Here is a 230,686-nt window from a genome sequence, read left to right as displayed (position 1 = left end):
CACCCGAACGTGCTAATCCCACGGGACTAGCCCCCGCACCCCCGGCCCCCGTCCTACGCTCCACCCGGACGGGGCACGGTCGGGGAGGGCGTCATGGAGGCGGTTCCGGCAAGGGCACGGGCCTGCGTGGCCGCTGCCGCCGCGCTCGCCGCACTCTGCGCACTGCCTCTGCCGGCCGCCACCCCCACCCCGTGGGGGGCGCTCGTCCTTCTCGCCGCGCTCTACGCGCTCTGCGACCAGGTCGTCCGCCGCCGCTTCGGCGGCACCTTCTACCCCGTACTGCTCGCCGGGGCCTTCCTGCTGCCCCCGGCCGCCGCCGTGTTCGTCCCGCTGCCCGCCGCCCTGCTCTCCCAGGCCGAGCACGCGCCGACGCTCCCGCGCCGGGTCTGGCGCGCCGCCCGGCCCGCCCTCGCCGTCTGGGCCGCCGCCCGTACCCACGACGCGCTCGACGGCGGCGCCGCGGTCGACGACTCCGTCTTCCCCTACGCGCTGCTGCCCGCCGGGGCCGCCGTGCTCGCCTTCTGCCTGGTGCTCACCCTGCTCGACGGCGCCATGCACGCCGCCGCCGACCGGGTCCCGCTCCGCCGGGCCTGGCGCGGGCTGTTCACCCGCTCCCTGGCCCCCGTCGCCGTGCACGGCCTGGCCGGACTGATGACCGCCGTGCTGTGGCGCAGCCCCTACGGACCCGTCGCCGCGCTGCTCGTACTGCTGCCGATGGGCGTCTCCTGCTGGGTGTTCGCCCAGTACCACCGCGAACGCGCCGCCCACCAGGCCACCATCCGCGCCCTCGTCCAGGCCGTCGACATCAAGGACGGCTACACCCGCGGCCACAGCGAGCGCGTCGGCCAGGCGTCCGTGATGATCGCCCGCCAGCTCGGCATGGACGACGAACGCGTGGAAGTGCTCCGCTTCGCGGGCATCCTGCACGACGTCGGCAAGCTCGGCGTGCCCACCCGGCTGCTGCGCAAGGACGGCCCGCTCACCCCCGAGGAACGCCGGATCATAGAACTCCACCCCGAGTACGGCCACGAGATGACCCGGGGGATCTCCTTCCTCGGCGAGGCCCGCGCCGCGATCCTGCACCACCACGAACGCCTCGACGGCAGCGGCTACCCCTACGGACTCGCCGGGACCCAGATCCCCGAGTGCGCCCGCGTGGTCGCCGTCGCCGACGCCTTCGACGCCATGACCTCCGCCCGCTCCTACAGCCGGGCCCGCCCGGTCGAGACCGCCGTCGCCGAGCTGGAGCGGTGTGCGGGCGCCCAGTTCGACCCCCGGATGGTCGGCGCGCTCGCCGCCGCCCTGCGCCGCCACGGCTGGCGCCCGGAGGTCACCGCCGACGAATCCGTGCCCGGCGGCCCGCCCCGCCAGCGGACCCACGGCCGGACGACGGGAGCCCACCGATGACCGCCCGGCGCCTCATCCACGGCGCCGCCGCCCTCGTCGCGGCCGTCGCGCTCGGCGCCACCCTGTGGACCGGCGTCGACGACCGGGGCACCGCGCTCGCCTTCGGCGTCCTCATAGCCGTCGGCGAACTCACCCGCTGGAAGGGCGGCGGCACCCGCCGCGCCGCACCGCTCGGCACCGCCGGCTCCCTCTCCTACGCCCTGCTCGGCGCCGACGCCGGACACCCCGCCCAGCACGACGCCGCCCAGATCGTCACCGTGGTGCTCGTCGCCTCCCTGCTCGGCGGCGTCCCGCACATCTGGCGCGGCCGCACCCCCACCCTCGACCACCTCGCCCGCCGCGTCCTCACCGTCGGCTTCGCCGCCGTCTGCTTCCAACCCCTCTACAGCCGGGGCTTCTTCGACCACTGGGACGGCTCCGCCTACGCCCTGCTGCTCCTCGCCCTGCTCGCCCTGACCGCCCTGTGCGACGCGGTCCTCGCGGCCGCGCTCGCCCACTCCCGCACCCGGTGGCCCTTCGGCCCGCTGCTGCGCGAGGAACTGCGCGGACTGCTCGGCATCGGCTCCGCGGTCTGCGCCACCGGCGCGGTGATGGCGCTCGCCGTGGCCGTCGCCGGACTGTGGGCGCTGCCGGTGTTCTGCCTCCCGCTGCTCCTCACCCAGTTGTCGCTGCGCCGGTACGCCGCCGTGCGGGCCACCTACCGGCAGACGATCACCTCCCTGGCCCGCGCCACCGAGATCGCCGGGTACACTCCGGCCGGGCACGCCCGCCGGGTCGCCGCGCTCAGCCTCGCGGTGGGCCGGGACCTCGGGCTGACCGGGACCGAGCTGACCGTGCTGGAGCACGCGGCCCTCATGCACGACATCGGCCAGCTCAGCCTGGTCGACCCCGTCCACGCGGGCGCCACCGCCGGCCTGCCAGGGGAGGAGCAGCGGCGCATCGCCCTGCTCGGCGGGGCCGTGGTCCGGCAGACCGGGGTGGCCGCGGCCGTCGCCGTGGTCGTGGAGCGGCAGGCCGACCCCTACCGGGAGCAGCCGGTCGCCGCCCGGATCGTGCGCGCCGTCAACGCCTACGAGGAGAAGGCACGCGACGCCGGACCCGAGGGCCCGCTGCGCGCGCTGGAGGAACTGCGGCTCGCCACCGCCGGGGACTACGCCCCCGAGGTGGTGGAATCACTGGCGCGGGTCCTGTCCCGCGACTGTCTGACCTTGCCCCTGGCTGGGTAACCGATGGGTAATGAGCGCCTCTCCCACGTGACGTGGTTGGATGCGAGGGAGAGGCAGTCCGGGGGCAAGAGCCAGCCCAATGAGCGGAACGGAACTGGCAGGCGGGAATCGTGAGGATCTTCGGCAAGGTACGGAACCGGCCCTCCGCCTCCTGGCGGCAGGCCACCGACCGGGCGTTCACGCTCATCGGCGACGGCCGGTACGAGGACGCGGGCGAACTGCTGACCCGCGCGGCCGATCTGGAGCCCTGGCTCGCCGAGTCCTGGTTCAACCTGGCCCTGCTGCACAAGTTCCGGCACGACTGGGAACAGGCCCGCGCCGCCGGGCTGCGCGCGGTGGCCCTGCTGGACCGGGAGACCGGCGCGCCCGACTGGTGGAACGTCGGCATCGCCGCCACCGGGCTCCAGGACTGGCCGCTGGCCCGGCGTGCCTGGCAGGCGTACGGGCTGAAGGTGCCCGGCGGCGCCACCGCGCTCGGCGAGCCGCTCGGCATGGAGCTGGGCAGTGCGGCCGTACGGCTCTCCCCCGAGGGTGAGGCCGAGGTGGTCTGGGGACGCCGGCTGGACCCCGCGCGGATCGAGGTGCTGTCCATCCCGTTGCCGTCCTCCGGGCGACGCTGGGGCGAGGTCGTGCTGCACGACGGCGTCCCGCACGGCGAGCGCACCACCTCCACCGGGCACTCCTACCCGGTCTTCGACGAGATTGAGCTGTGGGCGCCCTCGCCCGTGCCGACCTGGGTGGTGCTGCTGGAGGCGGCCACCGAGGCGGACCGGGACGCGCTGGAGCAGTTGGCCGCGGACGCCGGGTTCGCGGCGGAGGACTGGTCGTCCTCCGTGCGGTTGCTGTGCCGGATGTGCTCGGAGTCCCGGATGCCGTCCGACGAGGGGGAGGGCGTGCACCTCGACCCCCATGACCACAGCGAGCCCGGTCATCCCGGTCCGCTGGGGCACCGGACCGACGGGCAGCTCTGGGTGCCGGAGCGGGAGTGCGGGATCGCCGCGCCGGCTTCGCTGGTCCGGGGGCTGCTGGACGGGTGGGTCGCGGACAGTCCTGATTCCCGGGACTGGCGGGATCTCGAAGAGGTCTGCTGAGGCTCCTGCGGCGAGCCCGCCCACGTACCCTGTATCAGCATTCACCCCCCAGTTTTTGTGCAGGAAGGCGTCACTCGGTCATGGCTCAGCAGGACACCGATCAGCAGCAGGCGGGCGTGCTCCCCGTCGACGACGAGGGCTATGTCGTCGACACCGAGGACTGCGAGGAGCGCGAGACCGCCTGGCGTGAGCGCGGGACCTCGCGGCCGATCACGGTCGTCGGCAACCCGGTGCTGCACAAGGAGTGCGCGGACGTCACCGAGTTCGGCCCGGAGCTGGAGCAGTTGGTCGCGGACATGTTCGCCAGCCAGCGCACCGCCGAGGGCGTGGGCCTGGCCGCCAACCAGATCGGTGTGAGCCGGAAGGTCTTCGTCTACGACTGCCCGGACGACGACGGCGTGCGCCACACCGGTGTGGTCGTCAACCCGAAGCTGGTCGAACTGCCCGCCTCCGCCCGCCGCCTGGACGACAGCAACGAGGGCTGCCTGTCCGTGCCCACGGCGTACGCGCCGCTCGCGCGCCCCGATTACGCCGAGGTGACCGGGCAGGACGAGAAGGGCAACGCCATCAAGGTGCGCGGCACCGGCTACTTCGCCCGCTGCCTCCAGCACGAGACGGACCACCTGTACGGCTACCTGTACATCGACCGCCTCTCCAAGCGCGACCGCAAGGACGCGCTGCGGCAGATGGCCGAGAACGAACCGCGCTACGACGTGGTCGCCAACGACTGACCGGAGCGCGCGGAACCAGCGCGACCGCACCGAACAGCCACGACGCCCGGCCGGGTACCTCCCCGGCCGGGCGTCGTTCGTCTGTTCGCCGAAAGAATCCCGGCGACTTGGGGTAGTGAATGGAGCAAATCCGTTCCCCTAACGGTCAGTTGTAGTGCTGAATGGGGGTGCGGGGATACGCAACGGCGCACGCCCGGCACGGCAAGGAGGGGCGTGTGCTCCTGGCGGTCGAGAGGGGACTGTTCGTGCATGCATTCTCACGCGGCACCACATCGGCGACAGCGGTCGCGGTACCACCGTCCCTCGCGCTTCCGGTGATCGAGGACGCCTTTCCCCGGGAGCTGCACCCGTATTGGCCGAAGCTCCAGGAGAACACCCGGCAGTGGCTGCTGGAAAAACGGCTCATGTCCCCGGACAAGGTCCGTGAGTACGCCGACGACCTCTGCTACACGGATCTGATGGCCGGCTACTACCTGGGCGCCCCCGACGACGTGCTCCAGGCCATAGCCGACTACAGCGCGTGGTTCTTCGTCTGGGACGACCGGCACGACCGCGACATCGTGCACGGCCGGCCCGAGGACTGGCGGCGGCTGCGACAGCGTCTGCATACGGCGCTCGACGCACCCGAGGACCATCTGCACCACCCGGACGCCCTGGTAGCGGCCTTCGCGGACAGCGTGCTGCGGCTCTACGCGTTCCTGCCGCCCGCCTGGAACCAGCGGTTCGCCCGGCACTTCCACGAGGTGATCGAGGCGTACGACCGCGAGTTCCGCAACCGCACCGAGGGCCGTGTGCCCGGTGTCGAGGAGTACCTCGCGCTGCGGCGGCTCACCTTCGCGCACTGGATCTGGACCGACCTCCTGGAAGCCGGTGCCGGATGCCGGCTCCCGGACGCGGTGCGGAAGAACCCGGCCTATCGCCGCGCGGCCCTGCTGAGCCAGGAATTCGCCGCCTGGTACAACGACCTGTGCTCGCTGCCGAAGGAGATAGCGGGCGACGAGGTCCACAATCTCGGGATCAGCCTCATCACCCATTCAGGGCTCACCCTCGAAGAAGCCGTCGGAGAACTGAAGGGGCGCATCGAGAAATGCATCGGTGAATTCCTCGAAGCCGAGCGCGAGGCGCTGGAGTTCGCCGACCGGCTGGCCGACGGAACCGTGCACGGAAAGAAACTGAGCGCCGCCGTGCGGACCTGTGTCGGCAATATGCGGAACTGGTTCAGCACCGTCTACTGGTTCCACCACGAGTCCGGCCGCTACATGGTCGACAGTTGGGAGGACCGGTCCACACCCCCGTACGTCAACAACGAAGCGGCAGGTGAGAAATGACCGTCGACTCTGTCAATCCCGAGACGCGGGAAGTGGCCGAACTGAAGGAGCCGCCCCTCGCGGGAGGCTCCGTCCCGGTGTTCGGACACGGCCTGAAACTGGCCGGTGACCCGCTCGCGTTCATGTCCCAGTTGCGCGACCACGGCGAGGTGGTGCGCCTCAAGCTGGGCCCCAAGACGGTGTACGCCGTCACCGCGCCGGAGCTCACCGGCGCACTCGCGCTGAGCCCCGACTACAAGATCGACGGGCCGGTGTGGGAGTCCCTGGAGGGGCTGCTCGGCAAGCAGGGCGTGGCTACCGCCAACGGCCCGCTGCACCGGCGGCAGCGGCGCACCATCCAGCCCGCGTTCCGCCTCGCCGCGATCCCCGCCTACGGGCCGATCATGGAGGAGGAGGCGCACGCCCTCACCGAGCGCTGGCGGCCCGGCGTGCCCGTCGACGCCACCTCCGAGTCCTTCCGGGTGGCCGTGCGCGTCGCGGCCCGCTGCCTGCTGCGCGGCCAGTACATGGACGAGCGCGCGGAGCGGCTGAGCACCGACCTCGCCACCGTCTTCCGGGGCATGTACCGGCGCATGGTGCTCCCCCTGGGACCGCTGTACCGGCTGCCGTTCCCGTCCAACCTCGAATTCAACCGGGCACTGGCCGATCTGCATCTGCTGGTGGACGAGATCGTCGGCGAGCGGAGGGCATCCGGTCAAAGGCCGGACGATTTGCTGACGGCTTTGCTGGAGGCGAAGGACGACAATGGCGATCCCATCGGCGAACAGGAGATCCACGACCAGGTCGTCGCCATACTCACCCCCGGAAGCGAGACAATCGCCTCCACGATCATGTGGCTCCTCCAGATCCTCGCGGACCATCCGGAGCACGCCGAGAAGGTGCGCGCGGAAGTTGAATCGGTAACCGGCGGTGCGCCGGTCGGATTCGAGCACGTACGCAGGCTCGGCCATACGAACAATGTCGTCCTGGAGGCCCTCCGGCTGCGGCCCGCCGTATGGATATTGACCCGCCGCGCGCTCACCGACACCGCACTCGGTGCCTATCGCATTCCAGCCGGGGCGGACATCATCTACAGCCCCTACGCGATTCAGCGCGACAGCCGCTCCTACGCCCGCCACCTCGAATTCGACCCCGACCGCTGGCTGCCGGGGCGGGCCGAGGAGGTGCCGAAGTACGCCATGAGCCCCTTCAGCGTCGGCAACCGCAAGTGCCCGAGCGACCACTTCTCCATGGCCCAGCTCAGCCTGATCGTCGCGGCGGTCTCGGCGAAGTACCGCTTCCGCCAGGTCGAGGACTCGGACGCCTCCACGCGCGTGGGCATCACCCTGCGCCCGCACCGGCTGCTGGTCGAGCCCATGGAGTGGTGAGGGCTCACGCCGCCCTGCCGGCGCGCGTTCAGGCGGCCTGCGGGCCCCGGAACGCGCGCCGGTAGGCGTTCGGGGTGGTGCCGAGCGCCCGCACGAACTGGTGGCGCAGGGCGGCCGCGTTGCCGAACCCGGCCCGCCACGCGATCGAGTCCACCGTCTCGTCCGTCGCCTCCAGCAACTCCTGTGCCAGCAGCACCCGTTGGCGCAGGAGCCAGCGGTACGGGGTGGTGCCGGTCTCCTGCTGGAAGCGGCGGGCGAAGGTGCGCGGGGACATGTGGGCGCGGGCGGCGAGCTGCTCGACGGTGACCTCCTGGTCGAGGTGCTCCTCCATCCACACCAGCACCTCGCCCACGGTGTCGCAGGGCCCCTTGGGCAGCGGACGCTCGATGTACTGGGCCTGGCCGCCGTCGCGGTGCGGGGGCACCACCATCCGGCGGGCGATCTTGTTGGCGACCTCCGGCCCCTGCTCCTTGCGGACCAGGTGGAGGCAGGCGTCGATTCCGGCCGCCGTCCCGGCGGAGGTGATCACCGGGTCCTCGTCGACGTAGAGGACGTCCGGCTCGACCGTGACGCGCGGGTGGCGCCGGCTCAGCTCCTCGACGTTGTGCCAGTGCACCGCGCACCGGCGTCCGTCCAGCAGTCCGGCCTCGGCCAGCACGAACACCCCGGTGCACACGCTGAGCACCCGCGCGCCGCGGTCCACGGCCCGGCGCAGGGCGTCCAGCAGCGCGGGGGGATAGTCGCGGGAGGCGTAGGACTCGCCGGCCGGGACGGCGATCAGATCAGCTTCCTCCAGCCGCTCCAGACCGTGCGGGGTGGAGACGGTGAAGCCGCAGTGGGTGTCCAGGGTGGGGCCCTCCGCCGAGGCCACGGCGAAGTCGTACACCGGCAGTCCGTCGTCGCTGCGGTCGACGCCGAACACCTCGCACACCACCCCCAGCTCGAAGGGGTGCACCCCGTCCAGCAGGACCGCGACCACGTTCTTCAGCATGCTGCCAGTGTGCCTCGGCGCTGGCAGGAATTCGAGGGTTCGCGGCAGTCCTGCCAGTGTTGGTCAGGAGTGTTCAGCGCAAGGCTGATGACATGAACGGAAACCAGATCGAAGGTCTCATCGGAATGGCCGCCACTCTCGGCATCCTGGTCCTCCTGGTCCTGCCCTCGGTGATCGGCATCGTGCGCGACCGGCGCATCGACCGACAGCTCGGGCAGGCCCAGAAGGACCGCGGAAAGGAGACTCGGACGACTCAGAAGTCCTCGTCCAGGTCCACGGTGCCCTCCACCGCGACCTGGTACGCCGACGGACGGCGCTCGAAGAAGTTCGTCAGCTCCTGAACACCCTGCAGCTCCATGAAGGAGAAGGGGTTCTCCGAGCCGTACACCGGGGCGAAGCCGAGGCGCGTGAGGCGCTGGTCGGCGACGCACTCCAGGTACTGCCGCATCGACTCGGTGTTCATGCCGGGCAGGCCCTCACCGCACAGGTCGCGGCCGAACTGCAGCTCGGCCGCGACGGCCTCCCGGATCATGTCCGTGACCTGCTGCTCGAGCTGGTCGTCGAACAGCTCCGGCTCCTCCTTGCGGACGGTGTCGACCACGTCGAAGGCGAACGACATGTGCATCGTCTCGTCGCGGAACACCCAGTTGGTGCCGGTGGCCAGGCCGTGCAGCAGACCACGGCTGCGGAACCAGTAGACGTACGCGAAGGCGCCGTAGAAGAACAGGCCCTCGATGCACGCGGCGAAGCAGATCAGGTTCAGCAGGAACTTGCGGCGGTCCGCCTTGGTCTCCAGCCGGTCCAGCTTGTCGACCGAGTCGATCCACTTGAAGCAGAACTCGGCCTTCTCGCGGATGGAGGGGATGTTCTCCACCGCCGCGAAGGCGTCGGCGCGGTCCTCGGGGTTGGGCAGGTAGGTGTCGAGCAGCGTCAGATAGAACTGGACGTGCACGGCCTCCTCGAAGAGCTGACGGCTCAGGTAGAGCCGCGCCTCGGGGGAGTTGATGTGCTTGTACAGCGTCAGCACCAGGTTGTTCGCCACGATCGAGTCACCCGTGGCGAAGAACGCCACCAGGCGGCCGATCAGGTGCTGCTCCTCCGGCGACAGCTTCGCGAGGTCGGCGACGTCCGAGTGGAGGTCGACCTCCTCGACGGTCCAGGTGTTCTTGATCGCGTCCCGGTAGCGCTCGTAGAAGTCCGGGTAGCGCATGGGGCGGAGAGTCAGCTCGAAGCCGGGGTCGAGCAGGTTCTTGGTCTCGTCGGACATTACTGGCAGGCCTCGCAGGACTCGGGGTTCTCAAGGGAGCAGGCGACGGCGTCGGGGTCGGCGGCCTGCTGGACGGGGATGGTCGTGGTCTCCTGGACCCGGCCCTGGGCGGCACGGGCGATCCGGGTCGCCGGGCGCGAACGCAGGTAGTACGTGGTCTTCAGACCCGACTTCCAGGCGTAGGAGTACATGGAGGAGAGCTTGCCGATGGTCGGCGTCTCCAGGAACAGGTTCAGTGACTGAGCCTGGTCCAGGAACGGGGTACGGGCGGCGGCCATGTCGATCAGACCGCGCTGCGGGATCTCCCACGCCGTGCGGTACAGCGCGCGCACGTCCTCGGGGATCCAGGCGAAGCCCTGCACCGAGCCGCTGGCCTCGCGCAGCTCCTCACGGGTGCGGGCGTCCCACACGCCGAGGTTCTTCAGCTCCTGCACCAGGTAGGCGTTGACCTGGAGGAACTCGCCGGACAGCGTCTCGCGCTTGAACAGGTTGGACACCTGCGGCTCGATGCACTCGTACACACCCGCGATGGAGGCGATGGTGGCTGTCGGCGCGATGGCCAGCAGCAGCGAGTTGCGCATGCCGACCTCGGCGATCCGCTCCCGCAGCGCCGCCCAGCGCTCCGGCCAGGTCAGCTCGACGCCGTAGTGGTCGGGGTGCAGCACGCCCCGCGCGGTACGGGTCTGCTCCCAGGCGGGCAGCGGGCCGTTGCGCTCGGCGAGGTCGGCGGACGCCTCGTAGGAGGCCAGCATGATCCGCTCGGCGATCCGCGTGGACAGCGCCTTCGCCTCGGGGGAGTCGAAGGGGATGCGCAGCTTGAAGAAGACGTCCTGCAGACCCATCGCGCCGAGGCCCACCGGGCGCCACTTGGCGTTGGAGCGGCCCGCCTGCTCGGTCGGGTAGAAGTTGATGTCCACGACCCGGTCGAGGAAGGTCACGGCCGTACGGACGGTCTCGTCCAGCCGCGCCCAGTCGATGTCGCCGTCCACCACGAAGGCGCCCAGGTTCACCGAGCCGAGGTTGCAGACCGCGGTCTCCCCGTCGTCGGTGACCTCGAGGATCTCCGTGCACAGGTTGGAGGAGTGGACCACGTTGCCCGGCAGCGCCGTCTGGTTGGCGGTGCGGTTGGCGGCGTCCTTGAAGGTCATCCAGCCGTTGCCGGTCTGGGCCAGGGTGCGCATCATGCGGCCGTACAGCTCGCGGGCCGGCATGGACTTCTTCGCCAGGCCCGCCTCCTCGGCCTTGCGGTAGGCCGCGTCGAACTCCGGGCCCCACAGGTCGACCAGCTCGGGCACGTCCGCCGGGGAGAACAGCGACCACGGCTCGTCGGCGTTGACCCGGCGCATGAACTCGTCCGGGATCCAGTGCGCGAGGTTCAGGTTGTGCGTACGGCGCGCGTCCTCACCGGTGTTGTCGCGCAGCTCCAGGAACTCCTCGATGTCGGAGTGCCAGGTCTCCAGGTACACCGCGGCAGCGCCCTTGCGCCGCCCGCCCTGGTTCACCGCGGCCACCGAGGCGTCCAGCGTCTTCAGGAACGGCACGATGCCGTTGGAGTGCCCGTTGGTGCCCCGGATCAGCGAACCCCGGCTGCGGATGCGGGAGTAGGACAGGCCGATGCCGCCGGCGTGCTTGGAGAGCCGGGCGACCTGGTGGTAGCGGTCGTAGATCGAGTCCAGCTCGTCCAGCGGGGAGTCCAGCAGGTAGCAGGACGACATCTGGGGGTGCCGCGTACCGGAGTTGAACAGGGTGGGGGAGGAGGGCAGGTAGTCGAGGCGGCTCATCAGGCCGTAGAGCGCGGCGACCTCGTCCACGGCCGGGGCGCTGTCGTTCTCGGCCAGGCCGCTCGCCACGCGCAGCATGAAGTGCTGGGGCGTCTCGATCACCTTGCGGGTGATGGGGTGGCGCAGCAGGTAACGGCTGTGCAGGGTGCGCAGACCGAAGTAGCCGAACCGGTCGTCGGCGCCGGTGTCGATCAGGGCGTCGAGCCGGGCGGCGTGCAGCGTCACGAAGTCGGCGGTGCGGTCGGCGACCAGGCCCTCGCGGTGGCCCACGGTCACCGACTCGGTGAAGCACGTCACGCCCTGCGAGGCGGCCTCGGCGCGGATGGAGAGCGTGAGCAGCCGGGCGGCCAGCCGGGAGTAGGCCGGGTCCTCCGAGATCAGACCGGCGGCGGACTCCGTGGCCAGCTCGCGCAGTTCCGCCTCGTCGGCACGCGCGGACCGGCCGCGCAGCGCGGCGGCCGCGACCCGTCCGGGGTCCGCGTCCGGGAGATCGGCGGTCAGCTCGGTCAGGGTCCGCAGCAGCGCGGCGCCGGGGCCGTCGTTCTCCACAGGGGCCTCGGTCGCCGGGTTGGCTGAAGCCGGGTCGGCAGGCGCGATGGTCACGTGGGGCTCTCCCTCGCTGGGCACGGGGCCAGGCGGAGGGAAGGGGAGGCACGAGCGCACGCGGCGTCGCGTCCACCGGCCCACTCCACGAGGCCCGGACGTCTTCGAGCACCCGGGCCGGACGGCCGGGCGCGCGCTGTCGGCAGGTCCTCGGACTGACTCTGGCGTGCACGAAGCACGCAAGTACACCGTTGCGGGACAGTTCCGGATTCGCACCGGATTCCCCTGCGACGACAGCGAGCACGAGCATACATCTAGTGCCGGGCTGCGGTGACACCCCCAGATGTTGTGTCTGTTGTGTGTCGCGGTGGCTTCAAAGCGTCAACTCGTAGGTGAGCAGGGCGAGGTCCAGCAGGTCTGGCAAGGGGTTCCAGTCGCGCTCCGGGGTGCGCCGGAAACCGAGGCGTTCGTAGATCCGGTGGGCGCCGTACATCGTGCGCTGGGTGGACAGGACGACGCGCACACAGCCCTCGACGGCCCGTGCGCGCTCCACACAGGCGCGCACCAGCGCCTCCCCGGCTCCCTGGCCCCGGCCGGCGTGCGCGACCGCCAGCATGCGGATCTCGGCCTCGCCCGGGCCCGCGATGTCGGCCATGGGTCCGCCCGCCGGGACGAAGGTGACCCCGCCGAGCAGGACGCCCCCGCGCACGGCCACCAGGACGTCCGCGGCGGCGGCCCGCCGGGCCACGTCCCGCAGCTCGCCCAGGTACGCGTCGCCCTCCCCGAAGTCGAGCAGTCCGTCCTGGAGGTAGGCCTGCGCGGTGATCTCGCCCAGGGCGTCGTACTCGGCGGGTCCGGCCGGTCTGATGTGGAGGTCCATGACCGGGAGTGTGTGCGACGACGGGCCGCCGTCGCTCTCGCTTTACGGCGGCCCGTGGCCGGGTGGAACGGGTTCTCGCTAGTGGGCGCTCCCCGCGGTCGCCGGGGGCAGCTCGACCTCGACGCCGGGGTCGCCCGCGTCGGCCGTGTAGTCCTCGGGCCTCGTCTCGTCGATGCCGTCGGGGGCCTTCACGGCCTTCAGGACGAAGGTGAGGACCACCGTGACCACCACGTTCAGCACGAACGCGGTCAGACCGATGTAGCCGATCTCACCGATGCCGGGGATCTCCTTGGCCGAGCCGCCGAAGTGCTTCTGGGTCGGCGAGGCGACCCCGTAGGCGGCGAGCGTGCCGTAGATCATGCCGACCGCCCAGCCGGCCAGCAGCGCCCAGCGGTGGAACCAGCGGGTGAACAGGCCGCCGACCAGCGCCGGGAAGGTCTGGAGGATCCAGATGCCGCCCAGGAGCTGGAAGTTGATGGCCACCGTCTTGTCCATGGTGAGGACGAAGACCAGCGCGCCCACCTTCACCAGCAGCGAGACCAGCTTGGAGACCTTGGTCTCCTGCTCGGGCGTCGCGTCGGGCTTGATGAAGTCCTTGTAGATGTTGCGGGTGAACAGGTTCGCGGCCGCGATGGACATGATCGCCGCCGGGACCAGCGCGCCGATGCCGATCGCCGCGAAGGCGACGCCCGCGAACCAGTCCGGGAACATGTCCTCGAACAACTGCGGGATGGCGAGCTGCCCGTTGGTGACCTTCACCCCGGCCGCGATCGCCATGAAGCCCAGCAGCGCCAGCAGGCCGAGCATCAGGGAGTAGAGCGGCAGGATCGTGGTGTTGCGGCGGATCACGTCACGGCTCTTGGACGACAGGGTCGCGGTGATCGAGTGCGGGTACATGAACAGCGCGAGCGCCGAGCCCAGGGCCAGCGTGGCGTACGTCCACTGGCCCGCCGGGGCCGGGACGATACCGCCGGCGCCTGCGGCGGTGTACTTCTCGCCCGCCTTGGCGAAGATCTCGTCGAAGCCGCCCAGCTTGATCGGGATGTAGATGATCGCCACCGCGATGACGATGTAGATCAGCGTGTCCTTCACGAACGCGATCATCGCGGGGGCGCGCAGTCCCGAGGAGTAGGTGTAGGCCGCCAGCACACCGAAGGCGATCAGCAGCGGCAGGTCCTTCACGAACCAGTTGGTGCCCTCACCGCCGCCCACGCCCATCACGTCCAGCACCGCCTGGATGCCGACGAGCTGGAGCGCGATGTACGGCATGGTCGCCAGGATGCCGGTGACCGCCACCGCCAGCGACAGCCCCTTGGAGCCGAACCGACCGCGCACGAAGTCGGAGGTGGTGACGTACCCGTGCCGGTGCGAGACCGACCACAGCCGGGGCAGGAAGGTGAAGATCAGCGGGTACACCAGGATCGTGTAGGGCACCGCGAAGAACCCGGCCGCGCCGGCCGCGTAGATCGCCGCGGGCACCGCGACGAAGGTGTACGCGGTGTACAGGTCGCCGCCCAGCAGGAACCAGGTGATCCAGGTGCCGAACGACCGGCCGCCCAGGCCCCATTCGTCCAGCGAGTGCTCGTTCTCGGCCTTGCGCCAGCGCGAGGCCAGGAAGCCCAGGACCGTGACGGCCAGGAAGAAGAAGACGAAGACGCCGAGCGCCACGCCGTTGACGCCGTCCTTCACTTCGACGCACCCCCGCTCTTCACCTTGCGTGAGCGCTGGTCGCGCTGCCAGAGCTGGTACGCGGTCACGGTGAGCGAGGTCGAGACCAGCACCCACAGCATCTGGTACCAGTAGAAGAACGGGATCCCGATGAACGTCGGGTCCACCTTGGAGAACGAACCCACCCAGAGCATCGCCACGAACGGCGCCACGAGGCACAGGCCGATGACCACACGGACCGGTGTCACCACCGGTGGCCTCACTTCAGAATCTTCGGGCATGCCTCGGCTCCGTCCCCTCGTTGATCACTGCGTAATGCGCACGCAATCTAGGTGACGGCACGGCGGAGCGGAACCCCTCGTCCGGGTATCGATATGGCGATGTGAGCTGGTGGGGGCGGTGGAAGGGGAACCGGTCAGTCCTGCGGACGCCTCAGGCGGGCCACGAACTTGTAGCGGTCGCCCCGGTAGACCGAGCGCACCCACTCCACCGGCCGGCCCTCGCGGTCCACGGAATGCCGGGACAGCAGCAGCATCGGCAGACCCACGTCGGTGCCGAGCAGGCTCGCCTCGCGCGGGGTGGCCAGTGAGGTCTCGATGGTCTCCTCGGCCTCGGCCAGATGCACGTCGTAGACCTCGGCGAGCGCGGTGTAGAGCGAGGTGTACTTCACCAGCGAACGGCGCAGCGCGGGAAAGCGCTTGGCGGAGAGGTGGGTGGTCTCTATGGCCATCGGCTCGCCGTTGGCCATGCGCAGCCGCTCGATGCGCAGCACCCGGCCCCCGGCACTTATGTCCAGCAGCCCGGCGAGCCGGTCGTCCGCCGTGATGTAGCCGATGTCCAGCAACTGCGAGGTGGGTTCGAGCCCCTGGGCGCGCATGTCCTCGGTGTAGGAGGTGAGCTGGAGCGCCTGGGCGACCTTGGGCTTGGCGACGAAGGTGCCCTTGCCCTGGATGCGTTCGAGGCGCCCCTCGACCACCAGCTCCTGGAGCGCCTGGCGGACCGTGGTGCGGGAGGTGTCGAACTCCGCGGCCAGCGTGCGCTCGGGCGGCACCGGCGTGCCCGGCGGAAGCGTCTCCGTGATCTCCTGGAGATGCTTCTTCAGACGGTAGTACTTGGGCACGCGCGCGGTACGGACGGTCGCGCCGGCCTCGTTCTCCGCCCTGCTGACGTCGGTGCTCATGGCTGCCTTCCCGGCTCCGGATGCCGAAAGCGACCGACATCGCCATCGGTCACGGCTCACATCGTGGCACGGTCGCGCGCGGCCGGGTCCGCCCGCACGCTCCGTGATCTCCCTGTATACCGCCGCACCCCCGGTTGGTCTAGTCCACCCGTGCGGAGCGGGCCATTGGTCCACCGGAACTGGTCCGTCCGATCTGTCGGTTGCGCAATGAAAGGTCCCTGCATATCTCGGTCGCGTCACGGACGCCCGGACCCCACCTGAACACCCTTGACAGCCCTTTTGGTCTGGGCCAAGCTCCCCCTGCTGGTCTACACCATTGGTCCAGTCCCGGCTCCGAGGGCGGTTCGACGCGCAAGTGTGACACCGCGGGGAGGCAGGGGGGTTGTGGGTATCCCTTGAGGAGGATGGCGTGAAGCGCAGACTGATAGCCGCGATCGGTGCCGCGGGCATGGTCGTCTCCATCGCCGCGTGCGGCAGCGACGACGGCAAGGGGGGCGACAGCGACCAGTTGACCGTCTGGCTCACCGTCGACGCGCAGAACAACTGGCCCGACCTGGTCAAGGCCGCCGACGCCGCCGTCGTGAAGAAGCACCCGGACCTGAAGATCAAGCACGAGTACTACGGCTGGCCGGACAAGAACACCAAGCTGGACGCCGTCCTCGCCACCGACAAGGCCCCCGACGTGGTCGAGATGGGCAACAGCGAGATGCTCGGCTACATGGTCAAGGGCGCCTTCGCCCCCCTCGACCCCGCCAAGTTCGCGGCCTCGGACGCCTGGCTCGACGGCCTGAAGACCTCGGTCACCTACGACGGCAAGACCTACGGCGTGCCGTACTACGCCGGTGGCCGCGTCGCCAACTGGCGCAAGGACGTGGCCGCTTCGGTCGGCGTCAAGACCCCGCCGAAGACCTACCCCGAGCTGACCGCCGCGCTGGACAAGATCCAGAAGAAGGAGGGGGACAAGTTCAACGCGTGGTACCAGCCCACCCGTGACTGGTACGCCGGCATGTCCTACGTCTACGACGCGGGCGGCGCCATCGCCAAGGAGCAGGGCGGCCGGTGGAAGGGGACGCTGTCCTCGCCGGAGTCGGTCAAGGGCCTGACCGCGTTCAAGCAGGTCCTCGACAAGTACATGCACGGCGACAAGACCAAGGACGAGTCCGACCGCTACCTCGTCTACGGCCAGGGCAAGTCCGCCATGATCTTCGCCGCGGCCTGGGAGGGCGCGACCTCCGCCGACCCGAAGAACGACAAGACCGGCAAGCTCAAGGACAACCTCGAGAACTTCGTGATGCCCGGCCCGTCCGGCAAGAACATGCCGGTGTTCCTGGGCGGTTCCGACCTCGCCGTCCCGGTGAAGTCCCGCAACCAGGACGTCGCCGCCGAGTGGATCAACGCCTTCACCGGCCCCGAGGGGCAGAAGGGCCTGATCGCCAAGGGCAACCTGCCCAACAACAAGACCGACCTCGCCACCCTGAAGAACGACCCGGCCACCGCCGTGCCGGCCACCGCGGCCGAGTCCAACTGGTTCGTGCCGATGGCCCCCGGCTGGGGCCAGGTGGAGAAGGCGCAGGTCCTGCAGACCATGCTCCAGGAGATCGGTACCGGCAAGAAGTCGGTCCAGGACGCCGCCAAGGAGGCGGACGCCGCGATCGACAAGGTCATCAACACCAAGTGAGCCGAGGGCGGGCCCTGCCGGTGCCCGCGCTCGTCCGCCGCGTGGGCGTCCCGGCCCGCGCGGCGGACGCCATACCGCCTGCACAGGACATACGGGATCGCCGAGGAGCGCGATGAGTGCCGCAGACACGACCACGCCTGCCAAGGTGCCGCCGCCGCGGCAGGCGCCCCCGCCCGGCCCCCCGCCGCCCCGGCCACGCCCGGCCTCCGTCAAAGGCGCCGCCACCCCCTGGCTGCTGCTCGCGCCCTGTCTGCTGATCCTCGCCGGTGTCATGGGCTACCCCCTGGTCCGGCTGGTCACCCTGTCGTTCCAGAAGTTCGGCCAGTCCCAGCTCTGGGGCTTCCAGGAGCCGGAGTCCGCCGGGTTCGGCAACTTCACCAAGGTGCTGAGCGACGGCGACTTCTGGCAGGTCGTGCTGCGCACCATCGTCTTCGCCGCCGGTTCCGTCGTCGTCACGATGGTCCTCGGCATGCTGATCGCCCTGCTGCTCCGAAAGGTCTCCGGCTGGGTGAAGACCCTCGTCAACATCGCGCTGGTGGCGAGCTGGGGCATGCCGGTCATCGTCGCCACCACCGTCTTCAAGTGGCTCTTCGACGCCGACTACGGCATCCTCAACGCCCTCGTCAGCAAGCTGCCCGGCGTCGACCTGATCGGCCACAACTGGTTCGCCAGCGGCCCCGAGGGCCTCACGGTGATCATGCTGCTGGTGGTCTGGGGCGCGGTGCCCTTCGTGGTCATCACCCTCAGCGCCGGACTCACCCAGGTCCCCGCCGAGCTGGAGGAGGCCGCCCGGCTGGACGGGGCCGGCGCCTGGGGCGTCTTCCGGTTCGTCACCCTGCCCGTGCTCAAGCCGGTGGTCGTCATGCTGACGACGCTCTCCGTCATCTGGGACATGGGCGTCTTCCCGCAGGTCTTCGTGATGCGCAACGGCCACCCCGAGGCCCAGTTCCAGTTGCTGACCACCTACTCCTACGACCGCGCCTTCGTGGTCAACGACTACGCCCAGGGCTCCGCCATCGCCCTCATCACCGTGGTGCTGCTGCTCGGCGTCGTCGCCGTCTACATGCGCCAGATGCTCAAGATCGGAGAGGTCGAGTGACCAGCACGGCTTCCCCCGCCCGCCGGACCTCCAAGGCCGGCTGGAACATCCTCGGCCTCCTCGTCTTCGCCACCGCCGGCTTCCCCGTCTACTGGATGCTCGACACCGCGATCAAGCCGGCCAGGGACGCCATCGACCCCGACCCGAGCCTGCTGCCCACCGGGTTCACCCTGGACAACTTCAGCCGGGCCTTCGACATCGCTGACTTCTGGGGCCCGGTCGGCCGCAGCCTGGTCGTCTCGCTGTCCGTCGTCGTCATCGGCGTCGTCGTCGGCATGCTCGCCGCGCTCGCCATCTCCCGGTTCGCCTTCCGGGGCCGGAAGATCGTGATCGTCGGCATCCTCGCGGTGCAGATGGTGCCGCTGGTCGCCATGATCATCCCGGTCTTCCTGCTGCTGAACGACCTGCATCAGTACGACAAGCTCACCGGGCTGATCATCACCTACCTGACCTTCATCCTGCCGTTCACGGTGTGGACCCTGCGCGGCTTCATCGTCAACATCCCGCGCGAGCTGGAGGAGGCCGCCATGGTCGACGGCTGCTCCCGCACCGGCGCCTTCGTCCGCGTCGTCTTCCCGCTGCTCGCCCCCGGCATGGTCGCCACCTCCGTCTACGGCTTCATCCAGGCGTGGAACGAGTACCTCTACGCCCTGATGCTGCTCAGCCAGGAGAACCAGACGGCCACCGTCTGGCTCGGCAACTTCACCACCAAGCACGGCACCGAATACGCCCCGATGATGGCCGGAGCCACCGTGATGGCGCTGCCGATCGTCGTGCTGTTCCTCCTCGTCCAGCGCAAGATGGCCGCGGGCCTTACCGCGGGCGCCGTGAAGGGATAACGCACCCGATGACGACAATCGCCCGCGGTTCGGACACCCTGACGCGTGACGCGCTCACCGTCCTCCAGCCCGGCTTCACCGGCACCACCGCCCCCGACTGGCTGCTGCGCCGACTCGGCGAGGGCCTGGCCTCGGTCGGCCTGTTCGGCCGCAACATCGTCTCGCCCGAGCAACTGTCGGCGCTCACCGCCCAGTTGCGCGCCGAACGCCCCGATGTGCTGGTGGCCATCGACGAGGAGGGCGGCGACGTCACCCGGCTGGAGGCCCGTACCGGCTCCTCCTTCCCCGGCAACCACGCCCTCGGCGCGGTGGACGACCTGGAGCTGACCCACGCGGTCGCCCGGGAGCTCGGCCGCCGCCTCGCCGCCTGCGGGGTCCACCTCAACTGGGCCCCCTCCGCCGACGTCAACTCCAACCCCGGCAACCCGGTCATCGGCGTCCGCTCCTTCGGCGCCGACACCGCCCTGGTCGCCCGGCACACCGCCGCCTACGTCACCGGCCTGCAGTCCGCCGGGGTCGCGGCCTGCACCAAGCACTTCCCCGGCCACGGCGACACCGCCGTCGACTCCCACCACGCGCTGCCCCGCATCGACGTACCCGCCGATGTGCTCCAGGCCCGCGAGCTCGCCCCCTTCCGGGCGGCCCTCGCGGCGGGCACCCGCGCGGTGATGAGCGCCCACATCCTGGTCCCCGCGCTGGACCCGGACCGCCCCGCGACCCTCTCCCGGCCGGTCCTCACCGACCTGCTGCGCGGCGAACTCGGCTACCAGGGCCTGATCGTCACCGACGGCATGGAGATGCGCGCCGTCTCCGGCACCTACGGCATCGAGCACGGCAGCGTCCTCGCCGTCGCGGCCGGCGCCGACGCGATCTGTGTGGGCGGCGGCCTCGCCGACGACGAGACGGTACGGCGCCTGCGCGACGCCCTGGTGGCCGCCGTGCGCTCCGGCGAACTGCCCGAGGAGCGCCTCGCGGACGCGGCCCGCCGGGTGCGCGAACTCGCCGCCTGGACGGCGAACGGCACCACCGGGGACACCGCTCCCGACACCGAGGCCGGACTGCGTGCCGCCCGCCGGGCCCTGACGGTGACCGGCGGCGAGTCCTTCACGCCGCTCACCGAGGCGCCCTACGTCGCCGCCTTCACCCCGGTCGCCAACATCGCGGTCGGCGACGAGACCCCGTGGGGCGTGGCCGCCGAGCTGTCGGCGCTGCTCCCCGGCACGCTCACGGGAAGCTTCACCGGCGACTCGGCCGGCTCCGACGCCCTCAAGGCGGCGGGGGAGCGCCGGGTGGTCGCGGTGGTCCGCGACGAACACCGCCACCCCTGGATGGCAGAGGCCCTGACCACGCTCATCGCGGCCCGCCCGGACACCGTGGTCGTGGAGATGGGCGTCCCCCAGTCCCCGCCCCGCGGCCGGCTCCACCTCGCCACCCACGGCGCGGCCCGCGTCTGCGGCCGGGCGGCGGCGGAGGTCATCGCGGGGGTGTGAAGCCCGCGCTCGGTCCCCGTGGTGCGCCCACGGGGACCGAGACGTTTCTACAGACCCTGCCACTCCGGCTTGTGGGTGTAGGTGTGGCGGAAGTAGTCCGCCAGCTTCAGCTTGGAGGCGGCCGCCTCGTCGGCGACCACCGTGGCGTGCGGGTGGAGCTGGAGGGCCGAGGCCGGGCAGATCGCGGCGACCGGGCCTTCGACCGTGGCCGCGACCGCGTCCGCCTTGCCCTCGCCGGTGGCGAGCAGCACCAGGTGGCGGGCCTCCAGGATCGTGCCTATGCCCTGGGTGATCACGTGGTGCGGGACCTGGCCGATGTCGCCGTCGAAGAAGCGGGCGTTGTCGACCCTGGTCTGCTCGGTCAGCGTCTTGATCCGGGTCCGCGAGGCGAGCGAGGAGCACGGTTCGTTGAAGCCGATGTGCCCGTCGGTCCCGATCCCGAGGAGCTGGAGGTCCACGCCCCCGGCCGCGGCGAGCGCCCGGTCGTACTCCTCGCACGCCGCCTGGACGTCGGCGGCCGTGCCGTCCGGGCCCATGAACGCGTCCATGCCGATGCCGAGCGGCTCCAGCACCTCGCGGCGCAGCACCGAGCGGTAGGACTCGGGGTGGTCGGCGGGCAGCCCCACGTACTCGTCGAGCTGGGCGATCCTGGCCCGGTGGGTGTCCACGGCGCCGGAGCGCACCTCGGCCGCCAGGGCCTGGTAGACGGGCAGCGGGGTGGAGCCGGTGGCCACCCCGAGCAGGGCGTCGGGCTTGCGTCGCAGCAGCCGGGCCATGGCCTCGGCTATCAGCTCGCCGCCCGCCGCGGCGTCCGGGACGATGACAACTTCCACGCTGGGCCTGCCGATCTGGAAGAGGGCCGACGGTCGCTGGGGACCGGGAGAGCGTTGGCTATGTGGTTTAGACCAATCTAGCAGAGCGGCCCCGGCCGTACGTGGCGGAAATCGCCAGGCCGACGGGCCCCCACGGCAGCCCCGGCCCGGCTAGGCTGCCCGTACGGCGCGGCCTCGCCGCCCCCGAGTTCGGGTCTCCTCCGACCATGGACACGCCCTCGTGGTCTAGTCCAGAATGCGAGGGAGGCAAACGCAGGACGACAAGCTGAAAAGCCTCCGCCTTCCCCGCACAGGAGGGCGGATCGAGGAACCGGTGCTCTCTGCCCTGACTGCTCCGGCTCCTCGGCCTTCGGCCGACCGGGACCGCACACCCCACGGCCGATGATGCTCCGGGCTGCGGCGCGGGGAGGGTTGAGGGTCCCTCTCAGGCGCCGCGGCCCGCGGGTGTCTTTCCAGCCGGTGACGCGCCCCCGGTACGCTCGCAGCGTGCCCTCCATGAACGAACTCGTCCGCCAGCACACCGCCCTCGGGGACACCGACCTCGAGTGGCTCCATCTGCTGGTCTCGGAGTGGCAACTGCTCTCCGACCTCTCCTTCGCCGATCTCGTCCTGTGGGTCCCCACCAGCGACGGCACCCGGTACGTCTCGGTCGCCCAGATGCGCCCGAACACCGGCCCGACCTCCTACCAGGACGACATGGTCGGCCACCTGGTCCCGCGCGGCCGCCGCCCCATGCTGGACGCGGCGCTGGACGAGGGCCGCATCGTGCGCGAGGGCGACCCGGAATGGCGCGAAGAGGTCCCCGTACGGGTCGAGTCCATCCCCGTACGCCGTGAGGGCCGCGTCCTCGGGGTGATCGCCCGCAACACCAACCTGCTGACCGTGCGCACCCCGAGCCGCCTGGAACTCACCTATCTCCAGAGCGCCTCGGACCTCGCACAGATGATCGCGGCCGGTTCCTTCCCCTTCCCCGACCAGCAGGTCGACATGGACGCCTCCCCGCGCGCGGGCGACGGCCTGATCCGGGTGGACGCGGACGGCATCGTCCAGTACGCCTCCCCGAACGCGCTCTCCGCCTACCACCGCCTCGGTCTCGCCGCCGACCTGGTCGGCCACCACCTCGGCCGCACCACCGCCGAACTCGCCCCGACGCGCGGCCCGGTGGACGAGGCGCTCGCCAAGGCCGCCAGCGGCTACGCGCCCCGCGAGTTCGAGATCGAGGCGAACGACGGGGTGATCCAGTTCCGGTCCATCCCGCTCAAGCCCAAGGGCACCCGCATCGGTTCACTGGTGCTCTGCCGGGACGTCACCGAACTCCGCCGCCGCGAACGCGAGTTGATCACCAAGGACGCCACCATCCGGGAGATCCACCACCGGGTGAAGAACAACCTCCAGACCGTGGCCGCCCTGCTCAGGCTCCAGGCCCGCCGCATCGACTCCGAGCGCGGCCGGGAGGCGCTGGAGGAGGCCGTGCGCCGGGTCGGCTCGATCGCCATCGTGCACGAGACGCTGTCCCAGAACCTGGACGAGCGGGTGGAGTTCGACGACATCGCCGACCGGGTGCTGGCGATGGTCGCGGAGATCTCGCCGGGCAAGGTGACCGGCCGGCGCAGCGGACGCTTCGGCTGGCTGGACGCCGAGGTCGCCACCCCGCTGTCGATGGTGCTGACCGAAGTGCTGCAGAACGCCCTGGAGCACGGCTTCCGCGAGGGCGACACCGGCACGGTCGAGGTGTCGGCGGTCCGGGGCGGCACCACCAAGGAGGCCCGCCTGCTGGTCACCGTCCAGGACGACGGGGTCGGTCTGCCCGAGGGCTTCGACCCGCACACCGCGGGCAACCTCGGCCTCCAGATCGTCCGGACCCTGGTCGAGGGCGAACTGGGCGGCACCTTCGACATGGTCCCGGCACCGGAGCGCGGTACCCGGGTCGTCCTGGACATCCCGGTGCGCCCGCAGAAGTGACGCCGGCCGGGCCGGGGCGGTGACGCCGGGGCGGCCGGCGTCGGGCGGCGCGGGCAAGCGAAAAGCCCCGGACCGGTGACGGTCCGAGGCTGGTGCTCGTTGCTGAGCTGCTCCGCCGGGGCGGAGCCCCCCTGGTCCGGCGGAGCCGGGACCTGGGGAAAGCATCGGGGGTACTGCGCGCTGCGGCTCGGGGGCGGGAGAAGCGCGGTGCCCGGTACGGGAGTTACCCGTCGGGCCCACGCGCCGCCAAGCTCAGGCTGTCAGCAGGGGTGACTCGTCAGGCAGAAGCCTGGCGAGCACGGTTGCGGGCGGCGCGGCGCTTCATCGCGCGACGCTCGTCCTCGCTCAGACCACCCCAGACGCCGGAGTCCTGGCCGGACTCGAGCGCCCACTGCAGGCACTGCTCCATGACGGGGCAGCGACGGCAGACGGCCTTGGCTTCCTCGATCTGCAGCAGCGCGGGACCGGTGTTGCCGATGGGGAAGAACAGCTCGGGGTCTTCCTCGCGACAAACGGCGTTGTGACGCCAGTCCATGGCTGCTACCTCTCCTTGGTATTACATGCAGATTGCTTGTGAATGTGAACGCTTTCACGAGTCCCTCAACAAGTGAAGGGCCGATCACCGGGTCTCCCCGGCGTGGACCTGTGTTTGAAGAGGGGTTCTGGCGATCAATGGAAGCCGGTCTTGCGGGCCGTCCCGATCGCCATGTAGAGACTCGCAAACCTCGGCGACGGATACAACCCCTTCAGGAAGATTTTTTTTGATTCCTCGGTGTCGACTAGGTCACAGCCGTACTTCCATGGGGTGGACAGTGGCCTAAACGTTCGAGTGAAAGGACTTTAGCCCGTTCCGCTCACACAATCACACGCAGTGCCCGGCGAACGCCTGTGAACGTCACGCTCGTCCGCAGCCCCAGGTGGTCACCGTCCATCTGAAGGGGCAGAGGGACCTTCGAATGCAAGGTGAAGCGGTCCAGGTCGTGCAGCGAGACCGCGTGTCTGCCATGGGGTCCGCGCTCGGGGGACGAAGTGAGCAACTGGGTCGCATACCGGGCAACCGCGGCCGTCGACAGCCGCTTCAGACCGAGCACGTCGATGCCTTTATCGAACGACGCCTTAGGCGACGTGTACATCGGGCGATTGCCGAGATACGTCCAGGGCGACGTGTTCGAGACTATGGCGACGGCGAGGTCGGTCACCGTCTCCGCTTCCGGCCTTTCCAGGCTGATCGTGCCGTGCGTGCGATTGGGTTCACCGATGAACTGCCTTGCTACTTGGCGGACATAGAGCGCGTGCGTCGACTTCTTGCCGCGCTCCCGTTCTCTTTCGACCCTGCCCACGACACCGGCATCGAAGCCCAGTCCGGCATTGAAAGTGAACCAGCGTTCCGGCACCGCCTCGTCCGCCGTGCCCGGCGTACCCGAGGTCAGACCGAGGCCCACCACCCGTTCCCGCTTCTCGCGCAGCGCGTCCAGCAGGGCGCCGGTGGCCTCGACGGGATCGTTGGGCAGACCCAGGGCGCGGGCGAAGACATTGGTCGAACCGCCGGGGACCACCGCGAGGCCGGGCAGCCGCTCGGGGTCGGGGCCGGCGTGCAGCAGGCCGTTGACCACCTCGTTCACGGTGCCGTCGCCGCCGAGGGCCACCACCATGTCGACGTCGTCACTCTCCGCAGCCGACCGCCCCAGATCACGCGCGTGACCGCGGTACTCGGTGTTGACGACCTCCAGCTTCATCTCGCTGGCGAGCGCGTGGATCAGAACGTCGCGTCTGCGGGCGCTTGTGGTGGTTGCCGCCGGATTGACCACGAGAAGTGCACGCATGCATGGCAGCGTACCTACTGGGGGGTATCGAACCCAGGGCGAGTCGGGGATCCGGTGGGGCCGAGGGGCGTGAGCCTCGCCACGCACCTTCCGGGCCCCCTCGGGCGCGGGGCTACCCTTCTGGGGTGAGCAGTGAGCAGACCCCCGCGGAGACCACCGACACCGCCCCGCCCGCCGCGGAGCGCCCGCGTCGCCTGACGTACGCCGCCGCGCTGGCCGCGCTGGAGGGGAGCGCCCTCGTCGTGGCGGGCGTGTGGATCCTCGCGCTCGGTCTCACCGGAGCCCCCGACGACCGTCGGCAGGCCGTCACCGGCGGGATCACCCTGCTGGTGCTCGCGCTGCTGCCGCTGCTCGCCGCGCGCGGGCTGTGGCTGATGCGCCGCTGGAGCCGGGGCCCCGCCGTCATCACCCAGATCCTCGCCCTGCCGGTCGCCTACAACCTGCTCCAGGCCGACAGCATCGCCATCCCGGCGGGCATCGGGCTCGCGGCGGTCTCCGTGGCCGCGCTGGTGCTGCTCGTCAACCCGGCCACGACCCGCGCCCTCGGGATCACCGGGCCGGGTCGCGCCGAATAACGCGGGTCCTACTCCTCCACCAGGAGCTTCTCCCGCAACTGGGCCAGCGTGCGGGCCAGCAGCCGGGAGACGTGCATCTGCGAGATGCCGACCTCCTGCGCGATCTGCGACTGGGTCATGTTCCCGAAGAACCGCAGCAGCAGGATGCGCTTCTCGCGCGGCGGGAGGTCCTCCAGCAGCGGCTTGAGCGACTCCCGGTACTCGACCCCCTCCAGCGCCTCGTCCTCGGCGCCGAGGGTGTCGGCGACCGCCGGGGACTCGTCGTCGGTGTCGGGGACGTCCAGCGACAGCGTGGAGTACGCGTTCGCCGACTCCAGCCCCTCCAGCACCTCCTCCTCGGAGATGGCCAGCTTCTCGGCCAGCTCGTGCACCGTGGGGGAGCGGCCGTGCAACTGGGACAGCTCGGCCGTAGCCGTGGTCAGCGCGAGCCTCAGCTCCTGGAGCCGGCGCGGCACCCGGACCGCCCAGCCCTTGTCGCGGAAGTGCCGCTTGATCTCACCGACGACCGTGGGAGTGGCGTACGTGGAGAACTCCACGCCCCGCTCGGGGTCGAACCGGTCCACGGACTTGATCAGCCCGATCGTGGCGACCTGGGTGAGGTCGTCCAGCGGCTCGCCGCGGTTGCGGAAGCGGCGCGCCAGATGCTCGACGAGCGGCAGATGCATACGGACCAGCCGGTTGCGCAGCTCCGCGTACTCCGGGCTGCCGTCCTTCAGTCCGCGCAGCTCCACGAAGAGCGCCCGCGCCCCGCTGCGGTCATGGGGGTCGCGCTGTGCCGCCCGCACGGCCTCCGTGCCCGGCGCGGCACCCTCGGCATATCGCTCGTGCTCGCTCATCGTCCCGCCCGTAGCCCTTCCCCGAGCCCTCGCCCCCGCGCGGTCGGCGGGTCGGTCCCCGCCGCGCTCCCCCGGGGGCGCGCTCCGTGCGGCACCCTCGCCGCCGACCTGCGCGGAGTCGTCCTCCGGGTGGGGTCTGGCCTGCTCAGGGATGCCGTCGACGCCGTCGGCCATGTGCCGGGTGCCGTCCTGGGGGCCCGCCCGCAGGCTCTCGGCCTCACCGGTCGGCAGTTCCCGCGCGCCGCGCTCTTCGTCACGCACCGGACCGTCCCCGTTCCTCACGCCGGGCCGGGGCCCGCGCCGCGCTGTTTGTAGAGGCTGATCGACACGGTCCGGTCCTCGTCGACGGCGGACGACACCTTGCCCGCCAGGGCCGACAGTACGGTCCAGGCGAACGTGTCGCGCGACGGGGCGTGGCCGTCGGTGGTCGGAGCGGACACCGTGACCTCCAGCGAGTCGTCGACGAGCCGGAAGACGCAGCTCAGGACGGAGCCCGGCACGGCCTGCTGGAGCAGGATCGCGCAGGCCTCGTCGACCGCGATGCGCAGGTCCTCGATCTCGTCCAGGGTGAAGTCCAAGCGGGCCGCCAGACCGGCCGTGGCCGTCCGCAGCACCGACAGGTAGGCACCCGCGGCCGGCAGCCGGACTTCCACGAAGTCCTGGTTCGCCGTGGGCTCGCCTGCGATCTGGGACACCCTCACCTCCATGGTGGTACAAGCTTCACGGGGCCGAGGGTCGCCCCCCGGCGTAACGCGTACGTGGTTCCGCGGTGACGCTATCGCGCTCGGAACGTTCCTGTCCCCGCACCCCCGGCCCCCTGGCGTTACTCACAGTAAAGCTCCGTATACGCTCCGTGTCTAGGGGGTTCGGCGGATTCAAATGGGAAGAGCGCGCGCCGGGTTGACGTACCCAGGCACCGGGCGGTCGAACCGTCGGGAAACCGCGGCCCCGGAGCCGCCCGCCGCCCCGCTGTGCCGTCCACTCTCACACGAGTACGTGGTCCACGAAACACCACCGCCAGTCGTCTCCGGGTTCGAACGTCCGCATCACCGGATGACCCGAGTCGCCGTGGTGCTTCGTCGCGTGCCGGTTCGGCGAGGAGTCGCAGCACGCGACATGGCCGCAGGTGAGGCAGAGGCGCAACTGCACCGGGTCCGTGCCGTCCGCGAGACACTCCAGGCACGTCTCGCTCAAAGGGCCCGGTTCCGGGAGCGGCAGCACATCGACGTGCGTGCACTGTTTCATGATTGCCAGATTACGTCGGTTGCGCGGAGAGCCGCGCGGAGAACGAGGGTGGGCGAGGACATGGACGTGATGCCGCTCCTTTTGCTGGTGGCGGGGAGCGCCGCCGTCGCGGGGATCGCCCGGCGCGGGCCCGTACCCGCGCCGCTGCTCCTGGTCGGTGTCGGCCTCGTCGCGTCCTACGTGCCCGGCGTCCCCGACTACACCCTCGACCCCGAGGTCGTCCTCCCGCTGCTGCTGCCCCCGCTGCTGTACACCTCCGCCAGCGACAGCTCCTACCTCGACCTGCGCGCCCAGGTACGCCCGGTGGCCCTGCTGTCGGTCGGGTACGTCCTCTTCGCCACCGTCGTGGTCGGCTGGGTCGCGCATCTGATCATCCCCGGCCTGCCGCTGACCGCCGCGCTGGTACTGGGCGCGGTGGTGGCGCCGCCCGACGCGGTCGCCGCCACAGCTGTCGCCCGCCGGCTCGGACTGCCGTCCCGGATCACCACGATCCTCCAGGGCGAGTCCCTCCTGAACGACGCCACCGCCATCACCGCGTACAAGGTCGCGCTCGCCGCCGCCATCGGGGAGGGCGCCACCTGGGCGGGCGGGCTGCTCGAATTCCTCATCGCCGCGGTCGGTGGCGTCGGTGTCGGCCTGGTCCTGATGGCACCCCTGCACTGGCTGCGCACGCATCTGCGTGAGCCCCTGCTCCTGAACACGCTGTCCCTGCTCATCCCGTTCGTCGCCTACAGCGTCGCCGAGCAGTTCCACGCCTCCGGGGTGCTCGCGGTCGTGGTCGTCGCGCTCTACCTCGGGCACCGCGCGTGGGAGGTCGACTTCGCCACCCGGCTCCAGGAGGAGGCGGTGTGGAAGATGGTCGCCTTCATCCTGGAGTCCGCCGTCTTCGCCCTGATCGGCCTCCAGCTCCGCGTCGTCGTCGAGGGGCTCGGCGCGAACGAGGTCACCCAGGCCGTCGGATACGCCGTGATCCTCTTCCTGGTCGTCGTCCTGGCCCGGCTCGTCTGGGTCTACCCCGCCGCCTTCCTGCCCCGCCTGCTCTCCGCCAGGATCCGGGAACGCGAGGAGAACCCCACCTGGAAGGGCGCGCTGGTCACCGGCTGGGCCGGGATGCGCGGCGTGGTCTCCCTCGCCATCGCCTTCTCCGTCCCGCTCACCGTGCACGGCGGCCACCCCTTCCCCCAGCGCAACCTGATCCTCTTCCTGACCTTCACCACGGTCATCGGCACCCTGGTCATCCAGGGCCTGAGCCTGCCCCCGCTGATCCGCGCCCTCCGCTTCCCGCCCCGCGACCCGCGCGCGGACACCCTCGCCGAGGCCAACGCGCAGGCCCAGGCGTCCCGCGCGGCCGAGAACCGGCTCGAAGAACTCCTCACCGACGAGCGCAACGCGCTACCCGCCCCGCTCGCCGACCGGCTCCGCGCGGTCATGGAGCGCCGCCGCGACGCCGTCTGGGAACGCCTCGGCCAGGCCAACCCCGTCACCGGCGAGTCGGTGGACGACACCTACCGCCGGCTGTCCCGCGAGATGATCAGCGCCGAACGCGACGTCTTCGTCCGCCTGCGCGACCACCGCTACATCGACGACGAGATGCTCCGCGCCCTGCTGCGCCGGCTCGACCTGGAGGAGGCGGCCGCGTACCGGGAAGTGGCCTAAAGTCCCCTGTCCGGGAACGGGCGTCCGGTGACGACCGCGGCCACGGTCGTCCCGCGCGGGAGGGCGCCCTCCTCGGCCAGCGCGGTGAGCGCGTACAGCAACTTGGCGACATACAGCCGCTCCACGGGCACCCCGTGCCGGTCCTCGAAGTCCATCGCGAAGGCGTCCAGCTCCGGCGTCGTACGGGCGTAGCCGCCGAAGTGGAAGCGCTCCTCCAGCCCCCAGTCGCCGGTGCGCGCGCCGAACGCCCCCTCCTGCAGGGCGCGTACTTCGGCCTCCAGGAAGCCGCCCTTGAGCACCGGTACGCCGAGCGCGCGCTGTCCGGGCGCGAGGCCGGCGGCCAGTCCGGCGAGCGTGCCACCGGTGCCGCAGGCCACCGCGACGACCTCCGCGCGGTCCCGCAGTTCCTTGCCCAGCGCCGCGCAGCCGCGCACCGCCTCGGCGTTGCTGCCGCCCTCGGGGACCACGTACGCGCCCTCCGCGCGGGCCGCGCGCAGGATCGCGGCCAGGGTCTCCGGCTCGCCCTTGCGCCGGTACGCCGACCGCGCCACGAAGTGCAGCCGCATGCCGTCCGCCGCACACCTGGCCAGGGAGGGGTTCAGCGGGCGCCCGGCCAGTTCGTCGCCGCGCACCACGCCGACCGTGGGCAGCCCGAGCAGCCGCCCGGCGGCCGCGGTGGCGCGCAGATGGTTGGAGTACGCGCCACCGAAGGTGACCAGCGCCCGGCCCCGCGCCGCCTCGATGTTCGGCACGAGCTTGCGCCACTTGTTGCCGATCAGCTCCGGGTGGATCAGATCGTCCCGCTTGAGCAGCAGCCGCACGCCGTGCCGGGAGAAACGGTCGTCCCGCACCTCCGCGAGGGGGGAGGGAAGTGCCGGGGCGAGGGGGTCGGCGCTGGTCATCCGCCCATTGTCGCCGCGGGCGCGCTGTTTCCGGGAGCCGCGCTATCCCTTCAGCCGCTCCTTGACCCGCGCGCGCAGCGAGGCCATGGTGAACCCGCGCGGGTCCACCTTGCCCGGCTGCCACTCCCGGTGGCCGATGACCGAACGTTCCGTCCAGTCGTGGTGGCGGCAGATCGCCGCGGAGACCCGCACGATCGCCTCCATCTGGGCCTCGGGCCACGGGTCCTCGCCGTCGCCGAGGTTCTCGCACTCGAAACCGTAGAAGTACCGGTTGCCGTCGGTGTTGGACTCGTTGTCGGTGGGCAGCCCCTTCTCCGCGATGACCGCCCGCAGCACCTCGTCGTCACCGAGACCGGCGTGGTTGGCGCGGCCGTAGCCGACCAGGTGGACCTTGCCGTCCTTGGTGATCACGCCGTGGCAGAGCGGGCCCGGAAGGTCGTCGTAGCCCTCGCGGCACAGCTCCACGGTGCGGGCGCTGCCGCTCGTCACCGTGTGGTGGATCATGATGCCGTGGACCGGACCCCAGGGGCCCTTGTGGTTGCGGTTGTGGGTCCGCCAACTGCCGACCTCCACGACCTTGAGGCCCTCCGCCTTCAGCGCGCTCAGAAAACCGCTCGCGGACATGGGTGGGGACATGACCGCCTCCTTCGTACCGTTCGGGAAATTTCCGTACCGTGCGGGCAGGCCGCCCACAGCGGCACACCCGTAACGCTGCTTGTACCGACGGAGGGCGGTCCGGACCACATCGTTCGCATGCTGTGCGAGCCGATCCGGCCATTTCCCGGCCGGGAACACGCCGTGCGCGCGTGGACAAGGTCCCTCACTCTGCCCAGTAGTCCGATCATCCATTCCCCCTCTTTCGTGTAATGGTGCGAGCACAGTGCGTGATGGAAGGCTCAGCCCCGAGACCGGTGCCCGGCGCGATTCGGCTCCGGGCATACATGGGAGGGCAATTCCTTATGTCGGTAGGCGAAGAGGTCCGCACGGAACAGGGCAAGCCGCAGCAGTCCCTCGGCACGGCGGCCGCGCGGAACCTGGCCACCACGACCAAGTCCGTACCCCAGATGCAGGAGATCAGCTCCCGCTGGCTGCTGCGCAACCTGCCCTGGGTGGACGTCCAGGGCGGCACGTACCGGGTGAACCGGCGGCTGACGTACGCCGTCGGCGACGGCCGCATCACCTTCGTCAAGACCGGGGACCAGGTCGAGGTCATCCCGGCCGAGCTGGGTGAACTGCCCGCGCTGCGCTCGTACGAGGACGAGGAGGTGCTCACCGAGCTGGCCCGGCGGTGCCGCCAGCGCGACATCGCCGCGGGCGAGGTGATCAGCTCCTTCGGCACCCGCACGGAGGAGGTGTACCTGCTCGCCCACGGCCGGGTCGAGAAGATCGGCACGGGCCCGTACGGCGACGACGCGGTCCTCGAAGTCCTCGCCGACGGCGCCTACTTCGGTGAGCAGACGCTGCTCGACCCCGACGCCATCTGGGAGTACACCGCCCGCGCGGCCACCGCGTGCACGGTGCTCGTCCTCAGCCGTCAGGACTTCGAGCAGGTCGCCGAGCGGTCCGACTCCCTGGGCGAGCACGTCGGCCGGCTGCGCGCGCTCCCGGACCAGCGGACCAACAAGTACGGCGAGAAGGAGGTCGAGCTGGCGGCCGGCCACTCCGGCGAGCCCGACATCCCGCACACCTTCGTCGACTACGAGGCGCGTCCGCGCGAGTACGAACTCAGCATCGCCCAGACCGTGCTGCGCATCCACTCCCGCGTGGCCGACCTGTACAACCAGCCGATGAACCAGACCGAGCAGCAGTTGCGGCTCACGGTCGAGGCGCTGAAGGAGCGCCAGGAGCACGAGCTGGTCAACAACCGCGAGTTCGGCCTCCTGCACAACTGCGAGTACGACCAGCGCCTCCAGCCGCACGACGGCGTCCCCGGCCCGGACGACCTGGACGAGCTGCTCAGCCGCCGCCGGGGCACCAAGTTCCTGCTCGCCCACCCGCGCGCCATCGCGGCGATCGGGCGCGAGCTGAACAAGCGCGGGCTGGTCCCGGAGACCATCGACGTGGGCGGCAACCGCATCCCCACCTGGCGCGGTGTGCCGATCTACCCGTGCAACAAGATCCCGGTCACCGAGGCCCGCACCACCTCGATCATCGCCATGCGTACCGGCGAGGCCGACCAGGGCGTCATCGGCCTCAGGCAGTCCGGCCTCCCGGACGAGATCGAGCCCAGCCTGTCCGTCCGCTTCATGGGCATCAACGAACAGGCCGTCATCAACTACCTGGTGACCGCCTACTACTCGGCCGCCGTGCTCGTGCCGGACGCGCTGGGCGTGCTGGAGAACGTCGAGATCGGCCGGTGGCGGTGACGCGCGTACCGCGTACGGCTGTTCGCCCCGGCGGTCCCTGCCGCCGGGGCGGCGGCCCCACCGTTCGCATGGTCCGTGAGGGGGAGTCATGAGCGAGGCCGTGACGTCCGTGCCCGGAGGGCGCGAGTCGGCGGCGGCGCCGTCGGACGCCGTGCCGAGACAGCGGCCCGCGGCCGACGACGTGCCGGGGGGCGAGGTCTCGGGGGACGGCCATGAGGCGGCCGTCCTGCTGGAGCGCACCCGGGGTGTCGTGGACCCCGAACTGCGCGCCGCCATCGACTCGTTGCCCGACCAACTGCGCCGGATCGCGCTCTACCACTTCGGCTGGAGCCACGCGGACGGCACCCCGGCCGCGGGCAACGCGGGCAAGGCGATCCGGCCCGCCCTCGTCCTCGCGGCGGCCTCCGCGCTGGGCGGCGCCGAGGCGCGGGCCGCGGCCGTGCGAGCCGCCGCGGCGGTCGAACTGGCCCACAACTTCACGCTGCTGCACGACGACGTGATGGACCGCGACACCACCCGCAGGCACCGGCCCACCGCCTGGACCGTGTTCGGCGAACCCGACGCGATCCTCGCCGGGGACGCCCTCCAGGCACTGGCCCTGCGGCTGCTCGCCGACGACCCGCATCCCGCCTCCGGCCGGGCGGCCGCCCGGCTCACCGAGTGCGTCATCGAGCTGTGCGCCGGCCAGCAGACCGACACGTCCCTGGAACAGCGCCCACCCGACGAGGTCACGCTCGACGAGGTGCTCGTCATGGCCGAGGCGAAGACCGGCGCGCTGATCGGCTGCGCCTGCGCCCTGGGCGCGCTGTACGCGGGCGCCGACGACGAGGTCGTCGCGGCGCTGGACACCTTCGGCCGGCAGGCCGGGCTGGCGTTCCAGCTCATCGACGACGTGATCGGCATATGGGGCGACCCCCGGCGCACGGGCAAGCCGGCCGGCGCCGACCTAGCCGTCCGCAAGAAGTCCCTGCCGGTGGTCGCCGCGCTCACCTCCGGCACCCCGGCGGCGGCCGGACTGGCCACGCTGTACGCCCGCCCGCACACGGCGGGGGACAGCGGCGACATCGCCCGCGCGACGGCCGCCGTGGAGCAGGCGGGCGGCCGCGACTGGGCCCAGGCGGAGGCGGCGGACCGCATGGCACGGGCGGTCCAGGAACTGGCCCGCGCGGTCCCCGCCCCGGAGGCGGCGGGCGGCCTGCTGGCCCTGGCGGAGTTCGTCACCCGGCGCAGTAGCTGAGGAGGCCCGGCCGGGCCCCGCGCATCCCCACGGTGCGCGGGGCCCGGCCGCTCTAAGCTGGAGGTATGGACAGGGAAGACCACGTCTGCCCCACCTGCGGACACCCCGTCGACACGGTCGTCGGCCGCCACAAGACCCTGGGCGCCTGGGTCCCGGTATGGAAAGCGGGCCCGTGCCACAACCCGGAGTGCGCCGAGTCCGCGGCCAGCCCCGACCGTAACGTGGGGGCCATGCCGAAGCAGCCGTACATCCTCCACCTCACCGAACGCGCCCTGTGGGACGCGGCCCGCGAACACGGCACCTACGAGGTGTCCACCCGCGGCCGCACGCTCCAGGAGGTGGGCTACATCCACTTCTCCACCCGCGATCAGCTCCCTCGGGTCGCGGCCTTCCTGTACGGCGACGACCCGGGCCGGGACGACCTGGTGACCCTGGTCGTGGACCCCGCCCTGCTGGACGTACCGGTGAAGTACGAGGCCATGCCACCCGAGGGGGAGGAGTTCCCCCACGTGTACGGCCCGCTGCCGGTGGCCGCGGTGGTGGACGTGGAGCCGTGGAGCGGGGCTCGGACGCCCGGGTAGGCCGGTGCCGCAGGGCCAGGAGGGCCCGAAGTGATCCCGGAGACCCCGGCGGGGTCGGGGCCGCCCGGTACCGGACAGCTCCCCCCGGCGAACTACTGTGCGTTTTCCCCATGCCGCGTAGACTGATGCCGCGTCCTTGACCCCGGCGCCCTCTGTCGAGTGACGGCGCGGCCTCCGGTGAGCGGACTTCCAGGCGTCGCGTACGCAGGTGATCTCCTGTCGGCGGTAGCACCCGTCCCCCGGCAATCCCGCTGTACTCCTTCGAGCGTGCCCGCGCCTCTCACCTCCCGGTGGCGCGGTACGGGTCCGGGAAGCCGAGGCGTCACCGTGTCTGCCACTCCGTCAGTCGTGCATACGATGAATCTCCACCGGTGCGATGGCCGGGCGACCATCTGCCTGGAGGGAGAGATCGACCTGTCCACAGTCGCCGCCGTCCGCGCGGCCCTGGCCACCTGCCACACCTACGGCATCAGGGACATCGATGTGGACCTCACCGCGGTCACCTTCTGCGACGTCAGCGGCCTGAACGCCTTCCTCGCCGCCGCACGGCGCTCGGTCGCGGCGCGAGGACGCCTGCGGCTGCACCACCCCGCTCCCGTCGTCCGCCTGCTCCTGGACCTGACCCGCACCGGGTTCCTCCTGGCCGAGGACCGCCCGTCCGCCGAGCCGGCTCCGGCCGGGGCTCTCCAGCCCAGAGAGGCCGCATGATCAGTGACGGCTTGGCGGAGATCCTGCGGCTGCTCCGGGACGAGACATGGCCGGACGTCGCGGCGAACGCGACCGCGCTGTTCGCCGTGGACGGGATCGCGGTCAGCGCGAACGGCGGATCGGGCGCGGCGGAGATCCTCTGGTCCTCGGAGGGGATCGCACGCGGCTTCGAGGATCTGCAGCTCACACTCGGCCAGGGCCCCGGCCCGGACTGCCTGGCCCATGGCATCCCGGTGCGGGTCCCCGACCTGGCCCGCGTGCGGGCGGACCGCTGGCCCGCGCTCCTGACCGAGCTCCCCGGCCTGACCATGCGGGCGGTGTTCTGCTTCCCGCTGCGCATCGGGGCCATCACGCTGGGCGTGCTGACCCTGGTCCGGGGTACGCCCGGCCACCTCACCCCGGCGCAGGGCGACGACATCACGGTGCTCGCGCGCGCCCTGAGCACCTACCTGCTGGACCTCGGAGATCCTCTGCTGTCCTCACTCGAGGACCCGGACCTGGCCGGCCCGCTGCCGCACCAAGCGGTACTGCACCAGGCGACCGGCATGGTCAGCGTCCAGCTCGGGGTCCCCCTGGCGGAGGCGCTGCTGCGGCTGCGCGCCCACGCATACGGCACCAACCGCCCGCTGACCGAGACGGCCCGGGACATCGTGGCCAGGCGACTGCGGCTCGCCCCCGACCCGCACCCGACGAATCTCACCGAAGACGCAGATCTCACCGAAGATGCAGATCTCACCGAAGACGCAGACGAGGACTGATCTCCATGGCAACCCGTGAACAGCAACTCACCGAGGTCTTCGTCGAGGTAGCCGACTCCCTGACCGACGACTTCGACGTCATCGATTTCCTGCAGAAGCTGTCCGTGCGCTGCATGGAACTCCTGGACGTCGCCGCCGTCGGCATCCTGCTCTCGGACGAGAACGGAGGGCTCCACGTCCTGGCCGCCTCCGACGAGGACACCCGCCTCCTCGAACTCCTGGCCCTCCAGCACGACCAGGGTCCCTGCGTCGACTGCTGCAACGACGGCCGGCCGCGGGTCAACATCAGCCTCACCGATCCTGAGGCCGCCGCCCGCTGGCCCCAGTTCGCCCGCAGCGCCCGGGAGACCGGGTTCACCGCGACGAACGCCCTGCCGCTGCGGCTGCGCGGACGGATCATCGGCGCGCTCAACCTCTTCCGGACCAGCCCGGAACCCCTGGCCGCACAGGACATCGCCCTCGGCCAGGCGCTCGCCGACGTGGCCACCATCGCCATCCTGCAGCAGCGCACCCTCGCGCACATCGAGGCCGAACGTGATCAGCTCCAGTACGCCCTGAACAGTCGCATCGTCATCGAGCAGGTCAAGGGCATCCTGGCCGAGCGCTGGCAGATGCCCATCGACGAGGCGTTCGGCATCTTCCGCGCCTATGCCCGCGCCCACAACCGCAAACTCTCCGGTCTCGCCAGGGCCATCGCCGAGGGCGAGCAGGACACCGACTCGATCCGTACGCTCCCGGCGGGTCCCACCGACACGGGCGCCTGACGAACTCCCGGGGCTCCGCGCCCTAGGACGGGGTCCTGGCCGCGCGCAGTGGTGCTCCGGCCTCGTGCAGGCTGCTCAGTGCCTGCCGGTAGGAGGCCACCAGGCTGGTCTCCAGGTAGGTCACGCCCAGCTCCTCGCAGTAGCGGCGGACGATGACCTGTGCCTTGCGCAGGTTCGGGCTCGGCATGCTCGGGAAGAGGTGGTGCTCGATCTGGTAGTTCAGGCCGCCCAGCACGATGTCGGTGAGCCGCCCGCCGTGGATGTCGCGGGAGGTGAGGACCTGACGGCGCAGGAAGTCGGGGCGGTCGTCGCCGGTCAGGGTCGGCATGCCCTTGTGGTTGGGGGCGAAGATCGAGCCGAGGTACACCCCGAAGAGGCACTGGTGCACGGCGAGGAAGGCGACCGCCATGCCGGGGGGCAGCACGAGGAACAGCGCGGTGAGGTAGGCGGCGATGTGTCCGATCAGCAGGACGCCCTCCAGGAACCGGCACCTGAGTGAGCGGTCCGCCAGTGAACGCACGCCCGCCACATGCAGGTTGAACCCCTCGAGGGTGAGGAGGGGAAAGAACAGGAAGGCCTGCGAACGGCCGACCAGCCGGGGCACTCCGGTGGCGGCGTGGGCCTGCGACTTCGTCCAGACCAGCAGGTCGGGAACGAGGTCGGGATCGAGTTCCTCGTGGTTGGGGTTGGCGTGATGGCGGGTGTGCTTGTCCTGCCACCAGCCGTAGCCCATGCCGATCCCCGCGTTCCCTGCGATGCGCCCGGACACCTCGCTGGCCCGGCGGAGCCGGAAGACCTGCCGGTGGGCGATGTCGTGAGCCACCAGGGCGACCTGGCCGTAGGCCACGGCGAGCGCCGCGGCGACGGCCAGCGTCCACCAGCTCACGCCGACCACGACGAACGCGGCCCAGCAGCCCGCGTAGAAGGCCACCACGGCGGTGATACGGGTCGCGTAGTACCCCGGGCGTCGGCCCATCAGGCCACTGGCGGCGACCAGCTTCGACAACTGGGCGAAGTCGCTTCCCGCGCCCCGCGCGGAGGTTTCGGTGATCACGATCGTGACCCTTCCGGTGGATGGCGCCCGGAGCCGGCCGCTCCGGAGTCCACTCCACGCACCCGGCGGCGGGGTCACGGCCTTGGAAGGTTGCGAGGATGCCGACGCCGTTGCGGGTACCCCGGAAACGGCCCACGGCACATGGATCAGCCGCAGGTGAAGCCTCCGGCCGCCCCGGCCCCGGCGCGCAAAAGACCGCACCCGGAGCCCTGGGGGCGCCGGGTGCGGCCGGGGACACTGCAAAGTCAGGAAATTGCAGGTCGAAAAAGGTCGATCTCAGAGATCAGGCCTTCTTGGTCTCCCAGAAGATCTTGTCGATCTGGGCGATGTAGTCCAGAGCCTTCTGACCCGTGGCCGGGTCCGAGGACGCCTTGGCGGCGGAGAGGGACTTGACCGCCTCGTTGACCAGGGTGTGCAGCTCCGGGTAGCTCTCGAAGTGCGGCGGCTTGAAGTAGTCGCTCCAGAGCACGTCCAGGTGGTGCTTGGCGAGCTCGGCGCGCTGCTCCTTGATCACCGTGGCACGGATCTGGAAGTGCGGGTCGTCGTTCGCGGCCATCTTCTCCTGGATGGCCTTGACCGACTCCGCCTCGATGCGGGCCTGAGCCGGGTCGTACACACCGCAGGGCAGGTCGCAGTGGGCGCTGACCTTGACCTTGGGGGCAAACAGGCGGGAAAGCATGGAGCGTTCCTTCCTCGTGATCGTCTTCTCAGGTGGGACATTACTCCCTGAGGGACTGGTTTTCCCGAGTGCCCCCCAGCGCTTAGGACAAAAGTCCGGGGTCAGACTGAGACTGTGGAGGAACGGACCGGGGAGGTGCCGGGGATGCCGGAGCTGTCGCAGGACGCCGAGCGGGGCAGAGCGCTGCCGCCCTTCGGGCTGGCCGAGGTCACGGGTCCCTCCATGGTGCCCACGCTGCACCACGGGGACCGCCTGCTGCTGCGGTACGGCACTCCGGTCAGGCCGGGGGAGGTCGTCGTCCTGCGCCACCCCTTCCAGCAGGACCTGCTGGTCGTCAAGCGTGCGGTCGAACGGCGCGAGGGCGGCTGGTGGGTGCTCGGCGACAACCCGTACGCCGGCGGGGACAGCACCGACTACGGGGTCGTCCCCGAGGAGCTGATCCTGGGGCGGGCCTGGCTGCGCTACCGCCCGCTCGCCGGCCGGCGCTCGCCGCTGGCGCTGGTGCGCTGGGCGTTCTCGGCGGCCAGACCGCTGCTGTCGGACCGGTCGGCGGCCAGGCGCTTGCGGGCGCGGTAGGCGGCGACGTTGGCGCGGGTGGCGCAGCGGTCGGAGCAGTAGCGGCGGGAGCGGTTGGTGGAGGTGTCCAGGTAGGCGTTGCGGCAGGGTGCGGCCTGGCACAGGCCCAGGCGGTCGACGCCGTACTCGGTCAGATGGAAGGCCAGGCCCATCGCGGCGATGGCCGCGTAGCCGGCGGTCACGTTCGACGGGTGGTCGGCCAGGTGCATGTGCCACAGCGGGCGGCCGTCGTCGTCGCGGATGTCGTGGCCCGAGATCTGCGGGCTGACCGGGAACTCCAGCAGCAAGGAGTTCAGCAGGTCCACGGCCAGCGTCTCGTCCCCCTCGTCCGCCGCCTCGAACACCGCGCGCAGCCTGCCGCGGACCGAGCGGAAGCGGGTGACGTCGGCGTCGGTGGCGCGGCGGGCCGCCGAGGCGTTGCCGCCGAAGAGGTCGCGTACGGCCTCTACCGAGGTCAGGGAGTCCTTGCCCTGGCCCGGCTCCTCGCTGTTGACGAGACGTACGGCGTAGTCCGAGTAATGGGCCAGTTCCACTTGTAGTCCTTACGGGGGCGCTCTATGGTCATGTCTGCGGTCGGGTAACAGCCGGGCGCGCTTCCAGGGTATTACGCGTGCACGGAAGGGGACGTGGAAAACGTGACCACCATAGGTACGGGTACGGACTGGGCCGCCTGGCAGGAGAGCTGGGACCGGCAGCAGGAGTGGTACATGCCCGACCGTGAGGAGCGGTTCCGGGTCATGCTCGACATGGTCGAGGCGTTCGCCGGCACCGCCCCGCGCGTGCTCGACCTCGCCTGCGGCACCGGCACCATCACCGCGCGGCTGCTGGCCCGCTTCCCCGGGGCGACCAGCACCGCCGTCGACCTCGACCCGGCCCTGCTCGCCATCGCGCGCGGCACCTTCGCGGGCGACGACCGGGTCACCTTCGTGGAGGCCGACCTCAAGGACCCGGACTGGCCGGCGGCCCTGCCGCACCGGAGCTACGACGCCGTCCTCACGGCCACCGCGCTCCACTGGCTGCACACCGAGCCCCTCACCGCTCTCTACGGGCAGCTCGCCGGGCTGGTGCGGGACGGCGGGGTCTTCATGAACGCCGACCACATGGCCGACGAGTCCACGCCCCGGATCAACGCCGCCGAACGTGGCCGGCGCCACGCCGAGATGGAGCGGGCCAAGCGGGACGGTGCGCTCGACTGGGCGGAGTGGTGGCAGCTCGCCGCCCAGGACCCGGTCCTCGCCGGACCCACCGCCCGCCGCTTCGAGATCTACGGCGAACACGCGGACGGCGACATGCCGTCCGCGGCCTGGCACGCGGCCGCCCTGCGCGAGAAGGGGTTCGCGGAGGCCCGGCCGGTGTGGTGTTCGCCCTCGGACACACTGCTGCTCGCGCTGAGGTGAGACAGGGGCGAGGGGCGGTACGGGGTCACCCCGTACCGCCCCTCGCCCTCTCCGCTTACAGCACCTTCGACAGGAACGACTTGGTGCGGTCGTGCTGGGGGTTGGTCAGGACGTCGCGGGGGTGGCCGGACTCGACGACCACTCCGCCGTCCATGAAGACCAGGCTGTCGCCGACCTCGCGGGCGAAGCCCATCTCGTGGGTCACGACGACCATCGTCATGCCGGACTCGGCGAGGTCGCGCATGACGTCGAGGACGTCACCGACCAGCTCCGGGTCCAGCGCCGACGTCGGCTCGTCGAACAGCATCAGCTTGGGCTCCATGGCGAGCGCCCGGGCGATCGCCACGCGCTGCTGCTGGCCGCCGGAGAGCTGGGAGGGGTAGTTGCCCGCCTTGTCGGCGAGGCCCACCCGCTCCAGGAGCTGCATCGCCTGCTCCTGCGCGGCCCGCCTGGAGACGCCCTTGACCTGCACGGGCGCCTCGGCGACGTTCTCCGCGGCCGTCATGTGCGGGAAGAGGTTGAAGCGCTGGAAGACCATGCCGATGTCCCGGCGCTTCAGCGCGACCTCGCTGTCGCGCAGCTCGTACAGCTTGTCGCCCTTCTGGCGGTAGCCGACCAGCTCGCCGTCGACGTACAGGCGACCGGAGTTGACCTTCTCCAGGTGGTTGATGCACCGGAGGAACGTCGACTTGCCGGAACCGGAGGGGCCGATGAGGCAGAACACCTCGCCCGGCTTCACCTCCAGGTCGATGCCCTTGAGCACCTGCACGGCGCCGAAGGACTTGTGCACGCCCTCGGCCTTCACCATCGGGACGTTCGCCTTCGGCGGGGTGTCCGTCTTGCTCAGCTTGTCGGTCATGCCGCGCCTCCCTTCGGACGGCCCAGGGAGAACATGTTCGCCTTCACCTTCTGCCACGGGGTGGCAGGCAGTTGACGGCTCGAGCCTCGGGCGTAGTAGCGCTCGATGTAGTACTGGCCGACGCTCAGGACCGAGGTCATGATCAGGTACCAGGCCGCGGCCAGGAAGTACATCTCCACCGGTGCGCCGGAGTTCTGGCCGATGTCCTGGGCGTAGCGGAAGAGTTCCGGATACTGGACGGCCGCCACGAGCGAGGTCGTCTTCAGCATGTTGATCACTTCGTTGCCCGTGGGCGGCACGATCACGCGCATCGCCTGCGGGATGACGACCCGGCGCAGCGTCTTGGCGTGGCTCATGCCCAGCGCGTGGGACGCCTCGGTCTGGCCCTCGTCCACCGCGAGCAGGCCGGCCCGGCAGATCTCCGCCATGTACGCGGCCTCGTTGAGGCCCAGGCCGAGCAGCGCCGTCAGCAGCGGCGTCATGAAGTCGGACCAGTAGTTCTTGTAGATCGGGCCCAGGTTGATGTACTCGAAGACGAGCCCCAGGTTGAACCACAGGAACAACTGCACCAGCACCGGGGTGCCGCGGAAGAACCAGATGTAGAACCAGGCGATCGACGAGGTCACCGGGTTCTTCGACAGCCGCATCACCGCGAGGACGATGCCGCCGACGATGCCGATCACCATCGACAGGACCGTCAGCAGCAGGGTCTTGCCGACGCCGGTCAGGATGCGGTCGTCGAAGAAGTAGTCGGGGATCGCCTGCCAGTTGATCTTGCCCTGGCTGAACGCGTACACGATCGCCACGAGCAGGGCGATGGCGACGACGGCGGACACGTACCGCCCGTAGTGCCGTACCGGGATGGCCCTGATGGCCTCCGGCGCGGCCGAGGGAGCGCCCTGCTCCCCGGCCGTCTTCTCGATCTCAGTCACAGGTATTGCCTCTCGGTGGCCGCTGAGGTTCCGCGGATCACTTGCCGCCGTTGATCACGGCTTCCTTGACGGCGCCGTCCTGCGCGCCCCACTTCTTGAGGATCTTGTCGTACTCGCCGTTCTTGACGATCTCGTTCAGCGCGGCCTTCAGGGCGTCGCGCAGCTGCGTGTCCTTCTTGGCCACGGCGATGCCGTACGGCGCGGCCTCGACCTGGTCGCCGACGACCTCGAAGTCCTTGCCGCCGCCGGAGGTCTTCACCGCGTAGGCGGCGACCGGGAAGTCGGAGGAGGCGGCGTCCACGCCACCCGAGCGCAGCCGGGTCTGGGACTGCTGGTCGTCGTCGAACGGCTCGATGCTGATCTTCTTGCCGGCCGGGCACTTCTTGGTCTCCTGCTTGGCCAGGTCCTCCGAGACCGTGCCGCGCTGGACGGCGAGCTTCTTGCCGCACAGGTCCGACCAGCCGGCGATGCCGTTGGTGTCGCCCTTGCGCGTGTAGATGGAGACGCCCGCGGTCAGGTAGTCGACGAAGTCGACGCCCTCACCGACCTTCTTGCCCGTGTCGGGGTCGACGCCCTCCTGACGGTTCTTGTTGTCCGTCATCGCCGACATGGCCATGTTGAAGCGGCCGGAACGCAGACCGGTGAGGAGACCGTCGAACGTTCCCTCCTCGAAGGTGAACTTCACGCCGAGCTGGTCGCCGAGGGCGGTGGCGATGTCCGGGTCGATGCCGACGACCTTGCCCGAGGAGTCCTTGAACTCGACCGGGGCGTAGTGGATGTCGGAGCCGACCTTGATCTCGCCCTTGTCCCGGAGGTCGGAGGGGAGCAGGTCGGCGAGGGGGGCGCTGCTGTCGGTACTGCCGGAGTCCTTGCCCTTGGTCTGGTCACCGCAGCCGGTGAGGAGCAGGGAGCCCGCGACCGCGATCGCACCGACCGCTGCGATCCGGGACCGTGCGGTCGTACGACGGGTGGAGCTTGCGGTCATCGTGGTTCCTCCGGCGGATGGGAAGAGAAGACGTACCGATGGGTCGACGAGAACACACACCTTCGGGTGTCGCGACCTCGTGGGTTTACGGCATCTTGCCATTCGGACTGGGCCATTCAGGGGCGTCACAATGTCAAAATCGGATAACGGGTGATCGAGAACCGCATCAGGTCGGTACATCCGCGCTCCATTCATGCCGGATGATCTGCGGAAATACGCTGTTCACACCGGAAGATCCGTACCGGGTCTCACGATGCGGACGAGTGGTGTGCGGTGTTTCGGGGGGTTCGCGAGGCGCTTGAGGTTCCTTTGAGGTGCTTCTGCGGCCCTCCGTGCGGAGGGCTCGGGGAGGGGCCGAGGTGGTCTCTCCGCGCCCGCCGGCATTCCGGGGCGACATGTGACCTTGCGCCTAATGGACTCGTGGTCCGCCCGTCCGTCCGGTATGAAGGTTCTTTACACCCCTCATCCGGGGCTCAGGGCGCGTGTGCGGCGCGCCCGTCGCGTATGTGCTCGTACGTATCCGTCAACCGAGCCGTGCGCGGTGCCCGCCCACTCCTCACCCGGAGTGGTCGACCCTCAACCATGCATACCTAAGGGGTAAGACAAAGTGGCAGCGGAGATCGTCAATCCTCGCAGCGACAGCGGTGCCGGACCGGAGGGCGGGGCCGAGCCCCTGGACTCCTTCGACCCCGCTTTCGCGCTGCACCGCGGCGGCAAGATGGCCGTGCGGGCCACCGTGCCGGTCCGGGACACGGAAGACCTTTCCCTCGCGTACACCCCCGGCGTCGCTCGCGTGTGCACCGCGATCGCGGAACAGCCGGAGCTGGTCAACGACTACACCTGGAAGTCCTCGGTCGTCGCCGTCGTCACCGACGGCACGGCCGTGCTCGGTCTCGGGGACATCGGTCCCGAGGCGTCCCTCCCCGTGATGGAGGGCAAGGCGATCCTGTTCAAGCAGTTCGGCGGTGTCGACGCGGTGCCGATCGCCCTCGACTGCACCGGAGTCGACGAGATCGTGGAGACCGTCGTCCGGCTCGCCCCGTCCTTCGGCGGTGTGAACCTGGAGGACATCTCCGCGCCTCGCTGCTTCGAGATCGAGCGGCGCCTGCAGGAGCGGCTGGACATCCCGGTCTTCCACGACGACCAGCACGGCACCGCCGTGGTCACGCTGGCGGCGCTGCGCAACGCGGCCCGGCTCAGCGGACGTGAGATCGGGCAACTGCGCGTCGTCATCTCCGGGGCCGGGGCGGCCGGTGTCGCCATCGCCCGGATGCTGATCGAGGCCGGTATCGGGGACGTCGCGGTCGCGGACCGCAAGGGCGTCGTCTCCGCGGACCGTACCGATCTGACCGACGTCAAGCGGGAGTTGGCCTCCTTCACCAACAAGGCGGGGCTCACCGGCACGCTGGAGGACGCGCTGGCCGGCGCCGACGTGTTCATCGGCGTCTCCGGCGGGACGGTCGCGGAGGAGGCGGTCGCCTCCATGGCGAAGGGCGCCTTCGTCTTCGCCATGGCCAACCCGAACCCCGAGGTGCACCCGGAGGTCGCGCACAAGTACGCGGCCGTCGTCGCCACCGGGCGTTCCGACTTCCCGAACCAGATCAACAACGTGCTGGCCTTCCCCGGCATCTTCGCCGGCGCGCTCCAGGTGCGGGCCTCCCGGATCACCGAGGGCATGAAGATCGCCGCGGCCGAGGCGCTCGCCGCGGTCGTCGGCGACGACCTCGCCGCCGACTACGTGATCCCCTCGCCGTTCGACGAGCGGGTCGCCCCGGCGGTGACCGCCGCTGTCGCGGCCGCCGCCCGTGCCGAGGGTGTCGCCCGGCGCTGACACGGCGCACAAGCGTCCGAACGGAACGGCCTCGCCCGGCAGGGCGGGGCCGTTCCTGCGTCCGGGGTGTCCAGACGGTCCGGGCCGGTTCAGTCGGTCCGGGGCGTCCGGCGGCCGGTGGGGCCTCGCCGCGCCGAACGGGTGCCCGGACGCAAGAGGGTGTGTGTCACACCGTCCGGCGGTTCCGCCCGGGGCGGGGCGGAACCTATCGTCGGCGGCATGTTCGCCGCCTATGCCGCCCGGATCGACCGCGATCAGCCGCTCTCCGGACTCGAGTTGGGGGAGCGCCCGGCTCCCGAGGCCCGGTCCGGCTGGAGCACCGTCGACGTCCGCGCCGCTTCCCTCAACCACCATGACCTCTGGTCCCTGCGGGGTGTCGGGCTCCCCGAGGAACGGCTGCCGATGATCCTCGGCTGCGACGCCGCCGGGATCGACGAGGACGGCAACGAGGTCGTCCTGCACTCCGTCATCGGCCAGAGCGGCCACGGGGTCGGCCCCCGTGAACCCCGCTCCATCCTCACCGAGCGCTACCAGGGCACCTTCGCCGAGCAGGTCTCCGTGCCCACCTGGAACGTGCTGCCCAAGCCGAAGGAGCTGTCCTTCGCCGAGGCCGCCTGTCTGCCCACCGCCTGGCTGACCGCGTACCGGATGCTGTTCACCAACGCGGGCGTGCGGCCCGGTGACTCGGTCCTGGTCCAGGGTGCCGGCGGGGGTGTCGCCACGGCCGCGATCGTGCTCGGCCGGGCGGCCGGCCTCAGGGTCTTCGCCACCAGCCGGGACGAGGCGAAGCGGAAGCGCGCGCTGGAACTGGGTGCCGTCGAGGCGGTGGAGCCGGGGGCGCGGCTGCCGCAGCGGGTGGACGCCGTCATCGAGACGGTGGGCGCCGCGACCTGGTCGCACTCCGTCAAGTCGCTGCGGCCCGGCGGCACCGTCGTGATCTCCGGTGCCACCAGCGGTGACCGGCCCTCGCATGCCGAGCTGACCCGGATCTTCTTCCTCGAACTGAAGGTCGTCGGCTCCACCATGGGCACGAAGGACGAGCTGGAGGACCTGCTCGCCTTCTGCGCCACGACCGGTGTGCGCCCCGTCATCGACGAGGTGCTGCCGCTGGACCGGGCCCGCGAGGGGTTCGAACGGCTGGAGTCCGGCGAGCAGTTCGGGAAGATCGTGCTCACCAACTCCTGAACTCCCCTCCAGGGAGGGCGGAGTGCGGAGGCGGGTCCGGGTGCCGGGCCCGCCTTTTCGTGGACCTTGTTGTCAACTTGGGATGACAGGGTGGGTGTGTCAACCTAAGTTGACATCATGACGGATGCAACGGATCTCGCCCAGCGGGCCGGTGACCGCGATCCGCGGGTCGGGCTGCGTGCCGTGGCCGCCCTGCGCAGGCTGCTGGAGCAACTGGAAGCGGTGCAGGTGCGCGGTGCGCGCAATCAGGGCTGGTCGTGGCAGGAGATCGCCGCCGAGCTGGGTGTCAGCAGGCAGGCCGTGCACAAGAAGTATGGGAGGCAGTGATGTTCGAACGCTTCACCAAGGACGCCCGTGACGTCGTCCGGGGCGCGGTCGAGTACGCCGAACGCGCGGGCGTACGGTCCATCGGCGCCGAACATCTGCTGCTCGCCCTCCTCGACCGGGAGGGCAGCCGGGCCTCCTTCGCGCTCGCCGCGCTCGGCCTCGCCGAAGGCAGGGAGTCCCTGCGGCAGGCGCTTGCCGAGGCGCGGCGCCGGGCGGGCCTGACCCGGGCGGACGCGGACGCCCTCGCCGGACTCGGGATCGACGTCACGGAGATCGTCTCCAGGGTCGAGGAGGCACACGGCGCCGGTGCGCTGTCCGGCGACCGCCGCGAAGCGGGCGGCCGGCCGGGCCGCCGGACCTTCGAACAGGACGCCAAGGACGTGCTGGAGGGTGCGCTGCGTGCCGCCGTGGGCCGCCGCGACCGGCGCATCGGCGACGAGCACCTCCTGCTCGCCCTGGCGGCACGGCCCGGAGTGTCCGCCGAGGTGCTCGCCGACCACGGAGTGACCCACGAGTCGCTGCGGCGGGTCCTGTACGGCGAGGGCACGGCACAGGCGGGCTGACGCCGGGCCCCGGGGTCGACCCCGGGCCCCGGGGAGCCTGGGCCGACCCCGGGGGCGCAGGCGCCTCAGACCTTGGGGCCGTCGAGTATCGCGCCGATGCGGGCCGCCGCAGCCGACAGATGGCGGCGGACCTCATGGAGCTGGTCCTCGGTGACGCCTCGGTCGCGGGCCGCGTCCCGGACGTCGTCCCGGAAGCGGTCCAGCAGACGGTCCAGGTCACGGGCCGGGTCGCCGGTGGGCGGCTCATGGGCCCAGGCCGGCTCGTACTCCATCGGGAAGTCCGGCGGGGTGGCGGAGTACTCCGGGGCGGGCGCATCGGCCTTGGCGCTGCCCGCACCGGGAGCGGCCGCACCGGAACCGGCCGCACCGGTCCGCCTGCCGTGCTCCTTGCCGAAGTCGCCGAACTCCCGCGCGAGTTCGGACAGGCCCTCGCGGACGCCCGTCGGCCAGTCGCCGCGGGTGAAGTGGTCCTGCACCCGCTCCTGGACCCGGTGCGCGAGGCGGCGCATCTCCTCCTGGGCCTGGGCGTTGGCCCGCGACTGCGCCTCCTGGGCCTGGCGCCGGGCCTGCTGGGCCTCCTCGCGGGCCCGGCGGCTCTCGTCCTTGGCGCGCCGGGCCTGTTCCTTCCACTCCTGCTTGACGCGGCGCATCTCCTCCTTGGCGGTCCGCCACGCCTCGGCGTCACCCTGACCGGCCGGCTCGCCGAAGATGCCCGCCCGGTCCCCGCCGTCCCTGCTGGTGCGGGTCCGGGAGGCCGCCGCGCGCACCTCGCGCCGCAGATCACCCGCGGCACCGCGCACATCGGCCTTGATCTCGGCGGCGAGTTCCGCCACCGACTCGCGGATCTCCAGCTCCAGGTCGGCCAGTTCACCACTGCGGTCGGCCAGCTCGGCGCGGCCCGCGTCGGTGATGGAGTACACCTTCCGGCCGCCCTCGGAGGTGTGGGTGACCAGGCCCTCGGTCTCCAGCTTGGCCAGACGCGGGTAGACCGTTCCGGCCGAGGGGGCGTACAGGCCCTGGAAGCGCTCTTCGAGGAGTCTGATCACCTCGTAGCCGTGGCGCGGGGCCTCGTCGAGCAGCTTGAGGAGGTACAGGCGGAGGCGGCCGTGGGCGAAGACGGGAGGCATGTCAGAGCACCTTCTTGTCGGTCGTGCCGTCCGCGGGGGAGGCGGAGGTGGGGCCGGGGGCGGTCTCCCAGGCGGTGTCGTCGTCCTCCTCGGCCGGGCGGCGCAGCAGGGCGATCGAGCCGGAGACCGTGGTGGCCCGGAGCTTGCCGGTGCCCGAGCCGAGGCGGCCGGTGATCTTGTGGGCGCCCCACTGGCCCTGCACGCGCAGGCCGTCGAAGGCGTTGGAGATGGAGCCGCTGGCGGTGTTCGCCTCCACGTCCGCGTCCGCCGGGTGCGGGAGCCGTATGGCGATCTCGCCGGAGACGCTGGTCAGGCGTACGTCGGTGGGGCCCTCCGGGTCCAGGTCGATGATCATGGAGCCGCTGACCGAGTCGGCGCGGACGGAGGGGCCCGTGCCCTCCACCACCGTCAGGTCGCCGGAGACCGACTTGAACCTCAGCTCGCCGCTGACGGCCTGCGCCTCCACATTGCCCGAGACGGTGTCCGCGCGGACCGGGCCGGAGACGCCGACGAGGGTGGTGTCGCCGGTGACGCCCTTGACCACGGAGGGGCCGCGCACCCCGGAGACGACCGCGGCGGCGCCGACCACCCCGACCTCCACGCGGGTGCCCGCGGGCACGGCGAGGGAGACGACGGCGCTGCGGCGCCAGCCCTCACGGTCCAGCCACTTCAGGAAGCCCTTCCACGGCAGGTCTTCGTACGCCACCGTCAGGGTGCCGTGCCGGTGCGTGACGATCAGGGGCGGGCCCTCGATGTCCGAGACCTCCAGGCGGGCGGAACTCTCCTCGGTGCCCACGACGTTCACCGTGCCGTTGACGACGCGGACGTTCAGCTCGCTCACCGGGGTGTCGAAGGTCAGCTTCTGGGGTTCGGCGACGGTCCACTCGGACACGGGTCCTCCTCGGGCGTGACGCGGACAAGAGGGCGGAGCGGGGCGATGCGCGGTGGGCGAGCATGCCGACCAGTCACGCCATATCGCGTCTCCTGTCAATCACGATATATCGTGCCTGTCGGAAGTCAAGACACCCTTTCGGGGGACGAAGGCCGTCGGCGGCGGACCGTGCGCGGGCATGGCTGTGCGGGCCCTGTCCCGGTGGGCGGGCCTGCGGGTGGAGGGGGCGAGGGCACCGGCGGCCGGTGCCCCCGGGGCATACCGCGAGCGGGGAGGCGGGTTACTCGTCGTCCTCGTCGTCCAGGCGGGCCAGCCAGGTGGCCAGGCGCTCCACCGGGACCTCGAAGTCGGGGTTCAGGTCGACGAACGTACGCAGTTGCTCGGCGAGCCACTCGAAGGTGACCTCTTCCTCGCCGCGCCGCTTCTCCAGTTCTTCGATGCCTCGGTCGGTGAAGTACATGGATGACGCTCCGTCGGTCGGTGCAGGGGTAGGTCCGGTCCCGGGCGGGAAGAACCCTCATTCGCGGACGTGACCGCGAGCGCGGAGGGCGCCGCCTGTCCCGGCCGGGAGCCGGGTGAGGACAGGAAAATCATAGGCAGCCGCCGGGCGTGCTGGGCAGCCGGTGCCGCGGGGGTGTTGCCACGGGTGCCGGGCGCGGCATGGGACGGGGGACGGGCGGGGGAGAGGACGGGGGAGTCCGATGGACGGGGAATCGACGCGGGTAGCGCGGATCGAGCTGCCGGACGGCACGCCGGTGTGGGCCCGGATCTCGGGGGCCGAGGAGCTGTCGTACACCGACACCGGCTTCCATGACCGGGTGGAGGCGAGCGTGGAGAGCCTGCACTCGCTGATCACCGGGGTCGCGCGGTCGTTGTCCGCCCCGCTCAGCGCGGTGCGGCCGGACGAGGTCAGCGTGGAGTTCGGCATCGAGCTGACCGCGAAGGCCGGCAAGGTGGTCGGCCTGCTCGCGGACGGCGAGGCCAAGGCGGCGCTGACGGTCACCCTGACGTGGAACGGCGGGCCGCCCGACACGAGTGGAGCGGCGAACGGCGGAGCGGGCACGGGACCCGCACCGGATGCGGACCCCGTACCAGGGGCCGGACCTGGGCCGGGCACGCCGGGACCGGGTACGCCGGGAACACCGGGACCGGGCACGCCGGGAACGGGCCCCTCACCCCTGCCCCCTCCCCACCCCTCCCCAACCCCCCGACCCGAAGCGTTGCTCGGCGTGTGGGGGCATCCGGGATGAGCGCGGGGTACGACGGGGGCGCACCGGGCGGGTCCGGTGCTGCGGAGCTTGCGCTGCGTGACCTCGTTCTGGCGGCGACCGTACGCATTCATCGCGCGGGGGCCGGGTATGCCCACGACGAGCCCGTCAGCTTCCTCGGCAGCGGCTTCTTCGTCGCGCCGAACTGGGTTCTGACCTGCGCACACGTGGTTCACGCCGGGGAGGGGGGCGAGGTCACCGTGGTGTACCGGACCAGCCCCTACGACGACCCGCGCGCGGTGCCCGGACGCGTGGCCGCGATGCTCCCGGAGCTCACCGGCCGCCCCGCGCCCGGCAACTGGCCGGCGCCGGACCTCGCCCTGGTCCGGCTGCGCGAGCCGGTCGGTCACACCTGCGTGTACGTCTCCGAGCGGCCCAACCCGCACTTCGGCGGGACCGGGGTGTTCTACGCGGGCTGGACCGCGCCCCGGGGCAGGCTGCAGATCCTGGACGGGCGGCTCACCGTGCAGGGGACCATCAGCGCCTGGTCGCCCGAGGAGCAGGTCCGGCTCGGGCGGAACGACCTGCCCTCCGGCGTCTCCGGCGGGCCCGTGGTCGACCTCGTACGCGGTGAGGTCGTCGGCGTGCTCAAGTCGCGCGCGGACCACGGGGGCGGTGGCACCTCGATCGGTGTGGAGCGCCTGCGCACGCTGCGGCTCCCCGCCGACGGCAACGACGTCTACCAGTCCGTCTTCCACGCCCACGACCGCTACCACCGCGACCGCCAGCAGGCCGCCGACTCGTCCGACCCCACCTGGGCCGACATCCAGGGCGAACTCGGCGCCCGCCCCGGCCGCACCCTCGGCCCGCACCAGCGCAGCGAACTGCTCGGACTGCTCGCCGACCTGCCCCCGCCCGTCAGCACCCGCGCCCTGCTGGACGTGCTCCGCTCGCTGCCCGACTTCCGCGTACCGTCCCTCGTGCCCGCTCCGCGCGGCTGGCGCGACGGGCTCGGACTGCTCTACGAACACGCCCGCCAGGACGGCGCCCTGAAGCTGGTGCTCGACTACGCGATGGGCGTGCTGTCCGCCGAGCGCCCGCCCGCTCCCAGCGCGCTCGCCGCCGAGCGGGCCCTGTGGGACTGGGTGCGGCACACGGCGGCCGGGCTGGACAGCGGTTACCGGCACGCCCTCGCCCAGCGGCGCGCGGAACTGCTCGGCCGTGCCCAGGCGGCGCACCGGCGGTCCGCGTGCGGCACGAGCGGCGGGGCCGGCACGGACACCGCGGTACTGGAGCCGGTCCGGCCCCTGCTGGCCGGACACCCCGAACCCTCCGTGCTGCTGGTGGTGCTGCGCCGGGGCTGGGAGCCGGACCACTGCGACTGGTCGGTCTCGGTGGGCGGCGGCCCCGACCAGGAGCCGACCCGGCTGTACGAGGGGGAACGCGCCCCGCTGGACGGCCTCGCCGACCACGTGGCCGCACCCCTGGCCGAGGCGTTCCGGCACTGCGACGAGCCCGGACGGCGCGCCACCCTGTACGTGGCCCTGCCCCATCTGCACCTGGGCCTGCCCGTGGACGACTGGCGGCTCGCCCCCGACGGCGCCCCCCTCGGCGCCGAACGGCCGGTGCTGGTCCGCTGCTCGGATCGCGACCAGCTCCCCGACGAGGAACCGTCCACCCGGCGGAGCGGGGCCGCGCCCTGGGAGACGGAGGGCGCCGAGGACCCGGACGCCGAACGCAGGGACCGCTGGCGCCGGCTGCATCTGCGGGAGGCGCAGGCCGAGGTGCTGGACTGCGACGACGGCGTGCGCAGACCCGTACCGGAGGCGGCGGCGCTGCGCGGGCTCGCGCCGTACACCGTGCCGGTGCTGTGCCGGCCCGGCGACCCGCGCTCCGCCGACGACCCCGCCGCGCTCGGCCGGGTGCTGCGGGCCGGGTTCGGGGTGGTGCTGTGGCACCGCCGGCGGCGGCCGGACGCGGTGTGCGGGGAGTTCCACCGGGGCGTGAAGACGGTCGTGGACGACGGCGACGGCGCGCTGTTCCTGCCCGGCGCGGTGCACGCGCTGCGCGGACAGGTCGGCGCCGAGGACACCGAGTCCTACTGGGCCCACGGACTGGCGATCCTCTACGACGATCCGCACCGCCCCCTGCCCGGCACCGGAGACCTGCTGGAGGCTCCGTGATCCGGGGCACCGGTTCGTCCCTGATCCCCTTACCAGGCGTCCGGCGGGTCGATACCGTGAGGGACGTCCCACGGCTGCCCCCGGCGACGAGTGACGACGAGGACCGGACATGACGGAATCCAGCGAGTGGCTCATCTACCGAGGCGCCGGGGAACCCCACGACGGGATGAGCCGGCTGCCCCCGCCCCCGCCCTGGCGCGACTTCTCCGGCCGCGGCGCGGACACCGCCCACGACCCGGGCGAGGACGGCGACGGCTCCCGCGACCGCAGGCTCGGCGCGCACCGGCACCTGGCCGAGCTGCACCGGCCCGGCGCCGAGGAACTGGAGATGATCAACGCGGCGCTGTATCTGCGCCGCCCGCTCCTCGTCACCGGCAGCCCCGGCGCGGGCAAGAGCACGCTCGCGCACTCGGTGGCGTACGAGCTCGGGCTCGGGGAGGTGCTGCGCTGGTCCATCGTCAGCCGCTCGGCCCTGCAGGACGGCCTCTACCACTACGACGCGATCGCCCGCCTCCAGGACGTGCAGATCGCGGCGCAGGGCGGGTACGGCAGCGCGGCCGGGAGCCCCGGTTCCGTCGAGGCCGTCGGCGGCTACATCCGGCTCGGCCCGCTCGGCACCGCCCTGCTGCCCTCGGACACCCCGCGCGTGCTGCTCATCGACGAGCTCGACAAGAGCGACATCGACCTGCCCAACGACCTGCTGAACGTGCTGGAGGAGGGCGAGTTCGAGATACCGGAGCTGCGGCGCCTGGCCGACCGGCTGCCCGACGGCGAGGCCGAGGTGCTCACCGCCGACGGCACCAAGGTGCGGGTGCGCGACGGCCGGGTGCGCTGCACCTCCTTCCCCTTCGTGGTCCTCACCAGCAACGGCGAACGGGACTTCCCGGCCCCGCTGATGCGCCGCTGCATCCACCTGGAGCTGGGCCGGCCCGACCACAACCGGCTCGCCACCTTCGTCCGCGCCCACCTGGGCGACGAGGCCGCGCGGGCCGGGGACGACCTGATCGCCCGCTTCCTGGAGCGCTCGCGCAGCGAACTCCTCGCCACCGACCAGTTGCTGAACGCCATCCACCTCACCGACGCGGCCGCCCCGCCCAGCCGTGAGCGCCTCGCCGACCTGCTCATCCAGCGACTCGACCGCCCGAGGTGAGGAGCCGATGCCCGACGCACCGGCACGACACGGTCCCGACACCCCCGACCCGCTCGCGGAACTCGTCCTGCACCTGAGGGGTGTCGGCCTGGAGCCGGACGTGGAGGGGCTGAGCGACGCCCTGTGGCTGGCCCGGTGGACGCAACCGCCGCGGTCGGCCGAGGCGACCGGTGCCGAGGCGACCGGTGCCGAGGCGGCCTCCACGCCCCGACTCGCCACACCCGCGCCCGTATCCCCGCCGACGCCCCGGCTCCCCTCCCCGCGAAGGGAACCCGAGCTGCCGGCCGCCGGTCCCGACCGGAGCGTCCCGCTCTACCCGGCGCCCCGCGGCGCCCACCCCCGCGCCCGGACCACCGCGCGGCTCACCGCACTCCCGGTCGGCGTACCCGCCGCCCCCGCGCTGCCCTCCGCACTCGAACTCCAGCGCGCTTTGCGTCCGTTGCAGGGGTACCGCAGCGCCGCGCCCCCGCTGCGCCGCGAGCTGGACGAGACGGCGACCGCCGAACTCAGCGCCCAGGCGGGCGGGTTGATCCTGCCCGTGTACCGCGAGGTGCGCCGCGGGGACACCCGGCTGCAACTGGTGCTGGACGCCGCGCCCTCGATGCGGGTCTGGGACCGGCTCTTCGACGAACTCCAACAGGTGTTCGCCCAGTTGGGCGCCTTCGGGGACATCCGGATCGCCCACCTGCACACCGGCCCCGACGGCGAGGCGACGGTCAGCGCCAGTGCCGACCCGCACGGGGCGCCCCAGCACACCGTCGACCGGCTCAGCGACCCCACCGGGCGCCGCATCACCCTCCTGGTCAGCGACTGCGCGGGCCCGCTGTGGCGCTCCGGGCGCGCGCACCGGCTGCTGCACCGGCTGTCCCGGCTCGCCCCCGTCGCCGTGCTCCAGCCGCTCCCGCAGCGACTGTGGAGCCGCACCCGGCTGCCGGTCACCCACGGCGAACTCACCCGGGGCGACACCCCCGGCGGCACCGCGCTGCGCGTGCGCACCCCGGACGGCGCACCCCTCGTGCCGCCGCCGGGCGTGCTGCCCGTACCGGTGCTGCCGCCCGAACCCGTGGCGCTCGGCGCGTGGGCGCGGCTGCTGGCCGGGGCCGGTGCCGGTCCGGTGCCCGGCGCGGTGGGCTGGGTGCGCGGCGACCAGCCGCCCGCGCCGCGAACGCCCGGCGGGCGCAGGCCGACCCCGGTGGAGCGGGTCAGCCGGTTCCGCTCCACGGCCTCACCGGCCGCCGGCCGCCTCGCCGTCTACCTCGCCGCCGCCCCGCTCTGCCTGCCGGTGATGCGGCTGGTGCAGCGCACCATGCTGCCCGGCTCCGGCCCCGCCGAACTCGCCGAGGTACTGCTCGGCGGCCTCGTCCGCAGAGCGGGGGAGGACCACGGTCCGGACGCGGGCCAGTGGTACGAGATGGAGCCGGAGGTGCGGGAGGCGCTGCTGTCCACGCTCGGCCGGGACGAGGCACTGCTCGTCCTCAAGCACTGCTCCGAGTACATCGAGCGGCGCTTCGGCAAGGGCGGCGCCAACTTCCCGGCCCTCGCCCTCGCCCAGCTCGGCGGCCCCGCCCTGCCGGTGCGCGGCCAGGAGGCGGGACCCGGTGCCGGCCTGTACGGCGCCTATCCCGGAGACGGTGACAACGGCGACGCCACCCTCGTGCCCCAGCCCTTCGCCGAGGTCGCCGCGCGGGTGCTGGAGCGCTTCATGCCGCTGCCGGAGCAGTTCCGGCTCTACGGCACCCGCCCCGGCACCGCCGCCGGACCCCGGCCCGCGCATCCGGCGGTGGTCCGGGCCCGCACGCTGCTCGCCCGGTTCGACGCCGACGGCATGGTGCAGGACGTGATCGACGCCGTACAACTGCTCCGCGGTGCCACGGAGAACGAGCGGCCCGCCGGGGCCGACCCCGGACTGTGGGCCGAGTACGCGCACGCCACGCTGCGGCTGTGGGAGGTGCAGGGCGGCTCCGCGCTGCTGGCCGAGGCGGAGGCCGCCGCCGAGCGCGCCGTGGCCCATCCGCACGCCCAGCGGGAGCGGGCGGCACTGGCCCGGGTGCTGCGCGCGGCCGCCACCGACCGCAGACGGCACGGCGACCGGCCCGCCGCGCTCGACCTGCTGCGCCGTGCCGACCGGGAGTACGCCGTCGCCTGCGCCGCCCCCGAACTGGACCCCGGCCAGGCGCTGCGGCTGACGCTGGAGCGGGTCGGCGCGCTGGAGGCGCAGTGGCGGCTCGGCGGGGACAGCGCGCTGCTCCAGGGCGCGGTCGGCATGCTGGAGGCGTTCGCCGACATCTGGCCGGACCGCGCGGACCGTCCGCCCGACCTCCCGCTCGCCCACGGCAGGCTCCTGCTGCGCCTGGCCGACGCCACCAGCGACCCGGAACAGGCACGTGGGCACGCCGCGCAGGCGGCCGCCTCGCTGCGCGACGCGCTGGCGGCCGGGCTCTCGCGGGGCACGGCGGACGACGACGCGGCACGCGAACTGGTCCGGGTGCGGCTCGACCTGGTCGACGCCCTGCTCCGCTCCGGCGGCGACCTGGCCGAGGCCCGAGAACGCGTCGACGCCGCGCTCGCCGTCACCACGGGACGCGCCCTGCGCGCCCGACTCCACGTGAGGGCGGGCCGGATCGGGGTCGCCCGGTACGCCGAGACGGGTGAGCCGCGCGAACTCCGGGACGCGGCCGAGGCGTTCGCGCGCGCGGCCGCCGACACCTCCAGGGAGGCGGCCGGTTACCCCGACGTGCTCGCCGAGTGGGGCGAGGTGCTGCTGCGCCGGGCGGACGCCGAGAGCGGCGAGCGGGCCTGGGAGGCGCTGGCCCAGGCGATCCGGGTGCTGCGGGACTGCCGCCGCGAGACCCACACCGGCAGCCCGCACACCGCGCACCGCCTGCTGATGCTGGGCCGCGCCCTGATCCGGCGCTACCGGCTGCGCGGCGACCGGGTGGACCTGCGCGAGGCGGAGCACCTCTTCGGGCTCGCGGCGGCCGAGGCGGACGACCCGCTGCTGGCCGCGCGCTGCTCGCTGGAACTGGGCCAGGCGCAGTACGAGGCGTACCGGAGCCTGGCCCGGCCGACCCGGCTGGACGACGCCGTGGACGCCTTCCGGGCGGCGGCCGAGTCGGCGCGGGAGGCCGGGGCCGCGGCCGAGTCGGACCGCGCCCGCCGGATCGCCGACGAACTGTGCGCGCAGGCGCACCACTGGCGGGGTATGTCCTATGAGGCGGCGTCCCGGCCGCGCGCGGCCCGCGAGGCGTACCGCGCGGCCCGCGCCGCGTGGGCGCGCCTGCCCGAGGACAGCCTCGGTACGGGCGCCCCGACGGCGGAGGACACCGCCGACCGGCTGGCCGGACTCGGCTGACCGGCACCGCACCGAGGCACACCACGGGAGGCAGCGATGACGAGCGCGGGCGACGAGAGAGCCGTACCGGAGCACGGCGAGCCGCTGCCGGACCTGCTCACGCTGGACCTGGAGGAACTGCGCACCATGGACCACCCCGTCCTGCGCGAGGTCCTGGAGACCCTCACCGAACGGGCCCGGCGCCCCGCCGAGATGCTCTGGGGCTTCAACAACTGCCTCTAGGGCCCGTTCCGGAAGGCCCCGGATACTGGTCATTTCACGGCGGAAACCGGCAAGTTCCGTCACCTGGCGTTTCGGTCCGGGCATCGGCCGGGCATTGCCCGCACACACGGGCGAACGAGCCGCGCCCGCATCACGCCGCGCGGGGTACGGGGGTGCAGTGATGTCCGGGACGACCGCCGCCCCGGCGCGGGCCAGACCGCGCCCCTTCCGCCAGTTCATCGTCAAGGCGCACGGCCGCTGCAACCTCGCCTGCCGCTACTGCTACCTGTACGAGGGCCCCGACCACACCTGGCGCTCCCGCCCAGCCGCCGCCCCCGCCGAGGTGCTGGACCGCACCGCCGACCGGATCGCCCGGCACGCCCGCGACCACGCCCTGACCGCGCTCTCCCTCGTCCTGCACGGCGGCGAACCCCTGCTGGCCGGAGTCGGCACCCTGGCCGGCTTCACCGACTCCGTGCGTGCCCGCGTGCCCGAGGGCTGCGCCGTCCACGCCACCGTCCAGACCAACGCCACCCTGCTCACCCACGACCGGGTGGCCCTCCTCGCCCGGCACGGCATCCGCATCGGCATCAGCCTCGACGGCGGCGGCCCCGCGCTCAACGCCCGCCGCGTGGACCACGCCGGACGCCCCTCCTGGCCCGCCGCCGCGCGCGGCGCCCGCCTGGTCGCCGACCGCTTCCCCGAGGCGTACGCGGGCGTGCTCACCGTCGTCGACCCCACCACCGACCCCGTCGAGACGTACGAGTCGCTGCTCGCGCTCCGCCCGCCCGCGCTCGACCTGCTGCTGCCGCACGGCAACTGGACCTCCCCGCCCCCGCACTGGGGCGAGGAGCGGTACGCCGACTGGCTGTGCCGGGTCTTCGACCGCTGGTGGTCGGCCGGGCGCCGCGAGACGCGGGTGCGGCTCTTCGAGGAGTGCGTGGCCCTGCTGCTCGGCCTGCCCGCCGCCACCGAGTCGCTCGGGCTCGCCCCCTTCGACGCCGTCGTCATCGAGACCGACGGCTCCATCGAACAGGTCGACTCGCTGAAGTCGGCGTACGAAGGCGCCGCCGAGACCGGGCTCGACGTCTTCCGGCACGACTTCGACCAGGCCCTCGACCACCCCGGCGTCGCCGCCCGGCAGGCCGGACTCGCCGGGCTGGCCGGGAGCTGCCGGGCCTGCCCGCTGGTCGCGGTCTGCGGGGGCGGCCACTACGCCCACCGGTACCGCGCCGGAGACGGCTTCCGGAACCCGTCGGTGTACTGCGCCGACCTCCAGCGCTTCATCCGCCACGTGGCCGCACGGCTCACCCCGAACCGCGCGCGCCCGGCCACCGACGAAGGGGGCACCCCGTGACGGCTCCGCTGGAGCGCGCCCTCGCCGAACTCAGCCGCACCGAGGGCGGACCCGACACCCTCGCCCTCCTCGTCCGCGACCAGGACACCCGGCGCATGCTCCTGCTGCGCGCCGTCCTCGACGCCGCCGAGGCGGCAGGCCCCGCCGACTGCCCGCCCGCCGCCAAGCGGCGGCTGCGCGAGGACTGGGCCCTGCTGGTGGCGGCCGACCGCACCGCCGAGGGACCCCGCTCGCCCGCCCGGGCCCGGCTCACCCACCCCCTCACCGGCCCCTGGGCCAGACGCTGTCTGACCGCGCTGACCGCCCGCGACCACCCCCACACCGCTGAACTCCAGCTCGACCTGGCCTACTTCAGCGCCGTGGCGGTTGCCGCCGCCGCCCGCGCGGGCCTGCCCTTCACCACCGAGGTCACCGCCCGCGACGGCGTGCTCTGCCTGCCCTCCCTCGGCGCCCTGCGCACCGCACGGGCCGGCGGCGCCGAGATCGGGATACGGCACAAGAACGGCCGCCTGACCCTGCGCCAGCGCGGCGCCTCCGACGTCCACGTCCGGCTGGAGCAGGGCATCGGCGCCTGGTCCGGCGCCCCCGCCTGGACCCCGGCCCACGCCCTGCCCGGCCTGCTGCCCGGCGCCGCCCCCGTACCGCTGGACGACCTCGACCCGTACCGCACCCCGCCCCGGAACTCCGGCCGCCTCGCGTTCAGCGGGCCCACCGGGCCCGACCACGCCGAACGCAAACGCTGGCTGCAGGCATGGACGGGCACGGCGCAGGCCCTGCGTACCGGCGGCGAACAGCGGCTCACCGAGACCGTCACCCTGCTGCGCTGCCTCGTCCCGCTCGCTGCCCCGCCCGGCTCCGACGGCCGGGGCAGCTCCAGCGGCACCCGCCGCGAGGCGTTCGGCGCGCTGCTCAGCACCACCCCCGCCACCCCGACCGCCTTCGCCGCGACCCTCGTCCACGAGATGCAGCACACCAAACTCGCCGCGCTCAGCGAGCTGGTCGAACTGCACCGGGCCGGCCCCGAGGCCCGCTACTTCGCCCCCTGGCGCCCCGACCCCCGCCCCTACGACGGCCTGCTGCACGGTACCTACGCCCATCTCGCGCTGGCCGACCACTTCCAGCGCACCGCCCTCGCCGAACCCGCCCGGCGCGAGGCCGCCTGGGCCGAACACGCCCGCTACCACGCCCAGGTCGCCGCCGCCCTGCCCGCGCTCGTCGCCTCACCCGACCTCACCCCGGTCGGACGGCGGTTCGTCGACGGCATGGCCGCCGCCCACGAACGGCTCTCCGCCCGCCCCGCACCACGGGGGCACACGGCGCGCGCGCAGGCGTACGTCCAGGCGGTGCGCACCCTCTGGGCACAGCGACAGCCCCCCACGCCGCCGATCCCGAACCGCTGAAATGCCGACCTGGCAGCCCCGGCTGCGCGAAGATCGGCGCACCGAGGCGTCCGTTTCCGGCGGTCTTTCGGACTCCCCAGAGCCGCGCCGAGGTTCTAGGATTTCCTGTCTACGTGCTGGAGGCCGCCGCATGTCTGAAGCTCGTACACCGGCCGGGTCGACGGTGACGAACGGGAACGGAGCCGCGAGGCAGACCGTCACGATCAGCTTCGCCGGGTTCAACCGGGCCTGGGCGGCATGGATCGGGGACCGGCTGGAGCGGCGCGGCCTCAGAGTCGTCTACCTGCGCTGGGACGCCCCGCCGGACCAGTCGCTCACCGACCTGCTGCGTGACCTCACCCTCGCCGAGGGCCGCACCCTGATCGTGGTCAGCGAGTGGTACTTCCAGCTAGGCCCGCGCCGCCACGACGAGTGGAACGCGGCCCTGCGCGAAGTGGTCGGCGCCGATCCCGGCCGGTTCGCGGCCGTCTCCGTCACCACCGCCTCCCTGCCCTCCGCCGTCGCCGCCCTCGCCCCCGTCGACCTCACCAACATGGGCGCGGAGGAGGCCGAACGCCGCCTGCTGGACCGTCTCGACCTGCCCTACGACGGCCCACGGGCCGACGACCCGGCCCACCCCGCCCCCCGCTTCCCCGCCGCCATGCCCGACGTGTGGGGCGGCGTACCGCGCCGCAACACCCGCTTCACCGGCCGCGAGCCCCTGCTCAACGACGCCTACCACCTGCTCCAGGGCAGCGAGCCCGGCGCGGGCGTCCTCACCCTGCACGGCATGTCCGGGGTCGGCAAGACCCAGCTCGCCGCCGAGTACGTCTACCGCTTCGGCTCCGAGTACGACGTGGTCTGGTGGGTCAACGCCGAGAAGCGCGTCAGCTACCGCCGCCTCCTCGCCGAACTCGCGCCCAAACTCGGCCTGTCCACCGGCGCCGAGTACGGCGAGCGGCTGCGCGCCGTCCGGGACTCCCTGCGCCGGGGCACCCCCTACTCCCGCTGGCTGCTCGTCCTGGACGGCGCCGACGAACCCGACCAGATCTGGGACCTCGTCCCCACCGGCCCCGGCCACGTGCTCATCACCTCCCGCAACCCCGAGTGGGGCGAGCACAACAGCAGACTCCTCGAAGTCCCCGTCTACGACCGCGACGAGTCGGTCGCCTTCATCCGCCGCCGCGCGCCCCGGCTCACCGAGGCCGACGCCGACCAGCTCGCCCAGGCCCTGGAGGACCTGCCGCTGCTGCTCGACCAGACCGCGGGCTGGCTCAACGACTCCGACCTGTCGGTGGAGGAGTACATCGCCCTGCTGGACGGCGGGATCGACCAGGACGTGGTCAAGGTGTCGGCGGACTTCCCGCTCGCCTTCCAGACCGCCTGGTCGATACTGCTGAACAAGCTCCGCGAGACCGTCCCCGAGTCCGTCGACCTGCTCCGGCTCTGCACCTTCTTCGCCCCCGGCTTCATCCCGGTCAGGCTGCTGAAGGAGATGAACCACGACGACCTGCCCGAACAGCTCGCCGGGCTGCTGGACGACCCGCTGCTGTGGAACAAGGCCGTCAACCAGTTGCGCCAGTACTCCGTCGTACGGCTGGAGTCGCACGAGGCCATGCTGGACGAGGTGGTCGCCTCCGGTGAGTCCGTCTATCTGCACCGGATGGTCCACCAGATCGTGCACAAGGACATGCCCGAGGCCGACCGGAGCGAGTTCATCGAGGTGGTCCGCCGCGCCCTCGCCGAGGCCGACCCCGGCCGCCCCACCGACACCCGCAACTGGGACGCGTACGCCGAGATCGTCCCGCACCTCAAGTACGCCGACGTGCTGCGCAGCAAGGACCGCAAGGTGCAGGGGCTCGTCCTCAACTGCCTGCGCTACATGCTCTTCGCCGGGGAGTACACCGCCGGCGTCAACCTCGGCGCCCGCGCCCTGCGCACCTGGCGCGCACTGCTCGGCGAGTCCCACCCCCGCGTGTGGGAGCTCACCTACCACTACGCCAACCTGCTGCGCTCGGCCGGCCGCTTCACGGAGACCGAGGCCATCGACCGGGCCGCCCGCGAGCAACTGCGCGCCGAACGCGGCGAACACGACCTCGACCATCTGCGGATGGCCGGGGGACTCGCCGCCGACCTGCGCGAACTCGGGCAGTACGACGACGCCCTGGAACTCGACGAATGGCTCTACCCCACCTACCGCGAGCTCTTCGGCGAACACGACTCCCGCACCCTCAACGCCCAGAACAACCTCGGCTTCACCCTCCGCCTCCTCGGCCGCTACGAGCAGGCCCGCGGCATCGACACCCGCACCCTGGAGGCCCGCCGCCAACTGCTCAAGGGCCGCCACCCCTGGACCCTGTTCTCCGAGGTCTCCTACGCGATCGACCTGCGCCTGCTGGGCCGCTACACCGAGGCCGAGTCCATCCAGACCAAGAACGTCCGCGAGTACCGCATCGTCATGGGCCCGGACAACCAGAACACCCTGCGCGCCGAGCACAACCTCGCCCTGTGCAAGCTGCGCGGCGGCGACCGGGCGGCGGCCGGCCGGCTGCTCACCCGCGTCCTGGAGGGGCTGGAGCGCAAGCTCGGCGACACCCACACGCACACCCTGGCCGTCGCCGTCAGCCAGAGCTGCTTCGCCCGCGAACACGGCGACATCGACCAGGCCCGCGAGGCGAGCGAATCCGTCCTCGCCCGCTACGAACTGCTGCTGCCCGAGGGCCACCCCTTCATCATCGGTGCCCGCGCCAACCACGCGCTGGTGCTGCGCAGCGTCGGCGAACGGGACCACGCCCACGTGCTGATCGAGCAGAGCCTCGCCGACATGTCCGCCGCGCGCGGCGAGACCCACCCCTACGCGCTGGGCTGCGCCGTCAACGCCGCCGCGCTGCGCAACCTCGTCGGGGACACCGAGTCCGCCGCCGACCTCAGCCAGATCACCATCATGCGCGCCACCGAGACCCTCGGCCGCACCCACCCCCTCACCCTCACCGCCCGGGTCGCCTACGCGGCCGACCTGCGGGCCCTGCGCGACCGCCAGCAGGCGGAGAAGGTCGAGCAGGAGGCCCTGGCCGACCTCGCCGCCACCCTCGGCCCCCAGCACATCCACACCATCTCCGCCCACTCCCGCAACCGCCCCTACTGGGACTTCGAACCGCAGGCGAGCTGAACACGGAAAAGGCCCGGCCCCCGGATCAGATCCGGGGGCCGGGCCCTCGTGCACCACTCAGCGAGCGGAGGTCACGCCTCGAAGACCTCGTTCACGAGCTGCTCCTGCTCCGCCTGGTGGCGCTTCGCGGAGCCCACCGCCGGGGACGAGCCGTGCGCGCGCGAGATGCGGCGCAGACGCTCGCCCGCCGGGACGTCGGCACCGACGGCCAGGTCCAGGTGGTCGATCAGGTTGAGCGCGATGAACGGCCACGCACCCTGGTTCGCCGGCTCCTCCTGGACCCACAGGTACTTCTCGGCGTTCGGGTACTTGTTGACCTCGGCCTGCAGCTCCTCGCCGGGCAGCGGGTACAGCCGCTCGATGCGGATGATCGCCGTGTCCGTGGCGCCGCGCTTCTGCCGGCCGGCCTCCAGGTCGTAGTAGACCTTGCCGGAGCAGAAGACGACCTTGCGGACGGCGGCCGGGTCGACCGAGTCGTCGCCGATGACCGGGCGGAACTCGCCGGAGGTGAACTCCTCCGCCTTCGAGGCCGCCGCCTTCAGACGCAGCATCGACTTCGGGGTGAAGACGATCAGCGGCTTGTGGTCCGGGTTGTGGACCTGCCAGCGCAGCAGGTGGAAGTAGTTCGCCGGCGAGGTCGGCATGGCGACCGTCATGTTGTTCTGAGCGCAGAGCTGCAGGAACCGCTCCGGGCGGGCCGAGGAGTGGTCCGGGCCCTGGCCCTCGTAGCCGTGCGGCAGGAGCAGGACCACACCGGAGGTCTGGTTCCACTTCTGCTCGGCCGAGGAGATGAACTCGTCCACGACCGTCTGCGCGCCGTTGACGAAGTCGCCGAACTGCGCCTCCCACATCACCAGCGCGTCGGGGCGGGCCAGCGAGTAGCCGTACTCGAAGCCCATCGCCGCGTACTCGGAGAGCAGGGAGTTGTAGACGTTCAGCCGCGCCTGGTCCTCGGAGAGGTACTGCAGCGGGGTGTACTCCTCGCCGGTCTCCCGGTCGATGAGCACCGCGTGGCGCTGGCCGAAGGTGCCGCGCTGGGAGTCCTGGCCCGCGAGGCGGACCGGGGTGCCCTCCAGCAGCAGCGAGCCGACGGCCAGGGTCTCGCCCATGCCCCAGTCGATCGTGCCGTCCTCCACCATCGCCGCACGGCGCTGGAGCTGCGGCTGCAGCCGCGGGTGGACGGTGATGTTGTCCGGGACGTTGACCTGCGACTCGGCGATCCGCTTGACGACCTCCGCGGAGATCGCGGTCGGGACCGCGGCCGGGAAACCGTCCTTGGGCGGCTGGGACTCGCCCTGCGCCGGCTGCGAGGTGGCCTCGCGGACCTCGGTGAAGACCTTCTCGAGCTGGCCCTGGTAGTCCTGGAGCGCCTGCTCGGCCTCCTCCAGCGTGATGTCACCACGGCCGATCAGGGACTCGGTGTACAGCTTGCGCACCGAGCGCTTCTTGTCGATCAGGTCGTACATCAGCGGCTGGGTGAAGGCCGGGTTGTCCGACTCGTTGTGCCCACGGCGGCGGTAGCAGATGAGGTCGATCACCACGTCCTTGTTGAACGCCTGACGGAACTCGAAGGCGAGCCGCGCGACGCGGACCACGGCCTCCGGGTCGTCGCCGTTCACGTGGAAGATCGGGGCCTCGATCATGCGGGCCACGTCGGTGGCGTACATCGAGGAGCGCGAGGACTCCGGGGCGGCGGTGAAGCCGACCTGGTTGTTGATGACGATGTGGACCGTGCCGCCGGTGCGGTAGCCGCGCAGCTGCGACATGTTCAGGGTCTCGGCCACCACGCCCTGGCCCGCGAAGGCCGCGTCGCCGTGGATCGCCACCGGCAGCACGGTGAAGTCCGTGCCGCCCTTGTTGATGATGTCCTGCTTGGCGCGGGCGACGCCCTCCAGGACCGGGTCGACCGCCTCCAGGTGCGAGGGGTTGGCGACCAGCGAGACCGCGATCTGCTCGCCGTCGAGACCGGTGAAGGTGCCCTCGGCGCCCAGGTGGTACTTCACGTCACCGGAGCCGTGCATCGACTTCGGGTCGAGGTTGCCCTCGAACTCCCGGAAGATCTGCGCGTACGACTTGCCGACGATGTTGGCGAGGATGTTCAGCCGGCCGCGGTGGGCCATGCCGATGATGACCTCGTCCAGGCGCGACTCGGCCGCCGAGTCGATGACGGCGTCCAGCAGCGGGATGACGGACTCGCCGCCCTCCAGGGAGAACCGCTTCTGGCCGACGTACTTGGTCTGCAGGAACGTCTCGAACGCCTCGGCGGCGTTCAGGCGGCGCAGGATGCGCAGCTGCTCCTCGCGCTCCGGCTTGGAGTGCGGGCGCTCGACGCGGTCCTGGATCCACTTGCGCTGCTTGGGGTCCTGGATGTGCATGAACTCGATGCCGGTGGTGCGGCAGTACGAGTCGCGCAGCACGCCCAGGATGTCGCGCAGCTTCATCATCGACTTGCCGGCGAAGCCGCCGACGGCGAACTCGCGCTCCAGGTCCCACAGGGTGAGCCCGTGCTCGGTGATGTCCAGGTCGGGGTGCTTGCGCTGCTGGTACTCCAGCGGGTCGGTGTCGGCCATGACGTGGCCGCGGACCCGGTAGGAGTGGATCAGCTCGAAGACACGGGCGGCCTTGGTGACGTCGTCGTCGTGGGACGCGTCGATGTCCTTGAGCCAGCGGACCGGCTCGTAGGGGATGCGCAGCGCCTCGAAGATGTCGTCGTAGAAACCGTTCTCGCCGAGGAGAAGGTTGGCGACCTGGCGCAGGAACTCGCCGGAGGCGGCGCCCTGGATGACCCGGTGGTCGTAGGTCGACGTGAGCGTCATGACCTTGGAGACGCCGAGCTTGTTCAGGGTGTCCTGGCTGGTGCCCTGGAACTCCGCCGGGTAGTCCATGGAGCCGACGCCCATGATCACCGACTGGCCGGGCATCAGGCGCGGCACGGAGTGCACGGTGCCGAGGCCACCGGGGTTGGTCAGGGAGACCGTGACACCGGTGAAGTCGTCCATCGTGAGCTTGCCCTCGCGGGCGCGGCGGACGATGTCCTCGTAGGCCTGCCAGAACTCGAAGAAGTTCAGCGTCTCGGCCTTCTTGATGGCCGCGACGACGAGCTGGCGGTCGCCGTTGGGCTTCACCAGGTCGATGGCCAGACCGAGGTTCACGTGCGGCGGCTTGACCAGGGTCGGCTTGCCGTCCTTCTCGCCGAACGAGTAGTTCATCGGCGGCATGGCCTTGATGGCCTGCACCATGGCGAACCCGATGAGGTGCGTGAAGGAGATCTTCCCGCCCCGGGCGCGCTTGAGGTGGTTGTTGATGACGATGCGGTTGTCGAACAGCAGCTTCACCGGGACGGCGCGGACCGACGTGGCGGTCGGCAGCTCCAGCGAGGCGTTCATGTTCTTGACGACCGCGGCGGCCGGACCGCGCAGCGCGACCAGCTCCGGACCCTCGGGGGCCTCGGCGGCGGGCGCGGCGGCGGCCTTCGGCTTCGCCGGCGCCTGCGCGGGCTTGGCCGGGGCCGGAGCCGGAGCCTGGGCGGCCGGAGCCGCCTTCGCCGCGGGTGCCTGGGCCGGGGCCTGGGCGGGTGCGGCGGCGGGCTTGGCGGCCGGTGCCTGGGCCGGGGCCTGCGGCTGCGCCTGGGCGGGCGCGGCCTGGGCCGGGGGAGCGGTGGTGGGGGTGGTGCCCGCGGCCCCCGCGGCCGCGGTACCCGCCGGAGCCGAGGCGGCGGGCGCCCCCGGCTTGTAGTCGGCGAAGAAGTCCCACCAGGCACGGTCTACCGAATTCGGGTCCTGGAGGTACTGCTGATAGATCTCATCGACGAGCCACTCGTTCGGGCCGAACGCCGCGGCGGGGTTCTTCCCGGCTTGGTCGTCGGTCGAGACGTTCGAGTTACTGGGGGACTGTGGCGACACGGCGGCAACCGCCCTCTTCCGCTTCACAAGGTGATGGACAGCGGGAATAAAGGCTACGCCTCCCTGAGCGGGAAGGTCAGGTCGGGCCCGTTCATCGTCGTGTAAGTCACATCTGGAACCGTGTTTCGGGCCGTGAAATGGCGGGAAACAAGCGGGGTTCCGCATGTCGGCGAGGGGATGAGGGTGCGGCGGAGCGGGGCCAGGAGCGTCATCGCTCGGCGCTTTGCGCGGGCCCTTCCCTGATCACACGTGTCCGGCTGCGCGAACGCTCGTGGATCTTGATCCTCCGAGCTGAACCCTACGTCAACCGGAAGCGTCAACTCGACGCCGGAACAGCTCCCGGAAGGGTGACGATGATCCGGCATCCGCGCTCGGATTCGGCCACACCGATCCGGCCGCCGTGCAGATCCACCGCCCAGCGGGCAATGGCCAGCCCCAGACCGGTGCCGCCGTCGCTGCCCGGACCGTGCGGGCGGGTCACCTGGCCCCGATTGAACCGCTCGAAGACGCGGTGCCACTCCGAGCGGGGGATGCCCGGACCCTCGTCCAGCACCTCCAGCTCCAGCGACTCCGGGCGCGAACCGCGCCGTGCCTTCACCGTCACCCGGCCGTGCGGCGGGCTGTGCTTGACGGCGTTGTCTATGAGGTTCGCCACGACCTGGTGGATGCGCTCGGGATCGGCGTGCGCGGTCAGCTCCGGCGGGGACACGTCCAGGTGCAGATGCACGTCGGTACGGGTGTGGCTGCCGGAGCCGGAGGCGATGCCGGCGCGCGCGGAGGCGACCATGTTGGCCTCCTTGAGCACCCCGGACAGGTACGGCCACACCTCGAAGCGGCGGGCCTTCAGCGGGACCACGCCGTTGTCGAGGCGGGAGAGGTCGAGCAGGGTCTCCACCAGCCGGCCGAGGCGGTCGGTCTGGCGCAGCGCGGTGCGCATGGTCTCCGGGTCGGCCTCGGTGACGCCGTCGACGATGTTCTCCAGCACCGCGCGCAGCCCCGCGATGGGGGTGCGCAGCTCGTGCGAGACGTTCGCCACCAGCTCCTTGCGCTGGAGGTCCTGTGCCTCCAGCTCGTCGGCCATGACGTTGATCGTCACGGCCAGATCGCCGAGTTCGTCGCGGCGCCCCTCGCTCACCCGGCGCGTGTAGTCGCCGTGCGAGATGGAGCGGGCCACCGCGTTCATCTCGTCCAGCGGCGCGGTGAGCGAGTGGGCCACGAACTGGGTGATCAGCAGCGTGGCGATCATCGAGAAGACCGTGATGAAACGCAGTTCGGTCTTGGTGTGCACCGCGATCATGGACAGACCGGTGGTGATGAGCACCGAGATGACGACCAGCGCGCCCAGCTTGGTCTTGATCGAGAACGGGCGTACTCCGCCCCAGGGTTCGTCCCCGGAGCGTCCGCGCCCCGCTTCCCGTCCGAGACTCACGGCGTCGGCGTCTCCAGCGCGTAACCGACCCCGTGCACCGTGCGGATGCGCTCGGCACCGATCTTCCGCCGCAGCGCCTTGATGTGGCTGTCCACGGTCCGGGTGCCGGAGGCGTCCGCCCAGTCCCACACCTCGGCCAGCAGTTGCTCCCGGGAGAGCACCGCGCGCGGGGTGTTGGCCAGGCACACCAGCAGGTCGAACTCGGTGGGCGTCAGGTGGACGTCGTCCGCCTTCACGCGCACCCGGCGCTGGGCGTGGTCGATCTCCAGCTCGCCCAGGCGCAGTATGCCGGAGCGGGGAGTCGTCGCGGCCAGCGCGGCGCGCTCCATGCGGCGCAGCAGGACGTGCACGCGCGCGGCCAGCTCCCGCATGGAGAACGGCTTGGTCATGTAGTCGTCGGCGCCGACCCCGAGGCCCACCAGCATGTCGGTCTCGTCGTCGCGCGCGGTGAGCATCATCACCGGCACCGGGCGGGACGCCTGCACCCGGCGGCAGACCTCGAGGCCGTCGAAGCCGGGCAGCATGATGTCGAGGATCAGCAGGTCGGGCTGCCATGCCTCGGCCGTGTCGACCGCCGACGGACCGTCACCGGCGGTCTGCACGAGGAATCCCTCGGCGCGCAGCCGGGCCGCGATGGCATCGACGATCGTGGGGTCGTCCTCGACGACCAGTACCCGGCGCTGCGCGCCCTGAGACGTCGTCGCCGCACCGGTCTGGGAGGTGTGTGTCTGCTCCATCGCCCGCCCCTGTTGCTTTCCGGAATCCGTGGGGTGATCCCATGACTGCTATTGACGCTTGAATGATCCGCGTCACGCTGCACATTACGGGGACACGCCGGGCCATCGCTATCCAGGTCGGACGGCGAGATGGACCACGTCGGGAACGCCACGGGCAACGGGGACCTCTTCGGTACGCACCTGCCGGAACCCGGCATTCCGCAAGGTTCCTTCAAATTCCGGAGAGGGTTGTGCGGACCAGGTGGCGAGCACCCCACCGGGCCTCAACACCCTTGCGCACGCGGCGAGTCCGCGTGGTGTGTACAGGTTCTCGTTGTCCTCGGTGACGGTCCAGCCGGGCCCGTTGTCGATGTCGAGGCACAGCGCGTCGAACGTGTCCGATGTCTCATTGACGTAAGCCACGAGATCCGCCTCCACGACGCGTGTGCGCGGGTCGGCCAGCGCTCCGGCGGAGATTTCGGCCAGCGGTCCGGCGCGGTGCCAGTCGATGACGGCGCTCTCGCGCTCGATCACGGTGATCCGCCCCCAGCGGGGGTCGGCGGCCGCGTGCGCGAGGGAGAAGCCCACGCCCAGCCCGCCGATCAGCACCTCCGGCGCCGGGCGTCCGTCCAGCGCGTCGCGGGCCGCGTCCACCAGCAGGCGCTCCGAGCGGCCGTCGGACGTGTCCATCAGGAAACACCCGTTGGCGATGATCTGCAGCAGCTCCCCGCTGCGGCGCAGCACCACCTCCCCGTACGGCCCCTCGCGCCGGTCCAGGACCACAGGGCCTTCGTGCGTGGCAGTCATGCCGACATCCTGCCCCGCTCCTCTCGGAAGTCTTCGTTCGCCCAGAGCGAACGCCGTTCGAGGAACATTCAAGTGCTTGCGTGCATTGAGTCAGTGTTGAGTCAGGGTTGCTCAAGTTGACTGCCAAAGGGGAGATCATGCCTGATGAGTCGGGTGAGTCCATGGAGTTCACGCTCGTCCTGCCCGTGCTGCCGCTCGACGGCGAGGTCGTGCTGCCCGGGATGGTCGTTCCGCTGGACCTGAGCGACGCCGAGGTCCGGGCCGCCGTGGAGGCCGCCCAGGCCGCCGCGCGTCCGGAGTCCGGCAAGCCGAAGGTGCTGCTGGTCCCGCGCATCGACGGCACCTACGCGAAGACCGGTGTGCTGGGCACCGTCGAGCAGGTCGGCAGACTCGCCGACGGCGACCCCGGCGCCCTGGTGAAGGGCCGCCGCCGGGTCCGCATCGGCGCGGGCACCACCGGCAACGGCGCCGCCCTGTGGGTCGAGGGCGTCCCGGTCGAGGAGACGCTGCCCGACCCGCTGCCGGGCCAGGTGACCGAGCTGGTCAAGGAGTACAAGGCGCTGGCCACCGCCTGGCTGCGCAAGCGCGGCGCCTGGCAGGTCGTGGACCGGGTCCAAGCCATCGACGGCGTCTCCGCGCTCGCCGACAACTCCGGTTACTCGCCCTTCCTCACCACCGACCAGAAGACCGAGCTGCTGGAGACCACCGACCCGGTGGCCCGCCTCAGGCTCGCCACCCAGCAGCTCCGCGACCACCTCGCCGAGCAGGACGTGGCCGAGACCATCGCCAAGGACGTCCAGGAGGGCGTCGACAAGCAGCAGCGCGAGTTCCTGCTGCGGCGCCAGTTGGAAGCGGTCCGCAAGGAACTGCGCGAGCTGAACGGCGACGGCACGGACACGGCCGAGGAGTCCGACGACTACCGCGCCCGAGTGGAGGCCGCCGACCTGCCCGAGCACGTCCGCGAGGCCGCGCTCAAGGAAGTGGACAAGCTGGAGCGCTCCTCCGACCAGTCCCCGGAGGGCTCCTGGATCCGCACCTGGCTGGACACCGTCCTGGAGATGCCGTGGAACGAGCGGACCGAGGACGCCTACGACATCCAGGGCGCCAAGGAGATCCTGGACGCCGAGCACGCCGGTCTCGACGACGTGAAGGCGCGCATCACCGAGTACCTCGCGGTGCGCAAGCGGCGCGGTGAGCGCGGCCTCGGTGTGATCGGCGGGCGGCGCGGCGGTGCCGTGCTCGCGCTGGTCGGCCCGCCTGGTGTCGGGAAGACCAGCCTCGGCGAGTCCGTCGCGCACGCCATGGGGCGGAAGTTCGTCCGGGTCGCCCTCGGCGGCGTGCGGGACGAGGCGGAGATCCGGGGCCACCGGCGCACCTACGTCGGCGCGCTGCCCGGCCGTATCGTCCGCGCGGTCAAGGAGGCCGGGTCGATGAACCCGGTCGTGCTGCTGGACGAGATCGACAAGGTGGGCTCGGACTTCCGGGGCGACCCGGCCGCCGCCCTCCTCGAAGTGCTGGACCCGGCGCAGAACCACACCTTCCGGGACCACTACCTGGAGGTCGAACTCGACCTCTCCGACGTGGTCTTCCTCGCCACCGCCAACGTGCTGGAGGCGATCCCGGAGGCGCTGGCCGACCGGATGGAGATCGTCCGGCTGGACGGCTACACCGAGGACGAGAAGGTCGTCATCGCCCGCGACCACCTGCTCCCGCGCCAACTGGAGCGGGCCGGCCTGACCGGCGAGGAGGTCACGCTCGACGAGGGCGCGCTGCGCAAGATCGCCGGGGAGTACACCCGCGAGGCGGGCGTGCGCACCCTGGAGCGGACCGTGGCGCGGCTGCTGCGCAAGGTCGCGGCCCAGCACGAACTGGGAGAGCGGGAGCTGCCGTTCACCGTGCGCGAGGAGGACCTGCGCGCTCTGGTCGGACGCCCGCACCACGTGCCCGAGTCCGCGCAGGACCCGGCCGAGCGCCGTACGGCCGTACCCGGCGTGGCGACCGGGCTCGCGGTCACTGGCGCGGGCGGCGACGTGCTGTACGTCGAGGCGTCGCTCGCCGACCCGGAGACGGGCGCGGCGGGGCTGACCCTCACCGGGCAGCTCGGTGACGTGATGAAGGAGTCGGCGCAGATCGCGCTGAGCTTCCTGCGCAGCCGGGGCGCCGAGCTGGAGCTGCCGGTGGCCGACCTGAAGGACCGGGGTGTGCACATCCACTTCCCGGCGGGCGCGGTCCCCAAGGACGGGCCGAGCGCGGGCATCACCATGACCACCGCGCTGGCCTCCCTGCTCTCCGGCCGGCTGGTCCGCACGGACGTGGCGATGACCGGCGAGGTCTCGCTGACCGGGCGGGTGCTGCCGATCGGCGGGGTGAAGCAGAAGCTGCTCGCCGCGCACCGCGCCGGGGTGACCACCGTGATCATCCCCAAGCGCAACGAGGCCGACCTGGACGACGTCCCGGCCGAGGTGCTGGAGAAGCTCGACGTGCACGCGGTGACCGACGTGCGCCAGGTGCTGGAGCTGGCCCTCGCGCCGGCCTCCGCCGGGGCGGAGCTGCCGGTCGCGGCCTGAGGCAGGGCGAAGGCCCGAGTCCCCTTCCTGTGAGGGGGCTCGGGCCTTTCGCGTACGCGGGGCTCAGCCGTTGGCCAGCGCCTGCACCCGGTCCAGGGCGCCGTTGAACTTGTCGTGGTCGCCGACCGTCGGGCCGGAGGAGGTGTACTGCCACATCGTCTGCACACCCCAGCCGGCCGGCAGCGTGCCCGGCGCGGTGGCGTACCGGGCGATCCACAGCGGGTAGACCGCGCCGAAGGCCGCGGTGTTGCCCGTGCACTGGGTCCACCAGCTCGTCGCCGTGTAGATCACCGCGTCCCGGCCGGTGCGCGCCCGGTAGGTGTTCAGGAAGTCCGCGATCCAGTTGGTCATCGCGGCCGCGGACAGGCCGTAACAAGCGGCGCCGTACGGGTTCCACTCGATGTCCAGCACGCCGGGCAGGGTCCGCCCGTCACGCGACCAGCCGCCGCCGTGGTCCACGAAGTAGTTCGCCTGCGCCGCGCCGCTCGTGGTGTCCGGGGTGGCGAAGTGGTACGCGCCCCGGATCATGCCCACGTTGTACGAGCCGTTGTACTGCTGGGCGAAGGACGGGTTGGTGTAGTAGGTCCCTTCCGTGGCCTTGGTGTAGGCCCAGCGGACTCCGCTGTTCCACAGCGTCGCCCAGTCGACGTTCCCCTGGTGACCGGAGACGTCGACGCCCTCGGTCTGGGCGGCCCTGGTCCCCGCCGGGGCGCCGGAGCTGCCGTCGTGGGAGAGGACGCCCATGCCGAGGTAGGCGTCGCCGCGGTGGGGCGCGGCCTGGGCGGGAGCGGCGGCGAGGACGAGGGACAGCGCGCCGAGCAGGGCCGTGAGCCAGACGGCGAGTGCGCGCGGGCGGGTGCGGCCGGGTCTGTACGCGGGCATGGCGTGGCCTTTCGGGAGTGAAAGTGGGGGGAGCCTGGGATGACCGGGATGACCGTCGGACCTGTGCGGTGGGGGTGTGCGGCAAGGGCCTGTCGAAAGAAGCTACGCACGTAGACGCGGGGGTGGGAAGAGGGTCCGGATGCCGCCGTTGGTCTACGCCTGCGAAATACTGACGGAGCTGCGGCGATGACGGGGTCCGGCAGAAAATTTCAGACGCGAAACCGGGCAGGGGTACTGAGGTGCACGAGGACGGAAACAACGGTACGGGCGGCGGAACCGCACCCGTGGCGCCGCGCTGTGTCGACCAGGAATTCCTGGCGCTGGAGCGCGAACTGACCGTGCTGCTGCGGCGGGCACGGGCCAACCAGGGCGAGATGGCCCGCGAGGTCCACCCCGACCTGGAACCGGCCGCGTACGGCCTGCTCATCCGGCTCGACGAGCAGGGCGCCCAGCGGGCCACCGATCTGGCCGCCTACATCGGTGTCGGCAAGGCCACCATGTCCCGCCAGTTGCGCGCCCTGGAGGACTTGGGACTGATCGCCCGCGAACCCGACCCCGCCGACGGCCGCGCCTGGCTGGTCACCCTCACCGGCGAGGGCCGGGGCCGCGTGGGCCAGGTCCGGGAGGCCCGCCGCGCCCGCTACGTCAGCCAGCTCGCCCACTGGGACCGCCGCGAGGTCGCCGAACTCGCACGGCTGCTGCACGAGTTGAACGGCATCGCGGAGAAGTAGCCGTCTGCCCCACGGGCCCTCACAGCTCCACGTGGACGGCCGTCGCGTCGTCGTGCGTCTTGCTGCGGCCAAGGAACGCCCGTTCCTCGCGGTCCGCCGACTCCAGCTCCCGCACCCGGTCCACCAGTGACCGGGTGCCCTCCTTGGCGACCAGGTCGAACAGGGCCGTCCAGTCGCCCTCGTGGAACTTCTCCGTCCAGCGGGCCGCGCCGTCCGTCAGCGTCACCAGCGAGCGCACCCGGGCGCGCGGCACCGTGCCCGTCACCGCGCGCCGGGCCACCGCGGGATCGGCGGCGGCCGTGAAGAAACCGCCCTCCTTGTTGCGCAGCTCGGCGTCCACCCGTTCCGCGCTCGCCAGCGCCGAACGCGGCAGCCGGGCCAGCCGGTCGTCCAGCACCGGGGTCACCGTGCCGTCCGGCGCGCGCAGCAGCAGCGCGGAGTCCGAGAGCACCAGGTACTCCACCGTCCGGTCCGACCAGCGCACCAGCACCACCGTCGCCTGGGGCGTACGCGGGTGAGAAAGGTCACAGGTGATCAGATGGGCCTCGGATGTTTGACGGATCGCCCGACCGAGAATCTCCGCCAGCGTCAGATCTCGGTGGGAAACGGTCAGTTCGGTCAGCGCGCCGCCCAGCCGGGCGGTGAACCAGGGGACCGGGTGCGAGCAGCCCGGTGCCTGCGGGGGCGGTGTCACTCCGTCCAGCAAGATCACGCAACCGCCCTGTCCGGAGGCGGGTAGTCCGACCCCCGCGAAGTCCTCGTTGGGCCGGCCGGCGTCGCCGGGTTCCGAGACGAGATCAGTACGCACACCACCAGTCTGCACGAACCCTTCACGAGCCGGGGAGACGGCCGGAGTGCGCGCCGTCATCGGCGCCATCACCTGCTCCGGACGCCGGAATTGGCGGCAAATGACATGGTCCGGGAATGCGTGGCGGCGAATATTGCCAAAGCCTGCCCCGCGCGTCCAACCGGCCCGCCGCGCAAGGGGGCTCGGAGCGCCGCCGCGACTTGCCCGCCAACTCCCTGGGCATGTTCACTCCTTCGGGTGGCGGGTCAGGTGATGCGCGGCCACTGCCCACCGGCGCTGGGAGGGTCGGGAACCACGAATCGGGTGTACGCACCACTTGGCACCGAGACGACGGGGCGCCGCCCGGCCCTTCCGTAGACGAGTTCAGGATTGCGAGCACCGGTGCAGAAGAAGCGGCCTCGGCGCACAGGCAGGCAGACGGCCCCCGAGGGGACCGAGCAGACCCCCGTGGGCGCTGGACGCCCCACCCATGTGCGCAACCGGCTGATCGTCGCCGTGGCCGTGGTGGCCGCTGCCATCGCCGCTGCAGGCGCCCCCGCCCTGCTCACCGCCTCCCAGGACCTCAATGAGTCCCAGGAGCTGGTGACCCTGGCGGACGAGACGCAGGACGCCCTCGCGCTCGCCCACTCCCTGGCCGACGAACGCGACGAGGTCACCTCCTACGTCGCCGCCGGACGCCCCAAGACCAAGGCGCCCTCGGAGCAGCGCGGCGCCCGTGTCGACCGCCAGGTCGAGGACCTGCGCGCCGACACCGACCTGCCGGCCAAGCTGCGCACCGCGCTGGACGGCATCGCCACCGTCCGCCGCGCCGCGCTGACCGGCAAGTCCGACGCGCCGCGCACGCAGCAGGCGTACTCCGCCACCATCACCGAACTGCACCGGCTCGCCGAGGAACTGGCCGAGCGGACGCCCCCGCGGGCCGGCTCCGGCGCCTACGCGCTCGCCGAACTGGACTCCGCCGTCCAGCAGTCCGCCGCCGCCCGCGGCCTGCTGCTGGCCGCGCTCAGCGTCCCCTCCACGCCCCGCACCGTGATCAGCCCCGTCACCGGGCTGCCCGTCACCACCAGCGGCAGCACCGAGGCCGACACCGCACGCCGCGACGCGCTCACCACCGCCGCCCAGCGGGCCCGGCTGCGCGCCGACGCGAGCCTCGCGACCTTCCGCGAGACCGCGCCCAAGGCGGCCGTCACCTCCTACGACTCCACGGTCACCGGCCCCGAGGTCAACTCCGCCGACAAGTACCTCGACCTCCTCACCGAGCAGCCCACCTTCGGCGACCGGCAACTGGCCGTCAGCGCCAAGAAGCTGGACGCCGCCCTCTCCGCCCGCGTCGACCTGATGCGCGGCGCCGAGTCCGCTCTCTACGAGCGCCAGGGACAGAGCCTCGCCACCCTCCGGGACGACGACGTCACCGGCCTGGAGATCCGCATCGCGGTGCTCGGCGCCCTGATGCTGGTCGCCGTCGGCATCGCCACCGCCATGGCCCGCACCCTGACCCGGCCGCTGTCCGTGCTGCGCCGGGGCTCGGCCCGCCTGGCCGGCGCCGAGGACCCCGTCGGACAGGAGCCGATCGCCTTCACCGGCCGCAACGACGAGTTCGCCCAGGTCGTCCGGTCCGTCAACGCCCTCCACGCGCACGCCGTCACCCTGCACGAGCGGGTCGCCACCCTGGAGGCCGACCGCAAGCACCTGGTCGGACAGCGGCAGAAGATGGCCGACGCCCGCGAGTCGCTGCGTGCCGAACTGACCGACTCCAGCGCCCAGCTCGAGAGGCTGCGGGAGAGCATCGGCGGCACCTTCGTCAACCTCGCGCTGCGCACCCTCGGACTGGTCGAGCGCCAGCTCTCCGTCATCGAGGGGCTGGAGGAGCGCGAGCAGGACCCCGAGCGCCTGGCCACCCTGTTCAAGCTGGACCACTTCGCCACGGTCATGCGCCGCCACAGCGAGAACCTCCTGGTCCTCTCCGGCACCGAGCACATCCAGCCCGCCCACGGACCGGTCCCGCTGGTCGACGTGGTCCGCGCCGCCGTCAGCGAGATCGAGCGCTACGAACGCGTCCGCATCGCCGCACTGCCCCCGCACGCCCACGTGGCCGGCTTCGCCGCCGACGACCTCTCCCACCTGCTGGCCGAGCTCATGGAGAACGCCAGCTCGTTCTCCCCGCCGGACCTGCCCGTCGAGGTCTCCGCCTGGCTGCTGGAGTCCGGCGAGGTCATGCTCTCCGTCCAGGACGAGGGCATCGGCATGGCCGACGAGCGCATGGAGCGGCTCAACGGCCGCCTCGCCGACTTCGACCCGGAGTCGCCGTACGAGCAGGAGGGCGAGGACGGCCTCGGCCTCGGGCTGTACGTCGTCGCCCGGCTCGCCCACCGGCACGGCATCCGCGTCCAGTTGCGCGAGCAGAAGCAGGGCGGGGTCGCCGCGGTCGTCGTCCTGCCGCAGTCGCTGCTCACCGAGACCCCCGTGGGCGCGGTCCCGCACCCCGCCACCCGCGCGGACTCCACCCAGAGCTTCTCCCTGCCCGGCGCCGACGCCGAAGCCAACTCCAACGTGCTGCGCGGCCGCCCCAAGGGCGCCGACCCGCTCGTCGCCCTCGCCGAGAAGGCCGTGGCCGACAACGCCGCAGCCGAGAAGGCGGCCGCCGGGAACGCCGTGCCGGACAGCGGCGCCGGCGACCCGGTGATCCCGAGGCAGGCCACCCGCGAACTGCCGCCCGAGACGGTGCCCGAGGCACTGCCGGAGCCGGCCCCCGAGACCACGATGGAGCTGCTGCTCCCGGCGGCCGCCCCCGCCGACGGGAACACGGCCGCCACTCCCGAGCCCGCCACCCCCCTCCCCGCCGAGGCCACGCACGACCGTGCCCCGGACGAGACGGAGGAGAAGCTGACGAGCAAGGGCCTGCCCAAGCGCACCCCGAAGATCACCGCACCCGAGGCCCCGGTCCGACCGCGCGCCACCGGCGTCGACGCCGAGGCCCTGCGCCGCAGGCTCGGCGGCTTCCGTAAGGGCGCCCAGGCCGGGTACCGGGACGTCGAAGCGGAGATCGCCGAGCACACGGCGCAGAACCAGCGGCCCGCCACCAGCGCGAACGCCGAAGAGTCCACGGGGGGACACGCCGAGGAGGCAAGCAGTTGACCACGCCCAGTACCTACGGACTGAGCAGTGAAGCCCGCAACCTGCATTGGCTGCTGACCAACCTGGTCGAAGAAGTACCCGGTATCCAGTCGGTCGCGGTCGTCTCCTCCGACGGCCTGCTCCTGCTGTCGTCCGACCCGAGCCGCGCCGAGGCGGAGCGGCAGAACCGGCCGGTGACCAAGGGGCCCCGCGGCTCCGCCGCCGACCTCGCCACCATCGTCTCCGGCATCGGCAGCCTCACCGTGGGCGCCGCCAAGCTGATGGACTTCGGCACGGTCAGGCACACCATGGTCGCCATGGACGAGGGGAGCCTCTTCGTCATGTCGATCAGCGACGGCTCGCTGCTCGGCGTGCACGGCTCCGCCGAGTGCGACATGAGTGTGATCGCGTACCACATGGCGCTCTTCGTCGGCCGGGCCGGACATGTGCTGACCCCGGAACTCCGCAGCGAGCTGCGGAAATCCATGGAGTCCGAGCCGAGCGGGAGCGTCCGATGAGCGCCATCGCCAAGAAGACGCAGCTCCCCACGCGCGGCGACCGCAAGGCCGCCCGTGTGCGCCCCTACTCGCTCACCGGGGGCCGCACCCGGTTCGGCCACGTCCTCCTGGTGGAGACGTTCGTGGCCGCCACCGCGGCGCTCGACGCCCCCGAGGAGCGCAGGGAACTGACGAACGGCACGTCCCCGCGCGTGATGCCGGAGATGCTCGCCATCGTCGAACTGTGCCGCCGTATGCGCACGGTGGCCGAGATCGCCGCGCTGCTGAGAATGCCGCTCGGCGTCGTCCGCGTGCTCCTCAGTGACCTCGCGGACCAGGGAAAGATCCGTGTTTACGGCACCGGAACCGGTCACGGCACCGGCCGTCCGGACCGCGCGCTGCTGGAAAGGGTGCTGAGTGGACTCCGCCGTCTCTGACGCGACCGCCCCCGTCGGGAACGCTCCCCTCGTCGACGGCCTGGCCGAGCCCGACGGGGAACTGAAGTCCTGGCAGCAGGACCGCAGCCGGGCTCCCGTCGCCACCAAGATCGTGGTGGCGGGCGGCTTCGGCGTGGGCAAGACCACCCTGGTCACCGCGGTCTCGGAGATCACCCCGCTCCAGACCGAGGCCCTGATGACCCAGGCGAGCGAGGAGACCGACGACCTCACCGCCACGCCGGGCAAGACCTCCACGACCGTGGCCATGGACTTCGGCCGCATCACGCTCGACGACGACCTGGTGCTCTACCTGTTCGGCACGCCGGGCCAGCAGCGGTTCTGGTTCATGTGGGACGACCTGGTGCGCGGCGCGATAGGCGCCGTGGTCCTCGCCGACACCCGGCGGCTCAAGGACTGCTTCCCGGCGCTGGACTACTTCGAGAGCTGCGGCCTGCCCTACGTGGTCGCGGTCAACCACTTCGACGGCAGCGACATGTTCGGGCCGGAGGACGTGCGGGAGGCACTGACGATCCCCGCGCACATCCCTGTCATGATCATGGATGCGCGGCGCCGGATCTCGGTGATCGAGACCCTCCTGGCCCTGGTGGGCCACGCGCTGGACGTAACACCCGAGTAGCCCCCAGTCCCCCCGTAGGAGCAACCCCGCATGCGGAAGATACTCGTCGTCGGAGCCGGTCAGTCCGGTCTCCAGCTCGCCCTCGGCCTCCAGTCGCACGGCTACGAGGTCACCCTGATGTCCAACCGGACGGCGGACGAGATCCGTTCCGGCCGGGTCATGTCGACGCAGTGCATGTTCGACACGGCCCTCCAGCACGAGCGTGACCTCCAGCTCAACTTCTGGGAGTCCCAGGCCCCGAAGATCGAGGGCCTCGGCGTCTCGGTCGCCGCCCCCGGCTCCTTCGACCCCGGCCCCTCCCAGCGGGCCATCGACTGGGTCGGCAAGCTGGACGGCTACGCGCAGTCGGTGGACCAGCGGGTGAAGATGGCCGGCTGGATGGAGACCTTCGCCCAGCGCGGCGGCCAGTTGGTCATCCACGGCGCGGCCGTCGGCGACCTCGACTACTTCTCCCGCACCTACGACCTCGTGCTGGTCTCGGCCGGCAAGGGCGAGCTGGTGTCGATGTTCGGCCGCGACCCGGAGCGCTCCCCGTACACCGAGCCGCAGCGCGCGCTCGCGGTGGCGTACGTGCACGGGCTCGGCCCGCGTCCGGAGCACCCGGAGTTCGACGCGGTCCGCTGCAACCTGGTGCCCGGTGTCGGCGAGATGTTCGTGATGCCGACCCTGACCACCTCCGGCCGTGCCGACATCCTCTTCTGGGAGGGCATACCCGGCGGCCCGCTCGACGTGTTCAACGGCATCAAGGACCCCGCCGAGCACCTCTCCCTGACCCTGGAACTCATGGAGAAGTTCCTGCCCTGGGAGTACGCGCGCGCCACCAAGGTCGAACTGACCGACGCCGGCGCCACCCTGGCGGGCCGCTACGCGCCGACCGTGCGCAACCCGATCGGCCGGCTCCCCGGCGGCGGTCTCGTCCTCGGCGTGGCCGACGTGGTCGTGGCCAACGACCCCATCACCGGCCAGGGCTCCAACTCGGCCTCCAAGTGCGCGGCCGCCTACCTCGCCTCCATCCTGGAGCGCGGCGACCAGCCCTTCGACGAGGAGTGGATGAAGGCCACCTTCGACCGCTACTGGGCCACCGCCCAGCACGTCACCAAGTGGACCAACGCCATGCTGGCCCCGCCGCCGGAGCACATCCTCAACCTCATCGGCGCCGCAGGCCAGCTCCAGCCGGTCGCCGACCGCTTCGCCAACGGCTTCAACGACCCGGCCGACTTCGAGAACTACTTCTACGACCCCGCGAAGGCGGAGGCGTACGTCGGCTCGGTCGCCGGAGCCTGACACCCTCACACCGACGCCCCTTCGGCCCCGTGCCCGCCTGTCACAGGCGGCGCGGGGCCGCGTCCGGTCGTACGGCGCCCAGCACCGGATTGGACGCCAGAGGGGAGATCCGCACGTTCTCCCCGGTGCGAGGGGCCTGGACCACCTTGCCGTCGCCCAGGTAGAGGGCGACGTGGGTCGCTTCGGGGAAGTAGATCACCAGGTCGCCGGGGCGCAGGCTGTTCAGCGGTACGTGGGGGAGACGGGCCCACTGCTCCTGGCTGGTGCGGGGGATCGGGGTGCCCGCGCGGGCCCAGGCGCGTGAGGTCAGGCCCGAGCAGTCGAAGGAGGCGGGGCCCACGGCGCCCCAGCGGTACGGCTTGCCGATCTGGTCCAGGGCGTAGCCCACCGCGCGGCCGCCCTCCGCCGAGGCGGGCCGGTCCTCGCCGAGGGCTCCGGAGTCGGTGAGGCGCTGCTGTGCCTGTGCCACCCCGTCCTGCTCCAGCCGGGACACCTCCCCCTGCTGCTCCGGGGTGAGCGAGGCGAGGAGGCGTTCCACCTCGGACAGGCGCCGCGTCACGTCGTCGCGCTGCTTCCTGTGCCGGTCGGCCAGCGTGAGCTGGGTGTCCAGGGCCTTGCGGGCCGCCCCGGCCAGGGTGTCCGCGCGCTTCTCGGCGCCGGTCAGCCGGTCCAGGGTGGCGGCGCGCTCGGTGGCGACCCGGCCGATGACATGGCCCTCGTCGAGCGCCTGCTGCGGATCGCGGGCCAGCAGCAGCCGCACGTAGGGGGAGAAGCCGCCGGAGCTGTTCTGGTACTGCGCCCGGGCCAGCCGTCCGGCGTCACCCCGGCTGTCACGCAACGCCAGCCGCGCGCGGGCCAGTTCACCGTCCAGGCGCCGCACCTCGGCGCGCTGCGCGGTCAGCTTCTCGGCGGTGGCGTTGTAGGTCTCGGTGGCCTGCTCGGTCTGCCGGTACAGCCGCTGAAGGTCCGTCAGGAGCTGGGTGACCGGGCGCTGCGGCTCCGGCGCGGCCGCCGCGGGCAGGGGCGCGAGCGCGACCTGGGCCGCCATCGCGGCCGTACAGGCCAGGTGCAGCAGGGTTCCTGACATGACATCACCTCCGGTGCGAAGGGCGGCGGACCTCCCGCCTGCCTCCGTACCGCGAGCTTCTGCCGCGTCCCGCCGGGTCCGCGCGCCGAACGTGCGCGGACCGGCGCAACCTTGTCACCCGGTCGGGTCGTCCGGCTTGCCGTGCGGCGTGTTGTCCCGCCCCGGCCGGGACCAGGGCCAGCGGAGCCGGTCGGCGTCGCCGAGGCCCTCGGGGTCGTGCACGTACTTCCACCCCCGCACCAGCCCCAGCCGCCTGGTGTGCCCGCGCGGGGTGCGGCGGTAGACCAGCACGGTGGGCGGCCCGCCGGCCGCGTCGGGGACGGGGATGCGGTACGTCTTCGGGGGGTGGCCGGTCGGGCCGAGCAGCACCGGCAGCACCCGGCCGTCCATGGGCCCGCCCTCGAAGGGGGTGTCCTGACTCTTCACGCCCTCAGTGTCGGTCATCCCCGCTGACCGCGGCGACGACGGCCGCCGTCTGCGGGTCGCGCCCGGCGGTCACCGCCAGCACGGCCGTGAACTGCTCGACCAGCCAGTCCCGCAACTCGTCCCTGGGCGGACGCTTGCCCTCGTCCAGCCAGATCAGGGACGACGCCTCCACCGCCGCGATCCACATCCGCACCGTCATCCGCAGCCGGGGGCCCGGCTCGGCCACCCCGAGGTGGCTGAAGAGATGCTCGGCGGCGGTACGGCGCACCTCGTCCACGATGGCCGTCGTCCGGGAGGTCCCCACCACGCTGCCGCCCTGGAGCAGGGCGCTGAACCCGGTGTCGTGCTCTTCCACGAAGGCCAGATAGCGGTCCAGGGCGCGCGCGAGCCGGGGTGCCAGCGGGCCCTGGCGGGGTTCGTCGAAGCACAGCCGCAGCGCCTCGGCGGCCGACTTCAGCGCGGCCTCGTAGAGCTGCTGCTTGCCGCCGGGGAAGTAGCGGTAGACCAGCGGCCGGGAGACCCCGGCCGCCTCCGCCACGTCGTCCAGCGACACGTCCTCGGGCGCGCGGTGCGCGAAGAGGGACAGCGCCGACTCCAGAAGCTGGCTGCGGCGCCGCTCCACACTGAGGCGTCGATAGGCGGGGGTGGCGGCCTGCGGGGTCATGCCTGGCAGCGTAATCGCTCCGCTTCCGCCGGCAGGCGTCACGCCAGCAGCCCCGACGCCTTCCACAGCCGCCGGCCGGCGCCGCGCAGCACGCCGATCTCGTCCAGGAAGTCGGTCAGCCGCTTCGAGCCGCTCTGCATCACCTCGCGCCGGTGTCCGCTGGCCTTCACCTGGGCCAGTGCCTCGCGCCTGTCGAGGCCGACGTTGGTGTACACCTCCGGGTTGATGAAGGCGACGGAGAAGATCCGCGCGAACTCGCCGGAGGTGACGCGGGTGAACTCCCGCGACCACTTCGGCGCCGTCACCATCTGGCGGCGCAGCTCCTCACGGGCGTACCGGACGTGCCGGGCCTCCTCCACGACGTGGATGCGCGTGACGCCCCGGATCAGGGGCTGCACCCGCTCGTCGGGGAAGGTGAGGCGCTGCATCCAGTCCAGCACCTCCTCGCCGAGCAGCGTGGCGGTGAAGGAACCGGGCGTGGTGGAGATGGTCTTGAACAGGCGCCCGAGGTTCTGGTGGGCCCGGCTCACCGGGTACCAGGGGGTGCCGCCCCGGGTGATCACGCGGGCGAACATCTTGGAGTGCCGGCACTCGTCCTCGATCTCGGTGAGCGCGTACCGCACATGAGCGCTGGTGGCCGGCTTGTCGTAGATGTGCCGGACCAGCAACTGCATGAGGATCAGCTCGAACCAGATGCCCAGCGAGGCCAGCGCGGCCGCCTCGTGCCGGGAGAGGTCGATGCGCTGCTCCTCGCTCATCCGGTGCCACAGCGGGGTGCCGTACAGCGACACCAGCTCCGGGGGCCAGAACCACTTGCCCTCCTCGAAGGGGGCGTCCCAGTCCAGCTCCTTGTCCGGGTCGAAGGAGTGCTTGGCGGAGGAGACGAGCAGTCGCTCGGCCACCTGCTCCCGGTCCTTGAGCGCGCCCAGCGCGTCGCGCAGCCCGTCGAGCGCGTCCTCTTCCGTCAGGGTCGTCATGGCCTGAAGTCACCTCGTCCAGCCAGGGGTACGTCATCGTCCGCCTCTTATGAGACTGCGTGTCAGCAAGGGCGTCAATCCCCTGCGCACGACTTTCACCGAAGACGAACACCCCTGCGGCCGCGCCCGGTTCAGGAACCCAGCACAGCCCGCATCACCTCGCGGGCGATCGGCGCCGCGTCCCCGCCCCCGCTGATCTCCCCCCGGTCCGCGGAGGCGTCCTCCACCACCACCGCCACCGCCACCTCCGGCTCCGGGGCGCCGTCCGCCTGCGCCCAGGAGACGAACCAGGCGTACGGCACCCCGGTGTTGCCGACCCCGTGCTGCGCGGTACCCGTCTTGCCGCCGACCATGGCACCCCGGATCGCCGCGTTGCCGCCCGTGCCCCGCTCGACCGCGTCCCGCATCAGGTCCTTCAACTGGAACGCCGTCGACGGCCGCATCACCTGCGTCAGCGGATGCGCACGGCCGCCCGCCACCGTCTCGCCCCCGGACCGGGTGGTCCGCTCCACCAGATACGGCGCCCGCGCCTGCCCGCCGTTCGCCACCGCCGCCGAGACCATCGCCATCTGCAGCGGGGTCGCCCGCGTGTTGTACTGCCCGATGGAGGACAGCCCCAACTGCGCCTTGTCCACCGTCGTGTCGAAGGTCGACTGCGACACCGCGAACGGCACCCGCAGCCCGGTGTCGTTGAAGCCGAAGGCCCGCGCCGTCGCCGCCATGTCCGCGAGCCCCACGTCCACGCCCAGCTTGGCGAACACCGTGTTGCAGGACCACGCGAACGCCTCCCGCAGCGAGGTGTTCCGGCAGCCGTCGGCCTCGTTGGTCAGCCGGGTCGTGGTGCCCGGCAGCCGGTAGGGGTCGGGGGAGTCGGTGGGCGCGTCCGGATCCGTGACCACCCCCGCGTCCAGCGCGGCCGCCGCCGTGACCACCTTGAACGTCGAACCCGGCGGATACGTCTGCCGCACCGCCCGGTTGAGCATCGGCTTCTCCGGATCGGCGTTCAGCCGCTCCCACGCCGCGGAGGCGGCCGCACTGTTCCCGGACAGCCGCGCCGGGTCGTACGACGGGGTGGACACCAGCGCCAGCACCTTGCCCGTGGCCGGCTCGATCGCCGCCACCGCCCCCTTGCGCCCGCCCAGCCCCCGGAACGCGGCGAGCTGCGCCTTCGCGTCCAGCGTGGTGACGACGTTCCCGCCGGGGCCCGGCTCGCGGGCCGCGTCGTTCCACACCGGGAACCCCGACAGCAGCGGATCGGTACCGGACAGCAGTCCGTCCTCCGCGTGCTCCAGGAACGTCGAGCCGTACCGCTGCGAGGCGAAGCCGGTCACCGGGGCGTACAACGGGCCGTCCAGATAGGTGCGTTCGAAGCGCAACTGCTCGCCCGTGTCACGGGAACCGGTGACCGGCGCGCCGCCGACCAGGATGTTCCCGCGCGGCTGCTGGTAACGGGCGATGGCCGAGCGCCGGTTGGCCGGATTGCCGTCGTACGACCCGGCCTCCACCACCTGCACGCGGCCCGCGTTGACCAGCAGGGCCAGCAGGAGGAGGCCGCAGAAGCCCAGGGCGTGCCGGATGTACGGGGCCATCGGGCGATTGGCGGGGGTGTCGCCGTACTCGCCGGGTCCGCTCACGGCGCCTCCTTGCCGTCGTACTGGCTGCGCGCCGAGTCGCTCACCCGGATCAGCAGGGCCACGATCGCCCAGTTGGTGACGACCGACGAGCCGCCCTGGGCGAGGAACGGCATCGCCATGCCGGTCAGCGGGATCAGCCCGGTCACCCCGCCCGCGATCACGAACACCTGGAGCGCCAGGATCGACGCCAGCCCCACCGCGAGCAGCCGGCCGAACGGCTCGCGCAGGGCGAGGGCCGCCCGGAAGCCGCGCTCCACCAGCAGGGCGTACAGCAGGAAGATCGCCGCCAGACCGGCGAGGCCCAGCTCCTCACCGGCGGTCGCCAGGATGAAGTCCGACTTGGTGGCGAAGCCGATCAGCGTGGAGTGGCCGAGCCCGAGCCCGGTGCCGGACATCCCGCCCGCCGCGAAGGCGAACAGCGACTGCGCGAGCTGATTGGGTCCCTGACCGGCGTCGATGGTGGCGAAGGGGTGCAGCCAGTCCTCGATCCGCCCGTGCACGTGCGGCTCCAGATGCCCCACCGCCCACGCGCCGAGCACCGCCAGCACCAGCCCCACCGCGATCCAGCCGGTCCGCCCGGTCGCCACGTACAGCAGCACCACGAACAGGCCGAAGAACAGCAGCGAGGTGCCGAGGTCGCGCTCCAGCACCAGCACCCCGACGCTCAGAAGCCAGATGGTCACGATCGGCCCGAGCACCCGCCCGGTCGGGAACTGCAGCCGCCAGATCCGGCGCCCGGTGTACGCGAGCGCGCTGCGGTTCGCGGCCAGGTACGCGGCGAAGAACACCGCCAGCAGCACCTTGGCGAACTCGCCCGGCTGGATGGAGAACCCGGCGATCCTGATCCAGATCCGGGCGCCGTTGACCGCCGGGAACAGGATCGGCAGCAGCAACAGCACCAGCGCCGCCGCCACGCACACGTACGAGTACCGCTGGAGCACCCGGTGGTCGCGCAGCACCAGCACCACCACGATGAACAGCCCCACGCCCAGCGTCGACCACACCAACTGCGCCGGAGCCGCCCGGTCGGCCGGGGTCTGGAGGTCCAGGCGGTAGATCAGGACCAGCCCGAGCCCGTTCAGCAGCACCGCGATGGGCAGCGGCAGCGGATCGGCGTACGGCGCCCGCAGCCGCACCGCGAGATGCGCCAGCAGCGCCAGCCCGCCGAGCCCCGCGCCGTACCCCACCGCGCCGGGCGGCACGGCACCGGTGCGCGCCAGACCGACCGCGCAGTAGCCGTACACCGACAGCAGCACGGCCAGCACGATCAGGGCCAGTTCCACCCCGCGCCGCCGGGGCAGCACGGGGCCCGGGGCGGTCGCGGGTGAGGTGGGCGGCGCGGTCCCGGCCTGGGTCATGAGCACGCCCCGTGCGGCCTCGGGCGGGGGATCAGCACCAGCGCGGGGCGGGCCCGACGTTGCCGATGTACCGGGCCGAGGCCCATGCCCAGGTGCCGTCCGTGAGCAGGTACCACAGCGGGTTGCCGCTCACCCGGTCGCCGTTCACCTTGCAGTAGATGGACACGTGCTCGCCCTGCTCGGCGAAGCGGACGCGGCGGGTGCCGCGGTCCGGGCGGTCGTGCAGCCAGATGCCGCCCTTGGCCGTGACCACGCCGTCGTAGCGGCGCGGGTCGCGGTCGCCCCGGCCGCCCGCCTGCCCGTCGGGACCCCCGGCGCCCTCCGGCTGCTGGGCGGCCGGTACCGGCCCGTCCGCGGCACCGGCGGGCACGGCCCCGCCGAGCAGTACGCCCGTCACGGCCGCCAGTGCCAGGCCGTGGAAGAGGACGGAACGCAGGGACATGGAAGACCTCCGAAAGCGGACGGAACTGACTAACCGCCACATTAGGAGGCGGTCACGGCGACTGCCCGCGCAGTGGGCCATCGGGGAGGGGAGTCGCCGCGTCCTTGCTCCACTCGGCCCGCAGCCGGGTGTCAGGGCAGCGGCGCGGCCCGGTCGGGGTCCAGCAGGCCGGCGAGGAGGTCCCCGTACCGCTCCAGCCGGGGCGCGATGTCCCCGGCCAGGAACTCCAGGTCGGCCGGTTCGCGGCAGCGCTCGACCTCCTCCCAGGTGACGGGCGTGGAGACGGCGGGGGCGGTGCGGGCGCGCACGGTGTAGGGAGCGGCCGTGGTCTTGCGGGCGGCGTTCTGGCTCCAGTCGACGAACACCTTGCCCGGCCGCAGGCTGCGCGTCATCCGGTGCAGCACCAGCCCGGGCATCGCCCGCTCACCCTCCACCGCGAGCGCCTTGGCGTAGTCGCTGGCGTCCTGCGAGGAACCGCCGCGCACGGCCGCCAGCAGGTGCAGCCCCTTGGACCCAGCGGTCTTGGCGTACGTCTCGATGCCGTCCACCGCGAGCCGCTCGCGCAGCCACAGCGCGACCTCGCAGCAGTGGACGACCGTCGCGGGCGAGCCGGGGTCGAGGTCGAAGACCAGCCGGTCGGCCTCGTCCGGGCTCCGCACCCGCCACTGGTGGGTGTGGAACTCGGCCACCAGGTTCGCCGCCCAGACCAGGCTCGGCAGGTCCTGGACCACCACCATCCGCGCCGCGCCCGCCGAACGGGGGACCTCGGCGGTCGTGACCCAGTCGGGCGTACCCGGCGGCACGTTCTTGGTGAAGAACTCCTGTCCGCCGGGGCCGTCCGGATAGCGCAGGAAGGACACCGCCCGGTCCCGCAGATGCGGCAGCAGCACCCCGGCGGTGGTGGCGTAGTAGTGCACCAGCTCCGCCTTGGTGAAGCCGGTCTCCGGGTACAGCACCTTGTCCAGGTTGCTGAGCGTGACCCGCCGCCCCTCCACCTCCGTCACTGGCGTCATAGGATGACAATCCCAGAAACGGGACGAATGGGATAAACCGGAACCGTACGGAAGGGACCCGGCACGTGCGATCCATATGGAACGGCGCCATCTCCTTCGGCCTCGTCAGCATCCCGATCAAGCTGGTGAACGCCACCGAGAACCACGCGGTCTCCTTCCGCCAGGTCCACACCGAGGACAACGGCCGCATCCGCTACCGCAAGGTCTGCGAACTGGAGGACCGCGAGGTCACCCAGTCCGAGATCGGCAAGGCGTACGAGGGCGCCGACGGCGAGATCATCCCGATCACCGAGGACGACCTCTCCCACCTCCCGCTGCCCACCGCCCGCACGATCGACATCGTCGCCTTCGTACCGGCCGACAGCGTCGACCCCCTCCAGATGGACGCGGCGTACTACATCGCCGCCGCCGGAGCCCCGGCCGCCAAGCCGTACACCCTGCTGCGCGAGGCCCTCAAGCGCAGCCACAAGGTCGCCATCGCCAAGTTCGCGCTGCGCGGGCGGGAGCGGCTGGGGATGCTGCGCGTGGTCGGCGACGTGATCGTCCTGCACGGCCTGCTCTGGCCGGACGAGGTACGCGCCCCCGAGGGCGTCGCCCCGGACGTGGACGTCACCGTCCGGGACAAGGAGCTCGACCTCGCGGACGCCCTGATGGACACCCTGGGCGAGGTCGACATGTCCGAGCTCCACGACGAGTACCGCGAGGCCCTGGAGGAGGTCATCGCCGCCAAGGCCGCCGGCGAGGCCCCGCCCGAGACCCCCGCCCCGGCCGGCAGCGGCAAGGTCCTCGACCTGATGGCGGCGCTGGAGAAGAGCGTCCGCGAGGCCCGCGAGTCGCGGGGCGGAGAGGCGGAGGTCAGGAACCTGCACGGCCGGGGCACCCCCAAGGAGACGGGCGCGAAGAAGTCGACGGCCACGACGGGGAAGGCGGCGGCGAAGAAGACCGCGAGCCCGCGGAAGTCGACGTCGAAGGCGGGGGAGCGGGCCGGGGCGGGGAAGCAGGCGACGAAGTCGACGGCCAGGTCCGCGTCGACGGCCAAGTCCACGTCCAAGGCGGCGGCGAAGAAGTCCGCGGCCAAGAAGACGCCCGCGAAGAAGCCGACGGCGAAGAAGGCGGCTTCGGGGAAGCGGTCGGCTTGAGGCGGTCGGGCTTGGGGTGGTCGGGTCTGAGGTGGTCGGGCTGAGGCGGTCGGGCTTGGGGTGGTCGGGTCTGAGGTGGTCGGGCTTGAGGTGATCGGGCTTGAGGCGGTCGGGCTGAGGCGGTCGGGCTGAGGCGGCGGGCTTGAGGCGGTCGGGTCTGAGGCGGTCGGGCTTTAGCCGGTCGGGTCTGAGGTGGTCGGGCTGAAGCGGCGGGCTTGAGGTGGTCGGGCCTGAACGGGAGACCCTCGTCACCTCGCCCTGCTCACGCCGGCACACCCCACTCGTGCCGTCCCCCCCCTCCCGGTCCCGTTCCGCCCGCGCCGGCGATCTCGGCCACCTGGCCGCCCGTGCCCCGCGAGTTGGGGCGTGTCGCCGGGCCCGGCGACGTCGGCACAGGGGGCCGGTGCGTGGCCGAACCACGTGCTCAGGGTCGGCGCCCGCGCACGTGGCGGCATCCCGTACCTCGGATTCACCTCCCCGAACGGCGCACCCTCAGGCACGATGAACATGTGACATACGTGGTGACCGTGGCGATGGCCCCGCCCCAGGGGGCTCCGGAACTCGACGCGCTGCGCCGGGAGGGAGTCGTCTTCCTGCTGCGCAAGGGCTTCGACTCGCTGGAGGCGGTCGAGGGCCCGGACGGCATGGAGGTCGACCTGCTGGACGACGTGATCGCCGCCCATGCGGGCGGGGCCCTGCTGAAGCTGTTCGTGGACGCCCCGGCGCTGGAGTTCGCGGAGGACGCGGCGCGGGAGGTGGTGACGGAGCTGATGGAGCGCACCGAGCCGCTGGCCGACTGGCGCCTGACCCGCTGCGCGGTGGAGCTGAACTCCGAACTCCTCCAGGAGAGCCTGGACGCGGCGGGCGGCCCCGACGCCCCACCCTCCGACCCGGCGGAACGCGCCCGGCGCCACGCGGCGGGCACCACCCCCGCGCCCCCGGACAGCCCCGGCCACTCGGAGAGCCAGGCGATGCGCACGAGGCTCCGCGAACTGGCCCCGACGCTCTCGGCGTTCACCCTGGAAGCTTTCGGCCACCACGAGTCGGTGACGGACTGCGAGGTCGGCAAGGAGGCGGCGGAGATAGCGGCGGGCGCCGTGGTCTACGCGATCGACCTCCTGGTGGACGAACTCTTCACCGACCTGGCCGCCCTGGAGGACGACGGCCCCACGGTCGCCCGCAGCAACGCGACGTTCATGATCCTGGACGACCTGCCCCCGCACCTGACGGACGCGTACACCGTCCTGTTCACCCGCCGCCTCACGGTCACCGCGATCACCCTGACGGGCCGCCTCACCCGCCCCCCGTTCGACCACCCCACCTGCCTGGCCGAGGAACTCCTCCTGAAGTCCCTGCTGAACCAGGCGGAGGTGACGGCCGACCTCTACAGCCTCCTGTCGGACGAGGTAACCCAGGCCCTGGAAACCTTCGCCACCACCCTCCACCCCCCGACCCCACCCCAGCCTCCGACCCCGGACGACCCGGACACGTGGTTCACGCCGTACACGCCGGTTTCGCCTGTGCATCCTTATGCGGCGAATGAGGATGAGGAGAGGGTGGTGGAGTTGCCGGAGTGAGGGGCAACGTTTCGGCGCGGGGGTTGACCTTGCGGAGTTGATCGTCAACCGGTGCGGCCAAGTTGCGGTGGCGTGCGGGGACTTGCGCGCCCGGTGTCGCGGTCTGCCTGCGGGCTGGTTCGGGTCTCGGCCACGGATGGCTGGCCGCAGCATGCGCGGCTCCCTACCTGGGCGCCTGCAGTTAGGCGGGGGGCCTCGGGTCATTAGGCGAGGCCGAAGGGGGCTGCGGAGCCCCACGCAACGCAGGTGGGTTGTGGGTATCAGAGTGCGGCTCTACGGCACTCAACTGTCGCCTTGATTTCCTCGGCGGCAAGCTCTAGATCCTCGTGCTCCCAGAAGCGGAGCACCATCCAGCCCTCATCCTTGAGCGCGATTGTGGTGGATGCGTCGCGGTCTCGATTGTCCTTGATCTTCTGCCCCCACTCCGCGCCGCTCTTTCTGGCAGGTCGGTAGTGATCTGGGCAGCCGTGCCAGAAGCAACCGTCGACGAAGACCGCTACCTTGGCTTTGGGGAAGACGACGTCCGCTGTGCGTCGCAGCTCGGGGAGCGGGCGAATACCCACCCGGTAGCGCAGCCCTCTGCGGTGCAGGGCGGTGCGCAATTTCAGCTCCGGTTTGGTGTCTTTGCCCTTGTTCGCGGTCATGACCGCGCGAACGGAGACCGACGAGGCCGTCGAACTCGGAGGGAGGAGCTCGTCAATCACCGTGCCGGCTTCCCGTGCCTTCGCCCACGCGAGAGTGAGGTTCGCCCTACGCGTCGGTTCGTGTACCTCGCAGACGTACTTCTCCCTCGTCTCCCCATTGTCCGACCAACGGAGGTACGCACGGATACGGCGAGTACTCCGGAACAGTCTGAGTTGGATGGACCCGCGGGCGCAAGAGCCATCGTCGAGCGGCACGGCTCGGCGGTGTCGGCCCCCTGCGGCTCTGTCTTGCTCGGCGCTGCGTTTGTCGCGGGGCAGACCGGGACGTGCCTTGTACGCCTTCGCGGGCGGCAGCCGATCATTCCAGCCCCGCTGCGTGCCGACCGCCTCCTGTGTCATGACTTCTCCAGGGCACCGACCGAGTTCAGGGCGGCGGCGACTGCGTCCGCGAACACCGTGCCCAGCTTCACCGGCACAGCGTTCCCCAGCTGCCTCATTTTCTCGCCACGCGGGCCAGCGAGCGTCCACTCATCCGGGAAGGTCATAACTCGCGCGGTCTCGCGGACCGTCATGTATCGGTAGCCGCTTCCATCGAACGTCGGGTCGTCCATCATCATCACGGACTCACCGCCGGGGACGCCGTGCACACCAGCCTTGACAGTCTTAGCCGGCCGGTCAAGGAGGTTGGGGGTATGCCCGGTGTAGACCCGGGCGCCAGGCCACCCAAAGTGGTCGGAGATCACCCCCACCTGTTCCTTACCGTTGACCGCCTCCTCGCTGACTGGCGGCAGGGAGCGTCCCTCGAACTCGTCAACACCGTGGATCGCGTCCCGAAGAGTCCGCCACGGCCGAAGGGTGAGCTTCTCTTTGGTCTTCGGGTTGTTGTAGTTGAGCTTCGGCAGATTCGCGATGGCGCGAGCCTTCGCTGCCTCCGAGACCTCCCGGTGGCGGGCCCAGTACTCTCCGCCCTCACGCATGGAATGGATCAGCGCCTCGTCGGAGTGCGTGTCCTTCGGTGCAAATTTGTCCCATTCGGCATCGTTCAATCCGAGGTCGGCACGAAAGGCGACGATCACGACCCGCTGCCGGATCTGTGGGACACCGAAATCAGCGGCGTTCACGGGATGATGCTGCACGATGTAACGCTCGGAGGCGGGCACCGAGTCGTTGGCGAGCAGCTTCTCCAGAACCTCGTTGTGTTCCTCCCACGTTGCGTCCTTCTCACGCTCGACGAAGGGGAGCCTCATCTCGTTGAGGATGTACTGGAAGTAGGGGTTGAACGATTTCCGGAGCAGACCCCGAACGTTCTCGCAGATGACGGCCTTCGGTCGCATCTCTTGGATGGCGCGGAACATCTGCGGAAACATGTTCCGCTCGTCCTCCGTCCCCTTGGCGACGCCGCCCAGACTGAACGGCTGGCATGGTGGCCCGCCAGCGAGAACGTCGACCTTGCCTCTCAGGTCCTTGAAGTCGTTCCGTAGTAGGCGGACGTCACCCGGCTTCAGCGGCCACTTCCCGCCCCCCGGCATCTCGTTCGTCTGGAGGGTCTCGATGGCCCGCTTGGCGTACTCGTTCACGAGCAGCGGTCGGAAGCCAGCGTTATGGACCCCCATGGCGAGGCCGCCGCCGCCAGCGAACAACTCGACACAGGTACCCACCTCGGGATGCTTCTCTCGCAGCTCAGACATGGGAAAACCATACCGCGGAGTTATGGATCAAGTGAGCCTTCGTGGGAATCTGGCACCGTGGCCCCCAACTTCACCGGATAGAGTGACGACGATCACTCGTCGCATGCGCAGGAGGCCCTGGTCGTGTCGCTGGAGAACCACGCCGAGTTCAAGTTGAGCATCACCAAAGCGCTCGGAGACCAGCTTGCGGCCGCACTGAAGAGGCTGACGCCGGCACCTCTCACCATGGAGAACATCCGGTCGTTGCGATCGTTGCCCGGCGTGTACCAGCTCTACAAGGACGAGGAGCTCGTCTACGTCGGCAAGGCCGATCGCAGCCTCCCTCAACGGATCGATAAGCACTTCCGGAAGATCTCCGGCCGCACGAACATATCTCTCGATCAGATGACGTTCACCTGTCTCTACGTCGATGAGGACTTCGGGGCGGTCGCTCCAGAGCGCCTGCTGATCAACGAGCACAGAGGGCAGGGGCAAGTTCCGTGGAATTACAACGGGTTTGGCAACAACGACCCCGGCAAGCGGCGTGACACGACCGAGGTGGACGAGGGTCACTTCGATCACGAGCACCCGATCGACCTGGAGTACAAGCTGACGGAGTTGCTAACCCAACGCGCACATGCGGACGAGGTCGTGTCACTCTCCGTCTTGCTTCAGGAGACGAAAACGCTCCTTCCGTACGTATTCCGCTACCAAGCTTCATCCGAGTTCGACGACATAGTCGTGAAGATTCCCGAGGTGGACGCGACGGCGGATGAGGCCCTCAGGGTGATAGCAGCGCGGCTTCCGGACAAGTGGCAAATCACCGCCCTCCCCGGATATCTGATCATGTACCCGAAGGTGGAGGACTATCCGAGCGCCCGGCGCTATTACCGCAGCACCGGCGTTGTGGACGTCTGGCAGCAGTGAGAAGGCGAGCCAGTAAACCGTACGAGCCGGAGGACCGAGTACAAGTTGTCAGTTTCACCTGATCCGTTGAGCGAGAGTCTCCCCCCGCCACAGAAGCCCCCAAAGAAGCCTCGCAAGTCGAAAGCATGGCGAGATGCGGCGAAAGAGCGCCAGTTCGCCCCATTTAATCCATTGGACCTAGAAAATCTTGGGCGCAGCGTAGAGGCAGAACTTCGCAATCGGGCACCAGAGCCGCTGGATGAGGTCAGTCCGGTACATGGGAGTGGCATCTACGCCCTGTACTACTGCGGGGCGAATCCTCTGTATGCTGAGATTAGTTCGCCAGACTGCCGCGTTCCTGTATATGTCGGGCAGGCCCGGCCCGCAGGCGTGCGGAAGGGCACTGCTGAGGAGAAGCCCGATGCCACCACACTGTGGGATCGGATCTACGAGCACAAGCAGTCGCTCCACCAGGTCCGCGACCTGGAGATCTCGGACTTCCGGGTTCGGTACCTGGTCGCGATCGAGGCGTTCGTGAGCATCGCGGAACGGGTGATCATCCAGCACCATCGGCCAGTGTGGAACAGCATCGTCGACGGCTTCGGAAACCACGACCCCGGAGCCAATCGGCGTAAGGACAGTTACCGCCCCGCCTGGGACGAACTGCATCCGGGCCGTTGGTGGGCCCATCCGGACAACATGCCGACGCCGAGCAAAACAGCAGCGGACGTATCCCGTGCCCGGATCCGTGATCTTCTCACTGGAAGGCTGTCCGAAGAAGCTGTTCTCGCCATCGAGGCGGAGCAGGCGGAGCAGGCGGAAGAGGGTGAGCGCGACTGACCCGAGGCCTCTGCCGCTGGCGCAGTGGTCGGTGGCGGAAGCCTCGTTGCGACGCGGGTGGGTGAGCTGGAACGCCGAGCCCGCTATGCCGTCCGTTACGCAGGTAGATGCCTCACAGTAGGGTCCGGTCGTCCCGTCCTCTACCTGCTACCGGGTCTGGCAGGAGGCTCGGCTCCTTGCTCTCCCGCCGGCCGCCGCGGCCTCGCCGCTCGCAAGTCGTCCGTACGATTTTCGGCACTCGGCGCTGTCGGCATGGCTCAACGCTGGCGTCGACCCCACCGAGGTCGCCGAGCGTGCTGGCGGCAGCGTTGAGGTCCTGCTGACCCGCTACGCGAAGTGCCTTGATGGGCGGCAGGACGTAGCCAACCGGCGTATCGAGGACCTGCTTCGCGAATACCAGTGATCGCATGGGACCTGGGGCTCATACTTCCGGCGTGGACATATCCGAAGATGGTCGAGAGCTCGCCCCTGAATGGGTGGAGGCCGGCAACAACGCATGTGGTGTCGTGCGCGGTTGCCGGGATGCCTCTGAGGTAGCCCAGCACTTCGTGCGTGCCGGATGGCGTTCGAGGTCGTCTTCCTGGCACGGCTACGAAGTGGAAACCAGCTGGTGTCAGCTGGAGATCGACCCGATCGACGGTCCAGACATTCTGCTGAACGGTGTCGTAGACCCACAGCGTTTTGACGAGCTCGGCGGAGTACTCCAGGGCCTCGGGTTGAGCTACTGCCTGGAGCTCTACGAGGGAGACGGGACCCTGGTTTGGGAGATCCAAGTGTGATCACGGTGTACACGCGCGAGGCCCCTGGCATCTTGGCCAGGGGCCTCGCCTTTTTCCGTTTTCAGTTTGCCCTGGGGGCCTGAACTGCCTCTGCGGCGAGTTGCCGCTCCAGGTGTTTGCGCGAGGTGTCGAGCGCGTTGAGCATCTGTGTACGAGCTTGGTCGAAATTCGGGTCGACCTCGACGCCGAGATCATGTCGCAGTGTGATCCTCAACAGGTACACGCCATCGGACAGCGGACGGCTGAACCATGTCTTTGCGCGCTCGTAAGCCCCGTCAAGGTCGGAGCTGATCGGCAGCTGCTTGACGACTGAGTACCCGACGCCGAGCGCCCTGTTCAGGGTCGAAGCCACTTCCAGAACGTCCTTCGACAGCGTCATCTGCGCCTGTGAGTATTGGTCGCCCCAAGCGTCCTTGGCGGCGTCAAGCGCTGCCGACTCGCTGCTTTCACCGCGCTCAGCTGCTCGGACGGCGTCTCGGGCGGCGACCCGGTAGGCGCGAGCCGCAGTGTTCAGCTGAGCATAGAGATCGCGCTTGGCTTGCAGTGCTTGATCAGTGCGCTCCTGTGCCCGTTCATGGTCGGTGCGCTGGTTCTGCTCCGCGGCTTGGTCACGACTGGCGCGCTGGCTGAGCACCGCTCCGCCCAGAGTCCCGCCCAATGCTCCCCCGACGCTAATCAGCGCGACGGCAAGCGTGGTCACGTCCACGAGATCCCCCAACTCGTCCATGGAACTGCTCGTGCAGCAGTCTGCTCGACTTTTGGGGTGTCACCTGCGGGAACGCTCGAAGATCCCGTCCGCGCCTCGTCCACAGACCCCGACATAGAGCCGCCCCGGGCTGCATCTGCCTGCACATACGCGAAGACCCCGGCCTCAGCGTTTCCGCTGGTGACGGGGTCTTTGGGCACCTAATCCAAGGTGCCCCCGGCAGGATTCGAACCTGCGCACACGGCTCCGGAGGCCGTTGCTCTATCCCCTGAGCTACGGGGGCGTGTCGGCCGCTGAGCTGGTGCTTGCGGCGACGGGTAGAACCCTAGCAGGTCTTCTGGGGTGATCAGGAACGGGTTTGCGCAGGCGGGGTCGAGCCGGGAGGGGCATCGTGTTCAGGGCTTCGCTTCGCTGCTCGGCCGGCCCGCCGGTATGGGGAAGCGCTCAGGGTTCGGCCGTGGTCGACGGTGGCCCACCCGCCCCCGGCACCCCGCCCCACCACCCCCTCCACGTCCACCCACACCCGCCCCTCCCCCGTCAGAGCGAGAAGTCGGGAAAACCGGGACGCGGCCCCCCGCCCCGACCTACTCTCGAGTTGTGTCAGGCGCGTCTGGCCGGGTGCTTGTTGTGGACGACAGCAAGGGCATCCGGCAGCTGATCAAGGTCAATCTCGAGCTGGAAGGGCTTGAGGTGGTGACCGCGGTCGATGGTGCCGAGTGTCTCGACGTGGTGCATCACGTGCGCCCCGACGTGGTCACGCTCGACGTCGTCATGCCCCGTCTCGACGGGCTCAGTACCGCCGCCCGCCTCCGCGCCGACCCCCGTACGCGCGACCTCCCGCTCGCCATCATCAGTGCGTGCACCCAGTACGAGGTCGAGAGCGGGCTCGATGCCGGCGTCGACGCGTTCCTGCCCAAGCCCTTCGAGCCCGACGAGCTGGTCCGCCTCGTCAAGGGGCTCCTGGAGCGGAGCGACCGGCGTCATGGGGGAGACGGCGCCAGCGGGCTGGCCGACGGGGTCTGCTTCGGCGGCTAGCCACCCGTACCGGTCCGCCCCTCCCACCTCCCCTAGGCTTGTCCCGTGACCCCCGCCGAGCTCTCCCGTACCGTCCTGGACGCGGTGCGCCGTGCCGTGGACGCCGGTGAGCTGGGCGTGGACCTGCCCGAACGGGTCACCGTGACCGAGCCCGGCCCCGGCGGGTGCGGTGACTTCGCCACCAACGTCGCCCTCCGCCTCGCCCGCCCCGCGGGCCTGCCCCCGCTGCGCGTCGCCGAGATCCTGCGTGCGCGGCTCCTCGACGCCGAAGGCGTGGACGTCGTCGTCGTCACCGGGCCCGGGTTCCTCAACATCACCCTTCGCACGCGCGAGGAACTCCTCACCGGGCTCGTCCGCGAGATCCGCGAGCGCGGTACGGAGTACGGGCACGGCGACGCCCTCGCCGGGCGGACCGTGGTGCTGCGGGTGCCGTACGAGGTGCGTGCCGAGGTCGTCGCCGACTCCGTCGCGCGGCTGGTGGCCACCCAGGGCGGCCGGGCGGAGATCGAGCACGGCGAGCCCGTCAATCTGCGGCCCGTACCGGCGCCGGAGGACCCCGCGCCGCTCGGAGCCGACGCCGCCCGCTGGGCCCTGCTGCACCCCGCCGCGCACGACCGGCCCCGGATCACCGCCGACCACCTCGTGCAGCGCGAGATCAACCCCCTCTTCCGCGTCCGCTACGCCCACGCCCGCGTACGCGCCCTCACCCGCAACGCCCGCGACCTCGGCTTCGCCGCGGAACCCGGCGACCTCCACCTGGGCTCCGCCGGGTACCCGGACACGGCCGACGCGGGCGTACCGAGGTCCGGCGTCCACGCCGCGCGTGCCGTCGGCTCCGCCGGCGGCGTCGCCGCCCGGCCGGGTACCGGTGCTGCCGGCACCGGCGAACCCGGTTCCGGGGCCCAGGTCCACGCCGCGTGTACCCCCGCTGCCGGTGCCCCCGGTGCCCCCGGTGCCCCCGGTGCCGGTGGTCCGGGTTCGGGCGGCCCCGGCCCCGAAAGCTCCGACGCAGGCCACGCCCCCTCCGGTGTCTCCGCGACCGGTACCCGATCCCCCTCCGCCTCCGTGCCCGGCACCCCCGCCGAACCCCACCCCCACCCCCACCTTCACCCCCTCCAGACCCCCCTCACCGACCACCCCCGCATCCTCACCACCGCCGCCACGGCCCACGCCCCCGACCGCCTGGCCCGGCACCTCCTCACCGTCGCCGACGCGCTCCTCCCCCTTCTCCCGGAGGTACTCCCCGTCGGGGAGGAGAAACCCACGGCCGCCCACCGTGCCCGGCTGGCGCTTGCCGAAGCCGCCGGGGCGGTGCTCGCCGGTGGCCTGTCCCTGCTCGGCATCGACGCACCCGAACACCTCTGAGATCCGAGAGCAGAGAGCCACTCATGAGCCGTTCCGCCCACCCCGCCGGGCCCCGTCACGCCGACGTCCTGACCGAGGGGCACTACTCCGCCCCGCCGGCCGACCTCAACGCCCTCGACCCCAAGGTGTGGGCCCGTACCGTCAGCCGGGACGAGGACGGTGTCCTCACCGTCGGCGGCCGCACCGTGACCGGGCTCGCGGAGGAGTTCGGCACCCCGGCCTACATCCTCGACGAGGCCGACTTCCGGGCACGGGCCCGCGCCTGGCGCACCGCGTTCGGCACCGACGCCGACGTCTTCTACGCCGGCAAGGCGTTCCTCTCCCGCGCCGTGGTGCGCTGGCTGGACGAGGAGGGGCTCAACCTCGACGTCTGCTCCGGCGGCGAGCTGGCCACCGCGCTGTCGGCCGGGATGGACCCCGAGCGCATCGCCTTCCACGGCAACAACAAGTCCACCGACGAGATCCGCCGGGCCGTCGAGGCGGGCGTCGGCCGTATCGTGCTCGACTCCTTCCAGGAGATCGTCCGCGTCGCCCACATCGCCCAGGAACTCGGCAAGCGCCAGAAGGCGCAGATCCGGATCACCGTCGGCGTCGAGGCGCACACCCACGAGTTCATCGCCACCGCCCACGAGGACCAGAAGTTCGGCATCCCGCTCGCGGGCGGCCAGGCCGCGGAGGCCGTACGGCGAGCCCTCACCCTCGACGGGCTCGAACTCATCGGCATCCACAGCCACATCGGCTCGCAGATCTTCGACATGTCCGGCTTCGAGGTCGCCGCACACCGTGTGGTCGGCCTGCTGAAGGACATCCGCGACGAGCACGGCGTCGAGCTGCCCGAGATCGACCTCGGCGGCGGCCTCGGCATCGCCTACACCAGCTCCGACGACCCCCGCGAGCCGCACGAGATCGCCAAGGCGCTCACCGAGATCGTCACCCGCGAGTGCGAGGCCGCCCGGCTGCGCGTCCCCCGTATCTCCGTCGAGCCCGGCCGCGCCATCGTCGGGCCGACCGCGTTCACGCTGTACGAGGTCGGCACCGTCAAGCCGCTGGAGTCGCTGCGCACCTACGTCTCGGTCGACGGCGGGATGTCGGACAACATCCGCACCGCGCTGTACGACGCCGAGTACAGCGTCGCCCTCGTCTCGCGCACCAGCGACGCCGAGCCCATGCTCACCCGCGTCGTCGGCAAGCACTGCGAGAGCGGGGACATCGTGGTCAAGGACGCGTTCCTCCCCGCCGACCTGGCGCCGGGCGACCTGATCGCCGTACCGGCCACCGGGGCCTACTGCCGGTCCATGGCCAGCAACTACAACCACGTCCTGCGCCCGCCGGTCGTCGCGGTCGGCGACGGCGAGGCGCGGGTGATCGTCCGGCGCGAGACCGAGGAGGACCTGCTCCGGCTCGACGTCGGCTGAACCCCGCCGGGGCCGCCGGAGGCCCCGTCCGGGAACACGAAACAGACGTCTCACGATCCGGACGAAGGGTAGAAAGCCCCGTCCGGTGAGTGAGACTGGTCAAACCGTAGACGGTGAGAGGAAACGAGGTCGGATGATGCGTACGCGTCCGCTGAAGGTGGCGCTGCTGGGCTGTGGAGTGGTCGGCTCCGAGGTGGCGCGCATCATGACGACGCACGCCGACGACCTCGCCGCCCGCATCGGCGCCCCGGTCGAACTGGCCGGGGTCGCCGTACGACGGCCATCGAAGGTGCGCGACGGCATCGACCCCGCGCTCGTCACCACCGACGCGACCGCCCTGGTCAAGCGCGGTGACATCGACGTGGTGGTGGAGGTCATCGGCGGCATCGAGCCCGCCCGCACCCTCATCACCACCGCCCTGGAGCACGGCGCCTCCGTCGTCTCGGCCAACAAGGCCCTGCTCGCCCAGGACGGCGCCGCCCTGCACGCCGCCGCCGAGGAGCACGGCCGCGACCTCTATTACGAGGCCGCCGTCGCCGGTGCCATCCCGCTGATCCGCCCGCTGCGCGAGTCCCTCGCCGGTGACAAGGTCAACCGCGTGCTCGGCATCGTCAACGGCACCACCAACTTCATCCTCGACAAGATGGACTCCACCGGCGCCGGCTACCAGGAGGCCCTGGACGAGGCCACCGCGCTCGGGTACGCCGAGGCCGACCCCACCGCCGACGTCGAGGGCTTCGACGCCGCGGCCAAGGCCGCCATCCTGGCCGGGATCGCCTTCCACACCCGCGTCCGCCTGGACGACGTGCACCGCGAGGGCATGACCGAGGTCACCGCGGCCGACTTCCGCTCGGCGCGGGAGATGGGCTGCACCATCAAGCTGCTCGCCATCTGCGAGCGGGCCAAGGACGGCGCCTCGGTCACCGCCCGCGTCCACCCCGCGATGATCCCGCTCAGCCACCCGCTGGCCTCGGTGCGCGGCGCGTACAACGCCGTCTTCGTGGAGTCCGACGCGGCCGGGCAGCTCATGTTCTACGGCCCCGGCGCCGGCGGCGCGCCCACCGCCTCGGCCGTCCTCGGCGACCTCGTCGCCGTCTGCCGCAACCGCCTGAACGGCACCACCGGGCCCGGCGAGTCGGCGTACGCGGCGCTGCCCGTCTCCCCGATGGGGGACGTCGTCACGCGCTACCACATCAGCCTCGACGTCGCGGACAAACCGGGTGTCCTCGCCCAGGTCGCCACGGTCTTCGCCGAGCACGGGGTGTCCATCGATACGGTCAGGCAGCAGGGGAAGGACGGCGAGGCGTCCCTCGTCGTCGTCACGCACCGGGCCTCCGACGCGTCCCTGACGGGGACGGTGGAGGCGCTGCGCAAGCTCGACACCGTGCGGGGTGTCGCCAGCATCATGCGGGTTGAAGGGGAGTAAGCGGCAATGACCCACCAGTGGCGCGGAATCATCGAGGAGTACCGGGACAGGCTGCCGGTCAGCGACAGCACGCCGGTCGTGACGCTCCGCGAGGGCGGCACGCCTCTCGTGCCCGCGCAGGTGCTCTCCGAGCGCACGGGCTGCGCGGTCCACCTCAAGGTGGAAGGGGCCAACCCCACCGGTTCGTTCAAGGACCGGGGCATGACCATGGCGATCACGCGGGCCAAGGAGGAGGGCGCCAAGGCGGTCATCTGCGCCTCCACCGGCAACACCTCCGCCTCCGCGGCCGCCTACGCGGTGCGGGCCGGCATGGTCTGCGCGGTGCTCGTCCCGCAGGGCAAGATCGCGCTCGGCAAGATGGGCCAGGCCCTCGTGCACGGCGCGAAGATCCTCCAGGTCGACGGCAACTTCGACGACTGCCTCGACCTCGCGCGCGGCCTGAGCGACAACTACCCGGTGGCGCTGGTCAATTCGGTCAACCCGGTGCGTATCGAGGGCCAGAAGACGGCCGCGTTCGAGATCGTGGACATGCTGGGTGACGCCCCCGACATCCATGTCCTCCCGGTCGGCAACGCGGGCAACATCACGGCCTACTGGAAGGGCTACCGGGAGTACGCCGCCGACGGCCCGGCCACCCGCACCCCGCGCATGTGGGGCTACCAGGCCTCGGGCAGCGCGCCCATCGTGCGCGGCGAGATCGTCAAGGACCCCTCCACCGTCGCCACCGCCATCCGGATCGGCAACCCCGCCTCCTGGAGCTACGCGCTGGCCGCACGGGACGAGTCCGGTGGTCACATCGACGAGGTGACGGACCGTGAGATCCTGCGCGCCTACCGGCTGTTGGCCGCGCAGGAGGGCGTCTTCGTGGAGCCCGCCTCGGCCGCCTCGGTGGCCGGACTGCTCAAGGCCGCCGAACAGGGCAAGGTCGACCCCGGCCAGACCATCGTCTGCACCGTCACCGGAAACGGCCTGAAGGACCCGGACTGGGCCGTGGCCGGCGCCCCGCCGCCGGTCACCGTGCCGGTCGACGCGTCCATCGCGGCGGAGCGCCTCGGCCTGGCCTGACGCCCGGCACCGCGAAGGGTGCACAGGGGGCTTGCGACACGCATCGTGCGCCTCCTGTGCGCCCTATGTCGCGGTGGAACCTTCCTTCGATAGGCTGTGGGTAACCCGCTCACCGCATATGCCCACGCGTGTGGCTCGGGGCCGCGCGTCCCAGGCGGCCCGAAGGGTTTTCGCACGTCATCGAGTGTCCGCACCGGATGCCCCTCGCGGGCCGTTCGGCAATCACGTCCGTCACGCAGCTCAAGGAGAGACTTCGAGCGATGGCCGGTCCCGCCTTCCGCGCCGCCGCCGTCCGGGTGCGCGTCCCCGCCACCAGCGCCAACCTCGGTCCGGGCTTCGACGCCCTGGGCCTGGCACTGGGGCTGTACGACGACGTGGTCGTCCGGGTCGCCGACTCAGGGCTGCACATCGACATCGCGGGCGAGGGCGGTGAGACGCTCCCGCGCGACGAGCGCCATCTGCTCGTACGCGCCCTGCGCACCGCCTTCGACCTGCTGGGCGGGCAGCCGCGCGGGCTGGAGATCGTCTGCGCCAACCGCATTCCGCACGGCCGCGGTCTCGGCTCCTCCTCCGCCGCCATCTGCGCCGGCATCGTCGCCGCGCGCGCGGTGACCATAGGCGGCGAGGCCCGCCTCGACGACACCGCGCTGCTGGAGCTGGCCACCGAGATCGAGGGTCACCCGGACAACGTCGCGGCCTGTCTGCTCGGCGGGTTCACCCTCTCCTGGCTGGAGTCCGGCGCCGCGCGCGCCATCAGGATGGACCCCGACCGTTCCATCGTTCCGGTGGTTTTCGTGCCCGGGAAGCCCGTACTCACCGAGACCGCGCGCGGACTGCTCCCGCGCACCGTCCCCCATGTCGACGCCGCCGCCAACGCGGGCCGTGCCGCGCTGCTCGTCGAGGCCCTCACCCGGCGCCCCGAGCTGCTGCTGCCCGCCACCGAGGACCGGCTGCACCAGGAGTACCGCGCGCCCGCCATGCCGGAGAGCGCCGCACTGGTGGAACGCCTGCGCGCGGACGGCGTCGCGGCCGTCATCTCCGGGGCCGGGCCCACCGTCATGGCGCTGACCGACGAGGCGACCGCCGACAAGGTGGAAGCCCTGGCGGGCGGCGACTGGGCGGCCAACCGGCTGAGCCTCGACACACAGGGAGCTTGCGTGCTGCCGCTTGCGCCCTGACACCCGGTTGCCGGATTTGGAGAGGGGGAATGTTTGTTGCATCCGGTAGTGTTAATCTCAAGTCTGCACCCGACCCCACCATGGCGAGGTGCTTCGTGTCCCCGTCCGGGACAGACATTCTTCCGGGAGCCTCCCGAGCCACTCCGTGTTCCGTGCGCCGTACTTGGGCAGTACGTCGGATGGGGGCACTGAGCTAGTCCTTGGGCACGCTCCGGAATCGGCGCCGCCGCGCCACGTGACACCGAGTGTCACGGCTCGCGGGAGCGCCATCACCAGAAATTTCTCTTCCGCCGCTTCAAGGCGGACCACCGCCCCGGCTCGGTACTTACCTACAGAACCGATGCCGGACAGCACAACCGGTCGCCGAGCCAGACAGGCCGACGTCCGCTCCAGGGAAGGACCCTTCGTGAGCGACACCACCGATCTGATGGGCGCACGTGTCGAGGAGACCGCTGCCGCGCCCGCCACGGACTCCGCGCCTGCCACCGGTGCCGGCTCCCGGCGGCGCCGCGGTACCGGCCTCGAGGGCATGGTGCTCGCCGAGCTCCAGCAGGTCGCCTCGGGCCTCGGCATCAGGGGCACCGCGCGGATGCGCAAGAGCCAGCTCATCGAGGTCATCAAGGAGGCCCAGGCCGGGGGAAGCGCCCCCAAGGCCGAGGCCGCCGAGGAGACCAAGCCCAAGCGCCGCGCCACCTCCAAGGCCCGTACGGGTGAGGCCGCCACCGAGGCGAAGGCGGAGAAGTCCGCGCAGCCGGCCGCCGACAAGGCCGCCGCCTCGCAGCAGATCGACATCCCGGGCCAGCCCGCCGCCGAGCGCGCGGGCGAGGACGCCCCGAACGAGCGCCGCCGCCGTCGTGCCACCGCCGACGCCGGCAGCCCGGCCGCCGCCGAGTCCGCCGAGACCAAGGGCGACAAGGGCGAGCCGAAGGGCGACGCCCAGCAGTCGCACGAGGGCAAGGGTGACGCGGGTGACGGCGAGGGCCGTGGCCGCCGCGACCGCCGCGACCGTGACCGTGACCGGGGTGGCCGCGAGCGCGACCGCGACCGCCGGGGCAAGGGCGACGACCAGCAGGGCGGTGGCCGACAGGACCGCCAGGACCGTCAGCAGGGTCAGCAGCAGGGCGGCCGCCAGGACCGGCAGGACCGTCAGCAGCAGCAGGACGACGACGACTTCGAGGGTGGCCGCCGTGGCCGTCGCGGCCGTTACCGCGACCGCCGTGGCCGTCGTGGCCGCGACGAGATCGCCGAGCCGCAGGTCAACGAGGACGACGTCCTGATCCCCGTCGCGGGCATCCTGGACATCCTCGACAACTACGCGTTCATCCGCACCTCCGGCTACCTGCCGGGCCCGAACGACGTGTACGTCTCCCTCGCCCAGGTCCGTAAGAACGGTCTGCGCAAGGGCGACCACATCACCGGCGCGGTCCGCCAGCCGAAGGAGGGCGAGCGCCGCGAGAAGTTCAACGCGCTGGTCCGCCTCGACTCCGTCAACGGCATGGCGCCCGAAAACGGCCGTGGGCGGCCGGAGTTCAACAAGCTGACGCCGCTGTACCCGCAGGACCGTCTGCGCCTGGAGTCCGAGTCGGGCGTTCTGACGACCCGGATCATCGACCTCGTGTCGCCGATCGGCAAGGGCCAGCGCGGTCTGATCGTGGCCCCGCCGAAGACCGGCAAGACCATGATCATGCAGGCGATCGCCAACGCGATCACGCACAACAACCCCGAGTGCCACCTGATGGTCGTCCTGGTCGACGAGCGTCCGGAAGAGGTCACCGACATGCAGCGGTCGGTCAAGGGCGAGGTCATCTCCTCGACCTTCGACCGCCCGGCCGAGGACCACACCACGGTCGCCGAGCTCGCCATCGAGCGCGCCAAGCGTCTGGTGGAGCTGGGTCACGACGTCGTCGTGCTGCTCGACTCGATCACGCGTCTGGGCCGTGCGTACAACCTCGCCGCCCCGGCCTCGGGCCGCATCCTCTCCGGTGGTGTCGACTCCACGGCGCTCTACCCGCCCAAGCGCTTCTTCGGTGCCGCGCGCAACATCGAGGACGGCGGCTCGCTGACCATCCTCGCCACCGCGCTCGTCGACACCGGGTCCCGCATGGACGAGGTGATCTTCGAGGAGTTCAAGGGCACCGGCAACATGGAGCTCAAGCTCGACCGGAAGCTCGCCGACAAGCGCATCTTCCCGGCGGTGGACGTCGACGCGTCCGGTACCCGTAAGGAAGAGATCCTGCTCGGCAGCGAGGAGCTGGCCATCACCTGGAAGCTGCGTCGCGTGCTGCACGCGCTCGACCAGCAGCAGGCGATCGAGCTGCTCCTCGACAAGATGAAGCAGACGAAGTCGAACATCGAGTTCCTCACCCAGATCCAGAAGACCACGCCGGCTCCCGGCAACAACGACTGAGCCCCGCTGAGTCACCCCTCGGGATCTGAGGGCCGCCCCCGTCGCACACGCGACGGGGGCGGCCCCTTTTGCGTGCGGACGGCTCTCGGGAGACCTTTGCCACAGGTGTGACGTTCGGTACCGACTTCCCTCGGTACGGCCCCTTACGAGAAAGCGCAGGTGAACGCGGAGACGGTCCGGTGTCTTGATCACGGAAGGTGACCGCTGTCGTACCGGGTGGCGCAGCGCTTTGTGCGAGCCTGTCCCGAGTTTCCCTGTTCTACCAGGCGGAGCGACGATGGAGTGGTGATGACCGCTCCCGACCCTGATCGCAGGGGGTAACCGAACGGACGAGACCTAGGAGCGCAGTGTCCACCGAGAGCACGCCGGAGCCCGGCATACCGGAGACCGGAAACGGCCCCCGCCACCGGGGCAAGGGGCGCCGCCGCAAGCCCCGCAGCGCGGGCCGCAAGGCCCTGCTCGCCACGGCCTGGACGGCCGCGGGCGTGGTCGTGCTGGCCGGTGCCGGCGCCGGGTACGTCTACTTCAAGCTCAACGGCAACATCCGCAGCATCGACATCAACCAGGTGCTCGGCCGCGACCGGCCCGCCAAGGCCGACAACGGCTCCCAGAACATCCTGGTCCTCGGCTCGGACACCCGTGCCGGCGCCAACCGCAAGCTCGGCGGCGGCGCGGCGGACAGCGGCGCCCGCTCCGACACGGCGATGATCGTCCACCTCTACAAGGGCCACAAGAAGGCGTCCGTGGTCTCCGTACCCCGCGACACCCTCATCGACCGCCCGGCCTGCGCCGACACCAAGGGCCACACGTACCCGGCCGCGCGCAACGTCATGTTCAACTCGGCCTACGCCACCGGCGGCGCGCCCTGCGCGGTCAGAACCGTCGAGTCGCTCACCGGCATCCGCATGGACCACTACCTGGAGGTCGACTTCGCGGGCTTCGAGCGCCTCGTGGACGACCTGGGCGGCGTACGCGTCACCACCACCCGCGCCATCCAGGACCCGAACAGCCACCTGGACCTCACGGCCGGCACGCACACCCTCGACGGCGCGCAGGCGCTCGGCCTGGTCCGCACCCGGCACGGCGTCGGCGACGGCTCCGACCTCGGCCGCATCCAGCTCCAGCAGGCGTTCGTGAAGGCCCTGATCGCCCAGACCCGGCAGGTCGGCGTGCTGAGCAACCCCAAGAAGCTCTACGACCTCGCCGACACCGCGACCAGGACCGTCACCACCGACTCCGACCTCGGCTCGGTCAACTCCCTCGCGGACTTCGCGGGCGGCCTGAAGGGCATCAGCGCCTCCCGGCTGCACATGGTCACCATGCCCGTCCAGTACGACCCCGCCGACCCCAACCGGGTCCTGCTGGAGCGGCACAAGGCCCAGCGGATCTGGACGGCCCTGAAGGACGACAAGCCGATCCCGGACTCGGCGACCACGGGCACGGCCACCGGCGGGGCCAAGGGCGTCGTCACTCCCTGAGCCCCCTCGGGTCCCCGGTCCCGCCCGGTTCCCCCGGGCCCGCCGAGCCCGCTGCGGGCCGTCCGCACGGCCCGGGGGAATAGAACAGCCCCACCCCCGGTTTTGGGGGATGGCGCCAGTCCTGGCAGACTGGTACGTCGGCTCCGGTTCACGCGCCCGCATCCCGCGGTGGCGACCCGGCGCCCTCCCGAAACCTAGGAGACACCTTGAAGCGCGAGATCCACCCCGAGTACGTCGAGACGCAGGTCAGCTGCACCTGTGGCGCCTCGTTCACCACTCGTAGCACCATCGACTCCGGCACCATCCGTGCCGAGGTCTGCTCCGAGTGCCACCCGTTCTACACGGGCAAGCAGAAGATCCTCGACACCGGTGGCCGTGTGGCCCGCTTCGAGGCCCGCTTCGGCAAGGCTTCCGGCTCCAAGAAGTAGCGAGCCCCCGAACCGCCGGTCCACGGTCGCGCCCCTCGCGGGGCGCACCAGGGACCGGCGTTTTTGGTCGCCCGCCAGCCCTTCACCCGCCGTATCAGGAGCCGAAAGATGTTCGAGGCCGTCGAGGAACTCGTCGCCGAGCACGCCGATCTGGAGAGCAAGCTCGCCGACCCGTCGGTCCATGCCGACCAGGCCAACGCGCGCAAGCTCAACAAGCGCTACGCCGAGCTGACCCCGATCGTCGGCACGTACCGGTCCTGGAAGCAGACCGGGGACGACATCGAGACCGCGCGCGAGTTCGCGGCCGACGACCCCGACTTCGCCGCCGAGGTCAAGGAGCTGGAGAAGCAGCGCGAGGAGCTCACCGAGAAGCTCCGCCTGCTGCTGGTCCCCCGTGACCCGAGCGACGACAAGGACGTCATCCTGGAGATCAAGGCCGGCGCGGGCGGCGACGAGTCCGCCCTGTTCGCCGGTGACCTCCTGCGCATGTACCTGCGCTACGCCGAGCGGGTCGGCTGGAAGACCGAGATCATCGACGCCACCGAGTCCGAGCTGGGCGGCTACAAGGACGTCCAGGTCGCCGTGAAGACCAAGGGCGGCCAGGGCGCGACCGAGCCCGGCCAGGGCGTGTGGGCCCGCCTGAAGTACGAGGGCGGGGTGCACCGCGTCCAGCGCGTGCCCGCCACCGAGTCCCAGGGCCGCATCCACACCTCCGCCGCCGGCGTGCTCGTCACCCCCGAGGCCGAGGAGGTGGACGTCGAGATCAACCCGAACGACCTGCGCATCGACGTCTACCGGTCCTCCGGCCCCGGCGGCCAGTCGGTCAACACCACCGACTCCGCCGTGCGCATCACCCACCTGCCCACCGGTGTGGTCGCCTCCTGCCAGAACGAGAAGAGCCAGCTCCAGAACAAGGAGCAGGCCCTGCGCATCCTGCGCTCCCGGCTGCTCGCCGCCGCCCAGGAGAAGGCCGAGGCCGAGGCCGCCGACGCCCGCCGCAGCCAGGTGCGCACCGTGGACCGCTCCGAGAAGATCCGTACGTACAACTTCCCGGAGAACCGCATCTCCGACCACCGCGTCGGCTTCAAGGCGTACAACCTGGACCAGGTGCTGGACGGCGACCTGAGCGCGCTGATCCAGGCGTGCGTCGACGCCGACTCGGCGGCGAAGCTCGCGAACGCGTAAGAACGCCCGGCAGGACCACGCACGAGGACCGGAGGAGAAGCGTGCAGCAAGACTTCGGGGGGCGACCCCCGAGCCCCCGCAGCGTGCTGCTCGCGGAGGTGGCCCAGGCCACCCAGCGGCTGGCCGACGCCGGAGTGCCCTCCCCGCGCACCGACGCCGAGGAGCTGGCCGCCTTCGTGCACGCCGTCAAGCGCGGCGCCCTGCACACCGTGAAGGACTCCGACTTCGACGCCCGGTACTGGGAGGTCATCGCCCGCCGCGAGCAGCGCGAGCCGCTCCAGCACATCACCGGGCGCGCCTACTTCCGCTACCTGGAGCTCCAGGTCGGCCCCGGTGTCTTCGTGCCCCGGCCGGAGACCGAGTCGGTGGTCGGCTGGGCGATAGACGCGGTACGCGCCATGGACGTCGTCGAGCCCTGCATCGTCGACCTGTGCACCGGCTCCGGCGCCATCGCGCTGGCGCTCGCCCAGGAGGTGCCGCGCTCCCGCGTGCACGCCGTCGAGCTGTCCGAGGACGCCCTGCGGTGGACCCGCAAGAATGTGGAGGGCTCCCGCGTCGACCTGCGCCAGGGCGACGCCCTGTCCGCCTTCCCGGACCTCGACGGCCAGGTCGACCTGGTCATCTCCAACCCGCCGTACATCCCGCTCACCGAGTGGGAGTACGTCGCCCCCGAGGCCCGCGACTACGACCCCGAGCTGGCCCTGTTCTCCGGCGAGGACGGGCTCGACCTCATCCGGGGCATCGAGCGCACCGCGCACCGGCTGCTGCGCCCCGGCGGCGTCGTCGTCATCGAGCACGCCGACACCCAGGGCGGCCAGGTGCCGTGGATCTTCACCGAGGAGCGGGGCTGGGCCGACGCGGCCGACCACCCCGACCTCAACAACCGCCCCCGGTTCGCCACGGCCCGCAAGGCGACGCCGTGACCACCGCCCAGAACCACCCCCGCAGTTACGTGTACGAGGAGGCCCGCTAGACATGGCACGGCGATACGACACCAATGACGCCACCGACCGCGTGACGGGCCTGCGCGAGGCGGCCGCCGCCGTGCGCCGGGGCGAACTGGTGGTGCTGCCGACCGACACGGTCTACGGCATCGGCGCCGACGCGTTCTCCTCGGAAGCCGTCGCCGACCTGCTCGCCGCCAAGGGCCGGGGCCGCAACATGCCCACCCCCGTGCTCATCGGCTCCCCGAACACCCTGCACGGCCTCGTCACGGACTTCTCCGAGCTGGCCTGGGAGCTCGTCGACGCCTTCTGGCCCGGCGCGCTCACCCTGGTCGCCCGGCACCAGCCGTCCCTCCAGTGGGACCTCGGCGACACCCGCGGCACGGTCGCGGTGCGCATGCCGCTGCACCCGGTCGCCATCGAGCTGCTCACCGAGGTCGGCCCCATGGCCGTCTCCTCCGGCAACCTCACCGGCCACCCCGCGCCCGAGAACTGCGACGCCGCCCAGCGCATGCTCGGCGACTCCGTCTCCGTCTACCTCGACGGCGGCCCCACCCCCGGCAACGTGCCCTCGTCCATCGTGGACGTCTCCGGCCCGGTGCCCGTGCTGCTGCGCCAGGGCGCGATCTCCCCGGAGGAGCTGCGCAAGGTCGTACCCGACCTCGAGGTGGCGAATTGACGGCCCCCCAGCGGTACGTCCCGCCCGAGCGCTCCGGGCAGGGGGTCACCCCATGCGCGGCATAGGCGGCGCGGAACGCCCGGCGGAGCAGACCACGACGTTCGGGTTCCCGCGCGACACCTTCCGCATCCTCCACGTCAGCACCGGCAACGTCTGCCGCTCACCCATCACCGAGCGGCTGACCCGGCATTTCGTGGCGGAGCGGCTCGGCGTGCTCGGCGGCGGCCTGATCGTGGAGAGCGCCGGCACCTGGGGCCACGAGGGCGCCCGGATGGAGGAGAACGCGGAGACCGTGCTCGCCGAGTTCGGCGCGGACGCGGCCGGGTTCACCGGCCGGGAGCTGCTGGACGAGCACGTCATCATGGCCGACCTGGTGCTGACCGCCACCCGCGACCACCGCGCCCAGGTCATCTCCATGGGCCACTCGGCGGGCCTGCGCACCTTCACGCTGAAGGAGTTCACCCGCCTGGTCCGCGCGATAGACCCGGCCACCCTGCCGCCCCTGGAGGACGGTGTGGTGCTGCGCGCCCGCGCCCTGGTCCGCGCGGCCGCCGCACTGCGCGGCTGGCTGCTCGCCCCCACCGCCGAGGCGGACGAGGTGTACGACCCCTACGGGGCCCCGCTGCCCTTCTTCCGGTCCATCGGCGACGAGATACGCGACGCCCTCGACCCGGTCGTCACCGCGCTGACGGGCGTGCCCGCCCGCATGTGACGCGCGCCGGGCTCCGGCGCGGGGACGGGCCCGGCGGCCGAGCGCCCGCCCGCTCCTCGGCCTACATTGGAGACCTGGGGCATCGCCCCACGTCGCCGTCGAGCGTCCGGAGCCCGTCATGTCGGTCACACCCGTGCTGGACACGGACGCCCTGAGTCGGCAGGACCCCGAGCTGGCCGAGATCCTGCGCGGCGAGCTGGACCGGCAGTCGACGACCCTCCAGCTCACCGCGGCGGAGAACTTCGCCTCGCCCGCCGTGCTCGCCACCCTCGGCTCGGCACTGGCGAACAAGTACGCCGAGGGCTACCCCGGCGCCCGCCACCACGGCGGCTGCGCGCTGGCCGACACCGCCGAACGCATCGCCGTCGAGCGCGCCAAGGCCGTCTTCGGCGCCGAGCACGCCAACGTCCAGCCCCACACCGGCTCCTCGGCCGTGCTGGCCGCCTACGCGGCCGTACTGCGCCCCGGCGACACCGTCCTCGCCCTCGGCCTGGACCACGGCGGCCACCTCACCCACGGCTCGCCCGCGAACTTCTCCGGCCGCTGGTTCGACTTCGTCGGCTATGGCCTCGACCCGGACACCGGGCTCATCGACCACGACGAGGTGCGCCGGCTGGCCCGCGAGCACCGGCCCAAGGCCATCGTGTGCGGTTCCATCGCCTACCCGCGCCACATCGACTACGCCTTCTTCCGCGAGGTCGCCGACGAGGTGGGGGCCCATCTGATCGTGACCCTCGCGCACTCGGCCGGGCTGGTCGCCGGGGGAGCGGCGCCCAGCCCGCTGCCGTACGCCGACCTGGTGTGCGCCACCACGCACAAGACGCTGCGCGGGCCGCGCGGCGGGATGATCCTGTGCGGCGCCGGACTGGCGCGGCGGGTCGACCGCGCCGTCTTCCCCTTCACCCAGGGCGGCGCCCAGATGAACAGCATCGCCGCCAAGGCCGTCGCGCTGGGTGAGGCGGCCACCCCGGCGTTCGCCGCCTACGCCCACCAGACGGTCGCCAACGCGCGCGTGCTCGCCGAGCACCTGGCCGCGGCGGGGTTCACGATCGCCACCGGCGGCACCGACACCCATCTCATCGTCGCCGACCCCGCCCCCCTCGGCATCGACGGCCGGACCGCGCGCGGCCGGCTCGCGGCGGCGGGTCTGGTGCTGGACTGCTGTGCGCTTGCGCACACCGGCGGCCGGGCGCTCAGGCTCGGCACGGCCGCCGTGACCACCCAGGGCATGGGGGAGCCGGCCATGGCCCGGATCGCCGCACTGCTGGTCGGGGTGGCCGGCGGCGGGCGGGACCCGGCCGGGGCACGGGCCGAGGTGCGCGCGCTGACCGCCGATTTCCCGCCCTACCCGGAGTGAGCCGGTGGTGGCAAACGGGGACACGACGTCCCGGCCGCAACCATCGCCGCCACCCGGAAGTCCTCACCATCACCCGTCCCTCGCTAGGGTGTGGGGCTGTGATGGCCAGCGAGATCTGTGGGGATGCCCGTGCGTGAATACCTCCTGACGCTCTGCATCACGGCCGCGGTTACCTACCTGCTGACAGGGCCGGTACGTAAGTTCGCGATCGTGGCGGGAGCGATGCCGGAGATCCGGGCACGGGACGTGCACCGGGAGCCCACTCCGCGGCTCGGCGGTATCGCCATGTTCTTCGGACTGTGCGCGGGCCTGCTCGTCGCGGACCACCTGGAGAACCTCAACGAGGTCTTCCTCAACTCCAACGAGCCCCGCGCCCTGCTGTCCGGGGCCGCGCTGATCTGGCTGATCGGCGTGCTGGACGACAAGTTCGAGATCGACGCCCTGATCAAGCTGGGCGGGCAGATGATCGCCGCCGGTGTGATGGTGGTGCAGGGTCTGACGATCCTGTGGCTGCCGATCCCCGGTGTCGGCCTGGTCGCCGTCACCCAGTGGCAGGGCACCCTGCTCACCGTCGCCCTGGTCGTCATCACCATCAACGCCGTCAACTTCGTCGACGGCCTCGACGGTCTCGCCGCCGGCATGGTGTGCATCGCCACCGCCGCGTTCTTCATGTACGCCTACCGCATCTGGTACGGCTACGGCATCGAGGCGGCCGCGCCCGCGACGCTGTTCGCGGCGATCCTGATGGGCATGTGTCTGGGCTTCCTGCCGCACAACATGCATCCGGCGCGCATCTTCATGGGCGACTCGGGTTCGATGCTCATCGGCCTGGTGCTGGCCGGCAGCGCCATCTCCGTCACCGGCCAGATCGACCCGGACCGGCTGAACCTGTTCTCCGGTTCCGAGCGCAGCACCGTGCACCAGATGGTGCCCGCCTACATCCCGCTGCTGCTGCCGCTGACCATCATCGCCATCCCGGCCGCCGACCTCGTGCTGGCCATCGTGCGGCGCACCTGGCGCGGCCAGTCGCCGTTCGCGGCGGACCGCGGGCATCTGCACCACCGGCTGCTGGAGATCGGGCACTCGCACAGCCGAGCGGTGCTGATCATGTACTTCTGGTCCGCGCTGATCGGCTTCGGCGTGCTGGCGTACTCGGTGAACTCGGCGTCGATGTGGATCGTCCTCGGGGTCGTCTTCCTCAGCGCCATCGGCCTGGTCATGCTGCTCCTGCCGCGCTTCACCCCGCACGCCCCACGCTGGGCGGAGCGCTTCGTACCGCCCCGCTACCGAAGGTACGAGGAGCCGGCGCAGGAGCCCTCGGCGGACTCCGCCGCGAAGTCGCCGGAGAAGCCCTCGGAGGAGGACGCCGAGAGCTCCGAGGACGCCACGAGCCTCGCTGAGCCGGCCTCCGCGGCGGCCGTAGCGGGCGCCAACGGGGCCACGGCGATCGGCCACCGTCCGAGGCTCGCCGGCCGGCAGAAGGACAAGAGCTACGGCTGACGAGGCCGGCGGTCGCAGGCGGGCACGTACGAGTCTGTTCGATTTTGAGACGAACGTGGACGGCGGTCAGCCCGGCGACTTTTCGGACCCCACGGCATGGAACCTCCCTCACCAGGCATGTTGCTGATCTTCGCGTCCGCACCTGTGTGCCGTTTCGGCAGGCAAGTGGATTTTGAGACGTAAAGGCACGGATGAGGCGTAAGTGACTACTGGTGCCACTGTTCCTCCCGTTGCTAGAAATGGGCGCGTCAGGGGGGATTGAGGCGCCGGTCATGACCAGGCTGGCGCCGCCCCATTCGCTCGTGAATGGAGGTAGACGATGCGTAAGTTCGCAGCAGTGGGCGCCGCGGTCGTGGCGCTCGGTGGTTCGCTCGGATTCGCCACCACGGAGGCCGTGGCCGCGCCGCAGGGCGACAAGGTCGTGCGGGTCGCCCAGGGGGCCGTGCCGAGCTGCGTGAAGGTCGCGAGGACCACCGTCGACGCCGGATACCCGGCGTACAAGGTCACGAACAACTGCACCGGCACGAAGAACCTCAAGGGCATCTTCAAGTACGGCTACGACTCGGCCTGCGAGTCGGTGAAGAAGAACAAGTCGGCGCTGCTCACGTCCTCGCAGCCGTGGGTGAGCTACGACAAGGTCGTGACCTGCTGACGATGCCGGCCGTGAGGGCTGACTGAGTCGCACTCAAGCGCCCCTGGAGAAGCCCGCCGAGGCTCCTCCAGGGGCGCTCGTGGCATCGCCGAGACGCTCGTCACCGGACTGCCGCAAGGTAAGAATCTGACTAGAGCATTGCCAAAACGTGGGGGAGCAAAATCCCCTAATACCAGACAAGACCCCCCGGTTCCTGCACGTGCGCGCGCTGTCACTCTCATGTGTGACGCCTGATGCACCCACCAGGTAAAGACCTCATCAAATAGTTTGTGATACGGTTCACGAGAACCCGGGACAGAGCCGGAGGCCGTGAAGCCACGGTCCGACGGCGTGAGAGTTTTCGTACTCCGACCGGGACTACGCTCGTCCATGACGACACCCTGCCCCCCTTGTGAAAGCGGAGTTGCCGCCATGCCGTCCAATGACGTCCGGATCCTTGCCCAGGCCGCCGTGCCCACGGCTGCCGTCGGCGCGATCGCCGCCGTCGTCAGCGGTGTGGTCGCGGGCGGCAAGGGTGCGATCGGGGCCGTCGTGGGCACACTGATCGTCATCCTCTTCATGGGGATCGGTCTTTACGTACTCCAGCGCACGGCCAGGGCGTTCCCGCAGCTCTTCCAGATGATGGGCCTGCTGCTCTACGCGGCCCAACTCCTGCTGCTGGTCATCTTCGTGGGCCTGTTCAAGAACACGACCCTGTTCAACCCCCGCGCCTTCGCCGTCGTTCTGGTGGTGGCCACCCTCACGTGGATCGGCGCTCAGGCGCGCGCCCACATGAAGGCCAAGATCCTCTACGTCGATCCCGAGGCTCCGTCGAAGGATGACAAGTCCCAGAAGACGGACCGTTCGTCGTGAGGGGTAGGGCCGGGATAAAGGCACGGGGAAGATCCTGCTATCGTCCGGTGCCAACTGCGGCATCGCGGGCGCGGGCATCCGAGCTGACGCCTGTTCCACTGCGAGGCGAGATGCCCCCCAGCCGCCCCCACATCCGTAACACCAGTCCCGTGCCGAACCGCGGCCGTACGCCGCGCCGACACAACGAGGTTGCCGTACCCATGCGCCACGATGAAGGAGCCCGCGGTGAGTGCTGAGCCGACGCAGACGCTCGCTTTCGACACGAGCTGTCACCTGTTCTCCGGGTGCGGCTTCCCGGCTCCGGGCCTGCACTCGTTCCTGTTCAAGCCGCTCTGGGGCGACGCGGACAGCAACCTGTACTTCAACAAGCCGATGCTGCTGGCGCTGCTCGGTTCCATCATCATCGTGGCCTTCTTCTGGGCCGCCTTCGCCCGCCCGAAGGTCGTCCCGGGCAAGCTCCAGATGGTCGCGGAGACCGGCTACGACTTCATCCGCCGCGGCGTGGTCTACGAGACGATCGGTAAGAAGGAGGGCGAGAAGTACGTACCTCTGGTCGTCTCGCTGTTCTTCTTCGTGTGGATGATGAACCTCTGGTCGATCATCCCGGTCGCCCAGTTCCCGGTGACGTCGATCATCGCGTACCCGATCGGCCTGGCCGCCATCGTCTACATCCTGTGGGTCTCGCTGACCTTCAAGCGACACGGCTTCGTCGGCGCCTTCAAGAACTTCACGGGCTACGACAAGTCGCTGGGCGCGGTGCTGCCGCTGGCCATGCTGATCGAGCTGTTCTCGAACCTCCTCGTGCGGCCCTTCACCCACGCCGTCCGACTCTTCGCGAACATGTTCGCCGGCCACACGCTGCTGCTGCTCTTCACGCTCGCGAGCTGGTACATGCTCAACGGCATCGGTATCGCCTACTCCGGCGTGTCCTTCATCATGACCATCGTGATGACGGCCTTCGAGCTCTTCATCCAGGCTCTGCAGGCATACGTCTTCGTGCTGCTTACTTGCAGCTTCATCCAGGGCGCGCTGGCCGAGCACCACTGAGCGTTCCCTCCCTCGATCCCTCATTCGTCCGGTGGCCAACCCCCACCGGTCCGTAAAGAAAAGGAAGAACGGGCATGTCCCAGACTCTTGCTGCTGCTGTTTCCGGCTCGCTCGGCTCGATCGGTTACGGCCTCGCGGCCATCGGCCCCGGCGTCGGCGTCGGCATCATCTTCGGTAACGGCACCCAGGCGCTCGCCCGCCAGCCCGAGGCCGCCGGCCTCATCCGCGCCAACCAGATCCTGGGCTTCGCCTTCTGTGAGGCGCTCGCGCTGATCGGTCTGGTCATGCCGTTCGTCTACGGCCCGTGATCTTCGGCTTTATCACAGCCCACTAGACGAAAGGCACTGATACATGAGCCCCCTGGTTCAGCTTGCGGCTGAGGAGGCCGAGAACCCCCTCATCCCGCCGATCCCAGAGCTCGTCATCGGCCTGATCGCCTTTGTCATCGTCTTCGGCTTCCTCGCCTGGAAGCTCCTCCCGAACATCAACAAGGTTCTGGAGGAGCGCCGCGAGGCCATCGAGGGCGGGATCGAGAAGGCCGAGGCCGCGCAGACCGAGGCTCAGAGCGTCCTCGAGCAGTACAAGGCGCAGCTCGCCGAGGCTCGTCACGAGGCCGCCCGGCTTCGCCAGGAGGCTCAGGAGCAGGGCGCCACGCTCATTGCCGAGATGCGGGCCGAGGGCCAGCGTCAGCGCGAGGAGATCGTGGCGGCCGGTCACACGCAGATCGCGGCCGACCGCAAGGCCGCGTCCGCCTCGCTCCGCCAGGACGTCGGCAAGCTCGCCACCGAACTGGCCGGCAAGCTCGTCGGTGAGTCCCTCGAGGACCACGCCCGGCAGAGCCGCGTGATCGACCGCTTCCTCGACGAGCTCGACGAGAAGGCCGAGGCCACGCGATGAACGGAGCGAGCCGCGAGGCCCTGGCAGCCGCACGGGAGCGTCTCGACGTAGCTACCGACTCCACCTCCGTGGACGCCGCGCAGCTCGCCGACGAGCTGGCGGCCGTCACCGCGCTGCTCGACCGTGAGGCCGGCCTGCGCCGGGCCCTCACCGACCCGGCGCAGCCCGCCGAGGCCAAGGCCGAGCTGGTGCGGCACCTGATCGGCAGCCAGGTGGGCGGTCCGGCCGCCGACCTGGTGGCCGGGATGGCGCGCTCCCGCTGGTCGCAGACCCGCGACCTGGTGGACGCGGTGGAGGAGCTGGCGGACATCGCCGACCTCACCGTCGCGGAGAAGTCGGGCACGCTGGACGACGTCGAGGACGAGCTGTTCCGGTTCGGCCGGATCGTCGCCTCGAACCCGGCCCTGCGCGCGGCGCTCACCGACCGGGGTGCGAGCACCTCGGCCAAGGTCGAGCTGCTGCACCGGCTGCTGGGCGGACGGGTCAACCCCGTCACCGAGCGTCTGGTCACCCGCCTCATCACCGAGCCGCGTGGACGTAGCCTGGAAGCGGGACTGGAGTCCCTGTCCAAGCTGGCCGCCGAGCGCCGGGACCGGCTGGTGGCGACCGTGACCTCCGCGGTGCCGCTGAGCGAAGCGCAGAAGCGTCGCCTGGGTGACGCCCTGGCGAAGCTCTACGGCCGCCGGATGCACCTCAACCTGGACGTGGACCCCGATGTGATCGGCGGTATCCGGGTGCAGGTCGGTGACGAGGTCATCAACGGCTCCCTGGCGGACCGGCTGGACGACGCCGCCCGCCGTATGGCGAGCTAGAACTCAAAACGCAAGACGTAATTACGGCCCTGGTTGGGCCGTGCAGAGGATTCACCTCGTTCAGGGGGGAGTCCGGAGTCAGACATCCCCCCAAAGTGAAACTTCGGGCCCAACAAGGAGAGCAGGGAACCCAGATGGCGGAGCTCACGATCCGGCCGGAGGAGATCCGGGACGCACTGGAGAACTTCGTCCAGTCGTACAAGCCGGACGCGGCCTCGCGCGAGGAGGTCGGTACGGTCACCGTCGCCGGCGACGGCGTCGCGAAGGTCGAGGGTCTCCCCTCGGCCATGGCCAACGAGCTGCTGAAGTTCGAGGACGGCACCCTCGGTCTCGCCCTCAACCTCGAGGAGCGCGAGATCGGCGCGATCGTCCTCGGTGAGTTCAGCGGCATCGAGGAGGGCCAGCCGGTGCACCGCACCGGAGAGGTCCTCTCGGTCGCCGTCGGCGACGGCTACCTCGGCCGTGTCGTCGACCCGCTGGGCCAGCCGATCGACGGCCTCGGCGAGGTCGAGACCGACGGTCGCCGCGCCCTCGAGCTGCAGGCCCCCACGGTCATGGAGCGCCAGTCGGTGCACCAGCCGATGGAGACGGGCTACATGGCGGTCGACGCCATGACCCCGATCGGCCGTGGTCAGCGCCAGCTCATCATCGGTGACCGTCAGACCGGCAAGACCGCCCTGGCCGTCGACACGATCATCAACCAGCGCGACAACTGGCGCACCGGCGACCCGAACAAGCAGGTCCGCTGCATCTACGTCGCCATCGGCCAGAAGGGCTCCACCATCGCCGGCGTACGCCGCGCGCTGGAGGAGAACGGCGCGCTGGAGTACACGACCATCGTCGCCGCCCCGGCGTCCGACCCGGCCGGCTTCAAGTACCTGGCGCCGTACACCGGTTCCGCCATCGGTCAGCACTGGATGTACCAGGGCAAGCACGTCCTGATCGTCTTCGACGACCTGTCGAAGCAGGCCGACGCCTACCGCGCCGTGTCCCTGCTGCTGCGCCGTCCGCCGGGCCGCGAGGCGTACCCCGGTGACGTCTTCTACCTGCACTCCCGTCTGCTGGAGCGCTGCGCGAAGCTCTCCGACGACATGGGCGCCGGCTCGATGACCGGTCTGCCGATCGTCGAGACGAAGGCCAACGACGTCTCGGCGTTCATCCCGACCAACGTCATCTCCATCACCGACGGCCAGTGCTTCCTGGAGTCGGACCTCTTCAACGCCGGTCAGCGTCCCGCGCTGAACGTCGGTATCTCCGTCTCCCGAGTCGGTGGTTCCGCCCAGCACAAGGCGATGAAGCAGGTCTCCGGCCGACTGCGCGTGGACCTCGCCCAGTTCCGTGAGCTGGAGGCGTTCGCCGCCTTCGGTTCCGACCTGGACCAGGCTTCCAAGAACCAGCTCGACCGCGGTCAGCGCATGACCGAGCTGCTGAAGCAGAACCAGTACCAGCCGATGTCCACCGAGGACCAGGTCGTCTCGATCTGGGCCGGTGGTACGGGCCGCATGGACGACGTGCCGGTCGACGACGTCCGCCGCTTCGACAAGGACTTGCTGGAGTTCCTGCACCGCAAGCACCAGGGCCTGATGACCTCCATCCGGGAGGGCGGCAAGATGTCGGACGACACCCTGCAGGCCATCGGTGACGCGATCGCGGAGTTCAAGAAGCAGTTCGAGACCTCGGACGGCAAGCTCCTCGGCGACGACACCCCGGCCTCTCCCGCCAAGTGACGTAAGGAAGGGACCTGACTCATGGGAGCCCAGCTCCGGGTCTACAAGCGTCGCATCCGATCCGTCACCGCGACCAAGAAGATCACCAAGGCGATGGAGATGATCGCCGCCTCGCGTGTCGTCAAGGCGCAGCGCAAGGTGGCGGCCTCCAAGCCGTACGCGGACGAGCTGACCCGCGCGGTCAAGGCGGTCGCCACCGGGTCGAACACCAAGCACCCGCTCACCACGGAGGCCGAGAACCCGACCCGTGCCGCGGTCCTGCTCCTCACGAGCGACCGCGGTCTGGCCGGCGCCTTCAACTCCAACGCCATCAAGGCGGGCGAGCAGCTCACCGAGCGCCTCGAGCGCGAGGGCAAGCAGGTGGAGACGTTCATCGTCGGCCGCCGCGGTGTCGCGCACTACAACTTCCGTGAGCGCAAGGTCGCGGAGTCGTGGACGGGCTTCACCGACGAGCCGACGTACGCGGACGCCAAGAAGGTCGCGGCGCCCCTGATCGAGGCCATCGAGACGCCCGACGCGGACGGCGGCGTGGACGAGCTCTACATCGTCTTCACGGAGTTCGTGTCGATGATGACGCAGACGGCGGTCGCCCAGCGACTGCTGCCGCTGAGCCTCGACGAGGTCGCGGAGGAGAACACCGGCGACGGTGAGATCCTCCCGCTGTACGACTTCGAGCCCTCGGCGGAGGACGTCCTCGACGCCCTCCTGCCGCGGTACGTGGAGAGCCGTATCTACAACGCGATGCTCCAGTCGGCCGCTTCGAAGCACGCCGCCACGCGGCGTGCGATGAAGTCGGCCACCGACAACGCGGGCGAGCTGATCAACACGCTCTCCCGTCTTGCCAACGCGGCCCGCCAGGCCGAAATCACCCAGGAAATCAGCGAGATCGTCGGTGGCGCCAGCGCCCTGGCCGACGCGACCGCGGGGAGTGACCGATAAATGACCACCACTGTTGAGACCGCGGCGGCCACGGGTCGCGTCGCCCGCGTCATCGGCCCGGTCGTCGACGTGGAGTTCCCCGTCGACGCGATGCCGGACATCTACAACGCTCTGACCGTCGAGGTCGCCGACCCGGCGCACGACGGCGAGAAGAAGACGCTGACCCTGGAAGTCGCCCAGCACCTGGGCGGCGGCCTGGTCCGCGCCATCTCCATGCAGCCCACCGACGGTCTGGTCCGCCAGTCCGTCGTGACGGACAGCGGCGACGCCATCTCCGTCCCGGTCGGCGACTTCACCAAGGGCAAGGTGTTCAACACCCTCGGTGAGGTGCTGAACGTCGACGAGAAGCACACCGGCGAGCGCTGGCCGATCCACCGCAAGGCGCCGAACTTCGACGAGCTCGAGTCGAAGACCGAGATGTTCGAGACCGGCGTCAAGGTCATCGACCTGCTGACCCCGTACGTCAAGGGCGGCAAGATCGGTCTGTTCGGTGGTGCCGGTGTCGGCAAGACGGTGCTCATCCAGGAGATGATCTACCGCGTCGCCAACAACCACGACGGTGTCTCCGTGTTCGCCGGTGTCGGTGAGCGCACGCGTGAGGGCAACGACCTCATCGCGGAGATGACCGAGTCGGGCGTCATCGACAAGACCGCGCTCGTCTTCGGTCAGATGGACGAGCCGCCGGGCACCCGTCTGCGCGTCGCGCTGGCCGGCCTCACCATGGCCGAGTACTTCCGTGACGTCCAGAAGCAGGACGTGCTGTTCTTCATCGACAACATCTTCCGCTTCACGCAGGCCGGTTCCGAGGTCTCCACGCTGCTCGGCCGCATGCCGTCCGCCGTGGGTTACCAGCCGAACCTGGCCGACGAGATGGGTCTCCTCCAGGAGCGCATCACGTCGACCCGCGGTCACTCCATCACCTCGATGCAGGCGATCTACGTCCCCGCGGACGACCTGACCGACCCGGCCCCGGCCACCACGTTCGCCCACCTCGACGCGACGACGGTTCTCTCCCGTCCGATCTCGGAGAAGGGCATCTACCCGGCCGTGGACCCGCTGGACTCCACGTCCCGCATCCTGGACCCGCGGTACATCGCGCAGGACCACTACGACTGCGCCATGCGCGTCAAGAACATCCTGCAGAAGTACAAGGACCTCCAGGACATCATCGCGATCCTCGGTATCGACGAGCTGGGCGAGGAGGACAAGCTCGTCGTCCACCGTGCCCGTCGCGTGGAGCGCTTCCTGTCCCAGAACACCCACGTCGCCAAGCAGTTCACCGGCGTGGACGGTTCGGACGTCCCGGTGGACGAGACCATCGCCGCGTTCAACGCGATCTGCGACGGTGAGTACGACCACTTCCCGGAGCAGGCGTTCTTCATGTGCGGTGGTATCGAGGACCTGAAGAAGAACGCGAAGGAGCTGGGCGTCTCCTGACACCCGCGCTCCTGGCCAGGGGGCGGGCCCGTCCCGCCCCCTCGGCCACGCCTACTAGAATTGACCCCGACACCCGGCACAACCGCCGGGTGGTGATCCGAGGAGCCAACCTTGGCTGCTGAGCTGCACGTCGAGCTGGTCGCCGCCGACCGCCAGGTCTGGTCCGGCGAGGCCACCCTGGTCGTCGCGCGCACCACGTCCGGCGACATCGGCGTCATGCCCGGTCACCAGCCGCTGCTCGGTGTGCTGGAGTCGGGCCCGGTGACCATCCGCACCAGCGACGGCGGGACCGTCGTCGCCGCGGTGCACGGCGGGTTCATCTCGTTCGCCGACAACAAGCTGTCGCTGCTGGCCGAGATCGCCGAGCTGGCGGAGGAGATCGACGTCCAGCGCGCCGAGCGCGAGCTGGAGCGTGCGAAGGCGGAGGAGGACGCGGACGCCCAGCGCCGTGCCGACGTCCGTCTGCGGGCGGCGACCGCCGCGCGCTGATCCACCGCGCCGTGTGACCCATCATTCAGCCGCGGCCGGCCCGGAACATTCCGGTGCCGGTCGCGGCTGAGGTGAATCCGGGTGTTTTTCCGGTTCCATTACCTGGCTCTGCGGTTTCATTACCCTGAGCCGAAAGCAGTTCCACTACTGGGAGACGAGGAGGTCGGTGTCGATGGTCCTCGCTCTGACTGTGTGCGGAATCGTGGTCGCGCTCGTGGTGGTGGGTCTGTTCCTGTTCGGCCTGCGCCGCAGGCTCATCCAGCGGTCCGGCGGCACCTTCGACTGTTCGCTGCGCTGGGACGTGGCCGAGCAGTCGGACGTGAACGGCAAGGGCTGGAGCTACGGCGTCGCCCGCTACAACGGCGACCGCATCGAGTGGTTCCGGGTCTTCTCCTACGCCCTGCGCCCGCGCCGGGTCCTGGAGCGCTCCCGCATCGAGGTGGCCGGACGCCGGCTGCCCGAGGGCGAGGAGGAGCTGGCGCTGCTGTCCGACGCGGTGATCCTCGCCTGCGTCCACCAGGGCGTCCGCCTCGAACTCGCCATGAGCGAAGACGCGCTGACCGGATTTCTCGCGTGGCTGGAAGCAGCCCCGCCCGGACAGCGCGTCAACGTCGCTTAGGGGCTAGGCCCCCCGAACTTGTCTACGACAGGCCGTTGCTGAGGGCCGTCACCAGTTCACCGTTGCTGGTGTCCCCGGTGAAGTCCCAGAAGAACGCGCCGCCCAGGCCCTGGTTCTTGGCCCAGCTCATCTTGCCCGTGATGGTCGACGGGGTGTCGTACGACCACCAGTTGCTGCCGCAGTGGGCGTACGCGGTGCCCGCGACGGTGCCGGTGACCGGGCAGGAGCCCTTGAGCACCTTGTAGTCCTCGATGCCCGCCTCGTAGGTGCCCGGAGCGGCGCCCGTGGCGGTGCCGCCGGGGGCGTCCTGGGTGACGCCGGTCCAGCCGCGGCCGTAGAAGCCGATGCCGATGAGCAGCTTGTTCGCCGGGACGCCGACCGCCTTGAACTTGGCCATCGCGTCGGCGGTGTTGAAGCCCGCCTTCGGGATGCCGCTGTACGAGGTGAGCGGGGAGTGCGGGGCGGTCGGACCCTGGGCGTCGAAGGCGCCGAAGAAGTCGTACGACATGACGTTGAACCAGTTCATCGACTGCGCGGCGCCCGCGTAGTCGGCGGCCTCGATCTTGCCGCCGTTGGAGCCGTCCGCGGTGACGGCCGCGGTGACCAGGTAGTTGGCGCCGAACTTGGAGCGCAGCGCGGACGCCACGTTCTTGAAGGCCGCCGAGCCGCTGGTGTCGCAGGACAGGCCGCAGGCGTTGGGGTACTCCCAGTCGATGTCGATGCCGTCGAAGACATCGGCCCAGCGCGGGTCCTCCACCAGGTCGTAGCAGGACTGGGCGAACGCGGCCGGGTTCTTCGCCGCCTCGCCGAAGCCGCCGGACCAGGTCCAGCCGCCGAAGGACCACAGCACCTTGATGTTCGGGTACTTGGCCTTGAGCTGGCGGAGCTGGTTGAAGTTGCCGCGCAGCGGCTGGTCCCAGGTGTCGGCGGCACCGCTGACGGACTGGTCGGCGGTGAACGCCTTGTCGTAGTCGGCGTAGGAGTCGCCGATCGCGCACTTGCCGCCGGTGACGTTGCCGAAGGCGTAGTTGATGTGCGTGATCTTGGAGGCGGAGCCGGACGTCACGATGTTCTTGACGTTGTAGTTCCGGCCGTAGATGCCCCACTCGGTGAAGTAGCCGAGCTTGACCTTGTCGCCGGTGGCGGGCGGCGGGTTGGTGCCGCCGCCGGTGGTGCGCACGGCCGTCGAGCCGCTGGCCGGACCGGTCTGGTCGGCGGTGTCACGGGCGCGCACGCTGTAGGAGTAGTCGGTACCGGCGCTCAGGCCGGTGTCCGAGTACGAGGTGGTGGTGACGGTGGCGACCTTGGCGCCGTCGCGCAGCACGTCGTAGTTCTTGACGCCCTTGTCGTCGGTGGCGGCCGACCAGCTCAGCTTGACCGAGGTGTCGGTCACGGCCGAGGCGGTGGGCTTGCCGGGGGCGGAGGGCGCCGCGTCGCCGGGGACCGTGGTGCCGTCGCAACTGTCGCCGTTGAGCTTGCAGTTGGCCGGTGAGCCGGTGCCCGCGCCGTTGAAGGCGAAGGAGATGGAGGAGCCGGGGGCCACCGAGCCGTTGTACGACTTGTTCTTCGCCGTCCAGTGGGTGCCGGAGGAGGTGACGTCGGCGTCCCAGGCGGAGGAGACGGACGTGCCCGAGGGGAAGTCCCACTCGATCGTCCAGGAGCTGATGGCCGTGGTGCCGGTGTTCTTGACGGTCCACTTGCCTTCGAAGCCGCTGCCCCAGTCCTGGGACTTCACGTAGGTCGCGGTGACGTTCGTGGCGGCCTGGGCGGGGGCGGCGAGGCCGACGAGGCCGGCCAGGGGGAGCAGCAGGGTCACGGCACCCGCCGCGACTCTGTGTCTGAAGCGCATGTGCGCCTCCCTCGATGTCGGGGGGAATTCAGGGGGCATGGGGGGCATGACTGAGCCTTCACGCCCATGCTGCCGCGAGAATAGAAAGGTCTGGACCAGCGGTCAATAGGTCTGGACCATTTGTTCCGCAATTCGACTTAACCTCAACTCCCCTGTGGTTGCTGTGGTTTGAGAGGCCCGGTGGGGTGATGCGGGTGCCTGCCGGGGGTCGGCGGGGCGCCGTATCGTGACTGCTCATGGGTGACTCGCGGAGTTCCGGAACTGTCCTGGTCGTGGACGACGACGCGGCGATCCGCCGCTCCCTGGAGCGTGGCCTCAGGCTGAACGGCTTCACGGTGCGCACCGCCGCCGACGGCACCGGGGCGCTCGCCGCCATCGGGCAGGAGCCGCCGGACGTGCTGGTGCTCGACGTGTCGATGCCCGGCCTCAGCGGCATCCAGGTGTGCACCCGGCTCCGTGCCGAGGGCCGCGAGCTGCCCGTGCTGATGCTCTCCGCGCTGGACGAGAGCGCCGACCGGATCGCCGGGCTCCAGGCGGGCGGCGACGACTACCTCGTCAAGCCCTTCGCCCTCCAGGAACTCGTACTCCGGCTCCGCGCCCTGCTGCGCCGCAGCCCGCCCACCGGGCGCGAGGTGCTGCGCGAGGCCGGGATCGAGATCGACCCCGGCGCCCGCACCGCCCTGCGCGACGGACGCGTACTCGACCTGACCCGGCGCGAGTTCCAGCTCCTGGAGGTGCTGATGCGCAACGCCGGGCTCGTCCTCACCCGCGATCAGCTCCTCGAACGCGTCTGGGGCTACGACTTCGAGGTGCGCACCGACGCCGTCGACACCTTCGTCAGCTATCTGCGCCGGAAACTGGAGGCCGACGGAGCCCCCCGGCTGGTCCACACCGTGCGCGGGGTCGGCTTCGTGTTCCGGGACGCGTCATGAGGCTCTCCACCCGTGTCGGCCTCGCCGTCGGCTGCACCGTCCCGCTGCTGGTGCTGGCCTCCGGCTGGCTGCTGACGCACCTGGTCGCGCGCGACCTGCACCGGGCCGGCGACCAGCATCTGCGCCAACGCGCCGCCGCCATCGCCCCGGACGCCCGCGCCCTGCTGCGCGCCTCGGCGGGCAACCGCCCCAGGGCCGCCGACCTGCGCGAGCGGCAACTGTTCAGCGCCGCCCTCGACGTCGGCGTACGCGTCCAGGGGCCGGACGGCGTCTTCAGCGGCGGTCCCCAGCCCGGCCCCTCGGCGCGGCTGCCCGAGCGGGCCGCCGGGCCGGTCACCGTCCGCGACGGCGCCCGGAGCTGGCGCGGGCTGGCCCGGCCGGTGCGCGGCGGCACCCTGTGGGTCTTCGCCCCCGACACCGCCGACCGGGCCCAGGTGCTGCTGGTGCGGCGCCGGGTGGTGTTCACCGCGCTGCTGGCCGCGCCCGCCTCCGGTGTGCTCGCCTGGGCGCTGGCAGGCGGCGTGAGCGCCCCGCTGCGCCGCCTCACCCGGCGCACCGCCGGTCTCGACCCGCGCACCAGCGGCGTGCGGCTGGAACCGGAGCGGACCGGCGTCACCGAGGTCGACGAACTCAGCTCCACCCTGCGCACCGTCCTCGCCCGCTACGACGAACAGGCCGCGCGCACCGCCGAGGCGCTCGACACCGCCCGTTCCTTCTCCTCGGCCGCCGCGCACGAACTGCGCACCCCGCTGATGAGCATGGGCACCAACCTCGACGTCCTCGGCCTTCCCGGCCTGCCCGACGCGGACCGGGACGAGGCACTGGCCGACCTGCGCCTCGAACACGCCCGGCTGCAGCACCTGCTGGTGATGCTCCGGGAGCTGGGGCGCGGCGACCTGGTGGAGGCCGAGACCTTCGACGCCGTGGACCTGGCGGACCTCGCGGACACCGCCGTGGCCGAGGTACGGCGCCGGGACCGGGGCGCCGACATCGCCCTGGACGCGGAAACGGGGCTCACCGTGCCCGGCTGGGAGCCGGGGCTGCGGCTGCTGCTGGACAACCTGCTGGCCAACGCGCTCGCCCACGGCCGCGATCCGGCGGGCGCCGCGCGGATACGGGTGGAGGTGCGGCGGGCCGGTCAGGAGGCGCTCGTCGTGGTGGCCGACCAGGGGCCCGGCATACCGCCCGAGTCCCGGCAGCGGCTCTTCGAGCGGTTCCAGCGGGGCCCGGACAGCACCGGCTCCGGCCTCGGACTCACGCTCGTCGCCCAGCAGGCGGCGCTGCACCGGGGCACCGTCGGCGTCACCGACGGCCCGCACGGCGCCGGTGCCCGCTTCGAGGTGCGCCTGCCGCTGGACGGCACCGGCATGCCGGGACGGCGGGACTGGCTGATCGGCACCGCGGCGTCCGGCGGGCCCGCGGCCGGGACGAACCGGTCACAGAGTTTCCCCAAAGACGCCTCCTAGCCTTCCGGGCGACGGACGGGCACCACGGCCCGTCCCGGACCTGGACGGAGACGCACATGGACGCACGACGACGCACCCGCACCCTTCTCGCGGGCCTGGCGGCCGCGGCGGTGCTGGCGGGCTCGGCCGGCGCCGCGTCCGCCGCCGACGCCACGCCCGGCGCCGAGCCGGCCGGCGACGGCGCGCACGCGCTGTGCCAGCGGGCGCCGAAGATCGACCACCGGATCGACCGCGCCCTGAAGCGGCTCGACGCGGGCAAGGCCCGGCGCGGTTCCCTGGCCCGGCTCCAGCAGCGCGTGGACAACGCTAAGAAGGCGGGCCACACCGAGATCGCCACCTTCCTCCAGGGCCGCCTCGACCACCGCGAGTCGCTGAAGAAGACCCTGGAGCAGCGGCAGAAGGACCTCGCCGGGGTCAAGACCTGGTGCGCGAAGAACGACGGCGGCAAGGCGGCCGAGTGATGCGCGGCACCAGGCGCGCGGCGGCCGCCATGGCCCTCGCCGTGCTCGCGGTCCTCACCACGGCCTGCGGCCACGACAAGGCGGCCGCCCCGGCCGGCACCGCGACCCCTTCCGGGTACGCGGACATGAAGCAGAAGGTGGACGCGGCGGAGTCGGCGGCCGCCGCGGCCGACAGCGACGCCACGAGCGACGCGGACCGCTAGGGCCTGTCCGGCGGATCACGGCGCGGACGCGGGGTCTGGCACGCCCATCCGCCGGACAGGCCCTAGCGGCCCCGGGTGCCGGTCCCTAGCGCTCCCCGCCCGGCACCCACAGCACGTCCCCGGTCTCCTTGTTCGCCGTGCGGGCCAGGATGAACAGGAGGTCGGAGAGGCGGTTGAGGTAGGTCGCGGTGAGCGGGTTCATCGTCTCGCCGTGCGCCTCCAGCGCGGCCCAGGTGGAGCGTTCGGCCCGGCGGACCACCGTGCACGCCTGGTGCAGCAGGGCCGCGCCGGGGGTGCCGCCGGGCAGGATGAACGAACGCAGCTTCTCCAGCCGCTCGTTGAACCGGTCGCAGTCCGCCTCCAGACGGTCCACGTAGAACTGCTCGACCCGCAGCGGGGGATACGCCGGGGCCTGGACCACCGGGGTGGACAGATCGGCGCCCACGTCGAACAGGTCGTTCTGCACCCGGGTGAGCACCGTGACGACCTCCTCCGCCAGCCCGCCCAGCGCGACGGCGGTGCCGATCACCGCGTTCGCCTCGTTGGCGTCCGCGTACGCGGAGATCCTCAGGTCGGTCTTGGCGGTCCGGCTCATGTCGCCGAGGGCGGTGGTGCCCTGGTCGCCGGTCCTGGTGTAGATGCGCGTCAGATTGACCATACGGCCAGCGTAGTGACGCGCCGGCCGTGCGGACCAGACTGACCTGCGGCTCAGCTCGTCCTGCGGCGGCGGGCGGCGACGAACAGCGCGGCGCCGACGGTCAGGACGGCAGCCGCGCCGGCCGCGTACCAGGCGAGCGGGCCCGCGCCGGTGGAGGCCATGGAGCCCTGCGGGGCGTGGTCCGGAGCCGGGGTTCCGGCACCGCCCCCGGCGGACGTGCCCGCGGAGTCCTGGCCGCCGGTCGGGGAGCCGGTGCCGCCGGTGGAGCCCGAGCCGCCGGTCGATCCGCCCGTGGAGCCGCTGCCGCCCGGGGCGGGGCTGGAGCCGTCGCCCAGCTTGCCGTCCACGGTGACGGTGATCGCGGCGGTGTTGTTCTTGTTGTTGTCGTCGCTCTTCGGCCGCGTCAGCTTCACCGAGCCGGGTGCGAGGGCGGAGGGCTTGTCGATGCGCAGGCCGAAGTCGTACGGCGTGAGCTGACCGACCTCGAACCAGGTGTCGTCCAAGTCCTGATAGCACCAGTAGACCTGGGCCCCGGACTCGCCCGTCGCCTTGCACCGTTCGGGGACATCGACAGCCGTCGTGCCCGCGGGAACGGTGACCTGGACGATGGTGCCGGGGTCGTCTCCCCGGTCGCTCCCGTACCACTGCCTGACGACGGCGGCCCCGTTGTTCCGTACGCCGAGCTTCGCCCGCACCACCTGTCCCGCCTTGCCGTCGACGGTGGTGCCCAGCACCTGGAGGTCGAGTGTGTTGTCGGCCTGGACGCTTGCGGAGGCTCCACCGCGCTGGAGTATGCCTGGTCCCGAGGGCCTTTCGCCGAGGTTAAGTCGGGGGCCGTCGCCACGGTGGCTGTGGGAAAGCTCCGGGTAGGAGGGGCGCTCCGCGCTCACGGTGACGACCCACCCCTCGGCCAGCGCGGTGCCGTCGACCTTGAAGGGGAAACTGCCGACGTCGTAGGCGTGGCCCGGTTCGACCGGGGTCTCGACGTAGCAGAGCGCTCCGCTGCCGTAGCCCTCGTCGCCGTACTCGCAGTTGCTGAACTCCTTGGTGAAGGACAGGCCCGGACTGAGTGAGGCGCGGACGTAGACGCCGTCGAGCCCGCGGGCGCTGTACTGCGTGAAGCCGGCCGTCGTGCCCAGCACCGCGCCGGGCTTCACACCGGAGACGCCCTGCCCCTGGCGGTCCGTGATCGGGCCGATGTCGGCCACCGCCGCCTTGATCTCGGTCTTTCCGATCACCGCTCCGTTCTTCTCGGCCGAGATCCGGATCTGTCCCGAGAAGCCGGGACGCGCGGCCGCCAGTGTCCGGAGCCGGAAGTCGATCCCCTGCATATGGCCACCCGGCGGGACCGGTCGGCCGTTGTCGAGCTTCTCGCTGTCGCACACGAGGACCGACTCGCTCCTGCTGACGCAGGGCGTCGGGGTGTCGGACGCCGACAGACTCAACTGGCCCTTGAAGGCGGAGGCGTCGATCGTGACCGTGAAGTCCTTCAACGGCTGTGCACCGGTGTTCACGGCCGACGTGGCGAGCGCGCCGGTGTAGTCGTAGTCGGTGTACGGCTTCACCTCCACCGTCTTGTCGTAGTCGGAGAACTTCAGCGTCTCCGGGACCTCGTCGGCATGGCCGACGGGCGTCGCGCCCAGGGTCAGCAGTCCCACCGCGACGGCGGTGGAACCCGCCCTGAGGGCGTGTCGGGGCATGGGTCGCAGCACGGGGCTCCTTCGGGCAGCCGGGCGACGGGGTCGTCGTCCGAGCGCCTGTCCAGACCCCTGTCCATGGACAACGGTTGTACGAGGAGTTCCTCAACTGCGCGGCCCCGGGGCCGAACTGATCCTCCGCCGACGACGTGACGGGTGTCTCACGCCCTGAGACCGTGACACGCGTTACTTACGGTCCTCACGACCGCGACGGAGCGCTAATGTCCGCCGAGAGGAACCATAAACAGCGCGTAAGGGGAGTCGGAGTGGCAGGGAAGCTCGCCGTCATCGGGGCCGGTCTCATGGGGTCCGGCATCGCCCAGGTCGCCGCGCAGGCGGGCTGGGACGTGGTCCTGCGCGACGTCACCGACGAGGCGCTCAAGCGGGGTCTCGACGGCATCCGTGCCTCGTACGACAAGTTCGTCGCCAAGGGCAAGCTGGACGCGGCCGACGCCGAGGCCGCCCTCGCCCGGATCACCCCGACCACCGAGCTGGAAGCGGTCGCCGACGCCGACATCGTGGTGGAGGCGGTCTTCGAGAAGCTGGAGGTCAAGCACGAGATCTTCCGCGCGCTCGACAAGATCGTGCGCCCGGACGCCGTGCTCGCCTCCAACACCTCCGCCATCCCGATCACCAAGATCGCGGCCGCCACCGAGCACCCCGAGCGCGTGGTCGGCGTGCACTTCTTCTCGCCGGTGCCGATGATGCGGCTGGTCGAGCTGGTCCGGGGCTACAAGACGAGCGACGAAGCCCTCGCCACCGCGCGGGAGTTCGCCGAGTCGGTCGGCAAGACCTGCATCGTCGTCAACCGCGACGTCGCCGGGTTCGTCACCACCCGCCTGATCTCCGCCCTCGTGGTCGAGGCCACCAAGCTCTACGAGTCCGGCGTGGCCACCGCCGAGGACATCGACCTCGCCTGCAAGCTCGGCTTCGGGCACGCGATGGGCCCGCTGGCCACCGCCGACCTGACCGGTGTCGACATCCTGCTGCACGCCACCGGCAACATCTACACCGAGAGCCAGGACGAGAAGTTCGCCCCGCCGGAGCTGATGCGCCGGATGGTGGACGCCGGTGACATCGGCCGCAAGAGCGGGCAGGGCTTCTACACGTACTGATCGTGTCCGGGGTCGCACGCCGGTCCCGTACGCGTCCGCACAACCGCCCAGGGGGATCACCCCCGCGGGTGAATTCGGTATCGGTTCGCTTACAACCAGCAACCGGATCGACACTCACACAGTCAGACGTTGCACAGCACCGTCACGAAAGAACGCCACTCGCACTCAACGGGGAGCGCATATGCACATCAGGGGCGACCACGCCGAGCTGGTCGTCGGGGGCCGCCTCGACGTCCGCAGCGCGGCGGACGCCCGTACGGCCCTGCACGCGGCGCTCGACGCCGGGATCGGTGATCTGGTGCTCGACCTGTCCGAACTGGACTCCTGGGACGCCACCGGGCTCGGCGTCATCATGGGCGCCCACCGGCGCGCGGGCCGCTGCGGCCGCCGCCTGGTGCTGCGCCGGGTGCCGGCGCAGATGCAGCGCCTGCTCGTCGCCACCCGGCTGCACCGCATCCTCGCCATCGAGGGCGGAGTGGGCGTGGAGTCGCTGCCCCGCGTGTGACCGCCCGGCACCGGGGCAGGCTCCAAGTCGTCCCGAACCGCGCTTCGCGTCCTATCCTCACCGGAATGTGATCTCCCGGATCTCTCGGGCCGGTCGGCACCCCGCCCTGTCGGGGACACCGGCCGACGGTTTAGGGTTCGGTCGCCCGCCGCCTCGTGAATCCCGCGAGCGGGCCCGGACCACAAGCGACAGCGCGATGTGCGGCAGGCCGGGAGGGGCCGACACGGCACACGACGCTTTTGGGGGCTTGAACCCATGGACCCGATACTTCCGGGAACCGAGGACCACGGTCAGGCACCGAGCCGCCGTCCGCCGCGGGACCCCCTCACCGCCGACTTCGCCCCGAGCGGCCCCGTGCCCGCCCGCACCACCCGGCTCGTCTGCGGGGACTTCCTGCTGACCGTCAACCCCGTCGACGGCGGCGAGATAGAACCCTGCCCTCCGCACCAGCGGCCGGACAGCCCCACCAGGCGCGATGCCGCCGGCCGTGCCGAGTACGAGCGGGCCGCCCTGCCGCCCGCCCCGCCCGGACTCCGGCTCCCCGACACCGAACTGCTGGAGCGCCAGGAGATACGCGAGCGCCTGGTCCGGCTGCTCACCCGGGGCCGCACCGTCCGCCTCACCGGCCCCGGCGGTTCCGGCCGCACCGCCCTGCTCGACCTCGTCGCCGAGGACGGCGCCGACCTCGCCCCCGACGGGGTGGTCCGGCTCGACGGCCTCAACCGCACCCCCGACGACCTGCTGCGCGACCTCTTCCACACCGTCCACGACGCCCCCCGCCACCGGCTCCAGCCGGACGAACTGCGCGACGCGGTCGAAAAGATCGGCGCGGTCGTCGTCGTGGACGACCTGGAGCACGGCGGCGCCGCCCTGGCCGAACTCCTCGACGCCGCCCCCGAGTGCGCGTTCCTCCTCGCCGCCACCCCGGACGCCCCCGCCCCCACCGCCGCCAGTGACGTCGAGGAGGTCGCTCTCCCCGGCCTCGACCGCGCGGCCGGGGTGGAGATCCTGGAGCAGTCGGTGGGCCGCCCCCTCACCGAGGAGGAGGCCGTCTGGGCCGGGGACCTCTGGTTCGAGTCCGAGGGCCTGCCGCTGCGCTTCGTCCAGGCCGGCGCCCTGCTCCGCCAGCGCGAACAACTGCGCGCCAGCGGCGGTGTCGTCGACGAGTACGGCGTCTTCGAGGACGTACGCGCCCCCGCCGACGCGGTGCTCGACGGTCCGCTGGAGGAAGAGGAGGCCGAGGAGGTGCCGCTGCCCTCCCTCGCCGAGGCCGCCGCGCCCGCCCCGCTGCTCGCCTCCCGGCTCGGCACCTCCGCCCGCGCCGCCCTGCGCATCGCCGTGGCCCTCGACGGCGAGCTGCCGCACCCGGCGCACCTGCCCGCCCTGGTCGGCGACACCCACGCCGACGCCGCGCTCGGCGAACTCCTCGGCTGCGGCCTGGTCTCCCCGGCCGGCCCCCGCTACCGCCTCGCCGCCGGGGTGCGCGCCCAACTGGAGGCCGCCGGATACGACGAGGACGCCCCCGCCCAGGCCCTCACCGCCGCCCGGCACTACGCCTGGTGGGCCGCCCACCCCTCGGTCACCCCGGAGCGGGTGTGCGCCGAGGCCGACGCGGTGCTGGCCGCGCTGGAGGCCGTCGTCCCCGGCACCGAACCCGTCGCCGAGGACGAGGGCGAGCAGGCGTGCGCGGTCCGGCTCGCCCACGCCGCCTCCGCCGCCTTCGCGGCCGGACTGCACTGGACCGCGTGGGAACAGGCGCTGCACGCCGGGTCCGAGGCCGCCCGCCTGGCCCAGGACACCGCCGAACGGGCCTACTTCCACCACGAGCTGGGCATCCTCGCGCTGGTCAACGGCGAACTGGACCGGGCGCGGGCCGAGCTGGAGGCGTCCCACGGGCTGCGTACCGCGCTCGCGGACAAGCGGGGCACCGTCGCGGGCCGCCGCGCCCTCGCCCTGGTCGCCGACCGCACGGGTGATCTGCCCGGCCTCGCCGCGCTGATGGCCGAGGAGCCCCCGGCGGCCCGCACGGCACCGCTCACCCCGGTCCCGGCCGCCCACCCGGCTCCCTACGGCTTCGGGGACGAGACCGTCGTCGCCCGGCGGTCCGGGGCGGCGGGGGAGCGGAGCGGGGTGCGGGCCACGGCCCGGCGCAACCTGGTGGCCGCCGGGTCCGGCGCGCTGCTGGTCGCCGTGCTCGGCACCGTCGTCACCCTCGGCATGACCTCCGACGAGGGCGCCGGGCGCAACCCGGCGAGCGATGTGGGGGGCAACCCGTCCGCGACGCAGGACCTGGACGACGGTACGCTGGGCGCCGTCCCGAGGAAGGACGAACCGGCGCCCGCCCGCGCCGCCACCAGCCACCCGGTCACCCCCGGCCCGGACGGCACCCCCGGCACCTCGGACGACCCCGAGCCGTCCACGACCGCCGGGACGCCGACCGCCGAGCCGACGGGCACGAAGGGGACGGGCGGCGGCAGGACGTCCGCGACGCCGACGCACAGGGGGTCCAGCACACCGTCGGGGAAGCCCACCCAGTCGGGCAAGCCCACCGCGCCGACGTCGCCCGGGCCCAGCGAGCCGACGGATGAGCCGACCGACACGGAGACGCCCACCGGCGGCCCCACCGCGCCCTCGACGACCTCGACCTCGGCCGGCGGACCGGCCGACGGCGGCACGGCGTCCTCGTCCGAGGACGCGACGGAGAGCGGCAGCGCCGAGCCGCCGGTGATCTGAGCCGGGCTCAGAACAGGCGGAGCTTGTCGTCCTCGATGCCGCGCATCGCGTTGTAGTCGAGGACCTGGCAGTTGATGCCCCGGTCCGTGGCCAGTACGCGGGCCTGGGGCTTGATCTCCTGGGCCGCGAACACCCCGCGCACCGGGGCGAGGTGCGGATCGCGGTTGAGCAGCTCCAGGTAACGGGTGAGCTGCTCCACGCCGTCGATCTCACCGCGCCGCTTGATCTCGACGGCGACCGTGCCGCCGTCCGCGTCCCGGCACAGGATGTCGACCGGGCCGATCGCGGTCATGTACTCGCGGCGGATGAGGGTGTAGCCCTCGCCGAGCGTCTCGATGCGGTCGGCGAGCAGCTCCTGAAGGTGTGCTTCCACGCCGTCCTTGATCAGACCGGGGTCCACCCCCAGTTCGTGCGAGGAGTCGTGGAGGATCTCCTCCATCGTGATGATCAGTTTCTCGCCCGCTTTGTTGATGACGGTCCACACACCCGCCTCGTCACCCGTGCCCTCCTTGAGTGTGCAGGGCGGCGACATCCAGTTGAGGGGCTTGTAGGCCCGGTCGTCCGCGTGGATGGAGACGCTGCCGTCCGCCTTGACCAGGATCAGGCGGGGGGCCGAGGGCAGGTGGGCGGTGAGCCGGCCGGCGTAGTCGACCGAGCACCGGGCAATGACGAGACGCATGGTCGGCAACGCTACTCGACGCGCACCCGTGCACGCGATTCGCCCACTCCCCACCTCATGCCCGCAGTCACCCGGGCCCGGTGGACCACCCCAATTGTCCCTGGAAACTCTTGTTCATCCCTGGCCGATTGTGACCGCAGTGCGACCGTTCCATATACGCATTCTGCTGGTGTGGTCACCGACGGTTGCCTACCGTAGGACGAGGGAGGCCGCGGTGGGGGTACGGAGCGTGTCCGGTCTCGCGCACTCCCTCTTTCTGTCCGGCAACCCCTGTCCATCGGGGGTGCGAGAGGAGAACCCATGTCGCTCGACGTCTCACCGGCCCTACTCGAACAGGCCGAGCGAGGCGAGGTCGACGAAGCAGAATTCGTCGACTGCGTCCGGACCTCCCTGCCCTACGCGTGGGAGATGATCAGCTCCCTGGTGGCCCGGCTGAAGGTGGACGGCGGAGAGTTCGCCGACAACCAGACGCCGCCGCCGGACGAGCAGGCGCGCGGCCAACTGCTGCGCGCACTCGCCAGCGACGCCATACGCGGTGCGCTCCAGCGCCACTTCGGCGTACGCCTGGCCTTCCAGAACTGCCACCGGCTGGCGGTGTTCCCGCTGGACCCCGCGGTGGACGAGAGGCTGGCCCGCTTCACCTCGGTGCGCGGCCAGTTGCTCAACCAGTCCCCGGAACTGCGGGACTGCTGACGCACACGTGCGACGCCGGCTCCGGCGGTCAGCGCAACTGGGGCAGGACCTCGGCGCCCAGGCGCCGCAGATTCTCCTCCGTCGCGTCCAGATCGCCGGAGCCCTCGACCAGCAGGGCGAAGCGGGAGATCCCGGTGCGCTCCGCGGTGGCCGCGAGACGGTCGGCGGCCAGCCGGGGCGTACCCACCGGGTGCAGCCCGCAGAGCAGTTCGGTGTAGGCGTACGGGTCGCGCATCGCGCGCGCCCGGCCGTCCACCGTCACATGGGCCTCAAGGCCCTGTTTCAGCCAGCCTGGCATCGCCTTCAGCAGCGTCTCGACGGCGTCGCCGCGGCGGTCCGCGAGCTGGCAGACCCCGGCCGAGACATGGCCGGCCGCCGCGATCTCCTCGGGCGCCCGGCCCGATTCGCGCGCGTGGCGCCGCCACAGGGCGACCATCTCGGCCTTCTCCTCGTCCCCGACGTGCATGCCCAGCAGCATCGGCAGGCCCCGCTCCGCCGCCAGCCGCACGCTCGCCGGCGAGGTGCACGCCACCACCACCTCGGGCCCCGGCGACTCGGTCAGCGCGTCCGCCGGGCGCGGCACCACCGGCACCTCGCGGAAGGAGTACCGCTCGCCCGAGGCGCCGACCGAGGGCTCGCGCAGCCAGCGCAGCAGCAGGTCCAGCGACTCCGGGAAGCCGTGCTCGTACGCCCCGAGTCCGGCGCCGAACACCTCCAGGTCCACCCAGGGGCCGCCGCGGCCCACGCCCAAGGTGAACCGGCCGCCGCTCGTGACGTGGAGCAGCGCGGCCTGCTCGCCGAGGGCCACCGGATGGGCGGTGGGCAGCACGCTGACCGCCGTGCCGACCCGGACGCGACGGGTGCGGCCCAGCAGCAGCCCGGCCAGGGTGACGGCCGACGGACAGGTGCCGTACGGCACGAAGTGGTGTTCGGCCAGCCACACGGTGTCCAGACCGGCCTCGTCGGCGACCTCCGCCGAGCGCACCGCCCGGTGCAGGGCCTCTCCGGCGCCCTGACCCGGATACCGCGCCGCCAGCACAAAACTTCCTACGCGCATCGCATTTCCCGCTTCCTTGGCTCCGACCGGGAGCTCCCCCGACCGGCATAACCACATGACACGTGCCCAGGACACGGCTTCGTGGAGGGATTTGCGGATTGTCTGCAGAATGGTCGCTTCTCTGCTGGAATGGATCGGCCTGGAAGGGGACTTGTACGGGTTGGTGACCTACGCGTACCCCCGCCGGTGCCGCGTAGGCTGGACGCGGCCCGTGCTTCCTGTATAGCCCCGAGAGGTGTCCCGTGTCCCCGCGTCGCAACCGACCGAAGACGGCAGACTCGTCCGGCCGAGGTGCCGAGGACGACCGGTCGGGCCGGTACGGCGGCTGGCAGTCCACCGAGAGCTGGCAGGGCGAGGAGTGGAGCGTGCGCCATGTCGCCGGGGCGAGCACCGACGGCAAGACCTACCGCTGCCCCGGCTGCGACCAGGTCATCCCCTCCGGTGTCCCGCACGTGGTGGCCTGGCCGGAGCACTCGGGCGTCGACGACCGGCGGCACTGGCACAAGGCGTGCTGGAACGCACGGGACCGCCGCACCACGCGGGTACGGCGGTCCGGGAACTGGCCCAGGTTCTGACCCCGGCCGGGGATCAGACGTCCCGGCTCTCCAGCAGCGCGTACGCACCGGCGAAGGCCGCCGCCGTCACGCCGAGCATGATCCACAGCGGCTCCCAGCCCGAGGGTCCGGAGTGGCTGAGGGTGTTGTCGTAGAAGACGCCCATCTGGCTCGGGATCGAGTACTCCAGCAGCGCCTGCTGCACCTTCTCCAGCGAGTTCGCGTTCATGAACAGCGCGGTCACCAGCGGGGCCAGCACGGCGCCGATCATGATGGTGATGGCGCCCGCCGAGTGCCGGATCATCGAGCCGACGAGCAGCGACAGCAGGCCCAGCAGCGCGATGTAGAGGCTTATCCCGACCGTGGCCTTCAGCCACTCCCCGCCGGACGGGGTGCGGGCGCCGTGCCCCTTCAGGATCGAGGTCTGGAGCAGCGCGACGAAGGACACGGTGGCCAGCGTCACCACGAAGGCGACGACGAAGAACACGATCGACTTGGCCGCCAGCACCCGGCCCCGGCTCGGGCACGCGGTCATCGTCGTACGGATCATGCCCGTGCCGTACTCGGACGCCGTGGTCAGCACGCCCAGCGTCATCACGCACATCATGCCGAGCAGCAGCCCGAAGAAGCCGAAGGTCAGCGGGTTCTGTCCGCTCAGCTCACCGGCGCCCCCGACCGCCACCGCGGCCAGCAGGCCGATGCCGACCACGAGCAGGACGAACACGCCGAGCGTCCACACCGTGGAGCGCACCGACTTCATCTTCGTCCACTCCGAGGCCAGCGCGTGCCCCAGATGCGTACGGGTGACGGGGATCGGTGAGCTGTAGCCGGAGTGGGAACCGCCGGGCGCGACGGCGGGCGCCTCGGGCGTCGGAGGCTTCTGGGTGCTCATCGGGAGTCCTCGGGCTGGGTCGGTTCGGCGGGCGCGGCGTACGGGTTCGGTCCGCCGGTGCCGGGCGCGGTGGGCGCCGGCGGCGCGTACGGGGTGCCCGGCGCGGGCGGCGGCGGGGCGTACCAGCCGGGCTGGCCCTGGCCCGGCACCGGCATCGGCGGCTGGACACCGGGCGGCAGCGGCTGCTGGAGCCCGGAGCGCTGGTCGACGGTGGAGCGGTAGTCGACGACGCTCTGCGTCATCCGCATGTACGCCTCCTCCAGCGACGCCTGGTGCGGGGACAGCTCCCACAGCCGTACGTCCGCCTCGTGCGCGAGGTCGCTGATGCGGGGGAGCGCCAGCCCGGTCACCCGGAGCGCGCCGTCCAGCTCGGGCAGCACATGGCCGCCCGCCTCGGTCAGCGCCGAGGTCAGCTTCTCCCGCTGCTGCGGCTCGGTGTCCGGGGTGCGCACCCGCGCGAAGTCGGCGGAGTTCGCGGAGATGAAGTCGGTCACGCTCATGTCGGCCAGGAGCTGACCGCGCCCGATCACGATGAGGTGGTCGGCGGTCAGCGCCATCTCGCTCATCAGGTGCGAGGAGACGAAGACCGTACGGCCCTCGGCGGCGAGCGCCTTCATCAGGTTGCGGACCCAGAGGATGCCCTCGGGGTCGAGGCCGTTGACCGGCTCGTCGAAGAGCAGCACCTGGGGGTCGCCCAGGAGGGCGGCGGCGATGCCGAGGCGCTGCCCCATGCCGAGCGAGAAACCCTTGGAGCGCTTACGGGCCACTTCCTGGAGGCCGACCACCCCGAGCACCTCGTCCACCCGGCGGGCCGGGATACCGGAGAGCTGGGCGAGGCTGAGCAGGTGGTTGCGGGCGGACCGGCCGCCGTGCACCGCCTTGGCGTCGAGCAGCGCGCCGACCTCACGCGGTGCGTTGGGCAGCTTGCGGTACGGGTAGCCGCCGATGGTCACCGAGCCGGAGGTGGGGTTGTCCAGCCCGAGGATCATCCGCATGGTCGTGGACTTGCCGGAGCCGTTGGGCCCGAGGAAGCCGGTCACCGCGCCGGGACGTACCTGGAAGGAGAGGTCGTGCACGGCGGTCTTGTCGCCGTACCGCTTGGTCAGGCCAACAGCCTCGATCATGCTCCGCACCCATCGGAAGGTTCAGGACAGCGGGGCGCGTGCCCCCGTAAGGGTTAGGAGGATATCCGGGTCGGCCCGGTTCCGCCCAAGAGAAAGTAAAGCCAGAGCCTCACCGGGCGTATCCGGGCCGAGAACGGCCGAAGCCCCCTGCCGCCGGCGGCAGGGGGCTTCGCCCGCGCTCAGTTACGACCGCGCCCGAGTGTCACCGGGTCTGCTGCGCCGGAACGCCACGCGCGACCGTCTCGTCCTCCACCGGGGAACCGGCGGCGGCGACCGCGGCACCCGTCAGCGTGGCGAGCATCTCGCGGACGTTGGTGAGCTGGGCGTTGATGCTGTCGCGGCGGTTGGTCAGCGCCGCCAGCTCCCGCTCGGACTCCGAACGGATCCGGTCCGCCTTGGCGTTGGCGTCCGCCACGATGTCCTCGGCCTGACGCTGCGCCGTCTCCACCGTCTGGCGCGCACGGCGGTCGGCGTCGGTGCGCAGCTTCTCCGCCTCCAGGCGGAGCTGCTCGGCGCGGTGCTCGATCTCCGCGAGCCGCTTCTCCGCCTTCTGCTGACGCGACGCCAGGTCCCGCTCGGACTGCTCACGCCGCTTGGCGAGGTTGGTCTCGAAGTCGGCGGCGGCCTGCGCGGCCTTGGCGCGGGTCTCCTCGAAGAGGGCGTCCGCCTCCTCGCGCTTGGACTGCGCGTCCTTCTGCGCGTCGGACCGGAGCTGCGACGCCTCGCCCTTGGCCTTCTCGACGATCCGGACGCCCTCGTCCTCGGACTTCGCCTTGCGCTCGGCGGCGAACGCCTCGGCGTCGTTGCGAACCTGCTGGGCGGCCGACTCGGCCAGCTCGCGGTGCTGTTCGGAAGCGCGCCGCGCCTCCTCGCGCAGGTCCTTCGCCTCCTCCTCGGCGAGGCGCAGGATCTTCTCGACCCGCGCACCGAGACCCGCATACGACGGCTCGGCGTCGGTGATCTGGGCCTGGGCGTTCTGCGTCTCGAGGTGGAGCTCCTCGATGCGCTTCTCCAGGGCGGTGATCCGGGAGAGCGCGCTGTCACGGTCGGAGACGAGCTTGGAGATGCGTTCGTCCACCTGAGCGCGGTCGTATCCACGCCGCACTAGCTCGAAGCCGTAGGGGGAAGTGTCGCTCATGGGGTTCCTGTCGAATGAGACCGGTGAGGTGATAGAGGGAATCCTAGGCGCCGAAGCGGTGTGTCATCGAGCGGATACGTGTTTGGTCTGGAGAATGACACCTCTTTCGGGTGGCTGACCACCCGACAGATTGCCGAATACCAGGGCAAAGCCCGCCAGAACAACCGTATTTCCGCTCCCCGCGGTACCCGGTGTGACCCGGTGCTACCCCTCCGAGTTCTTGCCACCCGATCGAGGCGGCCCCACCGTGGCCCCCGCCTTGACACCGCCGTCCTTGCCGGCCGGACCCTCGAACGACTCCAGCGCCTCCAGCACGTCCTGGACACGGGAGATCTCGGTGTTGATGTCCTCCCGGCGGCGCACCAGGATCTCCAGCTCCCGCTTGCCCTCCTCGACCGTGCGCCGCGCCTCGCGGATCGCCTCGGCCTTCAGGTCCTCGGCCTCCTTGACGAGCCTGGTCTTCTTCTGCTCGGCCTCCTTGAGCAGACCCTCCGCCTTCTTCACGGCGGCGATCCGCACCTTGCCCGCCTCGGAGTTGGCCTCCGACACCAGCTCCTTGGCCTTCGCCTGCGCCTTGGACAACTGCTCCTCGGACGCCTTGATCAGCGCGTCGCAGCGGTCGCCGGTCGACTTCATCGTCTCCGCCGACTCCCGGCGGGCCCGCTCGTGCAGCTCCTCGATCTCCGAGGTGACCCGCTCGCGCAGTTCCTCCGCCCGCTCCCGGATCGCGGTCGCGTCCCGGCGTGCCCCGACCAGCAGCTCGTCGGCGTCCGTACGGGCCTTCTCCACACGGGAGTTGCCCTCCACCGTCGCCTCGGACACGATCCGGTCGGCCTCGGTGCGGGCCGCGCCCACCATCGTGTCGGCCTGGCCCTCCGCGTCCGCGGTGGCCTTCTGCGCCTGCTGCCGCGCCTCCGCGATCAGCTTGTCCGCCTCGGCCGCCGTCTCCGAGATGAGCGTGTCGACCTGCTCGGCCGCCTCGGAGCGCCGCTTGTTGGCCTCGCTGCGCGCCTCGTCCAGCGTCCGGTCGGCCTCCTCGCGCGCCGAGCCCGTCAGCCGCTCGGCCTCCGCCTCCGCCTCGGACCTGGCCCGGTCGGCGTCGGCACGCATCCGCTCCGCGTGCCGCTGCGCCGTACCGACCGTCTCCGCCGCCTCGGCACGCAGCCGCTCCGCGTCGTCGGTCGCGTCCGCGATCAGCTTCTCGGCACCCGCCACCGCCTCGGCGCGGACCCGGTCCGCCTCCGCGACCGTCTCGGCCTGGAGCCGCTCCGCCTCGGAACTAGCCTCGGTGATCAGGGTGTCGGCCTGCGTCGCCGCGTCCGAACGGATGCGGTTGGCGTCCTCACGGGCGTCCGCCCGCGTCCGCGACGCGCTCTGGTCGGCCTCCGCCAGCTTGTCCGACGCCTCGGTACGCACCCGCTGGGCGTACTCGGACGCGTCCGAGCGCAGCCGCTCCGACTCCTCGGCCGCCTCGGCGACCGTGCGCTCCGCGAGCGCCCTGGCCGCCTCGGACTCCTCGTCCGCCTCCCGGCGCAGCCGCGTGGCGTCCTCGCTCGCCCGCTCCCGCTCGGCGTAGGCGTCGGTGCGGACCCGGTCCGCCTCCTCCTCGGCCTCCCGACGGGTACGGTCCGCCGCGTGCTCGGCGGCCGAACGCAGCCCGGCGATCTCCTCCTGCGCCTGCTCGTGCAGCCCGCTGACGGAGTCCCGCACCTGTGCCGCGTGGGTCTCGGCGGCGGACACCATCTCGGTGGCCCGCCGGTCCGCCTCCTCGACCAGCCGGGTCGCCTCGGCCTGTGCCTCCTCCACGCGCTTGCGCGCCGAGGCCAGCAGCTCCTCGCTCTGCTCGCGGGCCCGCTCGCGCTCCTGGTCCGCCTCCTCGCGGGCGGAACCGAGCAGTTCCTCCGCCTCGCGGCGGCGCCGGGCGGCCTCCTCCTGGGCGGCGGCCAGCGTCTCGGACGCCTCCGTGCCCAGCCGCTCGGCCGCGGCCTGCGCCTCCGCGCGGACCCGGTCGGCCGTCTCCTGTGCCTCGGCCTTGAGCCGCTCGGCCTCCGCCGCGGCCTCCGACCGCAGCCGCACGGCCACCGACTCACCCTCGGCACGCGAGGCCGACGCGTCCGCCGCGGCCTCGTCACGCAGCCGCTCGGCCTCGGTCTCGGCCTGCTGCTGGAGCGTACGGATGCGCTCGGCGGCCTCGGACCGCAGCCGCTCGGCCTCCTCGCCGGCCTCGCGCCGGATACCGGACGCCTCTTCGCGGGCCTCGGTGAGCGCCTGCTCCGCCGACTCCAGCCGCTCCTGCGTCTCGGTCTGCAGCCGCGTCAGCTCACCGGCGGCCTCCTCGCGGCGCGCCTCGGCGGCCTTCTCGGCCTCCTCGCGCAGCTCGCGCGCGGCCTTCTCGGCGTCCGCGCCGACCGTCTCGGCCCGCTCCTCGGCCTCGGCCTTGAGCCGCTCGGCCTCCTTGCGGGTGCGCTCCAGCGTCTCCTCGGCCTGCCGGCGCAGGCTGGTCGCCCGCTCGATGGCCTCGGTGCGGACCTTCTCGCTGTCGGTGGTGGCGGTCTTGCGCAGCTCGTCCGCGTCGGCCTTGGCCTTGGCGAGGAGTTCCTCGGCGGACTTCGCCGCCTCCTCGATCTGGGTGACCGCCTCGCGGCGGGCCTCGGCGCGGATGGAGTCGCCCTCGGCGACGGCGTCGGCGCGCAGTTGCTCGGCCTCGCCGCGCAGCCTGCGGGCCTCCTCCTGCAGCTCGACCGTCTTGGCGCGGTACTCCTTGGTGTCGTCCTTCGCCGTGCCCTTGAGCTCCTCGGCGATGTCGTGCGCCTCGGCACGCAGCCGGTCCGCCTCCGCCTCGGCCTCCGAGCGGATGCGCTCGGCCTCCTCGGTGGCGGCCCTGGTGGTCTTGCGGGCGTCCTCGGCGGCCTTGTTCAGGACCTCCTCGGCCGTCCGCGCGGCCTTCGAGAGCTGGCTGGCGGTCTCCTCGGCGGTGGCGCTGCGGGCGTTCTCCCCGGCCTCCGCGAGGATCTTCTCCGCCTCGGCACGGGCGTCCGCGACCAACTGCTCGGCGTCGGCCTTGGTGGTCTCGGCCTCCTTGGTGGCCTCGCTGACCAGCCGGGCGACCTGCTCCTTGGCGGTACGCGTGCGGGTCTCGTTGGCGGCCTCGGCGCTGGAGAGCGCCTTGGAGGCGGCCTCCTTGGCCTCGGTGACCAGCTTCTCCGCCTCGGACCGGGCGCTGCGCAGCGAGCGCTCGGCCTCCGCCATCCGCTCCTCGGCACCGCGGCTCAGCTCGGCGGCCTGCCGGCGCGCGGCGTCCGACTCGCTGGCGGTGGAGGTACGGAGCTGCTCGGCGTGGTCGGTGGCCTCCTGCGCCTGGGAGGAGGCGGCGTTCAGCAGCCGCTCGGCGTCCGTACGGGCCCGGCGCAGGATCTGCTCGGCCTCGGTACGGGCCGCCTCCGCGTCGGTGCGCAGCCGCTCACGGGCCTCGTGGGTCAGCCGCTCGGCCTCGGTACGGGCGGCGGCCATGGCCTGCTCGGCCTCGGCACGGGACTCGTCGAGCAGCCGGCGTGCCTGCTGCTCGGTACGGGCCCGCAGTTGCTCGGCCCAGGCCACGTTCTCGTTGACGTGGGACTCGACCGTCTGGCGGCGCTCGGCCAGCTCCTGGTCCAACTGCTGGCGACGGGTGACCGCCTCCTGGTGCAGCTCGGCCTGCAGCCGGGCGGAGTGCTCGGCGTGCTCCTGCAGGATGCGCTGGGTCTGCGCGCGGGCCTGGCTCAGCTCGCGCTCGGCGTCCTGCCGCAACTGGTCGGCCTGCACCTGGGCGTTGCGGAGCAACTGTTCGGCCTGATAGCCGATGTCACCGCCGTCATAGGCGGGACGGGTCATCAGGGTGCGGCGCGCCTCGTGCAGCTTGGCGCGCAGCACCTCGACCTGGTAGCCGAGGTCCTCGGCGTGCTGGATCGCCTTTTCCCGCTCGGTCTTCAGCCGCTTCATCTCGGCCTCGAACCGAGAGAGGTGGTCGACGTCAGCCGCCGGCTCTCGCTCCTGGCTCTCGTAGCCCCGCACTGCGCGGTCCCATCCGTCCCCTGGTGAATTTCTCCGACGAGCACCGTCCATCCGCCGGACGTGGCCCTCCGGGGAATGGTGTCAGATCAACGGCGGAGCACGGGCTGCTGCCCCGACGCTCGTCCCCCGAAACCCGGACCCCGGCATCGGTCGTCCCCCGTGTTCGGGGACGACCGCCCCCAACCCTACCGGCCCTTATGTACGAAGGTCAGTGCTCAGGTGACTCAACTGCCGCCGAAGTGACCAGTTCTGTCAGGACTCCGTGGCAATCCTTGGGGTGCAGGAAGGTGATCCGGGACCCCATGGAACCGCGTCGGGGCTCGTCGTACAGGACGCGTACGCCCTTGTCGCGGATGTCCGCGGCGTCCGCGTCCACATCCGCCGTACCGAAAGCGATGTGGTGGACGCCCTCACCGTTCTTGGCCAGCCATTTGCCGACCGCGGAGTCCTCCCGCGTCGGCTCCAGCAACTGCAGGTAGGAGGCGCCGCCGTCCGACGTCTCGTTGATCTTGAGCATGGCCTCCCGCACGCCCTGCTCCTCGTTCACCTCGGTGTGGAACACCTCGAAGCCGTAGGTCGTCCGGTAGAACTCGACGGTGGCGTCGAGGTCGTGGCAGGCGATCCCGATGTGGTCGATTCGCGTCAGCATGGTTTCAGTGCAGCGCTCCGGAGGTGGTTACGCAACGTGCGCGCGATCACACCGTAAGGGCGATGACGGGCTCCGGTACCGGTCAGTACATTCGAAGTAAACCCTCGTTCACTCCTCGGCTGTGCAGGCCGGTAAGGGGATCGCAGCTCATGTCTTCTGGAAAGACCACCTCTGTGATCGTCGCGGGCGCTCGGACGCCCATGGGACGGTTGCTCGGTTCGCTGAAGTCCTTCTCGGGTGCCGACCTGGGCGGCTTCGCCATCAAGGCCGCCCTCGACCGCGCCGGGATCAGCGGCGACCAGGTCCAGTACGTGATCATGGGCCAGGTGCTCCAGGCGGGTGCCGGCCAGATCCCGGCTCGCCAGGCCGCCGTCAAGGCCGGCATTCCGATGAACGTCCCGGCGCTCACGGTCAACAAGGTCTGCCTCTCCGGGCTGGACGCGATCGCGCTGGCCGACCAGCTCATCCGCGCGGGTGAGTTCGACATCGTGGTCGCGGGCGGCCAGGAGTCCATGACCAACGCCCCGCACCTGCTGCCGAAGTCCCGTGAGGGCTTCAAGTACGGCGCGATCGAGATGCTGGACTCGATGGCCCACGACGGGCTGACCGACTCCTTCGAGAACATCGCCATGGGCGAGTCCACCGAGAAGCACAACACCCGCCTCGGCATCGGCCGGGCCGCGCAGGACGAGATCGCCGCCCTGTCCCACCAGCGGGCCGCCGCCGCGCAGAAGAACGGCCTGTTCGAGGCCGAGATCACCCCGGTGGAGATCCCGCAGCGCAAGGGCGACCCGGTGCTGTTCAGCAAGGACGAGGGCATCCGCGGGGACACCACCGCCGAGTCCCTCGGCCGGCTGCGGCCCGCCTTCGCCAAGGACGGCACGATCACCGCCGGGTCCGCCTCGCAGATCTCCGACGGCGCCGCCGCGGTGGTCGTGATGAGCAAGGCGAAGGCGGAGGAGCTGGGCCTGGACTGGCTGGCGGAGATCGGCGCGCACGGCAATGTCGCCGGGCCGGACAACTCCCTGCAGTCCCAGCCCTCCAACGCCATCCAGCACGCCCTGGGCAAGGAGGGGCTGGCGGTCTCCGACCTCGACCTGATCGAGATCAACGAGGCGTTCGCGGCGGTCGCCGTGCAGTCAATGGACGACCTCGGGGTGTCCACGGAAAAGGTGAACGTCAACGGCGGTGCCATCGCCCTCGGTCACCCGATCGGCATGTCCGGCGCCCGGCTGGTGCTCCACCTGGCGCTGGAGCTGAAGCGCCGGGGCGGTGGCGTGGGCGCGGCCGCGCTGTGCGGTGGCGGCGGCCAGGGTGACGCGCTGATCGTGCGGGTACCCAAGGGCTGAGTCTTCTTTTCCGGTTTTCCGGCGGTGTGAGCGAACGGAGCTGTGTTGATGCGGGACGTCTCCTCTCTGGTGGCCGAGGCCAGGGAAGGCCGGCCCCGGGCCGTGGCCCGGCTGATCTCCCTGGTCGAGGGGGCGTCCCCACAGCTCCGGGAGGTGATGGCCGCGCTCGCCCCGCTGACCGGCAACGCGTACGTGGTCGGGCTGACCGGCTCGCCGGGCGTCGGCAAGTCCACCTCCACCTCCGCGCTGGTCACCGCCTACCGCAAGCAGGGCAAGCGGGTCGGCGTCCTGGCCGTCGACCCGTCCTCGCCGTTCTCCGGGGGCGCGCTGCTCGGTGACCGGGTCCGGATGTCCGACCACGCCTCGGACCCGGGCGTCTACATCCGCTCCATGGCCACCCGTGGCCACCTGGGCGGGCTCGCCTGGTCCGCCCCGCAGGCCATCCGGGTGCTGGACGCGGCGGGCTGCGACGTGATCCTGGTCGAGACGGTCGGCGTCGGCCAGTCCGAGGTGGAGATCGCCTCCCAGGCGGACACCAGTGTGGTCCTGCTGGCGCCCGGCATGGGCGACGGCATCCAGGCGGCGAAGGCCGGAATCCTGGAGATCGGCGACGTCTACGTCGTCAACAAGGCGGACAGGGACGGCGCCGACGCCACCGCCCGCGAGCTGAACCACATGCTGGGCCTCGGCGAGGCCCGCGGCCCCGGCGACTGGCGTCCGCCCATCGTCAAGACGGTCGCCGCCCGCGCCGAGGGCGTGGACGAGGTCGTCCAGGCCCTGGAGAAGCACCGGGCCTGGATGGAGGAACACGGCGTCCTGGCCGAACGCCGCCGCGCCCGAGCGGCCCGCGAGGTGGAGACGATCGCGGTCACCACCCTCCGGGAGCGCATCGGCGACCTCCACGGCGACCGCCGCCTCTCCGCCTTGGCGGACCGCATCGTCAAGGGCGAACTGGACCCGTACCGAGCGGCGGACGAACTGGTGGAGGGCCTTACGCAGGGCTGAGGCCGCTGCTACCTTGATCGGCATGTTCCTCCTGATGGCGTAGAGCGCACCCGCGCGCCGCGCGGCCGACCGGCTCCCGGCCGGGGTCTCGCGCGGCGCACCCGTGCCCTCGTCCCGCCTCCCGTGAGGAACTCCGCGCATGTCCGCGCCCGTCTCCGCGCGCCCCGCCGCGCTCTCGTACTCCGCCGTCCTGCGTGTCCCGCACGCGCGCCGCACCTTCACCACCGCACTCGTGGGCCGCCTGTCCTACGGGACGGTTCCCCTGGCCCTGCTGCTCGCCACCCAGCGGGCCACCGGCTCGTACGCGGCCTCCGGTGCGGTGCTCTCCCTGTACGGCGCCGCCGTGGTCTTCCTGACCCCGCTGCGCGCCTTTCTGGTGGACCGGCACGGCGCCCGCCGCGCCCTGCTCCCCATGGCCGCCGCCCACGGGGGCCTGCTGAGTGTGCTCGCCGCGCTCACCTGGCGGCCGGGCACACCGGTGCCGCTGATCGGAGGCGCCGCCGTCCTCGCGGGTGCCTGTGCCCCGCCGCTGGGGCCGACGATGCGGGCGGTGTGGTCCGAACTCGTCGCCGACCGGGATCTGCTGCGGCGCGCGTACAGCCTCGACGGGGTCGCCGAGGAGCTGCTGTTCGTGTCCGGTCCCATGCTGGTGGGCGCACTGGTCGCCTGGACGGTCCCGGCGGCCGGGGTACTGCTGGGCGCGTTGCTGATGGTGGCGGGCACCGCCGCCTTCGCCACCTCCCCGGCGATGACGGGACCCCGCCCCCGGACCGAGGGCGGCGGCCGGCGGGGCGGCGTCCGGGGTCTCGCGGCGCCGGTCGTGGTGGCGGCGGGCACGGGGCTCGCCCTCAGCGGGGTGGAGCTCCTGGTGCTGGCCCACGTCGGCGGCCACTCCGGTGACACCGACCTCGTCCCCTGGGTGCTGGGCGCGCTCTCGGTGGGCAGCGCGCTGGGCGGGCTGGCGAACGGGGCGATCGACTGGCGCGGTCCCGCCCGGCCGCGTCTCGCCGGGTTCGCGGCGGCCCTCGGCCTGACGATCGCGGCCGCCGGACTGGCGCCCGGCGTTCTGACGCTCACCGCGGCCATGGTCTGCGCGGGCGCCTTCATCGCCCCGGCGCTCACGACGGCCTATCTGCTGGCGGACGAGTCGGCCCACGCCGGTGACCGCACCCGAGCCGGGGCCTGGGTGAACATGGCCGTCAACGCGGGAAGTTCGGCCGGGGGCCTGACCACCGGCGCCCTCCTCGGCCACCTCCCGCTGCCACTCTGCTTCGCTCTGACGGGAGTCACCGCGCTGGTCTCGGCGGGGGTGGCTCTCACGGTCCGGGGGCGGGCGGAGCCGACGGGGGTGTGAGGGCACGGAGGGACCGGCCGCGACCCCGGACAGCCGAGCGCCCCACCCCCCTTCGCGCCTGTGCGGCGCGTCGGACGGGTGGGGCATCGCCTCAGAGGTGACTGAGGGGCGGGTTCGGGGTGCGCCACGGGTGCGGGGTTGCCGCTCGGTGGGCGTCGGCTCGGTGGAGTGAGCGTCGAGCCGGGTCGGTCACGGCCGGCCGCGCTGGTCCCTGAGGTGTTCCGCGATGGGCTTCAGGGACTTGTCGAGGTCCTGGAGGGCGTCGGGGGAGAGGAGGTCGATGAAGTGGCGGCGGACCGAGGCCACGTGGTGCGGGGCGACCTTGCGCATCGTCTCCAGGCCGTGCTCGGTCAGGACGGCGAAGAGGCCGCGCCGGTCCGACTCGCAGTTCTCCCGGCGGACCAGGTCCCCGTTCTCCATGCGCGTGATCTGATGCGAGAGGCGGCTCTTGGACTGCATGGTGGCGCCCGCGAGGTCGCTCATCCGCATCCGCATGTCTTCCGACTCGGACAGATTGACGAGGATCTCGTAGTCGTTCATCGTCAGCCCGAAGGGCTGTAGATCCTTTTCGAGCTGGTACGTCAACAGCCTGTTGACCTCCAGGTGGGTGCGCCAGGCGCACTGCTCCGCATCGGTCAGCCAGTGCGTGGCCGTCTCGGTCTCCATGAATGAAGTCTACCTAAGAAGTTGAATGACGAACTACTCTGGGTGATGTGACTGTGCGCACGCGTTCGACGTCACACTCCGCAGACTACCGCTCACAGCCCGAAGCGACGCTGGAGGTCTCCTAGCTGTCCGGGAAGACGCGGTACCCCGGAAGCCTGTGTTCCGGGGCCCATGGGTCCAGCTCCGCCCCCACCGGGTACCCCCGGTTCGGAGGGAACAGCACCCGTGGACGGCTCGGTCATCAGCGTCTCGCTTGACTGGAGCAGCACCGTCCCCGCGCCCGTGAACTCGAACTGGTGCTCCTCCCCGGAAGCCCCGCCGATCCCCGTCATCGCACGTAGACCGCCCATCACGCCCGTGAGATAGGAGTGGTCGTAGTGATGGCAGGGGGAGGGGCAGTCGGCCCAGCCGACCAGCGCCTGGGGGTCCACCCGGATCGGCGGCTCCATGAAGACCACCGGGCCGTTCGAAGCGGCGACGAACTTTCCGGTTCCGATCAGCGTCAGAAAACCCGGCACGATCGACTGTTTGAGTGCGAGACTTGGCTGAAAAGCGATCAAGTTGCCCGCGCGAACGGTCAAGTTGCCGTCCTCCAGGTCGTACGAGTTCACATCGAAGGCCCGGTCGGCGAGGAGCATCTTGCCCGAGCCCTCCGCCACCACCCAGTCGCTCGCGTGCAGTGGCGAATGGAACGAAGTGCGCACCAGCCGGTCCAGCCGGCCGTGCCCGATGCCGTTGAACTCGATCGACCCGTAGTAGGCGATCATCTTCCCCTTCTGCAGGAACCACTGGGAGCCCTTGAGCTCCACGCAGAAGGTGTACGGGTTCACGTTGTCGTCGACGGGGAGCGTCGTCGGGTCGAGGACCACCGGACCGGCCGCCGGACCGCCCGCGCTCGCGTATCCGCTCACAGCTTCTCCTCCGACGCCTGGACGTACACCGTGCCGCTGCCGCTCAGCTCCAGTTGGAACGCCTCGCCGGAGCCGCGGCCCACCATGTCGTGCCAGCCCAGCGCGGTGGACAGTTTGTTGCGCACCTCGCCGTGGTGGGCGACGTACGCCTGAGGGTCCACGTGGACCGGGCGCTGCGGGGTGACGGGCAGCTCGAAGACCCCGCCGTGCGCCATCACCGCGACCGCGCCGTGGCCCTGGAGGGTCGTGGTGAACAGACCCTGCCCGGTCGCCTGGCCGCGCACCAGGCCCATGACCCCGCCCTGCGAGCCCAGGAACATCGTGCCCTGCCGCAGCGAGCCCTCGAAGGCCAGCAGCCGGTCCGCCTCCACGTAGAGGGTGTCGCCGGTGAGGGTGATGACGTGGACGTGGTGCCCGCCGTGCCCGAACATCACCGTGCCGCTGCCCTCGACGCTCATCAGCGGAGCCGCCTCGCCCGCCACCCGGCGCCCGAGCATCGACATGACCCCGCCCTGCCCGCTCTGCATGTTCGGGGTGAAGGACACCTCGCCGGTGTACGCGAGCATCGCCCCGCGCTGGCTGAACAGCCGCTGCCCCGGAGCCACCGTGGCCTCGACCATCTTGGAGTTGATCTCCCTCATGCCCATCTCACAGATCCCCCGCGATCGTGTTCCGCTCGCTGGGCTGCACATAGACCAGTCCGTCGCCCTCGAAGCGGATCTGGAACGCCTCCCCGCCGCCCTCGCCCATGAGGGTGCGGAAGGTGACGCCGGACTGGAACGACTGCCGCACGTTCCCCTGGTGCGCGATGTACGCGCCCGGATCGACGGTCAGCGGGTACTGCGGACTCACCCGGAGCACCACCGCGGGGCCGTCGGAGAGGATCGCCGCCTGACCGGTGCCCTCGACGGTCGTGGTGAACAGCCCGTTGCCCTGTGAGGCGCCGCGCAGTCCGGTGAACGTGGTGCCCGTGCGCAGCCCCGCGTCGGTCGCCAGGAGGTTGCTCGACTCCACGTACAACGTGTCGCCGCGCAGGCCGACGAGATTGATCTCGGACGCCCGGTCGGCGAACCAGCAGGTCCCCTGTCCTCTCACCTCCATCACCGTCATCTGCTCGCCGGTGAGCCGCCGCGTCACCATGCCGCGCAGCCCCTCACCGCCGCCGCTCATCTTCTTGAAGGCCATCTGTCCGTCGTACGCGACCATCGAGCCGTTCTTCGCCTTCACGGCGTCCCCGGTCATGTCGACGGCGAGGACCTTGCTTCCCTGCAGTCGGAACATCGCCACACGGTGAAAAGTAGCGGCCGGCCGGGTGGAGGGGACAGGGCCCACGGGTGGAGAACGACCCTGAGCACACCCCTAGGGGCTTCGTTTGTCACAATGGAGGCACGCTTGTGCTTCCGTTCACAAAGCGGATCATGGGCCGGTCGCGCGACGACCGCGCCTCCATCACCCCTCCCCGAAGGTGACCCGTGGACCTCAAGACCGCATCCGCCATCCGCCGCCTCCGCCTGGTCTCGGCGCCGGAGGCCGTGTCCTTCCTGATCCTGCTGCTGTGCTCGGTGCTGAAGCGGACCACGGACTTCAACGCGGTCCCCGTGATGGGCGCGGTCCACGGTGTGCTGTTCGTCCTGTACGTGATCTTCTGGCTGGACGCCTGGAGCCGGGCCAAGTGGAGCTTCGGCACCGCCGCCCTCTACTTCGTCCTCTCGGTGCTGCCCACCGGCGGCTTCTTCGCCGAGCGCAAGCTGCGCCGTGAGTCCGAGAACGCCGTCATCGCGGCCCGCGCCCGTGAGGAAGGGGCCGTGAACGCATGATCGTCGCCTTCTCCGTGACGCCCCTCGGCGTCGGCGAGGACGTGGGGGAGTACGTCGCCGACGCCGTCCGCGTGGTCCGCGAGTCCGGGCTGCCCAACCGCACCGACGCCATGTTCACCTCCGTCGAGGGCGAGTGGGACGAGGTCATGGACGTCGTCAAGCGCGCCGTGGCCGCCGTGGAGGCCCGCGCGCCCCGCGTCTCGCTGGTCCTCAAGGCCGACATCCGGCCCGGCGTCACCGACGGCCTCACCTCCAAGGTGGAGACCGTCGAACGCCACCTGGGTTCCTAGAGCCCGGCAACTCGCCCGCACCCCGGTCCCGTTGGGGCCGGGGTGTTCGCGTGCCCGGCGGTTGAGCGGTCGCGCGCGGCCGGTGTACGTTCCCTCCCGGATCTTCGAGCGTCGCTCGAAAACCACTTCTGACCTGGGGGAACGTCATGGGTATCGTCATCGAGACGCATATCCGCGCCGATCTCGACGAGCTGTGGGCGCGCACCCAGGACCCCGCCCGGCGCCAGCGCTGGGACCTGCGCTTCACCCGGCTCCAGCACCTGCCGCGCACGGCCGCCGAGCCGGACGGCGCCGTACCGTTCCGCTACGCCACCCGCGTCCTGCCCTTCCTGACCGTCCTCGGCACCGGAGTGGCCGCCGCCGAGCCCGAGCGTCCGGACGGCACCCGCGCCGCCGCCCAGCGCTTCGCCGCCCCGCACCCCCTCTCCCCCTTCGCCGAGACCACCGCCCACTGGCGCTATCTGCCGGACGCGCACGGTGTCCGCCTCCGCGTCCGCTACGACCACCGGCCCCGGGGCGGCGCGCCCGGTGCCTTCGCCGACCGGCTGCTGGTGCGGCCGCTCGCGGGCTGGGCCGCCGCCTGGTCCGTCGACCGGCTGCGGCTCTGGCTGGAGCACGGCATCACCCCCGAGCGCGCCCTGCGCACCTGGCTCGCCGGGCTGGCCCTCCGCGCGCTGGTCCTCCTGTGCTGCCTGCTGGGCCTCGGCCTGGAGCCGTTCGCCGGACTCGGCCCGCTCTCGGCCGCGGGCGCCTTCCTGTGCCCGCTGCTGCTCCTGGCCGTGGCCTGCGCCGCCCTGTGCAAGGCGCCGTCGCGCGGGGCCCCCGCCGCCCGCCGCTGCGTCCGCACCCCGCTCGCCCTGGCGGGCACACCCCGGCTGCTGGACACGCTGCGGCTCCCGTCAGCCCCCTGACGCCAGCGCCATCCCCAGCGGCGTCCGCTCGTACAGCACCTGGTGCCCGTACCGGCGTGCCGTCAGCAGGCCGCTCTCGCGCAGGACCGACAGGTGCGACGAGACGGAGGACGGGGCGAGACCGAGGCGGTGGGCCAGGGCCGTGGTGGAGGCCGGGTCGTCCAGCGCCGCCAGTACGGCGGCGCGGTTGCGGCCCAGCAGGCGTACCAGCGCCTCAGGCGTCCGGGCGCCCGGCTCGGCCCACAGGCCGCCGACACCGCGTGCCGGATAGACGAGGGTCGGCTGCCACGGCGGGTCGAAGCCGGTGATCACGTCCGGCCAGCAGAACACGCTCGGCATCAGCACCAGGCCCCGCCCGCCGAGCCAGCGTTCGTACACCCCGCCCGGCAGGGTCAGCGTGCGGCCGTCCCAGCTCAGCCGGGCGTCCAGCTCGGGCAGCAGCGTGCCGAGCCCGACCTCGGCGAGGCGGCGCGAGTGGAAGGCCACGTCCGCCTCCAGCAGCGCCCGCAGCCGGGGCCACTCCGGCTCCACCAGTACCCGCCAGGCCACCTCCAGGGCGTCCGCCAGCTCCCGCACCATCCGCACCGGGTCCGCCAGCCACGCCCGGCCCTGTTCCGAGACCAGCGCGCCCGGGGTGCAGGCCAGCGAGCGGGCGGTGTCCTCACGGGCCGCCTCCGGATCGGCCGCCCGTACCGCCGCGATCTCCTCCTCGAAGGTGGCCGCGGGGCCGATCGGCGGCGCCCCGAGCCAGTCCGGGGAGTGGCCCCGGCGCGGCATCAGCAGCCACAGCGGAGCGAGGTCGAGGCCGGCCGCCGCCGTACGGATACGGCGCAGCCACGGCACGTGGTAGCCCTGACGGTCCGGGCGGCGCAGCGTGCGCACCGCGTCCTGCGTCTCCCACAGCGGGGACACGGCGAACCGGCAGTTGAGGAAGTCCTCCCCGCCGAAGTGCAGGTGCGAGGCCACGGCCTTTCTCCCCCTGACATTCGGCTGGAGCCGAAACTCTACGCCCGCCCGGCATCGCCCCGGCAGGCTCCGGGCATGTCCGCACCGCCCAAGGCCCCGGCACCCGCCCGCACGGGTTACCGCCATGTCCTCGCCGTCCCCGAGTTCCGTGCCGTCTTCGCCGCCCATGTGCTCTCGCTGCTCGGGGTGGTCGTCAGCGAGATCGCGCTGTCCGTGCTCGTCTACGACCTCACCGGCTCGCCCCTGATGAGCGCGCTCGCCTTCGCGGTCGGCTTCCTGCCCTACGCCCTCGGCGGCACCCTGCTCGCCCCCGTCGCCGACCGCTTCCCGGCCCGGCGGGTGCTGGTGGTCTGCGACCTGGTGTGCGCCGCGTGCGTGGCGGCGATGGTGGCGCCGGGCGCGGGCGTCGGCGTGCTGCTGGCGCTGCGCTGCTGCGTCGCCGTCGTCTCCCCGGTGTTCGCGGGCACCCGGATGGCGACCCTCGCGGACGTCCTCGGCGACGGGGACGCCTTCGTGCTCGGCCGCTCCCTGATCCGGATCGTCTCCCAGAGCGCGCTGCTGATCGGCTACGGCCTGGGCGGCCTGCTGCTGACCGCCGTCAGCCCCCGGCACGCCCTGCTGATCACCGTCGGCACCTTCCTCGCCTCGGCCACGCTGCTGCGCCTCGGCACCCGGCACCGGCCGGCCCGGCTGCGGCCGGAGCGGGAGAAGGGCGGCGGAACCCTCGGACTCCTGAGGAACCGGCGCGTGCTGGTGCTGCTCCTCGTCTTCTGGGTGCCCGCGATGTTCTCCGTCGTGCCCGAGGCCCTCGCCGCGCCCTACTCCGACGACCTGGGCGCGGGCTCGGCCGGTCTCGGCCTGCTGATGTGCGCGCTGCCCGTCGGCACGATCGCCGGTGAGCTGTTCGCGGGCGCGCGGCTGGGTCAGGCCACCCGTGAGCGGATCGTCCTGCCGCTGCTCTGCCTCGCCGTGGTGCCCTACCTCGGCTACGCCCTGAGCCCCGGTCTCTGGCCGTCCCTGCTGCTCCTGGTGCTCGCCGGGGCGTGCTCGGCGTACACCCTGGGGCTCGACCAGTGGTTCGTACGGGCGGTGCCGGAGGAGTCGCGGGGGCGGGCGATGACGCTGCTGAGCGCGGGGATGATGACGATCCAGGGGGTGGGCATGGCCGGTGCGGGGGCGCTGGCCGAGGTCGTGGGGGTGCGGGGGGCGGTCGAGGCGGCCGGGGTGGCGGGCACGGTGTGCTGCGTCGCGCTCGCCGTGGCATGCCGGGTGACCGAAAGCCGAGACGGGGCTGCCCGGCATATGACCGGCCGGTAGGGTCTGATGACGTGCCCAAGCCTCTCAGTCTCCCCTTCGACCCCATCGCCCGTGCCGACGAGCTCTGGAAGCAGCGCTGGGGAAGCGTGCCCTCGATGGCCGCGATCACCTCGATCATGCGGGCCCAGCAGATCCTGCTGGCCGAGGTCGACGCGGTGGTCAAGCCGTACGGGCTGACCTTCGCGCGCTACGAGGCGCTGGTGCTGCTCACTTTCTCCAAGGAGGGTGAGCTGACCATGTCCAAGATCGGCGAGCGCCTGATGGTCCACCCCACCTCGGTGACCAACACGGTGGACCGCCTGGTCAAGGCCGGACTGGTGGCCAAGCGGCCCAACCCCAAGGACGGCCGCGGCACCCTCGCCGTCATCACCGACAAGGGCCGCGAGGTGGTCGACGCCGCCACCCGCGACCTGATGGGGATGGACTTCGGCCTCGGCGCCTACGACACGGAGGGCTGCGCGGACATCTTCGCCATCCTGCGCCCCCTGCGTGTCGCGGCGGGAGATTTCGAGGCGGAGTGACCTGGGGTTCCGCGCGGGAGCGACCCTGGGACAAGATCTCCCGGAACGGGTCGTTACGCTCGTCGGCATGAAGAAGAGCGTGCTGACCCGCTACCGGGTGATGGCGTACGTCACCGGTGTGCTGCTGGTCCTGCTGACCCTGGGCGTGATCGCCAAGTACCTGCTGGAGATGGACGGCGCCGCGGACTTCACGCGGATCATCGGCATCGCCCACGGCTGGCTGTACGTCGTCTACCTGGTCTTCGCCTTCGACCTGGGCTCCAAGGCGAAGTGGCCGGTCGGCAAGCAGCTCTGGGTGCTGATCGCGGGGACCATCCCGACCGCCGCGTTCTTCGTCGAGCGGAAGATCAGCCGCGAGCTGGAGGACAAGGTCGCCGACCCGTCCCCGGCCGTCGCCGAGGCGTAACCGGAACCGCCGTACGTACTCGTACGGCGGTTTCCCATCGACATTTACTAGGACGTCCAAGTAAATTCGATGGTATGGACGCTCACGCGATCGAAGAAGGCCGCCGGCGGTGGCAGGACCGGTACGACCGTGCGCGCAAGCGCGACGCGGATTTCAGCACGCTCTCCGGGGACGCCGTCGAGCCGGTGTACGGGCCCCGGTCCGGGGACGTGTACGAGGGCTTCGAGCGGATCGGGTGGCCGGGGGAGTACCCCTTCACGCGCGGGCTGCACGCGACCGGGTACCGGGGCCGTACCTGGACCATCCGCCAGTTCGCCGGGTTCGGCAACGCGGAGCAGACCAACGAGCGGTACAAGATGATCCTCGCCGCGGGCGGCGGCGGTCTGTCCGTCGCGTTCGACATGCCGACGCTGATGGGCCGCGACTCCGACGAGCCGCGCTCGCTCGGCGAGGTCGGGCACTGCGGCGTGGCCATCGACTCGGCCGCCGACATGGAGGTGCTGTTCCGGGACATCCCGCTCGGCGACGTCACCACCTCGATGACGATCAGCGGGCCCGCCGTCCCCGTCTTCTGCATGTACCTGGTCGCCGCCGAGCGCCAGGGCGTCGACCCGGCGGTGCTGAACGGCACGCTGCAGACCGACATCTTCAAGGAGTACATCGCCCAGAAGGAGTGGCTCTTCCAGCCCGAGCCGCACCTGCGCCTCATCGGCGACCTGATGGAGCACTGCGCGGCCGGCATCCCCGCCTACAAGCCGCTCTCCGTCTCCGGCTACCACATCCGCGAGGCCGGGGCCACGGCCGCGCAGGAGCTGGCGTACACCCTCGCGGACGGCTTCGGGTACGTCGAACTGGGCCTCTCCCGCGGCCTCGACGTGGACGTCTTCGCACCGGGCCTCAGCTTCTTCTTCGACGCCCACGTGGACTTCTTCGAGGAGATCGCCAAGTTCCGCGCCGCCCGCCGCATCTGGGCCCGCTGGATGCGGGACGTGTACGGCGCGCAGACCGACAAGGCGCAGTGGCTCCGCTTCCACACCCAGACCGCCGGGGTCTCGCTGACCGCGCAGCAGCCGTACAACAACGTGGTCCGCACCGCCGTGGAGGCGCTCGCGGCCGTGCTCGGCGGCACCAACTCGCTGCACACCAACGCCCTGGACGAGACCCTCGCCCTGCCCAGCGAGCAGGCGGCCGAGATCGCCCTGCGCACGCAGCAGGTGCTGATGGAGGAGACGGGCGTCGCCAACGTCGCGGATCCGCTGGGCGGTTCCTGGTACATCGAGCAGCTCACGGACCGCATCGAGGCGGAGGCCGAGAAGATCTTCGAGCAGATCAAGGAGCGGGGCCTGCGGGCCCACCCCGACGGACAGCACCCCATCGGCCCCGTCACCTCCGGCATCCTGCGTGGCATCGAGGACGGCTGGTTCACCGGTGAGATCGCCGAGTCCGCCTTCCGCTACCAGCGGTCGCTGGAGAAGGGGGAGAAGCGGGTCGTCGGCGTCAACGTCGCCACCGGCTCCGTCACCGGCGACCTGGAGATCCTCCGGGTCAGCCACGAGGTCGAGCGCGAGCAGGTCCGCGCCCTGGCCGAGCGCAAGGCCGCGCGTGACGAACAGGCCGTGCGGAAGGCGCTGGACGCCATGCTGGGCGCGGCCCGCTCCGGTGCCAACATGATCGAGCCGATGCTCGAAGCGGTCCGCGCGGAGGCCACCCTCGGCGAGATCTGCGGGGTGCTGCGGGACGAGTGGGGGGTGTACACGGAGCCGGCCGGGTTCTAGCCCGCGTCAACCTTGCTGCTCTCCCGGCGGGGTGAAAGTCGGGGCCCGGCGGGAGGGAAGGAAGGGCTCCCTCCCGCCGGCGCTCGCGTCACACGGTCAGAACTGCTGGACGAAGTACGGCTCGACCGTCATCCAGCCGTTGCCGCGGGCACCGTGGTAGGTGCCGTTGCCGTTCTGCGCGAGGGTGTACCAGGAGTCGACGTAATCCGGGTCGTCGGTCCACCACTCGGCCGGGATGGCGTCCAGGACCGCGTTGACCAGGGGGATGTAGGCGCCCTGGTCGGTGACGGTGAGCAGGACGCCCGCGATGGCCACGGCGAGGTCGTGGTAGTTGGTGCTCCCGTCCTCCTCCATCATCACGGCGTCGGCCAGGTCGTACTTGTAGTTCGACCAGTTCACGAGGATCTGGTTGGGCCGGTAGACCGTGCCGTCGTCGTCCAGGTACGGCATGTCGACGGGGTCGACGCGGACCTTCCCGTCCTGGCCGAAACCGGTGACGAGGGTGTAGATCTCGGCGTCGCCCTTGACCCAGGGCTCCTCGTCGTCGGAGAGCTCGACCGCGTCGATCTTCGTGGCCCAGAAGCCTCCCTCGGCCGCCGCGGTCCTGTTCGCCGGCGCGGTGAGCGGCGCGTCCGGGGCGGCGGAGCGCACACCGCTCTTCGCCAGTTCCTCGCGCAGGACGTCCAGGCCGGCCGCCAGCGCCTCGGAGCTGTCGATGTCGACGACGTACACCGGGCGCGCGGGTGCCCTGCGGGCGTCCAGCCGGTGGGCGCGGCCCCGGCTGTCGTACGCGGTGACCGTCCCGGCCGCGTCGTCCGAGTCGGCCACGGCCACCCAGGGGGTGGCGCCCGCGTCCAGCGCCGCCCGCATGGAGCGGTCGCCGAGGCGCAGTCGCAGCAGCGGGCCGACCTTCGGGTCCAGGCCCTTGGCCGCGGCGATCCGGCGGTCGGCGTCCGCCAGCAGGGAGTGCGGGCCGTGCCCGGTCCGGGCGGCGAGCGGGGTGACGGCCACGTCGTCCGAGGCCAGGGCGGCCGTCCGCAGGCTGGTGCGCCAGGCGGAGTCGCCGAGCGAACGCGCGATGCCGCGTGCCGCCCGGTCCTCGGCGTCGGTGACGGCCGAGGCGGTGGCCGGACGGGCGGCGGTGGAGTGAGGTGTGGGGGCCGGGGCCGCGCCGGCCGGGGCGGCGGTCAGGGCCTGGGCCGCTGCGGACAGGGCGACCAGGGCGCCGGCGAGCGCGACACGGCGACGGGTGTGACGAGGTCTCACGGGGATCGGTCCTCCCGGATGCGAGTGGTCAGTATGTGGGGTGACGCACTGTCGGATCGTGGTGCCGGGTGGAGCGGGAACGCGGTGGAACCGGACCTCGCGTCTATGCGAGTAGATTCCGCAGCACATGGTGACCTGGGCATGTCATGTGCGCAAGACCGTCGCCGGCGCGTGAAGCCGCCTTGTGGAGCCGGGCGGTGAGGGGGTGCGGCCGTCCCGCCGTCAGTCCTCGCCGGCCACGATGCCGTGCAGCAGCAGCGTGACGAACCGCTGCACCCACTCCGCGTCCGCGGGCTTGCCGCTCACCAGGGTGCGGTGGACCACCGCGCCCGCCACGACGTCGAAGATGAGGTCGACCGCGCGGGTCGCCGCCCGGGCGTCCTTCTCGGGCGGCAGTTCGCCGCGCTCCTGCGCCCGCTTCCGGCCCGCCACGACCAGACGCTTCTGGCGGTCCACGACGGAGGTGCGGATGCGCTCACGCAGGGCCTCGTCCAGCGTCGACTCGGCGACCACCGCCATCAGGCCGCTCCTGGCCTCCGGCCGGGCGAGCAGGGCGGCGAACTGGAGGACCACGCCCTCGATGTCGGAGTGCAGGCTGCCGCTGTCGGGGAGCCGGAGTTCGTCGAAGAGTTCCGCCACCGCGTCGACGACCAGTTCGTTCTTGCCCGGCCAGCGGCGGTAGAGCGTCGTCTTCGCCACCCCGGCCCGCACGGCGACGTCGGACAACGTCAGCCCGGACCAGCCCAGTTCCACCAGGGCTTCCCGGGTGGCGGCCAGGATCGCGGCATCCGCGGCGGCACTGCGCGGGCGCCCGGTACGGCTGGCGGGGGTGCGGCTCTGCATGGACACGACCCTAGCGGCACGTCGTGAGAGAGATCACCGGGAAGCGGTGTCGCGGACCGGGGCCGGGGTATTACGCTACGACTCGTAGCGAAAGCTCGTGACGGACGTACACGGGCGACGACCACTGGCGCGGGTGGGGACCCGGCGCCGACCGCGATCGCCGACCACGATCGCTTTTTTCCTTCATACGCCGGAACGGGGGAGGATAGACGCATGCAGCCACGGAACATGTCCATGAGCGGCGTCGTCGACCTCGCCGCGGTGAAGGCGGCCCAGGAGGCCAAGGCCAAGGCGGAGCAGGCGCGCGCCGAAGCCGCCCGGCACGGCGGCGCGGGCGCGGTCTCGCCCGCCGACCTCGTCATCGACGTCGATGAGGCGGGCTTCGAGCGCGAAGTCCTCCAGCGCTCCGCCGAAGTCCCGGTCGTCATCGACTTCTGGGCCGAATGGTGTCAGCCCTGCAAGCAGCTCAGCCCGCTGCTGGAGCGGCTGGCCGTCGAGTACGACGGGCGCTTCCTGCTCGCCAAGGTCGACGTCGACGCCAACCAGATGCTGATGCAGCAGTTCGGGGTCCAGGGGATTCCGGCCGTCTTCGCGGTCGTCGCGGGGCAGGCGCTGCCGCTCTTCCAGGGCGCGGCCGACGAGCAGCAGATCCGGGAGACCCTCGACCAGTTGATCCAGGTCGCCGAGCAGCGCTTCGGCCTGACCGGTCTGACCGTCGACCCGGACGCGGCTCCGGGCGCCGTTCCCGCCGCCGAGGTGCCGGAGGGGCCGTACGACGCCCTGCTGGCCGCCGCGGTCGAGGCGCTGGACGCGGGTGACCTGGGCGGTGCCGTCCAGGCGTACAAGAACGTGCTCAACGACGACCCGGCCAACACCGAGGCCAAACTCGGTCTCGCGCAGGCCGAGTTGCTCCAGCGGGTGCAGGACCTGGACCCGCAGCGGGTGCGCAAGGAGGCGGCCGAGAAGCCCGGCGACGCGGACGCCCAGATCGCCGCCGCCGACCTGGATCTGGTGGGCGGTCACGTCGAGGACGCCTTCGGCCGGCTCATCGAGACCGTGAGCCGTACCGCCGGCGACGACCGGGACGCGGTGCGCCGCCGTCTGCTGGAGCTGTTCGAGGTCGTGGGCGCGGACGACCCCAGGGTGGTGGCCGCGCGCAGGGCCCTGGCACGGGCGCTGTTCTGACTCCGTGTCGGACCGCGGGACGCGTGAGGACAGGCTCGCCGAATGGCCGGTCTGATGCCTGAGCGATCACGCTTTACCAAAACTTGGTAAACCTGCTTACTGTTACTCCGAGTAAGCCAGAGCCGTTGATCTGTCCGGCTTCGCCCGAGGATCAACGGCTTTGCTCTGCCCACTGATGGCACGGTCTGTCGCCCTCCGAGACCGCTGGGTCGTTGTTCGGTTATCGCGCCGTTACTAGCCGGTAACGGCGCCCCTTGTGCGGGCGGCGAGAATGCACCACGATCGGCCACGCTCGGTCCATTTCCGCACCCCGGCAGCCGGCCGGGAAGCGGGAGACTCTGGGTCCCCACCGAGCAGAGCCGGCGGCAGTGGCGCCGGCTCTGGGACAGGGGGGTCTTCGCCATACCGGTGGAGCCTGTCCCGAAGGTTGTGCGTGATGTGCGTCAGGCGCGACCAGTGGTTGTCGCTCGGGGGTGAACGCCGGTTGTTCGGGCGCGGGTTCGTGCCGTCGAGCGCGGGCGCTCCCCTTCCCGAGGACGTAGCACTTCTCCCATCCCTGCCCGGCCGAGCCGCCCGCTGGGGCGATTCCGGGACAGGAGATGTACGTCCGAGAAGGAGGAAATATGGAGTCCCAGGTGCGTGGCGGGACCAGATGGAAGCGCTTCGCTGTGGTCATGGTGCCCAGCGTCGCCGCAACGGCCGTGATAGGCGTCGCCCTCGCGCAGGGTGCTCTCGCCGCGTCGTTCAGCGTCTCCGGCCAGTCGTTCAAGGTGACGGCCAAGACGCTCAACGGCACCGGTTTCTCGCAGTACGGCGCGATCGACTCGGGTTACACCCTGAGTGGCGAGAAGACGGCGCATCCGGTGGCGGTCTCGGCGTTCTCCAGCGCCAAGATCAACAAGATGTGCCAGTCGGTCGTCACCCCCGGCATCCCGGGGATCGGCTCCGTCACGCTGCGGCTGACGGCGGGTGACAGCAGCGACCCGAACAAGCAGGTCGCCGCCGAGAACCTGTACATCGACGTCGAGGACCTCGGCGCCGACGCCACTTTCCACGACATCAACATCGGTGTCGCGGGCAAGGACCTCAAGGGTCCGGGCATCAAGAGCGGCGAGATGGCCAACAAGCAGGTCAACCCGTACGGGTTCGCCCAGGAGGCGGCCTCGGCCGAGCTGACCGACGTGAAGCAGACGGCGTGGGCCACCACCGCCGGAACCTTCAAGCTCAACGGTCTGCACATGGCCCTGTCCACGGGCACCAAGGCCGAGTGCTACTAGGCACCGGCTGATGGGCGGGGGAGTTCAGGCTCCCCCGCCCGTCCACTGTCCGGCCGCTGCTTCACCCGCGGCCCACATCTCCACCACAGCAATGCCGCACCAGGGAGCTGTTTTCCATGAGCGCCGAGACTCCTGCCGCCGTACCCGGCCAGTTCGCCCGCCGGAGGCTGCAGTTCCGCGCCTGGCGGGGCACCCGGCCTTTCTGGGCCGGTCTTTTCGTCTTGCTCGGCGGCTTTCCGATCATGTACTTCCCGTACGCCCATCTGCAGATCGGTCATCTGACGGTGGCGATGGCCACCACCGCCGGAGCCGGTTCGCTGATCATCGGCGTGCTGCTCATCGTGCTGGGCATCAGCCTCTGGTTCCAGAAGCACGTACGGGTGTTCGCGGGCGTCGCGGCGATCCTGCTCGCGCTGGTGTCCATCCCCGTGTCCAACTTCGGTGGCTTCGTCGTCGGCTTCCTCCTCTCCATGGTGGGCGGCGCGATGGGCATCGCCTGGTCGCCCGGTCCGGCGGCGCAGGCTGAGGAGTCCGGCCGTTACGGCGTGCCGGCCCCGCGCGGCGCGGAGCCGGTGAGCGCGCCGATGGACCTGTCAGGAACGAGCCCGGCCAACGAGGCGAACGGGAGGCACAGTGCCGGCTGACGAGGTGACCCACGGGCCCGATGTGGACGGGTCCCGTGCGAGAACCGGGCCCCGCCACGCGGCCCCCAAGAAGCTGCTCTTCACCCGGCTCCACATGCCGGCGGGCAAGGCCATAGCCTCCGTGGCGATGCCCACGGCCGTGCTGATGGGCATGGGCTTCACGTCCACGCTCGCCATCGCGGACAGCGGCGGCAGCCCGGCGTCCAACAGCCAGAAGGCGTCGGACTACAAGGACTGCGTCGAGGCGCTGGGCGGCAAGGTGGACGACACCTCCGCGAGCCCCACGCCCTCGGCCGGGGCGAGCACCGGCCCGGCCAGGCCCAGTCCTTCGGCGCCCGGCGGGGACAAGGCCGACGGGAGCGACGGCAAGGCGTCTTCGCCGGATTCAGGTTCCGGCGACGACAAGGGCGGTACCCCCGCCTCCGGTTCCGCCTCGCGCGCCTCCGAGCCCGCGGCCGCGCCCTCCGCGCAGCCCTCGGCCTCCGCCGGCACCCCGTCCCCCTCGGCCAGTTCGACGGGTGCCGACGGCGACCTGCTCGGCTCGATCGGGGACGCCCTCGGGGACGTGCTGACCGGGGGCAAGAAGTCCGGTACGCCGTCCGCGAGTCCGTCGTCCTCCGCGACGACCGCGCCCGCCCCCTCCTCCTCCACGCCCGCGCCTTCCGCCACGGGTGACGAGGACGAGCCGGCCGGGAAGAGCGACGACACCCCCGGAGCGGTCAAGGGCTCGGAGAAGCCCGGGGAGAGCGCCTCGCCGGGCGCTTCCCAGTCGGCCTCCCCCAGCCCCTCCGTGAGTGCGTCCGACGCCGCCGAGGACTGCGAGAAGGCCACGGACGACGTCGGCGGCGTCGACAACAAGCAGCTCCTCGCCGACGACCCCTGGTACCTCAACGCCAGCTCCCTGCTGCTCAAGGGTGCCGACTACCAGGGCGTCGTGGAGGTGCGGACCGCCAGCGGCAAGGTCAAGAAGGTGCTGAAGTACGTCATCTCCGACGGCACCGACATCGGGGACCTGCACCAGACGGTGAACGACAAGGCGTCCGGCAAGACGTACCACGTCCAGGCCGGCAAGGGCACGACGTCCACGATCCGCGACGGCGACACCACCATGTACACCGAGAGCATCTCGGGCAAGCTGTTCGGTCTGATCCCGATCACCTTCAGCCCGGACAGCCCGCCGCCGCTGAACATCCCGCTGATCTACTTCACCGACGTCACGGTCCAGCAGGCCGGCCAGTTCGGCGGCACGCTGACCATCCCCAAGCTCCACCAGTACGCCGACTGAGCCGTACCACGAGCCCGTTCGGGAGCCGCACAAGACCGTGGCCCGGTCCCCCTCCGTGAGAGGGGGACCGGGCCACGGTCACGTCGGGGGACGTCAGTTGCGGTCGCCGCCGCCCACGTGGTGCACCCGGACCATGTTGGTGGTGCCGGGGACCCCGGGGGGCGAACCCGCGGTGATGACGACCGTGTCGCCGTCGTTGAAGCGGCCCAGCTTGGCCAGCTCCTGGTCGACCATGTCGACCATCTCGTCCGTGGTGTTGACGAACGGCACCACGTGCGACTCCACGCCCCAGCTCAGGGTGAGCTGGTTGCGGGTGCCCTCGTCCGTGGTGAACGCCAGGATCGGCTGGGCCGCGCGGTAGCGGGACAGACGGCGGGCGGTGTCACCGGACTTGGTGAAGGCGATCAGGCCCTTGCCGCCGAGGAAGTCGGCGATCTCCGCGGCCGCGCGGGCCACCGAACCGCCCTGCGTGCGCGGCTTCTTGCCCGGCACCAGCGGCTGGAGGCCCTTGGAGAGCAGCTCCTCCTCGGCCGCCTTGACGATCTTCGACATCGTCTTGACGGTCTCCACCGGGTACGCGCCCACGCTGGACTCGGCCGACAGCATGACCGCGTCCGCGCCGTCCAGGATCGCGTTGGCGACGTCGGACGCCTCGGCGCGGGTCGGCCGGGAGTTGGTGATCATCGACTCCATCATCTGGGTCGCCACGATCACCGGCTTGGCGTTGCGCCGGCACAGCTCGATGAGGCGCTTCTGCACCATGGGGACCTTCTCGAGCGGGTACTCGACGGCGAGGTCACCACGGGCGACCATCACACCGTCGAACGCCATCACGACGTCCTCCATGTTCTCGACCGCCTGCGGCTTCTCCACCTTGGCGATCACCGGGACCCGGCGGCCCTCCTCGTCCATCACCTTGTGGACGTCCTGGACGTCCTTGGCGTCGCGGACGAAGGACAGGGCGACCATGTCGCAGCCCATGCGCAGGGCGAAGCGCAGGTCCTCGACGTCCTTCTCGGACAGCGCGGGCACGTTGACGGCCGCGCCGGGCAGGTTGATGCCCTTGTGGTCGGAGACGACACCGCCCTCGATGACGATCGTCTTCACCCGCGGACCCTCGACGTCCACGACCTTCAGCTCGACGTTGCCGTCGTTGATCAGGATCTGGTCGCCGCGCGAGACGTCACCCGGCAGGCCCTTGTACGTCGTGCCGCAGATCTGCTTGTCGCCCGGCACGTCCTCGGTCGTGATGACGAACTCGTCACCGCGCTCCAGCTCCACCGGGCCCTCGGCGAAGGTCTCCAGACGGATCTTCGGGCCCTGGAGGTCGGCCAGGACGCCGATGGCGCGCCCGGTCTCCTTGGCGGCGGCCCGGACGCGGTCGTACCGCGCCTGGTGCTCGGCCTGGGTGCCGTGACTGAAGTTGAAGCGGGCCACATTCATGCCCGCCTCGATCATGGCGACGAGCTTGTCGTGGGAGTCGACCGCGGGGCCGAGAGTGCAGACGATTTTCGAACGGCGCATGAGGCGATCCTATCGGTTTGTTTCACTGCGGAATATTCCGGCCGGCGGAAGATACAAATGGGCGGACAGGCGCTCAGGCGTGTTACTGCGGTGTAATGCTCAGCCGTCCTTTCCCGCCGCCGGTCCGACCAGCGCGTAAGTCTGGTCGGCGATCTCCAGCTCCTCGTCGGTCGGCACCACGGCGACCGCCGCGCGGGCGTCCCCGGGCGAGATGAGCCGGGCCTCGCCGCCGCGTACGGCGTTCAGTTCCTCGTCCACGGCCAGGCCCAGGCCCGTCAGGCCCGCGATCGCCGCCGAACGCACCGCCGCCGCGTTCTCCCCGACCCCGGCGGTGAACGCGACCGCGTCCACCGTGCCGAGTACGGCGTAATAGGCGCCGATGTACTTCTTGATGCGATGAATGTAAATGTCGAAGGCGAGAGCGGCCGCTTCGTCGCCCTCGTCCACCCGGCGCCGGATCTCCCGCATGTCATTGTCCCCGCACAGACCGAACAGACCGCTCCTCTTGTTGAGAAGAGTGTCGATCTCGTCCATGGACATATCCCCGACACGGGCCAAATGGAAGATGACCGCCGGGTCCAGATCTCCGGACCGGGTACCCATCACCAGCCCCTCCAGCGGGGTCAGCCCCATGGACGTGTCCACACAGCGGCCGCGCTCGACCGCCGAGGCGGAGGCGCCGTTGCCCAGGTGCAGCACGATCACGTTCACGTCCTGCGGCTCCTTGCCCAGCAGCCGCGCGGTCTCCCGCGAGACGTAGGCGTGCGAGGTGCCGTGGAAGCCGTAGCGGCGGATGCGGTGCCGGTCGGCGATCCTCGGGTCGATCGCGTAGCGCGCCGCGGACTCCGGCATCGACGTGTGGAACGCGGTGTCGAAGACGGCGACCTGGGGCAGGTCGGGGCGCAGCGCCATGGCCGTACGGATGCCCGTCAGGTTGGCCGGGTTGTGCAGCGGGGCGACCGGGATCAGCCGCTCGATCTCGGCGATCACCGAGTCGTCGACGACGGTCGGCTCGGTGAAGAACATGCCGCCGTGCACCACCCGGTGCCCGATCGCGGCCAGTTCGGGCGAGTCCAGGCCGAGGCCGTCGCGGGCCAGCTCCTCGGCGACCGCCTTCAGCGCGGTGTCGTGGTCGGCGATGGGCCCGCTCTGCTCGCGGCTCTCGCCGGTGGCCAGCGGGGTGTGGCGCAGCCGGGAGGTCTGCTCGCCGATGCGCTCCACCAGGCCCACCGCGAGACGGCTGCCGTCGCGCATGTCCAGAAGTTGGTACTTCAGCGACGAGGAGCCGGAGTTGAGGACGAGTACACGGGTGGGGGTCACTGCTTCGAAGCCCTTTCGGTCGGCTGCTGGGCCTGGATCGCGGTGATGGCGACGGTCGTGACGATGTCCTGCACCAACGCGCCGCGCGAGAGGTCGTTGACCGGCTTGCGCAGGCCCTGCAGGACCGGTCCGACCGCGATCGCGCCGGCCGAGCGCTGCACGGCCTTGTAGGTGTTGTTGCCCGTGTTGAGGTCGGGGAAGATCAGCACGCTCGCCTGGCCGGCGACCTCCGAGCCGGGCAGCTTGGTCGCGGCCACAGCGGCGTCCACGGCCGCGTCGTACTGGATCGGACCCTCGATCTTCAGGTCGGGCCGGTGCTCGCGGGCCAGCTCGGTCGCCTCGCGCACCTTGTCCACGTCGGCGCCGGAGCCGGAGGTGCCGGTGGAGTACGACAGCATGGCGATCCTCGGCTCCACGCCGAACTGCGCCGCCGTCACCGCCGACTCCACCGCGATGTCCGCGAGCTGCTCGGCGTTCGGGTCCGGGTTGACCGCGCAGTCGCCGTAGACCAGCACCTTGTCGGCGAGGCACATGAAGAAGACCGAGGAGACGATCGCCGAGTCCGGCTTGGTCTTGATGATCTCGAAGGCGGGGCGGATGGTGGCCGCGGTGGAGTGCACCGAGCCGGACACCATGCCGTCGGCCAGGCCCTCCTGCACCATCAGGGTGCCGAAGTAGTTCACGTCGGAGACCACGTCGTAGGCCAGCTCCACCGTGACGCCCTTGTGGGCGCGCAGGGCTGCGTACTTCTCCGCGAAGGAGTCGCGCAGCTCCGAGGTGGCCGGGTCGATCAACTGGCAGTCGCCCAGGTCGATGCCCAGGTCGGCGGCCTTCTTGCGGATCTGGTCCACCGGGCCGAGCAGCGTCAGGTCGCACACGCCCCGGCGCAGCAGCACCTCGGCCGCGTGCAGCACCCGCTCCTCGGTGCCCTCGGGCAGCACGACGCGGCGCCTGTCGGAGCGGGCCTGCTCCAGCAGCTTGTGCTCGAACATCATCGGGGTCACCCGGCCCCCGCTCGGCGCCGAGACGCGGCCGGCCAGGTCGGCGGTGTCCACGTACCGCTCGAACAGGCCGAGCGCGGTCTCCGCCTTGCGCGGGGTGGCGGCCGTCATCCGGCCCTCCAGCGAGAACAACTGCCCGGCCGTGGGGAAGCTGGTGCCGGCCACCGAGAGCACCGGGGTGCCGGGGGCGAGGCGGGCGGCCAGGGTGAGGATCTCCGCGCTCGGCACCTCGTTCAGGGTGAGCAGCACTCCGGCGATGGGCGGGGTGCCCGCGCTGTGCGCGGCCAGCGAGCCGACGACCAGGTCGGCGCGGTCGCCCGGCGTCACGACCAGGCAGCCGGGGGTCAGGGCGGTGAGGAAGCTGGGCAGCATGGCGCCGCCGAAGACGAAGTCCAGCGCGTCGCGGGAGAGCCCGGAGTCGTCGCCGAGCAGCACCTTGGCGCCCAGCGCGTGCGCGATCTGCGAGACGGTCGGCGCGGACAGGGCGGGCTCGTCGGGCAGGACGTAGCAGGGGACCGGCAGCCGGTCGGCGAGCTGCTCGGCGATCTCGTCGCGGTCCTCGCGGGCGGCCCGGTTGGCGACCATCGCGAGCACGTCGCAGCCGAGGCCGGCGTAGGCGCGGTAGGCGTTGCGGGTCTCGGCGAGCACCGACTCGGCGGACTGCTTCCGGGCGCCGACCACGGGGATCACGGACGCGCCGAACTCGTTGGCGAGGCGGGCGTTGAGGGCCAGCTCGTCGGGGAGCTGGGTGTCGGCGAAGTCGGTGCCGAGGACGAGGACCACGTCGTAGTCGCGGGCCACGCGGTGGAAGCGGTCGACCAGGGCGGAGACGAGTTCGTCGGTGCCGCGCTCGGCCTGGAGCGCGGACGCCTCCCGGTAGCCCATGCCGTAGACGGTGGCGGGGTCCTGGTGGAGGCGGTAGCGGGACCGCAGCAGCTCGAAGAGGCGGTCGGGGCCGTCGTGGACCAGGGGGCGGAACACCCCGACCCGGTCGACCTGCCGGGTCAGCAGTTCCATGACCCCCAGGTCGACGACCTGCCGGCCGTCGCCCCGGTCGATCCCGGTCACGTACACGCTGCGTGTCACGCGTGCTCTCCGATCCTTGCTCTCACAAAAATCGCCCACCCGAGGTGAGCGGAACCCTCTTGACAATACCTCCGGGCCTGGATAAGGCGCCCGTCAGCTCGGTGGGGCCGCGTCCGTGCTGGTCGGGGCCGGTGAGGGGGTCCGGGGAGGTGGTGGTCATCGCCTCTTCGGCGGCCGTGAAAGAATCGGAGCGGCTCACCGGTACCCACAGCGAGCAGGAGACACAGCACGATGCGCATCGGAGTTCTCACCGCAGGCGGCGACTGCCCCGGACTGAACGCCGTGATCCGGTCGGTCGTGCACCGCGCCGTGGCGCACTACGGCGACGAGGTCATCGGCTTCGAGGACGGCTACCGGGGTCTGCTCGACGGCCACTACCGCTCCCTCGACCTGGACGCGGTCAGCGGCATCCTGGCGCTCGGCGGCACCATCCTGGGCTCCTCCCGCCTGGAGCGGGACCGGTTGCGCGAGGCGTGCGAGCGGGCCAACGACATGGCCGAGGAGTTCGGCATCGACGCGCTGATCCCGATCGGCGGCGAGGGCACCCTGACGGCGGCCCGCATGCTGTCCGACGCGGGTCTGCCGGTCGTCGGCGTGCCGAAGACCATCGACAACGACATCTCCGGCACCGACCGCACCTTCGGCTTCGACACCGCCGTGGGCGTGGCCACCGAGGCGATGGACCGCCTCAAGACCACCGCCGAGTCCCACCAGCGGGTGATGGTCGTCGAGGTCATGGGCCGCCACGCGGGCTGGATCGCGCTGGAGTCCGGCATGGCCGCCGGCGCCCACGGCATCTGCCTGCCCGAGCGCCCCTTCGACCCGGCCGACCTGATGAAGATGGTCGAGGAGCGGTTCGCGCGCGGCAAGAAGTTCGCCGTGATCTGCGTCGCCGAGGGCGCCCACCCGCTCGACGGCACGATGGACTACGGCAAGGGCGACATCGACCAGTTCGGCCACGAGCGCTTCCAGGGCATCGGCACCGCCCTCGCCTACGAGCTGGAGCGCCGCCTGGGCAAGGAGGCCCGCCCGGTCATCCTCGGCCACATCCAGCGCGGCGGCACCCCCACCGCCTACGACCGCGTCCTCGCCACCCGCTTCGGCTGGCACGCCGTGGAAGCCGCCCACCGCGGCGAGTTCGGCGGCATGACCGCCCTGCGCGGCACGGACATCGCCATGGTCCCGCTCGCCGAAGCGGTCACCGAACTGAAGACGGTCCCGGTGTCCCGGATGGACGAGGCGGAGTCGGTCTTCTAGACGCCGTCGGCTACGGGAGCGCTCACCGCTCCCGCAGCCAGTGGTACCGCAGCTCAGGCCGCCCCACCTGGCCGTACTGCGGGCGCCTCGCCGCGCGGGCCGCGTCCACCAGGTACTCCAGGTAGCGGCGGGCCGTGATGCGGGAGATGCCCACCTCTTCCGCCACCTCCGCCGCCGTACGGCCCTCCGGCACCGCGCGCAGGACGCCCGTGACCCGCTCCAGCGTGGGCGCGCTCAGGCCCTTCGGCAGGGCCGCGGGAGCCGGGGCGCGCAGGGCGGCCAGCGCGCGGTCCACCTCGTCCTGGCCGCTCGCCTCGCCCGCCGCCGCGTGGTACTCGGCGTAGCGCAGCAGGCGGTCGCGGAGGGTGGCGAAGGTGAAGGGCTTCAGGACGTACTGCACGACGCCCAGGGAGACGCCCTCCCGGACCACCGCCAGGTCGCGCGCCGAGGTCACCGCTATGACGTCCGCCTGATGGCCCGCCGCGCGCAGGGAGCGGGCCAGTTGCAGGCCGTGCACGTCGGGGAGGTGCAGGTCGAGCAGGAGGAGGTCGACCGGGGTGCGGTCCAGGACGCGGCGGGCGGCGGCGCCGGTCCCTGCCTGGCCGACGGCCACGAAGCCCGGCACCCGGCCGACGTAGAGGACGTGCGCGTCGGCGGCCACGGGGTCGTCCTCGACGACCAGGACGCGGATGGGTGGCTGCTCGGGGGTCATGCGCCGCCTCCCGGCACCGGGCGCGCGGGCGCCTCGGACCTGGTACCGGCCGCCCGGGTGTCCATGTTCTCCGCCGAGGGCTCACCCGGCGGTCGGGTCGGGAGTGTGTGGCCGTCGGCCTCGGCCGGGGCGGCGGGGCTCCTCGTGGCGGGCAGCCGGGTGTCCGCGTCCTCCGCCGGAGGCTCCAGCGGCAGCCGCGCCTCGAACACCGCGCCGCCGCCCTCCGCCTCGGCCACCGCCAGCGTGCCGGTGAGGCGGGTCACCGCCTGACGGGCCAGCGCCAGCCCGAGACCCCGGCCGCCCGGTCCCGCCGGTTTGGTGGTGAAGCCGCGCCGGAACACGAGGTCCGCGTGGGCCGGGTCGACGCCGGGCCCGGTGTCCGACACCCGCAGCAGCAGCGCCTCCCCGGCCGCGTACGCCGTCACCGTCACCCGCGCCCCCACGCTGCCCTGTGCCGCGTCCACCGCGTTGTCGATCAGGTTGCCCAGGATGGTCACGAGGTCGCGTACCGCGAGGCCCGGCGGGAGTACCCCGTCGTCCAGACGGCTGTCGGGGGAGACGACCAGCTCCACGCCCCGCTCGTGCGCCTGCGCGGTCTTGCCCAGCAGCAGCGCGGCCAGCACCGGTTCACCGACCGCCGCCACCACCTGGTCGGTGAGCGTCTGGGCCAGCTCCAGCTCGGCCGTGGCGAACTCCACCGCCTCCCCGGCCCGGTCCAGCTCGATCAGGGAGACCACGGTGTGCAGCCGGTTCGCCGCCTCGTGCGCCTGCGAGCGCAGCGCCTGGCTGAACCCGCGCTCGGAGTCCAACTCGCCCATCAGCGACTGGAGTTCGGTCACGTCCCGGAGCGTGACGACCGTACCCCGGTGCTCCCCGCCGGACACCGGGGAGGTGTTGACCACCAGCACGCGGGACGCGGTCAGATGCACCTCGTCCACCCTCGGCCGCGAGGACAGCAGCGCCCCGGTGAGCGGCGCCGGCAGCCCCAGTTCGGCGACCGGTCGGCCGACCACCTCGCCGCCCACCCCGAGCAGCTCCCGCCCACCGTCGTTGATCAGCGCCACCCGGTACCGCCCGTCCAGCATCAGCAGCCCCTCGCGCACCGCGTGCAGCGCCGCCTGGTGGTAGTCGTGCATCCGGCTCAGCTCGGCCGCGTTCATCCCGTGGGTGTGCCGCCGCAGCCGCGCGTTGATGACGTACGTACCGACCGCCCCCAGCAGCAGCGCCGCCCCCGCCACCCCCAGCAGCGCCGTCACCTGGTCCTGGACCCGCGCGCTGATCGCCTCCACCTTGATCCCGGCGCTGACCAGCCCCACCACCCGGCCCCCGTCCGTCACCGGCGTCACCGCGCGCACGGAGGGGCCCAGCGTGCCGGTGTACGTCTCGGTGAAGGTGTGCCCCTGCCGGGCCGGCGCGATCCGGCCGAGGAAGCGCCGGCCTATCTCGTCCCGCGTGGGGTGGGTCCAGCGGATGCCCCGCGGGTCCATGATCGTGACGAAGTCGACGTCGGCGTCCCGCATCACCTGCAGCGCGTACGGCTCCAGCTCGGCCGAGGGGTCCGGGGTGCGGATCGCCGCGCTGACCGAGGGGGCGTCCGCGATGGACCGGGCCACCGCCGTGACCTGGCGTTCCGCGGCGTCGCGTGCCTGGCGCTGGTCGCTGACGTAGGTGAAGAGCGCGTACCCGGCCACCACCACCGCGACCAGCACCGCCTGCATGGCGAAGAGCTGGCCCGCCAGGCTGCGGGGTCGGGGGAGGGCGGGGGCGCGCATGCCTAGCAGTGTGCCTGTCCGTTCGGGCGTGAACTAAATGAACGGAAGGGTGACCGCCCTCACATGGCGGGAGATAGTCTCCGCGATCCCCTGCAACGCCCGGACGTGAGCCGCACGCCGGTCATGCCGACGAAGACGTCAAGGAGAGCAGTCGTGGCCGCCAGCACCCCCGGTACGGCACCAGCCGCCCCCGCCGTGAAGCGGGACCGGACCCATTACCTGTACATCGCCGTCATCGTGGCGGTCGCGCTCGGCATCGCCGTGGGCCTCATCTGGCCCGATGCCGGGGTGGAGCTCAAACCGCTGGGCACCGGCTTCGTGAACCTGATCAAGATGATGATCTCGCCGATCATCTTCTGCACGATCGTGCTCGGGATCGGCTCGGTGCGGAAGGCCGCGAAGGTCGGCGCGGTCGGTGGCATCGCGCTCGGCTACTTCACCGTGATGTCGCTGGTGGCGCTCGCCATCGGCCTCGTCGTCGGCAACGTCCTGCACCCCGGCGAGGGCCTGCACCTGACCGACGCGCTCCGCCAGACCGGCCACGCCCAGGTCTCCAGCGACGCGCTGCCCCCGGTCGACTTCGTGCTGTCGGTCATCCCGGTCACCTTCGTCTCCGCCTTCACCGAGGGCCAGGTCCTGCAGACCCTGCTGATCGCGCTGCTCGCCGGGTTCGCGCTCCAGGCGATGGGCGCGGCCGGTCAGCCGGTGCTGCGCGGCATCGAGCACATCCAGCGGCTGATCTTCCGCATCCTGGCCATGGTCATGTGGGCCGCGCCCATCGGCGCCTTCGGCGCCATCGCGGCCGTCGTCGGCTCGGCGGGCCTGGACGCGCTCAAGAGCCTCGCCGTGCTGATGTTCGGCTTCTACGTCACCTGCGTGCTGTTCGTCTTCGTGGTGCTCGGCGCGCTGTTGCGGATCGTCTCCGGGCTGAACATCCTGCTCCTGCTGAAGTACCTCGCCCGCGAGTTCCTGCTGATCCTGTCGACCTCGTCCTCGGAGTCCGCGCTGCCGAGGCTCATCGCCAAGCTGGAGCACCTCGGTGTGAGCAAGGCGGTCGTAGGTATCACCGTGCCGACCGGGTACTCCTTCAACCTCGACGGCACCATGATCTACATGACCATGGCGTCCCTCTACATCGCGGACGCGCTGGGCACCCCGATGTCCATCGGCGAGCAGATCCCGCTGCTGCTCTTCCTGCTGCTGGCCTCCAAGGGCGCGGCGGGCGTCAGCGGGGCGGGGCTCGCCACCCTCGCGGGCGGTCTCCAGTCGCACAAGCCCGCGCTGGTGGACGGCATCGGGCTGATCGTCGGCATCGACCGCTTCATGAGCGAGGCGCGCGCCCTGACCAACTTCGCGGGCAACTCCGTCGCCACCGTGCTGATCGGCACCTGGACCAAGGAGATCGACGTGGACCGGGTCAAGCGGGTCCTCGCCGGTGAGCTGCCGTTCGACGAGACGACGCTGCTGGACGAGGGGCGCGACGAGGAGCGCCCTCCGGCCGAGGAGGAGGGCGGGAAGGAACTCGCCAAGGCGTGATCCCGTAGCGGGGCCCGGTTGCGGACCCCTCTGTCGCCGGCCGCCCGACCCCGCCTGAACCGGGGCCGGGCGGCCGGTCTTTCACGTGCTCTCGCGGGCCGCCCGCACCACCAACTCCTCGGCCCTGTCGGCCGGTACGCCCGCCGCCGTGAGCGCGGTGACCGCCGCCGCGTGGCCCGCCTCCTCGGGCGGGAGCAGGCCCTCGTTCACCGACTCCATGACCGCGAAGAGCAGTTGCTCGTGCACGAAGGCCAGTGCGGCGGCGGGCAGTGGTGAGCTGAACACACCCTCGTCCAGGCCGCGTTGGAGTACCCGCGTCTTCTCCTCGCGCAGCGGGGCGAGGCGGTCGCGGATGCCCTGGACGGTGACCGTGCGCTGGGCCAGGGCGACCAGCAGGCGGTAGCGGTCGGCGATCTCCCAGATCCCCAGCACGGCGCGGGCCACCGCGCGGGCCGGGTCGGTCACCCCCTCACGGGCACTCGCGTCGGCGGCGGTCAGCACCTGCACCGCCTCGTCGGTGAGCGTGCCGATCAGCGCCTCCCGGCTCGGGAAGTGCCCGTACACCGTGCGCCGTACGACACCCGCGGCGCGCGCGATCTGGTCCATCGAGGCATCCGGATCGCGCAGCAGCTCCGCGAGGGCGACATCGAGGATGCGGCGCCTGTTGGTGTCGGCGCGGCTGGTGTTACCCGTGGTCATGGCAGTCATTGTGCACACCTTCTCGACTTGCACGGCACTGTGCAAGGTCGTACATTGCACATGGTTGTGCAATTGCACGCCGCTGTGCAAGTACCGCACGTCCCTGAAGTCGAGGAAGGTCACCCGCTGCCATGCGACTCGTCATGAACGAACCGGTCGAGAGGATGGAGCGCCCCTACACCCGGCGCTGGTGGGCGCTGCTCGTGCTCTGCCTCAGCCTGCTGATCATCGTGATGGCCAACACCGCCCTCACGGTCGCCGCGCCCGACATGACCCGTGACCTCGGGCTGTCCAGCGCGGACCTCCAGTGGGTCATCGACGGCTACACCGTCCCGTACGCCGCGCTGATGCTGCTGCTCGGCGCGATCGGCGACAAGTACAGCCGGCGCGGGGCGCTGATCCTCGGCCTCGTCGTCTTCGGCGGGGGCGCGGTGTTCGGCAACCTCGCGGACTCCTCCGCCACGGTCATCGCGGCCCGCGCGGTCATGGGCGTCGGCGCGGCGCTGATCATGCCCGCGACGCTCTCGCTGCTGGCGGCGACCTTCCCGCGCGCCGAGCGGGTCAAGGCGATCACCCTGTGGACCGCGACCGCCGGTCTCGCCATCGCGGCCGGACCGGTCGTGGCGGGCGCGCTGCTGCGCGACCACGGCTGGGCCTCGACCTTCCTGATCAACGTGCCGGTCGCCGTGGTGGCGATCGTCGGCGCGCTGGTCCTCGTACCGCCGTCCAAGGCCGGACACCACGACCGCATCGACTACGTCGGCGGCCTGCTCTCGGTCCTCTGGATCGCCGCGCTGGTCTACATGATCATCGAGGGGCCGCACTTCGGATGGGGTGTCAAGGCGGTGACGGCGGCGGTCGTCGCGGGCGTCGGCCTGATCGCCTTCGTCCTGTGGGAACTGCGCCACCCGCGCCCGGTGCTGGACGTACGCCGCTTCGCCAACCGGCGCTTCGCGGGCTCCAACCTCGCGGTCGCCCTCTTCTTCCTGGCCGTCTTCGGCGCGTTCTACTACCTCACCCAGCACCTCCAGTTCGTCCTCGGCTACGACGCCCTGGAGACCGGCGTACGCATGCTGCCGCTGGCCGGCGCGGTCTTCGTCGGCTCGGCCCTGACCGGCTACCTCACCCCGCGCGTCGGCATGCGCTGGACGGTCGGCGCGGGCATGGTCGCCGGCACGGTGGCGCTCGCGCTGCTGACGCGGGTGGACGCGGGGTCGACGTACGGGGACTTCGTCCCGTCCCTAATCATCCTGGGCCTCGCGATCGGCCTCGCGCTGTCCCCCTGCACGGACGCGATCATGGGCGCCTTCCCGGAGTCCGAGCTGGGCGTGGGCGGCGCGGTCAACGACACCTCGCTGGAGCTGGGCGGGTCGCTGGGCATCGCGATCCTGGGCTCGCTGCTGGCGACGTCGTACGACGACCACCTGACGTCGGCGACGAAGGGTTCCGGCCTCCCGGCCGATGCCCTCGCCACGGCGCAGGACTCGGTGGGCGCGGGGTACGCGGTGGCGCAGGCCATCGGCGAGAAGGCCCAGTCGCTCGCCGCGAAGGCGGCCGGGGCGGGGGACCCGCAGCAGGCAGCCCAACTGAAGCAGCAGGCATCGTCGTTGGCTGCGGGGGCGCATCGGATGGCGGACGCGGTGGGGGCGTCGTTCTCGGATGCGGTGGCGCATACGAGCTTGATCGGGGCGGTGATCCTGGGGATCGGGACGGTCGTGGTGGCTGTGTTGCTGCCGGGGCGGGAGACGGTGCCTTCGGCGGGGGAGGCGGAGGAGACTCCGGCGGAGGCTGACGAAAGGGTGGAGGAAAGTCCGGCGGAGGCTGACGAAAAGGCGGAAGAGATCTCCACGGAGGCGGCCGAGAAGGCCGAGGAAGCCCCGACGGAGGAACTGGCGGAGAACACCGCCAAGTGACGTCGGTCAACGTGCCGCTCCGGGTTCTGCCGGAGCGGCACGTTCACATCCGCGTGGGCCGGGGCATGTGACGCATGAGGGTGAACGCACCTACATCGATGGCTTCTCCACCTGTGCTGAAGAGCGCGTCAAGGGCTCTCGAAGCAGGAAGGAAGCCCCTGGCGCTACTCAACGGCGCTGGCTGAAGCCTGCATCGCCTCTGCGATCCTCTTGGCGACCTCGGCTCGCACCATGCCCAGGTGCACGTACGGCTTCCCGCTGTGGGTGACCATCGGCCGCACGCCGCCCCAGACCCGTTCCGGCAGCCCCAGCCCGGCCAGTGCTGTCCGAATGGCCTCCGCCGCGTCGTCGGCGGCCTGTCGGCCGTCCGGGTAGGTCTGCATGTCCATCGTCACCGGTGGCCTCCGGCATGGTCGCGGACGTTCGTGGCGTGCTTGGTGGCCTGGTCGATTTCTTCAGCAGCCTTGGCGGCCTGGAGGCTCTGCCATTCGGTCTGGCACGTCGCACAGTCGGCAACCGGCGCGCAGTCCAGCAACCATGCGTTGAAGCCCACCGGCAGGTCTACCGGCGGCCCCTGAGTCGTCTTGTGGCGCATCGAGTCTCCCCGGAGTTATGACAACCGCCCGACGACGGTAGAGCGCGGGGAAGTAGCTGGTCCAAGAAGTTGCACGCGGTTGCACATGCCCCTTGAGCAGCCTTGACGTCCAGTCGGAACACCATGAGGCTGCGTGCAGCCAATGGCAACCCGGATCGACTTGAGGAGAGGCCGTGCGTCTACGGTTCATCGGGAAAGACCCTGAGTCCGGAGACCACGGCTGCCCGGCGGTCTGGGTGGACGAGGAGACGAAAGAACTCGTCATTCAGGGCACGACTGCCGACGCGGGTACGACCACCCGGACCGTTCAGGACAGTCCACTCCCGGCGCACGAGAGCGTGGTACGGCTGCCGCAGCGCATGATTCCGTTGCTGAGGGAGGCACTTGATGGCGCAGAGCCTGAGTAACTTCACCGACCTGATCCGGTCGGCCGAGCGGTCCGCCGTCCATCTGGAGATGCGCGACGTCTACGCCGTCCCTGACGAGGACGAACGCTTTGCGGCCTGGCGACAGGGCAACCGACTGGACCCGGACGACCGTGAGTCCTGGTGGCGCCCCTGGCTCGATGTCGTTCAGGAGATCACAGCCAAGGGTGTCCGCCTGCGCCGCGCCCGCATCGTGAGCGAACCGTCCAGCGAGTACATCCGCTACGAGCACTCGTTCACCTTCACCAACATCGCGGCGGGCGAAGAAATCCGCTGGCTCCCGCGCCGACTGGCCTCCGGGCTCGCCCTGCCAGGCAACGACTTCTGGTTGTTCGACGGAAGCCTTGTTCAGTTCAACGTATTCGACGGTGAGGGGCGTTGGGTCCACACCGACCGAACCGATGATCAAGCAACAGCCGACCTCTGCTCGGAAGCTTTCGAAGCCGTCTGGGAACGAGCCATCCCGCACGACAAGTACACCGTCTGAGAAGCTAGTTCATGCCCGAGTCGCCACTTTCCGCCGCCCAGGCCGCCCGTAGGACCATCGCGTCCCGTCTGGACGGGATGCGACGGGACGCCGGGCTCACCGGGCATGAACTGGCCGTACGGTGCGGCTGGCACAAGTCGAAAGCCTCACGCATCGCCCGTGCCAAGACGGCTCCCTCCGACGCGGACATTCGGGCGTGGTGTGATGCCTGCGGAGCGGCGGGGCATGCGGCCGACCTGATCGCCGCGTCCCGGACCGCCGACTCCATGTACGTCCAGTGGCGACAGATCCACCGGGACGGGATGCGGCGGGTACACGAGAGCACCGTCCCGCTGTACGAGCGGACGACACACTTCCGGGTATACGCCTCCAACGTCCTGCCCGGAATGCTCCAGACCTCCGAGTACGCAACGGGGATCCTGCGGTCCGTCACGGCCTTCCAGGGCACCCCTGACGACGTGGCCGACGCCGTCCGAGCCCGACTGGCCCGCTCCCGTGTCGTCTACGAGGGCAACCACCGCTTCGCCCTGCTGGTCGAAGAGGCCGTTCTTCATTACCGGGTCTGTGACGAGCCCGAGATGGCCGCACAGCTCCGGTACCTGCGAGAGGTCATGGACCGGCAGAACGTATCTCTGGGGATCATCCCGGTCGGGGCCCGTCGTACCGTCTGGCCACTGGAAGCCTTCTACGCGTTCGATGACGCCCAGGTGGCCGTGGAAACGCTTACGGCCGAGGTGAACATCACCGCACCCAGCGAAGTCCACACCTACCTCAGGGCATTCGCGGAGCTGTCCCGGCTCGCCGTCTACGGGACGACAGCACGCGACCTCATAGCGAAGGCGCTGAATTCCACTCTCGCCTAGCCTTCACGCGGCACTCTCCCGGCGCTGGCGGCCAGGCACACGACCGGCTGCGGACCACGACACCGCGAACGGTGGCATCGGTTGCCGCGACGGCAGGTTGGCTCTGGCGACCAGCACCACACGGCCCGCCAGTCGCAGCCTCCGCGGACGTTCGTTGTCCTGGAGCGTCAGCGCTCCCCTTGCGCAACGCCGCTCGTACGACTGATTCTGGGCGCCGAGCAGGCAAGGGGGACAGATGGGACTGATGCTCTTCCCTGGCGACGGCGATGTGACGAGCCCGGACATCTCCTGGTCCTACAAGGGCTTCGGCATGTTCCGAAGGTGGCTGGCCCAGGCCGAGGGGTTCACGCTCGACGAGATGGACGGTTTCGGCGGAGAACGTCAGTGGTGCAGCGTGTCCACCACACTGGCGGCCCTGCTCAACCACGCGGACGACGCCGGCCCCGACCTCACGGCCGCCCAATGCGCGGCCATGCTGCCCCGGCTGGAAGCCATCTTCGGCCAACGTCAGTCTGACGAGGGCGACCTCGTCCTCCGACGGCACATCGAAGACATCGGTCAGTTGGTCACAGTCCTGCGGTTGTGTGTGGACAAGGACATCGAGCTCTTCTTCGGCTGACCAGGAGAGCAGGGCGAACTGGAAGAGCCGAGGAATTGAGCCAGGTATGAAGGATGAGCCTGATCTTCAGGAATGGGCCGAAGGCGAGCGGTGGAACGTCGTCGGTCTTGCCGACTCGTTAGGGGTGCCGCCCGAGGCGTACGCCCATGATCCGATGAGCCTGATCTCCGCTCCGCAGGACTACGTCTCGCGAGCCCCATTCGACGAGTTCGAGCAGTCCGACTGGGTCACCCTGCATGCTGACCCGATGTCCTATGGCGCGGACTACCTCGTCAGGAGGCACGAGACGCTCTCCGACCTCCCCCTCGAGATCACTCGCGTGCTGGCCCACGCCGAGTTCGTCCGGGGCCTGAGTGGTCGAGTTGGCTGACACCCGGCACGTACGGCGGCTGCCTCCCGACCCCCAGGCGGCGGACGAGCTCAGCGCGTGGAGCAGGGCGGCAGACGTGATGATCGATCTGTCCTATCTGGACGCCTCGGGAGCCGATCTCACCGACGCGGACCTGGCCATGGGTCTGTTCTGTGTGACCCGACTCGTGGATACCGTTCTCGCGGGGGCCGACCTGTACCGAGCCCATCTTGAGGGGGCCGTTCTGGACGGTGCCGATCTCTCCCGGTCCTGCCTCGTCAAGGCGGTGCTCGATGAGGCGTCTATGCGGGGCACCGTGCTGTCCGGGGCGAATCTGGGCAGCGCCGAGTTGTACGGCGTCGATGCCCGCGCGGCGTCCTTCCGCGGGGCCCGCCTGAATGGCGCCTCCTTCCTGGACGTACGCCTGGAGGGGGCCGATCTCACAGGCGCGACGGTGGCGGGGACGGCCTTCCGCGTCCTGCTCGGCGAGGACACGGTCGTGGAGGGTCTGTCCGGTACCGTCCACGGTCCCGCGCGGGTCGGCGAGCGGGGAGCGCGGCGCGAACTGGCCGGTCCGGGCCTGGAAGAGTGGCTGAACCGGCGGGGCGCCTCCGTCGCCGTGATCCCGCCCTTGCCCTGACGCCCACGTCACCCCCTACCGTCAAGCACATGCGAATCGGTGAGCTGGCCGAGCGGGCCGGGACGACCGTGCGGGCCTTGCGGTACTACGAGACCCGGGGGCTGCTGCCCGCGCGCCGGGACGGCAACGGGCATCGGGTGTACGGCGAGCGGGATCTCACGCTGCTGCGGCAGATCCGTACCCTCAGGGACTTCGGGTTCGAGCTGGAGGAGACGCGGCCGTTCGTGGAGTGTCTGCGGGCCGGGCATCCGGAGGGGGACGCGTGTCCCGCGTCGCAGGCCGTGTACCGGCGCAAGCTGGATGAGCTGGACGGGCTCATCGGGGAGCTGGTGGCGGTGCGGGAGACGGTCGCGGGGCAGTTGCGGCGGGCCGAGGAGGCGCGGGCCGGGCTGGCCGCCGAGGCGCTGGTTCCGGGGGGTCCGGAACCCGTGTGCGAGCTGGGAGGGACGAGGACATGAGCGTGATCAGCGGACTGGACGAGGTCACGGACACGGATTTCGAGACGGAGGTACTGCGCTCCGATCTGCCGGTGCTGGTGCAGTTCACCGCCGACTGGTGCGGGCCCTGCCGGCAGCTCGCGCCCGTGCTGAAGGACATCGCCTTCGCGGAGGGCGACCGGCTTAAGGTGGTCCAGCTCGACGTGGACCGCAATCCCGGCACCACCATCGCCTACGGGGTGCTCTCCACGCCCACCCTCATGGTCTTCCAGGGCGGTGAGCCGGTGCGGTCCATGGTGGGCGCCCGGCCGAAGCGGAAGCTGCTGGAGGAGCTGGCCGACCTGCTCTGACCAAGGCGCCGCAAGCAAAGAAATCCCCCGGGCATTGGCGCCCGGGGGATTTCTTTCGGTATATTGGACCGTTCACGACTTCTTTATGATGCTTTCACGAAGAGGTCATGCGGAAGCTTGATGAGCACAGTATATGCGGGCGGGAGTGGAATTGTCAAACACTGAATTTCCGGACGATGAATTGCGGTTCGAGCAGGAATTCATCGACGGACTCTACGAGCGTGTGGACGACCTGCGCGGCGACACCGAGACCTCGGTGCAGGACGCCCTGGCGCAGGGCGACAAGCCCCAGCAGGCGCGGCTGGAGCGGGACATCCTGGTCGCCGAGCGCTCCGGGCTGCTCGCCGCGCTGAACGCCGTCGACGGCTCGCTCTGTTTCGGCCGTATCGACCTGTCCGACGGCACCACCCACCACATCGGCCGCATCGGCCTGCGCCGCGACGACGCCGAGCGCACCCCCGTCCTCATCGACTGGCGCGCCGAGGTCGCCCGCCCCTTCTACGTGGCCACCGGCCACACCCCGATGGGCCTGCGCCGCCGCCGGCACATCACCAGCGAGGGCCGTACCGTCACCGCGCTGCACGACGAGATCCTCGACCTCGGTGACGACACCCGCACCGGACACGAGGACCCCACCGGGGACGCCGTGCTGCTGGCCGCGCTGAACACCGCCCGCACCGGCCGCATGAACGACATCGTGCAGACCATCCAGGCCGAGCAGGACGACATCATCCGAGCCCCGCACCGCGGTGTCATGGTGGTCGAGGGCGGCCCCGGCACCGGCAAGACCGCGGTCGCCCTGCACCGCGCCGCCTATCTGCTCTACGAGCACCGCGAGCTGCTCGCCCGGCGCGCCGTGCTGATCGTCGGCCCGAACCCCGCCTTCCTCGGCTACATCGGCGAGGTGCTGCCCTCGCTCGGCGAGACCGGTGTCCTGCTGGCCACGGTCGGGGAGCTGTTCCCCGGTGTGAAGGCCACCGCCACCGACACCCCGGAGGCGGCCGCCGTGAAGGGCCGCGCGCAGATGGCCGACGTGCTCGCCGCCGTCGTGGCCGAGCGGCAGGCGCTGCCCGACCCGGTGATCGCCGTCGAGCACGACCGCGAGGTGCTGATGCTGGACGAGGGCCTGGTGGCCACCGCCCGCGAGCGCACCCGCGCGGCCAAGCTGCCGCACAACGCGGCCCGCGAGCACTTCGAGGGCCACATCCTCAACACGCTCACCGACCTTTACGCCGAGCGCGTGGGCACCGACCCCTACGACGGCAGCAGCCTGCTGGACCCCTCCGACATCACCCAGATCCGCGACGAGCTCGCCGAGAACCCCGAAGTCTGGTCCGCCATCGACCAGTTGTGGCCCCGGATCACCCCGCGCCGGCTGCTCGCGGACTTCCTCGCCGAACCCGACGGCCACCTCTCGCCGAAGGACGCCGACGCGGTACGCCGTCCCGTCACCCGCGCCTGGACCGTCGCGGACGTGCCCCTGCTGGACGAGGCCGCCGAACTCCTCGGTGAGGACGACCGGCTGGCCCGCGCCCGCGCCGACCGGGAGCGCGAGACGCAGATCGCGTACGCGCAGGGCGTGCTGGACGTGTCGTACGCGTCCCGCACCTACGAGTTCGACGACAAGGAGGAGGACGACCCGGAGTCCTCCGAGGTGCTTTCGGCGCACGACATCATCGACGCCGAACGCTTCGCCGAGCGGCACGAGGAGGACGACCACCGCAGCGCCGCAGAGCGCGCGGCCGCCGACCGGACCTGGGCGTTCGGGCACATCATCGTGGACGAGGCGCAGGAGCTGTCCCCGATGGCGTGGCGGCTGCTGATGCGGCGCAGCCCGACCCGTTCCATGACCCTGGTCGGCGACCCCGCGCAGACCGCCGAGGCGGCAGGGGTCGGCTCCTGGTCGGAGATCCTCCAGCCGTACGTCGAGGACCGCTGGGAGCACACCCGGCTGGGCGTCAACTACCGCACCCCGGCCGAGATCATGGACCTGGCCGCCGCCGTGGTCCGTGCCGAGCAGCCGGACTTCGAGCCGCCCAGCTCGGTCCGCTCCACGGGGGTACGGCCCTGGGTACGGGACGCCTCCGGCGACCTGCCCGGCGCGCTCGCGGAGGCGGTCGCCGAGCTGACCCCGGCCGAGGGGCGGCTCGCGGTCATCGCCCCGCGCGCCCTGCACGACACCCTCGCCACCCGGCTGGACGGCGTCACGGCCGGCGGCCCGCCCGACCTGACCCGGAACGTGGTCCTGCTCGACCCGCGCCAGGCCAAGGGCCTGGAGTTCGACTCGGTCCTGGTCGTCGACCCGGCCGCCTACGGCACGAGCGACCTGTACGTGGCCCTGACCCGCGCCACCCAGCGGCTCGGTGTGCTGCACACCGGCGAGGTCCCGGCGGCGCTCAAGGTGTGACGTCGCTTCCGTCCAGGGGCCGAGCGGGCCCCTGGACGGACGCGGTCTCACGCCGGGCGCAGCCAGACCGTAGCCAGCGGGGGCAGGGTCAGGCGGATGCTGGCCGGGCGGCCGTGCCAGGGCTGGGGCTCCGGCTTGACGGGGTCCTGGCCCGCGACGTCGCCGCCGCCGTAGCGGCCGAGGTCGGTGTTGAGGGTCTCGTGCCAGGCGGGCACGTCCTCGGGGACGCCGAGGCGGTAGTCGTGGCGGACCAGCGGGGAGAGGTTGGCGACGCACAGCAGGGGAGCGCCCTCGGCGTCCCGGCGCAGGAAGGCGAAGACGTTGTCCTGGGCCGCGTCCCCCACGATCCACTCGAAGCCCGCCGGATCGGTGTCCCGCTCCCACAGGGCCGGGGTGGCGCGGTAGGCGGTGTTGAGGTCGCGGACCAGATCGCGTACGCCCCGGTGGTCGGACGCGGCGCCGTAGGCCGGGTCGAGCAGCCACCAGTCCGGGCCGTGCGCCTCGGACCACTCGGCGCCCTGCGCGAACTCCTGGCCCATGAAGAGGAGTTGCTTGCCGGGGTGGGCCCACATGAAGGCCAGGTAGGCCCGGAGGTTCGCGCGCTGCTGCCACCAGTCGCCCGGCATCTTCGACACCAGCGACCGCTTGCCGTGCACGACCTCGTCGTGGGAGATGGGCAGCACGTAGTTCTCGCTGTACGCGTACACCATCGAGAAGGTGATCTCGTGGTGGTGGTACTTGCGGTGCACCGGCTCGTGGCTCATGTAGGCGAGCGAGTCGTGCATCCAGCCCATGTTCCACTTCAGCCCGAAGCCCAGCCCGCCGAAGCCGCTCGGGCCCCGGTGGTGGGTCGGCCGGGTCACGCCGTCCCATGCGGTGGACTCCTCGGCGACGGTGACCACGCCGGGGCAGCGCCGGTAGACGGTGGCGTTCATCTCCTGGAGGAAGGCGACCGCGTCCAGGTTCTCCCGCCCGCCGAACTCGTTCGGCGTCCACTGGCCCGCCTCGCGCGAGTAGTCCAGGTAGAGCATCGAGGCGACCGCGTCCACGCGGAGCCCGTCGATGTGGAACTCCTCGCACCAGTACACCGCGTTGGCGACCAGGAAGTTGCGCACCTCGCGGCGCCCGAAGTCGAACTCCAGGGTGCCCCAGTCGGGATGGGCGGCCCGCAGCGGATCGGCGTGCTCGTACAGCGGGCGCCCGTCGAACTCGGCCAGCGCCCACTCGTCGCGCGGGAAGTGCGCGGGCACCCAGTCCATGAGCACCCCGATGCCCGCCTGATGCAGCCTGTCCACCAGGTACTTGAAGTCGTCGGGGGTGCCGAGCCGGGCCGTCGGCGCGTAGAAACCGGTGACCTGATACCCCCAGGAGCCGCCGAAGGGATGCTCGGCCACCGGCATCAACTCGACGTGGGTGAAGCCGAGATCGCTGACGTAGGCGGGGAGCTGCTCGGCCAGTTGGCGGTATGTCAGACCCGGCCGCCAGGACGCCAGGTGCACCTCGTACACCGAGAACGGCGCCTCGTGCACCGGGCGGTCCGCGCGGTGGGCCAGCCACTTAGCGTCACCCCACTCGTGGTGCGAGACGTCCACGATCGAGGACGTGGCCGGCGGCACCTCCGTACGCCGGGCCATCGGGTCCGCGCGCATCGTGCGCGAGCCGTCCGGGCGGGTGATCTCGTACTTGTACAGCTCACCCTCACCGACCCCCGGCACGAACAGCTCCCACACCCCGGACGAGCCCAGCGAGCGCATCGGGAAGCCGGTCGCGTCCCAGAAGTCGAAGCCGCCCGCCACCCGCACGCCGAGCGCGTTCGGCGCCCACACCGCGAACCGGGTCCCGGTCACGCCCTGCCGGGTCAGCACCCGTGACCCCAGCGCCCGCCACAGCTCCTCGTGCCGCCCCTCACCGAGCAGATGCAGGTCCAGCTCGCCGAGGGTGGGCAGGAAGCGGTACGGGTCCTCGGTCTCGTGCGCCGTGCCGTCGTACGTCACCAGCAGCCGGTAGGCCGGGACCTCGGTGAGCGGGAGCAGGCCGGAGAAGAAGCCCTCCCCGTCGTCGCGCAGCTCCGCCCGCATGTCCTCGAAGACGACGGTGACCGCCTCCGTGTACGGGCGGAAGACCCGGAAGGCGACCCCGCCGGGCACCGGATGGGCGCCCAGCACGGTGTGCGGGTCGTGATGGGTGCCCGCGAGCAGCCGTTCGCGGTCGGCCGGGCCGAGGGCGGGGGAGACGGCGGGCACCTCCGGCACCGCGGGCACCTCAGGGGTGCGCGCCTTCGGGATCGCGGGCGCGTTCTCCGGTGAGTCCGCCTGCCTGCCGGGTTTCGCCCGGACCTGCTGCACCGGAGCCGCCTGCGAGGACTTGGCCTGCTTCTTGCCGGACTTGCTCTTCGGGCCGGCTGACTTCTTGGACGTCACGGACGAGTCTCCCGGTCGGGGTCAGGTCGGGGTCAAGACAGGTCGGGCGTGGCGAGGCGGCGCACCGCCGACAGCGGGACCGGCAGCCACTCGGGGCGGTGCCGGGCCTCGTAGACGACCTCGTAGATCGCCTTGTCGGTCTCGTACGCGCGCAGCATCACCGGGTCGGTGCGCGGGTCACGGCCGGTGACCTCGGCGTACCCGGTGCAGTAGGCGGCACGGCAGGCGTGCGCCCAGTCGGGCGCCGGGGCCTTCGCGGAGTGGGCCGCGTAGTCGAAGGAGCGCAGCATCCCCGCGATGTCGCGCACCGCGGGCTGCGGCATCCGCCGCTCGGCCAGCGGGCGGGACGGCTCGCCCTCGAAGTCGATCAGCGACCAGCCGCCGGACGGCGAGCGCAGGCACTGGCCGAGGTGCAGATCGCCGTGCACGCGCTGCGCGGTCCAGGTCTGTCCCTCGCGGGCCAGGTCGGCCAGCGCCTCGAACGCCGAGTGCAGCCCTGCCTCGTACGGCCGCAGCGCGGGCACCGCCTGCACCGCCGCCGCCAGCCGCTCGGTCATCCCGCCCACCAGGAACTCCAGTTGGGCATGGCCGAGGGTGACCGTGGGCAGGGCGTGGGCGAGCGCGGTGTGCACCTCGGCGGTGGCCCGGCCCAGCGCCCGTGCCTCGCCGGTGAACTCCTGCCCCTTGGCCAGCTCGCGCAGCGCCAGCTCCCAGCCGTCCGTCACGCCGGTCATGAACGGCTGGAGCACCGCGAGCACGTACGGCTCCGCGTCCAGCTCGGCGCGCAGCCAGGCCACCGGCGCGGGCACCCGGTCGCAGCCCTCGCGGGCCAGCGCGAGCGGCAGCTCCAGGTCGGGGTTGACGCCGGCGGTGACCCGGCGCAGCAGCTTCAGGATGAACGTATCTCCGTACACCACCGAGGAGTTGGACTGTTCGGCGGTCATCAGCCGGGCCACCAGTTGGTCCCGGATCTCGTGCGCCGGGTCCCGCTCGAAGCGCAGCGCGCCGACGCGGGCGCCGGTGCGCAGGGCTTCCAGCAGCACTTCGGCGGGCCGGGGGTCGTACAGGGCGTCGTAGACCGTGCGCCCGGCGAGTGGGCCGTCCGCGACATGGCCGATCAGCGCGGGCGCCAGCCGGGGCGGCAGTGCCTCGCGCACGCCTATCAGCAACTGGTAGCAGTCACCGGGCTGCGCAGCGGCGCCCGGAGCCGGTGGCTGGTGGACGCGCAGGAGTAAGTGATGGAGGCCCAACCTCCCGTCAGAAGGCAGGAGTTCGGTGGCGGCCACGAGATCGAAGCCGGTGACCGCGCGCCCCTTCCCCGCGAACCAGCGCTGCCGGGGCAGCCATTCGCGCAGCAGGGGATCGAGGGATTCGAGGAGCTGAGCGGTGGTACCTGACGTGCTGGAGGGGGTGACCGTCTCCGCCATGGGCGTCACGTCCTTTCCCCGGATCGTCGGGGTGTTACTGAACGGTGCCCCGAGCGGGGCGGCGGAAACCGGCAGCCGCCCCACCCGGTAGGGACTACACCGCGTCCTGGCGCAACCGGAACCAGTAGAAGCCGTGCCCCGCCAGCGTCAGCAGGTACGGCAGTTCGCCGACGGCCGGGAAGCGCACCCCGCCGAACAGCTCGACCGGATGCCGGCCGATGAACCGGCGCAGGTCCAGCTCGGTCGGCTGCGCGAACCGCGAGAAGTTGTGCACGCAGACCACGATGTCGTCCTCGTAGGCCCGCAGGAACGCGAGCACCGCCGGGTTCGAGGACTGCAGCTCGGTGTAGGAGCCGAGCCCGAAGGCGGGGTTCTGCTTGCGGATCTCGATCATGCGGCGGGTCCAGTGCAGGAGGCTGGACGGGGAGGACATGGAGGCTTCGACGTTGGTGACCTGGTAGCCGTGGACCGGGTCCATGATGGTGGGCAGGAACAGGCGGCCGGGGTCGCAGGAGGAGAAGCCCGCGTTGCGGTCCGGGGTCCACTGCATCGGGGTGCGGACGGCGTCGCGGTCGCCGAGCCAGATGTTGTCGCCCATGCCGATCTCGTCGCCGTAGTAGAGGATCGGCGAGCCGGGCAGGGAGAGCAGGAGCGCGGTGAACAGCTCGATCTGGTTGCGGTCGTTGTCGAGGAGGGGTGCGAGGCGGCGGCGGATGCCGATGTTGGCGCGCATACGCGGGTCTTTCGCGTATTCGGCCCACATGTAGTCGCGTTCCTCGTCGGTGACCATTTCGAGGGTGAGCTCGTCGTGGTTGCGCAGGAAGATGCCCCACTGGCAGTTGGTGGGGATGGCGGGGGTCTTGGCGAGGATTTCCGAGACCGGGTAGCGGCTTTCGCGGCGGACGGCCATGAAGATGCGGGGCATGACGGGGAAGTGGAATGCCATGTGGCATTCGTCGCCGCCGGTGGAGTAGTCGCCGAAGTAGTCGACCACGTCCTCGGGCCACTGGTTGGCTTCCGCCAGCACGACCTTGTCGGCGTACTGGTCGTCGACCTCCTTGCGGACCCGCTTCAGGAAGTCGTGGGTCTCCGGCAGGTTCTCGCAGTTGGTGCCCTCGCGCTGGTACAGGTACGGCACGGCGTCCAGACGGAACCCGTCGATGCCGAGATCCAGCCAGAACTTCAGCGCCGAGATCATCTCCTCCTGCACGGCCGGGTTCTCATAGTTCAGGTCCGGCTGGTGCGAGAAGAAGCGGTGCCAGTAGTACTGCTTGCGTACCGGGTCGTACGTCCAGTTCGACGCCTCGGTGTCGACGAAGATGATGCGGGCGTCCTGGTACTGCTTGTCGTCGTCGGCCCAGACGTAGTAGTCGCCGTAGGGGCCGTCGGGGTTGTTGCGGGACTCCTGGAACCACGGGTGCTGGTCGCTGGTGTGGTTCATGACGAAGTCGATGATGACCCGCATGCCCCGCTGATGGGCCGCGTCCACGAACTCCACGAAGTCCGCGAGGTCCCCGAACTCGGGGAGCACGGCCGTGTAGTCGGATACGTCGTAACCACCGTCACGCAAGGGCGACTTGAAGAACGGCGGGAGCCAGAGGCAGTCCACGCCGAGCCACTGCAGGTAGTCGAGTTTGGCGGTCAGACCCTTGAGGTCACCGACGCCGTCGCCGTTGCTGTCCTGGAAGGAGCGGACCAGGACCTCGTAGAAGACGGCACGTTTGAACCATTCCGGGTCCCGGTCCTTGGCCGGAGTGTCCTCGAAGGTGTCGGGAACGGGCTCGTTGACGATCATATGGCGGGTGACCCTCCGATCCGCGGGTTGGACGGTCGCAGAACCGAGAACACATGCGCGGGTCGACGACCCGGCTCGAGTCGCACATAGTTGGCCCTGCCCCAGTGATAGGACTCGCCGGTGAGCAGGTCGCGCACCGGCACCGACTCGTGCCAGTCGAGGCCGAGTTGCGGCATGTCCAACGAGACCGTGGCCTCCTGGGTGTGGTGCGGGTCGAGGTTGACGACCACCAGAACCGTGTTCGAACCACTGCGCTTGGAGTACGCGATCACCGCGTCCTGGTCCGCGTGGTGGAAGTGGATGTCCCTCAACTGGTGCAGGGCCGGGTTCTGCCGGCGGATGTCGTTGAGACGGGTGATGAGCGGGGCGATGGTGCGGCCCTCGAGAGCGGCCGCCTCCCAGTCCCTTGGCTTGAGCTGGTACTTCTCCGAGTCGCCGTACTCCTCGCTGCCCGCCTTCAGTGGCTGGTTCTCGCAGAGTTCGTAGCCGCTGTAGATGCCCCAGGCGGGCGAGAGCGTGGCCGCGAGGATCGCGCGCACCTCGAAGGCCGGGCGGCCGCCCTGCTGGAGGTACGCGTGCAGGATGTCGGGGGTGTTGGGAAAGAAGTTGGGCCGCATGTAGGCGGCCGCGTCCCCCGAGAGTTCGGTGAGGTACTCCGTCAATTCCTGCTTGCTGTTGCGCCAGGTGAAGTAGGTGTACGACTGCTGGAACCCGATCTGGGCCAGCGTGTGCATCATCGCCGGGCGGGTGAACGCCTCCGCCAGGAAGATGACATCGGGGTCGGCACGGTTGATCTCGCCGATCACCCGCTCCCAGAACACGACGGGCTTCGTGTGGGGGTTGTCGACGCGGAAGATCCGCACCCCGTGCTCCATCCAGTGCCGCAGCACCCGCACGGTCTCCGTGACCAGGCCGTCCATGTCCGCGTCGAAGGCGACCGGGTAGATGTCCTGGTACTTCTTCGGCGGGTTCTCCGCGTAGGCGATCGTGCCGTCCGGGCGGTGGTGGAACCACTGCGGATACTTCTCCACCCAGGGGTGGTCCGGGGAGCACTGGAGGGCGAAATCGAGCGCCACTTCCAGGCCCAACTCCCGCGCCCGGCCGACGAAGTGGTCGAAGTCGTCCAGGGTGCCGAGGTCGGGGTGGATGGCGTCGTGCCCACCCTCGGGAGAGCCGATCGCCCACGGCACGCCGACGTCGTCGGGCGTCGCGGTGAGCGTGTTGTTGCGGCCCTTGCGGTGCGTCGTCCCGATGGGGTGGACCGGCGGGAGGTAGACGACGTCGAAGCCCATCTCCGCGATGGCCTCCAGCCGCTTCGCCGCTGTCCGGAACGTGCCGTGCGGTTCGGCCGGCGTCCCCTCCGAGCGCGGGAAGAACTCGTACCAGGACCCGTACAGCGCCCGCTCGCGCTCCACCTGCAGCGGCATCGGGTCGGAGGCCGTCACCAACTCCCGCACGGGGTGGCGGGCGAGGAGCTCCGACACCTCCGGGGCCAGGGCCGACGCCAGTCGCCAGGCGGCCGGGCGGTCCTCGTCGCGCAGGGCCGCGACCACGTCCAGCAGCACGTCCCGGCGCTTGGCGGGGACCCCGGCGGCCGCGCGCTCGTACAGTCGGGCGCCCTCCTCCAGCACGGCTTCGGTGTCGATGCCGGCCGGGATCTTGATCTCGGCCGTGTGCCGCCAGGTGGCGACCGGGTCGGACCACGCCTCCACCGTGTAGGTCCAGCGGCCGGGCCGGTCCGCGCTGACGGTGGCGCCCCAGCGGTCGGTGCCGGGGGCGAGTTCGCGCATCGGGGTGAACGGGCCGGGGCGGCCGTCCGGGTCACGCAGTACGACATCGGCGGCGACGGCGTCGTGCCCCTCGCGGAACACGGTGGCCGACACCTCGAAGACCTCGCCGGGCACCGCCTTGGCGGGCCTGCGCCCGCCCTGGACCACGGGCCGCACGTCCAGGACCGGTATACGGCCCACCGCCGGCTGTCCTCTCGGGGTCTCGGGAGCGGCGGTCCGGACCGTGTCCGGCGGGGCCGCCGGCCGGGCCGGCCGGGCCGGTTTCCTGCCGGTCGCCTTGCCGGGGGTCGCCGGTGCTGACGAGTGGTGCGTGGCGGGCATGACCGCTCCTGTCCGCGTCGACATCTGTGTGGGCGGGTGTGCGGGAGATGGGTCCTGCTGCGGTGCTGTGGTGCCTGCGGGGTCGTACCGGGTGAGCCTTCCCATCCGGTTCGGGTGGGCAATCCGGCACTTTGTTAACTACTCGCGCGTACGTCCCCGGACAAGACCGGCCCCTCCTCCCGGATTCCCGCCCCCGGCGCCTTGACTCCCTCCGCTCCGGCGGGGTTCGGCCAAATCCGGGCGCTCGCGCACCGGGCGCCCCTCGTCCACGCCCCGTCTCCTACGTACCGGATGGGCCATGTTCGGACCGCTTCACCCGGATGCGTCCCCACTGACGCCCCGGTAACCACTACCGTCGACAATGACGACGAGACGTACAGCGCCGTGCGTCTCACCATGCGACGCGTCCGAGGTGGAATGTGAAGGCGATCCGTCGGTTCACCGTCCGTCCAGTTCTCCCCGAACCACTCCGGCCGCTCAGCGACCTGGCGCGCAACCTGCGCTGGTCCTGGCATGCGGAGACGCGCGACCTGTTCCAGTCCGTGGACCCCGGGCACTGGGCCGCCGCCGAGGGCGACCCGGTGCGGCTGCTGGGCCGGGTCAGCCCCGCCCGGCTGGCCGAGCTGGCGCAGGACCGGCGCTTCCTGCGCCGCCTGACGGCGGTCGCCGACGACCTCGACGACTATGTGAGCGGAGACCGCTGGTACCAGCAGCAGGGCGACGGGCTGCCCGCCGCCGTCGCGTACTTCTCGCCCGAGTTCGGCATCACCGCCGCGCTGCCCCAGTACTCCGGCGGCCTCGGCATCCTCGCCGGCGACCACCTCAAGGCGGCCAGCGACCTGGGCGCCCCGCTGATCGGCGTGGGGCTGCTCTACCGGCACGGCTACTTCCGCCAGACCCTCTCCCGCGACGGCTGGCAGCAGGAGCACTACCCCGTCCTCGACCCCAACGAGCTGCCCCTCACCCAGCTCAAGGAGGACGACGGAACCCCCGCCCGCGTCTCCCTGGCCCTGCCCGGCGGCCGCGCCCTGCACGCCCGGATCTGGGTCGCCCAGGTCGGCCGGGTCCCGCTGCTGCTGCTCGACTCCGACGTGGAGGAGAACGGCCCCGCCGAACGCGGCGTCACCGACCGGCTCTACGGTGGCGGCAGCGAGCACCGGCTGCTGCAGGAGATGCTCCTCGGCATAGGAGGTGTCCGCGCCGTGCGCACCTACTGCCGGCTCACCGGGCACGCGGCGCCCGAGGTGTTCCACACCAACGAGGGGCACGCCGGGTTCCTCGGCCTGGAGCGCATCGCCGAACTCGCCGAGCAGGGGCTCGACTTCGACCCGGCGCTGGAGACCGTGCGGTCCGGGACGGTGTTCACCACCCACACCCCCGTCCCCGCGGGCATCGACCGCTTCGACCGGGACCTGGTCGCCCGGCACTTCGGGCCCGACGCCGAGCTGCCCGGCCTGGACCCGCGCCGCGTCCTGGCGCTGGGCACCGAGACCTATCCGGGCGGCGAGCCGAACCTCTTCAACATGGCCGTCATGGGGCTGCGCCTGGCCCAGCGGGCCAACGGGGTGTCGCTGCTGCACGGGCAGGTCAGCCGGGAGATGTTCGCCGGGCTCTGGCCGGGGTTCGACGCCGAGGAGGTGCCGATCACCTCGGTCACCAACGGGGTGCACGCCCCGACCTGGGTCGCCCCCGAGGTGCTGCGGCTCGGCTCCCGCCAGCTCGGCGTGCAGCGGGCCGAGGACGCGCTGACCGTCGGCGGCTCCGAGCGCTGGGACGCGGTCGCGGAGATCCCGGACCAGGAGATCTGGGAGCTGCGCCGCACCCTGCGCGAACAGCTCGTGCTGGAGGTGCGGTCCCGGTTGCGCGCCTCCTGGCGGCAGCGCGGGGCGGCCGACGCCGAGCTGGGCTGGATCGACGGCGTGCTCGACCCCGACGTGCTGACCATCGGGTTCGCCCGGCGGGTGCCCTCGTACAAGCGGCTCACGCTGATGCTGCGGGACAAGGAGCGGCTGACCGAGCTGCTGCTGCATCCGCAGCGGCCGGTGCAGATCGTGGTCGCGGGCAAGGCGCACCCGGCGGACGACGGCGGCAAGAAGCTCGTCCAGGAACTGGTGCGGTTCGCCGACGACCCGCGGGTGCGGCACCGGATCGTGTTCCTGCCCGACTACGGCATGGGGATGGCGCAGAAGCTCTACCCCGGCTGCGACATCTGGCTGAACAACCCCCTGCGCCCGCTGGAGGCGTGCGGCACCTCCGGGATGAAGGCCGCGCTCAACGGCTGCCTCAACCTCTCCGTGCTGGACGGCTGGTGGGACGAATGGTTCCAGCCCGACTTCGGCTGGGCCATCCCCACGGCGGACGGCGCGGCCACCGACCACGACCGGCGCGACGACATCGAGGCCGCCGCACTGTACGAACTGCTGGAGGGCCGGGTCACCGCGCGCTTCTACGAGCGCGGCCGGGCCTCGCTGCCCGACCGGTGGATCGAGATGGTCCGCCAGACCCTCACCCTGCTCGGCCCCAAGGTGCTCGCCGGGCGCATGGTCCGCGAGTACGTCGAACGGCTCTACGCCCCGGCCGCGCAGGCCCACCGCGCCCTCGTCCCGGACACCGCGCGTGAACTGGCCGACTGGAAGGCGCGGGTGCGGGGGGCGTGGCACGGGGTGAGCGTCGACCACCTGGAGACCACCGCGCCGACCGCCACGGCGGAACTGGGCTCCAGCGTCGGCCTCCGGGTGCGGGTCGGGCTCGGTGAGCTGACCCCGGACGACGTCGAGGTGCAGGTGGTCTCCGGCCGCGTCGACTCCGGTGACCGCATCACGGACGCGAGCACGGTCCCGCTGAAGCCGGTCGGCAACCCGGACCTGGACGGCCGCTGGCTCTACGAGGGCCCGCTCTTCCTCGACCGCACCGGGCCCTTCGGCTACACCGTCCGCATCCTCCCCGCCCACCGCCTCCTCGCCTCCACGGCGGAGACGGGGCTGGTGACCGCGCCGCCGCGGGAGGCGGTGGAGACGGCCGGGGTGCTGCTGCGCTGAGCGTTCGCCGTCGGAGGGTGACCCGTATCGTTCACCCTCCGACAGCGGAAAGGGACTCAGCCCCGATGTTCAGCTACTGGTTCGCGGCCGTACGGCGCAGCGCCCCCGCGGCGGTGGCCGTGACGCTCCTCCTCGGCAGCTTCGTCGCCGGTGCGCTGATCGCGGACGACCCCGCCGACTGGACGGCGGCCCTGCTCCGGGGTGTGGGGGTCGGCGCGGTCGCGGGCGCGGTGTTCGTGTGTGTGGCGAACACGTCGAGCACCTTCCACGCCGTCCGCGCCGCCGCCCGCCACGGGCTGACGCTCGACGCCCGGGCCGCCGGCGTCCCGAGCGTGCGGCGGCTCGACGTGCCGGTCGCGCCCGGTACGACGGCCTACCGGCTGACCGACGCGGTGCTGCACGCCCTCAAGCAGCTTCCCGCACCCCGCGTCGGCGAGGTCACCGAGTTCACGCACGGCAGGCTGGCCCTCACCTACGGGCCGGTGGGCGGCGTCGACGTGGCCCTGCGCGTCACCATCACGACACAGGGCGGCAGCGCGTCCGTGGACATGGAGGCGCGGCCGGTCAGCAGGTGGAAGAAGCTGGACGGCGGAGCCTCCTGGAGCACGCTCGCCGCCGTGGAGCCCGCGGTGCGGCGAGCCCTGGTGGAGGAAACCCTCTAGGGCCTGTCCGGCCCTAGTCCTCGGCCTCGTCGGCGCACAGCCGCTTCAGGGTGGCGCCGCACCGGCGGGCGTAGGCGTGCTGGAGGGCTCGGGCGGCGGGGCCGGCGGTGCGGGTGTACCACTTGGCCGGGCGGCTGTAGGCCGCGACCGTGAGCCAGACGGTGCCGTCGCCGGTGCGGTCGACGACGAAGGCTTCCTCGCCGTGCTCGGGGTGACCGGGGAGGGTGCCGTAGGCCCAGCCGGCACGGCGGGGCTCGTCGGTGGCCCACACGACGCGGCAGGGGGCCTTGATCACCCCGGCGAGGTTGACCGTCACCTCCGTGCCGGGGGCCGCGCGCTCGGCGGTGGTGTCCATGCCGACGCCCATCGCGCGGTGCATCTCCCAGGTGAGGACCGCCTCCGTGGCCCGGCGGAAGACCCCCGGACCCTCGCCGATCCGGGTGCGGGAGAAGAGGTGGTGGAAGCCGGGCGGGCAGACGGCCAGGTCGTCGCGGGTCGCACCGACCGGCTCGTAGGTGAAGGGCGCCGAGGACATGGGTCACAAGAGTAGGGCGCCCCCCGGAAGATCACCTTCCCAGGGGGCGCCCTGTCTCAACTACTGGTACGTCAGCTCACCTTGACGGCGGTCCAGGCAGCCGCCACCGCGTTGTACTCGGCGCTGCCGGAGCCGTAGAGCGCCGTGGCCGCGTTCAGGGTCGCCGTGCGGGCGGCCTTGTAGTTGGTGGTGGAGGTCATGTACGTGGTCAGGGCCTTGTACCAGATCTGCAGCGCCTTGGCGCGGCCGATGCCGGTGAGGGTGGAGCCGTTGGCCGTGGGGGAGTTGTAGGACACCCCGTTGATCGTCCTCGCCCCGCTGCCCTCGGCCAGCAGGAAGAAGAAGTGGTTGGCGATGCCGGACGAGTAGTGCACGTCCAGGTTGCCGACCGAGGAGGACCAGTAGTCCGCCGAGCCGCCGTCCTTGCTCGGCTTGTCCATGTAGCGCAGCGGGGTGCCGTCGCCGTTGATGTCGATCTTCTCGCCGATGAGGTAGTCACCGGGGTCGGAGGCGTTGTTGGCGTAGAACTCCACGCCGGTGCCGAAGATGTCGGACGTGGCCTCGTTCAGGCCGCCGGACTCGCCCGAGTAGTTCAGGCCCGCGGTGTTGGAGGTGACGCCGTGGCTCATCTCGTGGCCGGCCACGTCCAGCGAGGTCAGCGGGTCGACGTTGCCGGAGCCGTCGCCGTAGGTCATGCAGAAGCAGGAGTCGTCCCAGAACGCGTTCACGTAGGCGTTGCCGTAGTGGACGCGGGAGTAGGCGCCGACGCCGTTGTTCTTGATGCCGCTGCGGCCGAAAGTGTTCTTGTAGAAGTCCCAGGTCTGCGCCGCGCCGTAGGCGGCGTCGGCGGCCGCGGTCTGGTCGGAGGAGGAGCTGGAGGCGGTGCCGGTGCCGAACACGTTGGTGGTGCTGGCCACCAGAGTGCCCGTGCCGGACGTCTTGCGGGCCAGGTTGTAGGTCTTGTGGCTGCCCCGGGCGCTGTCGGTGAGCTGGTACGTCGAGCCCGACTGCACGGAGTTGAGGGTGACCGTGCCGGAGTACAGCGTCTTGCCGGTCGCGTTCTCGATGCCCTGGTACTCGAAGAGCTTCTTGCCCGTGGCGGCGTCGGTGATGACGTGGAGCTGGTTCGGGGTGCCGTCGTCCTGGAAGCCGCCGACGATCGTCTCGTAGGCGAGGACGGGCTTGCCGGAGCCGGCCCAGATCACCTTGCGGGCGCCGTCCGCCTCGGTCTTGGCGGAGCCGAGCGTCTTCGCGGCGCCGACGGCCTGCTTCTCCGCCTTGGCCGGGGTGATCTGCGGCTTCAGCGAGGCCACCTTGATGGCCGACTTGGTGGCCTTGGTGACGCCCTCGGCCTTGCCGGACCTGGCGGTGTGCACCACGAGGTCGCCGCCGAGGACCGGCAGGCCCGCGTAGGTGCGCTCGTAGCGGGTGTGGACGGTGCCGTCGACATCCTTGACGACGTCTCTCGCGACCAGCTTCTCCTTGGCGCCGAGACCTATGCGCTGGGCGGTCTCGGGCGCGTCGGACTGCGCCTGCTGGATCAGCGTGGTGCGGGCCGAGGCCGACAGCAGGGTCGGGGCGCCGGCCAGCGGCTTGGCGCTGGCCTCGGCGCTGGCGCTGGAGGACAGGCCCGTGGAGAGGAGCGCACCGGCGGCGACGGCGGTGGCGATGACGAGGGTGGTGCGCTTGTGACGCGCGTAGAGGGTGCTCACAGTAGCTCCTTGAACGTGGGGGCGTTTCCGGCCGGTGTGGGGTCACTGGCCGGGTGGTGCGTACTGAAGTCGCTGTGCTGCGGCGGGTGGGGAGAGCGTGGCACCAGGGACGCGTACATGTCATGACCCTGATGTGATGTTGGCCGAAACCTTGCGTCTTGTTGTTGTTGCGGGCGTGTGAACGGGGGCCGCGCGGAGGGCTGTTCACCCGCCGGACGGCACCCGTTCACCGGCCGCGAGGGGCGGCGCGAGGGTGGTCTACGGGAAGGTGACCTTCCAGCCGTTGAGCGTGCCCTTGTCCTGCGCCGCCTGGTCCTGAACCTTCAACTGCCAAGTGCCGTTGGCGGGTTCGGCGGAAGCGTTCACCGTGTAGGTCTCGTCCACGTCGTCCCCGGAGTCCGAGGAGCTGAAGGGCTTCAGCCGGTACGAGGTGCCCGACGGACCGACCAGATCGATCACCAGGTCACCCCGCCAGGTGTGGGTGATGTTCACGGCCACGCGCAAGTTGCTTGGCGCGTTTCCGCTCCTGCCGGAGACCGTGATGTCGGAGGTGACGGCCGGACCGTTGTCCGGGATCACCACCGGCGTGGTGGATTCGTACGAGGTGCCGGTGTCGCCGCCCGGCCGCGTGCCCACCCCGACGCCCGCCCAGGCGTCCTGCACCGCCGCGTACTCCGCGCTCGTGGTGCCGTACAGCTCCCCGGCCGCGGCCAGGGTGCCGGTGCGGGCGCCCGAGTAGTTGGTGGTGGACGTCCACTTGGTGGTGAGCGCCCGGTACCAGATCTGGAGCGCCTTGTCCCGGCCGATGCCGGTGACCGGGAGGCCGTCGGCGGTGGGGGAGTCGTAGGAGACCCCGTCGATGACCTTGGCGCCGCTTCCCTCGCTCAGCAGGAAGAAGAAGTGGTTCGCCGGGCCCGAGGAGTAGTGCACGTCGACCCCGCCGATACCGGAGTACCAACTGTCCTTGGACGCGCCGTCCTTGCTCGGCTTGTCCATGTAACGCAGCGGGGTGCCGTCGCCGTTGATGTCGATCTTCTCGCCGATGAGGTAGTCACCGGGGTCGGAGCCGCTGCCGGCGTAGAACTCCACGCCGGTGCCGAAGATGTCGGAGGTCGCCTCGTTCAGCCCGCCCGACTCGCCGGAGTAGTTGAGCCCGGCCGTGTTGGCGGTGACGCCGTGGCTCATCTCGTGCCCGGCGACGTCCAGCGCGGTCAGCGGGTCGGCGTTGCCCGAGCCGTCGCCGTAGGTCATGCAGAAGCAGGAGTCGCTCCAGAAGGCGTTCACGTACGAATTGCCGTAGTGCACACGGGAGTAGGCGCCCACCCCGTTGTTCTTGATGCCGCTGCGGCCGAACGTGTTCTTGTAGAAGTCCCAGGTGACCGCGGCCCCGTAGTGCGCGTCCGCGCCCGCCGTCGCCGGGTCGGAGATGGTGCCGTTGCCCCAGGTGTCGCTGCCCTGCGAGAAGAGGGTGCCGGTGCCGGAGGTGCCCCGGTTGAGGTTGTACGTCTTGTGCCCGCCGCGGTCCCCGTCGGTCAGGTTGTACGTGGAGCCCGACTGGGTGGTGGTGAGCGGCACCTGGCCGCTGTACTGGGTGTTGCCGACGCCCGTGCGCACGGCCTGGTACTCGTAGAGCTTCTTGCCGGTGGCCGCGTCGGTGATGACGTGCAGTTCGTTCGGGGTGCCGTCGTCCTGGAAGCCGCCGACCACCGTCTCGTAGGCCAGCACCGGCTTGCCGGTGGCGGCCCAGATCACCTTGCGCACGCTGTCGGCGGCGGACTTGGTGCCGCCCAGCGTCTTCGCGCGCGCCACCGCCTGCCGCTCCGCCGTGGCCTTCGGCACGGCCGGGGTGAGACCGGCGATCTCGAGCGCGGCGCCGGACGCCCTCACCACGCGCTTGGCCGCGCCCGAGGGTGCGGTGTCCACGATCAGGTCGCCGCCGAGCACGGGCAAGCCGGCGTAGGTGCGCTCGTAGCGGGTGTGCAGGGTGCCGTCGCCGTCCTTGACGACATCGCGGGCGACGAGCTTCTCCTGGGCGCCGAGCCCGATGGAGCGGGCCGTGTCGGCCCGGCCGGCCTCGGCGTCGCGGATCAGCCCGGCGCGCTGGGCGGGGGTGAGGCGTACGGAGCTGTGCGCGGGGTCGGCCTTGCCCTGTGCGGGCTGGGCCGGGGCCGCGGTGGCGGCGCCCGACTGGAGGGCGGCGGCGATCAGCGCGGCGACACCGGCGAGGGCCACGGTGGCGGTGCGGCGGCGCGGGGAGACGGGTCTGCGGGAGGGGCTGCTGCTCAACACTGACTCCTTCTGCGTGGCCGCCGGTCGCGCGGCCGAGGGAGACCGGACGGTGGGTTGGGGCGTCCGGGGCAGAACAGGGCGGTGCGCGGTGCGTGCTGCACGTGCGGGCGCGGGTGTGCGCGGGGTGCGTGAGCGCTGTGCGATCGCTATGAGTCGGTCGTGGGAAGAGTGACAGGGGAGCGGGGTGCCTGTCATGAGCGCATCGGGAAGTTGGCCGGAAGGTGTTCCTCCGCGCCAACTCCCTTTTATTGCAGGCATGTTGAGGATGCGTTGAGCCGGTGTGGCGGCGGCCCTCAGGTCGTGTCGACGGACTTCAGGCCGAGCCGTCGCCGTCCCCGTGCCAGGTCCGCCAGAGCGACGCGTACGCGCCGTTCGCCGCCACCAGTTCCTCGTGGGTGCCCAGCTCGGTGACGAGGCCGTCCTCCATCACCGCGACCCGGTCCGCGTCGTGCGCGGTGTGCAGCCGGTGCGCGATGGCGATCACCGTGCGGCCCGCCAGCACCGCGGCGAGACCGCGCTCCGTGTGCCGGGCGGTGGCCGGGTCCAGCAGGGCGGTCGCCTCGTCCAGGATCAGCGTGTGCGGGTCGGCCAGCACCACCCGGGCCAGCGCGAGCTGCTGCGCCTGGGAACCGTCGGTGGCCAGGCCGCCCTGACCGAGCCCGGTGTCCAGCCCTCCCGGCAGCTCGCGCACCCAGCCGTCGGCGCCCACGGCCACCAGTGCCCGCCACAACTCCTCGTCGGACGCGCCGGGTTCGGCGATCAGCAGGTTGTCGCGGACCGAGCCCAGGAAGACATGGTGCTCCTGGGTCACCAGCACCACCTGGCGGCGCAGCCGCGTCGGCTCCAGTTCCGCGACCGGCACCCCGCCGACCGTGACCGAGCCGGAGGCGGGCGCGTCGATGCCGGCCAGCAGCCGGCTCAGCGTGGTCTTGCCCGCGCCGGACGCGCCGACCACGGCCAGCCGTTCGCCGGGCCGGACCGTCAGGTCCACCCCGCGCAGCACCTCGCCGCCGCGCTCGTAGGCGTACCGCACCCCGCGCACCTCGATCCGGTCGTCCGCCGGAGCCGCCGGAGCCGCCGGAGCCGCAGAGGCGGCCGCCGGGCCGTCCGGCGCCTTGGCGATGCCCTCCACCCGGGCGAACGAGGCTCCGCTGCTCTGGAGTTGGTCCAGCCGCATCAGCACCATGTCCAGCGGGTCGGTGAACTGCCGCATGTACAGCGCCCCGGCCACCACCGCGCCGATCCCGATGAGCCCGCGCCCGTGCAGCCAGCCCCCGACCAGCAGCACCCCGGCCACCGGGACCGTGTACGAGATCTCGACCACCGGGAAGAACACGCTCCGCAGCCCCAGCGTGCGGTAGCGGGAACGGCGTGACCGTTCCAGCGCCTCCCGGCTCGCCGCCGTACGCGCCCCCTCCAGCCGGAACGCCTCCACGGTCCGGGCGCCCGCGGCCGTCGCCGCCACGATCTCCGCGACCGCCGAGGTCGCCGCGCCCTCGGCCAGATAGGCGTCCCGCGCCCGCCGCAGATACCAGCGCACCGCCAGCCAGACCGGGGTCAGCCCCAGCAGCCCGAACAGGCCGAGCCAGGGGTCGAGCACGAACACCGCGCCGAGCACGAACAGCGCCTGCACCGCGTAGACCAGCAGCTCCGGCCCGATGTCCCGCAGGGTGGTGCCGACCATCGCCACGTCCGCCGTGCCGCGCGCCGTGAGGTCACCTGTGCCGGCCCGCTCCACCACCGACGCGGGCAGCCCCAGCAGCCGTTCCACGAAGGTCTCGCGCACCCGCGCCAGCGTCCGCTCCCCGAACCGGTGCGCCACGTACCGCGCCCAGCGGGCCAGTACGAGCTGGGCCAGCGCGCACAGCACGATCCACAGCGCCAGACGGTCCACCGTGCCGGCGCCGCGCCCGGCCCGCACCTCGTCCACGATCCGGCCCACCAGCCAGGGACCCACGATGCCCGCACCGGCCGCCAGCGCGTTCAGGGCGAGGGCGGCCGAGAAGGCCCGCCCGTCGGCGCGGACCAGCCGGGCGGCCGCCCGGCGCACCGTGACCCGGTCCGCGACCGGCAGCGCTCCCGTCTCCGTCGTCACCGCACGGCCTCCCCGTCGCTCAAGTCCCTTGCCACCAGCGCTCGGTAGCCCTTGTCGCGGTCCAGCAGCAGCCGGTGCGGGCCGCTCGCGGCCACCTTGCCGTCCACCAGGAAAACCACCGTGTCCGCCACGTCCAGCAGCAGCGGCGAGGTCGACGTCACCACCGTCGTACGGCCCTCCCGCGCCTCCCGCAGCCGCCCCGCCACCGCCGACTCGGTGTGCGCGTCCAGCGCCGAGGTCGGCTCCACGGCGAGCAGCACCTCCGGGTCGGCCAGCAGCGCCCGCGCCAGCCGCACCCGCTGCCGCTGCCCGCCGGAGAGGCTGCGGCCCTGCCCGGACACCACCGTGTCCAGGCCCTCGGGCAGCCCCCGTACGACGTCCTCGGCGACCGCCGCGCGCACAGCCCGGCGCACCGCGGCCTCGTCCGCCGTGCGTCCGGCGGACACCGCCTCCAGCAGCGGCCCGGCGAACAGGTCGGCCTCGTTGTCCGCGACCAGGACACGGGCGCGCACCTCGGCCAGCGGGACCGCGTCCAGGCGGACGTCGCCCCACAGCGCCTCGGTCGGCCCGTACCGGCCCAGGCGGTCCGCCACGGCGGCGGTGTCGGCGGAGCGGGCCGACACCAGCGCGGTCAGCCGGCCCGGCGCCACCCGCACGCCGGACGCCGGGTCGCGCAGCTCGGCCGGGCCGTCGGGGGCGGGGAGCGTGCCCTCGTCCGGTTCGGGCGCCAGCCGCAGCAGGGCCACCACCCGGCGGGCCGCGACCACCGCCCGGTTCAGGTCGTGGCTCATCTCCACGAAGAAGGCGACCGGGCCGATCAGCACCGCCGCGTAGCCGTACACCGACACCAGCTCGCCCACCGTGATCGCGCCCTCGGCCGCCAGCCGGGCCGCCAGCCAGGTCACCGCCGCGAGGAACAGCGTGGGCAGGCCGAGCCCGAGCGCCTGCACCCAGCTCGTCACCGCGCCCACCCGGTAGCCCTGCTCCCGCAGCCGCCCCGAGTCCTCGGCGAACGCGTCCGAGAACAGGGACTTGCCACCGAGGCCGCCCAGGACACGCAGCCCGCCCGCGAGGTCGCCGATGCGCGCCGTCAGGATGCCCTGCCGCTCCCGGTACTCGGTCTCGGTGCCCTGCAGGCGGCGGGTCAGCGGGCCGGTGAGCAGCGCGATGACCGGTACGCCCAGCAGCACCACCGCGGCGACCGGGCCGGAGATCGTCAGCAACTGCGCGGCCACCGCCGCGTAGACGACGACCGAGCCGACCCCGGGCCCCATCACGGTCAGCGCCTGCGCGAGGGTCTGCACATCGCCCACCCCGACGGTGACGACCTCACCGGCCCCCACCCGGCGGGGCAGCGCCGCGCCGAGCCGGGCCGCGTGCTCCACCACCAGCTTGACCGTGCGGAAGTTGGCGTCCATCCGCACCCGCGTCATGGTGCGGTGCCGCATGATGCTCAGCCACGCGCACCCCACCCCGGCCGCGAACATGGCGCCGGTCCAGGCGGCCAGCACCCCGAGCCGCCCCGGCACCAGCCCGTCGTCCACCGCCCGCGAGAGCAGGTACGGCTGCGCCGCCATCAGCACCAGCCACGCCGAGCCGAACACCGCGCCGGCCAGCGAACGCCCCGGCTGGCGCAGCGCCAGCCACCACAGGTAGCGCCAGCCGCCGCGCGTGTCAGGTATGCCGGGATCTCCGTACGTGTCGATCATCCTGCCCCCGTTCCACCGGCCGTCACCGAGCCAGACTGTCCCGCCACGCCTTGTGCAGTTCCGCGAACCTACCGGAACCGGCGATCAGTTCGTCCGGGTCGCCGTCCTCCACGATCCGGCCGTGCTCCATCACCAGGACGCGGTCGGCGATCTCCACCGTGGACAGCCGGTGCGCGATGACCACGGCGGTACGGCCGCGCAGCACGGTCGTCATCGCCCGCTGCACCGCCCGCTCTCCCGGCACGTCCAGCGAACTGGTCGCCTCGTCCAGGATCAGCACCGCCGGATCGGCGAGCAGCGCCCGCGCGAACGCCACCAACTGGCGCTGGCCCGCGGAGATACGGCCGCCGCGCTTGCGTACGTCGGTGTCGTAGCCGTCGGGCAGGGCGCTGATGAACTCGTCCGCGCCGATGGCCTTCGCCGCCCGCTCGATCTCCTCCCGGGTCGCCTCGGGACGGCCGATGGCGATGTTGTCCGCGACCGTGCCGGAGAACAGGAACGCCTCCTGGGTCACCATCACCACCCCGCGCCGCAGCTCGGGCAGCGACAGCTCGCGCAGGTCCACCCCGTCGAGCAGGACGGCGCCCTCGGTCGGGTCGTAGAAGCGGGCGAGCAGCTTGGCCAGCGTCGACTTGCCCGCGCCCGTGGTGCCGACCACCGCCACCGTCTGCCCGGCCGGCAGCGTCAGGTCGAAGCGGGGCAGCACCTCGCCACCGGTGCGGTAGGCGAACCGCACCCCGTCGAAGACCACCTCGCGGCCGGGGAGGTCGCTCTCGGGCGACGGGAGTTCGCGGGAGACGGCGGGCTCCGGCACCGACGGCGTCTGCGCCAGCAGCCCGGCGATCTTCTCCAGCGAGGCGGCCGCCGACTGGTAGGAGTTGAGGAACATGCCGAGCCGGTCGATCGGGTCGTACAGCCGCCGCAGATACAGCACCGCCGCCGCCAGCACACCGAGCGCCAGCGTGTCCGAGGCCACCCGGTAGGCACCCCACAGCACGATCCCGGCGACGGCCGTGTTGGCGACCAGCCGGGAGCCGACCACGTACTGGGCCATCTCCAGCAGCGAGTCGCCGTTGCTGCGCTCGTGGCGCCGGTTGAGGACGGCGAACTCGGCGTCGTTGGCGGCCTCGCGGCGGAACGCGCGCACCGGGCGGATGCCGTTCATCGTCTCCACGAACTTCACGATCAGCGCCGCGATCGCGGTGGAGCGCGCGGCGAACACCTTCTGCGCGCGCCGCTGGTAGCGCCGCACCAGCAGGTACAGCGGCACGAACGACGCGATCGCGACCGCCCCGAGGCCCGGGTCGAGCCAGAGCAGCAGTCCCGCGATGTACACGAAGGACAGCACCACCGTCACCAGCTCCTGGAGCCCCTCGTCGAGGAGTTCGCGCAGCGCCTCCACGTCCGTGGTGGAGCGGGAGATCAGCCGGCCGGAGGTGTAGCGCTCGTGGAAGTCCACGCTGAGCGCCTGCGCGTGCCGGAAGATCCGGCCGCGCAGGTCCAGCAGCACGTCCTGGCTGACCCGCGCGGAGGCCCGGACGAACGCGTACTGCAGGCCGCCGGAGGCCAGCGCGCACACCGCGTATCCCGCCGCCACCGCGAGCAGCGGGCCGTGGTCGTGGTGCCGTACCGCGGGCACGGCGGTGTCGATGGCGTACGCCACCAGCAGCGGGCCCGTCTGTGCCGCCGCCTGCTGGATCAGCAGCAGGAGCACGGTGAGCGCGACCCGGGCGCGGCGCGGGACGAGCAGCGAGCGCAGCAGGGCGGAGGTGGCGCCGGGCGTGGTGGGCAGGACGTCCCGGTCGAAGGGGTCGCCGGAGTCCCCTGCGAGTCCCGGACCGGGTAGGTCGTCGTCCGTGGTGGGGGCGGCGGACGTCGTGGTGGTCATCGGGATTCCTCGGGTTCCTCGGTCGCCTCGGTCGCCTCGCGCGGACCGCCGGACATCAGATGGGCGTACTCGGCGTTGGTGCGCAGCAGTTCGTGGTGGGTGCCCACCGCCGTGATCCGGCCGTCGGAGAGCAGGGCGACCCGGTCGGCCAGCAGCACCGTGGACGGGCGGTGGGCCACGATCAGCGCGGTGGTGTCGGCCAGGACCCGGCGCAGCGCCGCCTCCACGGCCGCCTCGGTGTGCACGTCGAGCGCGGACAGCGGGTCGTCCAGCACCAGGAACTCCGGCCGGCCGGCCACCGCGCGGGCCAGCGCGAGGCGTTGCCGCTGACCGCCGGACAGGCTCAGCCCCTGCTCGCCGACCCGGGTGTCCGGCCCCTCGGGCAGCGCGTGCGCGAAGTCGGCGTGCGCCACGGCCAGGGCCCGGTCCAGCTCGTCCCGTCCGGCGCCCTCCCCGGCGCCCATGAGGACGTTCTCCGCCACGCTCGCCGAGAACAGGGTGGGCTCCTCGAAGGCCACGGCGACCCGTGCGCGCAGTTCCTCGCGGGGGAGCGCGGTGATGTCGACGCCGTCGAGGGTGATCCGGCCCGAGGTGGCGTCGTGCAGCCGGGGGACCAGCGAGGTGAGCGTGGTCTTGCCGCTGCCGGTCGCGCCGACCAGCGCCATCGACTCGCCGGGGCGGACGTGCAGTTCGACGCCTTCCAGCACGGGCCGCGTGCCGGGGGCCGCGTCGGCGTGGCGGAAACCCACGCCCTCGAAGCGCAGGCCCCGCCCGCCCGGCTCGCGCACGGCGGTGCCAGGCGTGTCGGCGTGGTCCTCCAGGCTCTCGTCCAGCACCTCGAAGTACCGTTCGGTGGCCGTCGCCGCCTCCTGGCACATCGCCAGCAGGAAGCCGATGGACTCCACCGGCCAGCGCAGCGCCAGCGCCGTGCTCAGGAAGGCGACCAGGGTGCCCGCCGACAGCGAGCCGTCCGCCACCCGCAGCACCCCCAGCACCAGCGCGGCCCCGATCGCCACCTCGGGCAGGGTCACGATGACCGCCCAGATGACCGCCAGCAGCCGCGCCTTGCCGACCTCGGTGTCCCGCAGCATGAGCGCCGTACGCCGGAACGCCCGCGCCTGGCTGCGGTGGCGCCCGAAGCCCTTGACGACCCGGATGCCGAGCACGCTCTCCTCGACCAGGGTCGTCAGGTCCCCTACCTGGTCCTGCGCCCGCCGGCACGCGTGCGCGTACCGCTGCTCCACGACCACGCACACCCACATCAGCGGCACGGCGGGCCCGAGGACGACCAGGCCCAGCACCCAGTCCTGCGCCAGCATGATCCCCACGCCGACGAGGATCGTCACGCCGTTGACCAGCAGGAAGGTCAGCGGGAAGGCGAGGAACATGCGCACCAGCATCAGATCTCCGGTACCCCGCGACAGCAACTGGCCCGAGGGCCAGCGGTCGTGGAAGGCCACCGGGAGCCGCTGGAGCCGCCGGTAGAGGTCGGCGCGCAGCCCCGCCTCGACGCCCGCCAGCGGCCGGGCCACCAGCCAGCGCCGGACGCCGAACAGCACCGCCTCCGCCACCCCGATCAGCAGCAGGTACAGCGCGCCCAGCCACACCCCGGCCGGGTCACGCGCGGCCACCGGGCCGTCGACCATCCACTTCAGCACGAGCGGGATCACCAGACCGGTGCAGGAGGCGACGACCGCGACGGTGGCGGCCGCGAACCACCGTGCGCGCACCGGGCGTACGTACGGCCACAGCCGCATGAGGGTCCGGGCGGCGGACCGGCGCGGGGCGGGGGAGGATGTAGTCGACACCGACATGAGCCTACGGACCGGCCCCCCTCCGGCCCACCGAGTTTTCCGGCCCCCTTGCGCAGCCTCAGACGACCCGCAGCAGCAGCACCGTCCGTGCGGGCACCGTGACTTCCGTGCCCGCGGCGAGGACCGTGTCCGGCGCGCTGCGCTGCTCCTCGTCCGAGGTGTCGACCACCACCTCGTAGCCCGTGGCCCAGGGGGCGCCCGGAAGGGTGAAGCCGGTCGGTTCGGCGCCCGCGTGCAGCACGGCGAGGAAGCTGTCGTCCACCACCGGCGCGCCCCGCTCGTCCCGCCCCGGGATGTCCCGGCCGGACAGATACATGCCGAGCGTGGCGGCGGGCGCGTACCAGTCGCCCTCGGTCATCTCCGCGCCCCTTGCGGTGAACCAGGCCAGGTCCCTGAGGCCGTCCGCCGAGTGCGCCCGGCCGGAGAAGAACGCCCGGCGGTGCAGCACCGGGTGCCGGTGGCGCAGCGCGATCAGCCGGCAGGTCAGGTCGAACAGGGGCCGCCAGTCCGGGTCGTCCAGCAGGGACCAGTCCAGCCAGCTCAGCTCGCCGTCCTGGCAGTAGGCGTTGTTGTTGCCGCCCTGGGTGCGGCCCAGCTCGTCCCCGGCGACCAGCATCGGCACCCCGGTGGACAGCAGCAGCGTGGTCAGCAGGTTCCGCAACTGCCTGCGCCGCAGCGCCCGTACGTCCGCGTCACCGGTCTCGCCCTCGGCGCCGCAGTTCCAGGAGCGGTTGTCGTCGGTGCCGTCCCGGTTGTCCTCGCCGTTGGCCTCGTTGTGCTTGCCGTGGTACGAGACCAGGTCGCGCAGGGTGAAACCGTCGTGCGCGGTGACGAAGTTGACCGAGGCGTACGGGCGGCGGCCGCCCCAGGCGTAGAGGTCGCTGGAACCGGACAGCCGGTAGCCCATCTCGCGGACGTCGGGGAGCGCGTGCCGCCAGAAGTCGCGCACGGTGTCGCGGTAGCGGTCGTTCCACTCCGTCCACAGCGGCGGGAAGGCGCCCACCTGGTACCCGCCCGAGCCGATGTCCCACGGCTCGGCGATCAGCTTCACCCGGCGCAGCACCGGGTCCTGGGCGATGACGGCCAGAAAGGGCGACAGCATGTCGACGTCGTGCATCGAGCGGGCCAGCGCCGCCGCCAGGTCGAAGCGGAAGCCGTCCACGCCCATCTCGGTCACCCAGTAGCGCAGCGAGTCCGTGATCAGCCGCAGCACCTGGGGCTGGACCACGTGCAGGGTGTTGCCGCAGCCGGTGTAGTCGGCGTACCGGCGGGCGTCGTGCTGGAGGCGGTAGTAGCCCCGGTTGTCGATGCCCTTCAGGGAGAGGGTGGGGCCGAGTTCGCCCGCCTCGGCGGTGTGGTTGTAGACCACGTCGAGGATCACCTCGATGCCCGCCGCGTGCAGCGCGCGCACCATCCGCTTGAACTCGCCGACCTGCTCACCCGTGGTGCCCGAGGCCGCGTAGGCCGCGTGCGGGGCGAAGTAGCCGATGGAGTTGTAGCCCCAGTAGTTCTTCAGGCCCCGGCGCAGCAGGTGGTCCTCGTGCGCGAACTGGTGGACGGGGAGCAGCTCCACCGCGGTGACGCCCAGCTTCACCAGGTGCTCGATCGCCGCCGGGTGCGCGAGACCGGCGTAGGTGCCGCGCAGTTCCTCCGGGATGCCGGGGTGGAGCTTGGTGAAGCCCTTGACGTGCAGCTCGTAGATGACCGAGTCCGCCCACGGCGTCTTGGGCCGGCGGTCGTCGGACCAGTCGTCGTCGTCGTGCACCACCACGCCCTTGGGCACGAACGGCGCCGAGTCCCGCTCGTCGCGCACGGTGTCCGCGTACCCCTGGTCCGGCCAGTCCCGCACATGGCCGTACACCTCCGGCGGCAGCGCGAACTCGCCGTCCACCGCGCGGGCGTACGGGTCGAGCAGCAGCTTCGCCGGGTTCCAGCGGGCGCCGGTCCAGGGGTCCCAGCGGCCCTCCACCCGGTAGCCGTAGCGCCGGCCGGGCAGCACACCCGGCACGAAGCCGTGCCAGATCTCGTGCGTCAGCTCGGTCAGCCGGACCTGGGTCTCCCGGCCCCGCTCGTCGAACAGGCACAGCCGCACCGCCTCCGCACCGCCCGCCCACAGCGCGAAGTTGGTGCCCGCCACCCCGTCCGGGCCGGTGCGGAACCGGGCCCCCAGCGGGGTCGGCGTCCCCGGCCACACGGACGGCGCAGCGCGCAGGGCGCCGCGCACCGGGGAAGTGGCGGTCCCGCTCTGTGCGGGCGGCTCTCCGGCCCGTGCCCGCTGCTCGGCTGCGCTCGTCACCAGTCGGCCCCTTCTTCCAGTGGCTCGGCCTTCCGGGGCGCGACCGGCCGCGCCGAAGGGCCGACCGCACCACGGGCTCTTCTGGCCCGCGGCACGCTCGGCCGACCGGTACGGCTGCGCCCCGACGGCTCCGGCGCGGGCGCGGCGGCTCCCCTTCGCGTCGTCCTTCCCTCTGTTCTGCCCATCCGTGGGGTCGCACTCACGTTTCCCCGGAGCGTGCCCCGTCGTTGTGTCGGCGTGAGGCACGTACAAGGACGCGCGCGGCGCGCGCTGGCCGCACTGGCCACGGCACTTTCATGGGCGGGACTGCTGGCCGGGGCCGCCGGCTGCACCGCGGACGGCTCCGGACCCCTGGGCATCGGCGGCCCGCCGGGCAGACCCCCGGCCGTCGAGGACGTCATCCGCGTCACCCCCGACGACGGCGGCAAGGAGGTGCGCCCCGAGCAGCGGCTGCGGGTGCGGGTGCCCGAAGGACGGCTGGAGAAGGTCACGGTGACCCGCTCCCAGGACGCGCAGGACACCGCCGTCACCGGCCGTATCGGCCCGGACGGCCGCACCTGGCGGCCGGACGACGACAAGCTGGCGCTGGCCGCCCGGTACACCGTGGACGCGGTGGCCGTGGACGGCGACGGCCGCCGCTCGGCCCGGCACACCAGCTTCACCACCTACGTCCCCGACCAGCGGTTCATCGGTTACGTCACTCCGGAGAACCGCTCCACGGTCGGCACCGGGATGATCGTCTCCCTCTCCTTCAGCCGGGACATCACCGATCAGGCCGCCGTGGAGAAGGCGGTACGGGTCACCGCGAAGCCGGCCGTGGACATCCGCGCCCACTGGTTCGGCAGGAACCGGCTGGACTTCCGCCCCGAGCGCTACTGGAAACCCGGCACCGAGGTCACCGTCGACCTCGCCCTGCGGGACGTGGAGGGGACGCCCGGCGTCTACGGGCTCCAGCGCAAGACGATCTCCTTCACCGTCGGCCGCAGCCAGGTCTCCCTGGTCGACGCGGCCGCGCACACCATGCAGGTGCGCCGGGACGGCGAGCTGCTGGCCACCGTGCCGATCACCGCGGGCGCCCCGAAGACGCCCACGTACAACGGCAAGATGGTGGTGATGGACATGCTGGAGGTCACCCGCATGAACAGCCAGACGGTCGGCTTCGGCGGGGAGTACGACATCCCGGACGTGCCGCACGCCATGAAGCTCACCGACTCCGGCACCTTCCTGCACGGCAACTACTGGTCGCCCGACTCTCCCGGCGAGGTCAACGTCAGCCACGGCTGCGTGGGGCTCCGCGACGTGAAGGGCGGCGGCGCGGACACCCCGGCGGGCTGGTTCTTCGACCGCAGCCTCGTGGGGGACGTGATCGAGGTCGTCCACAGCAAGGACAAGACGGTCTCCCCGGACAACGGCCTCAGCGGGTGGAACATGGCATGGAAGCAGTGGAAGGCGGGCAGCGTGCTCAAGTGACCGGGTGAGCTGGGGGATTCCGGGTTTCGGCGACTGGTTGAAGTTGCGACTGAACGGTGACATTCGGCGGACGCCGAGCCCGGAAACCGGCGGCTAGCATGCCCAGATGTGCGCGGGACGCGCCGGGGTGTGGGCCTGTGGCCAGGTCCGGGAGGGGAGAACGACTTGAACGTGCGGCCGATATCGGGGGCTTCGGGGGTAAGTCGGCACAGGGGTCGTAAGGGGCTGGCGCTCATGGCGGGCGCGCTCATGCTGTCGCTCGCCGCGTGCGGTGGCGGCGAGAACCCGGGGGGCGGTTCGGACAACGCCAAGAACAAGGACTCGGCCCAGGACAAGCAGTCCTCGGCCGCGGTCACCATCGCGCCCGAGTCCGGGGCCAAGGCCGTGGACACCAGCGGCGCGCTGAAGGTGAAGGTCGCCGGGGGCCGGCTGACCAGCGTCGTCGTCAAGGACGCCAAGGGCACGGAGGTCGACGGCACCCTCGCCCAGGGCGGCGCGGCCTGGACGCCGGCCCGGCACCTGGCCGCCGCAACCAAGTACACGGTGCACGCGGTCGCCGAGGACTCGCGGGGCCGCAAGGCCGCCGAGGACTCCAGCTTCACCACGCTGACGCCCGAGAACACCTTCATGGGCACCTTCACGCCGGAGGACGGGTCCACCGTCGGCGTCGGCATGCCGTTCTCCCTGCGCTTCACGCGGGGCATCACCGACCCGGCCGCCGTCGAGAAGGCCATCCGGATCAAGACCGAGCCCGCGGTGGACGTCGAGAGCCACTGGTTCGGCAACGACCGCCTGGACTTCCGCCCGGAGAACTACTGGAAGGCCGGCACCAAGGTCACCGTCGACCTCGACCTGGACGGTGTCGAGGGCCGCGACGGGGTCTACGGCAAGCAGCGCAAGACGGTGAAGTTCACCATCGGGCGCAGCCAGATCTCCTACGTCGACGCGGACAAGCACACCATGAAGGTCACGCGGGACGGCAAGACCCTCAAGACCCTCCCGGTCACCACCGGCAAGCCCGGTTACGAGACCTGGAACGGCAAGATGGTCATGACCGAGAAGCTCACCGTGACCCGCATGAACGGCGAGACGGTCGGCTACGGCGGCGAGTACGACATCAAGGACGTGCCGCACGCCATCCGCCTCACCGACTCCGGCACCTTCATCCACGGCAACTACTGGGGTGGCGGCGCCTTCGGCAACTTCAACGCCAGCCACGGCTGCGTCGGCCTGCGCGACGTGCGCGGCGGGTACGACGGCGGCGTCCCGGCAGCCTGGTTCTTCAACAAGTCCATGGTCGGCGACGTGGTGATCGTCAAGAACTCCCACGACCGCACGGTCTCCCCGGACAACGGCCTCAACGGCTGGAACATGAGCTGGGCGGACTGGAAGAAGTAAGCACCGCGTACGCGGGCCCGGCGCTGTGAGCAACGGCACCGGGCCCGTCGGCGTTAGTGGCCGTTAACCTGGCGCGCATGACCGTGAATCTCGAAGTCGCCGAAGGCGTCGGCACGCTGCGCCTGGACCGGCCGCCGATGAACGCACTGGACGTCGCCACGCAGGACCGGCTGAAGGAGCTCGCCGAGGAGGCCACGCGCCGCGAGGACGTGCGCGCAGTCGTGCTCTACGGCGGGGAGAAGGTGTTCGCGGCGGGCGCGGACATCAAGGAGATGCAGGCGATGGACCACACCGCGATGGTCCTGCGCGCCCGCGCCCTCCAGGACGCCTTCACCGCCGTCGCCCGCATCCCCAAGCCCGTCGTCGCCGCCGTCACCGGGTACGCGCTCGGCGGCGGCTGCGAGCTGGCACTGTGCGCGGACTACCGGATCGCCGGCGACAACGCCAAGCTGGGCCAGCCCGAGATCCTGCTCGGCCTCATCCCCGGCGCGGGCGGCACCCAGCGCCTCGCCCGGCTGATCGGTCCCTCCAAGGCGAAGAACCTCATCTTCACCGGCCGCATGGTGAAGGCCGACGAGGCCCTCGCCCTCGGCCTGGTGGACCGGGTCGTCCCGGCCGCCGAGGTGTACGAGCAGGCGCACGCCTGGGCCGCCCGGCTCGCCCAGGGGCCGGCGCTCGCGCTGCGCGCCGCGAAGGAGTCGGTCGACGCCGGGCTGGAGACCGACATCGACACCGGGCTGACGATCGAGCGGAACTGGTTCGCGGGGCTGTTCGCCACCGAGGACCGCGAGCGGGGCATGCGCAGCTTCGTGGAGGAGGGGCCGGGCAAGGCCAAGTTCCTCTGAGCACCGGCGCGCCAGGGCCCGCCGGTCGGAAGAAAGACCCTTGTGGTCCTTGCAATTGACGCGTCGTCTGATTCGGGTCTCTCGGCGGGCCGGTTTATGGGAGCCTTAACCGCACCTTAAGCCTGCCTCGCCGAGGGAGCCGCACGATTGCCCGGAACCGAGCCGTCGCCGCAGGTCGACCGGGCTGTCGCCGGACTCGACCTGCCATCGGCATATGCCGATCGACTGGAGCAGAGCGGGGGCGCACGGGGGGCGTATTCCTCCGGATCGGCCCCGGAGGCCCTCTGTGACGGCCATCATGGGGGCATGGCGGGGCTGGATGGCATCGATCAGCCACGGGGACACAGCCGTGCTGCCGCGGCGCGCTGGTCGCCCGCGGTCGAGGACGAACAAGGGCTCAGAGCGCTCGAACTCTTCGGCAATCCGACGGAGGCGGAGGTTCCGCTGCCGTCCCGTCCCGAGTCCGCCGCCACCGCGCGCAGACTCGCCCAGATCGTCATCCTGCGGCACTGGGGGCTGAGCCCCAAGATGACCGAGGACGCGGTCTTACTCGTCTCCGAACTCGTGGGCAACGCCGTACGGCACACCGGCGCCCGCGTGTTCGGACTCCGGATGCGCCGCCGGCGCGGCTGGGTCCGCGTCGAGGTGCGCGACCCCTCGCGGGGGCTGCCCTGTCTGATGCCGGTGCAGGAGATGGACATCAGCGGGCGGGGACTGTTCCTGGTGGACAAGCTCGCCGACCGCTGGGGCGTCGACCTGCTGCCCCGGGGCAAGACCACCTGGTTCGAGATGCGGGTCGCCGACCGCTAGCGGCTCATCCGGTCTCCGGTCAGGAGACACGCCCCCGATGGGGTGATGATCCACCGGCCGTACCTGCCGAACCGCCATCGTGCGGGGCATGATCGCAATTCGTCTGCGGCGGAGCATCACCGCCGCCGCCCTCTCCGTCGGCGCCGTCCTCGCCACCGCCGCGGCCTCGCCCGCCACGGCGCCCGCCACCGCCCCGGCCGGCCTGAAGGCGCGCGCCGCCGCGCCCGCCTGTCCGCAGTTCCAGGACAAGGTCCACGCCGCCGCCGACCGCCGGGTCGACGTCGACCGGATCACCCCGGACCCGGTGTGGCGCTCCGGCTGCGGCACGCTGTACCGCAGCGACAGCCGCGGCCCGGCCATCGTCTTCGAAGAGGGCTTCCTGCCCAGGGACGTGGTGAACGGCCAGTACGACGTCGAGCAGTACGTCCTGGTCAACCAGCCCTCGCCGTACGTCTCCACCACCTACGACCACGACCTGTACAAGACCTGGTACAAGTCGGGCTACAACTACTACATCGACGCCCCCGGCGGCGTGGACGTCAACAAGACCATCGGTGACACCCACAAGTGGGCCGACCAGGTCGAGGTCGCCTTCCCCGGCGGCATCCAGCGCCAGTACGTCATCGGCGTCTGCCCGGTCGACAAGGCCACCAAGACCGAGATCATGAGCAACTGCCAGAGCAACCCGTACTACCGCCCGTGGCACTGAGCAGCACCTCGGCACCGACGGCCCGGTAGCCCGCCGCCAGGAACGCCCGCACGCTGCGGGCGTTCCCCGGTGCCACCTGAGCCCACACCGGCTCGCCCGCCAACTGCCGGGCGGCTGTGGCCAGCGCCCGCCCCAGCCCCCGGTGCCGGGCCTCCTCGCCCACCTCGACGGCCACCTCCAGCCGCCCGCCCAGCCCGCGTCCGAGGACCAGCACCCCGCCGTCCGCCTCCCACACCCGTACCGCGTCCCGCCGCGCCGTCGCGCGGACCACCCGTGGATGACCCGTGTCCGCGATCTCCCGCAGCTCCATGGCGGGCCGCCCCGGCAGCGGTGCGCCGACCAGCAGGGCGTCGACGGTCTCCGCCGTGCGTCCGGTGCGGTCCATGAGCGCCGTGAGGAAGCGGGGGTGCAGCGGGGCGGCGAGCGGATCGTGGTCCAGGGCGGCCAGAGACGCGCGTATCCAGGCCGGGTCCTCGTCGGTGACGACGACCGCGTGTGCGGTGAACGCCAGTACCCCGGCATCCCGTCGTGAGGGCTGGGGCAGGATCGTCACGCCGCCGTCCGGTGGCGGGAACAGGCCTCGCGCCACCCCGGCCAGCAGTTCCGTCAAGGTCTCCATGGGGCCCGCCTCCCGGTCCGGCGCACCGGTGCGCCGTGCGGAGCGTTAATCTGACCAGCGGCAGTACGCCGGCACGGTTTGAGAAGAACGAGTACAGAGGGGCGGATCGGTGGCGGACATCGAAGAAGCACGCAAGCAGTTCCAGCGGATCGACGCGGACGGCGACGGGTTCATCACCGCGGCCGAGTTCAAGTCCGCGCTCGCCCAGCAGGGCGACTTCAACGTCACCGAGACGGTGGCCGAGGCCGTCATCAAGACCCGCGACATCGACGGCGACAAGGTGCTGTCGTTCGACGAGTTCTGGGCCTACCTGAGCAAGTGACGCGACCGGGAGGGGTGTCCGCGTCGTGCGGACACCCCTCCCGTCACCTCCCGGTCGCCCACTCCTTGAGGTCGGCCTTGCTGTCGAAGTCCGCCACGTTCTTGTCGTGCGGCTCCGAGGTGTACTGGTGGAACAGCCACTTCGCCTTGATCCGGGGCTTGCCCGCGCTCACGTAGTCGGCGATCCACAGGCCGTCGCCCGCGTACGACGTGGTGTCGATGTTCAGCCAGTAGTCCCGGTTGGTGTACAGCACCACCCGGTTGTCGGGCCGCAGCGCGCGCAGCTTGCGGATGAAGGTGTCCTTCTCCGCGTTGCTCGCGTGCGTGCCGTCACCGGTGACCTCCCAGTCGACGGCCAGGATGTCGCCCGGCCGGTCCGGGGCGTGGCTGAGGAAGTACTCGGCCTGATCGCCGAGGTTGCCCGGCCACAGGAAGTGGTAGAAGCCCGTGACCAGACCAGCGTCGCGCGCCGTCTTCGTCTGGGCCGCGAGTCTGGAGTTGACGTACGAACGGCCCTCCGTCGCCTTGATGAAGGCGAACGAGAGACCGCCGGTGTCGTACGACGAGGACTGGAACGCGCTGACGTCGATGCCATGGAGCATGAAGGTCTTGTGCCCCCCGTGCACCCGGTCGGAACATTTCCCTCCGCCCGCGTCCACGACCCGTCCCGTCAACCCGACGCCGCCGCAAGCCAATTCGCGGTGACGAACCCCTTGACTTTCTGAGCTGGTACGAAGAAGACTTCTCGAAGTTGCCGCAGTGTGCCCGCAAGCGCCCCGGAGGATTCCGGTGGCCCGTGCACCGCGTGCCGTTCCCACGACGCCCTCGGGATCTCCGAGCGGCGTCGCACTTGTTTTCGCCGCTCATCGTTGTCTGCTCCATCCTCTGCCCATCCTCTGCTCCATCCTCTGCTTCATCCTCTGCTTCATCCGCGTACGACGGGGGTGCGGACGTGTTGCCCGAAACAGAAGCGTTGCCCGCAGCAGAAGCCACGGCGTCGTCGTGCGTCGTCATCAAGATCGGCAGTTCCTCCCTGGTCGAGGGAGCGGGGGTCGACGCCGCCAAGGCGGACGTCGTCGCCGCCATGGTGCGGCGGCTGCGGGACGAGGGCCTGACGGCCGTCGTCGTCGCCTCCGGCGCCATCGCGCTCGGCCGGAGCACCCTGGGCGAGGGCCCCGGCGAGGCCGGGACGCGCAGGCAGGTCATGGCCGCCCTCGGCCAGGGCCCGCACTTCCAGGCGGTCGGTGCCGCCTTCGCCCGGCAGGGCCTGACCTCGGCCCAGTTCCTGCTCACCCCGCGCGACATCTGGGACCCCGAGCACGGCGTCTCCGTCCGCGCGGCCCTGCTGCACACCCTGGCGGCCGGGGTCGTCCCCGTCGTCAACGAGAACGACGCGATCATGGTGCGCAACAACGACGTGCTCGCCGCCCTGCTCGCCGCCCGCCTCGGCGCCCGCACCCTGATGCTGCTCACCGACGTGGACGGCCTCTACGACCGCAACCCCCGGCTGCACCCCGACGCCCGCCGCATCGACGTCGTGGACGGCATCACCGCCGGCCTGGAGGCGGCCGCCACCGGCGCGGACTCGGCGCACGGCACCGGAGGCATGGCGGCCAAGCTCGGCGCCGCCCGGATCGCCACCCGCAGCGGCGTCCCCACCGTCATCGCCCGCTTCGACGGCGCCGACGCGGCCGTCGAGGCATGCCGGGGCCGGCCGCGCGGAACCCTGGTGCGTGCCACCAGGACGGCCGACCCCCTGCACGCCCTGTGGTCCGCCTTCGCCCAGCCCCCCGGCGGCCGCCTGGTCTGCACCCCGGACGGCGAGGCGGCGCTCGCCGCGCGCGGACCGCTCGACCGGCAGGGCGTCGCCGCCGCCGACGGCGACTTCCCGGCCGGGACCGTCATCGACCTCGTCACGGCACACGGTGACCTCCTCGCCCGCGGCCGCGCCCGCGCGGGTGCCAAGGAGATCACCCGGCTCCCGGCCGGAACGCCGGTGCTGCATCCCGATGAATACGTCAGCCTGCTGGAGGTAGAACCGTGTCCGTGATCGACATCTGCCGTGCTGCCAAGGAGGCCGCCGCCGAACTCCGCGTACTGCGGACGGAGGTGAAGGACACCGCCCTGAACGCCATGGCGGACGCCCTGGAGACCCACCGGGACCGGCTGATCGAGGCCAACGCCGTCGATGTGGACAAGGCCCGCGCCGCCGGGGTCTCGGCCACCCTCGTGGACCGGCTGACGCTGACCGACTCCCGGATCGCCGGGATGGTCCGCGCCATCCGCGTCATCACCGGCCTGCCCGACCCGGTCGGCCTCGGCGTCGGCCGCCAGGAACGCCCCAACGGCCTGGTCATCGAGCAGGTACGCGAACCCCTCGGCGTGGTCGCCGTCATCTACGAGGCCCGCCCCAACGTCACCGCCGACGTGGCCGCGCTCTGCCTGAAGTCCGGCAACGCGGCCGTGCTGCGCGGCTCTTCCATCGCCTACCACAGCAACGCCGCCATCATCGAGGTCCTCCGGGAGGCCCTGGCGGGAGTCGAGGGCATCCCGGACGACGCCGTCCAGCTCATCCACGACGTCTCCCGCGAGGCCGCGCTGGAACTGCTGCGCGCCAAGGGCTACATCGACCTGCTGGTGCCGCGCGGCGGCCCGGAGCTGATCCGCACGGTCGAGGAGAACGCCACCGTCCCCACCGTCATCGACGGCGACGGCAACTGCCACACCTACGTCGACGCCACCGCCGACCCCGAGATGGCCACCGCCATCGTGGTCAACGCCAAGACGTCCCGGCCCAGCGTGTGCAACGCCATGGAGACCCTGCTGGTCCACCGCGACCTCGCCGAGGAGTGGCTGCCGGGCGCGCTGGACGAGCTGAAGGGGCTCGGCGTCGAGGTGCGCGGCTGCGAGCGGGTGCGCGCGGTGTGGCCCGCGGCGGTCCCGGCCGAGGAGAAGGACTGGGGCACCGAGTACCTGGACCTGATCCTCGCCGTGAAGGTCGTGGACGACCTGGACGAGGCCATCGCCCACATCGGCAGGTGGGGCACGATGAACGCGGACGGCATCGTCGCCCAGGACATCGCCGTCGCCCAGCGCTTCACCCGCGCCGTCAGCACCGGCTCCGTCTTCGTCAACACCTCCACCCGGTACTCCGACGGCGGCGAGTTCGGCTACGGCGTCGAGATCGGCGTCTCCACGCAGAAGCTGCACAGCCGGGGCCCGATGGGCCTGGAGTCGCTGACCTCGGTGAAGAACGTGGTGTGGGGGAACGGGCAGGTCCGTGTCCTCTGACCCCGCCGGGACCCCCGGCCGGAACCGGCCCGCACGGCTCGACGCCATCGGCCAGGCGTCCTCCATCGCCGTCAACAACCTCGTCTACGAGATGAAGGAGGCCGGCCGGGACGTCATCACCCTGTCCCTCGGCGAAGCCTTCTTCGACCTGCCGCTGCCCGCGTTCGCCGCGGGCACCGGCGTCGACCTGCACCACTACACCCACTCACGGGGCGTGCCGCGCCTGCGCGAGCGGCTCGCCGCCTACTACCGGGACGAGTGCCGGGTCCCCGTCGACCCCGAGCGCGAACTCGTCGTCACCGCGGGCTCCAAGATGGCCCTGTTCATGGCGCTGCTCGCGGTCGTCGGCCCCGGCGACGAGGTCCTGGTCCGCGAGCCGCTGTGGGTCAGCTACCCCGACCAGATCCGGCTGGCCGGGGGCGTCCCGGTGGCCGTACCGCACCAGGTGCCGGTCGGCGAGCTGAAGAACCACATCACCCCGCGTACCCGCGCCATCGTCGTCAACAACCCGCAGAACCCGTCGGGAAACCTGCTCACCACCGACGAGGTGGCCGAGCTGCACCGGCTGGCCGACCGCTACGGGCTGACCCTGATCGCGGACGAGGCGTACAACGAATTCGTGCCGCTGGGCGCGGAGTTCGTGTCCCTCGGGGTGCACGACCCGGAGAAGCGGCACACGGTGATCTGCAACTCGATGTCCAAGAACTACGGCATATCGGGCTGGCGGGTCGGCTACCTCATCGGCTCCGGCGCCTTCCTCGACGACGTGCTCAAGCTCCAGCAGCACATCGTCACCTGCGCCCCCTCGATCCTGTGCCACTTCCTCGCCGAGCACTTCACCGGCCTGCTCGCGGTGACCCGCCCGCAGATCGCGGAGGTGGTCGCCCGGCGCAACCGCGTCGAGAAGACGCTCACCGCCGCCGGGATCGAAACCCTCGCCGGGGATTCGACGTTCTATCTGTTCGCCGACATCGGCCGCACCGGCGCCGACAGCGAACGGTTCGCCCGCGACCTGCTGCTGGACCACGGGGTCAGCGTCGTCCCCGGCAGCGGGTACGGCGAATCCTGCGCGGGCTTCGTACGCGTCTCCGTCGGCGCGGAACCGGAGGCGCGCGTGAGTGCCGGGGTCGACCGGCTGATCGCGGCCGCCGCCCCGGCCCGCCGGTGAGCCGGGCACCGCCCGACCGACCCCCGGCCCGGCACGACAGCAGCGAGAGAGAAGAAGGACATGAGCGACAGCCAGGACACCGTGACCTACCAGGTCGTCGTCAACCACGAGGAGCAGTACTCGATCTGGCCGGTGGACGACCCGATGCCCCCCGGCTGGACGGCGAGCGGCCCCTGCGGCCCCAAGGCCGAGTGCCTCGCCCACATCGAAGAGGTGTGGACCGACATGCGTCCGCTCAGCCTGCGCCGCCACATGGAGCGGGCCGAGTCGGCGGGCGAGCGGTGAAGCAGCGCGTCTCCCTCCTCTGGAGGTACCTGCGGGGCCACCGGGTCCGGGCGTCCGTGCTGGGGGTCCTGGTCATGGGCAACGTCGCCCTGACCGTGCTCAACCCGCAGTGGCTGGGCCGCTTCATCGACGGCGCCCAGGACGGCCGTGGCGCGGACGCCCTGGTCGACATCGCGCTCGTCTTCATCGCCCTGACCGTGCTCAACCAGTGCCTCGTCGCCGCCGCCGGCTACCTCGCCGAGGACCTGAGCTGGCGCGCGACCAACACCCTGCGCACGGACCTCGCCGAGCACTGCCTCGACCTGGACATGTCCTTCCACAAGGAGCACACACCGGGTGAGCTGATCGAGCGCATCGACGGCGACGTGGCCACGATGGGGAACTTCTTCTCCACCTTCGTCTTCCACGTCCTCGCCAACGCGATCCTGGCCGTCGGCATCGTCGTCGTGAGCTTCTTCGCCGACTGGCGCACCGGCCTCACCCTGCTGCTGTTCGCACTGCTCGTGCTGCCGCTGGTCCGCGTCGCCCAGCGCCGCGCCAAGCCGTACTTCACCGCCATGCGGCAGACCAACGCCGAGATCTCCAGCTTCCTGGAGGAGAGCGTCAGCGCCACCGAGGACGTGCGCGGAAACGGCGCCGAACGCTACGTCATGGCCCGCCTCGACGGCCTGCTGGACCGCTTCCGCAAGCTGATGAAGGTCGAGGCCATCGCGGTCCGCGCCTCCTCCAGCGTGCTGGAGACCAGCGTCTCCCTGGCGACCGGCGCCATCTTCGCCCTCGGCGCCTACCTCATCTCGCACGGCCGGATGGAGCTGGGCCAGCTCTACGTGTCGTACTTCTACACCAGCATGCTCTCCATGGCGCTGTTCCGGATCGCCTACCGCGCCGACGGCCTCCAGGTCGCCCTCGCCGGCATGGACCGCACCGCCGAGATCCTCGGCACCGAGAGCCGTATCGCGGACACCGGCACCACGCCGTTCCCCGCCGCGCCGGTCACCGTCGAGCTCGAGAACGTCCACTTCTCGTACGCCGCCGGGCGCACCACGCTCGACGACGTCAGCCTCACCATCCCGGCCGGGCAGTCGCTGGCGCTCCTCGGCCGCACCGGCAGCGGCAAGACCACCGTGGCGCGGCTGCTGCACCGGGCCATGGACGCCGACCGGGGCGCCATCCGCTTCTCCGGCGTCGACATCCGCGACATCCCGCTGGACGAACTGCACCGGCACGTCGGCGTGGTCACCCAGGACGTGCACATCTTCCGGGCCAGCGTCCGCGACAACCTCACCATGTTCGACCCGGACATCACCGACGAGCAGGTCTGGAAGGCGCTCGACGGGCTCGCCGTCGCCGACTGGATCCGGCAGCAGCCCGAGGGCCTGGACACCGTCCTGGAGGGCGGCACCGGCGCCCTGTCCGCCGGTCAGGCCCAGCTCATCGCGCTGGCGCGGGTGTTCCTGCGCGACCCGGCCGTGGTGATCCTGGACGAGGCGTCGTCCCGGCTCGACCCCGCCACGGAACAGCTCACCGGCCGCGCGACGGCCGAACTCATGGAAGGCCGGACCACGCTGGTGATCGCCCACCATCTGTCCACCATCAAAGACCTGGACCACGTGGTGATCCTCCAGGACGGCCGGGTCCGCGAGGCCGGGGAGCGGGCCGCGCTCGCCGCCGACCCCGGCTCCCACCTGTCCTCCCTGCTCGCGGGGAGTGCCGCGTGAAGGCCTACCAGACCTTCGGCCGGGTGGTGCGCTCCGCGCCCGGACCGTTCACCGTCAACTTCCTGCTCCAACTGGTGCGCAGCGGCATCCTCGTGGTGCCCGGCCTGATCGTGCGGGAGATCTTCAACCGGCTCTCCGGCGACGCACACCTCGACAGCGGACTGTGGCTGCTGATCGCCCTCCTGGTCGCGGTCGCCCTGGTCCGCGTCGGCGGCCTGATCGCCTGCGTCGCCTACGACGGCATCTGCGAGGCCCACGGCCAGGCCCTGCTCACCCGCAGCGCCGTCCGCGCCCTGCTCGCCCGGCCCGGAGCCACCGCGCTGCGGATGCCCGCCGGTGACGCGGTGAACCGGCTGGTCGCCGACACCGCCAACGCCGCCTCCATGGTGGGCTACACCTTCATGGTGTCCGGCGCGGCCGTGCAGGCGCTGGGCGCGCTCGTCATCATGCTGGCCATCGACCCCGTCGTCACCGCCGTGGTCTGTGTGCCGCTGGTGCTCGCCGGGATCGTCATCAACACCGCGAGCAAGCGCATCCGCAAGTACCACAGCGGCAGCCGCGCCGCCGCGGGCGAGGTGAACGCGTTCCTCGGTGAGATGCTCGGCTCGGTCCAGGCCATCCGGCTCGCCGGGGCCAAGGGGCAGATCATGTCCCGGCTCGGCACCCTGAACGAGGACCGGCGCAAGAAGACCCTGCAGAGCCGGCTGTTCACCGATGTCTTCCTGGCCTCGGTGTGGACCAACACCTCCGCGCTCGGCACCGGTGTCGTCCTCGCCCTCACCGCCAAGAGCATCACCGACGGCACCTTCACCGTCGGCGACCTCGCCCTCTTCGTCATCTACGTCGGCTGGGTCACCGACTTCACCTCCCTGTTCAGCCAGAACCTCGCCCTGTACAAGGCGTCCGGGGCCTCGCTGGAGCGGCTGGAGGAGGTCGCGCCGGGCGCCGTCACCGAGGTGCTCGAGCCGGACCCGGTACGGCTGCCCGCGCCCCGCGAGGAGCTGCGCACCCTGGAGGTGGACGGCCTCACCTGCCGCTACCCCGGCTCCGCGAACGGCGTCGACGACATCAGCTTCCGCCTGGAGCAGGGCCAGTTGGTCGTGCTCACCGGCAAGACCGGCTCCGGCAAGACCACCGTGCTGCGCGGGGTGCTCGGCCTGCTGGAGCGGCAGGGCGGCCAGGTGCGGTGGAACGGCGAGGACAGCAGCCGGATCGCCCCGCCGCGCGCCGCCTACACCCCGCAGGTGCCGCGGCTGTTCTCCGCGCCCGTCCGGGAGAACATCGAACTCGGCGCGGCCGAGGACGAGGACGCGCTGCGCGCGGTCCTGCGCACGGCCGTCCTGGAGGAGGACGTGCGGGGCCTGGACGACGGCGTGGACACGGTCGTCGGGCACAAGGGCACCAAGCTCTCCGGCGGACAGGTCCAACGCGTCGCCGCCGCCCGCATGTTCGCCCGCGAACCCGAGCTGCTCGTCTTCGACGACATCTCCAGCGCGCTCGACGGCCCGACCGAGCGCCGCCTCTGGCAGGGCCTGCGGGAGCGCCGCAGTCTCTCGCCCCTGACCTGCCTGGCCGTCTCCCACCGGCGGGAGACCTTCCGCGAGGCCGACCACATCGTCGTCCTCGACGAGGGCCGGGTCGTCGCCCAGGGCACGCTCGACGAACTGCTCGGCACCAGTGACCGCATGCGTGAGCTGTGGGAGGGAAGAGCTGATGAACCTCAGCCTGACAACGCGTAGGAAGGGCACGGAGGTCTTCCTCGCCGACCTGGGCGACGGGACGCACGGGCTGCCCGCCCATGAGGCGTCCATGCCCACCGAGATCCGCGCCCACCTCGCCGAGCGGCACGGCCTCGACACCGTCTACCTCGGCCCGCTGGCCCACCTGGGCGACGGGCTGCGGGTGCACGCGCTGGAGGCGCGCGGCGCCGACGACGCCAGGGGCGACTGGTACGACGCGGCCCGGCTGGCCCGGGTCGCCTTCGCCCCCGGCCAGCCCGCCGGGCTCGTCGCCGAGCGCCTCTCCGGTGGCGCGGCGCTGCCCGAGGTGCCGTGGACCGAGCCGGGCTGGCTCGCCCGCGCCGGCGCCTGGGCCGGGTCGGAACTCGCCCGGCACGGCACCCCCGCCACCGCGGAGCCCGAGCAACTGATCGTCTCCCCCTGGGCGTGCACCCTGCGCATCCCGGCCGGGGACACCCACGCCTTCCTCAAGGCCGCCCCGCACCCCTTCCCCTACGAGCCCGACCTGACCGCGCTGCTGCGGGACCGGTTCCCCGAGCACACCGTCCCGCTGATCGCCCGCCACCCCGACGAGCACTGGATGCTCTCCCTCGACATCGGCGAGGCACGGGTGGTCGAGGAGGACCTCACCGAGGAGCACCTCCCCATCTACCGGCGGGCGCTCGGCAGTTACGCCCGCATGCAGCACCGGCTGGCGGGGGAGACGGACGCCCTGCTGGCCCTCGGGGTCCCCGACCGCCGCCCGGCCACCCTGCCCGACCTGTACGACGAGATCCTCGACGACACCTACTGGCTCGCCGGGGACCTCGAGGGCGGTATCGGTGAGGCCGACCAGCGCCGGCTGCGGGCCTACGCCCCCGAGTTCCGCGCCACGTGCGAGGAACTGGCCGCCGCCGCGCTGCCCGACACCCTGCTCAACGTCGACTGGTGGCACGGCAACCTGTCCTTCCGCGACCAGGGCGACGTGATGTTCGACTGGGCGGAGAGCGTCGTCGGGAACCCCCTGTACTCGCTCACCACCATCGACCGGGTCACCGAGGTCGGCGCCATGCCGGAGTTCTTCCGGGACGCCCTCGCGGGCACCTACCTGGAAGCCTGGGAGGAGTGGGCCTCGCCCGCGGAACTGCTGCGCCTGCGCGAACTGGCCCGGCCCGGCGCGATCCTGTGCCGGGTGCAGACCTGGCGCCAGTGCGTACGGCTGCACGCGGACGCCGACCGCTACGCGCGCGACCGGCTCAGCGTCGCCGCCAATCTCAGCCGCCTGCTTCCGCTGGTGAAGTGAGGAGTGCCGTGAAGGCGTTCGCCAGGACGAGAATCCCGCGCCGGGGACAGGCGGACCTCGCCCCGGTCTCCGAGACCCAGCGCTCGATGTGGTTCCTGGAGCAGGCGGGCCGGGCCGGTGCCTACAACATCGGCCTGTCCGTGCGCATCGGCGGCCCGCTGGACCCACAGGCGCTGCGCCGGGCCCTGCTGGCCGTCGCCCGCCGCCACGAGACCCTCCGCTCGGTGTTCGTCGTCGAGGGCGGCGAGGTCCGGGTCCGGGTGCTGCCGGTGGAGGAGTTCGCGGAGCTGCTGTTCCCGGCCGACTGGGACGGCAGCGCCGAGGCCCCCTTCGCGCTGGACGGCGGCCCGCTCTTCCGCGCCCGGCTGACCTCCGCCTCCCCGGACGAGCACCTGCTGCTGCTCTGCTTCCACCACGTCGTCTACGACGGCGGTTCCGCCGCCCTCTTCTGGGACGACCTGTGGCAGGCGTACACGGGCGCCGAACTCCCCGACCTGGACATCCAGTACGCCGATTACGCGGCCTGGCAGCAGGAGCGGCTGGACGGCGGGGTGCTGGCCCGGCAGACCCGCTGGTGGGCCGAGCGCCTGGCCGACGCCCCGATCCTGAGCACCGTCCCCCCGGACCGGCCCCGCCCCGCCCGGCGCACCGGCGAGGGACGGGAGGTGCGGGTGCGCGTGCCCGCCGGGACGTACGGCGCGCTGGTGGAGCTGGCCCGCGCGGAGACGGCCACCGTGTACATGGTGGTGCTGGCCGCGCTGCAGGCGATGATCGGGCTCGCCTCGGGCCGTACCGACGTGCTGGTGGGCTCGCCGGTCTCCGGCCGGGTACGGTCCGAACTCCGGCCGCTGATCGGCTGCTTCGTCAACACCCTGGTCATGCGCGCCGACCTGGCGGGCGACCCGTCCTTCCTGGACCACCTGCGCCGCACCCGGCTCCAGGTGCTGGACGCCCTGGACCACCAGGAGGTCCCCTTCGACCGGGTGGTGGAGAGCGCCAACCCGCTCCGGCTGCCCGGCACCTCCCCGCTGTTCCAGGTGCTCTACGCCCATCAGGGAACCTCCGGCGAGGTCGTACCGCCCCCGGCCGGGCTGACCGCCGAGCCGGTGGACGAGCGCACGTCCACCGCCAAGTTCGACCTCCTGGTCACCACCTGGGAGGAGGACGACGGCCTGGTGCTGAGCCTGGAGTACGCCACCGAGCTGTACGACGACAAGAGCGCCGACCGGTTCCTCGGGGAGCTGCTGGAGCTGCTGACCCGGGCGGTCACCGACCCCGGCACCCCCCTGGGCGCCCTCGGCACGGTCCCCTGGGCCCCACCGGCGGCCGAGGCCGGTCCCGAGCCGTCGGCCCCGGAACCGGACGACGCCCCGTGGAGCCCGACCGAGGAGTTCCTGCGGGACGTCTGGGCGAGGCTGCTGGGCCGTACGGACATCGGCCGGCGGGCCGACTTCTTCGACCTCGGCGGGCACTCGTTCACGGGCATCCGGATGCTCAACCGGGTGCGGCTGGAGTACGGCGTCGACCTGCCCGCCGGGGTGCTGTTCGAGGCCCGCACCATCGAGGGGCTCGCGGCGGCCGTCGACCGCGGCCTGCGCGGCACCGAGCCCGCCGAACTGGTCCGGCTCGCCCCCGGCGAGGGACCGCCGCTGCTCCTGGTCCACCCGGTCGGCGGCGGCATCACCTGCTACGTCCCGCTGGCCCGGCGACTGCCGATGCCGGTGTACGGGATCGAGGCCGTCGGCCTGGACAGCGTGGAGGCGATGGCCGACGCCTATCTGACGGCCGCCGCCCCGCTGCTCGAAGAGGGGCCGGTCGCCTTCGGCGGCTGGTCGATGGGCGGGGTCGTCGCCTTCGAGATGGCCCGCCGCTTCGAGGCCGCCTCCGGGCGGACGGTCCCGGTGGTGCTGATCGACAGCCATGTCCCCGACCCCGGTGCCGGGACACCGGGCGAGGCCGACCTCGTGCGGTGGTTCGCGCGGGACTGGGGCACCTCGGCGGGCATCGACCTCGGGGACGGGATCACCGGCCGGGCGGAGCTGTGGCGGCGCGCGGAGGAGCGCGGGCTGCTGGACCCCGGCCGGGACGGGGACGCCGTCCGGCGGATGCTGGAGCGGTTCGAGACCAACATCGGGGCGGTCGGCCGGTTCCGGGTGCCGTCCGGACACCGGGGTCCGGTGCGGCTGCTGGCCGCCGCCGGGGAGACCTGGGCCGCCGAGGACCGGGGCTGGGGCGCCGTCACCTCGGGCGGGCTCACCGTCGCCCCCGTGCCGGGCGACCACTACGGGATCATGGCCGACCCCGCGCTGCCCGGCGGGATCGGAAGCTTCCTGGAGAGCGCGGTGTGCCATGACTGACGTACTGCTGGCCCTGGACTTCCCCGGCCGACGGGACGAGGCCCGGATCGCCGACCTGCGGCTGGAGGAGGCGGGCTGGAAGGTCGAGTACGCACTGACGGCGCCGTACAGCCGG

At 71.5% G+C, this 230,686-nt stretch carries 202 protein-coding genes, 1 tRNA gene, 2 pseudogenes and 1 riboswitch (1 of these 206 only partly in view); of the genes and pseudogenes, 124 read left to right on the top strand and 81 right to left on the bottom strand.

The window, feature by feature from the left end:
* The first annotated feature begins 93 nt into the window (after positions 1-93).
* The 6 genes from HEK131_RS25400 (at position 94) to HEK131_RS25375 (ending at position 7,150) form a co-directional block, all read left to right on the top strand.
* Positions 94-1,407, top strand: coding sequence for an HD-GYP domain-containing protein (locus HEK131_RS25400; protein ID WP_244337143.1), 1,314 nt, complete (start codon positions 94-96; stop codon positions 1,405-1,407).
* Positions 1,404-2,633 carry an HD-GYP domain-containing protein gene (locus tag HEK131_RS25395; protein WP_217463098.1) on the top strand — a complete coding sequence of 410 codons (1,230 nt, stop codon included), beginning with the start codon at positions 1,404-1,406 and terminating at the stop codon, positions 2,631-2,633. Before HEK131_RS25400 ends, HEK131_RS25395 begins: the two co-directional genes overlap by 4 nt.
* 110 nt (positions 2,634-2,743) lie before the next feature.
* On the top strand, positions 2,744-3,724 hold the full coding sequence (locus HEK131_RS25390) for a tetratricopeptide repeat protein (protein ID WP_161150276.1): 981 nt from the start codon (positions 2,744-2,746) through the stop codon (positions 3,722-3,724).
* An 80-nt stretch (positions 3,725-3,804) separates the two neighbouring features.
* Entirely contained in the window at positions 3,805-4,455 is a 651-nt protein-coding gene (gene def / locus HEK131_RS25385) for a peptide deformylase (protein WP_217463099.1), read from the top strand.
* 245 nt (positions 4,456-4,700) lie between these two features.
* Positions 4,701-5,783 (top strand): epi-isozizaene synthase, encoded by a 1,083-nt coding sequence (cyc1, locus tag HEK131_RS25380; protein WP_244337142.1) that lies wholly within the window; start codon positions 4,701-4,703, stop codon positions 5,781-5,783.
* Positions 5,780-7,150 (top strand): cytochrome P450, encoded by a 1,371-nt coding sequence (locus HEK131_RS25375; RefSeq protein WP_244337141.1) that lies wholly within the window; start codon positions 5,780-5,782, stop codon positions 7,148-7,150. Before cyc1 ends, HEK131_RS25375 begins: the two co-directional genes overlap by 4 nt.
* A gap of 28 nt (positions 7,151-7,178) precedes the next feature.
* Here HEK131_RS25375 and HEK131_RS25370 read toward each other — a convergent pair whose 3' ends face one another.
* Positions 7,179-8,141: a GlxA family transcriptional regulator gene (locus HEK131_RS25370; protein ID WP_217463102.1), complete on the bottom strand. Its 963-nt coding sequence runs from the start codon at positions 8,139-8,141 to the stop codon at positions 7,179-7,181.
* Between the two features lie 92 nt (positions 8,142-8,233).
* On the opposite strand from HEK131_RS25370, the gene HEK131_RS25365 reads away from it, so the two are divergent.
* Entirely contained in the window at positions 8,234-8,482 is a 249-nt protein-coding gene (locus HEK131_RS25365) for a hypothetical protein (RefSeq protein WP_244337140.1), read from the top strand.
* On the opposite strand, the gene HEK131_RS25360 is transcribed toward HEK131_RS25365, so the two are convergent.
* From HEK131_RS25360 to HEK131_RS25335, 6 genes are all read right to left on the bottom strand, one after another.
* A complete protein-coding gene (locus HEK131_RS25360; protein ID WP_217463104.1) occupies positions 8,395-9,408 on the bottom strand; it encodes a ribonucleotide-diphosphate reductase subunit beta in 1,014 nt (337 codons plus the stop codon). The two genes, HEK131_RS25365 and HEK131_RS25360, sit on opposite strands and share 88 nt — an antisense overlap.
* Positions 9,408-11,792 carry a ribonucleoside-diphosphate reductase subunit alpha gene (locus HEK131_RS25355; RefSeq protein WP_244337139.1) on the bottom strand — a complete coding sequence of 795 codons (2,385 nt, stop codon included), beginning with the start codon at positions 11,790-11,792 and terminating at the stop codon, positions 9,408-9,410. The genes HEK131_RS25360 and HEK131_RS25355 overlap by 1 nt, the downstream gene beginning before the upstream one ends.
* A gap of 124 nt (positions 11,793-11,916) precedes the next feature.
* Positions 11,917-12,042, bottom strand: a riboswitch (cobalamin riboswitch).
* Between the two features lie 63 nt (positions 12,043-12,105).
* Positions 12,106-12,612: a GNAT family N-acetyltransferase gene (locus HEK131_RS25350; RefSeq protein WP_244337138.1), complete on the bottom strand. Its 507-nt coding sequence runs from the start codon at positions 12,610-12,612 to the stop codon at positions 12,106-12,108.
* A 78-nt stretch (positions 12,613-12,690) separates the two neighbouring features.
* The gene (gene mctP / locus HEK131_RS25345; protein ID WP_244337137.1) at positions 12,691-14,301 is read right to left on the bottom strand and encodes a monocarboxylate uptake permease MctP; all 1,611 of its coding nucleotides are present in this window, start codon (positions 14,299-14,301) and stop codon (positions 12,691-12,693) included.
* The gene (locus HEK131_RS25340; protein WP_217463108.1) at positions 14,298-14,561 is read right to left on the bottom strand and encodes a DUF3311 domain-containing protein; all 264 of its coding nucleotides are present in this window, start codon (positions 14,559-14,561) and stop codon (positions 14,298-14,300) included. Before HEK131_RS25340 ends, mctP begins: the two co-directional genes overlap by 4 nt.
* A 134-nt stretch (positions 14,562-14,695) precedes the next feature.
* Positions 14,696-15,460, bottom strand: a complete 765-nt coding sequence (locus HEK131_RS25335) for a GntR family transcriptional regulator (protein ID WP_161148126.1) — start codon at positions 15,458-15,460, stop codon at positions 14,696-14,698.
* Between the two features lie 409 nt (positions 15,461-15,869).
* On the opposite strand from HEK131_RS25335, the gene HEK131_RS25330 reads away from it, so the two are divergent.
* From HEK131_RS25330 to HEK131_RS25315, 4 genes are all read left to right on the top strand, one after another.
* Entirely contained in the window at positions 15,870-17,138 is a 1,269-nt protein-coding gene (locus tag HEK131_RS25330; RefSeq protein WP_244337136.1) for an extracellular solute-binding protein, read from the top strand.
* Between the two features lie 112 nt (positions 17,139-17,250).
* Entirely contained in the window at positions 17,251-18,237 is a 987-nt protein-coding gene (locus tag HEK131_RS25325) for a carbohydrate ABC transporter permease (protein ID WP_244337135.1), read from the top strand.
* Positions 18,234-19,076, top strand: a complete 843-nt coding sequence (locus HEK131_RS25320; RefSeq protein WP_244337134.1) for a carbohydrate ABC transporter permease — start codon at positions 18,234-18,236, stop codon at positions 19,074-19,076. The genes HEK131_RS25325 and HEK131_RS25320 overlap by 4 nt, the downstream gene beginning before the upstream one ends.
* 8 nt (positions 19,077-19,084) lie before the next feature.
* On the top strand, positions 19,085-20,566 hold the full coding sequence (locus HEK131_RS25315) for a glycoside hydrolase family 3 protein (RefSeq protein WP_244337133.1): 1,482 nt from the start codon (positions 19,085-19,087) through the stop codon (positions 20,564-20,566).
* Between the two features lie 47 nt (positions 20,567-20,613).
* Here HEK131_RS25315 and nagB read toward each other — a convergent pair whose 3' ends face one another.
* Positions 20,614-21,399 (bottom strand): glucosamine-6-phosphate deaminase, encoded by a 786-nt coding sequence (nagB, locus tag HEK131_RS25310; protein WP_217463112.1) that lies wholly within the window; start codon positions 21,397-21,399, stop codon positions 20,614-20,616.
* A 495-nt stretch (positions 21,400-21,894) separates the two neighbouring features.
* Here nagB and HEK131_RS25305 point away from each other — a divergent pair, with 495 nt between their 5' ends.
* A complete protein-coding gene (locus tag HEK131_RS25305; protein WP_202495072.1) occupies positions 21,895-23,361 on the top strand; it encodes a sensor histidine kinase in 1,467 nt (488 codons plus the stop codon).
* Between the two features lie 277 nt (positions 23,362-23,638).
* On the opposite strand, the gene HEK131_RS25300 is transcribed toward HEK131_RS25305, so the two are convergent.
* A complete protein-coding gene (locus tag HEK131_RS25300; protein WP_016639615.1) occupies positions 23,639-23,896 on the bottom strand; it encodes a WhiB family transcriptional regulator in 258 nt (85 codons plus the stop codon).
* A gap of 319 nt (positions 23,897-24,215) precedes the next feature.
* Positions 24,216-25,184 carry a diacylglycerol/lipid kinase family protein gene (locus HEK131_RS25295; protein WP_217463113.1) on the bottom strand — a complete coding sequence of 323 codons (969 nt, stop codon included), beginning with the start codon at positions 25,182-25,184 and terminating at the stop codon, positions 24,216-24,218.
* A gap of 125 nt (positions 25,185-25,309) precedes the next feature.
* Here HEK131_RS25295 and HEK131_RS25290 point away from each other — a divergent pair, with 125 nt between their 5' ends.
* Positions 25,310-25,759 carry a hypothetical protein gene (locus tag HEK131_RS25290; RefSeq protein ID WP_244337132.1) on the top strand — a complete coding sequence of 150 codons (450 nt, stop codon included), beginning with the start codon at positions 25,310-25,312 and terminating at the stop codon, positions 25,757-25,759.
* 8 nt (positions 25,760-25,767) lie between these two features.
* Here the strand turns inward: HEK131_RS25290 and HEK131_RS25285 are convergent, their stop codons facing one another.
* From HEK131_RS25285 to HEK131_RS25275, 3 genes are all read right to left on the bottom strand, one after another.
* Positions 25,768-26,856: an RNA polymerase sigma factor SigF gene (locus HEK131_RS25285; RefSeq protein WP_432215675.1), complete on the bottom strand. Its 1,089-nt coding sequence runs from the start codon at positions 26,854-26,856 to the stop codon at positions 25,768-25,770.
* A 17-nt stretch (positions 26,857-26,873) separates the two neighbouring features.
* Positions 26,874-27,290 (bottom strand): anti-sigma regulatory factor, encoded by a 417-nt coding sequence (locus tag HEK131_RS25280; RefSeq protein WP_018544439.1) that lies wholly within the window; start codon positions 27,288-27,290, stop codon positions 26,874-26,876.
* Positions 27,291-27,579: 289 nt separating this feature from the next.
* Positions 27,580-27,840: a UBP-type zinc finger domain-containing protein gene (locus tag HEK131_RS25275; protein WP_161147817.1), complete on the bottom strand. Its 261-nt coding sequence runs from the start codon at positions 27,838-27,840 to the stop codon at positions 27,580-27,582.
* Between the two features lie 60 nt (positions 27,841-27,900).
* Between HEK131_RS25275 and HEK131_RS25270 the strand changes: the two genes are divergently transcribed.
* Complete coding sequence (locus tag HEK131_RS25270; protein ID WP_244452141.1) at positions 27,901-29,496, top strand: Na+/H+ antiporter; 1,596 nt, start codon at positions 27,901-27,903, stop codon at positions 29,494-29,496.
* Here HEK131_RS25270 and HEK131_RS25265 read toward each other — a convergent pair.
* Both HEK131_RS25265 and HEK131_RS25260 read right to left on the bottom strand, forming a co-directional pair.
* Positions 29,493-30,398, bottom strand: a complete 906-nt coding sequence (locus tag HEK131_RS25265; RefSeq protein ID WP_244337130.1) for a 1-aminocyclopropane-1-carboxylate deaminase/D-cysteine desulfhydrase — start codon at positions 30,396-30,398, stop codon at positions 29,493-29,495. The two genes, HEK131_RS25270 and HEK131_RS25265, sit on opposite strands and share 4 nt — an antisense overlap.
* Positions 30,399-30,440: 42 nt before the next feature.
* Entirely contained in the window at positions 30,441-31,034 is a 594-nt protein-coding gene (locus HEK131_RS25260; protein ID WP_244337129.1) for an N-acetylmuramoyl-L-alanine amidase, read from the bottom strand.
* A gap of 323 nt (positions 31,035-31,357) precedes the next feature.
* Here HEK131_RS25260 and HEK131_RS25255 point away from each other — a divergent pair, with 323 nt between their 5' ends.
* The 6 genes from HEK131_RS25255 (at position 31,358) to HEK131_RS25230 (ending at position 36,812) form a co-directional block, all read left to right on the top strand.
* Complete coding sequence (locus HEK131_RS25255; RefSeq protein WP_217463120.1) at positions 31,358-32,764, top strand: family 2B encapsulin nanocompartment shell protein; 1,407 nt, start codon at positions 31,358-31,360, stop codon at positions 32,762-32,764.
* Positions 32,765-32,852: 88 nt separating this feature from the next.
* Positions 32,853-34,001 (top strand): family 2 encapsulin nanocompartment cargo protein polyprenyl transferase, encoded by a 1,149-nt coding sequence (locus HEK131_RS25250; RefSeq protein ID WP_244337128.1) that lies wholly within the window; start codon positions 32,853-32,855, stop codon positions 33,999-34,001.
* A gap of 230 nt (positions 34,002-34,231) precedes the next feature.
* Entirely contained in the window at positions 34,232-34,582 is a 351-nt protein-coding gene (locus tag HEK131_RS25245) for a DUF952 domain-containing protein (protein ID WP_244452140.1), read from the top strand.
* A gap of 357 nt (positions 34,583-34,939) precedes the next feature.
* Positions 34,940-35,290 carry an STAS domain-containing protein gene (locus HEK131_RS25240; protein ID WP_244452139.1) on the top strand — a complete coding sequence of 117 codons (351 nt, stop codon included), beginning with the start codon at positions 34,940-34,942 and terminating at the stop codon, positions 35,288-35,290.
* Entirely contained in the window at positions 35,287-36,048 is a 762-nt protein-coding gene (locus tag HEK131_RS25235) for a GAF and ANTAR domain-containing protein (RefSeq protein ID WP_244337127.1), read from the top strand. The genes HEK131_RS25240 and HEK131_RS25235 overlap by 4 nt, the downstream gene beginning before the upstream one ends.
* A 5-nt stretch (positions 36,049-36,053) precedes the next feature.
* Complete coding sequence (locus tag HEK131_RS25230; RefSeq protein ID WP_244337126.1) at positions 36,054-36,812, top strand: GAF and ANTAR domain-containing protein; 759 nt, start codon at positions 36,054-36,056, stop codon at positions 36,810-36,812.
* Positions 36,813-36,834: 22 nt separating this feature from the next.
* On the opposite strand, the gene HEK131_RS25225 is transcribed toward HEK131_RS25230, so the two are convergent.
* Complete coding sequence (locus tag HEK131_RS25225; RefSeq protein ID WP_244337125.1) at positions 36,835-37,866, bottom strand: fatty acid desaturase family protein; 1,032 nt, start codon at positions 37,864-37,866, stop codon at positions 36,835-36,837.
* Between the two features lie 283 nt (positions 37,867-38,149).
* Positions 38,150-38,545: a superoxide dismutase, Ni gene (gene sodN / locus HEK131_RS25220; RefSeq protein WP_217463124.1), complete on the bottom strand. Its 396-nt coding sequence runs from the start codon at positions 38,543-38,545 to the stop codon at positions 38,150-38,152.
* A 144-nt stretch (positions 38,546-38,689) separates the two neighbouring features.
* On the opposite strand from sodN, the gene sodX reads away from it, so the two are divergent.
* Positions 38,690-39,121, top strand: coding sequence for a nickel-type superoxide dismutase maturation protease (gene sodX, locus HEK131_RS25215; RefSeq protein ID WP_217463150.1), 432 nt, complete (start codon positions 38,690-38,692; stop codon positions 39,119-39,121).
* Here the strand turns inward: sodX and HEK131_RS25210 are convergent.
* On the bottom strand, positions 39,007-39,654 hold the full coding sequence (locus HEK131_RS25210; RefSeq protein ID WP_217463125.1) for a CGNR zinc finger domain-containing protein: 648 nt from the start codon (positions 39,652-39,654) through the stop codon (positions 39,007-39,009). The genes sodX and HEK131_RS25210 overlap by 115 nt on opposite strands.
* A gap of 102 nt (positions 39,655-39,756) precedes the next feature.
* On the opposite strand from HEK131_RS25210, the gene HEK131_RS25205 reads away from it, so the two are divergent.
* Positions 39,757-40,518, top strand: coding sequence for a class I SAM-dependent methyltransferase (locus HEK131_RS25205; protein WP_244337124.1), 762 nt, complete (start codon positions 39,757-39,759; stop codon positions 40,516-40,518).
* A 55-nt stretch (positions 40,519-40,573) separates the two neighbouring features.
* On the opposite strand, the gene HEK131_RS25200 is transcribed toward HEK131_RS25205, so the two are convergent.
* Genes HEK131_RS25200 through HEK131_RS25190 form a run of 3 tightly spaced genes read right to left on the bottom strand, consistent with a single transcriptional unit; the run spans position 40,574 to position 43,294 of the window.
* The gene (locus HEK131_RS25200) at positions 40,574-41,326 is read right to left on the bottom strand and encodes an amino acid ABC transporter ATP-binding protein (RefSeq protein WP_217463152.1); all 753 of its coding nucleotides are present in this window, start codon (positions 41,324-41,326) and stop codon (positions 40,574-40,576) included.
* 47 nt (positions 41,327-41,373) lie between these two features.
* Complete coding sequence (locus tag HEK131_RS25195; RefSeq protein ID WP_244337123.1) at positions 41,374-42,309, bottom strand: amino acid ABC transporter permease; 936 nt, start codon at positions 42,307-42,309, stop codon at positions 41,374-41,376.
* Between the two features lie 37 nt (positions 42,310-42,346).
* Positions 42,347-43,294 (bottom strand): ABC transporter substrate-binding protein, encoded by a 948-nt coding sequence (locus HEK131_RS25190; RefSeq protein WP_217463127.1) that lies wholly within the window; start codon positions 43,292-43,294, stop codon positions 42,347-42,349.
* Between the two features lie 607 nt (positions 43,295-43,901).
* Between HEK131_RS25190 and HEK131_RS25185 the strand changes: the two genes are divergently transcribed.
* From HEK131_RS25185 to HEK131_RS25170, 4 genes are all read left to right on the top strand, one after another.
* On the top strand, positions 43,902-45,125 hold the full coding sequence (locus tag HEK131_RS25185; protein ID WP_217463128.1) for an NAD(P)-dependent malic enzyme: 1,224 nt from the start codon (positions 43,902-43,904) through the stop codon (positions 45,123-45,125).
* 219 nt (positions 45,126-45,344) lie between these two features.
* Positions 45,345-46,310, top strand: a complete 966-nt coding sequence (locus HEK131_RS25180; protein ID WP_217463129.1) for a zinc-binding dehydrogenase — start codon at positions 45,345-45,347, stop codon at positions 46,308-46,310.
* Between the two features lie 117 nt (positions 46,311-46,427).
* Positions 46,428-46,637, top strand: a complete 210-nt coding sequence (locus HEK131_RS25175; protein ID WP_030807538.1) for a helix-turn-helix domain-containing protein — start codon at positions 46,428-46,430, stop codon at positions 46,635-46,637.
* On the top strand, positions 46,637-47,200 hold the full coding sequence (locus HEK131_RS25170; protein ID WP_244337122.1) for a Clp protease N-terminal domain-containing protein: 564 nt from the start codon (positions 46,637-46,639) through the stop codon (positions 47,198-47,200). The genes HEK131_RS25175 and HEK131_RS25170 overlap by 1 nt, the downstream gene beginning before the upstream one ends.
* 65 nt (positions 47,201-47,265) lie before the next feature.
* On the opposite strand, the gene HEK131_RS25165 is transcribed toward HEK131_RS25170, so the two are convergent.
* From HEK131_RS25165 to HEK131_RS25155, 3 genes are all read right to left on the bottom strand, one after another.
* The gene (locus HEK131_RS25165) at positions 47,266-48,327 is read right to left on the bottom strand and encodes a PadR family transcriptional regulator (RefSeq protein WP_244337121.1); all 1,062 of its coding nucleotides are present in this window, start codon (positions 48,325-48,327) and stop codon (positions 47,266-47,268) included.
* A gap of 1 nt (position 48,328) precedes the next feature.
* Positions 48,329-49,219, bottom strand: coding sequence for a DUF4097 family beta strand repeat-containing protein (locus HEK131_RS25160; RefSeq protein ID WP_217463132.1), 891 nt, complete (start codon positions 49,217-49,219; stop codon positions 48,329-48,331).
* Positions 49,220-49,499: 280 nt separating this feature from the next.
* Positions 49,500-49,679: a DUF6104 family protein gene (locus tag HEK131_RS25155; RefSeq protein WP_003992906.1), complete on the bottom strand. Its 180-nt coding sequence runs from the start codon at positions 49,677-49,679 to the stop codon at positions 49,500-49,502.
* Between the two features lie 241 nt (positions 49,680-49,920).
* On the opposite strand from HEK131_RS25155, the gene HEK131_RS25150 reads away from it, so the two are divergent.
* The 8 genes from HEK131_RS25150 (at position 49,921) to fxsT (ending at position 63,218) form a co-directional block, all read left to right on the top strand.
* Positions 49,921-50,469, top strand: a complete 549-nt coding sequence (locus HEK131_RS25150; protein WP_244337120.1) for a CU044_2847 family protein — start codon at positions 49,921-49,923, stop codon at positions 50,467-50,469.
* Complete coding sequence (locus HEK131_RS25145; RefSeq protein ID WP_244337119.1) at positions 50,466-52,610, top strand: trypsin-like peptidase domain-containing protein; 2,145 nt, start codon at positions 50,466-50,468, stop codon at positions 52,608-52,610. The genes HEK131_RS25150 and HEK131_RS25145 overlap by 4 nt, the downstream gene beginning before the upstream one ends.
* A 109-nt stretch (positions 52,611-52,719) precedes the next feature.
* Positions 52,720-53,760: an AAA family ATPase gene (locus tag HEK131_RS25140; protein ID WP_217463134.1), complete on the top strand. Its 1,041-nt coding sequence runs from the start codon at positions 52,720-52,722 to the stop codon at positions 53,758-53,760.
* A 7-nt stretch (positions 53,761-53,767) separates the two neighbouring features.
* Positions 53,768-57,112, top strand: a complete 3,345-nt coding sequence (locus HEK131_RS25135) for an SAV_2336 N-terminal domain-related protein (protein WP_244337118.1) — start codon at positions 53,768-53,770, stop codon at positions 57,110-57,112.
* 36 nt (positions 57,113-57,148) lie between these two features.
* Positions 57,149-57,334 carry an FxSxx-COOH cyclophane-containing RiPP peptide gene (fxsA, locus tag HEK131_RS25130; protein WP_217463136.1) on the top strand — a complete coding sequence of 62 codons (186 nt, stop codon included), beginning with the start codon at positions 57,149-57,151 and terminating at the stop codon, positions 57,332-57,334.
* Positions 57,335-57,494: 160 nt separating this feature from the next.
* Positions 57,495-58,670: an FxsB family cyclophane-forming radical SAM/SPASM peptide maturase gene (locus HEK131_RS25125; RefSeq protein WP_244337117.1), complete on the top strand. Its 1,176-nt coding sequence runs from the start codon at positions 57,495-57,497 to the stop codon at positions 58,668-58,670.
* On the top strand, positions 58,667-60,070 hold the full coding sequence (locus HEK131_RS25120) for an aKG-HExxH-type peptide beta-hydroxylase (RefSeq protein WP_244337116.1): 1,404 nt from the start codon (positions 58,667-58,669) through the stop codon (positions 60,068-60,070). The genes HEK131_RS25125 and HEK131_RS25120 overlap by 4 nt, the downstream gene beginning before the upstream one ends.
* A 130-nt stretch (positions 60,071-60,200) precedes the next feature.
* Positions 60,201-63,218 (top strand): FxSxx-COOH system tetratricopeptide repeat protein, encoded by a 3,018-nt coding sequence (fxsT, locus tag HEK131_RS25115; RefSeq protein WP_244337115.1) that lies wholly within the window; start codon positions 60,201-60,203, stop codon positions 63,216-63,218.
* A gap of 71 nt (positions 63,219-63,289) precedes the next feature.
* On the opposite strand, the gene HEK131_RS25110 is transcribed toward fxsT, so the two are convergent.
* The 4 genes from HEK131_RS25110 to HEK131_RS25095 form a co-directional block, all read right to left on the bottom strand.
* Positions 63,290-67,120, bottom strand: a complete 3,831-nt coding sequence (locus HEK131_RS25110) for a multifunctional oxoglutarate decarboxylase/oxoglutarate dehydrogenase thiamine pyrophosphate-binding subunit/dihydrolipoyllysine-residue succinyltransferase subunit (protein WP_244337114.1) — start codon at positions 67,118-67,120, stop codon at positions 63,290-63,292.
* Positions 67,121-67,436: 316 nt separating this feature from the next.
* A complete protein-coding gene (locus HEK131_RS25105; RefSeq protein WP_217462457.1) occupies positions 67,437-68,549 on the bottom strand; it encodes a HAMP domain-containing sensor histidine kinase in 1,113 nt (370 codons plus the stop codon).
* Positions 68,546-69,286: a response regulator transcription factor gene (locus tag HEK131_RS25100; RefSeq protein WP_161148422.1), complete on the bottom strand. Its 741-nt coding sequence runs from the start codon at positions 69,284-69,286 to the stop codon at positions 68,546-68,548. Before HEK131_RS25100 ends, HEK131_RS25105 begins: the two co-directional genes overlap by 4 nt.
* 108 nt (positions 69,287-69,394) lie before the next feature.
* The gene (locus HEK131_RS25095; RefSeq protein WP_217462458.1) at positions 69,395-70,072 is read right to left on the bottom strand and encodes a spermidine synthase; all 678 of its coding nucleotides are present in this window, start codon (positions 70,070-70,072) and stop codon (positions 69,395-69,397) included.
* A 137-nt stretch (positions 70,073-70,209) separates the two neighbouring features.
* On the opposite strand from HEK131_RS25095, the gene lon reads away from it, so the two are divergent.
* Positions 70,210-72,639: an endopeptidase La gene (lon, locus tag HEK131_RS25090; protein WP_432215674.1), complete on the top strand. Its 2,430-nt coding sequence runs from the start codon at positions 70,210-70,212 to the stop codon at positions 72,637-72,639.
* A gap of 63 nt (positions 72,640-72,702) precedes the next feature.
* Here the strand turns inward: lon and HEK131_RS25085 are convergent, their stop codons facing one another.
* Positions 72,703-73,521 (bottom strand): lysozyme, encoded by an 819-nt coding sequence (locus tag HEK131_RS25085; RefSeq protein WP_244337113.1) that lies wholly within the window; start codon positions 73,519-73,521, stop codon positions 72,703-72,705.
* Between the two features lie 239 nt (positions 73,522-73,760).
* Between HEK131_RS25085 and HEK131_RS25080 the strand changes: the two genes are divergently transcribed.
* Positions 73,761-74,252: a MarR family winged helix-turn-helix transcriptional regulator gene (locus tag HEK131_RS25080; RefSeq protein WP_217462460.1), complete on the top strand. Its 492-nt coding sequence runs from the start codon at positions 73,761-73,763 to the stop codon at positions 74,250-74,252.
* A 19-nt stretch (positions 74,253-74,271) separates the two neighbouring features.
* On the opposite strand, the gene HEK131_RS25075 is transcribed toward HEK131_RS25080, so the two are convergent.
* Positions 74,272-75,060, bottom strand: a complete 789-nt coding sequence (locus HEK131_RS25075) for a protein phosphatase 2C domain-containing protein (protein WP_244337112.1) — start codon at positions 75,058-75,060, stop codon at positions 74,272-74,274.
* A 381-nt stretch (positions 75,061-75,441) separates the two neighbouring features.
* Between HEK131_RS25075 and HEK131_RS25070 the strand changes: the two genes are divergently transcribed.
* The 5 genes from HEK131_RS25070 to HEK131_RS25050 are packed head-to-tail and all read left to right on the top strand — an operon-like array spanning position 75,442 to position 81,029.
* Positions 75,442-78,195 (top strand): sensor histidine kinase, encoded by a 2,754-nt coding sequence (locus HEK131_RS25070; protein WP_244337111.1) that lies wholly within the window; start codon positions 75,442-75,444, stop codon positions 78,193-78,195.
* A complete protein-coding gene (locus tag HEK131_RS25065) occupies positions 78,192-78,692 on the top strand; it encodes a roadblock/LC7 domain-containing protein (protein WP_244337110.1) in 501 nt (166 codons plus the stop codon). Before HEK131_RS25070 ends, HEK131_RS25065 begins: the two co-directional genes overlap by 4 nt.
* Positions 78,689-79,108 (top strand): DUF742 domain-containing protein, encoded by a 420-nt coding sequence (locus tag HEK131_RS25060; protein WP_161148428.1) that lies wholly within the window; start codon positions 78,689-78,691, stop codon positions 79,106-79,108. Before HEK131_RS25065 ends, HEK131_RS25060 begins: the two co-directional genes overlap by 4 nt.
* Positions 79,089-79,745: a GTP-binding protein gene (locus HEK131_RS25055; RefSeq protein ID WP_161148429.1), complete on the top strand. Its 657-nt coding sequence runs from the start codon at positions 79,089-79,091 to the stop codon at positions 79,743-79,745. The genes HEK131_RS25060 and HEK131_RS25055 overlap by 20 nt, the downstream gene beginning before the upstream one ends.
* 30 nt (positions 79,746-79,775) lie before the next feature.
* Positions 79,776-81,029 carry a styrene monooxygenase/indole monooxygenase family protein gene (locus HEK131_RS25050; RefSeq protein WP_244337109.1) on the top strand — a complete coding sequence of 418 codons (1,254 nt, stop codon included), beginning with the start codon at positions 79,776-79,778 and terminating at the stop codon, positions 81,027-81,029.
* Positions 81,030-81,069: 40 nt separating this feature from the next.
* Here HEK131_RS25050 and HEK131_RS25045 read toward each other — a convergent pair whose 3' ends face one another.
* The 8 genes from HEK131_RS25045 to ligD all read right to left on the bottom strand — a co-directional run bounded on the left by HEK131_RS25045 (position 81,070) and on the right by ligD (position 88,630).
* Positions 81,070-82,116: a C40 family peptidase gene (locus HEK131_RS25045; protein ID WP_244337108.1), complete on the bottom strand. Its 1,047-nt coding sequence runs from the start codon at positions 82,114-82,116 to the stop codon at positions 81,070-81,072.
* Between the two features lie 114 nt (positions 82,117-82,230).
* On the bottom strand, positions 82,231-82,560 hold the full coding sequence (locus HEK131_RS25040) for a hypothetical protein (protein ID WP_244337107.1): 330 nt from the start codon (positions 82,558-82,560) through the stop codon (positions 82,231-82,233).
* A complete protein-coding gene (locus HEK131_RS25035; protein WP_244337106.1) occupies positions 82,547-83,206 on the bottom strand; it encodes a TetR/AcrR family transcriptional regulator in 660 nt (219 codons plus the stop codon). Before HEK131_RS25035 ends, HEK131_RS25040 begins: the two co-directional genes overlap by 14 nt.
* A 38-nt stretch (positions 83,207-83,244) precedes the next feature.
* Positions 83,245-84,183: an AurF N-oxygenase family protein gene (locus HEK131_RS25030; RefSeq protein ID WP_244337105.1), complete on the bottom strand. Its 939-nt coding sequence runs from the start codon at positions 84,181-84,183 to the stop codon at positions 83,245-83,247.
* Between the two features lie 131 nt (positions 84,184-84,314).
* Positions 84,315-85,772 (bottom strand): penicillin-binding transpeptidase domain-containing protein, encoded by a 1,458-nt coding sequence (locus HEK131_RS25025; RefSeq protein WP_244452136.1) that lies wholly within the window; start codon positions 85,770-85,772, stop codon positions 84,315-84,317.
* A 41-nt stretch (positions 85,773-85,813) separates the two neighbouring features.
* Positions 85,814-87,175 carry an FtsW/RodA/SpoVE family cell cycle protein gene (locus tag HEK131_RS25020; RefSeq protein WP_217462469.1) on the bottom strand — a complete coding sequence of 454 codons (1,362 nt, stop codon included), beginning with the start codon at positions 87,173-87,175 and terminating at the stop codon, positions 85,814-85,816.
* A 31-nt stretch (positions 87,176-87,206) separates the two neighbouring features.
* Complete coding sequence (locus HEK131_RS25015; protein ID WP_244337104.1) at positions 87,207-87,617, bottom strand: SH3 domain-containing protein; 411 nt, start codon at positions 87,615-87,617, stop codon at positions 87,207-87,209.
* A 131-nt stretch (positions 87,618-87,748) separates the two neighbouring features.
* Positions 87,749-88,630 carry a non-homologous end-joining DNA ligase gene (gene ligD, locus HEK131_RS25010; protein WP_244337103.1) on the bottom strand — a complete coding sequence of 294 codons (882 nt, stop codon included), beginning with the start codon at positions 88,628-88,630 and terminating at the stop codon, positions 87,749-87,751.
* A gap of 65 nt (positions 88,631-88,695) precedes the next feature.
* On the opposite strand from ligD, the gene HEK131_RS25005 reads away from it, so the two are divergent.
* Positions 88,696-89,769, top strand: a complete 1,074-nt coding sequence (locus tag HEK131_RS25005) for a Ku protein (protein ID WP_244337102.1) — start codon at positions 88,696-88,698, stop codon at positions 89,767-89,769.
* 509 nt (positions 89,770-90,278) lie between these two features.
* Complete coding sequence (locus HEK131_RS25000; RefSeq protein WP_244337101.1) at positions 90,279-91,346, top strand: hypothetical protein; 1,068 nt, start codon at positions 90,279-90,281, stop codon at positions 91,344-91,346.
* A gap of 260 nt (positions 91,347-91,606) precedes the next feature.
* On the opposite strand, the gene HEK131_RS24995 is transcribed toward HEK131_RS25000, so the two are convergent.
* On the bottom strand, positions 91,607-91,990 hold the full coding sequence (locus HEK131_RS24995; RefSeq protein WP_244337100.1) for a very short patch repair endonuclease: 384 nt from the start codon (positions 91,988-91,990) through the stop codon (positions 91,607-91,609).
* Between the two features lie 395 nt (positions 91,991-92,385).
* Positions 92,386-93,678, bottom strand: coding sequence for a DNA cytosine methyltransferase (locus HEK131_RS24990; RefSeq protein WP_244337099.1), 1,293 nt, complete (start codon positions 93,676-93,678; stop codon positions 92,386-92,388).
* Between the two features lie 123 nt (positions 93,679-93,801).
* Between HEK131_RS24990 and HEK131_RS24985 the strand changes: the two genes are divergently transcribed.
* The 4 genes and pseudogenes from HEK131_RS24985 to HEK131_RS24970 all read left to right on the top strand — a co-directional run bounded on the left by HEK131_RS24985 (position 93,802) and on the right by HEK131_RS24970 (position 96,182).
* Entirely contained in the window at positions 93,802-94,584 is a 783-nt protein-coding gene (locus HEK131_RS24985; protein ID WP_244337098.1) for a GIY-YIG nuclease family protein, read from the top strand.
* A 234-nt stretch (positions 94,585-94,818) separates the two neighbouring features.
* Positions 94,819-95,403, top strand: a complete 585-nt coding sequence (locus HEK131_RS24980) for an Eco29kI family restriction endonuclease (RefSeq protein ID WP_432215711.1) — start codon at positions 94,819-94,821, stop codon at positions 95,401-95,403.
* A 121-nt stretch (positions 95,404-95,524) separates the two neighbouring features.
* Positions 95,525-95,806 (top strand): annotated as a pseudogene (locus HEK131_RS24975) (tyrosine-type recombinase/integrase); the annotation flags it as partial.
* A 31-nt stretch (positions 95,807-95,837) separates the two neighbouring features.
* Positions 95,838-96,182, top strand: coding sequence for a hypothetical protein (locus HEK131_RS24970; protein WP_244337097.1), 345 nt, complete (start codon positions 95,838-95,840; stop codon positions 96,180-96,182).
* A 61-nt stretch (positions 96,183-96,243) separates the two neighbouring features.
* Here HEK131_RS24970 and HEK131_RS24965 read toward each other — a convergent pair whose 3' ends face one another.
* Together HEK131_RS24965 and HEK131_RS24960 are read right to left on the bottom strand one after the other, a co-directional pair.
* Positions 96,244-96,909, bottom strand: a complete 666-nt coding sequence (locus HEK131_RS24965; protein ID WP_244337096.1) for a hypothetical protein — start codon at positions 96,907-96,909, stop codon at positions 96,244-96,246.
* 190 nt (positions 96,910-97,099) lie between these two features.
* A tRNA-Arg gene (locus HEK131_RS24960) sits at positions 97,100-97,171 on the bottom strand.
* Positions 97,172-97,485: 314 nt separating this feature from the next.
* On the opposite strand from HEK131_RS24960, the gene HEK131_RS24955 reads away from it, so the two are divergent.
* From HEK131_RS24955 to HEK131_RS24830, 26 genes are all read left to right on the top strand, one after another.
* Complete coding sequence (locus HEK131_RS24955; RefSeq protein ID WP_244337095.1) at positions 97,486-97,923, top strand: response regulator; 438 nt, start codon at positions 97,486-97,488, stop codon at positions 97,921-97,923.
* Between the two features lie 45 nt (positions 97,924-97,968).
* On the top strand, positions 97,969-99,288 hold the full coding sequence (gene nrtL, locus HEK131_RS24950; RefSeq protein ID WP_244337094.1) for an ArgS-related anticodon-binding protein NrtL: 1,320 nt from the start codon (positions 97,969-97,971) through the stop codon (positions 99,286-99,288).
* A 23-nt stretch (positions 99,289-99,311) separates the two neighbouring features.
* Positions 99,312-100,703 carry a diaminopimelate decarboxylase gene (gene lysA, locus HEK131_RS24945; protein WP_244337093.1) on the top strand — a complete coding sequence of 464 codons (1,392 nt, stop codon included), beginning with the start codon at positions 99,312-99,314 and terminating at the stop codon, positions 100,701-100,703.
* 133 nt (positions 100,704-100,836) lie between these two features.
* Positions 100,837-102,129 (top strand): homoserine dehydrogenase, encoded by a 1,293-nt coding sequence (locus HEK131_RS24940; protein ID WP_217461627.1) that lies wholly within the window; start codon positions 100,837-100,839, stop codon positions 102,127-102,129.
* Between the two features lie 6 nt (positions 102,130-102,135).
* Positions 102,136-103,194 carry a threonine synthase gene (thrC, locus tag HEK131_RS24935; RefSeq protein WP_161145762.1) on the top strand — a complete coding sequence of 353 codons (1,059 nt, stop codon included), beginning with the start codon at positions 102,136-102,138 and terminating at the stop codon, positions 103,192-103,194.
* Between the two features lie 260 nt (positions 103,195-103,454).
* A complete protein-coding gene (thrB, locus tag HEK131_RS24930) occupies positions 103,455-104,372 on the top strand; it encodes a homoserine kinase (RefSeq protein WP_244337092.1) in 918 nt (305 codons plus the stop codon).
* 406 nt (positions 104,373-104,778) lie between these two features.
* A complete protein-coding gene (rho, locus tag HEK131_RS24925; protein WP_217461625.1) occupies positions 104,779-106,779 on the top strand; it encodes a transcription termination factor Rho in 2,001 nt (666 codons plus the stop codon).
* Positions 106,780-107,126: 347 nt separating this feature from the next.
* Positions 107,127-108,257, top strand: a complete 1,131-nt coding sequence (locus HEK131_RS24920; protein ID WP_217461624.1) for an LCP family protein — start codon at positions 107,127-107,129, stop codon at positions 108,255-108,257.
* A 206-nt stretch (positions 108,258-108,463) separates the two neighbouring features.
* On the top strand, positions 108,464-108,685 hold the full coding sequence (rpmE, locus tag HEK131_RS24915; RefSeq protein WP_161145758.1) for a 50S ribosomal protein L31: 222 nt from the start codon (positions 108,464-108,466) through the stop codon (positions 108,683-108,685).
* Between the two features lie 108 nt (positions 108,686-108,793).
* Positions 108,794-109,870 carry a peptide chain release factor 1 gene (gene prfA / locus HEK131_RS24910; RefSeq protein ID WP_217461623.1) on the top strand — a complete coding sequence of 359 codons (1,077 nt, stop codon included), beginning with the start codon at positions 108,794-108,796 and terminating at the stop codon, positions 109,868-109,870.
* 83 nt (positions 109,871-109,953) lie between these two features.
* Positions 109,954-110,793: a peptide chain release factor N(5)-glutamine methyltransferase gene (gene prmC, locus HEK131_RS24905; RefSeq protein ID WP_217461629.1), complete on the top strand. Its 840-nt coding sequence runs from the start codon at positions 109,954-109,956 to the stop codon at positions 110,791-110,793.
* Positions 110,794-110,845: 52 nt separating this feature from the next.
* A complete protein-coding gene (locus tag HEK131_RS24900) occupies positions 110,846-111,493 on the top strand; it encodes an L-threonylcarbamoyladenylate synthase (protein WP_161145756.1) in 648 nt (215 codons plus the stop codon).
* A gap of 52 nt (positions 111,494-111,545) precedes the next feature.
* Positions 111,546-112,205: a protein-tyrosine-phosphatase gene (locus tag HEK131_RS24895; protein WP_161145755.1), complete on the top strand. Its 660-nt coding sequence runs from the start codon at positions 111,546-111,548 to the stop codon at positions 112,203-112,205.
* Between the two features lie 118 nt (positions 112,206-112,323).
* Positions 112,324-113,562 carry a serine hydroxymethyltransferase gene (gene glyA / locus HEK131_RS24890; protein WP_217461622.1) on the top strand — a complete coding sequence of 413 codons (1,239 nt, stop codon included), beginning with the start codon at positions 112,324-112,326 and terminating at the stop codon, positions 113,560-113,562.
* A 129-nt stretch (positions 113,563-113,691) separates the two neighbouring features.
* A complete protein-coding gene (locus HEK131_RS24885; protein WP_244337091.1) occupies positions 113,692-115,062 on the top strand; it encodes an MraY family glycosyltransferase in 1,371 nt (456 codons plus the stop codon).
* Positions 115,063-115,381: 319 nt separating this feature from the next.
* Positions 115,382-115,714 carry a hypothetical protein gene (locus HEK131_RS24880; RefSeq protein WP_244337090.1) on the top strand — a complete coding sequence of 111 codons (333 nt, stop codon included), beginning with the start codon at positions 115,382-115,384 and terminating at the stop codon, positions 115,712-115,714.
* A gap of 411 nt (positions 115,715-116,125) precedes the next feature.
* Positions 116,126-116,566 carry a hypothetical protein gene (locus HEK131_RS24875; protein WP_244337089.1) on the top strand — a complete coding sequence of 147 codons (441 nt, stop codon included), beginning with the start codon at positions 116,126-116,128 and terminating at the stop codon, positions 116,564-116,566.
* Positions 116,567-116,776: 210 nt separating this feature from the next.
* The gene (atpB, locus tag HEK131_RS24870) at positions 116,777-117,613 is read left to right on the top strand and encodes a F0F1 ATP synthase subunit A (RefSeq protein ID WP_244337088.1); all 837 of its coding nucleotides are present in this window, start codon (positions 116,777-116,779) and stop codon (positions 117,611-117,613) included.
* A 74-nt stretch (positions 117,614-117,687) separates the two neighbouring features.
* On the top strand, positions 117,688-117,921 hold the full coding sequence (gene atpE, locus HEK131_RS24865; RefSeq protein WP_244337087.1) for an ATP synthase F0 subunit C: 234 nt from the start codon (positions 117,688-117,690) through the stop codon (positions 117,919-117,921).
* A gap of 43 nt (positions 117,922-117,964) precedes the next feature.
* Positions 117,965-118,510, top strand: a complete 546-nt coding sequence (locus HEK131_RS24860; protein WP_217461617.1) for a F0F1 ATP synthase subunit B — start codon at positions 117,965-117,967, stop codon at positions 118,508-118,510.
* Positions 118,507-119,322: a F0F1 ATP synthase subunit delta gene (locus HEK131_RS24855; protein ID WP_217461616.1), complete on the top strand. Its 816-nt coding sequence runs from the start codon at positions 118,507-118,509 to the stop codon at positions 119,320-119,322. Before HEK131_RS24860 ends, HEK131_RS24855 begins: the two co-directional genes overlap by 4 nt.
* A 134-nt stretch (positions 119,323-119,456) precedes the next feature.
* On the top strand, positions 119,457-121,049 hold the full coding sequence (gene atpA, locus HEK131_RS24850; RefSeq protein WP_217461615.1) for a F0F1 ATP synthase subunit alpha: 1,593 nt from the start codon (positions 119,457-119,459) through the stop codon (positions 121,047-121,049).
* Positions 121,050-121,070: 21 nt separating this feature from the next.
* On the top strand, positions 121,071-121,988 hold the full coding sequence (locus HEK131_RS24845; protein WP_244337086.1) for a F0F1 ATP synthase subunit gamma: 918 nt from the start codon (positions 121,071-121,073) through the stop codon (positions 121,986-121,988).
* Positions 121,989-123,425, top strand: a complete 1,437-nt coding sequence (atpD, locus tag HEK131_RS24840) for a F0F1 ATP synthase subunit beta (protein ID WP_217461613.1) — start codon at positions 121,989-121,991, stop codon at positions 123,423-123,425. It begins immediately after the preceding gene.
* A gap of 111 nt (positions 123,426-123,536) precedes the next feature.
* Entirely contained in the window at positions 123,537-123,914 is a 378-nt protein-coding gene (locus tag HEK131_RS24835) for a F0F1 ATP synthase subunit epsilon (RefSeq protein WP_161145745.1), read from the top strand.
* A 172-nt stretch (positions 123,915-124,086) separates the two neighbouring features.
* Complete coding sequence (locus HEK131_RS24830) at positions 124,087-124,533, top strand: DUF2550 domain-containing protein (protein WP_217461612.1); 447 nt, start codon at positions 124,087-124,089, stop codon at positions 124,531-124,533.
* A gap of 22 nt (positions 124,534-124,555) precedes the next feature.
* On the opposite strand, the gene HEK131_RS24825 is transcribed toward HEK131_RS24830, so the two are convergent.
* Positions 124,556-126,382, bottom strand: coding sequence for a glycoside hydrolase family 18 chitinase (locus HEK131_RS24825; RefSeq protein WP_244337085.1), 1,827 nt, complete (start codon positions 126,380-126,382; stop codon positions 124,556-124,558).
* Positions 126,383-126,618: 236 nt separating this feature from the next.
* Here HEK131_RS24825 and HEK131_RS24820 point away from each other — a divergent pair, with 236 nt between their 5' ends.
* The 4 genes from HEK131_RS24820 to HEK131_RS24805 are packed head-to-tail and all read left to right on the top strand — an operon-like array spanning position 126,619 to position 129,444.
* A complete protein-coding gene (locus HEK131_RS24820) occupies positions 126,619-127,314 on the top strand; it encodes a response regulator transcription factor (protein WP_244337084.1) in 696 nt (231 codons plus the stop codon).
* Positions 127,311-128,780: a sensor histidine kinase gene (locus HEK131_RS24815; protein ID WP_244337083.1), complete on the top strand. Its 1,470-nt coding sequence runs from the start codon at positions 127,311-127,313 to the stop codon at positions 128,778-128,780. The genes HEK131_RS24820 and HEK131_RS24815 overlap by 4 nt, the downstream gene beginning before the upstream one ends.
* A gap of 56 nt (positions 128,781-128,836) precedes the next feature.
* On the top strand, positions 128,837-129,241 hold the full coding sequence (locus HEK131_RS24810; RefSeq protein WP_244337082.1) for a hypothetical protein: 405 nt from the start codon (positions 128,837-128,839) through the stop codon (positions 129,239-129,241).
* Positions 129,241-129,444 carry a hypothetical protein gene (locus tag HEK131_RS24805; RefSeq protein ID WP_244337081.1) on the top strand — a complete coding sequence of 68 codons (204 nt, stop codon included), beginning with the start codon at positions 129,241-129,243 and terminating at the stop codon, positions 129,442-129,444. Before HEK131_RS24810 ends, HEK131_RS24805 begins: the two co-directional genes overlap by 1 nt.
* Before the next feature lie 85 nt (positions 129,445-129,529).
* Here HEK131_RS24805 and HEK131_RS24800 read toward each other — a convergent pair whose 3' ends face one another.
* Positions 129,530-130,102: a cob(I)yrinic acid a,c-diamide adenosyltransferase gene (locus tag HEK131_RS24800; RefSeq protein WP_244337080.1), complete on the bottom strand. Its 573-nt coding sequence runs from the start codon at positions 130,100-130,102 to the stop codon at positions 129,530-129,532.
* 50 nt (positions 130,103-130,152) lie between these two features.
* Complete coding sequence (locus tag HEK131_RS24795; protein ID WP_244337079.1) at positions 130,153-131,802, bottom strand: hypothetical protein; 1,650 nt, start codon at positions 131,800-131,802, stop codon at positions 130,153-130,155.
* Between the two features lie 263 nt (positions 131,803-132,065).
* On the opposite strand from HEK131_RS24795, the gene HEK131_RS24790 reads away from it, so the two are divergent.
* From HEK131_RS24790 to HEK131_RS24780, 3 genes are all read left to right on the top strand, one after another.
* Entirely contained in the window at positions 132,066-132,914 is an 849-nt protein-coding gene (locus tag HEK131_RS24790) for a 3-hydroxyacyl-CoA dehydrogenase family protein (RefSeq protein WP_244337078.1), read from the top strand.
* Between the two features lie 181 nt (positions 132,915-133,095).
* Positions 133,096-133,419 carry an STAS domain-containing protein gene (locus HEK131_RS24785; RefSeq protein ID WP_161146932.1) on the top strand — a complete coding sequence of 108 codons (324 nt, stop codon included), beginning with the start codon at positions 133,096-133,098 and terminating at the stop codon, positions 133,417-133,419.
* Positions 133,420-133,674: 255 nt separating this feature from the next.
* On the top strand, positions 133,675-136,152 hold the full coding sequence (locus HEK131_RS24780) for an ATP-binding protein (RefSeq protein WP_244337077.1): 2,478 nt from the start codon (positions 133,675-133,677) through the stop codon (positions 136,150-136,152).
* A gap of 7 nt (positions 136,153-136,159) precedes the next feature.
* Here the strand turns inward: HEK131_RS24780 and nucS are convergent, their stop codons facing one another.
* Positions 136,160-136,831, bottom strand: a complete 672-nt coding sequence (nucS, locus tag HEK131_RS24775; RefSeq protein ID WP_244337076.1) for an endonuclease NucS — start codon at positions 136,829-136,831, stop codon at positions 136,160-136,162.
* A 300-nt stretch (positions 136,832-137,131) separates the two neighbouring features.
* Here nucS and HEK131_RS24770 point away from each other — a divergent pair, with 300 nt between their 5' ends.
* The gene (locus HEK131_RS24770) at positions 137,132-137,524 is read left to right on the top strand and encodes an SCO5389 family protein (RefSeq protein ID WP_217462769.1); all 393 of its coding nucleotides are present in this window, start codon (positions 137,132-137,134) and stop codon (positions 137,522-137,524) included.
* A gap of 28 nt (positions 137,525-137,552) precedes the next feature.
* Here the strand turns inward: HEK131_RS24770 and HEK131_RS24765 are convergent, their stop codons facing one another.
* Positions 137,553-138,581 carry an LLM class flavin-dependent oxidoreductase gene (locus HEK131_RS24765; RefSeq protein WP_244337075.1) on the bottom strand — a complete coding sequence of 343 codons (1,029 nt, stop codon included), beginning with the start codon at positions 138,579-138,581 and terminating at the stop codon, positions 137,553-137,555.
* A 242-nt stretch (positions 138,582-138,823) separates the two neighbouring features.
* Here HEK131_RS24765 and HEK131_RS24760 point away from each other — a divergent pair, with 242 nt between their 5' ends.
* Positions 138,824-139,156, top strand: a complete 333-nt coding sequence (locus HEK131_RS24760; RefSeq protein ID WP_244337074.1) for an ATP/GTP-binding protein — start codon at positions 138,824-138,826, stop codon at positions 139,154-139,156.
* Between the two features lie 13 nt (positions 139,157-139,169).
* Here HEK131_RS24760 and HEK131_RS24755 read toward each other — a convergent pair whose 3' ends face one another.
* The 5 genes and pseudogenes from HEK131_RS24755 to mce form a co-directional block, all read right to left on the bottom strand.
* Positions 139,170-140,027: an ABC transporter permease gene (locus HEK131_RS24755; protein WP_244337073.1), complete on the bottom strand. Its 858-nt coding sequence runs from the start codon at positions 140,025-140,027 to the stop codon at positions 139,170-139,172.
* 8 nt (positions 140,028-140,035) lie between these two features.
* Positions 140,036-141,151: pseudogene (locus HEK131_RS24750) on the bottom strand (ABC transporter ATP-binding protein); the annotation flags it as partial.
* A gap of 202 nt (positions 141,152-141,353) precedes the next feature.
* Positions 141,354-142,289 (bottom strand): cellulose-binding protein, encoded by a 936-nt coding sequence (locus tag HEK131_RS24745; RefSeq protein WP_161146912.1) that lies wholly within the window; start codon positions 142,287-142,289, stop codon positions 141,354-141,356.
* Between the two features lie 204 nt (positions 142,290-142,493).
* The gene (gene scy / locus HEK131_RS24740) at positions 142,494-146,339 is read right to left on the bottom strand and encodes a polarized growth protein Scy (RefSeq protein ID WP_244337072.1); all 3,846 of its coding nucleotides are present in this window, start codon (positions 146,337-146,339) and stop codon (positions 142,494-142,496) included.
* A gap of 208 nt (positions 146,340-146,547) precedes the next feature.
* Positions 146,548-146,988 (bottom strand): methylmalonyl-CoA epimerase, encoded by a 441-nt coding sequence (gene mce, locus HEK131_RS24735; protein ID WP_161147634.1) that lies wholly within the window; start codon positions 146,986-146,988, stop codon positions 146,548-146,550.
* 149 nt (positions 146,989-147,137) lie between these two features.
* On the opposite strand from mce, the gene HEK131_RS24730 reads away from it, so the two are divergent.
* The 3 genes from HEK131_RS24730 to HEK131_RS24720 all read left to right on the top strand — a co-directional run bounded on the left by HEK131_RS24730 (position 147,138) and on the right by HEK131_RS24720 (position 150,696).
* On the top strand, positions 147,138-148,337 hold the full coding sequence (locus HEK131_RS24730) for an acetyl-CoA C-acetyltransferase (RefSeq protein WP_217462763.1): 1,200 nt from the start codon (positions 147,138-147,140) through the stop codon (positions 148,335-148,337).
* Positions 148,338-148,385: 48 nt separating this feature from the next.
* Entirely contained in the window at positions 148,386-149,342 is a 957-nt protein-coding gene (meaB, locus tag HEK131_RS24725; protein WP_244337071.1) for a methylmalonyl Co-A mutase-associated GTPase MeaB, read from the top strand.
* A 139-nt stretch (positions 149,343-149,481) separates the two neighbouring features.
* Positions 149,482-150,696, top strand: coding sequence for an MFS transporter (locus HEK131_RS24720; protein WP_244337070.1), 1,215 nt, complete (start codon positions 149,482-149,484; stop codon positions 150,694-150,696).
* Positions 150,697-150,885: 189 nt separating this feature from the next.
* Here the strand turns inward: HEK131_RS24720 and HEK131_RS24715 are convergent, their stop codons facing one another.
* The 4 genes from HEK131_RS24715 to HEK131_RS24700 all read right to left on the bottom strand — a co-directional run bounded on the left by HEK131_RS24715 (position 150,886) and on the right by HEK131_RS24700 (position 153,554).
* Entirely contained in the window at positions 150,886-151,362 is a 477-nt protein-coding gene (locus tag HEK131_RS24715; protein WP_161147630.1) for a MarR family winged helix-turn-helix transcriptional regulator, read from the bottom strand.
* 92 nt (positions 151,363-151,454) lie between these two features.
* Positions 151,455-152,273: an AIM24 family protein gene (locus HEK131_RS24710; protein WP_244337069.1), complete on the bottom strand. Its 819-nt coding sequence runs from the start codon at positions 152,271-152,273 to the stop codon at positions 151,455-151,457.
* On the bottom strand, positions 152,270-152,920 hold the full coding sequence (locus tag HEK131_RS24705; protein ID WP_244337068.1) for an AIM24 family protein: 651 nt from the start codon (positions 152,918-152,920) through the stop codon (positions 152,270-152,272). Before HEK131_RS24705 ends, HEK131_RS24710 begins: the two co-directional genes overlap by 4 nt.
* A 1-nt stretch (position 152,921) precedes the next feature.
* Positions 152,922-153,554, bottom strand: coding sequence for an AIM24 family protein (locus HEK131_RS24700; protein WP_161147627.1), 633 nt, complete (start codon positions 153,552-153,554; stop codon positions 152,922-152,924).
* 191 nt (positions 153,555-153,745) lie between these two features.
* On the opposite strand from HEK131_RS24700, the gene HEK131_RS24695 reads away from it, so the two are divergent.
* The 3 genes from HEK131_RS24695 (at position 153,746) to HEK131_RS24685 (ending at position 155,291) form a co-directional block, all read left to right on the top strand.
* Positions 153,746-154,090 (top strand): DUF3817 domain-containing protein, encoded by a 345-nt coding sequence (locus HEK131_RS24695; protein WP_244337067.1) that lies wholly within the window; start codon positions 153,746-153,748, stop codon positions 154,088-154,090.
* Positions 154,087-154,380 (top strand): MTH1187 family thiamine-binding protein, encoded by a 294-nt coding sequence (locus tag HEK131_RS24690; RefSeq protein WP_130332404.1) that lies wholly within the window; start codon positions 154,087-154,089, stop codon positions 154,378-154,380. Before HEK131_RS24695 ends, HEK131_RS24690 begins: the two co-directional genes overlap by 4 nt.
* Before the next feature lie 146 nt (positions 154,381-154,526).
* A complete protein-coding gene (locus tag HEK131_RS24685) occupies positions 154,527-155,291 on the top strand; it encodes a hypothetical protein (RefSeq protein ID WP_244337066.1) in 765 nt (254 codons plus the stop codon).
* On the opposite strand, the gene HEK131_RS24680 is transcribed toward HEK131_RS24685, so the two are convergent.
* Entirely contained in the window at positions 155,280-156,257 is a 978-nt protein-coding gene (locus HEK131_RS24680) for a DUF5937 family protein (RefSeq protein WP_244337065.1), read from the bottom strand. The genes HEK131_RS24685 and HEK131_RS24680 overlap by 12 nt on opposite strands.
* A gap of 75 nt (positions 156,258-156,332) precedes the next feature.
* Here HEK131_RS24680 and HEK131_RS24675 point away from each other — a divergent pair, with 75 nt between their 5' ends.
* The 4 genes from HEK131_RS24675 to HEK131_RS24660 all read left to right on the top strand — a co-directional run bounded on the left by HEK131_RS24675 (position 156,333) and on the right by HEK131_RS24660 (position 160,276).
* Positions 156,333-157,574, top strand: coding sequence for an MFS transporter (locus HEK131_RS24675; protein WP_244337064.1), 1,242 nt, complete (start codon positions 156,333-156,335; stop codon positions 157,572-157,574).
* An 11-nt stretch (positions 157,575-157,585) separates the two neighbouring features.
* A complete protein-coding gene (locus HEK131_RS24670; RefSeq protein ID WP_217462755.1) occupies positions 157,586-158,095 on the top strand; it encodes a MarR family winged helix-turn-helix transcriptional regulator in 510 nt (169 codons plus the stop codon).
* 67 nt (positions 158,096-158,162) lie between these two features.
* A complete protein-coding gene (locus HEK131_RS24665; protein WP_217462754.1) occupies positions 158,163-158,501 on the top strand; it encodes a DUF3817 domain-containing protein in 339 nt (112 codons plus the stop codon).
* Positions 158,502-158,575: 74 nt separating this feature from the next.
* Entirely contained in the window at positions 158,576-160,276 is a 1,701-nt protein-coding gene (locus HEK131_RS24660) for an acyl-CoA mutase large subunit family protein (RefSeq protein WP_217462753.1), read from the top strand.
* Between the two features lie 96 nt (positions 160,277-160,372).
* On the opposite strand, the gene HEK131_RS24655 is transcribed toward HEK131_RS24660, so the two are convergent.
* The gene (locus HEK131_RS24655) at positions 160,373-161,542 is read right to left on the bottom strand and encodes a DUF3103 family protein (RefSeq protein ID WP_244337063.1); all 1,170 of its coding nucleotides are present in this window, start codon (positions 161,540-161,542) and stop codon (positions 160,373-160,375) included.
* A gap of 222 nt (positions 161,543-161,764) precedes the next feature.
* On the bottom strand, positions 161,765-162,385 hold the full coding sequence (locus HEK131_RS24650; protein ID WP_217462751.1) for a TetR/AcrR family transcriptional regulator: 621 nt from the start codon (positions 162,383-162,385) through the stop codon (positions 161,765-161,767).
* A 213-nt stretch (positions 162,386-162,598) separates the two neighbouring features.
* Between HEK131_RS24650 and HEK131_RS24645 the strand changes: the two genes are divergently transcribed.
* The 4 genes from HEK131_RS24645 (at position 162,599) to HEK131_RS24630 (ending at position 166,776) form a co-directional block, all read left to right on the top strand.
* Complete coding sequence (locus tag HEK131_RS24645; protein WP_244337062.1) at positions 162,599-163,570, top strand: tetratricopeptide repeat protein; 972 nt, start codon at positions 162,599-162,601, stop codon at positions 163,568-163,570.
* A 623-nt stretch (positions 163,571-164,193) separates the two neighbouring features.
* Positions 164,194-164,847 carry a DUF6230 family protein gene (locus HEK131_RS24640; protein WP_217462749.1) on the top strand — a complete coding sequence of 218 codons (654 nt, stop codon included), beginning with the start codon at positions 164,194-164,196 and terminating at the stop codon, positions 164,845-164,847.
* A 116-nt stretch (positions 164,848-164,963) separates the two neighbouring features.
* Positions 164,964-165,491, top strand: a complete 528-nt coding sequence (locus HEK131_RS24635) for a DUF6114 domain-containing protein (RefSeq protein WP_161145670.1) — start codon at positions 164,964-164,966, stop codon at positions 165,489-165,491.
* Positions 165,481-166,776, top strand: a complete 1,296-nt coding sequence (locus HEK131_RS24630) for a hypothetical protein (protein ID WP_244337061.1) — start codon at positions 165,481-165,483, stop codon at positions 166,774-166,776. The genes HEK131_RS24635 and HEK131_RS24630 overlap by 11 nt, the downstream gene beginning before the upstream one ends.
* 93 nt (positions 166,777-166,869) lie before the next feature.
* Here HEK131_RS24630 and pyk read toward each other — a convergent pair whose 3' ends face one another.
* From pyk to pta, 3 genes are all read right to left on the bottom strand, one after another.
* A complete protein-coding gene (gene pyk, locus HEK131_RS24625) occupies positions 166,870-168,300 on the bottom strand; it encodes a pyruvate kinase (RefSeq protein ID WP_161145668.1) in 1,431 nt (476 codons plus the stop codon).
* A gap of 99 nt (positions 168,301-168,399) precedes the next feature.
* Entirely contained in the window at positions 168,400-169,620 is a 1,221-nt protein-coding gene (locus HEK131_RS24620) for an acetate kinase (protein ID WP_244337060.1), read from the bottom strand.
* On the bottom strand, positions 169,617-171,707 hold the full coding sequence (pta, locus tag HEK131_RS24615) for a phosphate acetyltransferase (protein WP_217462746.1): 2,091 nt from the start codon (positions 171,705-171,707) through the stop codon (positions 169,617-169,619). The genes HEK131_RS24620 and pta overlap by 4 nt, the downstream gene beginning before the upstream one ends.
* 231 nt (positions 171,708-171,938) lie before the next feature.
* On the opposite strand from pta, the gene HEK131_RS24610 reads away from it, so the two are divergent.
* Entirely contained in the window at positions 171,939-172,964 is a 1,026-nt protein-coding gene (locus tag HEK131_RS24610; RefSeq protein WP_217462745.1) for an ATP-dependent 6-phosphofructokinase, read from the top strand.
* Between the two features lie 22 nt (positions 172,965-172,986).
* Here the strand turns inward: HEK131_RS24610 and HEK131_RS24605 are convergent, their stop codons facing one another.
* Together HEK131_RS24605 and HEK131_RS24600 are read right to left on the bottom strand one after the other, a co-directional pair.
* A complete protein-coding gene (locus HEK131_RS24605; RefSeq protein WP_244337059.1) occupies positions 172,987-173,676 on the bottom strand; it encodes a response regulator in 690 nt (229 codons plus the stop codon).
* Positions 173,673-175,448, bottom strand: a complete 1,776-nt coding sequence (locus HEK131_RS24600; protein WP_244337058.1) for a sensor histidine kinase — start codon at positions 175,446-175,448, stop codon at positions 173,673-173,675. The genes HEK131_RS24605 and HEK131_RS24600 overlap by 4 nt, the downstream gene beginning before the upstream one ends.
* Before the next feature lie 123 nt (positions 175,449-175,571).
* On the opposite strand from HEK131_RS24600, the gene HEK131_RS24595 reads away from it, so the two are divergent.
* Complete coding sequence (locus HEK131_RS24595) at positions 175,572-176,984, top strand: cation:dicarboxylate symporter family transporter (RefSeq protein ID WP_244452134.1); 1,413 nt, start codon at positions 175,572-175,574, stop codon at positions 176,982-176,984.
* A gap of 81 nt (positions 176,985-177,065) precedes the next feature.
* Here the strand turns inward: HEK131_RS24595 and HEK131_RS24590 are convergent, their stop codons facing one another.
* On the bottom strand, positions 177,066-177,683 hold the full coding sequence (locus tag HEK131_RS24590) for a TetR/AcrR family transcriptional regulator (RefSeq protein WP_217462742.1): 618 nt from the start codon (positions 177,681-177,683) through the stop codon (positions 177,066-177,068).
* 131 nt (positions 177,684-177,814) lie between these two features.
* Here HEK131_RS24590 and HEK131_RS24585 point away from each other — a divergent pair, with 131 nt between their 5' ends.
* Positions 177,815-179,596, top strand: a complete 1,782-nt coding sequence (locus HEK131_RS24585) for an MFS transporter (RefSeq protein ID WP_244337057.1) — start codon at positions 177,815-177,817, stop codon at positions 179,594-179,596.
* 164 nt (positions 179,597-179,760) lie between these two features.
* Here the strand turns inward: HEK131_RS24585 and HEK131_RS24580 are convergent, their stop codons facing one another.
* Entirely contained in the window at positions 179,761-179,985 is a 225-nt protein-coding gene (locus HEK131_RS24580; protein WP_217462777.1) for a hypothetical protein, read from the bottom strand.
* 2 nt (positions 179,986-179,987) lie between these two features.
* Positions 179,988-180,191, bottom strand: coding sequence for a hypothetical protein (locus tag HEK131_RS24575; protein WP_217462740.1), 204 nt, complete (start codon positions 180,189-180,191; stop codon positions 179,988-179,990).
* Positions 180,192-180,578: 387 nt separating this feature from the next.
* Between HEK131_RS24575 and HEK131_RS24565 the strand changes: the two genes are divergently transcribed.
* The 8 genes from HEK131_RS24565 (at position 180,579) to HEK131_RS24530 (ending at position 186,768) form a co-directional block, all read left to right on the top strand.
* Positions 180,579-181,103: a DUF6879 family protein gene (locus tag HEK131_RS24565; RefSeq protein WP_217462739.1), complete on the top strand. Its 525-nt coding sequence runs from the start codon at positions 180,579-180,581 to the stop codon at positions 181,101-181,103.
* A gap of 11 nt (positions 181,104-181,114) precedes the next feature.
* On the top strand, positions 181,115-181,966 hold the full coding sequence (locus HEK131_RS24560) for a helix-turn-helix domain-containing protein (protein WP_217462738.1): 852 nt from the start codon (positions 181,115-181,117) through the stop codon (positions 181,964-181,966).
* 235 nt (positions 181,967-182,201) lie between these two features.
* On the top strand, positions 182,202-182,585 hold the full coding sequence (locus tag HEK131_RS24555; protein WP_217462737.1) for a hypothetical protein: 384 nt from the start codon (positions 182,202-182,204) through the stop codon (positions 182,583-182,585).
* A gap of 46 nt (positions 182,586-182,631) precedes the next feature.
* Positions 182,632-182,955: a hypothetical protein gene (locus tag HEK131_RS24550; protein WP_217462736.1), complete on the top strand. Its 324-nt coding sequence runs from the start codon at positions 182,632-182,634 to the stop codon at positions 182,953-182,955.
* Positions 182,948-183,574, top strand: a complete 627-nt coding sequence (locus tag HEK131_RS24545; protein WP_432215673.1) for a pentapeptide repeat-containing protein — start codon at positions 182,948-182,950, stop codon at positions 183,572-183,574. The genes HEK131_RS24550 and HEK131_RS24545 overlap by 8 nt, the downstream gene beginning before the upstream one ends.
* A 29-nt stretch (positions 183,575-183,603) precedes the next feature.
* Positions 183,604-184,032 (top strand): MerR family transcriptional regulator, encoded by a 429-nt coding sequence (locus HEK131_RS24540; RefSeq protein WP_217462734.1) that lies wholly within the window; start codon positions 183,604-183,606, stop codon positions 184,030-184,032.
* Positions 184,029-184,361 carry a thioredoxin family protein gene (locus HEK131_RS24535; protein WP_279614274.1) on the top strand — a complete coding sequence of 111 codons (333 nt, stop codon included), beginning with the start codon at positions 184,029-184,031 and terminating at the stop codon, positions 184,359-184,361. Before HEK131_RS24540 ends, HEK131_RS24535 begins: the two co-directional genes overlap by 4 nt.
* Positions 184,362-184,494: 133 nt before the next feature.
* Positions 184,495-186,768, top strand: coding sequence for a HelD family protein (locus HEK131_RS24530; protein ID WP_244337054.1), 2,274 nt, complete (start codon positions 184,495-184,497; stop codon positions 186,766-186,768).
* Between the two features lie 47 nt (positions 186,769-186,815).
* Here HEK131_RS24530 and glgB read toward each other — a convergent pair whose 3' ends face one another.
* The 4 genes from glgB to HEK131_RS24510 form a co-directional block, all read right to left on the bottom strand.
* A complete protein-coding gene (gene glgB, locus HEK131_RS24525; RefSeq protein ID WP_432215710.1) occupies positions 186,816-189,053 on the bottom strand; it encodes a 1,4-alpha-glucan branching enzyme in 2,238 nt (745 codons plus the stop codon).
* 167 nt (positions 189,054-189,220) lie between these two features.
* Complete coding sequence (locus HEK131_RS24520) at positions 189,221-190,615, bottom strand: maltokinase N-terminal cap-like domain-containing protein (protein WP_244337052.1); 1,395 nt, start codon at positions 190,613-190,615, stop codon at positions 189,221-189,223.
* Positions 190,616-190,709: 94 nt separating this feature from the next.
* On the bottom strand, positions 190,710-192,410 hold the full coding sequence (treS, locus tag HEK131_RS24515; RefSeq protein ID WP_244337051.1) for a maltose alpha-D-glucosyltransferase: 1,701 nt from the start codon (positions 192,408-192,410) through the stop codon (positions 190,710-190,712).
* Entirely contained in the window at positions 192,407-194,521 is a 2,115-nt protein-coding gene (locus HEK131_RS24510) for an alpha-1,4-glucan--maltose-1-phosphate maltosyltransferase (protein WP_244337050.1), read from the bottom strand. The genes treS and HEK131_RS24510 overlap by 4 nt, the downstream gene beginning before the upstream one ends.
* 419 nt (positions 194,522-194,940) lie before the next feature.
* Between HEK131_RS24510 and HEK131_RS24505 the strand changes: the two genes are divergently transcribed.
* Together HEK131_RS24505 and HEK131_RS24500 are read left to right on the top strand one after the other, a co-directional pair.
* Positions 194,941-197,559: a glycosyltransferase family 1 protein gene (locus HEK131_RS24505; protein WP_244337049.1), complete on the top strand. Its 2,619-nt coding sequence runs from the start codon at positions 194,941-194,943 to the stop codon at positions 197,557-197,559.
* Between the two features lie 65 nt (positions 197,560-197,624).
* Positions 197,625-198,221: a hypothetical protein gene (locus tag HEK131_RS24500; RefSeq protein ID WP_244337048.1), complete on the top strand. Its 597-nt coding sequence runs from the start codon at positions 197,625-197,627 to the stop codon at positions 198,219-198,221.
* 13 nt (positions 198,222-198,234) lie between these two features.
* Here HEK131_RS24500 and HEK131_RS24495 read toward each other — a convergent pair whose 3' ends face one another.
* The 8 genes from HEK131_RS24495 to glgX form a co-directional block, all read right to left on the bottom strand.
* Positions 198,235-198,756: a DUF1990 domain-containing protein gene (locus tag HEK131_RS24495; RefSeq protein ID WP_244337047.1), complete on the bottom strand. Its 522-nt coding sequence runs from the start codon at positions 198,754-198,756 to the stop codon at positions 198,235-198,237.
* A gap of 71 nt (positions 198,757-198,827) precedes the next feature.
* A complete protein-coding gene (locus HEK131_RS24490; RefSeq protein ID WP_217461800.1) occupies positions 198,828-200,468 on the bottom strand; it encodes a M4 family metallopeptidase in 1,641 nt (546 codons plus the stop codon).
* Positions 200,469-200,726: 258 nt separating this feature from the next.
* Entirely contained in the window at positions 200,727-202,754 is a 2,028-nt protein-coding gene (locus HEK131_RS24485) for a M4 family metallopeptidase (protein WP_244337046.1), read from the bottom strand.
* A 316-nt stretch (positions 202,755-203,070) separates the two neighbouring features.
* Positions 203,071-204,852 (bottom strand): ABC transporter ATP-binding protein, encoded by a 1,782-nt coding sequence (locus tag HEK131_RS24480; RefSeq protein WP_244337045.1) that lies wholly within the window; start codon positions 204,850-204,852, stop codon positions 203,071-203,073.
* A complete protein-coding gene (locus HEK131_RS24475) occupies positions 204,849-206,561 on the bottom strand; it encodes an ABC transporter transmembrane domain-containing protein (protein WP_244337044.1) in 1,713 nt (570 codons plus the stop codon). Before HEK131_RS24475 ends, HEK131_RS24480 begins: the two co-directional genes overlap by 4 nt.
* 22 nt (positions 206,562-206,583) lie before the next feature.
* A complete protein-coding gene (locus HEK131_RS24470) occupies positions 206,584-208,449 on the bottom strand; it encodes an ABC transporter ATP-binding protein (protein WP_244337043.1) in 1,866 nt (621 codons plus the stop codon).
* Entirely contained in the window at positions 208,446-210,263 is a 1,818-nt protein-coding gene (locus HEK131_RS24465) for an ABC transporter ATP-binding protein (RefSeq protein ID WP_244337042.1), read from the bottom strand. The genes HEK131_RS24470 and HEK131_RS24465 overlap by 4 nt, the downstream gene beginning before the upstream one ends.
* Before the next feature lie 58 nt (positions 210,264-210,321).
* The gene (glgX, locus tag HEK131_RS24460; RefSeq protein WP_244337041.1) at positions 210,322-212,559 is read right to left on the bottom strand and encodes a glycogen debranching protein GlgX; all 2,238 of its coding nucleotides are present in this window, start codon (positions 212,557-212,559) and stop codon (positions 210,322-210,324) included.
* Between the two features lie 237 nt (positions 212,560-212,796).
* On the opposite strand from glgX, the gene HEK131_RS24455 reads away from it, so the two are divergent.
* The 5 genes from HEK131_RS24455 (at position 212,797) to HEK131_RS24435 (ending at position 217,791) form a co-directional block, all read left to right on the top strand.
* Positions 212,797-214,029 (top strand): L,D-transpeptidase, encoded by a 1,233-nt coding sequence (locus HEK131_RS24455; protein ID WP_244337040.1) that lies wholly within the window; start codon positions 212,797-212,799, stop codon positions 214,027-214,029.
* Between the two features lie 165 nt (positions 214,030-214,194).
* A complete protein-coding gene (locus tag HEK131_RS24450; protein WP_217461792.1) occupies positions 214,195-215,427 on the top strand; it encodes a L,D-transpeptidase in 1,233 nt (410 codons plus the stop codon).
* Positions 215,428-215,504: 77 nt separating this feature from the next.
* Positions 215,505-216,272, top strand: coding sequence for an enoyl-CoA hydratase/isomerase family protein (locus HEK131_RS24445; RefSeq protein ID WP_244337038.1), 768 nt, complete (start codon positions 215,505-215,507; stop codon positions 216,270-216,272).
* Between the two features lie 306 nt (positions 216,273-216,578).
* Complete coding sequence (locus tag HEK131_RS24440; RefSeq protein ID WP_161148833.1) at positions 216,579-217,082, top strand: ATP-binding protein; 504 nt, start codon at positions 216,579-216,581, stop codon at positions 217,080-217,082.
* Positions 217,083-217,170: 88 nt separating this feature from the next.
* Positions 217,171-217,791 carry an ADP-ribosyltransferase gene (locus tag HEK131_RS24435; RefSeq protein WP_244337037.1) on the top strand — a complete coding sequence of 207 codons (621 nt, stop codon included), beginning with the start codon at positions 217,171-217,173 and terminating at the stop codon, positions 217,789-217,791.
* Here HEK131_RS24435 and HEK131_RS24430 read toward each other — a convergent pair.
* Positions 217,745-218,410, bottom strand: coding sequence for a GNAT family N-acetyltransferase (locus HEK131_RS24430; RefSeq protein ID WP_244337036.1), 666 nt, complete (start codon positions 218,408-218,410; stop codon positions 217,745-217,747). The two genes, HEK131_RS24435 and HEK131_RS24430, sit on opposite strands and share 47 nt — an antisense overlap.
* Positions 218,411-218,519: 109 nt before the next feature.
* On the opposite strand from HEK131_RS24430, the gene HEK131_RS24425 reads away from it, so the two are divergent.
* Complete coding sequence (locus tag HEK131_RS24425; RefSeq protein WP_161148749.1) at positions 218,520-218,732, top strand: EF-hand domain-containing protein; 213 nt, start codon at positions 218,520-218,522, stop codon at positions 218,730-218,732.
* A 43-nt stretch (positions 218,733-218,775) separates the two neighbouring features.
* Here the strand turns inward: HEK131_RS24425 and HEK131_RS24420 are convergent, their stop codons facing one another.
* A complete protein-coding gene (locus HEK131_RS24420) occupies positions 218,776-219,333 on the bottom strand; it encodes a GH25 family lysozyme (RefSeq protein ID WP_217461789.1) in 558 nt (185 codons plus the stop codon).
* Between the two features lie 371 nt (positions 219,334-219,704).
* Here HEK131_RS24420 and proB point away from each other — a divergent pair, with 371 nt between their 5' ends.
* The 9 genes in view from proB to HEK131_RS24375 are tightly spaced (at most 60 nt apart) and all read left to right on the top strand, a layout consistent with a single transcriptional unit that may run on beyond the window.
* Entirely contained in the window at positions 219,705-220,781 is a 1,077-nt protein-coding gene (proB, locus tag HEK131_RS24415) for a glutamate 5-kinase (protein ID WP_244337035.1), read from the top strand.
* The gene (locus tag HEK131_RS24410; RefSeq protein WP_217461807.1) at positions 220,778-222,022 is read left to right on the top strand and encodes a glutamate-5-semialdehyde dehydrogenase; all 1,245 of its coding nucleotides are present in this window, start codon (positions 220,778-220,780) and stop codon (positions 222,020-222,022) included. Before proB ends, HEK131_RS24410 begins: the two co-directional genes overlap by 4 nt.
* Positions 222,012-223,190, top strand: coding sequence for a pyridoxal phosphate-dependent aminotransferase (locus tag HEK131_RS24405; RefSeq protein ID WP_244337033.1), 1,179 nt, complete (start codon positions 222,012-222,014; stop codon positions 223,188-223,190). Before HEK131_RS24410 ends, HEK131_RS24405 begins: the two co-directional genes overlap by 11 nt.
* A gap of 60 nt (positions 223,191-223,250) precedes the next feature.
* Positions 223,251-223,475 (top strand): MbtH family protein, encoded by a 225-nt coding sequence (locus HEK131_RS24400; protein WP_217461786.1) that lies wholly within the window; start codon positions 223,251-223,253, stop codon positions 223,473-223,475.
* Positions 223,472-225,193, top strand: coding sequence for an ABC transporter ATP-binding protein (locus tag HEK131_RS24395; RefSeq protein ID WP_244337032.1), 1,722 nt, complete (start codon positions 223,472-223,474; stop codon positions 225,191-225,193). The genes HEK131_RS24400 and HEK131_RS24395 overlap by 4 nt, the downstream gene beginning before the upstream one ends.
* Positions 225,190-226,932: an ABC transporter ATP-binding protein gene (locus HEK131_RS24390; RefSeq protein ID WP_217461784.1), complete on the top strand. Its 1,743-nt coding sequence runs from the start codon at positions 225,190-225,192 to the stop codon at positions 226,930-226,932. The genes HEK131_RS24395 and HEK131_RS24390 overlap by 4 nt, the downstream gene beginning before the upstream one ends.
* Positions 226,907-228,214: a hypothetical protein gene (locus tag HEK131_RS24385; protein ID WP_244337031.1), complete on the top strand. Its 1,308-nt coding sequence runs from the start codon at positions 226,907-226,909 to the stop codon at positions 228,212-228,214. Before HEK131_RS24390 ends, HEK131_RS24385 begins: the two co-directional genes overlap by 26 nt.
* Positions 228,211-230,571, top strand: a complete 2,361-nt coding sequence (locus tag HEK131_RS24380; RefSeq protein WP_244337030.1) for a condensation domain-containing protein — start codon at positions 228,211-228,213, stop codon at positions 230,569-230,571. The genes HEK131_RS24385 and HEK131_RS24380 overlap by 4 nt, the downstream gene beginning before the upstream one ends.
* Positions 230,564-230,686, top strand: the 5' end (the start) of a protein-coding gene (locus HEK131_RS24375; RefSeq protein WP_244337029.1) for a hypothetical protein. Its footprint extends 633 nt past the window's final position; 123 of the gene's 756 nt are visible here — the first part of the coding sequence; it begins with the start codon at positions 230,564-230,566; its stop codon lies beyond the right edge, outside the window. The genes HEK131_RS24380 and HEK131_RS24375 overlap by 8 nt, the downstream gene beginning before the upstream one ends.

It is taken from the genome of Streptomyces seoulensis (assembly GCF_022846655.1).
In the GTDB taxonomy this organism is placed as follows: Bacteria; Actinomycetota; Actinomycetes; order Streptomycetales; family Streptomycetaceae; genus Streptomyces.
Note: the sequence above shows the minus strand (reverse complement) of the source record. Positions and strands in the feature narration are given on the sequence as shown.

Coding starts and splice junctions, on each gene's coding strand:
- thrB (WP_244337092.1), top strand. CDS start 103,455: ATGGCCGGTCCCGCCTTCCGCGCCGCCGCCGTCCGGGTGCGCGTCCCC.
- HEK131_RS25045 (WP_244337108.1), bottom strand. CDS start 82,116: ATGTCAGGAACCCTGCTGCACCTGGCCTGTACGGCCGCGATGGCGGCC.
- HEK131_RS24705 (WP_244337068.1), bottom strand. CDS start 152,920: ATGGGCATGAGGGAGATCAACTCCAAGATGGTCGAGGCCACGGTGGCT.
- HEK131_RS25365 (WP_244337140.1), top strand. CDS start 8,234: ATGAACGGAAACCAGATCGAAGGTCTCATCGGAATGGCCGCCACTCTC.
- HEK131_RS24650 (WP_217462751.1), bottom strand. CDS start 162,385: ATGCAGAGCCGCACCCCCGCCAGCCGTACCGGGCGCCCGCGCAGTGCC.
- HEK131_RS25015 (WP_244337104.1), bottom strand. CDS start 87,617: ATGTCCCTGCGTTCCGTCCTCTTCCACGGCCTGGCACTGGCGGCCGTG.
- HEK131_RS24475 (WP_244337044.1), bottom strand. CDS start 206,561: ATGATCGACACGTACGGAGATCCCGGCATACCTGACACGCGCGGCGGC.
- lon (WP_432215674.1), top strand. CDS start 70,210: ATGCCTGATGAGTCGGGTGAGTCCATGGAGTTCACGCTCGTCCTGCCC.
- HEK131_RS24585 (WP_244337057.1), top strand. CDS start 177,815: ATGCGACTCGTCATGAACGAACCGGTCGAGAGGATGGAGCGCCCCTAC.
- HEK131_RS24445 (WP_244337038.1), top strand. CDS start 215,505: ATGACCGTGAATCTCGAAGTCGCCGAAGGCGTCGGCACGCTGCGCCTG.
- HEK131_RS25400 (WP_244337143.1), top strand. CDS start 94: ATGGAGGCGGTTCCGGCAAGGGCACGGGCCTGCGTGGCCGCTGCCGCC.
- HEK131_RS24530 (WP_244337054.1), top strand. CDS start 184,495: ATGCGGGCGGGAGTGGAATTGTCAAACACTGAATTTCCGGACGATGAA.
- HEK131_RS25030 (WP_244337105.1), bottom strand. CDS start 84,183: ATGACGACCCTGACGGAAGAGGACGCGCTCGACGGGCTGCGCGACGCG.
- HEK131_RS24510 (WP_244337050.1), bottom strand. CDS start 194,521: ATGCCCGCCACGCACCACTCGTCAGCACCGGCGACCCCCGGCAAGGCG.
- HEK131_RS24645 (WP_244337062.1), top strand. CDS start 162,599: ATGCAGCCACGGAACATGTCCATGAGCGGCGTCGTCGACCTCGCCGCG.
- HEK131_RS24580 (WP_217462777.1), bottom strand. CDS start 179,985: ATGGACATGCAGACCTACCCGGACGGCCGACAGGCCGCCGACGACGCG.
- HEK131_RS25095 (WP_217462458.1), bottom strand. CDS start 70,072: ATGACTGCCACGCACGAAGGCCCTGTGGTCCTGGACCGGCGCGAGGGG.
- HEK131_RS24440 (WP_161148833.1), top strand. CDS start 216,579: ATGGCGGGGCTGGATGGCATCGATCAGCCACGGGGACACAGCCGTGCT.
- mce (WP_161147634.1), bottom strand. CDS start 146,988: ATGCTGACGCGAATCGACCACATCGGGATCGCCTGCCACGACCTCGAC.
- HEK131_RS24550 (WP_217462736.1), top strand. CDS start 182,632: ATGAAGGATGAGCCTGATCTTCAGGAATGGGCCGAAGGCGAGCGGTGG.
- HEK131_RS25300 (WP_016639615.1), bottom strand. CDS start 23,896: ATGGACTGGCGTCACAACGCCGTTTGTCGCGAGGAAGACCCCGAGCTG.
- HEK131_RS25275 (WP_161147817.1), bottom strand. CDS start 27,840: ATGAAACAGTGCACGCACGTCGATGTGCTGCCGCTCCCGGAACCGGGC.
- HEK131_RS25145 (WP_244337119.1), top strand. CDS start 50,466: ATGAGCGCGGGGTACGACGGGGGCGCACCGGGCGGGTCCGGTGCTGCG.
- HEK131_RS24795 (WP_244337079.1), bottom strand. CDS start 131,802: ATGCCCCGACACGCCCTCAGGGCGGGTTCCACCGCCGTCGCGGTGGGA.
- HEK131_RS25060 (WP_161148428.1), top strand. CDS start 78,689: ATGAGCGCCATCGCCAAGAAGACGCAGCTCCCCACGCGCGGCGACCGC.
- HEK131_RS24610 (WP_217462745.1), top strand. CDS start 171,939: ATGCGCATCGGAGTTCTCACCGCAGGCGGCGACTGCCCCGGACTGAAC.
- pyk (WP_161145668.1), bottom strand. CDS start 168,300: ATGCGCCGTTCGAAAATCGTCTGCACTCTCGGCCCCGCGGTCGACTCC.
- glyA (WP_217461622.1), top strand. CDS start 112,324: ATGTCGGTCACACCCGTGCTGGACACGGACGCCCTGAGTCGGCAGGAC.
- HEK131_RS25170 (WP_244337122.1), top strand. CDS start 46,637: ATGTTCGAACGCTTCACCAAGGACGCCCGTGACGTCGTCCGGGGCGCG.
- HEK131_RS25255 (WP_217463120.1), top strand. CDS start 31,358: ATGTCGGTAGGCGAAGAGGTCCGCACGGAACAGGGCAAGCCGCAGCAG.
- HEK131_RS24765 (WP_244337075.1), bottom strand. CDS start 138,581: ATGCGCGTAGGAAGTTTTGTGCTGGCGGCGCGGTATCCGGGTCAGGGC.
- HEK131_RS25235 (WP_244337127.1), top strand. CDS start 35,287: ATGATCAGTGACGGCTTGGCGGAGATCCTGCGGCTGCTCCGGGACGAG.
- HEK131_RS25175 (WP_030807538.1), top strand. CDS start 46,428: ATGACGGATGCAACGGATCTCGCCCAGCGGGCCGGTGACCGCGATCCG.
- HEK131_RS25025 (WP_244452136.1), bottom strand. CDS start 85,772: ATGGCCCCGTACATCCGGCACGCCCTGGGCTTCTGCGGCCTCCTCCTG.
- HEK131_RS24990 (WP_244337099.1), bottom strand. CDS start 93,678: ATGTCTGAGCTGCGAGAGAAGCATCCCGAGGTGGGTACCTGTGTCGAG.
- HEK131_RS24660 (WP_217462753.1), top strand. CDS start 158,576: ATGGACGCTCACGCGATCGAAGAAGGCCGCCGGCGGTGGCAGGACCGG.
- HEK131_RS24965 (WP_244337096.1), bottom strand. CDS start 96,909: ATGGACGAGTTGGGGGATCTCGTGGACGTGACCACGCTTGCCGTCGCG.
- HEK131_RS25245 (WP_244452140.1), top strand. CDS start 34,232: ATGCCGAAGCAGCCGTACATCCTCCACCTCACCGAACGCGCCCTGTGG.
- HEK131_RS25370 (WP_217463102.1), bottom strand. CDS start 8,141: ATGCTGAAGAACGTGGTCGCGGTCCTGCTGGACGGGGTGCACCCCTTC.
- atpA (WP_217461615.1), top strand. CDS start 119,457: ATGGCGGAGCTCACGATCCGGCCGGAGGAGATCCGGGACGCACTGGAG.
- HEK131_RS24685 (WP_244337066.1), top strand. CDS start 154,527: ATGGGTATCGTCATCGAGACGCATATCCGCGCCGATCTCGACGAGCTG.
- lysA (WP_244337093.1), top strand. CDS start 99,312: ATGAGCCGTTCCGCCCACCCCGCCGGGCCCCGTCACGCCGACGTCCTG.
- thrC (WP_161145762.1), top strand. CDS start 102,136: ATGACCCACCAGTGGCGCGGAATCATCGAGGAGTACCGGGACAGGCTG.
- HEK131_RS24400 (WP_217461786.1), top strand. CDS start 223,251: ATGAGCGACAGCCAGGACACCGTGACCTACCAGGTCGTCGTCAACCAC.
- HEK131_RS25140 (WP_217463134.1), top strand. CDS start 52,720: ATGACGGAATCCAGCGAGTGGCTCATCTACCGAGGCGCCGGGGAACCC.
- HEK131_RS24770 (WP_217462769.1), top strand. CDS start 137,132: ATGTCGCTCGACGTCTCACCGGCCCTACTCGAACAGGCCGAGCGAGGC.
- HEK131_RS25180 (WP_217463129.1), top strand. CDS start 45,345: ATGTTCGCCGCCTATGCCGCCCGGATCGACCGCGATCAGCCGCTCTCC.
- HEK131_RS25260 (WP_244337129.1), bottom strand. CDS start 31,034: ATGTCCCCACCCATGTCCGCGAGCGGTTTTCTGAGCGCGCTGAAGGCG.
- HEK131_RS24830 (WP_217461612.1), top strand. CDS start 124,087: ATGGTCCTCGCTCTGACTGTGTGCGGAATCGTGGTCGCGCTCGTGGTG.
- meaB (WP_244337071.1), top strand. CDS start 148,386: ATGCGGGACGTCTCCTCTCTGGTGGCCGAGGCCAGGGAAGGCCGGCCC.
- HEK131_RS24600 (WP_244337058.1), bottom strand. CDS start 175,448: ATGCGCGCCCCCGCCCTCCCCCGACCCCGCAGCCTGGCGGGCCAGCTC.
- ligD (WP_244337103.1), bottom strand. CDS start 88,630: ATGACGCCAGTGACGGAGGTGGAGGGGCGGCGGGTCACGCTCAGCAAC.
- HEK131_RS24595 (WP_244452134.1), top strand. CDS start 175,572: ATGCCGACGAAGACGTCAAGGAGAGCAGTCGTGGCCGCCAGCACCCCC.
- HEK131_RS24470 (WP_244337043.1), bottom strand. CDS start 208,449: ATGACCACCACGACGTCCGCCGCCCCCACCACGGACGACGACCTACCC.
- HEK131_RS25250 (WP_244337128.1), top strand. CDS start 32,853: ATGAGCGAGGCCGTGACGTCCGTGCCCGGAGGGCGCGAGTCGGCGGCG.
- HEK131_RS24730 (WP_217462763.1), top strand. CDS start 147,138: ATGTCTTCTGGAAAGACCACCTCTGTGATCGTCGCGGGCGCTCGGACG.
- HEK131_RS25340 (WP_217463108.1), bottom strand. CDS start 14,561: ATGCCCGAAGATTCTGAAGTGAGGCCACCGGTGGTGACACCGGTCCGT.
- atpD (WP_217461613.1), top strand. CDS start 121,989: ATGACCACCACTGTTGAGACCGCGGCGGCCACGGGTCGCGTCGCCCGC.
- HEK131_RS24495 (WP_244337047.1), bottom strand. CDS start 198,756: ATGTCCTCGGCGCCCTTCACCTACGAGCCGGTCGGTGCGACCCGCGAC.
- def (WP_217463099.1), top strand. CDS start 3,805: ATGGCTCAGCAGGACACCGATCAGCAGCAGGCGGGCGTGCTCCCCGTC.
- HEK131_RS24875 (WP_244337089.1), top strand. CDS start 116,126: ATGCCGTCCAATGACGTCCGGATCCTTGCCCAGGCCGCCGTGCCCACG.
- HEK131_RS24640 (WP_217462749.1), top strand. CDS start 164,194: ATGGAGTCCCAGGTGCGTGGCGGGACCAGATGGAAGCGCTTCGCTGTG.
- atpB (WP_244337088.1), top strand. CDS start 116,777: ATGAAGGAGCCCGCGGTGAGTGCTGAGCCGACGCAGACGCTCGCTTTC.
- HEK131_RS24940 (WP_217461627.1), top strand. CDS start 100,837: ATGATGCGTACGCGTCCGCTGAAGGTGGCGCTGCTGGGCTGTGGAGTG.
- HEK131_RS24805 (WP_244337081.1), top strand. CDS start 129,241: ATGCGCGGCACCAGGCGCGCGGCGGCCGCCATGGCCCTCGCCGTGCTC.
- treS (WP_244337051.1), bottom strand. CDS start 192,410: ATGATCGTCAACGAGCCCGTTCCCGACACCTTCGAGGACACTCCGGCC.
- fxsA (WP_217463136.1), top strand. CDS start 57,149: ATGACGAGCGCGGGCGACGAGAGAGCCGTACCGGAGCACGGCGAGCCG.
- HEK131_RS25155 (WP_003992906.1), bottom strand. CDS start 49,679: ATGTACTTCACCGACCGAGGCATCGAAGAACTGGAGAAGCGGCGCGGC.
- HEK131_RS24500 (WP_244337048.1), top strand. CDS start 197,625: ATGTTCAGCTACTGGTTCGCGGCCGTACGGCGCAGCGCCCCCGCGGCG.
- HEK131_RS25135 (WP_244337118.1), top strand. CDS start 53,768: ATGCCCGACGCACCGGCACGACACGGTCCCGACACCCCCGACCCGCTC.
- HEK131_RS25270 (WP_244452141.1), top strand. CDS start 27,901: ATGGACGTGATGCCGCTCCTTTTGCTGGTGGCGGGGAGCGCCGCCGTC.
- HEK131_RS24675 (WP_244337064.1), top strand. CDS start 156,333: ATGTCCGCACCGCCCAAGGCCCCGGCACCCGCCCGCACGGGTTACCGC.
- HEK131_RS24420 (WP_217461789.1), bottom strand. CDS start 219,333: ATGCTCCATGGCATCGACGTCAGCGCGTTCCAGTCCTCGTCGTACGAC.
- HEK131_RS24715 (WP_161147630.1), bottom strand. CDS start 151,362: ATGGAGACCGAGACGGCCACGCACTGGCTGACCGATGCGGAGCAGTGC.
- HEK131_RS24855 (WP_217461616.1), top strand. CDS start 118,507: ATGAACGGAGCGAGCCGCGAGGCCCTGGCAGCCGCACGGGAGCGTCTC.
- HEK131_RS25125 (WP_244337117.1), top strand. CDS start 57,495: ATGTCCGGGACGACCGCCGCCCCGGCGCGGGCCAGACCGCGCCCCTTC.
- HEK131_RS25295 (WP_217463113.1), bottom strand. CDS start 25,184: ATGCGTGCACTTCTCGTGGTCAATCCGGCGGCAACCACCACAAGCGCC.
- HEK131_RS25265 (WP_244337130.1), bottom strand. CDS start 30,398: ATGACCAGCGCCGACCCCCTCGCCCCGGCACTTCCCTCCCCCCTCGCG.
- HEK131_RS24520 (WP_244337052.1), bottom strand. CDS start 190,615: ATGGCGGAGACGGTCACCCCCTCCAGCACGTCAGGTACCACCGCTCAG.
- HEK131_RS24820 (WP_244337084.1), top strand. CDS start 126,619: ATGGGTGACTCGCGGAGTTCCGGAACTGTCCTGGTCGTGGACGACGAC.
- HEK131_RS25395 (WP_217463098.1), top strand. CDS start 1,404: ATGACCGCCCGGCGCCTCATCCACGGCGCCGCCGCCCTCGTCGCGGCC.
- HEK131_RS25040 (WP_244337107.1), bottom strand. CDS start 82,560: ATGACCGACACTGAGGGCGTGAAGAGTCAGGACACCCCCTTCGAGGGC.
- HEK131_RS24880 (WP_244337090.1), top strand. CDS start 115,382: ATGCGTAAGTTCGCAGCAGTGGGCGCCGCGGTCGTGGCGCTCGGTGGT.
- HEK131_RS24635 (WP_161145670.1), top strand. CDS start 164,964: ATGAGCGCCGAGACTCCTGCCGCCGTACCCGGCCAGTTCGCCCGCCGG.
- HEK131_RS24755 (WP_244337073.1), bottom strand. CDS start 140,027: ATGAGCACCCAGAAGCCTCCGACGCCCGAGGCGCCCGCCGTCGCGCCC.
- HEK131_RS24800 (WP_244337080.1), bottom strand. CDS start 130,102: ATGGTCAATCTGACGCGCATCTACACCAGGACCGGCGACCAGGGCACC.
- HEK131_RS25230 (WP_244337126.1), top strand. CDS start 36,054: ATGGCAACCCGTGAACAGCAACTCACCGAGGTCTTCGTCGAGGTAGCC.
- HEK131_RS25350 (WP_244337138.1), bottom strand. CDS start 12,612: ATGGACCTCCACATCAGACCGGCCGGACCCGCCGAGTACGACGCCCTG.
- HEK131_RS24430 (WP_244337036.1), bottom strand. CDS start 218,410: ATGGAGACCTTGACGGAACTGCTGGCCGGGGTGGCGCGAGGCCTGTTC.
- HEK131_RS25375 (WP_244337141.1), top strand. CDS start 5,780: ATGACCGTCGACTCTGTCAATCCCGAGACGCGGGAAGTGGCCGAACTG.
- HEK131_RS25035 (WP_244337106.1), bottom strand. CDS start 83,206: ATGACCCCGCAGGCCGCCACCCCCGCCTATCGACGCCTCAGTGTGGAG.
- HEK131_RS25305 (WP_202495072.1), top strand. CDS start 21,895: ATGAACGAACTCGTCCGCCAGCACACCGCCCTCGGGGACACCGACCTC.
- HEK131_RS25050 (WP_244337109.1), top strand. CDS start 79,776: ATGCGGAAGATACTCGTCGTCGGAGCCGGTCAGTCCGGTCTCCAGCTC.
- HEK131_RS24780 (WP_244337077.1), top strand. CDS start 133,675: ATGGACCCGATACTTCCGGGAACCGAGGACCACGGTCAGGCACCGAGC.
- HEK131_RS24690 (WP_130332404.1), top strand. CDS start 154,087: ATGATCGTCGCCTTCTCCGTGACGCCCCTCGGCGTCGGCGAGGACGTG.
- HEK131_RS25020 (WP_217462469.1), bottom strand. CDS start 87,175: ATGACCCAGGCCGGGACCGCGCCGCCCACCTCACCCGCGACCGCCCCG.
- HEK131_RS24575 (WP_217462740.1), bottom strand. CDS start 180,191: ATGCGCCACAAGACGACTCAGGGGCCGCCGGTAGACCTGCCGGTGGGC.
- HEK131_RS25240 (WP_244452139.1), top strand. CDS start 34,940: ATGAATCTCCACCGGTGCGATGGCCGGGCGACCATCTGCCTGGAGGGA.
- HEK131_RS24895 (WP_161145755.1), top strand. CDS start 111,546: ATGCGCGGCATAGGCGGCGCGGAACGCCCGGCGGAGCAGACCACGACG.
- HEK131_RS24665 (WP_217462754.1), top strand. CDS start 158,163: ATGAAGAAGAGCGTGCTGACCCGCTACCGGGTGATGGCGTACGTCACC.
- sodN (WP_217463124.1), bottom strand. CDS start 38,545: ATGCTTTCCCGCCTGTTTGCCCCCAAGGTCAAGGTCAGCGCCCACTGC.
- HEK131_RS24860 (WP_217461617.1), top strand. CDS start 117,965: ATGAGCCCCCTGGTTCAGCTTGCGGCTGAGGAGGCCGAGAACCCCCTC.
- HEK131_RS25200 (WP_217463152.1), bottom strand. CDS start 41,326: ATGGTGAAGGCCGAGGGCGTGCACAAGTCCTTCGGCGCCGTGCAGGTG.
- HEK131_RS25325 (WP_244337135.1), top strand. CDS start 17,251: ATGAGTGCCGCAGACACGACCACGCCTGCCAAGGTGCCGCCGCCGCGG.
- nucS (WP_244337076.1), bottom strand. CDS start 136,831: ATGCGTCTCGTCATTGCCCGGTGCTCGGTCGACTACGCCGGCCGGCTC.
- HEK131_RS24465 (WP_244337042.1), bottom strand. CDS start 210,263: ATGTCGGTGTCGACTACATCCTCCCCCGCCCCGCGCCGGTCCGCCGCC.
- HEK131_RS25190 (WP_217463127.1), bottom strand. CDS start 43,294: ATGACCGCAAGCTCCACCCGTCGTACGACCGCACGGTCCCGGATCGCA.
- HEK131_RS25315 (WP_244337133.1), top strand. CDS start 19,085: ATGACGACAATCGCCCGCGGTTCGGACACCCTGACGCGTGACGCGCTC.
- HEK131_RS24535 (WP_279614274.1), top strand. CDS start 184,029: ATGAGCGTGATCAGCGGACTGGACGAGGTCACGGACACGGATTTCGAG.
- HEK131_RS25150 (WP_244337120.1), top strand. CDS start 49,921: ATGGACGGGGAATCGACGCGGGTAGCGCGGATCGAGCTGCCGGACGGC.
- HEK131_RS24435 (WP_244337037.1), top strand. CDS start 217,171: ATGATCGCAATTCGTCTGCGGCGGAGCATCACCGCCGCCGCCCTCTCC.
- HEK131_RS24555 (WP_217462737.1), top strand. CDS start 182,202: ATGGGACTGATGCTCTTCCCTGGCGACGGCGATGTGACGAGCCCGGAC.
- HEK131_RS24995 (WP_244337100.1), bottom strand. CDS start 91,990: ATGACCGCGAACAAGGGCAAAGACACCAAACCGGAGCTGAAATTGCGC.
- HEK131_RS24560 (WP_217462738.1), top strand. CDS start 181,115: ATGCCCGAGTCGCCACTTTCCGCCGCCCAGGCCGCCCGTAGGACCATC.
- sodX (WP_217463150.1), top strand. CDS start 38,690: ATGCCGGAGCTGTCGCAGGACGCCGAGCGGGGCAGAGCGCTGCCGCCC.
- HEK131_RS25085 (WP_244337113.1), bottom strand. CDS start 73,521: ATGCCCGCGTACAGACCCGGCCGCACCCGCCCGCGCGCACTCGCCGTC.
- HEK131_RS24700 (WP_161147627.1), bottom strand. CDS start 153,554: ATGTTCCGACTGCAGGGAAGCAAGGTCCTCGCCGTCGACATGACCGGG.
- HEK131_RS24385 (WP_244337031.1), top strand. CDS start 226,907: ATGAACCTCAGCCTGACAACGCGTAGGAAGGGCACGGAGGTCTTCCTC.
- HEK131_RS25360 (WP_217463104.1), bottom strand. CDS start 9,408: ATGTCCGACGAGACCAAGAACCTGCTCGACCCCGGCTTCGAGCTGACT.
- atpE (WP_244337087.1), top strand. CDS start 117,688: ATGTCCCAGACTCTTGCTGCTGCTGTTTCCGGCTCGCTCGGCTCGATC.
- HEK131_RS24900 (WP_161145756.1), top strand. CDS start 110,846: ATGGCACGGCGATACGACACCAATGACGCCACCGACCGCGTGACGGGC.
- HEK131_RS24815 (WP_244337083.1), top strand. CDS start 127,311: ATGAGGCTCTCCACCCGTGTCGGCCTCGCCGTCGGCTGCACCGTCCCG.
- prfA (WP_217461623.1), top strand. CDS start 108,794: ATGTTCGAGGCCGTCGAGGAACTCGTCGCCGAGCACGCCGATCTGGAG.
- HEK131_RS25100 (WP_161148422.1), bottom strand. CDS start 69,286: ATGGAGCAGACACACACCTCCCAGACCGGTGCGGCGACGACGTCTCAG.
- HEK131_RS24845 (WP_244337086.1), top strand. CDS start 121,071: ATGGGAGCCCAGCTCCGGGTCTACAAGCGTCGCATCCGATCCGTCACC.
- fxsT (WP_244337115.1), top strand. CDS start 60,201: ATGTCTGAAGCTCGTACACCGGCCGGGTCGACGGTGACGAACGGGAAC.
- HEK131_RS24590 (WP_217462742.1), bottom strand. CDS start 177,683: ATGACCACGGGTAACACCAGCCGCGCCGACACCAACAGGCGCCGCATC.
- HEK131_RS24810 (WP_244337082.1), top strand. CDS start 128,837: ATGGACGCACGACGACGCACCCGCACCCTTCTCGCGGGCCTGGCGGCC.
- HEK131_RS24605 (WP_244337059.1), bottom strand. CDS start 173,676: ATGACCCCCGAGCAGCCACCCATCCGCGTCCTGGTCGTCGAGGACGAC.
- HEK131_RS25335 (WP_161148126.1), bottom strand. CDS start 15,460: ATGAGCACCGACGTCAGCAGGGCGGAGAACGAGGCCGGCGCGACCGTC.
- HEK131_RS24565 (WP_217462739.1), top strand. CDS start 180,579: ATGGCGCAGAGCCTGAGTAACTTCACCGACCTGATCCGGTCGGCCGAG.
- HEK131_RS24540 (WP_217462734.1), top strand. CDS start 183,604: ATGCGAATCGGTGAGCTGGCCGAGCGGGCCGGGACGACCGTGCGGGCC.
- HEK131_RS24745 (WP_161146912.1), bottom strand. CDS start 142,289: ATGAGCGACACTTCCCCCTACGGCTTCGAGCTAGTGCGGCGTGGATAC.
- HEK131_RS24720 (WP_244337070.1), top strand. CDS start 149,482: ATGTCCGCGCCCGTCTCCGCGCGCCCCGCCGCGCTCTCGTACTCCGCC.
- HEK131_RS25165 (WP_244337121.1), bottom strand. CDS start 48,327: ATGCCTCCCGTCTTCGCCCACGGCCGCCTCCGCCTGTACCTCCTCAAG.
- HEK131_RS24785 (WP_161146932.1), top strand. CDS start 133,096: ATGCACATCAGGGGCGACCACGCCGAGCTGGTCGTCGGGGGCCGCCTC.
- HEK131_RS24825 (WP_244337085.1), bottom strand. CDS start 126,382: ATGCGCTTCAGACACAGAGTCGCGGCGGGTGCCGTGACCCTGCTGCTC.